Source organism: Arcticibacterium sp. SM2516 (assembly GCF_057914865.1).
Genome location: NZ_CP195290.1, coordinates 1,095,760 through 1,326,445, shown reverse-complemented (window position 1 = coordinate 1,326,445; position 230,686 = coordinate 1,095,760). Strand labels below are relative to the sequence as shown.

At 36.7% G+C, this 230,686-nt stretch carries 168 protein-coding genes and 2 pseudogenes (1 of these 170 cut by a window edge); 116 read left to right on the top strand and 54 right to left on the bottom strand.

What is annotated here, in order from left to right:
* The first annotated feature begins 378 nt into the window (after positions 1 to 378).
* The 28 genes from ACSBFT_RS05505 to ACSBFT_RS05370 all read left to right on the top strand — a co-directional run bounded on the left by ACSBFT_RS05505 (position 379) and on the right by ACSBFT_RS05370 (position 34,462).
* Positions 379 to 1,383: a hypothetical protein gene (locus ACSBFT_RS05505; RefSeq protein ID WP_489603845.1), complete on the top strand. Its 1,005-nt coding sequence runs from the start codon at positions 379 to 381 to the stop codon at positions 1,381 to 1,383.
* Positions 1,384 to 1,436: 53 nt separating this feature from the next.
* Positions 1,437 to 1,982 carry a hypothetical protein gene (locus ACSBFT_RS05500; RefSeq protein ID WP_489603844.1) on the top strand — a complete coding sequence of 182 codons (546 nt, stop codon included), beginning with the start codon at positions 1,437 to 1,439 and terminating at the stop codon, positions 1,980 to 1,982.
* Positions 1,983 to 2,315: 333 nt separating this feature from the next.
* Entirely contained in the window at positions 2,316 to 2,660 is a 345-nt protein-coding gene (locus ACSBFT_RS05495; RefSeq protein ID WP_463048489.1) for a carboxymuconolactone decarboxylase family protein, read from the top strand.
* A gap of 381 nt (positions 2,661 to 3,041) precedes the next feature.
* Entirely contained in the window at positions 3,042 to 3,506 is a 465-nt protein-coding gene (locus ACSBFT_RS05490; RefSeq protein ID WP_489603843.1) for a GyrI-like domain-containing protein, read from the top strand.
* 473 nt (positions 3,507 to 3,979) lie between these two features.
* Positions 3,980 to 8,098, top strand: coding sequence for a RecQ family ATP-dependent DNA helicase (locus ACSBFT_RS05485; RefSeq protein WP_489603842.1), 4,119 nt, complete (start codon positions 3,980 to 3,982; stop codon positions 8,096 to 8,098).
* Positions 8,091 to 8,459, top strand: a complete 369-nt coding sequence (locus ACSBFT_RS05480; protein ID WP_489603841.1) for a hypothetical protein — start codon at positions 8,091 to 8,093, stop codon at positions 8,457 to 8,459. The genes ACSBFT_RS05485 and ACSBFT_RS05480 overlap by 8 nt, the downstream gene beginning before the upstream one ends.
* A 136-nt stretch (positions 8,460 to 8,595) precedes the next feature.
* Complete coding sequence (locus tag ACSBFT_RS05475) at positions 8,596 to 9,429, top strand: carboxylesterase family protein (RefSeq protein ID WP_489603840.1); 834 nt, start codon at positions 8,596 to 8,598, stop codon at positions 9,427 to 9,429.
* 188 nt (positions 9,430 to 9,617) lie between these two features.
* The gene (locus tag ACSBFT_RS05470; RefSeq protein WP_489603839.1) at positions 9,618 to 11,264 is read left to right on the top strand and encodes a hypothetical protein; all 1,647 of its coding nucleotides are present in this window, start codon (positions 9,618 to 9,620) and stop codon (positions 11,262 to 11,264) included.
* A gap of 313 nt (positions 11,265 to 11,577) precedes the next feature.
* On the top strand, positions 11,578 to 12,036 hold the full coding sequence (locus tag ACSBFT_RS05465; RefSeq protein WP_489603838.1) for a glycosyl-4,4'-diaponeurosporenoate acyltransferase CrtO family protein: 459 nt from the start codon (positions 11,578 to 11,580) through the stop codon (positions 12,034 to 12,036).
* Between the two features lie 122 nt (positions 12,037 to 12,158).
* Positions 12,159 to 12,761, top strand: coding sequence for a hypothetical protein (locus ACSBFT_RS05460; protein WP_489603837.1), 603 nt, complete (start codon positions 12,159 to 12,161; stop codon positions 12,759 to 12,761).
* Positions 12,762 to 12,798: 37 nt separating this feature from the next.
* Positions 12,799 to 13,311 (top strand): M23 family metallopeptidase, encoded by a 513-nt coding sequence (locus ACSBFT_RS05455; protein ID WP_489603836.1) that lies wholly within the window; start codon positions 12,799 to 12,801, stop codon positions 13,309 to 13,311.
* Positions 13,312 to 13,474: 163 nt separating this feature from the next.
* Positions 13,475 to 13,732, top strand: a complete 258-nt coding sequence (locus ACSBFT_RS05450) for an FUSC family protein (protein ID WP_463048479.1) — start codon at positions 13,475 to 13,477, stop codon at positions 13,730 to 13,732.
* A gap of 607 nt (positions 13,733 to 14,339) precedes the next feature.
* Positions 14,340 to 15,362 carry a serine hydrolase domain-containing protein gene (locus ACSBFT_RS05445; RefSeq protein WP_489603835.1) on the top strand — a complete coding sequence of 341 codons (1,023 nt, stop codon included), beginning with the start codon at positions 14,340 to 14,342 and terminating at the stop codon, positions 15,360 to 15,362.
* Between the two features lie 314 nt (positions 15,363 to 15,676).
* The gene (locus ACSBFT_RS05440) at positions 15,677 to 16,198 is read left to right on the top strand and encodes a GNAT family N-acetyltransferase (RefSeq protein WP_489603834.1); all 522 of its coding nucleotides are present in this window, start codon (positions 15,677 to 15,679) and stop codon (positions 16,196 to 16,198) included.
* A gap of 323 nt (positions 16,199 to 16,521) precedes the next feature.
* Positions 16,522 to 17,118, top strand: a complete 597-nt coding sequence (locus ACSBFT_RS05435; RefSeq protein WP_489603833.1) for a patatin-like phospholipase family protein — start codon at positions 16,522 to 16,524, stop codon at positions 17,116 to 17,118.
* 102 nt (positions 17,119 to 17,220) lie between these two features.
* Positions 17,221 to 17,430 carry a hypothetical protein gene (locus tag ACSBFT_RS05430; RefSeq protein WP_489603832.1) on the top strand — a complete coding sequence of 70 codons (210 nt, stop codon included), beginning with the start codon at positions 17,221 to 17,223 and terminating at the stop codon, positions 17,428 to 17,430.
* A 420-nt stretch (positions 17,431 to 17,850) separates the two neighbouring features.
* Positions 17,851 to 21,009, top strand: coding sequence for a SusC/RagA family TonB-linked outer membrane protein (locus ACSBFT_RS05425; RefSeq protein WP_489603831.1), 3,159 nt, complete (start codon positions 17,851 to 17,853; stop codon positions 21,007 to 21,009).
* Between the two features lie 27 nt (positions 21,010 to 21,036).
* Positions 21,037 to 22,656: a RagB/SusD family nutrient uptake outer membrane protein gene (locus ACSBFT_RS05420; protein WP_463047028.1), complete on the top strand. Its 1,620-nt coding sequence runs from the start codon at positions 21,037 to 21,039 to the stop codon at positions 22,654 to 22,656.
* A 659-nt stretch (positions 22,657 to 23,315) separates the two neighbouring features.
* Complete coding sequence (locus ACSBFT_RS05415; protein WP_463047029.1) at positions 23,316 to 24,239, top strand: hypothetical protein; 924 nt, start codon at positions 23,316 to 23,318, stop codon at positions 24,237 to 24,239.
* 419 nt (positions 24,240 to 24,658) lie between these two features.
* Positions 24,659 to 26,341 carry a 2-isopropylmalate synthase gene (gene leuA, locus ACSBFT_RS05410; RefSeq protein ID WP_489603830.1) on the top strand — a complete coding sequence of 561 codons (1,683 nt, stop codon included), beginning with the start codon at positions 24,659 to 24,661 and terminating at the stop codon, positions 26,339 to 26,341.
* A 305-nt stretch (positions 26,342 to 26,646) separates the two neighbouring features.
* Positions 26,647 to 27,165, top strand: a complete 519-nt coding sequence (locus ACSBFT_RS05405) for an NUDIX hydrolase (RefSeq protein ID WP_463047031.1) — start codon at positions 26,647 to 26,649, stop codon at positions 27,163 to 27,165.
* A 131-nt stretch (positions 27,166 to 27,296) separates the two neighbouring features.
* Positions 27,297 to 28,787, top strand: coding sequence for a pyridoxal phosphate-dependent decarboxylase family protein (locus ACSBFT_RS05400; RefSeq protein WP_489603829.1), 1,491 nt, complete (start codon positions 27,297 to 27,299; stop codon positions 28,785 to 28,787).
* 360 nt (positions 28,788 to 29,147) lie between these two features.
* Entirely contained in the window at positions 29,148 to 29,537 is a 390-nt protein-coding gene (locus ACSBFT_RS05395; RefSeq protein ID WP_489603828.1) for a hypothetical protein, read from the top strand.
* Between the two features lie 292 nt (positions 29,538 to 29,829).
* Entirely contained in the window at positions 29,830 to 30,567 is a 738-nt protein-coding gene (locus tag ACSBFT_RS05390; protein ID WP_489603827.1) for a YoaK family protein, read from the top strand.
* A 251-nt stretch (positions 30,568 to 30,818) separates the two neighbouring features.
* Entirely contained in the window at positions 30,819 to 31,403 is a 585-nt protein-coding gene (locus ACSBFT_RS05385; RefSeq protein WP_489603826.1) for a DUF6134 family protein, read from the top strand.
* A 263-nt stretch (positions 31,404 to 31,666) separates the two neighbouring features.
* Positions 31,667 to 32,764 carry an AsmA family protein gene (locus ACSBFT_RS05380; protein WP_489603825.1) on the top strand — a complete coding sequence of 366 codons (1,098 nt, stop codon included), beginning with the start codon at positions 31,667 to 31,669 and terminating at the stop codon, positions 32,762 to 32,764.
* Positions 32,765 to 33,098: 334 nt separating this feature from the next.
* A complete protein-coding gene (gene cysC, locus ACSBFT_RS05375) occupies positions 33,099 to 33,644 on the top strand; it encodes an adenylyl-sulfate kinase (protein ID WP_463047037.1) in 546 nt (181 codons plus the stop codon).
* 143 nt (positions 33,645 to 33,787) lie between these two features.
* Complete coding sequence (locus tag ACSBFT_RS05370; RefSeq protein WP_463047038.1) at positions 33,788 to 34,462, top strand: hypothetical protein; 675 nt, start codon at positions 33,788 to 33,790, stop codon at positions 34,460 to 34,462.
* A 134-nt stretch (positions 34,463 to 34,596) separates the two neighbouring features.
* Here ACSBFT_RS05370 and ACSBFT_RS05365 read toward each other — a convergent pair whose 3' ends face one another.
* The 3 genes from ACSBFT_RS05365 to ACSBFT_RS05355 all read right to left on the bottom strand — a co-directional run bounded on the left by ACSBFT_RS05365 (position 34,597) and on the right by ACSBFT_RS05355 (position 37,193).
* The gene (locus ACSBFT_RS05365; protein ID WP_489602210.1) at positions 34,597 to 35,625 is read right to left on the bottom strand and encodes a transposase; all 1,029 of its coding nucleotides are present in this window, start codon (positions 35,623 to 35,625) and stop codon (positions 34,597 to 34,599) included.
* 202 nt (positions 35,626 to 35,827) lie between these two features.
* Positions 35,828 to 35,977, bottom strand: coding sequence for a hypothetical protein (locus ACSBFT_RS05360; RefSeq protein ID WP_489603824.1), 150 nt, complete (start codon positions 35,975 to 35,977; stop codon positions 35,828 to 35,830).
* Positions 35,978 to 36,077: 100 nt separating this feature from the next.
* Positions 36,078 to 37,193, bottom strand: a complete 1,116-nt coding sequence (locus ACSBFT_RS05355) for a glycosyltransferase family 4 protein (protein ID WP_489603823.1) — start codon at positions 37,191 to 37,193, stop codon at positions 36,078 to 36,080.
* Between the two features lie 874 nt (positions 37,194 to 38,067).
* Between ACSBFT_RS05355 and ACSBFT_RS05350 the strand changes: the two genes are divergently transcribed.
* The 4 genes from ACSBFT_RS05350 to ACSBFT_RS05335 all read left to right on the top strand — a co-directional run bounded on the left by ACSBFT_RS05350 (position 38,068) and on the right by ACSBFT_RS05335 (position 42,780).
* The gene (locus tag ACSBFT_RS05350) at positions 38,068 to 38,817 is read left to right on the top strand and encodes a hypothetical protein (protein ID WP_463047042.1); all 750 of its coding nucleotides are present in this window, start codon (positions 38,068 to 38,070) and stop codon (positions 38,815 to 38,817) included.
* 457 nt (positions 38,818 to 39,274) lie between these two features.
* Positions 39,275 to 40,276 (top strand): polysaccharide deacetylase family protein, encoded by a 1,002-nt coding sequence (locus ACSBFT_RS05345; RefSeq protein ID WP_489603822.1) that lies wholly within the window; start codon positions 39,275 to 39,277, stop codon positions 40,274 to 40,276.
* A gap of 184 nt (positions 40,277 to 40,460) precedes the next feature.
* The gene (locus ACSBFT_RS05340; RefSeq protein WP_463047044.1) at positions 40,461 to 41,495 is read left to right on the top strand and encodes a GDSL-type esterase/lipase family protein; all 1,035 of its coding nucleotides are present in this window, start codon (positions 40,461 to 40,463) and stop codon (positions 41,493 to 41,495) included.
* A gap of 163 nt (positions 41,496 to 41,658) precedes the next feature.
* Positions 41,659 to 42,780 (top strand): glycosyltransferase, encoded by a 1,122-nt coding sequence (locus ACSBFT_RS05335; RefSeq protein WP_463047045.1) that lies wholly within the window; start codon positions 41,659 to 41,661, stop codon positions 42,778 to 42,780.
* Here ACSBFT_RS05335 and ACSBFT_RS05330 read toward each other — a convergent pair.
* The 12 genes from ACSBFT_RS05330 to ACSBFT_RS05275 form a co-directional block, all read right to left on the bottom strand.
* The gene (locus tag ACSBFT_RS05330; RefSeq protein WP_463047046.1) at positions 42,777 to 43,706 is read right to left on the bottom strand and encodes a hypothetical protein; all 930 of its coding nucleotides are present in this window, start codon (positions 43,704 to 43,706) and stop codon (positions 42,777 to 42,779) included. The genes ACSBFT_RS05335 and ACSBFT_RS05330 overlap by 4 nt on opposite strands.
* Positions 43,707 to 43,777: 71 nt before the next feature.
* Positions 43,778 to 44,602, bottom strand: coding sequence for a glycosyltransferase (locus tag ACSBFT_RS05325; protein WP_489603821.1), 825 nt, complete (start codon positions 44,600 to 44,602; stop codon positions 43,778 to 43,780).
* Between the two features lie 76 nt (positions 44,603 to 44,678).
* Entirely contained in the window at positions 44,679 to 45,803 is a 1,125-nt protein-coding gene (locus ACSBFT_RS05320) for a glycosyltransferase (protein WP_463047048.1), read from the bottom strand.
* Positions 45,800 to 46,495, bottom strand: coding sequence for a class I SAM-dependent methyltransferase (locus ACSBFT_RS05315; RefSeq protein ID WP_463047049.1), 696 nt, complete (start codon positions 46,493 to 46,495; stop codon positions 45,800 to 45,802). Before ACSBFT_RS05315 ends, ACSBFT_RS05320 begins: the two co-directional genes overlap by 4 nt.
* Positions 46,471 to 47,256: a class I SAM-dependent methyltransferase gene (locus ACSBFT_RS05310; RefSeq protein WP_463047050.1), complete on the bottom strand. Its 786-nt coding sequence runs from the start codon at positions 47,254 to 47,256 to the stop codon at positions 46,471 to 46,473. The genes ACSBFT_RS05315 and ACSBFT_RS05310 overlap by 25 nt, the downstream gene beginning before the upstream one ends.
* Positions 47,253 to 48,764, bottom strand: a complete 1,512-nt coding sequence (locus ACSBFT_RS05305; RefSeq protein WP_463047051.1) for a B12-binding domain-containing radical SAM protein — start codon at positions 48,762 to 48,764, stop codon at positions 47,253 to 47,255. The genes ACSBFT_RS05310 and ACSBFT_RS05305 overlap by 4 nt, the downstream gene beginning before the upstream one ends.
* Positions 48,765 to 48,839: 75 nt before the next feature.
* Positions 48,840 to 49,640, bottom strand: a complete 801-nt coding sequence (locus ACSBFT_RS05300; RefSeq protein ID WP_489603820.1) for a class I SAM-dependent methyltransferase — start codon at positions 49,638 to 49,640, stop codon at positions 48,840 to 48,842.
* Positions 49,641 to 49,643: 3 nt separating this feature from the next.
* The gene (locus ACSBFT_RS05295) at positions 49,644 to 50,312 is read right to left on the bottom strand and encodes a HemK2/MTQ2 family protein methyltransferase (RefSeq protein ID WP_463047053.1); all 669 of its coding nucleotides are present in this window, start codon (positions 50,310 to 50,312) and stop codon (positions 49,644 to 49,646) included.
* 194 nt (positions 50,313 to 50,506) lie between these two features.
* Entirely contained in the window at positions 50,507 to 51,952 is a 1,446-nt protein-coding gene (locus ACSBFT_RS05290; protein ID WP_489603819.1) for a B12-binding domain-containing radical SAM protein, read from the bottom strand.
* A gap of 2 nt (positions 51,953 to 51,954) precedes the next feature.
* Positions 51,955 to 52,758 (bottom strand): SAM-dependent methyltransferase, encoded by an 804-nt coding sequence (locus tag ACSBFT_RS05285; protein ID WP_463047055.1) that lies wholly within the window; start codon positions 52,756 to 52,758, stop codon positions 51,955 to 51,957.
* Complete coding sequence (locus ACSBFT_RS05280; protein ID WP_489603818.1) at positions 52,755 to 54,173, bottom strand: B12-binding domain-containing radical SAM protein; 1,419 nt, start codon at positions 54,171 to 54,173, stop codon at positions 52,755 to 52,757. The genes ACSBFT_RS05285 and ACSBFT_RS05280 overlap by 4 nt, the downstream gene beginning before the upstream one ends.
* Before the next feature lie 28 nt (positions 54,174 to 54,201).
* Positions 54,202 to 55,146, bottom strand: a complete 945-nt coding sequence (locus ACSBFT_RS05275) for a hypothetical protein (RefSeq protein ID WP_463047057.1) — start codon at positions 55,144 to 55,146, stop codon at positions 54,202 to 54,204.
* Between the two features lie 372 nt (positions 55,147 to 55,518).
* Between ACSBFT_RS05275 and ACSBFT_RS05270 the strand changes: the two genes are divergently transcribed.
* The 27 genes from ACSBFT_RS05270 to ACSBFT_RS05140 all read left to right on the top strand — a co-directional run bounded on the left by ACSBFT_RS05270 (position 55,519) and on the right by ACSBFT_RS05140 (position 91,637).
* Positions 55,519 to 57,180, top strand: coding sequence for a calcineurin-like phosphoesterase C-terminal domain-containing protein (locus ACSBFT_RS05270; protein ID WP_489603817.1), 1,662 nt, complete (start codon positions 55,519 to 55,521; stop codon positions 57,178 to 57,180).
* Positions 57,181 to 58,151: 971 nt separating this feature from the next.
* Positions 58,152 to 58,355: a hypothetical protein gene (locus ACSBFT_RS05265; protein WP_489603816.1), complete on the top strand. Its 204-nt coding sequence runs from the start codon at positions 58,152 to 58,154 to the stop codon at positions 58,353 to 58,355.
* On the top strand, positions 58,345 to 58,695 hold the full coding sequence (locus ACSBFT_RS05260; RefSeq protein WP_489603815.1) for a hypothetical protein: 351 nt from the start codon (positions 58,345 to 58,347) through the stop codon (positions 58,693 to 58,695). Before ACSBFT_RS05265 ends, ACSBFT_RS05260 begins: the two co-directional genes overlap by 11 nt.
* A 48-nt stretch (positions 58,696 to 58,743) precedes the next feature.
* Complete coding sequence (locus tag ACSBFT_RS05255) at positions 58,744 to 59,133, top strand: VOC family protein (RefSeq protein ID WP_463047061.1); 390 nt, start codon at positions 58,744 to 58,746, stop codon at positions 59,131 to 59,133.
* Positions 59,134 to 59,718: 585 nt separating this feature from the next.
* Complete coding sequence (locus ACSBFT_RS05250) at positions 59,719 to 60,801, top strand: glycoside hydrolase family protein (protein WP_489603814.1); 1,083 nt, start codon at positions 59,719 to 59,721, stop codon at positions 60,799 to 60,801.
* Between the two features lie 236 nt (positions 60,802 to 61,037).
* Entirely contained in the window at positions 61,038 to 62,138 is a 1,101-nt protein-coding gene (locus ACSBFT_RS05245; protein WP_489603813.1) for a nickel-binding protein, read from the top strand.
* Between the two features lie 128 nt (positions 62,139 to 62,266).
* Positions 62,267 to 62,653 carry a cupin domain-containing protein gene (locus tag ACSBFT_RS05240; protein WP_463047064.1) on the top strand — a complete coding sequence of 129 codons (387 nt, stop codon included), beginning with the start codon at positions 62,267 to 62,269 and terminating at the stop codon, positions 62,651 to 62,653.
* 322 nt (positions 62,654 to 62,975) lie between these two features.
* Positions 62,976 to 63,401 carry a hypothetical protein gene (locus ACSBFT_RS05235; protein ID WP_489603812.1) on the top strand — a complete coding sequence of 142 codons (426 nt, stop codon included), beginning with the start codon at positions 62,976 to 62,978 and terminating at the stop codon, positions 63,399 to 63,401.
* Positions 63,402 to 63,547: 146 nt separating this feature from the next.
* Positions 63,548 to 63,976, top strand: coding sequence for an SRPBCC family protein (locus ACSBFT_RS05230; protein ID WP_489603811.1), 429 nt, complete (start codon positions 63,548 to 63,550; stop codon positions 63,974 to 63,976).
* Between the two features lie 2 nt (positions 63,977 to 63,978).
* On the top strand, positions 63,979 to 64,299 hold the full coding sequence (locus tag ACSBFT_RS05225) for an ArsR/SmtB family transcription factor (protein WP_489603810.1): 321 nt from the start codon (positions 63,979 to 63,981) through the stop codon (positions 64,297 to 64,299).
* Positions 64,300 to 64,451: 152 nt separating this feature from the next.
* Positions 64,452 to 65,810: a DEAD/DEAH box helicase gene (locus ACSBFT_RS05220; RefSeq protein ID WP_463047068.1), complete on the top strand. Its 1,359-nt coding sequence runs from the start codon at positions 64,452 to 64,454 to the stop codon at positions 65,808 to 65,810.
* Positions 65,811 to 65,902: 92 nt separating this feature from the next.
* The gene (locus tag ACSBFT_RS05215; protein WP_489603809.1) at positions 65,903 to 66,508 is read left to right on the top strand and encodes a Crp/Fnr family transcriptional regulator; all 606 of its coding nucleotides are present in this window, start codon (positions 65,903 to 65,905) and stop codon (positions 66,506 to 66,508) included.
* A gap of 196 nt (positions 66,509 to 66,704) precedes the next feature.
* Positions 66,705 to 67,385: a type 1 glutamine amidotransferase domain-containing protein gene (locus ACSBFT_RS05210; protein ID WP_489604867.1), complete on the top strand. Its 681-nt coding sequence runs from the start codon at positions 66,705 to 66,707 to the stop codon at positions 67,383 to 67,385.
* Between the two features lie 255 nt (positions 67,386 to 67,640).
* A complete protein-coding gene (locus ACSBFT_RS05205) occupies positions 67,641 to 68,309 on the top strand; it encodes a response regulator transcription factor (RefSeq protein ID WP_489603808.1) in 669 nt (222 codons plus the stop codon).
* Positions 68,306 to 69,676, top strand: a complete 1,371-nt coding sequence (locus ACSBFT_RS05200) for a sensor histidine kinase (RefSeq protein ID WP_489603807.1) — start codon at positions 68,306 to 68,308, stop codon at positions 69,674 to 69,676. The genes ACSBFT_RS05205 and ACSBFT_RS05200 overlap by 4 nt, the downstream gene beginning before the upstream one ends.
* Before the next feature lie 63 nt (positions 69,677 to 69,739).
* Entirely contained in the window at positions 69,740 to 70,447 is a 708-nt protein-coding gene (locus ACSBFT_RS05195) for a VIT1/CCC1 transporter family protein (protein WP_463047728.1), read from the top strand.
* Positions 70,448 to 70,538: 91 nt separating this feature from the next.
* Positions 70,539 to 74,867 (top strand): CusA/CzcA family heavy metal efflux RND transporter, encoded by a 4,329-nt coding sequence (locus tag ACSBFT_RS05190; RefSeq protein ID WP_489603806.1) that lies wholly within the window; start codon positions 70,539 to 70,541, stop codon positions 74,865 to 74,867.
* A gap of 2 nt (positions 74,868 to 74,869) precedes the next feature.
* Positions 74,870 to 76,036 carry an efflux RND transporter periplasmic adaptor subunit gene (locus ACSBFT_RS05185; RefSeq protein ID WP_489603805.1) on the top strand — a complete coding sequence of 389 codons (1,167 nt, stop codon included), beginning with the start codon at positions 74,870 to 74,872 and terminating at the stop codon, positions 76,034 to 76,036.
* A gap of 798 nt (positions 76,037 to 76,834) precedes the next feature.
* Positions 76,835 to 77,281 (top strand): response regulator, encoded by a 447-nt coding sequence (locus ACSBFT_RS05180; RefSeq protein WP_463047731.1) that lies wholly within the window; start codon positions 76,835 to 76,837, stop codon positions 77,279 to 77,281.
* 8 nt (positions 77,282 to 77,289) lie between these two features.
* A complete protein-coding gene (locus tag ACSBFT_RS05175; RefSeq protein ID WP_489603804.1) occupies positions 77,290 to 82,059 on the top strand; it encodes a PAS domain-containing sensor histidine kinase in 4,770 nt (1,589 codons plus the stop codon).
* A gap of 120 nt (positions 82,060 to 82,179) precedes the next feature.
* Entirely contained in the window at positions 82,180 to 83,457 is a 1,278-nt protein-coding gene (locus tag ACSBFT_RS05170; RefSeq protein ID WP_489603803.1) for an APC family permease, read from the top strand.
* A gap of 34 nt (positions 83,458 to 83,491) precedes the next feature.
* Positions 83,492 to 83,935 (top strand): DMT family transporter, encoded by a 444-nt coding sequence (locus ACSBFT_RS05165; protein WP_489603802.1) that lies wholly within the window; start codon positions 83,492 to 83,494, stop codon positions 83,933 to 83,935.
* A 135-nt stretch (positions 83,936 to 84,070) separates the two neighbouring features.
* On the top strand, positions 84,071 to 84,754 hold the full coding sequence (locus tag ACSBFT_RS05160) for a response regulator transcription factor (RefSeq protein ID WP_489603801.1): 684 nt from the start codon (positions 84,071 to 84,073) through the stop codon (positions 84,752 to 84,754).
* A 4-nt stretch (positions 84,755 to 84,758) separates the two neighbouring features.
* A complete protein-coding gene (locus tag ACSBFT_RS05155) occupies positions 84,759 to 86,117 on the top strand; it encodes a sensor histidine kinase (RefSeq protein WP_489603800.1) in 1,359 nt (452 codons plus the stop codon).
* Positions 86,118 to 86,204: 87 nt separating this feature from the next.
* The gene (locus tag ACSBFT_RS05150) at positions 86,205 to 87,449 is read left to right on the top strand and encodes a TolC family protein (RefSeq protein WP_489603799.1); all 1,245 of its coding nucleotides are present in this window, start codon (positions 86,205 to 86,207) and stop codon (positions 87,447 to 87,449) included.
* A gap of 3 nt (positions 87,450 to 87,452) precedes the next feature.
* The gene (locus ACSBFT_RS05145) at positions 87,453 to 88,532 is read left to right on the top strand and encodes an efflux RND transporter periplasmic adaptor subunit (RefSeq protein ID WP_463047738.1); all 1,080 of its coding nucleotides are present in this window, start codon (positions 87,453 to 87,455) and stop codon (positions 88,530 to 88,532) included.
* A 3-nt stretch (positions 88,533 to 88,535) separates the two neighbouring features.
* On the top strand, positions 88,536 to 91,637 hold the full coding sequence (locus ACSBFT_RS05140) for an efflux RND transporter permease subunit (RefSeq protein WP_489603798.1): 3,102 nt from the start codon (positions 88,536 to 88,538) through the stop codon (positions 91,635 to 91,637).
* 569 nt (positions 91,638 to 92,206) lie between these two features.
* On the opposite strand, the gene ACSBFT_RS05135 is transcribed toward ACSBFT_RS05140, so the two are convergent.
* A complete protein-coding gene (locus ACSBFT_RS05135; protein ID WP_489603797.1) occupies positions 92,207 to 92,812 on the bottom strand; it encodes a GNAT family N-acetyltransferase in 606 nt (201 codons plus the stop codon).
* Entirely contained in the window at positions 92,813 to 93,217 is a 405-nt protein-coding gene (locus ACSBFT_RS05130) for a nuclear transport factor 2 family protein (protein ID WP_463047741.1), read from the bottom strand.
* Between the two features lie 248 nt (positions 93,218 to 93,465).
* Here ACSBFT_RS05130 and ACSBFT_RS05125 point away from each other — a divergent pair, with 248 nt between their 5' ends.
* Positions 93,466 to 94,110, top strand: coding sequence for a YdeI/OmpD-associated family protein (locus ACSBFT_RS05125; RefSeq protein ID WP_489603796.1), 645 nt, complete (start codon positions 93,466 to 93,468; stop codon positions 94,108 to 94,110).
* Positions 94,111 to 94,664: 554 nt separating this feature from the next.
* On the opposite strand, the gene ACSBFT_RS05120 is transcribed toward ACSBFT_RS05125, so the two are convergent.
* Positions 94,665 to 95,279 (bottom strand): YqaA family protein, encoded by a 615-nt coding sequence (locus tag ACSBFT_RS05120; RefSeq protein ID WP_463047743.1) that lies wholly within the window; start codon positions 95,277 to 95,279, stop codon positions 94,665 to 94,667.
* Between the two features lie 487 nt (positions 95,280 to 95,766).
* Between ACSBFT_RS05120 and ACSBFT_RS05115 the strand changes: the two genes are divergently transcribed.
* The 11 genes from ACSBFT_RS05115 to ACSBFT_RS05065 all read left to right on the top strand — a co-directional run bounded on the left by ACSBFT_RS05115 (position 95,767) and on the right by ACSBFT_RS05065 (position 104,877).
* Positions 95,767 to 96,735 carry a YitT family protein gene (locus ACSBFT_RS05115; protein WP_463047744.1) on the top strand — a complete coding sequence of 323 codons (969 nt, stop codon included), beginning with the start codon at positions 95,767 to 95,769 and terminating at the stop codon, positions 96,733 to 96,735.
* 1,009 nt (positions 96,736 to 97,744) lie between these two features.
* The gene (locus ACSBFT_RS05110) at positions 97,745 to 98,251 is read left to right on the top strand and encodes an RNA polymerase sigma factor (RefSeq protein ID WP_489603795.1); all 507 of its coding nucleotides are present in this window, start codon (positions 97,745 to 97,747) and stop codon (positions 98,249 to 98,251) included.
* On the top strand, positions 98,241 to 98,651 hold the full coding sequence (locus ACSBFT_RS05105; protein ID WP_489603794.1) for a hypothetical protein: 411 nt from the start codon (positions 98,241 to 98,243) through the stop codon (positions 98,649 to 98,651). The genes ACSBFT_RS05110 and ACSBFT_RS05105 overlap by 11 nt, the downstream gene beginning before the upstream one ends.
* 44 nt (positions 98,652 to 98,695) lie before the next feature.
* The gene (locus ACSBFT_RS05100) at positions 98,696 to 99,199 is read left to right on the top strand and encodes a TonB-dependent receptor (RefSeq protein WP_489603793.1); all 504 of its coding nucleotides are present in this window, start codon (positions 98,696 to 98,698) and stop codon (positions 99,197 to 99,199) included.
* Between the two features lie 142 nt (positions 99,200 to 99,341).
* A complete protein-coding gene (locus ACSBFT_RS05095; RefSeq protein WP_489603792.1) occupies positions 99,342 to 99,704 on the top strand; it encodes a hypothetical protein in 363 nt (120 codons plus the stop codon).
* Positions 99,705 to 99,804: 100 nt separating this feature from the next.
* On the top strand, positions 99,805 to 100,305 hold the full coding sequence (locus tag ACSBFT_RS05090) for a hypothetical protein (RefSeq protein WP_489603791.1): 501 nt from the start codon (positions 99,805 to 99,807) through the stop codon (positions 100,303 to 100,305).
* Positions 100,306 to 101,206: 901 nt separating this feature from the next.
* Positions 101,207 to 102,952 carry a cbb3-type cytochrome c oxidase subunit I gene (locus tag ACSBFT_RS05085; RefSeq protein WP_489603790.1) on the top strand — a complete coding sequence of 582 codons (1,746 nt, stop codon included), beginning with the start codon at positions 101,207 to 101,209 and terminating at the stop codon, positions 102,950 to 102,952.
* Between the two features lie 5 nt (positions 102,953 to 102,957).
* Positions 102,958 to 103,962 carry a cbb3-type cytochrome c oxidase subunit II gene (locus ACSBFT_RS05080; protein WP_489603789.1) on the top strand — a complete coding sequence of 335 codons (1,005 nt, stop codon included), beginning with the start codon at positions 102,958 to 102,960 and terminating at the stop codon, positions 103,960 to 103,962.
* 4 nt (positions 103,963 to 103,966) lie between these two features.
* Positions 103,967 to 104,209, top strand: a complete 243-nt coding sequence (locus ACSBFT_RS05075; RefSeq protein ID WP_489603788.1) for a hexameric tyrosine-coordinated heme protein — start codon at positions 103,967 to 103,969, stop codon at positions 104,207 to 104,209.
* Complete coding sequence (locus tag ACSBFT_RS05070; RefSeq protein ID WP_463047751.1) at positions 104,199 to 104,471, top strand: hypothetical protein; 273 nt, start codon at positions 104,199 to 104,201, stop codon at positions 104,469 to 104,471. The genes ACSBFT_RS05075 and ACSBFT_RS05070 overlap by 11 nt, the downstream gene beginning before the upstream one ends.
* Before the next feature lies 1 nt (position 104,472).
* Positions 104,473 to 104,877, top strand: coding sequence for a cytochrome C (locus tag ACSBFT_RS05065; RefSeq protein WP_463047752.1), 405 nt, complete (start codon positions 104,473 to 104,475; stop codon positions 104,875 to 104,877).
* A 193-nt stretch (positions 104,878 to 105,070) separates the two neighbouring features.
* On the opposite strand, the gene ACSBFT_RS05060 is transcribed toward ACSBFT_RS05065, so the two are convergent.
* Positions 105,071 to 105,646 carry a DJ-1/PfpI family protein gene (locus tag ACSBFT_RS05060; RefSeq protein ID WP_463047753.1) on the bottom strand — a complete coding sequence of 192 codons (576 nt, stop codon included), beginning with the start codon at positions 105,644 to 105,646 and terminating at the stop codon, positions 105,071 to 105,073.
* A 300-nt stretch (positions 105,647 to 105,946) separates the two neighbouring features.
* On the opposite strand from ACSBFT_RS05060, the gene ACSBFT_RS05055 reads away from it, so the two are divergent.
* From ACSBFT_RS05055 to ACSBFT_RS05020, 8 genes are all read left to right on the top strand, one after another.
* Positions 105,947 to 107,896: a heavy metal translocating P-type ATPase gene (locus tag ACSBFT_RS05055; protein WP_489603787.1), complete on the top strand. Its 1,950-nt coding sequence runs from the start codon at positions 105,947 to 105,949 to the stop codon at positions 107,894 to 107,896.
* Positions 107,897 to 108,358: 462 nt separating this feature from the next.
* On the top strand, positions 108,359 to 108,496 hold the full coding sequence (locus tag ACSBFT_RS05050; protein WP_489603786.1) for a hypothetical protein: 138 nt from the start codon (positions 108,359 to 108,361) through the stop codon (positions 108,494 to 108,496).
* 327 nt (positions 108,497 to 108,823) lie between these two features.
* Positions 108,824 to 109,714, top strand: coding sequence for an alpha/beta fold hydrolase (locus tag ACSBFT_RS05045; RefSeq protein WP_489603785.1), 891 nt, complete (start codon positions 108,824 to 108,826; stop codon positions 109,712 to 109,714).
* 102 nt (positions 109,715 to 109,816) lie between these two features.
* Positions 109,817 to 111,454 (top strand): MGH1-like glycoside hydrolase domain-containing protein, encoded by a 1,638-nt coding sequence (locus ACSBFT_RS05040; RefSeq protein WP_489603784.1) that lies wholly within the window; start codon positions 109,817 to 109,819, stop codon positions 111,452 to 111,454.
* Positions 111,455 to 111,834: 380 nt separating this feature from the next.
* A complete protein-coding gene (locus tag ACSBFT_RS05035) occupies positions 111,835 to 112,704 on the top strand; it encodes an RNA polymerase sigma factor (protein ID WP_489603783.1) in 870 nt (289 codons plus the stop codon).
* 94 nt (positions 112,705 to 112,798) lie between these two features.
* Positions 112,799 to 113,287, top strand: a complete 489-nt coding sequence (locus ACSBFT_RS05030; RefSeq protein ID WP_489603782.1) for an SRPBCC family protein — start codon at positions 112,799 to 112,801, stop codon at positions 113,285 to 113,287.
* Position 113,288: 1 nt separating this feature from the next.
* The gene (locus ACSBFT_RS05025) at positions 113,289 to 113,792 is read left to right on the top strand and encodes an SRPBCC family protein (RefSeq protein ID WP_489603781.1); all 504 of its coding nucleotides are present in this window, start codon (positions 113,289 to 113,291) and stop codon (positions 113,790 to 113,792) included.
* Positions 113,793 to 114,448: 656 nt separating this feature from the next.
* Positions 114,449 to 115,120 (top strand): haloacid dehalogenase type II, encoded by a 672-nt coding sequence (locus tag ACSBFT_RS05020; protein ID WP_463048991.1) that lies wholly within the window; start codon positions 114,449 to 114,451, stop codon positions 115,118 to 115,120.
* Between the two features lie 64 nt (positions 115,121 to 115,184).
* Here the strand turns inward: ACSBFT_RS05020 and ACSBFT_RS05015 are convergent, their stop codons facing one another.
* Positions 115,185 to 115,472 carry a hypothetical protein gene (locus tag ACSBFT_RS05015; RefSeq protein WP_489603780.1) on the bottom strand — a complete coding sequence of 96 codons (288 nt, stop codon included), beginning with the start codon at positions 115,470 to 115,472 and terminating at the stop codon, positions 115,185 to 115,187.
* Positions 115,473 to 116,145: 673 nt separating this feature from the next.
* Here ACSBFT_RS05015 and ACSBFT_RS05010 point away from each other — a divergent pair.
* The 3 genes from ACSBFT_RS05010 to ACSBFT_RS05000 all read left to right on the top strand — a co-directional run bounded on the left by ACSBFT_RS05010 (position 116,146) and on the right by ACSBFT_RS05000 (position 119,966).
* A complete protein-coding gene (locus tag ACSBFT_RS05010) occupies positions 116,146 to 117,600 on the top strand; it encodes an apiosidase-like domain-containing protein (protein WP_489603779.1) in 1,455 nt (484 codons plus the stop codon).
* A 268-nt stretch (positions 117,601 to 117,868) separates the two neighbouring features.
* Positions 117,869 to 119,536, top strand: a complete 1,668-nt coding sequence (locus ACSBFT_RS05005; protein WP_489603778.1) for an exo-alpha-sialidase — start codon at positions 117,869 to 117,871, stop codon at positions 119,534 to 119,536.
* A gap of 238 nt (positions 119,537 to 119,774) precedes the next feature.
* Complete coding sequence (locus ACSBFT_RS05000) at positions 119,775 to 119,966, top strand: hypothetical protein (RefSeq protein WP_489603777.1); 192 nt, start codon at positions 119,775 to 119,777, stop codon at positions 119,964 to 119,966.
* Here ACSBFT_RS05000 and ACSBFT_RS04995 read toward each other — a convergent pair.
* Positions 119,958 to 120,158: a hypothetical protein gene (locus ACSBFT_RS04995; protein ID WP_489603776.1), complete on the bottom strand. Its 201-nt coding sequence runs from the start codon at positions 120,156 to 120,158 to the stop codon at positions 119,958 to 119,960. The two genes, ACSBFT_RS05000 and ACSBFT_RS04995, sit on opposite strands and share 9 nt — an antisense overlap.
* Before the next feature lie 246 nt (positions 120,159 to 120,404).
* Positions 120,405 to 120,758, bottom strand: a complete 354-nt coding sequence (locus ACSBFT_RS04990) for a hypothetical protein (RefSeq protein ID WP_489603775.1) — start codon at positions 120,756 to 120,758, stop codon at positions 120,405 to 120,407.
* A 2-nt stretch (positions 120,759 to 120,760) separates the two neighbouring features.
* Between ACSBFT_RS04990 and ACSBFT_RS04985 the strand changes: the two genes are divergently transcribed.
* The 15 genes and pseudogenes from ACSBFT_RS04985 to ACSBFT_RS04915 all read left to right on the top strand — a co-directional run bounded on the left by ACSBFT_RS04985 (position 120,761) and on the right by ACSBFT_RS04915 (position 135,549).
* A complete protein-coding gene (locus ACSBFT_RS04985; RefSeq protein ID WP_489603774.1) occupies positions 120,761 to 120,919 on the top strand; it encodes a hypothetical protein in 159 nt (52 codons plus the stop codon).
* 436 nt (positions 120,920 to 121,355) lie between these two features.
* A pseudogene (locus ACSBFT_RS04980) lies at positions 121,356 to 121,571 on the top strand (phage integrase N-terminal SAM-like domain-containing protein); the annotation flags it as partial.
* A 60-nt stretch (positions 121,572 to 121,631) separates the two neighbouring features.
* Positions 121,632 to 122,174, top strand: coding sequence for a tyrosine-type recombinase/integrase (locus ACSBFT_RS04975; RefSeq protein WP_489604866.1), 543 nt, complete (start codon positions 121,632 to 121,634; stop codon positions 122,172 to 122,174).
* Complete coding sequence (locus ACSBFT_RS04970; protein WP_489603773.1) at positions 122,171 to 123,343, top strand: IS91 family transposase; 1,173 nt, start codon at positions 122,171 to 122,173, stop codon at positions 123,341 to 123,343. The genes ACSBFT_RS04975 and ACSBFT_RS04970 overlap by 4 nt, the downstream gene beginning before the upstream one ends.
* Before the next feature lie 389 nt (positions 123,344 to 123,732).
* Positions 123,733 to 124,905: a TlpA family protein disulfide reductase gene (locus tag ACSBFT_RS04965; RefSeq protein WP_489603772.1), complete on the top strand. Its 1,173-nt coding sequence runs from the start codon at positions 123,733 to 123,735 to the stop codon at positions 124,903 to 124,905.
* 179 nt (positions 124,906 to 125,084) lie between these two features.
* Positions 125,085 to 126,296 (top strand): hypothetical protein, encoded by a 1,212-nt coding sequence (locus ACSBFT_RS04960; RefSeq protein WP_489603771.1) that lies wholly within the window; start codon positions 125,085 to 125,087, stop codon positions 126,294 to 126,296.
* 165 nt (positions 126,297 to 126,461) lie between these two features.
* Positions 126,462 to 127,139 carry a hypothetical protein gene (locus ACSBFT_RS04955; RefSeq protein WP_489603770.1) on the top strand — a complete coding sequence of 226 codons (678 nt, stop codon included), beginning with the start codon at positions 126,462 to 126,464 and terminating at the stop codon, positions 127,137 to 127,139.
* Between the two features lie 119 nt (positions 127,140 to 127,258).
* Positions 127,259 to 128,434 carry a hypothetical protein gene (locus ACSBFT_RS04950; protein ID WP_489603769.1) on the top strand — a complete coding sequence of 392 codons (1,176 nt, stop codon included), beginning with the start codon at positions 127,259 to 127,261 and terminating at the stop codon, positions 128,432 to 128,434.
* Between the two features lie 243 nt (positions 128,435 to 128,677).
* Entirely contained in the window at positions 128,678 to 129,268 is a 591-nt protein-coding gene (locus ACSBFT_RS04945; protein ID WP_489603768.1) for a hypothetical protein, read from the top strand.
* A 541-nt stretch (positions 129,269 to 129,809) separates the two neighbouring features.
* Positions 129,810 to 131,117 (top strand): polysaccharide deacetylase family protein, encoded by a 1,308-nt coding sequence (locus tag ACSBFT_RS04940; protein WP_489603767.1) that lies wholly within the window; start codon positions 129,810 to 129,812, stop codon positions 131,115 to 131,117.
* A gap of 713 nt (positions 131,118 to 131,830) precedes the next feature.
* Positions 131,831 to 132,268: a VOC family protein gene (locus ACSBFT_RS04935; RefSeq protein WP_489603766.1), complete on the top strand. Its 438-nt coding sequence runs from the start codon at positions 131,831 to 131,833 to the stop codon at positions 132,266 to 132,268.
* Positions 132,269 to 132,588: 320 nt separating this feature from the next.
* Positions 132,589 to 132,744: pseudogene (locus ACSBFT_RS04930) on the top strand (hypothetical protein); the annotation flags it as partial.
* A gap of 311 nt (positions 132,745 to 133,055) precedes the next feature.
* Positions 133,056 to 133,637, top strand: coding sequence for a Crp/Fnr family transcriptional regulator (locus ACSBFT_RS04925; protein WP_489603765.1), 582 nt, complete (start codon positions 133,056 to 133,058; stop codon positions 133,635 to 133,637).
* A 63-nt stretch (positions 133,638 to 133,700) separates the two neighbouring features.
* Entirely contained in the window at positions 133,701 to 134,324 is a 624-nt protein-coding gene (locus tag ACSBFT_RS04920; RefSeq protein WP_489603764.1) for an FMN-dependent NADH-azoreductase, read from the top strand.
* Between the two features lie 256 nt (positions 134,325 to 134,580).
* Positions 134,581 to 135,549, top strand: coding sequence for a TRM11 family SAM-dependent methyltransferase (locus ACSBFT_RS04915; RefSeq protein WP_489603763.1), 969 nt, complete (start codon positions 134,581 to 134,583; stop codon positions 135,547 to 135,549).
* A gap of 141 nt (positions 135,550 to 135,690) precedes the next feature.
* Here ACSBFT_RS04915 and ACSBFT_RS04910 read toward each other — a convergent pair whose 3' ends face one another.
* The 4 genes from ACSBFT_RS04910 to ACSBFT_RS04895 all read right to left on the bottom strand — a co-directional run bounded on the left by ACSBFT_RS04910 (position 135,691) and on the right by ACSBFT_RS04895 (position 144,424).
* A complete protein-coding gene (locus ACSBFT_RS04910; RefSeq protein ID WP_489603762.1) occupies positions 135,691 to 136,716 on the bottom strand; it encodes a metallophosphoesterase family protein in 1,026 nt (341 codons plus the stop codon).
* 453 nt (positions 136,717 to 137,169) lie between these two features.
* Positions 137,170 to 138,444, bottom strand: a complete 1,275-nt coding sequence (locus tag ACSBFT_RS04905; RefSeq protein ID WP_489603761.1) for a sugar isomerase — start codon at positions 138,442 to 138,444, stop codon at positions 137,170 to 137,172.
* A gap of 200 nt (positions 138,445 to 138,644) precedes the next feature.
* On the bottom strand, positions 138,645 to 140,762 hold the full coding sequence (locus ACSBFT_RS04900; RefSeq protein ID WP_489603760.1) for a bifunctional aldolase/short-chain dehydrogenase: 2,118 nt from the start codon (positions 140,760 to 140,762) through the stop codon (positions 138,645 to 138,647).
* 50 nt (positions 140,763 to 140,812) lie between these two features.
* Entirely contained in the window at positions 140,813 to 144,424 is a 3,612-nt protein-coding gene (locus tag ACSBFT_RS04895) for a family 78 glycoside hydrolase catalytic domain (protein ID WP_489603759.1), read from the bottom strand.
* A 216-nt stretch (positions 144,425 to 144,640) separates the two neighbouring features.
* On the opposite strand from ACSBFT_RS04895, the gene ACSBFT_RS04890 reads away from it, so the two are divergent.
* Positions 144,641 to 145,516 (top strand): AraC family transcriptional regulator, encoded by an 876-nt coding sequence (locus tag ACSBFT_RS04890; protein WP_489603758.1) that lies wholly within the window; start codon positions 144,641 to 144,643, stop codon positions 145,514 to 145,516.
* On the opposite strand, the gene ACSBFT_RS04885 is transcribed toward ACSBFT_RS04890, so the two are convergent.
* On the bottom strand, positions 145,513 to 145,719 hold the full coding sequence (locus tag ACSBFT_RS04885; RefSeq protein WP_489603757.1) for a hypothetical protein: 207 nt from the start codon (positions 145,717 to 145,719) through the stop codon (positions 145,513 to 145,515). The genes ACSBFT_RS04890 and ACSBFT_RS04885 overlap by 4 nt on opposite strands.
* Here ACSBFT_RS04885 and ACSBFT_RS04880 point away from each other — a divergent pair.
* Positions 145,700 to 145,783 (top strand): hypothetical protein, encoded by an 84-nt coding sequence (locus ACSBFT_RS04880; RefSeq protein ID WP_489604865.1) that lies wholly within the window; start codon positions 145,700 to 145,702, stop codon positions 145,781 to 145,783. The genes ACSBFT_RS04885 and ACSBFT_RS04880 overlap by 20 nt on opposite strands.
* A gap of 339 nt (positions 145,784 to 146,122) precedes the next feature.
* Here the strand turns inward: ACSBFT_RS04880 and ACSBFT_RS04875 are convergent, their stop codons facing one another.
* The 19 genes from ACSBFT_RS04875 to ACSBFT_RS04785 form a co-directional block, all read right to left on the bottom strand.
* On the bottom strand, positions 146,123 to 148,369 hold the full coding sequence (locus tag ACSBFT_RS04875) for a DUF7133 domain-containing protein (protein WP_489603756.1): 2,247 nt from the start codon (positions 148,367 to 148,369) through the stop codon (positions 146,123 to 146,125).
* Between the two features lie 117 nt (positions 148,370 to 148,486).
* A complete protein-coding gene (locus tag ACSBFT_RS04870; RefSeq protein WP_489603755.1) occupies positions 148,487 to 150,031 on the bottom strand; it encodes a DUF8769 domain-containing protein in 1,545 nt (514 codons plus the stop codon).
* Positions 150,028 to 151,551, bottom strand: a complete 1,524-nt coding sequence (locus tag ACSBFT_RS04865; RefSeq protein ID WP_489603754.1) for a hypothetical protein — start codon at positions 151,549 to 151,551, stop codon at positions 150,028 to 150,030. The genes ACSBFT_RS04870 and ACSBFT_RS04865 overlap by 4 nt, the downstream gene beginning before the upstream one ends.
* Positions 151,552 to 151,682: 131 nt before the next feature.
* Positions 151,683 to 153,188 carry a sulfatase family protein gene (locus ACSBFT_RS04860; RefSeq protein ID WP_489603753.1) on the bottom strand — a complete coding sequence of 502 codons (1,506 nt, stop codon included), beginning with the start codon at positions 153,186 to 153,188 and terminating at the stop codon, positions 151,683 to 151,685.
* A 157-nt stretch (positions 153,189 to 153,345) separates the two neighbouring features.
* A complete protein-coding gene (locus ACSBFT_RS04855) occupies positions 153,346 to 155,052 on the bottom strand; it encodes a hypothetical protein (RefSeq protein WP_489603752.1) in 1,707 nt (568 codons plus the stop codon).
* 41 nt (positions 155,053 to 155,093) lie between these two features.
* Positions 155,094 to 156,464, bottom strand: coding sequence for a 3-keto-disaccharide hydrolase (locus tag ACSBFT_RS04850; RefSeq protein WP_489603751.1), 1,371 nt, complete (start codon positions 156,462 to 156,464; stop codon positions 155,094 to 155,096).
* Between the two features lie 139 nt (positions 156,465 to 156,603).
* Positions 156,604 to 158,472, bottom strand: coding sequence for a RagB/SusD family nutrient uptake outer membrane protein (locus ACSBFT_RS04845; RefSeq protein ID WP_489603750.1), 1,869 nt, complete (start codon positions 158,470 to 158,472; stop codon positions 156,604 to 156,606).
* An 18-nt stretch (positions 158,473 to 158,490) separates the two neighbouring features.
* Positions 158,491 to 161,832, bottom strand: coding sequence for a TonB-dependent receptor (locus ACSBFT_RS04840; protein ID WP_489603749.1), 3,342 nt, complete (start codon positions 161,830 to 161,832; stop codon positions 158,491 to 158,493).
* Between the two features lie 90 nt (positions 161,833 to 161,922).
* The gene (locus ACSBFT_RS04835; protein WP_489603748.1) at positions 161,923 to 163,011 is read right to left on the bottom strand and encodes a FecR family protein; all 1,089 of its coding nucleotides are present in this window, start codon (positions 163,009 to 163,011) and stop codon (positions 161,923 to 161,925) included.
* Between the two features lie 25 nt (positions 163,012 to 163,036).
* Complete coding sequence (locus ACSBFT_RS04830) at positions 163,037 to 163,690, bottom strand: sigma-70 family RNA polymerase sigma factor (protein ID WP_463045376.1); 654 nt, start codon at positions 163,688 to 163,690, stop codon at positions 163,037 to 163,039.
* 1,044 nt (positions 163,691 to 164,734) lie between these two features.
* The gene (locus tag ACSBFT_RS04825; protein ID WP_489603747.1) at positions 164,735 to 166,180 is read right to left on the bottom strand and encodes a sulfatase family protein; all 1,446 of its coding nucleotides are present in this window, start codon (positions 166,178 to 166,180) and stop codon (positions 164,735 to 164,737) included.
* 3 nt (positions 166,181 to 166,183) lie between these two features.
* Positions 166,184 to 167,662, bottom strand: a complete 1,479-nt coding sequence (locus tag ACSBFT_RS04820) for a RagB/SusD family nutrient uptake outer membrane protein (RefSeq protein WP_489603746.1) — start codon at positions 167,660 to 167,662, stop codon at positions 166,184 to 166,186.
* Positions 167,663 to 167,673: 11 nt separating this feature from the next.
* Positions 167,674 to 171,192 carry a SusC/RagA family TonB-linked outer membrane protein gene (locus tag ACSBFT_RS04815; protein ID WP_489603745.1) on the bottom strand — a complete coding sequence of 1,173 codons (3,519 nt, stop codon included), beginning with the start codon at positions 171,190 to 171,192 and terminating at the stop codon, positions 167,674 to 167,676.
* 26 nt (positions 171,193 to 171,218) lie between these two features.
* Positions 171,219 to 172,223 carry a FecR family protein gene (locus ACSBFT_RS04810; protein ID WP_489603744.1) on the bottom strand — a complete coding sequence of 335 codons (1,005 nt, stop codon included), beginning with the start codon at positions 172,221 to 172,223 and terminating at the stop codon, positions 171,219 to 171,221.
* A gap of 16 nt (positions 172,224 to 172,239) precedes the next feature.
* Positions 172,240 to 172,926, bottom strand: coding sequence for an RNA polymerase sigma-70 factor (locus ACSBFT_RS04805; RefSeq protein WP_463045381.1), 687 nt, complete (start codon positions 172,924 to 172,926; stop codon positions 172,240 to 172,242).
* A gap of 464 nt (positions 172,927 to 173,390) precedes the next feature.
* Complete coding sequence (locus ACSBFT_RS04800) at positions 173,391 to 174,962, bottom strand: RagB/SusD family nutrient uptake outer membrane protein (protein WP_489603743.1); 1,572 nt, start codon at positions 174,960 to 174,962, stop codon at positions 173,391 to 173,393.
* Between the two features lie 23 nt (positions 174,963 to 174,985).
* Entirely contained in the window at positions 174,986 to 178,063 is a 3,078-nt protein-coding gene (locus ACSBFT_RS04795) for a SusC/RagA family TonB-linked outer membrane protein (RefSeq protein ID WP_489603742.1), read from the bottom strand.
* Between the two features lie 702 nt (positions 178,064 to 178,765).
* On the bottom strand, positions 178,766 to 179,704 hold the full coding sequence (locus tag ACSBFT_RS04790; protein ID WP_489603741.1) for an aldo/keto reductase: 939 nt from the start codon (positions 179,702 to 179,704) through the stop codon (positions 178,766 to 178,768).
* Between the two features lie 243 nt (positions 179,705 to 179,947).
* On the bottom strand, positions 179,948 to 180,790 hold the full coding sequence (locus ACSBFT_RS04785) for a helix-turn-helix transcriptional regulator (protein ID WP_489603740.1): 843 nt from the start codon (positions 180,788 to 180,790) through the stop codon (positions 179,948 to 179,950).
* Positions 180,791 to 180,958: 168 nt separating this feature from the next.
* Here ACSBFT_RS04785 and ACSBFT_RS04780 point away from each other — a divergent pair, with 168 nt between their 5' ends.
* Genes ACSBFT_RS04780 through ACSBFT_RS04765 form a run of 4 tightly spaced genes read left to right on the top strand, consistent with a single transcriptional unit; the run spans position 180,959 to position 188,214 of the window.
* A complete protein-coding gene (locus ACSBFT_RS04780; RefSeq protein WP_489603739.1) occupies positions 180,959 to 184,204 on the top strand; it encodes a DUF1553 domain-containing protein in 3,246 nt (1,081 codons plus the stop codon).
* Between the two features lies 1 nt (position 184,205).
* Positions 184,206 to 185,723 carry a DUF1501 domain-containing protein gene (locus ACSBFT_RS04775; protein ID WP_489603738.1) on the top strand — a complete coding sequence of 506 codons (1,518 nt, stop codon included), beginning with the start codon at positions 184,206 to 184,208 and terminating at the stop codon, positions 185,721 to 185,723.
* 12 nt (positions 185,724 to 185,735) lie between these two features.
* Positions 185,736 to 186,845, top strand: coding sequence for an NHL repeat-containing protein (locus ACSBFT_RS04770; protein ID WP_463045388.1), 1,110 nt, complete (start codon positions 185,736 to 185,738; stop codon positions 186,843 to 186,845).
* Position 186,846: 1 nt separating this feature from the next.
* Positions 186,847 to 188,214 carry a c-type cytochrome domain-containing protein gene (locus tag ACSBFT_RS04765; RefSeq protein ID WP_489603737.1) on the top strand — a complete coding sequence of 456 codons (1,368 nt, stop codon included), beginning with the start codon at positions 186,847 to 186,849 and terminating at the stop codon, positions 188,212 to 188,214.
* 252 nt (positions 188,215 to 188,466) lie between these two features.
* Here ACSBFT_RS04765 and ACSBFT_RS04760 read toward each other — a convergent pair whose 3' ends face one another.
* Positions 188,467 to 190,077 carry an IS1634 family transposase gene (locus ACSBFT_RS04760; RefSeq protein ID WP_489603736.1) on the bottom strand — a complete coding sequence of 537 codons (1,611 nt, stop codon included), beginning with the start codon at positions 190,075 to 190,077 and terminating at the stop codon, positions 188,467 to 188,469.
* Positions 190,078 to 190,506: 429 nt separating this feature from the next.
* Between ACSBFT_RS04760 and ACSBFT_RS04755 the strand changes: the two genes are divergently transcribed.
* The 3 genes from ACSBFT_RS04755 (at position 190,507) to pbpC (ending at position 199,297) form a co-directional block, all read left to right on the top strand.
* Positions 190,507 to 191,217 carry an SGNH/GDSL hydrolase family protein gene (locus ACSBFT_RS04755; protein ID WP_489603735.1) on the top strand — a complete coding sequence of 237 codons (711 nt, stop codon included), beginning with the start codon at positions 190,507 to 190,509 and terminating at the stop codon, positions 191,215 to 191,217.
* A gap of 281 nt (positions 191,218 to 191,498) precedes the next feature.
* Positions 191,499 to 196,997, top strand: coding sequence for an alpha-2-macroglobulin family protein (locus tag ACSBFT_RS04750; RefSeq protein ID WP_489603734.1), 5,499 nt, complete (start codon positions 191,499 to 191,501; stop codon positions 196,995 to 196,997).
* Positions 196,997 to 199,297 carry a penicillin-binding protein 1C gene (gene pbpC, locus ACSBFT_RS04745; protein WP_489603733.1) on the top strand — a complete coding sequence of 767 codons (2,301 nt, stop codon included), beginning with the start codon at positions 196,997 to 196,999 and terminating at the stop codon, positions 199,295 to 199,297. Before ACSBFT_RS04750 ends, pbpC begins: the two co-directional genes overlap by 1 nt.
* Before the next feature lie 414 nt (positions 199,298 to 199,711).
* Here the strand turns inward: pbpC and ACSBFT_RS04740 are convergent, their stop codons facing one another.
* The 3 genes from ACSBFT_RS04740 to ACSBFT_RS04730 all read right to left on the bottom strand — a co-directional run bounded on the left by ACSBFT_RS04740 (position 199,712) and on the right by ACSBFT_RS04730 (position 205,873).
* Positions 199,712 to 201,208, bottom strand: coding sequence for an alpha-L-fucosidase (locus ACSBFT_RS04740; RefSeq protein WP_489603732.1), 1,497 nt, complete (start codon positions 201,206 to 201,208; stop codon positions 199,712 to 199,714).
* Positions 201,209 to 201,458: 250 nt separating this feature from the next.
* Positions 201,459 to 204,839 carry a VCBS repeat-containing protein gene (locus ACSBFT_RS04735; RefSeq protein ID WP_489603731.1) on the bottom strand — a complete coding sequence of 1,127 codons (3,381 nt, stop codon included), beginning with the start codon at positions 204,837 to 204,839 and terminating at the stop codon, positions 201,459 to 201,461.
* Positions 204,840 to 204,850: 11 nt separating this feature from the next.
* On the bottom strand, positions 204,851 to 205,873 hold the full coding sequence (locus tag ACSBFT_RS04730; RefSeq protein WP_489603730.1) for a zinc-binding alcohol dehydrogenase family protein: 1,023 nt from the start codon (positions 205,871 to 205,873) through the stop codon (positions 204,851 to 204,853).
* A 211-nt stretch (positions 205,874 to 206,084) separates the two neighbouring features.
* Between ACSBFT_RS04730 and ACSBFT_RS04725 the strand changes: the two genes are divergently transcribed.
* Positions 206,085 to 206,936, top strand: a complete 852-nt coding sequence (locus ACSBFT_RS04725) for an AraC family transcriptional regulator (RefSeq protein WP_489603729.1) — start codon at positions 206,085 to 206,087, stop codon at positions 206,934 to 206,936.
* A gap of 14 nt (positions 206,937 to 206,950) precedes the next feature.
* Here ACSBFT_RS04725 and ACSBFT_RS04720 read toward each other — a convergent pair whose 3' ends face one another.
* The 3 genes from ACSBFT_RS04720 to ACSBFT_RS04710 all read right to left on the bottom strand — a co-directional run bounded on the left by ACSBFT_RS04720 (position 206,951) and on the right by ACSBFT_RS04710 (position 211,919).
* Positions 206,951 to 208,750 (bottom strand): arylsulfatase, encoded by a 1,800-nt coding sequence (locus tag ACSBFT_RS04720; RefSeq protein WP_489603728.1) that lies wholly within the window; start codon positions 208,748 to 208,750, stop codon positions 206,951 to 206,953.
* Positions 208,751 to 208,796: 46 nt separating this feature from the next.
* The gene (locus tag ACSBFT_RS04715; RefSeq protein ID WP_489603727.1) at positions 208,797 to 210,233 is read right to left on the bottom strand and encodes a sulfatase family protein; all 1,437 of its coding nucleotides are present in this window, start codon (positions 210,231 to 210,233) and stop codon (positions 208,797 to 208,799) included.
* A gap of 87 nt (positions 210,234 to 210,320) precedes the next feature.
* Entirely contained in the window at positions 210,321 to 211,919 is a 1,599-nt protein-coding gene (locus tag ACSBFT_RS04710) for a sulfatase family protein (RefSeq protein ID WP_489603726.1), read from the bottom strand.
* Positions 211,920 to 212,398: 479 nt separating this feature from the next.
* Here ACSBFT_RS04710 and ACSBFT_RS04705 point away from each other — a divergent pair, with 479 nt between their 5' ends.
* The 3 genes from ACSBFT_RS04705 to ACSBFT_RS04695 are packed head-to-tail and all read left to right on the top strand — an operon-like array spanning position 212,399 to position 218,248.
* On the top strand, positions 212,399 to 215,542 hold the full coding sequence (locus tag ACSBFT_RS04705; protein ID WP_489603725.1) for a PVC-type heme-binding CxxCH protein: 3,144 nt from the start codon (positions 212,399 to 212,401) through the stop codon (positions 215,540 to 215,542).
* A 4-nt stretch (positions 215,543 to 215,546) separates the two neighbouring features.
* Positions 215,547 to 216,512, top strand: coding sequence for a ThuA domain-containing protein (locus tag ACSBFT_RS04700; RefSeq protein ID WP_489603724.1), 966 nt, complete (start codon positions 215,547 to 215,549; stop codon positions 216,510 to 216,512).
* The gene (locus ACSBFT_RS04695; protein WP_489603723.1) at positions 216,509 to 218,248 is read left to right on the top strand and encodes a PQQ-dependent sugar dehydrogenase; all 1,740 of its coding nucleotides are present in this window, start codon (positions 216,509 to 216,511) and stop codon (positions 218,246 to 218,248) included. The genes ACSBFT_RS04700 and ACSBFT_RS04695 overlap by 4 nt, the downstream gene beginning before the upstream one ends.
* A gap of 13 nt (positions 218,249 to 218,261) precedes the next feature.
* Here the strand turns inward: ACSBFT_RS04695 and ACSBFT_RS04690 are convergent, their stop codons facing one another.
* Entirely contained in the window at positions 218,262 to 219,275 is a 1,014-nt protein-coding gene (locus ACSBFT_RS04690; RefSeq protein WP_489603722.1) for a LacI family DNA-binding transcriptional regulator, read from the bottom strand.
* Between the two features lie 346 nt (positions 219,276 to 219,621).
* Here ACSBFT_RS04690 and ACSBFT_RS04685 point away from each other — a divergent pair, with 346 nt between their 5' ends.
* The 6 genes from ACSBFT_RS04685 to ACSBFT_RS04660 all read left to right on the top strand — a co-directional run.
* Positions 219,622 to 222,669: a SusC/RagA family TonB-linked outer membrane protein gene (locus ACSBFT_RS04685; protein WP_489603721.1), complete on the top strand. Its 3,048-nt coding sequence runs from the start codon at positions 219,622 to 219,624 to the stop codon at positions 222,667 to 222,669.
* A 13-nt stretch (positions 222,670 to 222,682) separates the two neighbouring features.
* Positions 222,683 to 224,218, top strand: coding sequence for a RagB/SusD family nutrient uptake outer membrane protein (locus ACSBFT_RS04680; protein ID WP_463045406.1), 1,536 nt, complete (start codon positions 222,683 to 222,685; stop codon positions 224,216 to 224,218).
* A 186-nt stretch (positions 224,219 to 224,404) separates the two neighbouring features.
* Positions 224,405 to 225,235, top strand: a complete 831-nt coding sequence (locus ACSBFT_RS04675; RefSeq protein ID WP_489603720.1) for a cupin domain-containing protein — start codon at positions 224,405 to 224,407, stop codon at positions 225,233 to 225,235.
* A gap of 916 nt (positions 225,236 to 226,151) precedes the next feature.
* Positions 226,152 to 228,398, top strand: a complete 2,247-nt coding sequence (locus tag ACSBFT_RS04670) for a chondroitinase-B domain-containing protein (RefSeq protein ID WP_489603719.1) — start codon at positions 226,152 to 226,154, stop codon at positions 228,396 to 228,398.
* The gene (locus ACSBFT_RS04665; RefSeq protein ID WP_489603718.1) at positions 228,395 to 230,617 is read left to right on the top strand and encodes a heparinase II/III domain-containing protein; all 2,223 of its coding nucleotides are present in this window, start codon (positions 228,395 to 228,397) and stop codon (positions 230,615 to 230,617) included. Before ACSBFT_RS04670 ends, ACSBFT_RS04665 begins: the two co-directional genes overlap by 4 nt.
* Before the next feature lie 2 nt (positions 230,618 to 230,619).
* A protein-coding gene (locus ACSBFT_RS04660) for an SDR family NAD(P)-dependent oxidoreductase (RefSeq protein WP_489603717.1) crosses the window boundary here: on the top strand, positions 230,620 to 230,686 show its beginning. It continues 689 nt past the right edge of the window; only the first 67 of its 756 coding nucleotides appear in the window; the start codon lies at positions 230,620 to 230,622; its stop codon lies beyond the right edge, outside the window.

Sequence of the window (230,686 nt, the reverse complement as noted above, 5' to 3'; positions counted from 1 at the left end):
GAAGATGTTTATTTGTTTACCTCACAAACAATTCAGCCCGCTCAGTGAGGTCTTCTTGTCTGCCGATTTAACTGCCTATAGGAGGACAGGCTGACCTGACCTCTCGAAATTATTTATCCGTCCTCAGACTGTTTCAAGTTTCGCTGATGCTATCTTCCAGAATCTGCACAAGCGTTTATGATACCGGAGCTTAGATTTGATTTAGAATCATGGAAAAAATCTGTCAAAGATTCTAAAACATTGAGGTACTCTCATCATGTTAAGGTTAAGGTCAATCTCATCTATCTATTGATGTAACTCACACCGCTTAATCAGTTTTTTTTGGAATTTATTTAGAAAATAAATAATTTTAAAACTATTAGCACCTTAAAGCTAGCCATGAAAAAAAAATTCGTTTGCATTTATCTTCTTTTCCTATTCGTTCAATTCGAACTTGTTGCTCAAAATACCGGTGTCAAATTTGATTCCACGGGCCAAAAACCGGAAGCTGCTTCAAGTGCCATTTTAGAAATAGCTTCTAAAACGAAAGGCTTACTAATTCCTAGAATGAGTAGCCAAGAGCGTCAAAATATCTTAAATCCCGAAAAGGGTTTAATTATATTTCAAAACGATGAATCTAATTCAGGTATTTGGTATTTCGACGGACAAACATGGAATCAAGGTGTGCAAGGGCCGAAAGGCGATACTGGCGACCAAGGAATTCAAGGTGAAACAGGACCAGCGGGTATACCAGGTCCCAAAGGAGATCAAGGAATTCAAGGTGAGACAGGACCTACAGGTGAGCAAGGGGTGAAAGGAGATCAAGGAATTCAAGGTCCTAAAGGAGATACCGGGCCTGAAGGTCCCCAGGGACCATCGGGAGATGGTGATAATAATTTGCGTAGCTCCGAAAGGGGGAATTGGGATATAATGGGGGATGGAGCTAGAAGGTTTGTAAAATTTAATAATATTAGTGGAAACAGTCCTAATGCCAATTTTCAAGATTACTTGGACGTAATAAGGATGGAGAGTAAAGAATTTCTCAATGTTACTGGATTTAACAACTCAAGTCCTGAAATCCCCAATAATTTTGAAATAACAATTCTCCTGGAAGTTGATGAAAAAACACCGGAGATTTTGGATCAACATCTATCTCCACCAAGAAACAATATTGGGCAGGAAGCAATAATTTACTCTTTTCCAGGTGACATTGGAACACCAAATCCTAACGATGATCATTTGCAATTGACCTTAGGTAAATATTTTATCCAGCAAGTTGAACAATTAGTTATTAGTGGTAATAAACCTTTACTTAGGCTTACGATGGTGTCCGAAACGCTAGAAATGAAGGTTAAGAAAAATGGAAATACAAGCATTGAAACATTTGATTACGCTAGCTATTAAGGTTAGAAAAAAATAAAATACAAGAACTGAAACTTTTGAATATACTGATTAAGATGATTAAATACTTATACACTTTAATTTTCCTTTTAGTTAGCTTTTGTTCACAATCACAGAACGCCTATTTGGTAGCTAATGAACCCATTTTTAGTGAAGAAGATGCTACAACCATTCAGGGCTTAAGTGGTGATTACATTCCTCTTTTGGAAGTTTCTTTGTCTTTGCAAAATGGTGATAATGAAAGAGTACATGGTGCCCCATCAAAAGAATACTTAACCATAAAAATTGATTTTGACGATATTTTGTTTTCTTATCCGAAAATAATTGTTGAAAAACTACAAGGAACTGTTTTTAATGAAGGAGAAATTATCGTCACTCGGAATGAAGGAGATACGGAAATTTATCAAAAGTACAAATTTGACGATTTTGTTATTTCAAATACTGAAATAGTGAATGGAAAAGAAAACATTTTAGTGATTGATATCTTTTTTGATCAGTTCGAGCAGACAAACTATTCTTTTTCCAACTCCGGTGAAGTTACAGGAACAATGCGATATGGTTGGGATTACAAAAGTATGGTGGAGTGGTCAGCCCCATTTTGATTTTCTGTTGCCTTGAATACTTACACTTCAAAGGATCCCTTCGTCAGAACCGCTCTACGGGGGCTTCCAATCTACCGATTTATCTGCCTATAGGAAGACAGGCTGACCTGACCTCTCGAAATTCACTTATCGGTCTTCAAACCGTTTCTAGTTTCATTGATGCTATCTTCCTGAATCTCAACAAAAGTTTATGATACCGGAGCTTAGATTTGAATTTAGGTGCTATTGGGTAGATATTCCGGTTTAAAGTGAGCCACTCATTCCGGCTCAAAGTAAGCCACTTTTTAGTCTAAAATATATTTTCATAAATTAATACTCCTTTTTATAAATCCTATGTCTGAATATCAAACACCCAAAGACCGTGCATTTGTTGAAACGCTTGTTGGTGCAGCTCCTAAAGAAGCCGCGGCTTTCTTTAAACTTAAACATACTGCAGAACGTGAAGATGGTGTAATTCCTATAAAATACCGGGAACTCATTTCTGTGTCTGTGGCTCTTACTACGCAATGTGCCTATTGTATTGAATCACATATCCAAAATGCGGTTCGGGCAGGGGCAACACGTGAAGAGATTGCTGAAACAGTTTTCATTTCGGCTGCAATTCGAGCAGGCGGTGCAGTTGGCAATGGTTTACTCGCTATGCGACTTTACGAAGAGGAAGTTAAGGCAACAACTTGAATGTTTCAGTCTTTAATAGAGTATAATGACTTGATTAAACCCCGTTTAAGTATTAGAAAACCTCCCGATTTTACCGGGACTGTAGCTAAATTGCTTCCCTTCGGTGTTACTCAGGGTATCACAAATCAGTTCACTTGGTCAGGCTCAGTGCAGGCTTACAGCCATTTAAACTCAATCACCATAGCCCTTGGACATTAGCTCAGGGTAAACTGCTATGCTCATCTCGTTTAAATGTCTGATTTATCCCACTTTAAAACTCATAACGATTTCCCAACGCATAATCCAGGTTTAAAACACGTTACTAGCTTTATACAAACACGTTAATGTTCATCTAAAAAATCCTCGACCTTATCAATTACAACGAAATTTAAAAAAGTAAGAATGGAAAAATATCAAAAAACTAACTTCAAATTAGTGGGATTAAAACTTGAAGAAAAAACCATAAATAAAAATAATCAATCAGGTAAAGATTGTGGGGATTTATGGCAGAAATTTGAAAAAGATAAAATTTTCGACTCTATTCCAAATAAATTAAGCCATGAAATCTATGCGGTATATTTTGACTATGAAAAAGACGAAACAAAGCCTTTTTCATATTTCATAGGTTGCATGGTAGATGAAAATGCGGAAACTCCTAAAAATTTAGAATCTTTAAAAATTCCTTCTCAAAAATATGTAAAAATTACAGCTAAAGGCGTAATGACGGGTTGCATAACCGAAGCATGGGAAAAAATTTGGACCTCGGAAATTCAACTAAAATTTGGGTTCGATTTTGAAGTTTATGATGAAAGAAGTCAAGATTGGAATGACGCTGAATTGGATATTTATGTTTCAATAAGTGAGTAAAAATAATAGCGAACCAGCTCTCCTAAATTTGCAGCTTAGGTTTGGCCTTATAAATCGTTTGGCTTGACATCTAATAACTAATTTACGTATAAGAACCACATGATAACTTCCCAAATTAGAAATCGATAAGCTTGAAGCCGTGCTCTTTGGCTTTCTTGTCCCCTTAATTATTCCTATGGTTTGTGGGTTAATTTGGGAAACTTTTTTTCTGGGGGGATAAGACACCTCAATTTCCTGTCCTATTTCAAGTTTAAAGGAATCCTGCTCCTTTTAATGATTAAACGGTTGCATTTTACTTGTTTTTATGGATGAATTCAATAGTTTTGAGAGGAAGTAGATTCACAACAGCTTTTGGTGTTGCACACAATAACATTCCGATAAGATTGGGGGACGCACCTGAAAGTAAAATATTGTACTTCAATAATGTTTACCGACACCCTAGACGCCCTACACAAAACGAAACCACAGAAAAAATGAAAGAATTCTTCGCAGGACATATTTTACAAGGAGTAGCAAAAAGCATAGAAAGCTCTGTTGACAAAAACTATTGGTTAGAAATAGCGACTAACTTATCAAAATTCTATTGTCAAAATCCGACCATAAATAATGCTGACAATGAAACTGAACATCCAATATTTTCAGTTCTTGACAACCAAATTTCAAGAGGACTGCCCACAATTTCAAGCATATTTATTGAAAGAGAATTTGAAAAGATTTTCAATTTAACAACTGAAAAAATAAACGGCATAGGAACTATTTCATTTGACTTTGACAATTCAAATGCTATTAATTTTTTAAAGTGTTTAGTAATTGCTGATAACAGAACACAAGATCTAAATACTGAAAACACTTATAATAATTGGGAAGACCACGGAGGAAGCCCATTTGAGAGAGATTTTTTTATAAATACAATTTCACGATTTGGACAAAATACAAATCAACTTTTGCAACTCCAAAGAACAATGCCGTCAGTTGTAGGAAGACAAACAGAAGATTTGTTTGTTCATCAAAATATTGATTTTCTAATTCAACTGCCAAAAGCAGATGGATTTAAAAACGGAATTGTAATTGAAATAGATGGACAACAACACAGGGAACAAACACAAGCACTAAAAGACCAAAGAAGAGATTTTTTTGCAGACCAAAATAACTTTGACACCGTAAGAATTTGGACAAATGAAGTCAATAATTTAACAGCAATACAAGCTAATAAAATTAGTAGTTATTTACAACATCCTTATTTTCAGACTTTCAAACAAAATATTGAAATACCCCTATTTGCAAATGAATTAGGTTTAGACTATTTACAATTACACCTTTCAACGTTTGGGATTTCAAGAGTTCAAAAGGCGTTTCTAAAGGCTCTAAAAAGTGGCTTAATAAATAGAAATGTAGAAACTCTGAATATTGCAATCATAGAAAGAGACATTCCTTGTGGAAAAATTGCAATTGAAGATTTGCTAATTCAGATAAAGCATTTATCAATATTACAAAATGAAAATGGCGAAGAATTAAAATTGGCCAATATAGAACTTACAATATTTAATACCATTGAGTTTGCTAACGCAAAACTCAATGTTGATAATAATTGTCAAATCTTCAATGCTAATTCAGACTTTCGCAATTACGATTTAGTTATTGATATTTCTGTTCTCAATTACCCAACTTTTCTTAATCGACCTACTCAAAGTTTAGCACAAAATACAATTGTAATTCGTTCTATTCATCATACAGAATATACTCGAACTTTTAACTTTCATAAATTTATTAAGTACGAAAATGTACCTGAAAACAAAGAAGATGATAGAACTGAAAACCTTAATTTTTTCTTACAATCATTTTTCAGAAAAACAAGTTTCAGAGAAGGGCAAATAGAAATATTATCTAAGGCACTACAAAAAAGAAACCCAATTGCACTTTTGCCAACAGGTGCAGGAAAATCATTGACTTATCAAGTTGCATCGCTTTTGCAAGCAGGTTTAATAATTGTTATTGACCCAATTAAGGCATTAATGAAAGACCAAAATGAAAACCTTAAAAATGTTTTCATTGATGCTACAACTTATATAAACTCAACTTTATCGGCCAAAGAAAAAGAAGAAAACACAAATAAATTTGTAAACGGCAATTACTTATTTGCCTTTGTGTCGCCTGAACGATTTGTAATAAATGATTTCAGAAATAAAATAGGAAATGTAAGAGCAAGAAATAAAAATTTTGCATTTTGTGTTATTGACGAAGCTCATTGTGTTTCAGAATGGGGACACGATTTTAGAACAGCATATTTAAAACTTGGAGATAATTCAAGAGCATTTTGTTTTTCAGGGCATAATGGAGAAACAATTCCAACATTAGGACTTACAGGAACAGCATCTTTTGACGTTTTGAGTGATGTTCAAAGAGAAGTAGGATTACAAAACAATAGTGATATTGTAAGACCAGAAAAATTAGAAAGAGAAGAATTAAAGTTTAAAATCAAAAATATTCCTGCAATTAAAATTGGTGCAGGCACAGACTTTTGGACATTACACAATTCTGTCTTTGAAGCGAAGAAACAAGGACTTTTAAATGTTTTACAGAATGATTTAATTTCCGAACCTCATTTGCGAGAATGTAATGCAAACTCATTTTCTGATTTCATTAAATATCAAGGCAATAATTCAAATTGTGGAATTATATTTTGTCCACATTCTACCGACAAAATGCCATCGGGTGTTCAATACATTGCAAATTATTTAAGGCAACAATTTCCAGATGTTGCACATTTAATTGGCGAATATTATGGTAGTGGAGATAGTTCTTCATTAGAACAAGTTCAAGACGATTTCAAAAGCAACAAAATCACACTATTAGTTGCAACCAAAGCGTTTGGAATGGGTATTGATAAACCAAATATTCGTTTCACTTTACATATTACTCACCCAATTTCAATAGAAGGATTTTATCAAGAAGCAGGTCGTGCCGGTCGAGATAGAAAAAATGCAGTTTGCTATGTTTTACATTGCAACAATTTATTAGTACTAAATTCAAAGGGTAAAGACGTTTCTGTTGCCCGAAATATCCAAGATACATTTTTGTTTAATTCATTTAAAGGTAGTGATTATGAAAAAAGTATTACACTTGAATTATTAGACAGAATTACGTTTCCTCACACATCAAATAAAGACCAAACCCAAGATGTTATTTTTTCAGATTTAGGTCGTGAGGTAAGATTTGGAAAACCGTTTCCAAATCCTAATCCAACAATGATTTACATAAATGGTGGCGAATTTGGTCAAACTTATGGCAGAATTAGATTTAATGGTCTTATATCTGAAACCAACGGAAATAATATGTGTTCAGAAGTTGAAGCAACTCAACTATTAAACTCAATGACACAATTTGTCAGAGACAACAAACCAAACAACCTAAATCTTTTAGAATGGTTACAAGTTGTAAATGTTACACCTGAAAAACAAGGTATTGAATTTATTATAAGTCAAATTCCAAACAATCAAACGAGTGTAATAACTATTGGATTAGAGAATAATGGCGTTCAGCAAACATTAGAATATCTTAATCTAAACTTCAATCCTTCTTTTGAATATGCAATGGTCAAAAATTCTACGAACTTTTGCCAAAGCGATAATGATTTTATAAATAATCTCAAAACCAATTATAAAAGAACACACGGAAAAGCAATTAATTTTTCAACACAACAAACAGATGAACTGAAAGAGTTTTTTAAACAAGTGAGACAAGAGCAAGATACTTTCAAAATTATTTATCGTTTATCAATTTTAGGTGTAGTAAAAGACTATACAATTGACTATGGTGCAAAATCAATAAATGCTATTTGTCAAAATCAAACAGCCGAAGAAATATATCAAAATCTATATACTCACTTCAAAAGGTATTACCCAGAAAACTATGTAGCATCTTTAATGCAAAATGCTCGAAATGGCGGTCAAAGAACAGCATTGAGAAATTGCATAAACACATTAATTGATTTTACATACGACAATGTTTTTAGCAAAAGAGAAACTGCATTAAATAATATGGCTGACACAATAGATAAAGCTATTTTCAAAACTTTATCTATGACTAATTTAAGCAGACAAGAAGCTGAAGAATTAGGGAACAAAGAATTTTTACAAATTGTGAATGACTATTTTGATTCGCAATTTGTAGATGAAATTAGAGAAATAACTGAATTTGGAAGTAAATTAGACTTTTCTGTATTTGAGCATTTTGCAAACAAAGCTATTAACAATGACCAATTAAGACAGCTTGAAAATTCGGCAAGAAGGAGTTTAGAATCCTACAACAAGAACCCAGTAATTTCATTAATGCAATATTATTCTGCAACGATGATTAACAATTTTGATAATTCTGAACTTCTGAACCGAACCAAAGATTTATACATTATTGATAACGACTTCACTCTTGAGGAGTTAGATAATATAATCAATAAAGTAACACGTTACATCCAGGACAGAGATTTGAACTGTTTGGACAGCCATATTAAAAATATCCAAAATGTATTGGCAAAACAAACCCTAAATAATTTTAAAAATTATAATAATAAAATCTTAAAAGAATATTATGTTTAAAGAATTGGACGATAATTTGAAGGCAATGGATAAAGAAGTTGCTAAACTTAATAGTGCAGTTGAGCACATTAACCAATCAAAACTTGTTGCAAAAAAAGCAGTTGAAACTTCGGTTCAACTTCAAACTTCTTTTGCAACACACATAGAAAGTGTTACAAACAATGTGGAGAGTATTTTACATCCACATAAAGCTCTAATAAAAGCGTCCGAAAGCTTAACTAAAACCATTTTAAATATTGACTTTCCAAAACGGTTAGACAACCAAGAAAAGGAATTAAAATCGATAAAAACGCTTTTGTTTGTGGTGTGTGGACTTGTATTAATTGCGACTGTTACCATAATATTAATCTTAAAAAAGTAGCTTGACAAGAAAGGGAACGAACCGATAAGATGAGTTTTCATAAAAAGGGTGTTTGTACTTCAAATTCCCGATGTACTTAAAGCGTCAAACCGTTGGCAACAATTTTAAGCCCACCCAAACGGACAGAAACATAATAATGACAAGGATATTTTTAGCTTCAATCATCTTCCTGAATGCTTGTTCTCCTACTAAAAAGCAATTCGGGCAAGTTGTCCTAAAAAATAACGCGGATACCACTTTATCGAAACAAGAGATTTTCAAAATCAGAAGTTTGGATAACGATATTTTTGATACCGCTTCTTTTAGAGGTAAGGAGCAAATTGAAATCAAGTATCGTTTATTTAGGCCCAAACAAAAGACAAATGAAAAATATCCATTAGTGGTAGTTTATCATGGTTCAGGACGACCAGTGGGGACCGACAATACCTCTCATTTAGGGATATTACCAAAGCTGTTTGCCAGTCCTGAAATTCAAAATAAGTATCCGGCTTATGTTTTGGCCCCACAATTCCCAACCCGTTCTTCAGACTATGTCATGGATAGCACAACAAGAAATGTGCTTTATTCGGTACCGAGACCTTGTTTAAATTCCGTATTAGAACTTATTGACTCGCTTAAATCAAATTTGAATATTGACAATAACAGCATTTATGTCGTTGGATTTTCAATGGGAGCTTCAACCGTAATAAATTCCTTGTCGGCAAGACCCGATTTATTTGCGGCAGGCATTAGCATTTCAGGAATTCCACAGTTTGACAATTTGCCAGATTTGACCGAAATACCTATTTGGTTAATTCACGGCATAGACGACACCGAAAATCCAATCGATAGCGATGAACAATTTTATAAGGAATTGAACAAAAATGTTCGCTTTTGGAAACTAAAAGGAACGACACACGGCAATGTTTTTACTACAACGATTTTAGGAGAAACCATGCCAAAATGGCTCTTCCAACAGCGTAAGAAATAAAACTGCTACAGCACCGCTAAACTAAGAGAAAGTGGATTCTGCTATACGATATCTGGAAATCATTAGGCCACCATGGTCGGTTGGCATACACGCTTTGGGATTATTCTCTGAAAGAACTAAATTCACCATTCAAAGCACACTACAAGACTGCCGTCTGGTGGTGTAGAAAAATACCCTAAAACCCAGCCATGAATAAAACTTATTATGCCATTATCAGTTTTAGCTTTTTGCTTATTTTTTCCTGTACGAGCAAAATCACCCTTTCTGACTCCGAGGCATTGGCCTTAAAACAAGCTCAATCAAATGGCATATTGGTCAATGAGGGCTATGAAAGATGTCGGCGTTTTGTGGATGATTGGCTTAAATACGCTGACCCCGAAACGGGACTCATTCCTAAAAACCTAGCAGAAAATACAGACATCTGGAATGCCAAGGATGCCGCTGCCGATAACTACCCATTCATGGTATTGACCGCTGCCTTAACCGACCGAAAACTTTTTGAAGGGAGAATGTTGGATATACTTAAAACGGAAACCCGTTTAACTTCACGCATTGACCGTTTACCAGATACTTATTCCTTCTCCAAAAAGGGTTTTGTTACGACCGAACCCGATTTACATGATATTTTATTTGGCTCATCAGAATATATCAAAGATGGTTTGCTGCCGCTCACAGAATGGCTAGGAAAAAGTCCATGGTCAGAGAGGATGATTGCCATACTGGATGACATATGGAAGCATGCACCCGTGGAGACAAAGTATGGAAATATTGTTTCTACCAACGCGGAACTCAATGGTGAGATGTTACAGGTATTGTCTAGAGTATACTGGATGACCGGGGAACAAAAGTATTTAGACTGGGCAATACGGTTGGGCGACTTCTATTTATTAGGGGATAAGCATCCTACCAGAAACTCTGAGATTCTAAGATTAAGAGACCACGGATGTGAGGTTATTTCAGGGCTTTGTGAATTATATGCTTCTGTAAATTTTGTAGATATTAAAAAGAAAGAAGCATATCAACCCCATATTTATGCGATGCTCGATCGCATATTACAAGTTGGCAGGAATGAAGATGGACTTTTTTATAATGCCATAAACCCAAAGAATGGAGATATAAAATGGGATGGAACTGCAGATACTTTTGGTTATATTTTTGATGCCTTTTACACCGTTTATCAGATTGATTCAGTCGAAAAGTATAGGACGGCTACTTTGAAAGGTTTGAGTGTACTCAATGAAAAGTACAAAAACTTTGATTGGGAAGAGGGTTCGTCAGATGGCTATGCAGATGCCATTGAAGGATCCTTAAATTTATATGCCAGAGAGCGTATACCTTCCACAGCAGAGTGGATTGACAGTGAAATTCAAGTGATGTGGTCTATGCAGGATTCCAACCACAGAGCCAATAGTCTGAAGTGGCAGGGTTCGGGTGTAATTGAAGGCTGGCATGGTGACGGAAACTTTGCCAGAACCACCATCATGTATTGTCTTTGGAAAACCCAAGGCATGACTGTCCAACCATGGCGGTCAGACATGAAAGTAGGAGCCGTAATGAATGGTGATGATTTGATGATCAGTGTTACGGTAGATGAAGATTGGCAAGGAGAATTACAATTTGATTCACCAAGGCATAAAACGTTCATGAATATGCCATTTGACTGGACCAGAATCAATCAGTTTCCAGAATGGTTTACTCCGCTCGAAAACACAAACTATCAACTGATTAGTCTGAATGAGCAGAAAAGTGACCGTTATTCAGGGAAAAAACTATGGGCTGGCGTTCCCGTTTCCCTAAAAAAGGGAGTGAACCAATTCAAGCTCTCCAAATCTTGATGGAAATGAATGATATCAAGGTTTCCATTTGGGCACTTTTCGGTAAACGTAAACAGCTCGCAATGAGATTCGCTCAGGCTATTTAGCTTGGGTCTTATAATGCCTTTGTATCGATACCTTAAGCAGTTAATTTTCATGGCGGTCCCTACTGAATTCCCAAATGAGTAATTGATAAAATTCAGGCACGTTGCTCCGCTTTCACGTCGACACACCATTATTCATTCTGTTTATGAGTTATCTTTGCAGGAGTATAAACGTCGGAAAACTTGACGAAAAGAAACTCGAAGTGTTTTTCAAAGCAACAGGATAAAATATGATTATCAAACATTTAACTTTCGGTATTTCAATTGTATTTATATCTTGGTTAGTCGGGTTGATTTTAAATGCTATTTTGATGAAAACGGCATACTACAAAAGCATCTCAAATCTGAATATCATTCAAAGTAAAACGCTGAATAAAAATATTGGCATTGGTGTTTTTAAATGGATTGTAAAGAATACGCCCTTCCAATTTTTCAATCAAAAGCTTCAAATAAAAACCAAAATTGGACTTGCTGAATTACACGTGCTTAGGAAAGAAATGACAATAGCCGAGATAAGTCATTTTATCGGCTTTGCTTTCATGACCATTTTCGCTTTAGTAAAACTATTTAATTACAATTACCTCTTTGCCCTGATTATGATATTGATGAATTTATATCCCTCCTTATTGCAACAAGAAAACAAAAGACGCATTGATAGATTGATCAAAGTGGCAGGTTTAAAAGCTTAGAACCAGTAAGGTTTTAGACATTACCGTTTAACTTAGTCGCTAGCTCAGAATTATTTCATCAAAGAAAAAAATCCTTTAAATTTGAATGAACAAAAGCTGGAATTCTTACCACACACAATAGAATGATAAGACAGTTAATAGGAATAATCTTAGTTCTCACGGGCTTTGGACTAAAAACCTTTTACGGACATTTAATTCTATATTGGGGCATTATAGAAACGTTTAGCCTTATTTTCTTCGCCCTTGGACTTACCACCCTATTCTTTAAATTCACAAACAAACATGAAAAAAATATAAAAGGAATTTCCTTTAAACAGAGTCCATTATTATGGATTCTCAAAGGTCCTCTTTTTGTCTATTTAGCTATAGTTGTAATCATTATATCTTTGTTTTGGATGAGCAACAATCTAAATACCAAACTAAAGGAATACGCTTTGGAACACAGCCCAGTAAGAACCATAGCGATCTTCCTTGGTTTTGAAAAACAAAATTACCATACTGGTAGGTACAGTAAAAGTTCTAAAGATTTTGCTATTTTTCGATATAAGACAAAAAAAGGGTACATCACTCAAGGAATCTCTGTGGAGGAGTTAAAACAGACTAAAAACTCTTTCCGTTTAAAGAATAGTAAAGAATATCAATTAACATCCACTTCAAACCGGCACAAACAAACATTTAAGATTATCTACTCAGAGAGTCATCCCACTTTCTTTAAAATTTTATAAGTAACTACATTCACCATCACTTGAGACCTTAAGCATATTGAGAAAAATAACAATCCTTTTTATCAGCTCCTTTACCATTCTAATGATTGGTTTTTTAATCCCTCAGGATTTAAAAATGCCTGTTAAAGGAGCTACTAAATCAGACTATAATGTCAATTCATTTTGGGCCTACCCTTGGGGGAAATCTTTAACACATCAGGGTGTGGACATTTTTTCAAAAAAAGGAACTGTGATTAATTCTTCTACTGCCGGACTCGTTTTATTTTCTGCAGAAATGGGTATGGGCGGAAAATTTGTTTTGGTCCTTGGGCCAAAATGGCGACTGCATTACTATGCACATCTAAACGAAATAAAAGCCTCTTCTTTATCTTTTGTAAGTCAGAACTCCGTAATTGGAACAGTAGGAACTAGCGGAAATGCAGCTGGAAAACCACCACACTTACACTATGCTATTGTTACTGCTTTTCCGTACATCTGGAGAATGGATTCGGACATACAAGGTTGGATGAAAATGTTTTATTTAAACCCAATTGAATATTTTAAAAACTAGTCTATAAAAAACAAGCCATTTAACCTAAGCTTATCAAATGTCTGCTAGACATTATTTCTATTTAATTAGACCTAATAGATTAAATACTTTTTCGGTAATTTGAGTTTTAAAATATGAACCCTAACTACATTAAGTTATGGCTTATTAAGATAAACGACTACAAATGACCGAAAAAGAACTATCAGAATTAACAGACGAAGAGCTTTTAGCCAAAGCAAAAAAAATGAAGTCAAACGCCATCATGAACGCAACGCTTATTGGAATAATGATTGGAATCACAATTTACGGCATGGTCAAAAACAATATTGGACTCTTCACCTTAATTCCTTTGTTTTTCTTATTCAGAGCATTTAATAATCCTAAAAATAAAGAAAAGGATAAAGCTCTGAAAAGCCTGTTAAAAGAAAGAAACTTAGCATAAATAAGAGATTTAAATCCTTTAGTTATTTCAAGTATTGAATCAAAAATGCTATTACCACAAGACAGCAAAACCAATATTTACCTTACCCTAATCTTTGCCATAATGATGTAGGTTTATTTGACTAGTTCGGCAGATACGTTATCGCCAACTCCCTACCCGCCAGATTCCCCATAAACACCCACGTAGTGCCCATTGGAAGTGAATTAAGATTGACAAAAACAAACAAAAAGATGCCATAGATTAAACCCGCTTTATGCATTAGAAAATCTTCCAATTTTATCGAGACCGAATCTAAATTGCTTCCATCGGCAAACTCAGGGTAAACTGCTATGCTAATCTCGTTTAAATGTCAGATTTATGCCACTTTAAAACTCATTACCATACTCCAATGCTTGAACCGGCTTAAATAGAGCCTTATGTCGCTATCAATAATCGGTATACCATCGTGACAGAAAGCCATTCGAGCGTCTGCCCTATCGACAGCCTGGTTTTAAACCCGCTTTATGCATTATCGCGAAAATTGAAATCCCTCCGTCTTGATATTTTCTCTAAAAGCAGCTAGCTTGCTAATACTCAAGAGAAACCCACCATTCCCTGAAAGCTAAAAATGAAACGTATACTCCGCATCTTATTTATTCTTGCCAGTATTGGCTCCTTGTATTTTGTACCCTGGATTTTGGTAAAAGCTTGGATAATACCCCTACCCAATACCGTTCAAGAGCAACTTGATGAAGCCATTGGTTACGGATTTGATGGAATGATAGTTTACGTGGACCAGGCCGGCAAACCACCGCAATTTTATGCAGCTGGCTATAAAAACAGAGCAGAAAAGATACCAGCAGACCCAAAATCATTATTCAAGATTGGGAGTATAAACAAACTATATGTTGCTGTGGCTATCACCAAATTAGTCAATGCCAAAAGGCTTTCATTAGATAAAACGCTAGCCGATTACTTTCCAGAACTTGTGGGTAGAATTGAATATGCAGATGAAATCACTTTGAGATTGATGGTGCAGCACAGGAGTGGCATTCCCATTTTTACGGACTACCCTGGCTTTTGGGATCAGCCACAAGACAGCACTAAAGATGTACTGGAATACGCACTTGATTTGCCCGCCAATTTTAAACCGGGTAAAGATTATCAATATTGTAACACCAATTATTTGTTACTTTCCAGGCTCATTGACAAAGTGGTGGGTTATAGCCATCACCAATATATCAAGGAAGAAATTTTGATACCTCTTGGCCTTAAAAATACGTTCAGTTCGCTTAGCGAAATCAATTTAGACGACCTTATGAGTGGCTATTATGTAGGCTATGAAGAAGATATAAAGACCAATGATTATGGTTCCATGATTGCTTCGGCAGAAGATGTAGGCATATTCTTGCGTGCATTAAATGATGGTTCTGTGTTTAAAGAAGGCGGACAGGAAATCTACTCCACCATTTATGAGTATGAACATGGAGGTCTCTTACCTGGTTATCAGAGCCTTTCAGAATACCATAAAGACATGGATACCGTTGTGGTACAGTTTATGAATACCACAGACTTTAATGGATACAACTGGAATTTATCCGAAATATTCATTAACCGCATTGTCAAAATTTTGAAGAAAGAAGGCAAATAAGTTTGCGAATTTCATAAGCTTAAGACCTTCCTGTTTAACACCATTAAATCACGAATGAGCACTTGTATTTGGTCCTTTGAGATTCCACTAACACCTCAATTGAAATACCCTATTAGTTTGCATAACATTCATGCCTAGGTTCTATCCTACCTAAGAATCTTATTTACTACCGGAGTTCGCAGATTTTCTACCTACCTGTCGGTAGGTTCGATTTTTATTTACTAAATTAGTTACTTAAACCCGCAAAAACCATATACTCATAATGTTGGCTTAAAGGCGTGAAAAATACTTCATATTTGAATTAAATTGAAACAATGGATATTCCAACAATACAAGTCAGAGATGTTTTACTTCCTAACGATTTAAAGGATGTAAAAAGACTTTGGCTTGAGTATTTGATTTGGGGGAATGACGAAATGCAATGTTTGTATGGTGTACATCCTCATAATCCCGACGAAGCAGTAGAACAAGACATCAAGATGATAGATAAATTTCTACCACCTCACGGCCGACTTATACTTGCCATTTATGATGGTAGGGTTTGTGGTCTTGGAAGTCTTAAAAGTATCAATGAAGAAATTGGCGAGATAAAAAGAATGTATGTTGACCCCACATACAGAGGTATTGGAGCTGGACGTGACATACTTGAAGCTCTACTTTTAGCATCGAAAGAAGCTGGTTATAAAAAAGTTCGATTAGACAGCCCCAAGTTTATGGAAACCGCTCATTCTCTTTATAGAAGTTTTGGTTTTCGAGAAATTGAAGCGTATCCAGAAATGGAAATTCCTGAGAAGTTTAAGGCCTACTTATTGTTTATGGAATTGGACTTGCCTTAACCGACATCAACCCGCTAAATTAACAATCCGCCTAACAGGCCATTCTGCATCCCAAGTTTGACCTTAGAGCAAACTGCTGCATACCCTATCTATAGCCGTGCATGCTCGACGTAATGTTGCTTAGCAATAGTTTTAAGCCACTTTTAACTACAACTCTACCTTAGAGAATCTCCAGATTGATATTGGGAATCGTTTAAATGGACATTAAGATTTACCAATGCATCAATGCTGGCTTTAACTAAATCCTCGTGAACAAGTTCATCAACCCAATCTCTTCATTAGCATTTATTCGTTTATAGTATATAATTCAAAAAAATCTAATCATGAAAGCATTAATAATTTCTGGTGGCGGCAGTAAAGGAGCATTTGCTGGAGGAGTAGCAGAACACCTCATAAACGACTGCTGTCATGAGTACGACCTTTTTGTGGGGTCATCTGCAGGAAGTTTATTATTAACACATTTGGCTTTAAGAAAGGTGGCCAAAATAAAGGGAATATTTACCTCCGTTTCTCAAGAAGATATTTTCAATATTTCACCCTTTAAAATCAAAAAGTCTAAGTTAAATGGATACGAAACGGGAATAAATCATTTTAATACTTTACGTGCTTTTATAAAAGGTTGCCCAACTTTTGGTGAAAGCGATAACTTATTAAAACTTATAAAAAAAAGCATCACTGAAGAAGAATTTCAAGATTTACGGGTACAAAATAAAAAGGTCATTTTTACGGTTTCTAACCTCACCTTAGATAAGGTAGAATATTTTAATTCTAATGACTGCAGCTATGATGAATTTTGTAATTGGGCTTGGGCTTCAAGTAATTTTACCCCTTTTATGAGCCTTTTTACTAAAAATAATTTTCAATATGCCGATGGTGGTTTTGGAAGTTTTACACCTATTTTATGTGCCATAGAAAATTGAGCTACCGATATTGATGTCATCATTTTAGAAAGTGAAACTGGCTCGTCAAATCATCCTCCTATTAAGAATCCTTTTTCATTACTATTAAGAACATTTAAGTTCATGAATAACCAAAGTAATTCAAAGGATATCATCATTGGAAAGTTAGTAGGGCTAAACCGAAAAGTAAATATCAACCTTTACTATACCCCAAGTCAGTTAACAACCAACCCACTTATTTTCGATCCAGAGCAAATGACGGAGTGGTGGAAAGATGGTTACCAATTTGCTAAAACCATGAACCCAGAAAACTTTTGTCATGTGCCCATTTGAAAATGTTTAAGGCAAATTATAAAAATCACTTCTATATATACGTTTATCAAGATCGCACTGTATTTTTTTTGTATTTATTTTCAAAACGATATTATGCTTTCCCTCCAAATAAAATAAGCGAAAAACAGGAGTAAAAAAACCATTAATTTCTACCTCTATATTCGTCAGATAAGACACTTTTAAACCCATTATCTAGCCAAACAACTTCTTTATCCATATACTTGGCATTCCCTTAATACACAGCTAAATAGACCCTATTACTTAACATCATTCCATGAGAAATCATGGTAAAAAAATATGTCCAGCTTAATCCTATAGTTAACAGCTTAAAATTTAAGTTTTTTTTAAGTCCGAAAATAAAAATAAATGAATCTTTTAACATTCATTTACGGGCTTTTTAATTCAAAATCAAACTAAACTATGCGTAAAAAACTACTATTAAGTTTTGCTCTTTGCTTAGCACTTGTTTATCAAGTGGCTGCTCAGGACAGAACAATCAAAGGGAAGGTGACTTCTTCGGAAGATGGCTCAGGCTTACCTGGAGCAACTGTTACCGTCAAAGGAAAGTCTGGAGGGACTTCTACCGACGCTAATGGAGAATTTTCAATTTTGGCTGCGGGGAACGAAACACTCTCCATCAGTTTTGTGGGTTTTAAGAAAATGGAGGTATCCGTTGGTTCTAAAAGTCAGATTAACGTATCTCTAGAACCGGATGCAAATTTATTGAACGAACTGGTTGTTATCGGTTACGGCGTTCAAAAGAAATCTAAATTAACATCTTCTATAGCAAGTGTTAGCGGAGAGTCTCTATCTAAACTAGTATCGCCAAGTTTTGACCAACAGTTGGCGGGTCGTGCAGCGGGTGTTCAGGTTACCACGGGTAGTGGACTCCTTGGACAGGCTCCACGTATAAGGATTAGAGGTACAAACTCCATTACTTCTGGAGGTTCGCCATTATTTGTGGTGGATGGTGTTCCTGCACTTTCTGGGAACCAAGCAGGAGCAAATGTTCCTTCTAATCCGCTAGGAGATATTAACCCTTCGGATATTGAGTCGATAGAAATCTTAAAAGATGGTGCAGCGACTGCTATTTATGGTTCTAGAGCCACAAATGGTGTCATTTTGATTACCACTAAAAAGGGAGCTAAGAATCAGCCTATGAAGGTTAATTTTGACATGCAATATGGTGTAACGAATCCTGTAAACCGTTTTGATTTATTAAATGCGGAGCAGTTTGTAGAAATTGCCAACGAAAAGGTTAAAAATGCCAATGGCACTACTACTCCAGCTGCTTTGGATGCAAATAACACCAATACCGATTGGCAGGATGTGATTCTGAAACAAGGTACTGCTCAAAACTATAATTTGAGTTTTTCTGGTGGTATGGACAAAACCAATTACTACTTCTCTTTGGGATACAATAAGCAAGAAGGAGCGGTAGTTTCTAACGGTCAGACGAGATACAACTTCACGACAAATTTGGATCACAAATTTAATAAGTACGTGTCTGTAGGAACAAAAATGCAAGCGGCTCGCACAGAAAATATGGGACTGAACTCAGGCTCGAATGCATTATCTGGTAACTTATCGGCAGCAGCTAGGATGTTCCCTAACGTGCCAATCTTTAGCGATACGCATTCTACAGGTTATAATATCTCTCCAGATGGTGCCGTATTAGGACAAGGTGCTAACACCAGAAACATTGATAATAATTACACAAATATTGCCTTTGTACTTGCTAACAATAAATTTAGCAATCAAATCGGCCGTGTACTTTCTACTAATTACCTTCAAATCAATCCATTCGATGGCTTGGTTTTAAAGTCGATGATCGGAGTAGATTACACAGATCTTCGTTCTTTTGCAGCTCAAGACCCGCGTCATGGCGACGGTCGTGGCTCGAAAGGAACGGTGAACCAAACGTCTAGAAACGTTACAAGATGGAACTGGCAAAATACAGCCAACTATATCAAAGATTTCGGATTAAACGCTCTTAGCTTAACTGCCGGTCTGGAATATCAGAAACAACAGGTATCCTCATTTACTTCAAGTGCTGCCAATTTCTCGGATAAATTTTTCCAAGGAGAGAACATCATTTCTGGAAGCTTTTCTGTTCCAGCGGTGTACGGTGGTGGTGTAAACTCAGGATTCGATTCTTATTTTGGACGTATTCAATACGATTACGACAATAAGTATTTCTTTACTTTTTCTGGTCGTAACGATGGATTGTCTGATTTACCAGCGGCAAGTCGTAGAGGTAACTTTTTCGGAGGATCATTGGCATACAAGGTTTCAAACGAGGATTTCTACAGAAAATCTAGTCTAGCAGACGTTGTTAATGACATTAAATTCAGAGCCAGCTACGCCCAAGTAGGAAACGTTTCTATTGGAGACTTTCCTTATTTAGGACTTTTTGGAGCTGCTCAGTATGGTTCACAAAATGGTGTAGGATTTACACAAGCAGGAAATTCTGAACTTAAATGGGAGTCTAGTACTCAAACCAACTTTGGTATAGATTTAGGCATTTTGGATAACAGAATTTTATTCAGTGCAGAATATTATAAAAATGATGTTTCGGATCTTATTCTTGCTGCTCCTACTGCTCCATCACTTGGAATTCCAAATAACTCGATTTCTAAAAACGTTGGTTCTTTGTATAATAAGGGTTACGAATTCAACCTTTCATTTGATGTGTTAAACAAAAAAGATTTCTCTTGGGATATGAACTTAAACTATTCTACTCAAGAGAATAAAGTTACGGGTTTGAACAAAGGTCTAGATGGTAAAGATCAGCCAATTTACCCAAGTGCATATCATATTGTTAGAGTAGGTGATCCAGTCGCTTCTTTGTATGGCTACCAATCTGCAGGTGTGAATCCAGCAAACGGTTTCCCATTATTCTTGAAAGGAGATGGAAGTGTTGTTCAGCGTAATGTAAACAACGGAGCCTATTCGTTCTACGACGCTGCTAACCCAACGGTAACCACAAATACTACTGGTGCTTCTCTAGCTGCGGCAGATATTGCTGATGGTGGAGACAGAACGGTTTTAGGAAATACAAATCCTTTATATTTCGGTGGTTTCACTAACACGTTCAAATACAAAGGTGTTGATTTAGAGATTTTCACTCGTTTCTCTGGTGGAAACAAAATCATGAACGTAACTCGTCAGGAGACACTTTTAAACCAGGACTTCAATAATAACGGTGTAGAAATAATGGATCGTTGGAAGAGCGAAGGTCAGGTAACAGATGTTCCTAAAACGGTTCTTAACAATGGTAACATTATCAACTTGAATGGTAACGCTATCAGTCGTTTTGTTGAAAACGGAAGTTTTGTAAGAATTCAGAATATCGTTTTAGGCTATTCTATCCCTACTTCTATTTTGGATAAAGCTAATATTGGTATTCAGAGTGTACGTGTATATGGTCTTTTACAGAATGCCATCACTTTTACAAAATACTCTGGTCTTGACCCAGAATTGAACGCCAATGGAGATGTAAACCAGTCATTTGGTCTTGATTATAATACCAATCCACAGTTTAGAGCATTCACATTTGGTCTTAACGTGGGACTATAATTCATCAAAAAAATTAAAGAGATAAAAATGAAAATATCAAAATATAGCAAATACTTAGCCTTTGGGCTGCTATTCGCAGGTGCGTCGTGCGACGTGACCGATTTGGCACCGATTGATGCCTTATCTGAATCTACTGCTTTTCAAACTCCAGAGCGTATTGAATTAGTAGTTGCAGGTGTTTACGATGGAGCTCAATCAGGGTATTACACTGGAGGACTTAGTGCAGGTGTAGTAAGAGGGTATCCTTTCGGTGCTGCTCATTTACAGCAGGGCGATTGTCGTGGAGAAGATATGGTAAGCGTTGCCGCTTTCTATGGTGTTACTTACGATGGTACCTATGATGCAAACTCTCCTAATAATGGGTATTTCTGGCAGACCATTTACGCCATGATCAATCGTGCCAATGTGGCTATTGCTGGAGTTCAAGGGGCACCTATCGAGGGTTCTCTTACTCAGGAAGTTAAAAATGGCTATGAAGCGGAGTTAAAACTTCTTAGAGCTATGGGCCACTTTTATTTATTGGTAAACTATGCTCGCCCTTATGGCGATAACCCAACTGCTGCCGCTGGTGGAGTGGTATATCGTACCGAGCCTGTAGGCACTAGTACTGGACTTACTGCTGATGAAGCGGGTAAACTGGGAAGAAATACTGTTGCAGAGTGTTATGAGAAATTATTGGCTGATTTAGATTTTGCGGAAGCAAATCTTGCCGCTACGCATCCTAAGAACAAGATTACTCGTGCTACCAAAGGTGCTGCCATTGCTCTTAAAACAAGGGTAAGACTGCATCAAGGAAACTGGGCACAAGTAATTGCAGAGGCGAACAAGTTGATACCTGCATCTGGTGCCATCACGAGTCCAATTGGTGGATATCAGCTTACAGCTACGCCAATGGGAGCCTTTGGTGCAGCCAATAAAACCAATTTGGAGTCTATCTTATCGATGGAAAACAATGATGTGGACAATGCTGGCGTCAATGGTGCCGCTCCATCTATGTACTCTACTTCTGTTAGTGGTGGACGTGGGATTATAGGCATAAGCCCAGTGATTTGGAATCAATCTTTTTTTGCAGCTGACGACTATAGAAAGTCTAGCAATATGGTGGCTCAAGACGGAGCTACATCTCCCGGTCGTGGAGCTTATTTCACTAAGAAATACGCTGATGCTACTGCCCGTACCGATAATGCACCAATTATTCGTTATGCAGAAGTTATCTTAAATGCGGCTGAGGCTATGGCCCGTGCTTCTTCTGGTGTAGATGCCAGAGCCCTTGAACTATTGAATACGGTAAGAAACAGAGCCTTACCAGAAGGTTCTGCGGCTAGGTATTCTGCTGCAAGTTTTACTTCTAAAAAGGAGTTGATAAAAGCGATTTTGAATGAGCGTAGAATTGAATTTTTGGCGGAAGGTATTCGTTGGATGGATATTCACAGATTGAGCACAGACACTGACTTTACAACCGGAGGAATTCCAGCAAAAGCCAGCCGTACGCTTACTTTTACGAATTTGTATACCAATGATGCGGCAACAACATTTACCATGCAAGCTGCCGTACCTTATTCAAATTTGAAATTCATATGGCCATTGCCAATTGAAGAAATTAATAATAACCCGACTTTGAAAAGCCAGCAAAACCCTGGTTACTAAAAGTTAAGAATTTATTAAATGCCTTTCCATGATATGGAAGGGCATTTTTTTTGTCCGATTGGGAGATGTCTGGTATACCGGAACTGCTTATTATAAACCCGATTTATGCATTAGGCAATCTTCCGATTTTATCGGGACTGTAGTTAAATTGCTTCAAATCAGTACACTTCGTCAAGCTCAGCACAGGCTACAGCCATTTTAACTCAATCACCATAGCCCATCGACATTAGCTCAGGGTAAACGCTATGCCAATTTACTTTAATTGTCTGATTTCTTGCACTTTAAAACTCATAACGATTCTCAAACGTATAATCCGGGATAAAAGTACGTGCGTTAAAAACGCAAGCAAATTATAAATGTCAAAGTTTGCTAAGATAGCCTTTGTTATATTAAAAGCTTACACCATGGATGCCGCTGGAAACAATAATTTCATTAACAATTTTGTGGGTGCAGTTGCCAGATCATGACAAGCTATCTGTTTTCTAAAATATTCTGAATAAAAAATGGTGCCATATTTTTATTCGTCTCAGACTGCCAATAACAAAATAGATATTTCAACGGAAAACTATTTTTTTTACATATCGTATATAAACTGACAGGGATTAAAAAAGAGTGAAGCCAAAATTCAGTATAAACAGTCTAAAACTTTATAACACATTATGATTCAACTATTAAAAGTATTTTGCTTACTCCATATCTGTTTACTTACTTCCTGTGCCTCAGACCAAGATTCCGGAAAAGACCCCATAGATTCTACCGACGGAAAAGTTGAAGTTTTTAACCAAAAACAATTTGATGATTATTGGTATTCCGGCAAAGCTGAACTGAATAGCTATGAGTTGAAACAATCTCGATATGGAGAAATCCGCGAAGGTGAAGTAGTATTGGTATTTGTGACAGAACCATTTTCATTAAGCAAACAAGTCAAACTAGATAATCCGAAAGATGCTGGAAAAGACATGGTCTCCGTGATGAAATTGAACCATGTTAGGAAGTTTACAACTGGTATTTATGATTACGCTATTGTTACCTCTAGTTTCACACCGGTTGATTTCAAAAAGTATCCACACACATTAAAGTTGAATACCAGCATTCAAGAATGGTGTGGACATACTTTCACACAGCTAAATCTCAAAGAAGAAAACTATCAGTTCAAACAGTTTTCTTACTTCGAAACGGATGGAGATACCGAAAAAAGTATACCAGTAGCCCTATTAGAAGAAGAACTAATGACGCGTATTCGTATAAATCAAGGACAACTACCTCTAGGAGAAATGGATTTGATTTTTTCTACTTTATATAGTCGTTTTGCCTACAAAGATCTGCAAGTCACCAAGGCTAAAATCAGTAAAACAGCATCTGACACATCTTCAAAATATAAAATTGAATACTTAGATTATGATAGGACTTTTACTATCGATGTGCAAAAAGAATTCCCATATAAAATATTGGGATGGACGGAAGACAATGGCGATGGATTGATAACGGAAGCTCACTTGAAAAAAAGTATGAAAGAGCCCTATTGGGAGCAAAAAAGTTTAGATGATGAAGCCAAGAGAAAAGAACTCCAATTGCTGAAGTAAAAGATTTAAAATATAGAATGCCTGTGGCGTTAGATATAATAACTGCTCTGCCTTATCACACTATAGATATTAAACCCGCTTTATGCATTAAAAAGTCTCTCGATTTTATCGGGACCGTAGCTAAATTGCTTTAAATCAGTACGTAAACTTAGTTAAGCTCAATCACCATAACCCTTCGACAAAAAGCTCAGGGTAAAATGCTTTGCTTATTTCATTTAAATGTCTGATTTATTCCACTTTAAAACTCATTACGATCCTCCAATGCATAAACCGGGTTAAAAGAATTACACCCTAGTTATCAACGATTCGATTTTGAAGTTTCATTCCTTCAAAAAATGAATGCATATTTACGGCACGGAAGGCGTACCTCATTTTTTCAAGGTACTTTAAGCCTCAAGATTTCAGGATTTAAGATAATTATGAAGGCATCTAACATTAATAAGTATACACCGTTTCAACCTATAGCTTTAAAGGATCGAGAATGGCCAAATCGCACACTAACACAGGCTCCTATATGGTGTAGTGTAGATTTACGAGACGGTAATCAGGCACTTCCAGTGCCGATGAACATTGAACAAAAGGTCACCTTATTTAAGACTTTAGTGGCCATCGGATTTAAGGAGATTGAAGTAGGCTTTCCGTCCGCTTCTGATACGGAATTCAATTTTTTAAGAACGCTTGTAGAAGAAAACCTCATTCCTGACGATGTTCGCATTCAGGTACTGGTTCAGGCCCGTGAACAACTTATTCGCAGGACTTTTGAAGCCTTAGATGGTGTAAAAAATGCCATCGTACATCTGTATAACTCCACTTCTAAACTGCAGCGTAAGGTCACTTTTGGTAACGCCACCAAAGAGGAAATTAAGGCTATTGCTGTGGATGGTACACTTTTGGTAAAATCACTTATCGGAGAATTGCCAAACACCAATATAACACTAGAATATTCGCCAGAAAGTTTCTCTGATACAGAAGAAGATTATGCCATAGAAGTATGCGAAGCCGTGATAGATAGCTGGCAGCCAACCCCTGAGCATAAAATAATACTCAATCTTCCGTCTACCGTAGAATGGAATTTGCCCAATACCTATGCAGACCAAATAGAATACTTCTGCCGAAAAATCAAAAACAGAGACTCCGTAGTTGTCAGTTTACATACCCATAATGACCGAGGTACGGGCATAGCGGCAACAGAGTTAGGTTTATTAGCAGGAGCCGACCGTGTGGAAGGCACCTTGTTTGGGAATGGCGAACGCACGGGCAATTTGGACTTGGTGACATTGGCTCTAAATATGAATAGCCATGGTATTCAAACTGGACTAGACTTCTCCAATATCGATGTCATAAAAAAAGTTTATGAAAAAAACACCGGAATGAACGTTCACAAACGTCATCCCTACGCTGGTGAGTTGGTATTTACAGCCTTTAGCGGAAGCCATCAAGATGCCATAAAGAAAGGAATGGACCTGAGAGGAGAAGATGAAATTAAATGGGAAGTGCCATACCTAACTATTGACCCAATAGACATAGGTCGTAGTTATGAAGCCATTATTAGAATTAATAGTCAAAGTGGCAAAGGTGGCGTGGCGTATATATTAAAGAGAGAATTTGATTACGATGTGCCTAAGAAAATGCATCCTGAAGTGGGCTTGCATATCAATGGCCTGGCAGATCAATATGGCAGGGAGTTGACCTTCCAAGAAATCCAGACAGAGTTTCTAAAAGAATTTGTTAACCGCAAAGATGTTCTTGAATTGAAGAAATATGATATTCAGGAATTGACAGATACCGAAGTTCAATTGTTTATAACACTTACCCATCAGGGAAAAGAAATGACATTGGAAGGGAAAGGAAACGGCCCAATTAATGCGGTGGTTTATGCCATGCAGCAGCAAGGATGGAAGGATTTCCACGTAGATCAATATCGTTCGCATTCCATAGGACATAGCTCTGCTTCTGTTTCGGTTTCTTACGTACAGCTCTCCATGAAGTCTGATCCAACCATAAAGTTTTGGGGTTGCGGTGAGCACACGAGCATTCGTAGATCTGGCGTGTACGCCCTAATATCGGCATATAACAGAGCTCAGATTCTGATGAAGAAATAGAGATTGGTTTTACTGAGTACTACGTTTCTCATGATTTTGGCACGATTTCGACAAGCTCCGTTACCTTGTTAAAAAAATGTCATGTAAATTCTATTTAATGATGAAACTTGTAAAATAAACTTAGGCTTAAACCCAATTTATTCATTAGAAAATCTCCCGATTTTATCGGGACCATAGATAAATTGCTTCAATTCATCAACTTTAAAGGGACAGAATAAAAGCTTAAACAATAATTGTGCTTCATTTCAACGATTCGCTACATACCAAATGGCAGTCCCATTACTAACCCAATTCACTATTTATACGTGCAAAATTTAAAAACCCATTATCACCCTGAGGTAACTACTTTAGAGCATAAATCCGTTTTTACACGCTTAGCAACAAGGAGTATTGCCATTCAAGGGAATTCTATTCTACTACTTTATACCGAAAGATATGAAGACTACAGTCTTCCAGGAGGTGGCTTAGATCTGGGCGAAGATAAAATAGAAGGAATGATGCGTGAACTTAGCGAAGAAACTGGAGCCAAAAACATTAGGAATATTAAGCCCTTTGGTGTTTACGAAGAATATAGGCCTTGGCACAAGCCAGATTTCGATGTTCAGCATATGATTTCTTATTGCTATACCTGCGAAATCAACCCCGAGTTGGGCGAATCAAACTTGGAGCTTTACGAGACAAAAAATGGTATGAAAGCCATCTGGATTAATATTCATGAAGCCATCAATCACAATAAAAAGACCATGGCTACAAGTGCCAAAAAGGGCATGTCTATTGAACGAGAAACCTTTTTGCTCATGCTTATTGCGGAAAGAATTGGCTAGCTAAAACGATTCACGGCAGAGCCAATCATTCACTTCCGTTATATAAAAATCGCTTTAGAATATTTAAAGTAATGGCCGATTTACGGCTAAGCTTCTGTATATTAAACCTTTGCAACAGATGAATGAAAACCATGTCAAAGATTAGAAAATCATCCATTGAGATGGATAAAGAAGCGTTTAGGAAAATCGGGCATCAACTGATAGATGATATTGCCAACTTCCTTTCTTCCATTGATAAAAAACCGGTTACGCCAAACGAAAGTCCTCTTCAGCTCCAAAAACTATTGGGTAATGCCTCCCTACCTGAAAATGGCAGCCCAATAAGTGAGCTTGTTTCAAAAGCGACATCATTGCTGTTTGAGCATTCCCTTTTTAATGGTCATCCTAAATTCCTAGGCTACATCACGTCCTCTCCTGCCCCACTTGGAGCCTTAGCCGATCTATTAGCCGCTGCCGTAAATCCGAATGTCGGAGCTCATATATTAAGCCCAATGGCCACGGAAATAGAGAAACAGACCGTGCAGTGGTTGGCGGAGTTTATTGGTGTTTCTCCTAGCTATGGTGGCATATTGGTCAGTGGTGGAAACATGGCAAATTTCACAGCTTTTTTAGCAGCTAGAACGGCCAAAGCTCCTAAAAGTATCAAAGAGGAAGGATTAAGCGGTTTACCTAAAAAACTAACTGTTTATTGTTCTAAAAGTACGCATACTTGGGTAGAGAAGGCCGCTATATTATTTGGTTTAGGGACTAAATCTATCCGTTGGATACCCACAGATGACTGCAACAAGATGAACAATGCCGTGCTAGAAGAAACCATCAAAAAGGACATAGAAAATGACTTTCAACCCATCATGGTGATTGGAACTGCGGGTGATGTCAGTACGGGCGTGGTAGATGATCTCATGGGCATTTCCACCATTTGTAAAAATTATGATTTATGGTTTCACATTGATGGTGCCTACGGCGTTCCTGCAGCGGTGCTTCCTGCATTTCAAAAGGTTTTTAAAGGCTTGTCTGAAGCCGATTCAATCGCTCTAGACCCACATAAATGGTTATATAGTCCACTGGAAGCTGGATGTACTTTGGTTAAAAATCCACAGCATTTAATAGACACCTACAGTTCACACCCAGCGTATTATAATTTCACAATACATGAAGAAGAAAATGCTCAGAACTTTTACGAATATGGGCTACAAAACTCTCGTGGTTTCAGGGCGTTAAAGGTATGGTTAACCTTACAGCAAATAGGCAGAAAAGGTTACGAAGAATTAATTGGTGAAGATATTGAGCTATCTAAATATTTATTTCAACTTGCCAAAAGTCATCCGTCATTAGAGGCTATGACTCAAAATCTAAGTATCACTACCTTTAGGTACATCCCTGATGGAGATTTGGATTTAGAAAATGACTATTTAAATAAGCTCAATGAAATCCTTTTGAATGTTTTACAAACAGGTGGCGAGGTATTTCTTTCGAATGCCATAGTGAATGAAAAATATTGTTTGAGGGCGTGCATTGTCAATTTCAGAACTTCAGAAGATGATATAAAGGAAATAATAGAAATCGTTGTAAGAGAGGGCCGAAATGCTCATCTGAAAATGAAAAAGGGTTCGAAGGTTTAAACCCGCTTTATTCATTAGAAAGTCTCCCGATTTTATCGGAACCGTAGCTAAATTGCTACAAATCAGTTTACTTCGTCAAGCTCAGCACAGGCTACACCCATTTAAACTCAATCACCAGAACCAAAAGCTCAGGGTAAACCGCTATGTTAATCTCGTTTAAATGTCTGATTTATTACACTTTAGCTACTCATAACAATTCTCCAAGGCATAAACTGGGTTAAACGAGCTATGACCTGAAATCGTTTTGCAACTCACATAAATCACTTAGATTAGCGGAATCGATAAACAGGCTATGCCTATGTTAACCCTATTCAACCTTTGTGCCTAATGAGCAAAAAACGAGCTAAAGCATTGCATAAAATGAGCAAAAAAACAGCTTTGCTGATTATGTTTTTCATCCTTGGAATCGTTTTAATATTTCACATTCTGATCTTTTTTGAGCAAATATCATATGATAAAGTTTGGTCAGGAAAGCTTGATTCCGTAGAGGAAATGAAATCTTTTGAAACATTCTCAATACTCCTGAATATTTTCATGATGACTATTTTTTTCTTAAAGTACAAACTACTTATAAGAGCAACCACCAATCGGGTAATTGATATTCTTATCTGGATTTTTGCGGTGCTTTTTGCTCTCAACACCCTGGGCAATCTGTTTGCACAAAGTATTATAGAATTAATTCTTGGAACCTTTTTGACATTGATTTCATGTATATTATGTATCATCATTGTTAAATCAAAAGCTCCTTAGAGGAGACCTAAAATTTTAAGGAGAAGGCCCGCTTCATGTTCTAAAAGGCCGCATCATTCATGTGTCTTCTTATTGAAGCGAGGAAACAGGTTAGGACTTTTTAATAGGATACCGAGGTTTCAGAAGTATAGGAATCGTAATTATCACCAGAAACTTATACAAACATGTTTGAAATCATTTTTCACCATTAATAAATCACGTAGATTGGCCACGACAATAAGCAGGATATGCTTAACGTCAACGATATCCAATCTTATGTGCCACAAGTTCTCAAGCACAGAATTATTAATAAATGTTCAAACACCAAGGTAAAAGCCGAACTTTTAAGCATAATCTCCAACTGGCCACGGTCTTATCTTTAGTAGCAGGAATAGTCAATATCTGTGGATTCTTGTCTATACAACAACTTACCACCAATGTCACAGGGCATTTTGCCTTATTAATATACGATGTCGCTAATTCCCAATTTTTGAAAGCTGCTACCTATTTTGGATATATTTTTTCATTCTTTATTGGTTCCTTCACTTCCAGTTTTCTAATAGAGAGCTTTCTTGAAAATAAACGACTTAATGTATATGTTATTCCTACCTTCATAGAGTGTATTGTGCTACTGTTGGTGGTGCTGATGGGTTACACCAACAAACTAGAATATCCTAATGTTATCGCCTGTTTACTACTTTTTGCCATGGGGCTTCAGAATTCTTTTGTAACCAAAATATCAAAAGCCGTGGTTCGAACAACGCACCTTACAGGGCTTTTCACTGACCTAGGGATAGAACTCTCGCAGCTTCTTTTCCCAAAACGTTACCCACTGAGAAAAAAAATAAAGACTACTATTAAACTAAGGATTTACATCATCACGTCTTTTTTTATTGGAGGTTTATCTGGTGCTTACTTATTCATTGAATTAGACCTTAAACTAAAGACACTCATCATTGCCATACTTATTTTGTTATTCGGTGTCTTTTATGATGATTTCAAATATAGAATCTTAATAACCAAAAGGAAATTTACCCAAAAGACTAGCTAAGTAATTGTTTATAAATACTGTGCACCACAAATCACTGGCTTAGTCATAGATACTTTTTGATGATCGAAAGGAATACTTTAACCCGCTTTATTAGAAAACCTCCCGATTTTATCGGGACTGTAGCTAAATTGCTTCCCATCGGCAAGCTCAGGGTAAACTGCTATGCTAATCTCGTTGAAATGTCTGATTTATTCCACTTTAAAACTCATTATGATACTCCAATGCATAAACCGGGTTTAATAAAGTTAATTGTGAGAAGTATAATTTTACTTGCCCTAATCTTTTTTGCAAGGGTACCATCAATAAATGCACAGACATTATCGTATAACATCACAGCTAATAATACGCACCTCGGTCAGATTACCGTAAAAAAAAGTCAAGAAAATGATTTGGTTAAAATTGAAGTCCACAGCGAAGTAAATGTTAAAATATTAATCGACATTGATTTGACCTATAAGCTCACTGCTTATTATAACAGCGGTGAATTGGTGTCCAGTTCGGTTTCAACCTTTGTAAACGGAAAATTGCATTCTTCTAGCGTCACTGAAAAAATCAATGGCATTTACTCCGTGACAAAAGATGGCGAACTATCCAAATTCGAGAAAGACATTAACTACTCTGGAGCCATGTTATATTGGGATCAACCTGATAATGTTTCCAAAGTTTATTCTGAAATCGACAACATCGAGAAGCCTATAAAAAAAATAGGAACTGGGCAGTATCAGCTTACGGAGCCGAAAAGTAAACGCACGAGTGATTACTTTTATAGTAAAGGAACCTTGAACAGAGCAGTCATTCAACATAGGTTAATGACTTTTGAGCTGAACAAGAAGTAATGCGTTTTGAAGTATTCTGCTGTTATGGTTTCAAAACATTTCTTTACATAACTCACCTAAATTAACCATTTCCTTCAAGAAAGTAGATTCAATGATTTTTTTGTAATCCGAGATCTATATGATAGCGTATTTTCAAAAAAAACTATTGAAAGTTATACATTCCTTGTAGTACAGTAAACCAGCCAATGGGTAAACTCAAATTATAGTTGTTCTAAAATGTGATAGACATGGAATGTATATATTTTTTAAAATCATTATCACCCATGAAGAAATACAGAAAAAGATCCGCCTTACTCATCATAGTCAGCTTATTGATTGTTTTCCGATTATTCCTTCCATCCATTGTTAAGAACTACTTAAACAATGTATTAACAGAGCTACCGGGCTATACCGGAGCAGTAGAAGACGTAGATATTGCTTTGATAAGAGGAGCCTATATTATTAGAGGCATGCACTTATCTGTGGTGGATGCTGGTACCGAAGTTCCTTTTATCCAACTACCAGAAGCCGATATTTCCATTGAATGGAAATCCTTATTCAAAGGCAGAATTGTCAGTGAAATCATATTGAACACCCCCGAGATTATCTATGTCATGGAAGATCAAGCGGATGCCAAAGGGGCAGATCAAAAGGATTGGACAAAAGCCCTCACGGATATTGTACCGCTTAACATCAATCGTTTTGAGGTCCATGAAGGTAAAATTAGTCTGGTGATGCTGTCAGCAGACCCGGACGTTGACTTAACCATGGAAAAGGTAGAACTTACGGCCAACAACCTGAGTAATGTCATTGCGGCTGAGCAGACACTTCCTAGTGCATTTAATATGAGTGCGAGTACATTTGGTAATGGTACATTGGCTATGGATGGTAACCTTAATCTACTTAAAGAAATTCCTGATATGGATATCACTTTCAAATTAGAGAATTCTGATGTAACAGCACTAAATGATTTGACAAAGCATTACGGAAAAGCTGACTTTGAATCTGGGATTTTCAATCTTTATGGTGAATTGGCCATTGCAAATAGCTACCTGAAAGGTTATGTAAAACCATTCATCAAGAACTCAAAATTAATTGGTCCAGAAGACCATTTTGTGGAGACGGTTTGGGAAGGTTTCATTGGCTTCTTTAAATTTGTTTTCAAAAATCAAAAGACAGATTCTGTAGCGATGAAAGTACCTTTCGAAGGTGATTTAAAAAACGTAGACACGGCTGTCTGGTCGACCGTGGTGAGTATTATAAATAATGCATGGATAGAGGCTTTTGTAGATAATGTCGATAATACCATAGAATTTCAAGATGCATTTCAGGATAGAAAAGACATGACCAAAAAGAAATCTAAAGGCAGAAAAAAAAGCTGATGCCCACATTAAATCCCGTTGGACATGAAAATTTGTTGCTTATGCTCTTTGGCGATGAACGTTAGGAAGTTATTTTTAATGAAGTTTGAATTAGTTGATTATAGTGCTCATAACATGGCTCAATAACCCATTTTAAAAACCTGTTGCCAAACCCAGCACAAAATTCTTTTTAAACGCCTTAAAGATATTGCCCTTTAATTGACATGAAATTCATAATGTAACCCATATTATTATTTATTTAGGACAGCATTGATCTTTAATGAAAAAATGTATTTCAAAGTATAATTATTTAAAATTTGCATAATTTAGTTTTTTTAATAACTACCCTTATTTTATGATAATTATTCAGATGACTGGTTTATCTGGTGCCGGTAAAACAACTATCGCAAACTTTACAAAGGAATATTTGACAAAACATAAAATCAAAACGGAAGTTATTGATGGTGATATTTATAGGGGACTTTTTTTCCCCGATTTAGGTTTTACCAAAGAGGAAAGGGTTCATAATATTAACTGTTTGTTCTATTTAGCTAAAAGATTCGCCGATCAAGGTATTATCGCAATTATTTCGAGTATCAACCCTTATGAAAAAGTCAGGCATGATAATTCTTTGGAGACGAAACACACTGTAAAAACGGTTTATATTGAAGCTGAATTAAACACATTAATCAAACGTGATACAAAAGGCCTATACAAAAGAGCCTTTCTAGAAGACGAGAACCCACAAAAACTTAAAAACTTAACAGGAGTAAGTGATGTTTACGACATTCCTGAAATTCCAGACTTATTAATTAAGACCGATAAGTTGTCAATTGAGGAATCTTCAACAAAGCTAATTGATTTGATTTTAGAAGTTTTGAAAAAGGATAATACCCAATAGTATATTAAGGAGATGAAACATATCGAGTCTACCAATTTAGAAGACAACAATAAAAGGATTGTCTATTATTACAGTTAGGCAAACTTTAAATTAACAGGAACTTTCTTAAAGTTATCAAATATTGTAATAAAAGCAACCTATAAATGTATCCATTCAAAGAAACTTATCAAATATTTATCTTAGGACACATGCGAAGTAGATCATCCTTGTTTGCCCATATACTCATGACAGATAAGAAGATATTTGGAATGGGTGAAAGTAATAAGGTTTATACAACTAAATTGGATATTGTAAAAATGAGAATTAAGACTCAGCAATACTTCGGCAAAATACTTCCATTGAACTTTAAATTTCTTGATCAAATTAATCACAACCAAAAAACACCCAATTTAGATTTAATCAAGTCCTTTTCTCGCATTGTGGTTTTGGTAAGGAAACCAGAAGAGACGTTCGAGAGCATTAGAAAATTGACAAAAGACTTTTATAAAGAATGGGGGCATGAAGAGATTGAGAAGTACTATATTGATAGATTGGAATTCTTGAAAGAGCTCAAAAAGACTAGTTTGAAATCGCAACTCTTAGTTGTTGATTCGGAAGATTTAGTTTCCAATACAGCTAAATGCCTAGAAGAAGTACGTTCTTTTCTGCATTTAGAAAATAAATTATCAACAAACTATGACCTTCATTCATTTACTGGAAAACATGGAGACCCATCAAAAAACATAAGTGTTGGTAGTTTAATTCAACCAGAAAAATCTTTATATCAAAAGGGGATTTCGAAAAAATCCTGGAAACTTTATGAGTCAATTATTAAATGAATAAGGTTTAGAAGTTTTTCATTTAAAATAAACTCAACTTGAGTTAGTTTTAATCCCTGGTTTAGCCCCCTAATAGGCAGACACTTGCCGAAGGTTTATTAAATGTATAAAATTGTTTTTCTTATACTACGATTTTAGCTGTTTAAGGTGCTTGTTCTCTGGTTTCTTTGTGCCAGCAGAGCTTTAGTTTCTTCTGATATAATTCTGAATTCTCCATTTGGTTTGATTTTATAATGAGGTATTCGTAATTGAATATTGTACTTGTGGTTAATCTTTTTATGCGGTTCTACCAATATCATTTCCTGTTCCCAAAGTTTAATAAATGCGTTGGGGTTTAGGTGCTTTAGACTTCCATGTAACCTCACGTTATTATAAGTATAATAGAAGTGTTCTAGCTGTTTCTCTAAGTCAGTTATGGTCTTGTATTCCTGGAGTTCTAGTGAGCGACCAAGTATGGCATGAAAGCTTTCTACATGACCATTTTCTTGGGGCGTATAGGGATGTGTAAATACCTGCTTGATGTGATTTTTAGCAAAGTATTCTTGGACTGTTTTGGCAGCAAATCTTGTGTCATTATCGTTACGAAGCTCTAGGGTTAGTTCTTGCTCCAGCAGACCTGCTGGTTGTAATTCTTGAAGGATAATTTGCTCCCAAGCAGCTTTAATTTGGGCTTGTTTAATGGAGTAAGCCACCGTCCAATAAAGTACCTTTCTTGTAAAACAATCTATTACTGTAAGAATGAATGCATAGCATTGATGTTCTATAACCCACTGGAACTTTCTATCCATCTCTAAGACCTCTAAAGGCCTTTTAAGATTAACCCGCCTATATTTTACATAATTCCTAGCCGCTCTTTTATGTCGGTCACCAAGCAGTTGATATTTATACATTAGGCGATATACCTTTTTGTGATTAATCAAAAAACCTTCGTGCTGTAAGGCCGCGGTCATAACTCTATATCCATAACTGGTCTCTGGCAACAGCAGGGTGTTAATAATTACACCAATGACAAGCTCTTCGGCTACTTCCACCAAGTCGCCATGCCCATTTATTTGATTAGTGATACAAGTAGGTTTCCTACCTGCTTTTTTACGTTTGCCTAACTTCTTGTAGTACTCATATTTAGTGAGTTTACAGAGCTTTAAAGTAAGTTCTAATTTCATCCCCCATCCGACGTACTTTCTGACTAAAGCTTGTTTCTCAGATGGGGGTACTTCTTTTTTAGCAACTCATCTTTTAGCTTACTCTCCAACTCTTTCTCAGCTATGATTTCCTTCAGAGCTTTGTTCTCTTTTTCCAGTTTCTTGATGATAGCAAGGCGTTCCTTAGTAAGGCCATGAGTCAGGCCAACCTCACCCATCTCTTCTACCTTTTTCTTCCAGCCTGCCTGTCGGCAGACAGGTAATAAAAGGTAGCTGGATAAAGTGCATACTTATCCAACGTGATTTTTACGCCTTTCTCTGAGGCTTCTTTTACAATAGCCAGTTTTTCGGCTTTGCTATACTTCTTTCCCATACTCATAATTACAAAAAATATTTCGTAATCACGTTTGATATATTAAGGGGCTGAAACAATCCCTAAAAAGGTAAAACTACACGAACAGTAAATTTATAATTCAAATTTTGACTAAAAGATTATTTGCAACTTCTTCAATTCTCAATCCTATGGCATTGAACGAAAGGTTATTCTGAAATTGAAGTAAAACTTGTTTACGCATATCGTCTATTTTAACTTTTTCACTTTCTCTTAATTTACTAAATAAATCCATTTCATTAGCTACCTCAAACAACATCCCACAATCACCATTATTCGTCATAGTTCTAAATGAAGCAATATTAGTTCCTATCGGAATACAACCACAGCTCATCGCCTCACAAAATGCAATACCACTACCTTCATAATGTGAAGCAGAAATAAAAAAGTCACTGGAATTGTACCAATTTTCTAACTGGTCATGAGAAACTTTCCCTAAAAGAATAACAGATGAAGTCATGTTATTTTTCTGAATGAATGATTTCACCTCACTTTCAATAATGGCACTCGCATAAATCATAGTTAGCTTAGCAATAGGATTATGATTAAGATATAAGTTAAACCCTTTCAGCATGGTTATGGGGTCTTTGTTGGCATCAAGACGGCCAACCCACAAAAAAGAATGAGCAGGACGCTCCATATTTTTATTTACAAAGCAACTGGAGAACTCCATAACCTCATTAATACGACAGGAGTCTTTAATAATATTGTAATCCTCAAACGGACGTGCTAGCTCACTTGACGCAAATAGATATGCATCTGCTCTTGAATAGACTATTTTTTGTAACCATCTTTTAAAAATATTTTTAAATGGCTTTTCAGCATGGTGTTGAACGATAACCTTTGTTGACTTATCTAGGAAAAAAAACAAACTCAACAATTGAATTGGGAAAATGAAGCCGTGTACAAACACAATGGAAGGTTTTTGCTTTTTTATAAACAAAAAGAGTGAAAAAGGGAAGAATCTGAAGAGCCCCCTTTTTACATTAAAATGAATTTCATTTTTAGCATTATTGTCAATGACAATAGGTCGTGTTTTTACTTTCAAATACTTAACACTATATATTTTTTCTAAGGACTCAAAGATTGGGGCAATGAGTGATTGAATCAATCGTAAAAAATCATTTTCACTTTGGAGCATAACTCTGAAAGTAATAATTACAAAAAGAGGTTTACTTTGTGATATTTTTTTTTCCATGTTTCAAAGAATACTTTTCCCAAAATTAGTGCTAAACAATTTCATTATAAATAATATATAAAGCTAAAGTTGAGCTGAGCAACTTGAAAGGATCTAATCGGAGGAACTATTACAAAAATTCCTAAAAAAAGGGTAAAAGCAAAGTGAGTTGGAATATCTTTAATAATAGAGAAGACTGTCTAGTAATATGAAATACAAGCATGGATTAAAAAATCTCATATTTCTAAAGAATAATCATTCTCACCAAAAATGAATAAGCATAGAATATTAAGACTTTTTATTCTAACATCAATAACTCTAACTATTAGTCATGATACAAGAGGTTTTCTTATCCTTTTTTTACGAAAAGAATCTAAGGTATTAAATTAATACCCTAGGCTTAGCGTATCAATATAGTTTTAATTCGAAATATGCTAAAACATGTCGAATTTGATTCATGTTAAGATTAATAGTTTAGGTGCTAAATCAGCTGAAATTACGGAGAATCACCAGAGAAAATTATAGTTGTTGGAAGCTTACACTACAACCTCTAAACGATAGGCCATTTATTAAAATTACCTTTTAAGGACATACTTTAAAGAATATAGAATGAACCGAAAAGCTAGTAGCATATGGGCCTATGTTGAGCTCAAACTTACCAGATATTTGGCATGAGAAAACAATTGAATGTCTTTTTATTTCGTAGTTTAGAACTGTGTTTTGGGTTCCGAAATCTCACATGTTTTTACTTGTACCATAATATTTTGATTAAGAGCATAATTTAAGATGAACAAAGTATATCTCAGCTTAATTTGGGTGCGTTCAACAAAACCTAAACTACATTAAAACCCAGTTTGGCTAAAATATTATTGCACATAAATCATAGTAATCCCAAATGATAAAATACATTTTTTCTATAAATACAGGAAGATCTGGTTCCCACTATCTTTCCAACATACTGAAAGAGTTCGAAAACATTAATGCTTTTCACGAACCAAATCCCTCTATGCTTGGTAAACCAATGGTTGAATTTCTTCGTGGTAGACCGGAAAAGTTAGAGAAGAAAATGAAAGAGAAAATCATTGCGATAAATTCAGCCATTGATGAAAAAAAACATTACATAGAAACTAATCACACTTTCATTAAGGGATTTGGCTGGTTAATACCCTCTTTAATACCACATGAAGAATTGGGTATAATTATACTTAAAAGAGATAAAGATGAAATCATCAAAAGTTTTTATAGAATAAATTGTACTCCTTTAAATTATAACGGATTGGTGACAATCATGAATCCATTAATGAAAAACCCCATTAATCCAGTTTCTAATTTTGATAAAGTTAAATACCGAATTCTACTTTTTATTTCAAGACTGTCAGAAAGCAAAAAAAACCCATTCCCCTTTAACGTAAAAAAACTAAAAGTCATTCGGGAATTCGAATTGAAATATTTAGAATGGTACGTAAAAGAAACACATGCTCAAGGGCTAAAATTCAAGAGTAAATTTACTGATATCAAAATTTATGAAACAACAATTGAAAAATTAAATTACGCCCATGAATTTAAGAAAATGTTTGATTTCTTTGGAATCGACTTTCTACCAAAGGATTCATTCTATCCAAAGTTGAATATTAAAACAAACTAAAACTTGCTACAATCGAGCAGCCTGCCGTAAGCCAAAAACCTTATAGAAGGATCATGCCAAGAAATTACCCGAACAACCTATCACTACATTGCAACTCGATTTGTCTATAAATTGAATTGTTTTTTTAGTATGTTTCAAGATGATTTTGAAAGATAATTCCTTTGGAATTTATTCTTTTTTGAATGGCCAAGTTTCTAATTTTGAAGGGATCGTCTCATTTATTGTAGGCTATCCAGATGGCAGTGTTTCAGAAACAGTCAAATGATAAAAAATTACGAAAACAGAATACAAAGTTTGTCACCTTTATTTCCCTAATGCTATATATAAACTATTGGTAAAGCAAAGTAAACTATCCTGAGAAATTTATAGACACAAGTTCTAATGATTTTGATCCAAGCCTAATAAATGAAGATATTGTACAAACAAGCATATAAGTCTTCTCTGATATATCCTGATTATGATAAATTCATTTTATACATTCCATAAAAAAACTAGTTATCATGTTCGCAGAATTGGTATTGGTATGATATCTCATTTTTGTGGAACCAACTGGTTATTGAGTGATCGACCAGGAAAATGTATTCTACTTTATCATGGTGTTGATTATATAGGGCAAACCTCTATAAATACACGTTTTGTTTCGGAACAGCTCTTTGAACAACAATTAGATTTTTTACAAACCCACTATAATTTAGTTTCGCTGTCTGATTTAGTATCCGATAAAATCGATCCAAATCGCATGAATATTGCCATCGTATTTGACGATGGATATAGAAATAATTTACAAATAGCTTTACCAATTCTTGAAAAAAAACAGATACATGCTACGTTCTTTGTCACAGCCATTAATCACACTAAATATCCGATGCTTTGGACTGACTATTTAGACCTTGCATCTTATTTAAGCAACGCCAACATAACCGTTGGAGGTGATGAGTATTATAAAAAAAAAGGAGTCTATCAAAACATCGATGGTTTAAGCCTAAAAACTAGGTGTAAAGCACAGAATTGGACTTTTAAAAAGCAAGTTTATTCCGCCTTTCCAGAAATTGAAGACATGACAAAATTAGAAGATTGGGAAATTTACTGGAAAACCCTGTCTGACGAAGAAATAATTAAATTAGACAAATCTAAGTATGCTACTGTAGAATTACATGGATACTACCATGAAAACCTCGGGATTTGCGGTCATACTGAAGCAGTTCGATTAATAATTAAGGCGAAGCAATATTTGGAAAACCTATTACAAAGAGAAATTCGGAGTATTGCTTATCCTGATGGGTCTTATACCAGAGATTTAATTATATCTTGTTTCGAAATGGGCTTAAAAAACCAATATGCAGTAGATTATCTATTTCCGGAAGATGTGACCGATTCTAGAGTTCACTCAAGGCTTACAATTAACCCTTTTACCAATTTGTCACATCAAGCTTGGGCTATATTAAATAATAAATATTAGATAAATTGAGTACACAAATAACGGTCAAAATTCGCGAAAGGATGTGAACAGAACTGGCTAACTATTTCGGTCAAAATTAATAATTGAAGATAATATCAAATATTACATAAAATATTATTCAAAAGACTAGTTCTAAGAAAACCTAAACTGATTTAAAAGAAGCTTTAGCAAAGCCCTCAGCTATATGAAAAAAATATTCCCTAATATATTATTGATTCTATTTGGTCTTTTAATTGGCTTGCTGATTGCTGAATTAATATTAAGGATTTATAATCCTCTTCCTACCAGAGTTGTGGGAAATTCTTTACGCTTATTAAAAAACTATGAGAAAACTATAATCATCGATAACCCATCTCAACAAGCAGGACTAGATGATACAATTTATTATAGCACCAATTCCATAGGTTTTAGGGGGATAAACCCGCCGTCTAATTTGGCAGACTACTATTCCATATTTACAGTAGGCGGCAGTACAACTGAATGCTCCCTTCTTGACAATACGAAGACTTGGACACATATATTAAATTCAAAGTTATCTCAGACAAAGGACAGTGTTTGGGTAAACAATGCCGGAATTGATGGGTGTTCCTCTTTTGGTCATTCAGTTCTATTAAAAGAACATATTTTTTACTATAACCCTGATATGGTATTGTTTTTAGTTGGACTCAATGAAATGTATGTAGTAAAAAATAATGAAGATTCATTTTTAGAAGATTCACGTGAGTATCGACTTAGAAAGTTCGCTCAAAAAAGCAAGCTATTTTCTTTCCTATGGAATCTACGCAGGCAATTGCTAGTAAGAACATATGAGATGGGGCATATGTCAAAAAAGTCTCCTGAGAATTTATCAAAAAAAGAATTTAAAGAGAAAAGTAAACTTTATTTAAACAACCAGAAAGAATATAAGCAAAGATTATATAAGCTTATAAATCAATGTATTAATAGGAACATAACACCTGTACTCATTACTCAACCAATATATAATCTTACTGATTTGCATCCACTTTCTTTTGTTAAATATTATAACCAAACAACCATCCAAGTTGGACTGGAAAATGATGTATTAGTGATTGACCTAGCATCTAAATTAGAGGATAATCCTGATTTTTATTATGACTTAGTACATTATACTAACATTGGAGCAGAAAAAGTAGGATACATCATTTATGAAGAGCTAATAAATGAACTCCCATTCTCTAAAAAGAATAAAGTGCATTAAAATGCTCTTTATTTAAACATGATTTGTTTATTAAACTCATTGAATGGCAAAATACATATTTTGGTCAAGGGACTAATGTTTTAAATAATACATTAATAATTCAACGAATATGATAATTCAACGAATATGATAATTCAATTAGCAAAATAAGTCCTCAAACATCATGAATAAAAAAAGAATCGCCATTATTACTTTTGGAAGTGTAGGTACTGGATTTAGATCAGAGGGAATTCCTCACCAAGCGATTCTTATTGAGGAGCTGGCTAATATTTATGACATAACAGTTTATTCTTTTGCCAAGGTTAATGAAAACTTTGTTGCGAAAAACTATAAGTTAATTGACGTATCCTTTTTTAAAAATCAGCGACTTTTCATTCGCTTCTTCTATCTTTTTTCTTCCATACTATCTAATCATTTAAAACGGCCTTATCACCTATTTCTGGGTTATTGGGGCTTCCCTTGCGGTTTTTTATCCGTTTTAGTAGGTAATATTCTAAAAAGGCCAGTGGTAGTAGGCTTTATGGGAGGAGAAGTTGTTCGTTTTCCTGAAATAAACTACGGCGAATTTCATAAAAAATGGTTTAGAAAAATACTGAATTATACAGCTTGGAATGCTGATTGCATACTGGTCTTATCTAAGTATCAAATTATTAAAATCAAAGAAAGTGGTATAACATTTAAGCAAATTCAATTAATCCCTTTTGGGGTGGATAACCATAAATTTAAATTTATAAATAATCCACTAACACTTCCATTACAAATAATCCATGTAGCTAGTATAAATTTGGTAAAAGACCAAGTGACATTGTTAAAAGCATTCAAAAAAGTCAATCAAGAAATAGATGCTCATTTGACAATAATAGGATTAGATACACTTAATGGGAAAATACAACAATTAGCAAAAAACATGGGTCTGACTAATAATATTTCCTTTCTTGGGAGGGTTGCTTATAAAGAGCTACCAGAATACTTTTCTAAATCACATATCTTCCTACTTACTTCATTATATGAGAGTCAAGCTGTTGTAGTTAATGAAGCCATGTCATCAGGCTTGGTTGTGGTTGGAACTCGAGTTGGTTTGATTGCAGATTTGGAAAACTTCTGTACACTTGCCGTCGATATAAAAGATTCAGACACATTGGCACAAAAGGTAATTTCACTTTTAAACAACCATCATCAATATACTGATTATCAAACAAAGGGATTAGCATGGTCTAAGAAACATGATATAGATTGGACTGTGAGTAAGTATCAAGAACTATTTGATAAGCTTATAAAAAACTAAAAAGTGTCAGAATCGGCAAAGGTTAATTTCAATTTTTCCCATGGTATGCCTGAACCTAAATCTTTATAAAAAATGGTAGAAGATACTTTAGCATCATAATTATTATCAAAATACTGTTGAAGATTACTACCAGTCTGGGTTTGAAAAACAATTTTCCTTAGCCCCAATTTCCTACATATTTGACAAATTTTATCCATTGCAGATAATAGCTCTATTTCAGAATCCGTCTTAATATCTCCAATACAGAGTTGACCATAATTTATTTTTACCCAAAAAGTTACTTCTTCTACTTTTAAAAAGATACTACCAAAGTTCAACTTGTACTCCATATGCTCCTTATTTCTATCAACAATTAAATATTCTTCATGGCTAAATGAGTTAAATAAAACGGGCTTAACCAAGTGTTTCTTCAAGAAATACATTGCAGATTTTGTGTAAAATTGACCTAGACCTAATCTGTTGAAAATACTCCAAATTGGCAATGTCTTTATTGATATTTCATACCTTTTAAAGGGCTCTAAAACTGTCCAATTTAATTTTGAGACTACACCACTACTAGACTTATTAGCAATCCCAAAAAAACCTGACATTTTCTCTTTAATTCCTATAGAAGTGCAGTATTCAAATAATTGTGAAGAGAGCCCCTTTCTAAAATACTCCGGATTAGTAACCGTATCACAACTTTGGGCCGCCAAAAACTTTTTTCCTTCGTAACTTAATAGATAAGGTAATTGAGCAATGTATGCTACAGGTGTATTACTATTTTCATAAATAGCCACCCCTAAAACCGTTTTTTTTAAATGTTTACAATCATATTTTTTATAGAAATCTATTTTTTTTTGACCTGATGCTTCAAAAAGCCTTGCCATACCTAGATAGTGTACGGCGGTTATTCTTTCGATTCTATAGTTACTTTTTCTTTCCATTGCTAGATTAATTCAAGAATAAGGTCCTGATAAATTTACTATTACAAACCTTCCCTTCATTTACTATTTTTTCATAAAAAATCAAATTGATTAATAGTCCTTACGTTGATTTCTTTACGCTCTTTATCAAAAAACCAGCCCCATTTATTAAAGTACTTGATGGCAGAATGAACGAAAAGCATAAATAACTTCAGGTCTTTCCCTGCCCCATTCTGGTAGGCATGATATACTGAAACATCTGGATAGTAAATGGTCTTATACTTTTGATAAATTCTACGAGATAAATCTGAATCTTCGAAATACATAAAAAAACGCTTATCATACATTCCTAATTCCCTGATCACTTTCAAATTTAACAAACTAAAACAGCCAGAAACACGTGGTGCAATATACGTTTTGGTTTGAGGTGCATTTCTCAATTCGTATAAATTGATAAACTTATTAAAGGCCTTTCTTGGAATCTTTATTTTTCGCCAAATCATATAAAAAGGAGATGGCGGAAGCTTCGGCAAAAATTGAATACTTCCATCATAATTCAATATTTTAGGCATCATTAGGCCAATTTCCGGGTCATTTACCATAACATTTACCATTGGAAGCAACACCTCTTCCTTAAAATAAATATCGGGATTTACTACAAAATGATAGGCCGATTCACTTTCAATTGCTGCTTTTATCGCAATATTATGTGCCTTTCCAAAACCCAAGTTTTGTTTATTATGTAAATAAACAACTCGCCTATCGTTTGTGATATTTTCAAATTCGTCAGTGTCCGAATTATCAATTAAATAAAGTTTTGTTAACTCTTCTGATCTTAACACACTGGAAATAGCCTTTATCAAGACATTTCTCTCATTGTTATAAATTACGATAGAGGCTGTTATAGTTAGTTTCAAATTATAATTTCCTTAACAGGAATGTCATTTTAAATTAATTCAAAAGAAAACGATTTCATTACGTAGGAAAGTTTTTTTAATTCAAAAGTAATTTGAACAGTTCCTCCCAATTTTCTGCTTTTGGAGCCGGAATCTCAGCAGATCCGTTATTTTCATAATCAATTTTCTCTTTTAAAATCACCTTTTTCATAACCGCAGCCCAGGCTTGCGGGTTATTTGTTTCTAAGAAACGGACTTTTCTATATGCTCCAACTGTTTCTTTGGCATAAGGCAAGTCGGCTACCAACATTGGTTTTTGAAAGTCTTTAAATTCCGAAATAGGTAAACCCCATGTTTCTAATCTTGAAGGGAAAACAAGTGCAGAACAATGACCATAGTGCTTAAAAACCTTTTCCTTGTCCAAAAGTCCAACAAATTCAATTTGAGGAATACCTCCAAATTTCTTAAAAAGACTTCTGCTAAAACTATTGTCGTTCTCATCAATGGTTAAAATAATTTGAAAATCAGTAATTCCTTCTTTCAATAATATTTCAGCAGCTTGGCCTAGAACAGTGAAATTCTTATGTGTCCTTGGTAAGCTTGGATAGAAAAAAGTTGGTGTTTCACTCGCTTTCTGTAAACCAGCTTCTTTTAGAACCTCTTTCCGAATTGGCTGGGCTACAACTATCTTGTTTTTAGGAATATTAAACCAAGAGCTCACCTTCTCTTTTAACCAGTACGCCTGAACTACAATAAAATCGTTTGATTTATGATTAAACTGTAAGACATAGCGATACAAAAAGGAATGAACAAACAGTTTTGTATTCGAAAGTAACTCACCAATATTGGCCTTATAAAATGGACTTGGACTTTGCCAATAAACAGCTTTCTTTTCTGCTTTTAACTTAGGGCTAATGTCATGTAGCGAAAACCATAAATAGACATTTTTAAAGGAACTATCACTTTTAATAAGTCTACTGAAGTAAACAAATTCGTAATAAAGTCTAAACAAATAACTTTTCCTTGATTTAGGAAATTCTCTAAACAGTATATTTCCTGGGTATTTTTTTATCTCAAAAAGTGAAATCTTGTGCACTAAAACAATGATTTTAAAATCTGAATATTTAGCATTTGCCAACTCATTCAAACAATCCATCAAAATTGTTAGTGGACCACCCTCAAAATAATTAATAGCGGAAAGTACAATTATTCTTTTATTCATAACTCTATCAATACCATGTATTTCCCTTCGCTTTTTAAGTCCACTATTTTGTCAATTATGTTTTCTTCAAATGGCGTTTTTGATAGATTTATTTTCCTGAAAAATCCGGTCAAAATATTTTCATTTTTATTTAATTCAGGAAATGAGGTTACTAACAAATACTTACTTTGACTTCTTCTGAAATTTTGTAAAGCTTTCATTACAAGTTCATCAGATAAATGACTCAAGCCATCTCTACATAATATCACATCAACTTTTGGCAATTCATCGCATACCATGTCTAATTTTTGAAATGATATATTTTCTTGGGTAAATTTTTGCTGACATGTAATAACCAAATCCTCCACAATATCGGCTCCCTTGTAATCAATACTTTTTAAGTCAATTGTTTTAAACCAATTAAAATCTCCGCACGGAATATCCAAAATCGATTTTATCAAATATTTTTCAAGTAATTCAGGTAATTCTTCCCTTAATGAATGAGTAGAATTATACTTTGATCCGCTACCTGAAACTGTTTCATGGTCACCCCAGATTTTTCTTCTATATATCAAACTAAAAACCTCTTCTGGCGTGTGAGTTTTGTAATACTCCAAAATTCTATTCTCAATCCATTTTTTTCGAATATTTAAAATAAAATCAGGAATGAGTGTCTTGATAAGTCGTTTTATTTCTTTTGAAAACTCGTCCATACGAAAGGGTTCTGTTTTTTACCGAGTATTTTATTCAAAAAGTAAAACTTAAGACGTTTATAAGTTGGCGAAAATGGTGTAAAATCGTCCAAACTATGATGAAAGTAAAATTCTGCCATCTCGGTACAGCCAATCGACTTATAATACTTCATTGTTCTATTCCTTGCTAATTCTACTTCACCTTTTTTATAAAAAGGGCTATCTAAAATATGAATTTCACCACCTGATTTTAGAATTTCAAATAAGTGCCAAAACAATTCAGGAATAGACGGAAAATATTGTATTGCCGAATTAATTACTACCATATCGAAACAATCTTTACCAAATAAATCTTCAAAAATATCCCCATAGGCAAACTGAAGCCTATCATTACTAAAAAGGCTTTGTGCTTGTTTTAATTCATATAAATTTAAATCTAAACCCAGCACTTCATTCTTCTCTATTTCGGCCATCTTAGAAGAAAACCAACCATTACCACAACCTAAATCTAAAATTTTCAATGGCTCTTTCTTCATCTTTAAAAATTCACAGAAACTATCTACTGTATCTTTTCTTAATTGCCATTCTTCAAAATGCGGATGTTCTAATGGTAAATCAGGCAATTTTTTAACTAAGTCATCACTTAAAACTCTACCTTCTTTACTCCTCAATTTTAAATATAAATCTTCTATCTTGTTTTCACCTTTATACTTTGAGAGCAGCCCCACACCATCTGTGTAATCAATGAGTGGATGATTCAAAATATTATTCCAATATTTCATATCAACTCTGCCCCCTCTATTTCTGGTTGACGGTATTTAAGCCAGAATTTCTGTAATACCTTAAGTTCATATGGAGCTTTATAAAAGTTCGTTTTGTATCTGATATTTGCTATTCCTGAAATGAGTTTTCTTTGGAAACTACTCAATTTTATATCTTGTGTTGTTGGATATCGAGCATTCAAAACTACCTCGAAATTTTGGATTTTATCAATCATGGCTCTCGTTAGCCAAGGGGTAAGCGGATTCTTTCGTAAATCAAAATTTTGCCAACTATCATCTAGCCAATCCTCTAAGGTTTTAGGAAAACGAAAACCTGAATCCTTCACCTTTTCATACATTTCAGAGCCTTCTTGTGGCACTGGACTATAGACATAAATAATAATTTCGGTATCTGGATTTATCTCCTTTATTTTTTTAATATAAAGTATCTCTTTATCTATTTGTTGCATTACCTTTTCTGAGCTTTCAGCCGGAAAACCCAATACGAAAGAATACTCTGGAATGATATCGAAATCTTTCATACGCTTTGCAAATCCTAACATTTGGTCTCCCGATTGCGTGCCACCCTTATCAATTTCGCTCAATAATTCGTCATTGCCGCTTTCTGCTCCCAAAAAGATCATCTTACAACCCGATTCTCTTAGTAGGGCTAATGTCTCATCTGAAAACTTGTCCATTGTGTCAATCCTTGCTTCTCCCCACCAATTTATTCCATGCCCATTTATCAATTTTGAAAACTCAACTACCCTTTTTTCAGAAACAAAAAAATTATTATCAGTGAACTCCACTGAATCAATTTGGTATTTTTCTTTTTGATATATGATATCCGCAAACATCGTTTCGGCAGATTTCCCTTTCCAACGAGCTTTAAAAATAGGAACAATGCCACAAAACGAACAAGTGAATGGGCAACCCAAACTACTATGATACTGGGTGGTTCGCTTACCCAAATGGGTTTTCCCTATATAACCGTCCATCGAATAAAATTTCTCAAGGAAAGTATATGGCAACCTAGGAATGGTATCCATATCAATCATCGTAACCTTTGGCGTTTTTATGATTTCTCCTTTTTCAAGGTAAATCAGGTTCTTGATCGACTTCAAAGACTCTTTTGCTTCCAATGCATCAATCAAAGCCGGAAAAGCAATATCACCAATCCCATTAACAAGATAATCCACAGCATCAGATTCAATACAAACTTGATACTGGTTAGAAGCGAAATAACCACCCCAAATAGTAATAATTTCAGAAAACTTCTCCTTTATTTTTTTTGTAAATCTTATTGCCTGATCTAATTGTGGACCTGGCATTACAGTACAAGCAAAATACTTAAATTCCCCAGAATTTAGATAGTTTTCAATCTTAGAATATGGGTCAGTTTCACGATTTCCATCAACAAAAACGAATTCATACTTCCCCCACAAAGCCGCTCCCAACTGCATGATAGTTATAGGTAGTCGAGGCTTACTTTTTGTTGCCCTTGGATTAAAAATAATTACTTTATTCATAGTTAATAACACGACTTTTTCAAAATATTTTTCGGGTAAAACTTTGCTTTTAGTGCTTGAGAGCTTCTTTCCTTATCATTTTGTTGCACTAATTAATACACCACTCATGTATTTTTTCCCTTTTACAAATGGTGGATTTATAGAGTCTAACTTTATCACATTCCTTCTAATTTCTGGAAATATGATTATTTTCAAACGTCCAATGAAGGAATACAGCTTTGAAAGCCTTTCTGACAAATTTGAAATCTTTTTGGAATAATTATTTTTTTTCATTTCAGTCAATTTAATATTGTCAAAACCGATTTGGTATAGTAGAGCTTGCCAATTTTCAGGATATGCAAATTCTCCACTTGCTTGTATTATGCCATAGTTTTCTAAACAAAAATCATTTACAATCTTAACCTCTTCTCCTGTTGTATCAGTGAGCCATAAAGTTTCGTTCAACACTACTTTTCCTTTTAAAGTCAATACTCTATGAATTTCTTGTAAATAATTCACTAAAACCTCAGCATTTTGTATGGCTAAAACTGATTCTATATAAACAATATCAAAAGAATTATCATCAAAAGGTAGTTTCCCTAAACCCTCAATCAGTTTTAAAGTTATACGATTTTTCAGCCATGAAAACCTTATACGTGACTTTGCCTTTTTTAACATAGATTTTGAGATATCCACTCCAGTTAACTTTATGGATTTGTTTCTGGCTGCTAATTTCACCAAAGTAGCACCAGTACCAATTCCAATTTCTAAAATTTTGTCATATTCCAAATCACCTATTTCTTCTAAAAGTAGTTCCGTTCCATCCTCTGAATATGCATGTAGAAAACATCGATTAAGTGTAGCGTAATGGTTAAATAAATTATCTGAAGATATCATACGCTATAAAAGCTCAAAAATAAAATTCAACTCACTCATAATTCTTTTCCTTTCTACTTCTTTCCACTTAAAGTCCTGATATAAAGCTAATTTCATAATTACATCAATCTGACAATCCTCTGAAAGTACCATGATAACTTTACCATCTTTCTCCAAGAACTCAGGCAACTGTTTGAATAGATTTTTGAAATACTCAAAATCTTCTCCACAAAAAAAGGCTCTTTCCGTATCATCATTTGGGTATTTTGGGTAATAGGGCGGATTAATTACAATTAAGTCAAATAAGCTCAATGGGAAGTTTGTAAATAAATCCGATTGAAGCACTTGGAGCTTTACATCATTTAATAATGCGTTTTTAGATACGGTCTCACAAGCCACTGCATTAATATCAGAAGCAGTCACCTTTGCCCCTTTCTTTGCCATAAATATTGACAAAAGTCCAGAACCTGCACCTAACTCTAATACATTTTTAGGAATAGGCCCCTTTTTAGTTTCTTTATAGAACTCTTCCTTTTCAAGAAACTCCAACAAGAAAAGAGTGCTGAAGTACAGTTTAGGGTGAAATACACTTGGTGGAACAGATATTTTCATACCCTGAACTTCCACTTGTTTCTCTTTCGACAGATAAACTCGCAGCGGAAAAATAACAATTCCATACAAAAGCTTCTTCATTATATTTCTAAGCACTCCTATCATTTCATTTAAACAGTTGCATCTTATTTATTTTTATATTTAGATATGTTCTTAACGTCGTTAAAAACGGATTCTAGAGAATTGAAAACTGGAATCCCAGAAATAAAAACCGTTACTAACACAATGGAAAAAGAAAGAAAGTTAGTTTAATTAAATTGCAGTAGTTGATAAGATTACCTTTTTTCGATCATCATCCCGGCACGAGCCTTCATTGATTTCAATTTTAATTTTAAACTACCTATTGAATTCCCTTTTCGTTGAAAATATGCCATTTCATTTACTACCCAGTGGACGGCATAATTGTAATACTTTTTAGAATAAGTCCTTTTAAAATCAATATCTCTATCCGTCGTTGTAGACCAATCTAAATCATTAATGGTGCTATGAGCTTCTACCTCTTCGTATAATTCAGTCCCTTTAATCGGATAGGTTAAAGTAATGGTAAACTGATCCGGGTTGGCAGTTTTAAGATGATTTAAGGTGTTTTTAATATCTTCTTCGGTTTCATTTGGATAACCCAACATAATAAAAGTACCTGCCTGAATTCCCGCTTTTTGGCTCAATTGAATCATTTCTTGTACCTTTTCAACTTTCACTCGCCTATCCATCAAGTCTATTATCCTCTGAGAGCCACTTTCCGCACCAATCCAAAGCCTAAAACAACCTGATTTTTTAAGTAAATTTATTACCTTTTCATTCATACGGTCAGCACGGCTAATGCATTCGTAACTTATTTTGACTTGCTGTTTATCCAGTTCCTCACAGAATCCTTCAAGCCATCGGTGGCTAATGGTAAACACATCGTCCACAAACCAAAAATTATCAGTTTGGTATAGGCTCTGAATTTCTTTTATCTCCTCCACCACTTTTTCTGGCGACCGTCTCCTATAACTTAAGCCATATACGCCGCGGCTACACCAGTGGCAAGTATAAGGACATCCCCGCATAGTGCTGAGCGTCATAGAACTTTCTCCGTGATGTTTTTTCCAAGCTTTCAAATACAAGTTCAAGTCAATTGCAGCTCGGTTAGGTAATGGCAAATCATCTAAATCTTTACGCAAAGGGCGGTCTGGATTGATAATAATTTCACCTTTTCCATCTTTGTATGCTAATCCCGCAATTTGAGAAAGCTCTTTTTCTGGAAAGCCGTCGCTGCTATTTATAAAAGATTCACATACTTCATAAAATGTTTCTTCTCCTTCCCCTATCACTAAAAAATCAGCTCCGAAATTCAATAAATTTTCAGTATTATATTTTACATCTGGACCTCCTAACACAATTTTCGTATGACTTAATTCTTGATAACTTTTCACAAACTTAATCATTTCCAAAACGTTCAATTTGGTCATCAAATTGATATAAATGGCCAAAACTGCCGGCTTTCGTTCAAGTAAATGTTTATAAAAAATACTTTTCGTTGAGAAGGTAGTATCAAAAACTTCATGCTCCATATCCTTCTCTTTCAGATAACCAGACAAATACAGAATCCCTAATGGTGGATAGGGTTTCATAATTTGCTGCTCTTTAACATCATCAGCAAGGAAGTAAGCGTGCGTTAAAATAAGTCCAGAAGCAACAGGTGTTCTAAATCCAGACGGGGGGGATTGTTCGAGATTCATAGTCATCGCTGTTTTACTTCAATTAAAAAATGGTCCGACATATTGGATAAGAATGGAATTTGGATCGCCCAATTTTCTAATTTCTCTAAAAAACGTAAAACGGGTTTTCTTTTTTCAAAAACTCCGTTTAAATATGATGGAGGTATGAAAAATCCAATCGCTTGTTTATGACTAATTATTAAGTTTTTAGGAAGCATATTTTCTATACTTTTTGGTGAAAAATACCAAGTTTTGATAGTTGATCCATGGCCCAAATTAGCTTCAAGTGCCTTTTTTGATAACCTTCTAAATGCCTTTTTAAACTGCAATTTCATCAGAAAATAAAAGCTTTCCCACACACAAAACTGCGGCATAATTACTCCAATAAACTTACCATTTGGCTTTAATAAACATGACATTTTCTCGTAAAAAAAAACTTTCATTTTTTTAGGGCTCAAACAATTAAATCCACCAAAATTAGACAAAATCAAATCAAACTTCTGCTCATTAAGCACTTCTCCAATTAACTCAATATCCAGCACTTGAAATTTCACCTTTTCACTCAAACCATGTTTCACAGATTTAGCCCCTACTTCTTTGACCATCTCTTCAGAAATATCTGTTGCCAAAACACGGTATCCTTTTTTTGCTAACCAAATGGCATCTTCGCCTGTTCCACAGTTCAACTCCAAGACGGATACTTCTTTTTTCACTTCCAGTATTTTTTCGAGATATTCCCAAACTAGTTTACGCTGAGCCCTTCCTACAGCTGTATACGTAAAGCTTTCGTCATATTCTGTGGCGATATAGTCAAATGCGTTTTTCAAACTTTCGCAAGTTGTTTAAGTTTTTTACCACTCATTTTCTCTTTTGCCCAAACTATCGGAAATTTCAAAGCTCCTTTTACTGTTAAAGTATTTTTTAGTTTCTCTTTTCTATATACGTTATGCGTGTGAGCATGTAATTGCCTATAAAATGAAGACGAATAAGTGGATTCATACATCATGTCTAAATCATTTGAATCTTGCCAATTCTGTTTTGTTATTAATTGATTCTTTACTTTCTTATGAAATAATGTACCCGGCAAAGGATATGAAACCGAAATACCAATATCATCTGGCATTAACTTTTTGACCATCTCTAAGGTTTTTTCAATATCCTCCCAGGTTTCGCCCAAATAGCCGTATTGCAAGAAAAAAGCTACTTTGACGCCTTTTTCTTTCAATAACTGTGTTGATTTTTCAATTTCTTCAATGGTAGTTCCCTTATCCATAGCATCTAAAATGCTTTGTGAACCACTTTCTGCACCAATCCAAACCTCAACCAAGCCTGACGCTACCAAATCATCAATAGTACTTTCTTTTAATAACAAATCGGCCCGAGACTGAATTTTTAAGCAAGGTTTTAAATTTTCCTTTTGCAATAGTTCTTTAAACTCTTTGGGCCAGTCAGGTTTCAAGCCAAAAATGTCATCACAGACCCAAAAATGTTTTACACCCTCATTTTGCATTAAAAACTTTAATTCCTCTACCACCAATTTAGGAGAACGCACATTGTAACGATTACCATAAATAGGTTTGGCACACCAATTACATTTAAAAGGGCAGCCCCTTGTGGTAGCTATATTTAAAGAAAAATAACCATGAGCCTCTTCCCAAACAGCTCGATATTCCGATAAATCTATTAAATCCCAAGCCGGCATGGGTAAGGTATCAAGGTCAATAAACTGACTCCTTGGATTTGTTTTTATTACCTTGTTATCCAGCAAAAAAGTAATACCTTTTATCTCATCAATAGACTGAAAATCATTATTAAACAATTCCATCAAAGCATTTTCTGCTTCACCTAAAAGAACAATACAGGCACCTTCTTCCAAATATTTTTCAGAATGGTCTGTGGCATCCGCAGAATTTACTAACACCTTACAACCCGCCCTTTTACCTAAGTGTATTAACTCAAAACAAGCTTCTCGCATCACATTGAGACACATTTTGCTCAAATAGTTAAAATTATCGTCAAAAATCACCAAGTAATCTGGCTGAAAATCTGTGAGATATGACTGAATTTCACTTGGCGAATACCTCAGGTTGCTATCAAAGAGAACCACTTCATAACCTTTTTGACGAAGTAATGCAGCCGCCAAAATTGTCCCATAGGGCGGATAAGGTTTTTGTGTTTTCCACTGTTTTTCATCAAAACGATAGAAATAAGCATTCGCTAAAAGGATTTTTTGAGGTTTCATGTTTAAATGGAGTGGTAAATCATTTAAATTAATTCCATATCGTCTTTTCTAAGTCTGATATTCTTTGTTGATATTGGTTTAATATTCTTTCGTAATTACCACCAAAATGGGCTTTTGCAATGTGTCTATTTATAAGTAAATTTTCTCCATTTATTCCAAACATTTCCGGTTTGTGATTTTTTCTCCAACGTTTTTCCGTCTTTTTCATTAAAAAAACATCTAACCAATCTCCTAAACGATTATTTAAACACTTTTCTAGTGTTTTTTTAATCCAACTATTAAATGTTTCCAATTTAGAAATATCATGGATAGGATAATTGGGATAATGTTTTCGAATCCATTCGTTTTTTGCCTTAAACTTTAGATAAAACTCTCTTCCATAGGTGGGAATAACCGTAGCAATTTCAGTAGCTGTAAAAATACTTTTGTCTGTCAATTCAAGTGAATCGGCATCAATCATATAATTAAAACATAAGAATTTGGTTCTATTTAAGTAGACTATTTTTTGTGTTAAATAGAAACATAAACGAGCAATCCAAAGCCGATTAGGAGCAGTGATAATAAAATAATCAATATCACTTTTTTCATCCATGTAGTTTTTGGATAAGGAGCCAGAAATCATAACAGAACGCACGTAAGGAAACTGGCATATAAAAGATGTTATCCTTTGAGCCTTTTTCAAGTAAACTTCCGATAATTTATTCCCTTTTAATCTACGCTCCAGTAATGAAATATCTTCATTCAAAGAATAATATTTCATTACTTGATAAAATATTTTATTGTTTTGAACTAAACCATCTAAAATTTCCTCTACCAATTTAATCGAATCAACATCACTTCTTTCATAAACTTCTTTAGCAGTAAGTGGGTAATTAAATAAATCAAAATAACAAAGGGTATGAAGCACATTTTGAATATCCGCTTTACTTGCATTCGAAAATTGTATACGCTCCTTAGTGGCAGAATTAGGCATTATTAGGGCTTTCGCTATAGACAAATATATGACTTGTTTATTTTTAAAAAATGTAAAACATAAATCAGGTTAGAAATAAATATAGCAATCAACTTTAGTTAACTAAATGCTAGCAGTTTATAAAAAAAAAGAATTTGATTAATACTTCTTCGACCAAGCATAAACTGGCACCAGCCTCAATGTTATATTTACACCTTGTATTAAACTAAACCATAACACATCTCGATTACCTTCGTAACCTTCCTTTTTTAAAGGAAGAAATATTTAAACTTTATACTAAGCCCAAATAATTTTATCACAGTCCCAAAGCCTATAGATTCGTTGTAATACATTAGATTTACCAATCTATTAGCCATTAAAATACCAACCCAATTGAAACACCAATTCTTGAATACCAAGGGAAGCCTGACAATACTTTTTTCCCTATACGTTGCCGCTGCCATTATTTCTCCCTTACATGCCCAGGTAAATCTTGCCAAAGGCACAGTTTACCTTGATGCCAATGAAAACAAAATGTTTGACAATGGAGAGAAAGGGATTGAGGGCGTAAAAGTCTCCAATGGTCTGGATGTGGTTATAACCAATGCCTTGGGTCAATATCAAATAGAACTGCAGCCTGAAAGTACACTCTTCATTTCAAAACCTGCCAACTATCGTGTACCACTAAACGAAGTGCAGTTGCCACAGTTTTACTATAGCCATTACCCAAATGGTACTCCCGGAAAGGCAGATTGGAAATGGTCGGTATTTGGCCCTACAGGACCATTGCCTGAGGCCATAAATTTTCCACTTTTAAAGGGAGAAACAGTAGATGAGTTCAAAGCCATGGGCTTTGCCGACCCTCAAACCGCCAATGACGAACATTTAGATATGTTAAGGAAAGACATCATAGATGAGCTTTTTGGTAATCCTTTTGGTGCAGCATTTGGATTGGTAGCTGGCGATGTAGTACACGACAATCTGGGCCTTTATGAACGTCATAACAGGTTGATGTCACAAATTGGCATTCCGATGTGGAATGTCCCAGGTAACCACGATTTAAACCTAGAATCGCCAAACCATAAGTATGCCACACAGACCTTTAAAAGTATATTCGGGCCAGATTACTACTCATTTGACTATGGTCAGGTACATTTTCTTGCTCTTAATAATGTAAGTTATAAAGGGAAAGGAAAAGGGTATAGTGGTCATATAGACGCAGACCAAATGAAGTGGATTGAGAATGACCTCAAAGACGTTTCTCCCGATAAACTCATTATGGTCATATCGCACATTCCCCTACTCACTTATGCCAATAATCGCTCATTCTCTGCAGGCACCAACACGGTAAATTTCAATGAACTGCTCCGTATTTTAGGTCGTTTTAAAAATGTTTACTCCATAGCTGGTCATGATACCAGTAATAGCTGGAAAGTGGAAATTAACCATACACACGGCTGGCATGGCTACCCATTTATTACGCATACCTTGGCCGAAGCTCGAGGAAGCAGTTGGAATTCTGGTCCAAGGGACGAAAGAGGGGTTAGGCCTGCTACAATGGCAGACGGAAACCCAAATGGTTATTATGTATTTTATTTTGAAGGTCATACAGTAAAACCAAGGTTCATCCCTGCCGGAGGAAACTCAGACGACCGTTTAAGGATTTTGCTGGATCCGCAACTAAGCCATCCAAACAGCCCTGTTCAGACGCATCCTCTAGGTCTGGATCGAGGTTTTCAGGTAGACAATATGTTTGTGGTCGTTAATTTCTTTGATGGTGGAGAACGTGACGTTGTCACGATAACACTCGATAAAGCAGCACCAGTGACCATGGAACATATAGAACGTACAGATCCTTTCTACGAAAGGCAATACCAAAAATATAAGGATACGGACGATTCCTTTCCATCACCTGCTGTTTCTTCGCACATCTGGAGTTTTGCCCTTCCCGCTAATTTGAAACCTGGCATCCATGCCGCTCGAATAAAAGCGGTAGATGAATTTGGTTTTGAAGACGAAAAAACTTTCACTTTTGAGATCATGGCAAAGGAATAATTAAGATTAAACTTTATTTCATTGTTGGCTTATTCATTTTGAAAGGTTACCGTTTAGTATTATCAAAAACGGAAGCTATACCATTGACAGAAGTCCAATTCTCCTTCGGGAAAAGTAACGAAGACATAGACCTGGTGACTGAATTATACAGCGAATCTGAGTTAGGAAAAGGAGACAACTTTATAAAAGTTGGTTAATAATGCGACTACTTGAGCTTTATTAAAAGTGATTTTATCAGGATTTACGCCAGTCGTAGGTGTAAAGAGGTTATGCAGTGGATTTCTTCCAAAGGTAATTCATATTCATGCATGTAGAGAAACCCTTTGAGAAATCCTCACTGATTTTAAAAGTACCCTTAATGGAATCTATTTATCAAGTACGTTTAAGGAGAAATGTAGGTTGGGAACCAGATAAAGTTATAAGACATAGTTTTAAACCATATCTTTTGAAATTTAAAGAAAATTTAGAAATTAATTGGCTAGGCCACCTATGGTTCAAAGGCCTGTTTGCATAAGTTGAAAACAAGGACGGTCGAGCAAAGCAAGCTCTTTAGTGGAGTACGGATCGTATTATTCTCGAAAAGCATGGACAAAGACAAAAAAAAGCTTGGAGAAAATCAATCAAAAACTGAAGGAAATAGCGGAAAAGAACTGAGCCCCTTAATTAAGAGCGTGAACTTAAATCCTTCGGGAGCTTAAATAGTTATAGCCCCCCCCCATGTAACGCCGATCTGAGATTTGATTTTTAGGCATTTACGTTTCAATCATTCCAAATTTTAATATATTTAATCTGGTTTCCAAATCATTTATAATTAGTTTGATAGGTTCCGATTTATATGAAAAGCCAATTATTTCTTTCAATAGGCATTCTCTCGATCTTACTCGTTACTGGATGTCGTAATAAATCGCATAGACCTACCCAGAGGGTAAAATTGGATTAATAGGTTTGGCTCACTTACATCCAAAGAAAATGTGAGTGCCAGTCTAAGGCATGCCTACGCGGACTCGGTATATTATATACACTTGGACGGCTTTAAGCGTGAATGGAATTTCGCCGGAGCTAAAAACGACGAGCATCTGTCATCAGAATTATTAAAATACGATTACTTCTACATCAACGGTGGCGATACCATTCCATTTCAAAAAACGAATTTTCTAAACATCCATGCCAGATAGCACCCTAGCTATCAACTGTGTGCTTTATTTTGTTACTAAAGAGGAGCTGGCGAGTATTGATGATATGGAAATAGGATATGAACGAATCGACGTTACCCATCAGATTTTAGGGTGTAGTATAAAAGGAGGAAGAGTCTATGCATATCGTGCTAAACCAGAATATATTTATCGACATGAAACCGACACCTTAACGGCGATTATTGAAAAGGAATATGCTGAGCTGGTATGGGGTGCCTATGATCGTTTAGGTACCATGGCAAGAAAAGAATTCGATGCTTCCACCACACCTATTGATATAGACCTCTTAGCTCCAGTGATTAGAGTTAAAGTTCGAGATTAAGAGAAATATATGTTATTAAAATAAAAATTTACTGATTAATTAAATCATATGACACGAATTGACGCCATCATTGCGGTAAAAGATGTAGAAGCCAGTGCAAAATGGTATCAGCAAGTTTTTGGATTTAAAAATGCCCATGGCGGAAAAGATTTTGCAGTCTTAAAAACCGAAGAGGATGAAATTATGCTTTGTCTTCATAAATGGGGTGAACATGACCATCCATCCTTAACAGACCAAAACAATACAGCGGGTAATGGTCTACTACTTTATTTTAGAACCGACAATTTGGAAATCATTAGAGATAAGATTGACCAAATGGGTGGCAGAATTCAGGAAGACATTCACCAAAACAAAAATTCGTTGAGAAAAGAGTTTTCTTTAAGAGATTTAGACGGCTATTATCTTACCGTAACGGAGTTTCACCAATATGAAGGATAATCCATTTTATCCCGCTTTATTCATTAGAAAATCTCCCGATAGCTATCGGGACCGTAGCTAAATTGCTTCAAATCAGTACGTAAACCCATTTAAACTCAATCACCAGAACCCTTCGACAAAAAGCTCAGGGTAAACGCTATGCTAATCTCGTTTAAATGTCTGATTTATTAACACTTTAGCTACTCATTACAATTCTCCAATGCATAAACCGGATTTAAGCTTTGCAATTTTATATAAAACGGTCGTTGAAAAAATGGAAATAGTTCGGACATTGCCTAAACGGTCATTACCCATAAAGTGTTACGCATTAATAGTACGTTTGAAGTTCGTTGAAAGACCACGGAGATATTAGTAATTAAATAATAGTTTGAATAAAAGATTTCCTTCATTGCTTAAATAAAGGCTCAATAGACCCCAATAAACCGACCCAACTTATAAGCTTAGCATACAGAGTTCCCTTCGTATAGCCTTGTATTCTTATTAACTTGTTGTTTTGTCTCAGTAATGACCTAAATTCGGGATTAAAGAAGCCGAGAACCGAAATTCATTTTATCAAAACCCTATAGCCAATCCGCCCAAAGCGATATGAATAATATAGTTTTATCCGTCATCCTCTTATCGTCTCTATCATTTACCAGTTACGGCCAAATAAACATATCATCAGATCCTACTTTGGAAGAGACCGCCTTAAAGAAGGTGGTACCTCTAGAAGAAATGGAGCGAATTTTCGATGAGATTAAAACGCCTTTTAAATATGGTGTGGTAATGGAACAACCTGAAAGCACAAAAATGGTTGATTCTCCTACCATTTACCGAAAAGGTGGTGTTTGGTATATGACCTACATTGTGTTTGATGGGCAAGGGTATGAAACCTGGTTGTCGGAAAGTGACGACTTGCTGCATTGGAAATCAAAAGGCAAAATATTATCGTTTACCGAAAACACATGGGATGCCAATCAAAAAGCCGGATATGTATCCCTGGTAGATATACATTGGGGTGGAGATTATTCTGTAGAAAAATATCAAGATAAATACTGGATGACCTACTTGGGTGGAAACTCAGCAGGTTACGAAAAAGGTACTTTAAAAATTGGCCTAGCCCAATCCAACACTATAACCCAAGCCCATGAATGGATTAGAAGCAGATCCCCTCTTTTGTCCCCTGAGGACGAAGACGTTCGTTGGTTCGACAACAAAACCATTTATAAAAGTTTAGTCATTCGCGACACCAAACGACACACGGGTTACCCATTCGTAATGTATTATAACGCTAAAGGAGATACAGCCAACTATGAAAGTATTGCGATGGCAGTATCTGATAACATGCTTAACTGGAAACGATATGGAGAAAACCCAGTTATAAGCAAAGGAAAAGGCATTTGTGGTGATGCACAGATTACAAAGATAGGTGATATATATGTGATGTTCTATTTCGGAGCATTCTGGAAACCTGGTGCTTTTGAAAGGTTTGCCTGCTCTTACGATTTAATAAACTGGACAGACTGGGATGGAGAAGACTTATTGGCTCCCTCTGAAGGTTTTGATAAGAAATATGCACACAAGCCATGGGTCATAAAATGGAATGGCGTGGTTTACCATTTTTACAATGCCGTGGGAGATAAAGGTAGGGTGATTGCCTTAGCTACATCCAAAGATTTAAAACAGTAAATACCATCATCGCGTAAAAAGGCTTATGTAGCTTCTTAACTTAACACGCTTAAACAGACTTGCTTTGTTGATTCCAATAGATATCAGGTCATTAGGTCTTTTGGGTGAAACGGCAGATATCCTTATCCGTAATAAACAACTCTTTTAGCACAAAGTGATAAATCAAGTGTTTTTCAGATTAAAATACATTAATATGCAATAGAGCTTAAAATATTATTTTAAAAAAAGAATCTCGTATGCCAATATATATGGATCGCCATGATGTGTCTGAATTAGTTACTGCAGAAATTGTTGCAGAGCTGCATAGAGAAGACCTAAAAATTCAGAAGGATTATAACTGCCGGGGTTTAACGTATTGGTATGATGACATTAAGAAAATAGCATTTTGCTTAGTAGATGCACCCAATATAGAGGCCATAAAGAAAATGCACAGTCATGCCCACGGTGAGGTACCTAATGAAATACTTGAGGTTGATTCAAATCTTGTTGAGGCTTTTCTGGGAAGGATTAAAGATCCAGTGAGCTCAAATCAAAACGAATTGAATATCATAAACGATCCAGCCCAGCGAACATTAATGGTCATGCGATTTATCACACTTTCCTTAGATGGTTTTAGTATTTCACAATCAGCTAATGGTATGCAGAGAGCCATTAAAATAATTGGCGATTTGCTCAAACGTTTCGATGGAAAACTGGTACAACAAAATGATGGTTATTTATTAGTTTCTTTTAAGTCCGTTTGTAAGGCTGTATTCTGTGCTTTTGAAGTACAGAAATTAAATAAAGCATTGAAAGAGGGATTTGGTAATCCCTGTATCGACTTGAAAATAGGATTGGCTACGGGTATGCCCGTTAATCGGGGTAAAAGCTTCTTTGAAGATACCATAAAAATGGCCAATGGTCTTTGTTTAATCAATAAGAAGGACATTATGGTGTCTACTGAAGTTAAAAATGCTTTCATTACAGAAAATACGGATGACACCTTTGAGATAAACAAATTAGATAGTTTAACATTGGCAGATGAAAACTTTCTAAATATATTAATGGGTTTTATCGAAAAACAATGGCAAAATCAGGAGCTAAAAGTACAGGATTTTGGTTTTTCATTGGGAATGAGCAATACATTAATATATAGAAAAATGATGTTGCTCACAGGTAGTTCACCGAGTAACTTTATTAAAATATATCGTTTAAACCGTGCTTTAAAAGAGATGAATTTGAAAACGAAAACAATCTCAGAAATAGCCTTTGAATCAGGTTTTAACAGCACCTCTTATTTTTCGAAATGTTTTCAAAAACGATTTGGACATTTGCCCTCTGTGTATTTAAAGTCCTAAAGTGAAAATAATTCAATATTGACCCAAAAGTTCACTTATTATAACCAAAATTTCTATTCTTCCCCTCTTTATGTATTTATTTTTGTTGACAGTATTGAACTCTTAATCAATAACTTAAATTCAGAAATATGAAAATTTCAAGGGACAAAATCGAAATTAAAATGGAGATTCCTGGAGCTATTATCCGTCAAAAAACTGATTTTGGCGACGCTACTGGTCTAGCTAAGATAAGCGGCGAGTATTTTAGTCTTTCTAAAGGCGTAGATACTACACCCCTATTTATGGGACTTGAAGGGAACATGTGTCAGTGCCCACATTGGGGTTACCTTATAAGCGGTCAAATTACAACAACGGATGCAGAAGGTATGGAAGAAATGGTCAATGGAAAAGATCTTTTTTACTGGCCATCAGGACATAATGTAAAGGTCAATGAAGATGCAGAAATCGTTATGTTCAGTCCACAGAAGGAACATACCCATGTTATCAATCATATGATTGAAATGGTAAAAGAGTAGTAGCTTAACTAAAAAAATGGCAGTTTTACTTAAACAGAAAGTGTTGTGCAAACTTTATTAATTCCATATTTAGGTTAGAAAACATTTAATCCGCCTTTAATTTAGACCGAATAAAGGTGAATTATTAAAGGTTTGGTCATTTAATAAAAAAGTGACCTTCTAAAAAGTTAATAATTTCAAAATCTGGCAAACTCTTGTTGGAGAAAAGTGAGAAGTTTGCAAAAATGTTTTAAAAAATCGGGTTAAAACCTGGTGTTAAATAAGACCTAATTTATCTCTTTCAGAATGGGTAATGGACGGCAGTCGCCAGTTGACTCTGCCCATGGCGAAACTTATGATGTTCAATAAAGTAACTAAAACACTTCATTTAAACTCAAAAAAACTTTTTTTGATAGATGGATTGGGTGCAATTTTATCTACTTTTTTATTGGGGATTGTGTTGGTAAAGCTTGAACACATTTTTGGAATCCCTTCTTCGACATTGTATTTTCTAGCCTTGTTTCCATTCTTATTTACAGGATATGATTTTTATTGCTTTCAGAAAGATGCACCCAATTCCACGGTATTCTTAAGAGGCATTGCCTTTATGAACCTGCTGTATTGTTGTTTAACTATCGGAGTAGCCTTTTATCATTATAAAACTATATCGCATTTCGGATGGATTTATATGACACTTGAAATTATGATTGTAACCACCCTAGCCTATTTTGAAATTAGAATGGCGGCAAGAGAAATTGACAAAGGTTAAATACGGATACTAAATAGAATATCCGAAATTCTGACACAATATAGAACACATGGGCTCGTCAGGGCCTCATCCAATAAAATATGTCTGATCATTTGCGTAACTTCAAAGTTACCCTTAAGTTTACGTAACCTTAAAGTTACATAACAATGAAGACAGAAATTAAACACAAGTGGTTTTTTAAGCAGTCAGCCGAAGAAATTTGGGAATATCTTACAAAAGCCGAGCTACTTGAAAAATGGCTGATGCCTAACGATTTTAAACCCAAAATCGGGCACGAATTTAAGTTTACTACAAATCCGATTCCCAGTTTAGACCTTGATGGAACTTTCTATTGTCAAGTTTTGGAGCTTATCCCACTGAAAAAACTTGTTTATAGTTGGAAAGGTGGCACAAGCCAAAATAATCCAAGCCTTGACACCACCGTGGAGTGGACTTTAGAAACCAAAGAGGACGGCACTGAATTAAGGCTAACACACAGCGGATTCAAAGAAGAGAACGCTTCCATTCTCAATGGCATGTTTGATGGTTGGGAAAAAAACATTCAAAAAATGTTCCATCATTTAAATTCGTTCTAAAAATGGCAACTCCTACCCTCGATGCCTTTCAAGTCATTGCAGACCCAAGCCGAAGGCAAATATTGGGGATGCTTACCCAAAGCACCTATAATATAAATTCGTTGGCAGAAAATTTTGATATGAGTAGGCCTGCCGTTTCAAAACACATTAAGATATTACAAACGGCAGGTTTTATTTCCATTCAAGTAATAGGCAGAGAAAGGCACTGCATTTTAAAACAGGAAGGTTTCAATGAATTAAAAACTTGGATAAAACATTTTGATAGATTTTGGAATGATAAACTTAAAAATTTAGAGACTGTATTAAATCAAAAAAAACAATAATTAGCACATAAATAAGGCCGTTTCTACGTTCGCCCAAAATGTTCTTTTTGCCAATAAACACGGTTATTACATCATGAAGACGAAGTGTTGGCTTTCAAAAATAGTTGGCGAAAAGGCACTCACTAGCAGATTTTTCTCGATTACTTTGCAAAATGAATACCTTCGAAGATTTTAAAATTAAAAAGCAATTAGGTAATGCCGTTGCCGATTTGGGTTTTACAGAGCCAACTCCTATTCAGCAAGCGTCCTTTTCCACCATTTTGGGTGGCTCTGATTTTGTGGGCATTGCACAAACCGGAACAGGAAAAACGATTGCTTACTTGCTGCCTATCTTACAGGATTTAAAGTTTTCCGATCAACCGCACCCTAGGGTCGTAATTTTAGCCCCTACTCGGGAGTTAGTGATTCAGATAGTAGAACAAATAGAAAAGTTAACGGCCTACCTCACTGTAAGAGTATTAGGGGTTTATGGTGGTACCAATAACATAAACGCCCAAAAAGTGGCTGTTATAGAAGGTGTAGATATCATTGTAGGCACGCCAAGAAGGTTATATGACCTCACTATTAGCAATGTATTGCGACTAAAATCAATCAAAAAACTGGTGATTGATGAAGTGGACATAATGCTGGATTTTGGTTATAAAACACAGTTGAAAAACATCTTCGAACATCTACCCACAAAAAGGCAAAACATTCTCTTTTCTGCCACCATGACCGACTATGTCGATGATTTAATTGGTGATTTTCTGGTTAACCCTGTTAAGAAAACCATTTCTCTCAGTGGTACACCTTTGGAGAATATCAGTCAGGTAGCTTATCCTGTTCCTAATTTTTATTCCAAGGCTAACTTACTAAATCATTTATTTGAAGATAAAGAGGAATTTAACAAAGTTTTAATTTTTGTTGCGACCAAAGTCAATGCCGATAGGCTAGCAGAAACATTGGATTTTCAGTCTGAAATTTCTGTCATTCATTCTGGCAAAGAGCAAAATCACCGTTCTACTTCTATAGAAAAATTCGGGAACGGTACAAGTAGAATTCTTATTGCCACCGATGTGATAGCCCGCGGAATAGATATTGAAAAAGTGAGTCATGTCATCAGTTTTGATACACCTTTCTATCCAGAAAACTACATGCATAGAATTGGCCGTACTGGTAGAGCGGAAGAAAAAGGAAAATCCATCCTATTCTATAATGAGAACGAAGTAGCCTTAAAGGAATCCATTGAAAGTTTGATGAGCTATACCATTCCTATAAATGCATGGCCTGAAGAAGTGGATATTTCTTACCACCTCACCCCAGAGGAAAAACCCAAACCTGAAGAACCCGAAGAACTACTGCATAAAAGTTCAAGTAAAGATCTTGGAGCTGCTTTCCATGAGAAATCTGCGAAAAACAGTAAAGAAAATGCGGAAAGAATAAGTTACAGTAAGGCTATAAAAGATAGATATAAAAAGCCGGTTAGGCGTGGAGACAAGATTCAAAACATGAAAAAGAAAAGGAAGAAGTAATCATTAGGCGATCGGTTTAAGATTTTTCTAAAATATTACACCGCTAAGCTCATCGCTTAAAAGCACAACATTTGGGTTAAATTAAAAACCCCATGATCCTTACAAGTATTTTAATGGACAGTGCAAAATCAATCATATCGGAAATTTTTAAGGGCATTTCTTTTTCTCCAGAAGAAACGGACCTGATTGAAAGTAAACTGGAAGTTAGTCGCATAAAAAAGGGCAAAACACTTCTAAGAGCTGAAGAAACTGTACTTAACCAATTCTACGTTTATAATGGCTGCTTAAGAACCTATTTTATTGACCATTCAGGAAAAGAACACACCCTTCAGTTTGCTATTAAAGACTGGTGGATTAGTGATTATACCGCCTTTTTTTCAACATCAAAAGCCATCCTGAATATTGAATGTATTCAGGATGCTATCTTGTATAAACTTTCCAAAAAAAATAGCGATGATTTGTTCACCGAAATTCCACAACTAGAGACTTTTTTCAGGAAGAAAATGGAAAAAGCTTTTGCCAGTTTTCAAAGGAGAATTCTAGCTAGTCTGGCACAATCAGCAAAAGAAAGATACCTGTCTTTCATGAGTACCTACCCCAACATTGAGCAGAGCGTAAAAAACTATCACATCGCTTCATACTTAGGCATAACCACAGAAAGCTTGAGTAGAATTAGAAAAGAAATAGCTCAAAGCTGAGTTTCTTACCATACATCAATTTTTCCCTGATTCTATTGACATACTTTTGTAAAAGCAATTCGAAGGGATTGTAATTAAACAATAAAGTATGAAAAACTTATTCCTATCACTAGCCGTAATTATGGGACTCACATCTTGTAATATTGGTTCTGGAAGGCAACAAACAGAAGAATCATTAACAATAAAAACAGAGAAAATGAAAAAGGTATTATTTGTATTAACCAGTCACGAAGATTTAGGAAACACAGGAGAAAAAACAGGCTTTTGGATTGAAGAGTTTGCTGCTCCTTACTATCTCTTAAAAGATAAAGGCATTGAAATCACCTTGGCATCTCCTAAGGGAGGTCAACCACCAATAGACCCTAAAAGTAATGAGCCAGATTTTCAAACTCCTGCAAATGTAAGATTTAACGGAGACAAGGAAACTCAAGAAACTTTGTCTAAAACAGTAAAACTATCCTCTATAAATCAGACAGATTATGATGCGGTGTTTTACCCAGGCGGTCACGGACCTTTATGGGATTTAGCGGAAGACAAAAGTTCAATAGCCTTGATAGAAAGCTTTTATAACAACAATAAGCCTGTGGCTGCTGTTTGTCATGCTCCTGCTATTTTTAAGCATACGAAAAACATAGATGGCTCACCCTTAGTAAACGGAAAGAAAGTAACAGGTTTTACAAATGGTGAAGAAGAAGCTGTCCAATTGACTTCCATTGTACCATTTTTAGTAGAAGATATGCTAAAAAGTAATGGTGGTATTTACTCTAAAGGAGCAGATTGGGGTCCTTATGCAGTAGAAGACGGTTTATTAATTACGGGTCAAAACCCAGCATCATCTGAATTAGTAGCGGAAATGCTCTTAAAGAGATTGAAGTAAAATCACACCTACTATCTTACTTATAGCGACTTGAATTTTATTCAGGTCGCTATTTTTTTTTGTAGAGCCATCGCAGATCTAAACATGCTTTTATTTAAAGTTTCTATGATATCTTCTTTTCGTTTATCACTAATTTAAACCGTTGATTATTTTATAAGGCCAATACGTATTGGCATCCGTTAGAATGCAATATCTTAAGCGAACCTTAAGAATCTTTTAAAGCTTACTTAATGATTAAATATTGAAATTTGTACCATGAGAATATTGATTGTAGAAGATGAACAAGGTATTTCTGCCTTCCTGAAACAAGGTTTGGAGGAAGAGTCTTTTGCTGTCGATGTTGCAGATGAAGGAAAAAAGGGCCTGCACCTTGCATTATCAGGAGAGTATGATTTACTCCTATTAGATTGGATGCTTCCCGGCTTAAGTGGTATTGAGATTTGCAGACAATTCCGAAAAGAATTTACCGATACGCCCATCATATTCTTAACCGCTAAAGACACGATTGACGAAACCGTTTTCGGCCTACAGGCTGGAGCCAATGATTATATCAAGAAGCCTTTCCATTTTGAAGAACTTTTGGAAAGAATAAAAGTACAGCTAAGACCAAAATCAGGCACTCACTCTATTTTTGTTTTAGGTAGCATTACCCTAAATACCGAAACGCATCAAGTACACAAAGGAAGCCAAGAGGTTAACTTAACACAAAAGGAATTCGCTCTTTTGGAATACCTCTTACGCAACAAAGGAAAAGTTTGCAGAAGAACTCGAATCATAGAGCATGTATGGGATATTCATTTTGATTACAACACTAGTGTTATTGATGTATATATCAACGCATTAAGAAAAAAGTTATCATTATCTGAAAAAGAAAATTATATTCAGACCGTTCGTGGAGTGGGCTATATCGCAAAAGAAATATGAATGTTGGCCTAAAAAATAGAATAGCCTTTCACTATATGATTGCAACCGCAATTATTATGGCTTTGGCCTGTATTACCATCTATTTTGTAGTGCATGAAACGGTTATGAGAAACCTTGATTATGACTTATCCTATGAAGCCGAAAAGCATGTAGGTGAGATCAAAATTGACGGTGACAGCATTTTATTCATTAATAAGGCTGAATGGGAAGAAAAAGAACACCGTGAGATACAGGTTAATCCCGTTTTTATTCAATTGATTGACAAACATGGTCAGTTAATGGATAAATCTCCCAACCTAAAAGATGAATATTTACCGTTCAAAGAGGCAGAATTTGGCGGACATTTTGACACTCAATTAAGCGACAAGGCGATTAGACAAGTGCAGCTGCCGTTAGAACAAAACGGAAAAATAAAAGGATATATTCTAGCTGCCATGTCATCAGAATCAGCACAATCCGTAATTTTAAAATTGAGGAATGTATTATTGGTCTCTTATTTGGTGGTATTGGCTGGTTTATATTTTATTTCCCGCTTTCTAGCAGGAAGGAGTATCCAGCCGATTCAAAATGTAACCAACACGATTACACATATCACAAAACTCAATCTAAATGAACGTGTGGTCTTACCACAACATAGAGATGAAATCTATGGCTTGTCTATAGGTTTCAATGCCCTTCTTGAGCGGATTGAAAATGCTATTAAGCGAGAGCGGCAATTTACTTCTGACGCATCTCACGAACTTAGAACTCCTTTAGCCACACTAAGAGGAACACTGGAAGTCTTGATTAGAAAACCAAGAAACCAGCAAGAATATGAGGAGAAAATAAAATTCAGCCTTACGGAAATTGAAAAGATGGCCACCACCCTTGAGCAATTGCTTTTGCTCGCTCGTCTTGATTCAAATTCCAGTACTTTAGACAACAGCTCTGTTCCCCTACCCACCATTATGGATGAATCGTTGGGTCGTTTGAAAAAACTAATTGTAGAAAAAAATCTTAAAATAGAATTCCTTTTTAATCAAAAGAAAAACCTTTTAGTACCTCAATATTATACAAACCTTATTATAGAAAATGTATTAAGTAATGCCATCAAATATTCTAAGAATAACGGCATGGTGAAAATTACAATTGATGAAGTTGAAGCCCGAGTCGTATGTACCATTCAAGACCAAGGTATTGGTATTGATGAAAAGGATTTAAATAATATTTACGATAGTTTCTTCAGGTCGGAAGCACTCCATCATAAACACATATCGGGCAATGGTTTAGGGCTTTCCATAGCAACAAAGTGTGCTGAGGCTATAAAAGCTAATTTGACCATTGAAAGTGTTTTGGATAAAGGAACAATAGTGACCATAAAGTTCTAAGTTTGTTACCTAGCACGGCATTAAAATGAAACTGTGATGCCCCTCACCATTTAGAAATTAAATATGGAAGCCACTATTGATAATTATTTAGATAATCATTACATACATCGTAGCAACTGGCTAAGAGCAGCCGTTTTAGGTGCCAATGATGGCGTTTTATCAACCACCAGTTTAGCCATAGGTGTAGCGGCAGCAAGTGATTTAAGAGAGCCCATTATATTAGCGACTCTAGCTGGATTGGTGGCTGGAGCCTTATCCATGGCGGCGGGAGAATACGTTTCTGTAAGCTCACAAACGGATGTAGAAAAAGCCGATATTGAAAGAGAAAAGCAAGAGCTTGAAGAAATGCCAGAGCTTGAGTTACAAAGACTTACAGAAATCTATGAACAAAGGGGCTTAACAAAGGAAACCGCTGCTATTGTGGCTAAAGAACTGACCGAATATGATGTATTAGGGGCCCATATCAGAGACGAATTAGGCATTAATGATATCAGTCAGGCCAAACCACTTCAAGCGGCCTGGACCTCTGGTGCAGCCTTTAGCGTTGGCGGGATTCTACCTTTACTCATCGCCCTATTTATGCCGCTCCAACAAATGGAGTACTACCTGTATGGATTTTCAATTTTCTTCTTAATTGTTTTAGGAGCTGTAGCTGCAAAAACAGGTGGTTCAAGTATTTTAAAAGCCATACTGCGTATTACTTTCTGGGGTACTATCGCTATGGGACTAACAGCCCTTGTAGGTCATCTCTTTGGCGTAAACCTAGGCTAAGCTATAAATCTTAAGCAAATCTTAAGAAAAGCTTGAGAAGAACCATAGGAATATCTATCTACTTTTAGTGTAATTAAAATCATGGACACTAATGTTAGAGCGGATTATTCAATATAGCATCAACCACAAACTAATTGTATTATTATTTTCATTAGGCATAATCAGCTTTGGCCTGTTTTCTCTTTCTGAAATTTCGATAGGTGCTGTTCCCGATGTCACCAATAATCAAGTACAAATCATTACCACTTCCAGAAATTTAGCGACAGAAGATGTCGAGAAATTTCTTACATATCCAGTAGAGCTGGAAATGGCTAATCTGCCCGATGTAAAGGAAATTCGATCTGTGTCAAAGTTTGGGCTATCGGTAGTGACTGTTGTATTTGATGACAAAATGGGAACCTATCTTCCTAGGCAGCTTATTGCCGAAAAAATAAAAGCTGCAGAAGAAAAGATTCCTGCTGGGTTTGGTAAACCATTTATGGGACCAATTACTACGGGCTTAGGAGAAATTTATCAGTATGTCATAGAAGTAGACTCCGCACATAGAGATGATTACTCACTTTCTGATGTCAGAACCATACAAGACTGGATAGTAAAACGGCAGCTTTCGGGTATTCCGGGGGTGGTAGAAGTAAACACTTGGGGTGGGCATCTCAAACAATATGAAGTTGCCATAAATCCTGAAAAACTAAAAAGCCTAAACCTATCCCTTTCCCAAACATTCTCTGCCCTCGAAAAAAACAACAGCGTGGCTGGAGGTGGGTACATAGAAAAAACAAATCAAACCTATTTTATTAGAGGTGAAGGGCTCATCAGTTCATTAGAAGATATTGAAAACATTGTCATCGAAAACAGAAATGGAGTCCCAGTTTTCATAAAAGATGTAGCAACAGTTGGATTTGGACATGCAACACGTTTCGGGGCAATTACTGGAAATGGCGAAGGAGAAAAAGTATTGGGACAAGTCATGATGCTAAAAGGAGCAAACTCCAATGCTGTTATAGAAGCCGTAAAAGTACGCGTTGCTGAAATCTCCCCTTCACTTCCTGTTGGTATTAGTATCAATCCCTTTTTAGAAAGAAGTGAATTAATAGCAAAAACCACTTTCACCATAGCTGAAAACTTAATACTAGGTTGCTTAATTGTCATTTTTGTGGTGGTTTTACTCCTCGGAAATATCCGATCAGGGCTGGTTGTTGCCTCCGTAATTCCGATGTCTTTGCTTTTCGCATTGTCGCTCATGTACATATTTGATGTAGATGCTAATTTGATGAGCCTTGGGGCTATAGACTTCGGAATTATCATTGATGGAGCCGTGATTATTGTAGAATTTATTGCTTTCAAAATTACAGCAGAACGCTCTCACTTTTTGGCATTACCAAAAGCCGAAAGACAAAGTTTTATTGACAAAGTCACTCATTTAGGAGCTAGCAAAATGATGCACTCCGCAGTTTTCGGCCAGCTCATTATTATTATTGTTTTTATACCCATACTCTCCTTGGTGGGTATAGAAGGGAAAATGTTCAGACCCATGGCACTGGTTTTTACTTTTGCTCTGGCGGGTACTATGATTCTTGGTTTTACTTATGTGCCGGTAATGGCTTCCTTGTTTATCAGACCTACTGACCCAAACAAGAAAACGATTTCCTCTCGACTCATTACATTTTTGGAAAACAAATACAAGCCTATTATTACTTGGGCACTAGGCAGAAAAAAGATTGTGCTTGCTATGGCATTCACACTTTTTGTGGCCACAATATTTCTTTTCTCTCGTATGGGAGGTGAATTTGTGCCTACTTTAGATGAAGGTGATTTCGTGATACAACCAGTACTGAAAACAGGAACTTCCTTGAGTAATACTGTGATTGCTACCACAAGAATAGAAACCATTCTCAAAAGGTTTCCGGAAGTGCTTCAGGTAGTCAGCAGAATTGGAGCCGCAGAGGTGCCCACCGACCCTATGTCCATGGAAGAAAGTGATGTTATTATCAAACTCAAACCAAAGGGAGATTGGGTAACCACAAAAAGCAAAGATGAGCTGGCCGATAAATTCAAAGCGGCTTTGTCCGAAATTCCTGGAGTAGACTTTGAATTTACTCAACCCATCGAGATGCGTTTTAATGAGCTGATTACAGGTGTTAGAGCTGATTTAGCCATTAAGGTTTTTGGAGAAGATTTAGACATTCTTTATAAGCAAGCTTTGAAAGTTGAAAAAGCCATTCAAGGCGTAGATGGTGCTGCCGATATTATAGTAGAAAAGGTGGTAGGACTTCCTCAGATGTCGGTCAAATATGATAGAAGAAAGATTGCCAAATATGGCTTAAACGTGGAAGATCTTAATAACATTATCACCATGGGTTTTGCAGGTAAATCTGCTGGAACTGTTTTTGAGGGTGAAAAACAATTTGATATCGCTATCAGGTTTGACAAAGCCCACCATCAGGATATTGAGGACATAAAAACCGCCACAATCCAACTTCCTAATGGGAATCAACTACCGTTAAGTGAATTTGCAACCATTTCTTACACAAAAGGACCCGCTAAAATCTCCAGAGATAATACCAAAAGAAGAATAGTTGTTGGCGTAAATGTAAGAAACCGAGATTTGGAATCGGTCGTAAAAGATGTGCAGCAAATCATAAATGAAGAAATCAAACTACCAACGGGTTATACCATAGCCTATGGGGGCCAATTCGAAAACTTGAGAACCGCCAAAGACCGTCTTATGATAGCTGTTCCTATAGCACTCTTATTGATTTTTATATTACTCTATTTCGCTTTCAATTCCATCAAAGAAGCACTAATCATCTATAGTGCCATTCCGATGTCGGCCATAGGAGGCATTGTTCTGCTGTACTTACGAGACCTACCTTTTAGTATTTCGGCCGGCGTTGGATTTATTGCTCTCTTTGGTATAGCCGTATTAAACGGAATAGTACTCATTGAAGAATTTAAGGAGCTAAAAGCAAATGGCATCAATAACATTAACCGTCGCATACTTATGGGTACAAAGAACAGATTACGACCCGTTTTACTTACAGCCTCAGCAGCTGCATTAGGCTTCTTACCTATGGCTATCTCAACCTCGGCTGGTGCTGAAGTTCAGCGACCACTAGCCACGGTTGTGGTGGGTGGACTTATTTCAGCCACGGCACTTACGCTAATTGTATTACCTGTACTTTATGCACTTTTTGATAAAAATAGAAACTTGCCTAAAGTTAAAATTCCAGCGGCCATATTAACCATTGCAGTGCTATTGGCCTTCCCCGTTTTAGGTCAAAACAAGGAGAATAAAATAACCGTGGATCAAGCCGTAGAAATTGCTTTGCAAAACAATCTTGGATTAAAGGCATCGGCCCAAAGAATTGTTCAGAGTGAACAACTTATTGAGAGTGCGATAGACATCAACAAAACAGAGGTTTACTATAATAAAGACCAAAACAATATAGCTCCAAACAATTTTCCACTTAATGTTTGGGGCATTAGTCAAACCTTTCAGTTTCCTACGGTTTATGGTGTTCAGCGAAGGGTAATGGAGCGTAAATCACAATTAACAAAAGACCAATTCAGTATAGATAAACGCATGGTCACCAAAGAGGTACATATGGTTTATTATGAAATAGTCTATTGGCATGAAATGCTTAAAAACTATACCTATCTAGATAGTCTTTACACGGCTTTTGAGCATGCAGCCAACAGAAGATTTGAACAAGGTGAAACTAATTATTTGGAAAAGTTAACCGCTGAAACTAAGAAAAAAGAAATCTCAATACAGCTCCGCCAAATTCGTGAAAGTATTCAAAAAAACTATATTCTTCTCCATCAATGGTTACAATCAGACACTGACTTTACCGTAAGTGAGGAAAATTTTGACAGAATTGCGGTCATGCAATTTGATAGCATTGCCCACCCTACCCTCCGTTACTATAAGAATGCGTTGGAACTTTCAAATGAAACCCTGGCTTTGGAAAAACAAAAATTATTACCTGATATCGTCACTTCTGTATTTCGGGGTTCAAACAATGGTCCAGGTACACAATCGTATGCTGGCTTTCATGTTAGCGTAGCTGTTCCTTTATGGCTGAAAAGTCAAAAATCAAAAATAGCAGCCGCAAAAACTGGAGCAAGTATCCTTGAAACTGAAAGAAATAATTATAAAACACAGTTATCCTCAAGGTATGAGTCACTTCAATCCGATTTAAGGCAATACGAGGAAGGTCTTACTTACTATGAATTAACGGGAAAAAACTTATCAAAAGAGACACTATTTTATGCCAACAAGGCCTATCAGAACGGTGAAATAAACTTTCTTCAATATACTCAACTATTGGAGAATGCAAAAAGCATTGAATCAAACTACCTAAAATCTCTTTTCCAATACAATATGACAGTTTTGGAAGTGAATTATTTAATGAACTGAAAATGAAAAAATATATCAATAGTATAATGAAAAAACATGCTGTAGGCTACTTAATGATGGCTTCACTACTCACTTTCATATCATGCTCTTCTAATACGGATTTACAGGAAACGGTTGGTCAAATTGCTCAAGAGGAAACCTACGAGCTTAGCCAAACCCAATTTGAATCTTCTAATATGAAATTGGGACAATTGGAAACAAAAACCTTTCATGAGGTGGTTAAAGCTACTGGGATGTTTGACGTACCGCCAGAAAACCAAGCCTCTGTTAGTTCATATTATGGTGGAACGGTAAAAAGCTTAAAGTTGCTACCAGGAGAACGCGTAAAAAAAGGGCAAGTCCTTTTTACTTTAGAAAACCCTGATTTTATACAGATGCAACAAGACTTCTTAGAAGCAAAGGGGCAATTGACTTATCTAAAATCAGATTATGAAAGACAAAAGAATTTGGTACAAGACAATGTTACCTCCCAAAAGAATTTTCTTAAAGCGGAATCAGATTACATCGTTACTCGAGTAAAAGTAGAATCATTGGCTAAAAAACTCTCTCTGATGAATATAAATTCAGAGGCACTCACTTTAGACAATATGCGAACTACTTTAAACATATCTTCACCTATCAATGGCTACGTGACGCAAGTAGATATTACTAGAGGCTCATTTTTGAATCCTTCGCAGTCTGCCATTACCATAATAGACACCGATCATCTACATCTTGAATTAAATATCTTCGAAAAGGACTTACCAAAAGTTAGTGTCGGACAGCAGATTGAATTCCGGATACAAGAAGACAAAAGCAAGGCGTATGCAGCAAAGGTTCACCTTGTGAACAGAACCGTTGACCCAAAAAACCGAACCATTGGCATTCATGGTCACCTGTCAGAAGAAAGACTATCATCTAAGTTTAGCCCTGGTATGTATGTAGAAGCAGATATTTATTCAAACTCGGTTTCTAAAACTGCATTATCGGAGAATACGCTGGTAGACATTGATGGTAAATACTATGCCCTCATACTTCAAAACACTTCTAATAATGGGTATTCATTCCTTAAAAAGGAGATTAAAGTAGGTGAAACGAGCAATGGTTTTGTTGAAATTCTAAATCAGAATGACTTTAAAGACAGTACGCAATTTTTAACGGAAGGAGCTTTTAATTTGATAACCGAATAATCTTAAATAAGCCATATTTTCACCTAGCGGTAAGTTATCTCCCCATTGGTTGGTTTATGGCTAGGAGTTCTTGTATTCCTAGCGGGTATCTTGATAATAAAACGGAAATTGTACTATCGCCAATTGCAATATTTGTCTTTAGTGCTATCACTTTTTACACGGTCAAATTGCTGCGGAAATAGCCTTAAATATTTCAGGAATTAGCGAAACTCGTATACATAGACAAGAAGTATTTAAATTACAACTTGTCTTAAGTAGCGTAAGTCTACAGGAGGTTCATCCCATTTGAGTTCGTATACACGCCGGTATATTGAACCCGTATCAATACCTATTTTTAACCATTCAAACCTACAAAATCGCTTGTCTTTATTAAGTATTTCTATATTTTTGGTAACGTGTATATTTTATCAGTGCTTAAAGTATTCCACAAATGCTTAAAAGCAGTAAATGAAATAACTGAAATAATACTCGATTTAGCCATTGGGATCTATCATTTTGAAACACTTCAGAAATGAAAAGCATATTTGATTTCTACAAAATAAAAACATTTCAGACCGAAACAAGCTATCTGTTTGTTGACAATCCACAAGAATTCATTCTCTTAAAAAAATGTACTTTCTTTTCAACTCTCGGAGTCGCACCCCTAGTTGATAGCGTATATTATTCTGGATAAGGAGCGATTGCTCGTTTGAAAGTGACTTATCACTTTTTATTTTTATTTTAAACGTAGGTAGTGATGCCTAATAAAACATTAAGAATTGTTTTTTTGATTCTATGATTTTCTACTAATTTTCAGTAATGGATAATACAAAACTCTCAATTTTACTCGCCGATGACGACCAAGACGATTGCGATTTTTTTAAGGATGCATTGCTCGAAATTTCATCCTATACTACCCTTACCGTGGTGAAAGATGGCGTGAAACTGATGAATTTTTTATTTTCAGATTCAGAAAAATACCCTGACGTTATTTTTCTTGACCTTAATATGCCAAAAAAGTCAGGAATGGAATGTATTGAAGAAATGAAAGTAATAGATAGGCTAAGAGATATACCAGTTATTGTTTCTTCTACTTCTCTTGATATAAAGGTGGTTAACAGGCTTTATGAAATGGGTTCTCATTACTATATTAAAAAACCAGGAGCATTTGAAGTTTTAAAAAAGGTCATTAAAAAAGCTATTACGCTGATCAGCACTAGCAATTTACAGCAACCTACAAGAGATAGATTTATAATACAACCCTAGTAAAATGTATGAACACCGAAAATACCAACTATAATTTTTTACAAGGTGGTGGTGAGATGGGTAAGCTCATCAGGGCTAAAGATTGGCGTAAAACCCCTTTAGGAGATCCCAAGACATGGCCGCAAAGTCTGCGAACCATGGTATCTGTGGTCCTGGATAACCCTTTCGGAATGTATATTGCCTGGGGTAAAGAATATACCCAAATTTATAATGACGGTTATCGCCCAATTTTGGGAGCATCTAAGCATCCTCAAGCTTTGGGAATAAGCTCTAAAGAAACCTTTTCCGAGATTTGGCATATTATTGACACCATGTTCGAAGGCGTAATGAATGGAGAGGCCGTTGGCTTTCCTGACTTTATGCTACCACTCGACAGAAATGGATATGTGGAAACCTGTTATTTTGATTTTGCCTACAGCCCAATAAGGTTAGAGAATGGTGAGGTGGGTGGCGTGTTGGTGACCGTTATAGAAACTACCAATAAGAAGAAAGCAGAAGAAGAGCTGATTGAAAGTAAAAATGAATTGGAATTCGTATTAGAGGCCGCCCAATTGGGCACTTTTGACTATAACCCACATACCAAAAAGTTTTCTGGAAATGCCAGACTGAAAAGTTGGTTTGGCTTGCCTCCCGAAGATCAAATGGAATTATCAGATGCTATAAACGTCATATCAGAAACAGACAGAAAAAAAGTAGCCATCGCCATTCAAACAGCTTTAGATTATTCATCTGGTGGTATTTATGATATTGTGTACAGCATCATTCAACCTATATCAAAAAAAGAAATCATTATTCATGCCAAGGGTAAGGCATGGTTTAATGAAGATAAAATTGCTTATCGGTTAAATGGAACATTAGAGGATATTACAGAACAAGCTCTTGCCAATAGAAAGAGGAAAGAAACGGAACAGCATATCCGCACCATGGTTTTGGAATCGCCGGTGGGTATCTGTGTCATGGATGCCGCAACCCTGATAAGCGAAATAGCAAACGACAGTTTTATTGAAATTGCCGGCAAGCCTCATGATGCCATTGTAGGAAAATTTTACTGGGATACCTTTGCAGAAGCCAGGGCTTATTACGAAGAACCAATGAAAAATGTGGTGGAAACAGGTAAACCATTTTATGCCAATGAAGTGGAGATGATGCTGATTCGCCATGGCAAAGAAGATATAATATATGTAACCTTTGTATATGCTCCATTAAAAGATGAAAACGGTAAAGTAATTAAAATTGCGGTGTGGGTACTCGAAAATACCCCGCAGGTAGAAGCCCGCAAAAAAATAATGATCAGCGAAAACAATTTAAGGCTGATGATTCTGCAGGCTCCGATGGCTATTTCCATTTTGCGGGGAAGTGATTATAAAGTAGAAATTGCTAACAAATATGCGTTGGAACTTTGGGGACGAACGGAGGAAGAGGTGATGAATATTTCCGTTTTTGAATCCATGCCAGAACTTTCAACACAGGGCATTAAAGAATTGCTGGATGATGTAACCAATACTGGTAATCGCTTTGCAACGGCAGAACTACCCGTTCAATTTTTAAAGAATGGAACTTTAGAAACGGTTTATATCAATTTTTCTTACGAGGCACTTTATGATGCGGATGGAAAAATAGACGGCATCATGGCCATTGGCTTTGATGTAACACCCCAGGTAGAAGCCAGGAAAAAGGTAGAAGAAAGTGAACAACGCTTTCGTAATTTGATTGCACAGGCAATTCACCCCATTTTCATTCTTCGGGGTGAAGAATTGACTTTGGAAATAGCCAACGACTCATTATTCAAGTTTTGGAGAGTTGGATCGGAAGCAATTGGAAAACCATTTTTGGACTTATTACCGGAAATGAAAGGCCAGCCCTACTATGATTTGTTAATGGATGTACTGCACAATGGTGTAACACATTACGGCAATGAACAACCGACATTTTTCAGTCGTCCAAATGGGGAAGAATACACCCTTTACTTCAACTTCATCTATCAACCCTTTCGCGAAGCCGATGGAAACATTTCGGGAGTGTTGGTACAGGCCTATGATGTAACAGAACAGGTATTTACAAGAAAAAAAATAGAAGAAAGCGAACAAAGGACCCGTTCACTGGTTGAGAGTGCCCCCTTCCCAATTGCAGTATATGTGGGGAAAGAAATGCGGATCGCACTTGCTAATCAATCTGTCATGGATATCTGGGGCAAAGGAAATGATGTAGTAGGTAAGTTATATACAGATATTCTGCCCGAATTAGTAGGTCAAAAAATATTTGAACAGGTAGCTGCAGTGTTAGAAACAGGTATGCCTTTTCACGCCAAAAATCAAAAGGTTGACCTGATAAAAAACGGTGCATTGGGTTCTTATTACTTTAATTACAGTTTTACTCCCCTCTTTGATGCTTCCGGTATTCCTTATGCGGTAATGAATACGGCGGCAGAAGTTACCGAACTGCATGAAGCCAAACAAAGAGTTGAAGAAAGTGAAAAACGATTCCGGGATTCTGTAGAGCAGGCACCGCTTGGCATTGCCATTTTCAGAGGCCCCGACTTTAAAGTAGAACTGGCCAATGAAAATTATTTATTGCTCGTAGATAAAAAAGAAAGTGAATTTATTGGCAAACCACTATTTGAAGCACTACCTGAGGTAAAAAGCCTGGTAGAGCCTTTGTTCCGTGATGTAATAAGTTCTGGCAATGCATTTTATTCGCCTGAATTACCAGCTACGCTGAACCGTTATGGAAGCATGGAACAAGCATATTTCAATCTGGTATACCATCCATTAAAAGAAGAGAGTGGCGAAATTTCCGGTATCATGGTCGTAGCCACAGAAGTAACTACCACTGCAATTGCAAAGCATTTACTGGAAGAAAGTGAAAAACATTTCCGCCACATGGTGATGCAATCGCCCATACCCATGACGATTTTAAGAGGCAAAGATTATATAATTGAATCTGCAAATAAAGTGATGTTCGAAAACATGTGGCGTAAAAAAGAAGCTGATGTTTTAGGCAAATCAATTTTAGATGTATTTCCTGAGCTGAAAGAGCAGAAATATCCTGAATTACTGAACAAGGTATTTACCACCGGTAAATCTCACACCGAAAAAGAGTCGCTTGCTTATGTGCAGGGAGATGATGGTATGAAAAAGTTTTATCTTGATTTTGAATATGCAGCTTTGTTTGAACCTGATGGAAAGATATCGGGCATTATGATAACGGTAAATGATGTAACAGATAAAGTGGAGGCCCGCCAAAAAGTAGAGGAAGCAGAAGAACGATCTCGTTTGGCAGCTGAAGCCACAGAATTGGCCACCTGGGAGTTGGATCTGCACTCCCGGCATATCATTCATTCACCCCGCCTGGCAGTTATCTTTGGACATGATGAATCTGCAATAATCACTCATCTGCAAATGCGTAGCCAGATACATCCGGAAGATATTCATGATATAGTTGAAAAAGCATTTGATGAAGCCATGATAACGGGTATTTATAGTTACGAAGCCCGTGTTGTAAAACCTGATAACAGCTTCTGCTGGATAAGAACACAAGGAAAAGTTTTTTTTGATGAAAATCGTAAGCCAATAAAAAAACTCGGAACTCTCCGGGATATAACAGAGGAAAAACAATATCAACAGGCATTAGTAGAAAGGGAACAAAAATTCCGTTTGCTGGCAGACTCTATGCCACAGCATATCTGGACTTCCGATAAGCAAGGAAACCTCAATTATTTCAATCAGTCGGTTTTTGATTTCTCTGGCTTAACACTGGACCAAATCAATAAAGATGGCTGGATACAGATTGTACATCCCGAAGACCGTGAAGAAAACATTAGACTTTGGACAGAAGCCATTAGTACGGGAAAAGACTTTATATATGAACATAGGTTTCGAAAACATAATGGGGAATATCGCTGGCAGTTAAGCCGTGCTACACCACAAAAAGACAATGATGGCAACATAAAAATGTGGGTAGGTACCAGTACTGATATTCAAGATCAAAAAATGTTTACCACAGAACTTGAAAGCCAAGTGCAGCAGCGAACCAATGAGTTAAATCAAAAGAATATTGATCTCGAAAGGATTAACAAAGAATTGCAATCCTTTGTCTATATCTCTAGTCATGATTTACAGGAACCATTGCGGAAAATCCAAACATTTTCGTCCCGTATCTTAGAATCGGAATATGCTTCCTTATCATATAATGCTAAGAAATACTTTTCCAGAATGCAGCAATCTGCTAATAGAATGCAAAATTTGATTCAAGATTTATTTGCCTATTCCCGAACCACTTCTCATGAAAGAAAATTTGAAATAGTTAATCTTCTTGAAATTATTGATGACATCAAAGAAACTTTAAAAGAGGAACTGGAACAGAACAATGTAACTTTTGAACTCCATAATATCTGCGATGTAAAAATCATTTCTTTTCAATTCAAGCAACTCATTCTTAATTTAATAAGTAACTCCATTAAGTTTGCTAGAGTTAATCATCCGCTGCATATAAAAATTGAATGTGAAATAGCAGCAGGTGCTAAGTTTGGAATTGACAAACTATCGGATGAAAATCAGTACTGTCATATTAGTATTTCCGATAATGGTATTGGTTTTGAGCAGCAATACAATGAAAGAATATTTGAAGTTTTTCAAAGACTACATGGTAAAGAAGAGTATAACGGAACTGGCATTGGACTAGCAATTGTCAAAAAAATTGTAGAGAATCACGATGGTATTATTACCGCATTTGGCGAAGTAAATAAAGGTGCAACATTCAATATATTCATTCCCGTTTAAAGGTGATTTAAAATAAAATACGTAAAAGCTATTTCCGATTCCATCATTGCATTATGAAATGAAATGGTTTAAACGGCATTGGCACTTTCTGGTAATAAACAGTCAGGAAAAAAAGATAATATGTCCACAAAAGATAAAGTAAGCCTTAAGGATGCCATTTCCATTGGCATTGGGGGGATGGTAGGTGGTGGAATTTTTGCAGTTTTAGGGCTGGCAACAGACCTGGCCAAAGGTGGCACGCCTATTTCTTTTTTGGTGGCTGGAATAATTGCCTTAATCACAGCATATTCGTATTCCAAATTATCCATTTCTTTTCCAGACAAAGGAGGTACCGTAAAATTCATCAATAAAGGTTTTGGTATAAACGTGCTTAGTGGTGGCCTAAACAATTTACTTTGGATAAGTTATATCATCATGCTATCGCTTTATGCTTCAGCTTTTGGTTCTTACGCTCCCAACCTTTATCAAATCACAAGTAGTGTTTCGTTAGACTCACATATTTACGCCAGTGTCATTATCGTCTTTGCCACTTTCATAAATTATTATAGCATTGCTGTAGTGGGTAAAATTGAATCCATAGCTGTAATTATCAAGTTAATAATTCTCTTGTCCTTTGTGGCTATCGGTATTTATGGATTATCCAGCAGCACCCATTTAGAACAATTAGCTGTTTCCAATTGGGAATCGCCCATTAACCTTGTAGCCGCAGGCATGATGATCTTTGTGGCTTACGAAGGATTTGAATTGATTGCCAATGCTGCCCCAGATATTATAAACCCCGAAAAGAACATTCCTAGAGCTTATTTTGGATCGGTCATCTTTGTTATTTTTTTATACATCATTATTGCCATTATTACCGTAGGCACCCTTGATTTCAAGGAAATTGCTACTGCTAAAGATTATGTGCTGGCAGAAGCCGCAAAACCGATGTTAGGTACTATAGGATTTACTGTCATTACCATTGCCGCTTTAATCTCCACTTTTTCAGCCATAAATGCCTCTTTATATGGCGGAAGTAGGGTTAGCTATGAACTGTCTGAAGACGATGAACTTCCACATCAATTAACTTATCAACTTTGGAATCAGCCCATTGGTTTATTGATTACGACCATTGCCACACTTATTTTGGTAAATACCTTAAAATTAGAAAGTATTTCAACCGCTGGGAGTGTCGGTTTTCTGGTCATCTTTGCCAGTGTAAATTATGTTGGATTTAAGCTTTGTAAAGAAATAAAGGGAAGCAAAACTATTTCCTTAATTGGCTTTTTATCCTGCTCTGGAGCATTAATCACTTTAATTTTTAAACAGTTGAGTACCCATAAATCAAACATAATCATTGCTCTTGGTATCATAGTATTCTGTTTTAGCATGGAGTATTTTTATAAGAAACTTAAGTAAAAAAGCCTTGATTACGGCTTACTGATAAAACCATATGGATAAAATAATTTGGATAATTATGGCTTTGCTTGCCGGTGCATTTCTACCTATTCAGGCTGCCATGAACAACAAGCTCTCCAAAACAGGAGGTAGCCCGCTTCACGCTTCCTTGATCTCCTTCTTCGTTGGTATTTTGGCATTGGTTATCTATATCCTTATTACCGCTCAAGAAGTTTCATGGAAGGGTCTAAAAGAGGCTCCATCCTACGCATGGGTAGGAGGAATATTAGGGGCATTTTATGTCACTATTATTGTGTTTGCGTTTCCCAAGATAGGACCAGGCTTGACCTTTGGACTGGTGATTACAGGGCAACTATTAATTTCTATGTTCATGGAGCATTTCCAACTTATGGGAACGCAATTACAACCTATGAGCCTAGGTAGAGTGGCAGGAATGCTGCTGATTGTAGCTGGGGTCGTTATAATGAAGATGTTTTAAGCCAATTGCTAAAATGCTTCAGAAAACCCTTTGAAAATGTAGAATAAATTCGATGTACAAAATCCCTCGTATTACACTTCTCCACGACAAACGTTTTTAAATTTACCCAGAATTATAAATTAATGAAGTGGCACAATGAGCAACATTCTTTTACTTGAAGACGATGCCGTCTTATCCAAAGAAATAATTAAGTATTTAGGGATACTTAATTACCAATGTGACCCTGTTTACAGTGGTAGTTTTGTAAAAAGCCAGTTCAAACTTAAAGCGTATGACTGTGTCATATTGGATATTAACGTGCCTGGGCCAGATGGCATTGAAGTGTGTAAGCAGCTCAGAGAAGAGAACAAACATATTCCTATTTTGATGCTTACAGCTTTTGGAGAAGTGGAAGATAAAGTTTCCGCTTTTGATAACGGTGCCGACGACTACTTGGTAAAACCCTTTCATTTTGATGAATTATTGGCAAGAATCAAATCACTTCTAAGAAGAAAGGGCGTTCCTCAAGAAACTGCAAATGTGCTTACTATTGGCGATTTGGTGATTGATACCGATGAAATGCTTGTCACCAGAGAAACAATTCAAATAAACCTGACCCCAAAGGAATTTAAGCTGCTTTCTATCCTAGCCAAGGCTAACGGAAGAGTACTGTCAAAAAAACAAATTGCGGACGAACTTTGGGATTATCATATTGAAACCAATCAAAATACAATAGAGGTTTATATTAACTTTTTGAGAAAAAAAATTGATAAAGATTTTAACACAAAACTTATACATACCAAAATAGGTTATGGCTATTACTTAAAAGTTGAGGATTAAGATTATGAACTTAAATAGTAAAATATCGTTCATTGTTTCTCTTTCTTTTACCATCATTTTTGCGGTTTCGGCTAGTATCATTTACCTTTTATTTGAAGATTTCAGAAAAGATGAATTTCAAATTCGACTAAATGAAAAGGCCATATCATCCATAAAACTGTTGGTAGAAGTGGAAGAAGTAGACCGGCAACTTCTTAAGATAATTGACCAAAACAGCATTAACAAACTTTATAACGAAAAAACGCTCATTTTTGACGCCGATTATAACCTCATATACAGCAGCCTAGACGACACAAAAATCAATTGGACAGTAGACGACTTAAAATATCTCAAAGCAGAGAAATACTTTTTTAGGAAAGAAAAAGCACATGAAATATATGGCGTTTTTTATGACACCAACGACAAGGATTACTATGCACTAATCTCAGCTCAAGATAATTTTGGGAAGAGAAAATTAGAATACTTACTATACATTTTGATAGCTACCTATCTGGGTTTCACCATTATTACATGGCTTCTTTCTTATGGAATGGTCAAAAAACTTCTCTCACCTATTGATAATTTTCTAAGGAAAATTAAAGGTATCAATGAAAACAACCTGGATACCAGAATACCGGTTAAAGAAAGAAAAGATGAAATAGATTTATTAGCGGAAGAATTTAACCAAATGCTAGAAAGAATAGCTAACTCTTACAAAAAGCAGCAAGAATTCACAGCCAATGCTTCGCATGAATTAAGAACCCCGATAGCCCGAATTACAGCTCAGCTGGAAAACGAAATAATAGCAGAAAATTCGAGCAATGCCTCTAGTGCTTTTAATGTAAACTTACTAAATGATGTCAACCAACTTTCGGAATTAACCAACTCGCTACTTCTACTTTCTAAATTAGATAGCGAAATCAGAAAACAAAATGAAGTTTGTAGAATAGATGAATTGATATTTGAGGCTGCTGAAAAAGTAAATAAAATATTTTTCGAATTCAGAATTGATCTTGAGTTTTTGGAAATAGAATCCTTAGAAATTAAAGGAAACAAACCATTATTAACCATCGCTTTTGTCAATCTCTTTAAGAACGCATACCTATATTCAGACAGTAAACAGGTAAAAATAGAAATTGAAAGTACTTCTGATAAATTAACGGTAACCATTACAAACGACGGAAAAACCATCTCCTCTAACGACCAAAACAAAATTTTTGAGCCTTTTTTAAGAGGACAAAACGCTAAAGATAAATCTGGTTTGGGCTTGGGACTTAGAATAGTCCAAAGAATCTTAAATCAAGAAAAGGCAAAAATTGGCTATTCAATTTCTGCTGATCATCAAAATCAATTTCGGATCCAATTCCCAGCTTATAATTCTTAACCTTTAAGGTCTTTTTAAGCCTATAATTAAGGCGTTTTAAAGTCTGACATTTCAGCTTTGCATTTCTAATTAAAATAAGTGCAATTGATGAAACAAGTTCTTTTCGTTTTAACGCTCTTTCAGTCTTCACTAGGTGTGGCACAAAAAACACTTACTTGGACAGAAGCAGAGCAACAACTTCAGACCAACAACCTTCTATTACTGGCAGAAAAGTACAATATCTCGGCGTCGCAAGCGGCTGTGATTCAGGCCAAAATATGGGAACTACCCTATTTATCTGCAGAGTTCAATGCCATTAATCCACAAGATGGTAAGGTTTTTAGCGTAGGCGGTCAGGGTCAAAAAGGCCTATCCGTGGAACAACTCATTTATTTAGGTGGAAAAAAGAAAAATGAAGTGGAGTTTGCTAAGTCAAATTTATCCATTGCAGAGCTCCAGTTTGAACAGTTGATCCGCAATCTAAAATACGAGCTTCAGCAGAACTTTTACACCCTTTTTTTTGACAATCAAAAGATAGTGACGCTTGAAAATCAAATAGAGATGCTTGATAACCTTTTAAATAACTATACCATACAAGCCCTCAAAGGAAACATACCTCTGAAGGAGGTTGTGAGGTTACAAACATTGGTTTTAGAACTCAAAAGCGACAAAAACGATGTGCTAAAAGGCATTGCGGAAGCTTCTCAAACCTTGGCTTTACTGACTGGTATTTCGGAACCCGTTTCGGTGGTGGCTAATGAAGCAGAACTTATCAATATTTATCAAAACAAACAGATCTTAAAAGAAACTATTCTGTCTTCTGCTTTAGAAAAAAATTTGGATTACTTAACGGCAATAAAAGTATCAGAAAGCCAAGAACTTCAACTAAAATGGCAGAGGTCACTCGCTATAAATGATTTAACAGCCGGAGCTTCTTATGACCAACGTGGCGGTGCTTTTAAAAATCAAATAAACTTTACGGTTGGCATTCCCCTACCCCTTTGGAATAAAAACAAAGGCAATATCAAAATAGCCGAAGCTCAATTAAATCAAACTAACCTAAACGTTGATTACAAAAAATTGGAAGTAGAAACGCATGCCGCTATGATTTGGACACTATGGCAACAGCAGCAAAAACAATTAAACGGAATTGATATGTCTACTATGCAAAATCTAAACGCTGTATACGACGGCATGATAGCCAATTTCCAGAAACGAAACATTAACCTCCTAGAATTCACTGATTTTATGGAAACCTACAACCAAACTACCATTCAAGTGAACGAAATAAAAAAGGCCTTGATACTCTCAGGCATCAGTTTAAACTATATCACCAATACCGAAATTTTCTAAGACATGAAAATATTCCTAATTATCATAAGCTCCCTTTTTCTGCTTTCTTCTTGCCGTAAAGAAAATAAGCAAGAAGAAGTTAAAGAAACTTTTGTTCTGAGCGATAAAATGCTTTCTACCCTAAAGGTGGATACGGCAAATCAAAAACCTCTACAAAAAGAACTCAATTTTTATGGAAAAATAACTACCGACAACAATAAAATGATTGAGATTTTTCCGATTGTTGGAGGTAATGTGACGAAAGTCTATGTTGAACTTGGGGACTACGTAAACAAAGGCCAATTATTAGCGACCATACGCAGTACCGAAGTAGCGGGCTTTGAGAAAGATCTAGACGACGCCAAAGGCGATGTAATAGTAGCCAAAAACAATTTCAAAGTGGCACAAGAGCTTTTTGAAGGAAAATTAACCGCTGAAAGAGACGTAATAGAAGCCAAAAACTTGCTAGACAAAGCCCAATCTCAGCTGCAAAGAGTGCAAGAAACCTACAAGATTTACAACATTAAAGGTGGGGCTACATTTGAGGTGCGTTCCCCTCTGAGTGGCTTTATTATCCAAAAAGACATTAACCAGGATATGCTCTTACGGAGCGATAAATCGGACAATATCTTTGACATAGCAGAAATCGATGATGTTTGGGCTATTGCCAACGTAAACGAAAGCGATATAAATCAAGTAAAACTAGGAATAGATGCTGCAGTGAGCACATTAAGCTATCCAGATCAGAAGTTTTACGGTAAAGTAGATAAGATCTATAACATCATAGATCCGGAAACAAAAGCCATGAAAGTAAGGATAAAATTGTCCAATAAGGATTATTTACTTAAACCAGAAATGAGAGCCACCATAAAGCTTTCTTACCAAGAAGACATTTCTATGGTATCCATTCCTTCTCAAGCGGTGGTTTTTGACAAAAGTAAAAGTTTTGTCATGATTTTTAAGGACAGAAATAACATAGAAACCCGCCAAGTAGAAGTATTCCGACAGGTGGGTGACACCTCTTATATCAGTTCTGGTTTGCAAGAAGGCGAAAGGGTTATCACCCAAAATCAGCTTTTAATTTATGATGCCTTAAACGACTAAAAAATGAACAAATTCATAAAAAACATCATTGCTTTTTCTTTAAAGAATAAGCCGTTTACTTTCTTTTGGGTAGGCGTACTCATAATTTCTGGTATTGTAGCATTCAGAAATATGCCAATTGAGGCGTTTCCTGATGTTACTAACACCCAGATTATTATTGTAACAGAATGGAATGGTAGAAGTGCCGAGGAAATAGAACGCTTTGTCACCACACCGGTGGAAATAGCGATGAACTCGGTTCAGAAAAAAACAAGCGTTCGAAGCATTACTATGTTTGGACTTTCGGTTATCAAAATCATCTTTGAAGATGGTGTAGATGATTTTTTCGCAAGACAGCAGGTCAATAACTTATTGCGAAACGTATCTCTCCCAGACGAGGTGATTCCAGATGTTCAGCCGCCTTACGGCCCCACTGGAGAAGTATTCAGGTATACCTTAAAAAGTGATACTAGAGATTCCCGAGAACTCCTTACCATTCAAAATTGGGTAATAGATAGACAGCTGCGTTCCGTATCCGGAGTAGCAGATTTGGTAGCATTTGGTGGCCAAGAAAAGACCTATGATGTAAGTGTGGATCCTAACAGGTTGGCAAAATATAATATTACGCCTTTACAAATTTATGAGGCTGTAAACCAAAGTAATATTAATGTTGGTGGCGATGTCATTGAAAAAAATGGACAAGCCTATGTGGTAAGAGGTGTGGGTTTATTAAGTAGTATCCCAGATATTGAAAACATTATAGTGGATGTAGCAGGCGGTAATCCCATATTGGTAAAAAACCTAGCCACCGTTATTGAAAGCTCCATGCCACGAGTTGGGCAGGTCGGTCTGAATGATAACGACGATGTAGTGGAAGGGATTGTGGTCATGCGTAAAGGAGAGAACCCTAAAGAGGTGCTTGCCAGAGTGAAAGAAAAAATAACGGAACTCAACGAGCACATTTTGCCTAAGGACGTAAAAATGGAAACCTTTTACGACCGCGACAACCTCATGAATTATACTACCACTACCGTCATGCATAATATGTTAGAAGGTATTGTGTTCGTGACTTTAATTGTATTTCTGTTTATGGCAGACTGGCGAACCACCGTTACTGTATCCATCATTATTCCATTGTCGCTTTTGTTTGCTTTTTTATGTCTAAAGCTGAAAGGAATGAGTGCTAATCTCCTCTCTCTAGGTGCGGTAGATTTTGGTATTATCATTGACGGAGCAGTTGTGATGGTGGAAGGTATATTTGTTACTCTAGACCATATTGCCCTCAAAAAAGGGATGGCGGCATATAATAAATTGGCCATTGGGAGTGTCATAAAAAAGACTGGAACAGAACTAGGGAAGGCCATTTTCTTTTCAAAACTCATTATTATTACCGCTCTCCTACCCATTTTTGCCTTTCAGAAAGTAGAAGGTAAAATGTTTTCGCCCTTAGCATACACTTTGGGCTTTGCTTTATTAGGTGCCTTAATTTTAACATTAACACTGGTACCCGTTCTTTGCCATATTTTCCTTAATAAAAATGTGGTCGAAAAAAATAACCCTTTCGTAAACTTCTGGAATAATCTCGTAGAAAAAGGGTTCTCGTGGACGTTTAAACATAAGCGTAAGACTTTAGGAATATCATTTGCTTTTATAGCAGTAGTCTTATTTTCCGCTAAGTTTTTAGGAACTGAATTTTTACCCCAGCTCAATGAAGGAGCATTATGGGTAGAAGCCAAATTTCCTATGAGCCAAAGCCTTACAGAAACGGTACAAAAAACAGCCTCTTTAAGACAGGAACTACAAAAATTCCCAGAAGTAAATGGTGTGCTGAGTCAGGTTGGCAGAAGTAATGACGGCACAGACCCTAGTGGATTTTATTATGTGCAGATGCAGGTGAACCTGAAACATAAAGACGAATGGGAAAGAAAAATCACTATGGATGATTTGGTACGAGAAATGGACGACTCCCTTTCTATTTATCAGGGTATTGGTTATAATTATTCTCAACCTATCATAGACAATGTAGCTGAAAGTGTAGCTGGCATAAACGCTTCTAATGCCGTTAAAATTTATGGCGATGACCTGGAAAAGCTTGATGAAATAGCCAATAAAGTTATTAAACAGATAGAAAATGTGGATGGAATAAAGGACGTAGGGATTTTAAGAAATTTAGGACAGCCAGAAGTAAGTGTAATTCTAGATAGAGAAAAAATGGCGGCCTATGGCGTTAAAGTGTCTGAGGCTCAGGCTGTTTTAGAAATGGCATTTGGAGGAAAAACTGCTACCCAAAAATATGAAGGCGAGAAAAAGTTTGACATTCGGGTTCGTTATCTGAAAGAGTATAGAAAAAATGAGGATGATATCAGTAACCTCAAAGTCTCTACCATTCAAGGGAATAAAATTCCTTTAAAAGAGATTGCATCTATTCAGAAAATAACAGGCCCTGCGTTTATTTATAGAGATAATACCAAGCGTTTTATTGGTGTCAAATTTTCTGTTAGAGATAGAGATTTAGGCAGTACCATTAAAGAAGCACAAAAGAGTGTGGAAAGTAAAATTGATTTACCACAAGGCTATAGCATTGGCTGGACAGGAGAATTTGAAAATCAGGTTCGTGCCACTGGCACATTGGGACAGATGGTGCCCATTAGTTTGGTGGGAATATTCGTTTTGCTCTTTATTATGTTTGGGAATGTCAAAGATTCTCTTCTAGTGCTTACTAACGTGCCTTTTGCCATTATTGGTGGTATTATAGCTCTGCATGTCACCAGAACCAACTTTGGCATTTCTGGTGGTGTTGGCTTTATAGCTCTTTTTGGAATTTGTATACAAAATGGCGTTATCCTTATTTCAGAGTTTCATAATAATGTTAGGCTCAATTTGAGTTTAGAAAGTGCCATTAAAGAAGCCGTAAAAGTAAGAACCAGACCAGTAGTGATGACCGCCCTCATGGCATCCATTGGCCTTTTACCTGCCGCCATAAGCACAGGAATAGGCTCAGAATCTCAGAAGCCGCTAGCCATTGTTATTATAGGCGGGCTAATTACCGCCACCGTTTTAACGCTCATGGTTTTCCCCATTATCTTCTGGTTATTTAATAGAAACAAACACAAGGCCTTTGTTTAACCCGATTTAAACCTTAGAAAACTGGGTTTGTTCATATTAATGGTCAAATCCAGTTTTTTAATATTTCACAAGGTCAATTAAAACCCGATTTATGCATTGGAGAATCGTAATGAGTTTTTAATTGGAATAAATCAGGCATTTAAACGAGATTAGCATAGCAGTTTACCCTGAGCTTCCCGATGGAAAGCAATTTAGCTACGGTCCCGATAAAATCGGGAGATTTTTTACGGCATAAAGCGGGTTAAATCAAAGGAACTTAATAAGTATATTATGTTTTTTCATGGTTCTGGTCCTAAAACGTAAATTGAAGATGATCTTGATAAAAATGCATCTAATAGAATCGCTTGGAGCACTGACTTGATAAATTGGGACTGGCCTGATAAAACGAAATAAGTGGAGTAGTCAAGCTACCTTACTTGCAAAAAAATCTTAAAAACGATGCACTGGCCTACAAGGGTTTCTTATGGAAATTCTTTCAGTAAAGATTCACAAATAAAACATCATCAAACGGGGATAATTTGATGCTAACTGATGTTATTCACTGGGCGGATAAGAGATATGTTTGCTCTTTAGAGACTAATTTTTAATTCTTTAGACCAATATATCATAGTCTTTGCACTGACACAGTCTTCACCGATATCCATCCATTCGAAATTACTTTTTAAATGGGCCTGTTTTTCATAACCGCGTTTTTTCCAAAATTCATCTAGAGGCTTATAATCTTTGGGTCTGAGGTGATGATTTTTTTCTCTAAGCACCGCACAGAAACAGGTCTTTTTAAATTGAGAAAAACTTCGGGCATGTGCCTCTCGCTCTTCAAAAAAACGATTCCCCAAACCAAAACCCCTATATTCTGAGAGCAAAATACTTTCGCCAAAATACAAAACTTCTGAAAGGTTTATTCCTGCTTTAATAAATGGTTCTTGAACTTCTGCAGTTTCGTCTTCCAGTGGAATGCAAGTGGTAGCTCCAACCATTTTTTCGCCATCATAAACGGCAAATAAGAACGAGTTAGGGGCATTATTATAAATCTGGAGATAGGACTCCTCGTACGCCAATGAACCCGCATATAAATAAGGAAAATCCTTAAAAACCGCAATTCTTAAAGCTGCCAAATCGTGAAGAACAGTAGCTATTTCTGCTCCTATTTTTGTTTCAAAACGAAGTTCTGCCATTTATTTAGAAACTAAAGATATCCAAAGTGGAAGGTTATAATATGTGGTTACACGTGATATTTTACCATCGGTCAATTCTAAAAAAGCCGCAGCTGGTAAAACATATTCCTGATTATTTGCTTCTGGCAGACCCTCTGCATCCGTTTTTTTATAGGTGCCGTTCACAACAAATTCCACAGCCACTCGCTTGTTATTGGGTTCTGAAAAAAACACCATATCACTTAAGGTTTCTTCATAGCAGTCGTCCATATGCTGAAGAAATTCTGTGAAGTTTTCTACACCAATTCGTACACCTCCTTGGTTGGCTTCATGTCTTACTTCTGGATGTAAAAGTGAAAGCATTCCTTTCCAATTTTTATTATTGAAATGCTCGTAATATGCTTTTGTTACCTCTAATGACGTCATTTTAAATATAGGATATTTAAGTTTTGAAGTGCCAAAGATAGATACATGCTTTTTTATAAAAATGGTCTTCCCTTAATTTTAAATTCCGCTATAGCTTAAGTGTAATGTGACCATTAAAAATCCAGTTTTACTTTTTGATTGAATTTAAAAAGTGGTTTTGTATCTTTAATTCACAAATAGGAAAGCCTGTGCGATACATTATCAAAATTCAAGACAGGTATATGTTCCACTAATTACAGGTAAGGTAAATGAGCAACAAGCATCCAGAGGTTGACGGTTATTTTGGGAGAATTATAAAATGGCAGAAGGAATTACAGCAACTAAGAGTGATAGTACTCGAGTGCGGCCTTACCGAAGAATATAAATGGAAACAGCCATGTTACACCTTCCAAAACACCAATGTTATTATCTTGGGAGGTTTTAAAGAACATTGTGTCATTAGCTTTTTAAAAGGTATCTTATTAAATGATGCAGCAGGCATTCTTGTTAAACCTGGCGAAAACTCCCAATCTGTTAGAATGGCTAAGTTTACCAGCGTGCAGGAAATAACTGAACTAGAAAGTACCTTAAAAGCCTATATCTATGAGACCATCGAAGTAGAAAAAGCAGGTTTAAAAATAGATTTAAAAGAAAGTAAAGACCTTACTTTCCCAGATGAACTCATCAAAATATTGGACCAAAATTCGGCCTTAAAAACGGCATTTAATGCCTTAACACCTGGAAGACAAAGAGCCTATAACATGCATTTTTCTTCTCCCAAACAGTCTGCCACCCGAGTATCTAGAATTGAAAAAGTTATAGACAGAATCTTAATCGGAAAAGGATTAAATGACTGTGTCTGCGGGTTTTCTAAAAGAATGCCTTCCTGCGATGGCTCTCATAAGTACCTCTAAAAACCAGACTCTTGTATAAAGAAATTTGAAGAACACGCCTAGAAGAACACGCCTAGAAGAACACAATGTCTGGCTAAATGTTTACCACCAGCCCTGTTAAGCTATTAGATTGCTTTACCGCATTCAAGGACTGGATGGACTTGCACCAAATTATATAGACCAGTTCATTAATTGAAGTTAAACCCGGAATATGCGTTGGGGAATCGTTTGAGTTTTAAAGTACAATAAATCAGACAATTAAAGGAAATTAGCATAGCGATTTAAGTGGTTAATTTTAAATGGGTTAACGCCTGTACTGAGCTTGTCGAAGTGTACTGATTTGTGTTACCCTGAGCTTGCCGATGGGAAGTAATTTAGCTATGGTCCCGATAAAATCGGGAGATTGCCTAATGCATAAAGAGGGTTAAAGGCCTAGCTTTTGATTGGCTAAAAATTGGGCTAGAAGCTACTTTGGTAAAATGACATCTCACCTACTTTTGAAGCACCAAAAAAACAGTGCTTCGCCATTGGATAATTCATGATAAACGCGGCCAAATCTTATGGATTTGTGGCGTTTAATCCAAAACTTGGAAAATAATCAAAGCGTATATAGCAAAACGTGTATACCTAAAAAGTGACCACAACAAATACTGTTTAAAATCATATCTGATAAGACCTGAAGCTAAACTCACCAAAGAATGTGGAATGGGTGATATAGCACCTAGCAAAACAAAGAGACCGCCCCACTTACGTAAATTCACGATATGCTTGGCAATCTTGTTTTCAATATGGTTTTTAACTGCCGGAATTAGGAAAAGACGGTTACCAATAAAATATGAGATGACACCTCCCAAATATGACATTGTGGCCAATACAAATAAGAACAACCACGGTTGAGAAGATTTAGAAGCCCAAGCAATGAAAATTTCTGGTGGAATAATCCCTAAAATAGTTTCTGACGCTAAGAAGAAAAGAAAAATGGCTTGTGAAGAATAAGTCTCCACCATATTATTCAAAAGAGCATTAATATCAAGCACAAAGAGTTCAAGACCTATCAAAAGCAACACAAAAATAGCTATAGCAATACCTCCTTTTACAGCGGTATCTTTTAAAAAGGAATAGAACTTGGTTATTTTATAATAACGATTTAAAAGCGATAATCGCTTATTAAAATTATTCTTAGTTGTCATATTTTCTACTTTCAATAGTTCCGTGAATCACTCCAAAATCCATAAATCTTATACAAAAAGGGTGCTAATAATTCTTGATCAATACAATAATATCATTTCTAAAAAAATATTGTATTGGTTCATAAGATTTTCAGATTTCATCCTTCACAGACTGCTCTGCTTTTCATTTTTTGAGAGCCAGTAGAACAGAAACGCATATAAGCTAAGTTAAATTCATTGGCTCCCACTTTATTCGTACACATTCATTATTACGCTAAAATAAACTAGCGTATTAGCTTATGATTTTGACAAATGAAACAACCAAATAATGATAACTCATCTTTGAAAAAGATAATACGCTTTTTTTTCAAAAAAAATGTTTCTAAATGAACCTACGCTCACCGCAACTTTTCGACTAAATTCACGGTTTAACTTATGAAAATGGTGTGTATTCAACATTATTTAAAAAAATCTTTGGTTCAAAAGAACCTTAAAAGCCCGCTAAACCATGATACCGTTTTTTAAACGAATTATTAACAGAACTATACTAAGAAGTTGGAATCCTGGAGGAACTAGAACCTATGCCCATTATAACCCAGCAAGAGCTTACCGAAATTTCTTAATCACCACCAAACGTTACACAAAAGACTTTATCCTTATTACTATTGGTATATTTTTAGCCGCTTTTGGATTTAAAGGATTTCTTTTAACCAACCACTTCATTGATGGTGGAGCCACGGGTATTTCTTTATTGATTTCCGCTCTTACAGACATTCCTTTACACTATTTGATTATTGGTGTAAACGTTCCCTTTATTATTCTAGGGTACATCATCATGGGACAGCAGTTTGCTATTAAAACAATACTCGCTATTACCGGACTATCCATTTGTTTAGTTACAGTTACCTTTCCAAACGTAACGAATGATAACCTGCTGGTAGCGGTTTTTGGTGGTTTTTTCCTAGGAGCGGGTATCGGCTTTGCGGTGAGAGGTGGAGCTGTGATAGATGGTACAGAAGTTCTCGCCATATTTTTAAGCAAGAAAATAGGAGCTACCATAGGAGACATTATTTTGATGATAAATGTCATGATATTTGCTGCCGCGGCCTATTTTTTAGGTGTAGAAGTGGCCCTTTATTCTATGATTACCTATATGGTAGCTTCCAAAACTTTGGATTTTGTGGTGGAAGGTATTGAAGAATACATTGGCGTAACTATTATTTGTACCAACAGTGAGGAAATGCGTCAAATGATCATAAACACCATGGGACGCGGCGTCACAGTCTATAATGGCAAGCGGGGTTTTGGTAAACGAGGCGAAAGCGAGGCGGTAGATATTATTTATAGCGTGGTCACGAGATTGGAAATAGGCAAACTAAACGCCGAAATAGAAAAAATAGAGCCCGATGCTTTTGTGGTGATGAACAGCGTAAAAGACACCAGAGGTGGCATTGTAAAAAAACGACCTTTACATTAATTCTGCAGTTTTAAAGAGTACTTTATCTTTTTAAGAAGCATAGGCACTTAACATGTTATAGCATGAGTCATTATTGAAGACATAGGTCAGAAACTTTCATGAAACATCTAAACAAATTCATTGAAATAAGAGGAGTCCGCTTTTCCTAAAATCTACAGTTTCTTTAAAACAATTGATGTTAGTTAGAAAGGAAACCTTCTTATTGAAGGTCACACAATTTTGTTCGCAGAAGTTGCCATAGAAAAATCTTTGTTCATGAAAAAGACTCCGAAGAAACCACGGAATTTGCCATAGAAAATTGGTAAATACATCTCCTTTGAACACGGAACGTCTTAGGAGTTTTACATTCAAGCTGTAGAAAACTCAACCATCCCTAGACCGCGATTCACGGAAGAAGTCTCTTTAACCCGAATTATGCATTGGGGAATTGTTATGAGTTTTAAAGTACATTAAATCAGACAATTAAAGGAAATTAGCAAAGCGTTTACCCTGAGCTAATGTCGATGGGCAATGGTGTTTGAGTTTAAATGGGTGTAGCCTGTATTGAGCTTGGCGAAGTATACTGATTTGAAGCAATTTAGCTACGGTCCCGATAAAATCGGGAGATTGCTTAATCCATAAAGCGGGTTTAATTCACAAACCAGGTTTATCAATCGAAACCTTGTAAAAGAGCTGCGTTGATTTTCAGTGAAAACTATATTACTCAATGAATCAGTGCAATGGTAACCATGAATACTTGGAATAGAATTGCTAAAAGTATCAATATGGAAATCGAGTCAAACTTCATATCGTGCGAGAGCTTAATGTTTGCGGTCTGAATTACATTCTTCCATGCATCCGACATAGTATGGTAGCTTATAAAAAAATCATTTAAAAATTCACACGCAATAAGCTAAACGCTAATATCTAACCAGAATTAAATTTATTCTTGGAGCATTTAAGAAGATTATTAAAAAAACTATAGATAATCTGTTATGCCTAAATCGCAATGTCGTTATCTAAGTATAAGATGAAAACAAAAGATTTTAAAGATAGGGTACTTTCATTATCAGAGCGAATATTTCCGATGGTAAGTCGTCTGCTAGGAAACAGCACCAAAGCACAAGACGCCACTCAGGAAATTATGATAAAGCTATGGGGCAAGCGTAGGCATTTAGAAAACCACCCTAATCTTTCCGGTTTTGTATTCTTAACGGCTCGGAATTACTGTCTGGATATTTTAAAGAAAAAAGGTCCAGAGTTGCTTTCAACGGATTTTCAGCTGAACCATTTAGTTGCATCCAGTGGTCAAGAGGAGTTTGAATGGAATGAATTAAAAACTGTGATTGAAAAGATAATGGAACAGCTTCCAGAACAGCAAAGAGAAATTATGATGATGAGAGACATAGACGGTATGGCGTTCACTGAGATTGCGGAAGCTACACATCTTAAAGTAGAACACATTAGGGTTTTACTTTCTCGTGCAAGAAAACAAGTGGCGGCATCTTTAAAAAAAATGGAAGATTATGGACATTAACAAGTTAATAGAAAAATATAAAGCGGGAAAAACGACTTTAGAGGAAGAGCAATTCCTTTTGGAGACTACCAATGATTTTGACACAGATTTATCTCCTTGGTTCGAATATGCCAAGCTTCAGAGAAAACAACCCACCCCTATTTTAGAAAAGAATATATGGGCAGGTATAGAAAAGAAAAGCGTACGATTTAGGCTGGGGGTTTTCTCAGCTGCAGCCTCTTTTCTCCTTATTGCATTTATTTCCTTCAGAAATGTAAAACAAGAGAAAATAGCCTATAAAGAGAAAGAAGCAACCCTAAAAGCGGCATTGGCTATGCTTTCCGACTCTGAAATATACCCACCGAAGGAGCGTATTTTATACGAAGACGAACTCGTGGTCATTTATACATCAGCAGAATAAACTTAAACCAAACAAGATTTAATAAACACTTTAATATGATAAAAATGAAGAAATTACTTTTAGCAGCTTGCCTTTTTTGTATCACCTTATCTGGTGCTCTAGCACAAGATTCCAACATAAAAGTGAAGGTAAAAGATGGCAGCAACCCTGATATTTATATCGATGGCAAAAAATACGACTATGCCATAATGGAATTGCTAGACCAGAATAAGATAGCTTCGGTGAATGTCATAAAAGGTCAAAAGGCCCTAGAAGCCTATAACGCCCCAAATGGGGTAATAATGATAGTTACTAAAAGTGTAGATATCAGTCCTAAAGCCAAGAATAGAAGCACAAATGACGTAAAGGTCACAGGTTATGCAGATGCCGACCCCAAAGTGATGATAGACGGAAGGGAGTCTAATAAAGAGATACTTTCAAAAATATCGCCCGACGATATCTCCAGTATTAATGTTATAAAAGGTGAACAGGCCATTAGTCAATATAACGCACCAAATGGTGTGATAATGGTGATAACCAAATCTGCCAGTAAAAAGAAAAGTAATTAAAACCTAATTAATAAAGTACAACGAATTAATAAAAGTCAATTCTTTGTACTTTATGTACAAAAAATACTAAGAAACACATCGTAATTCGAAAGATTATGCTTTACGAATATGAGAATAGTTTCTGAAGCATTAAATTTGCAAAGTGAAAAGGATAGGGAAGTATTTAAGCGTTTTACTCTTCGTATCGGTTTATTGTTTTGCAGTAGGCCGTGTTAGTACATCGAACGTTTCCTACCTTTCTAAAAACACCGAAAAAGCAAAACATATCACTTCGGTTTCTACAGACCTTTTCTCTGGTTTTGTATCTTCACAAAGAAACCTATCTTCTTCTCAGAATTTTCCAAACCCTAATTTAAAAGACTCTTTTAGCGGACCTTGGATATTAGGAAAGATCCATAAGGCGGTTTTTATAAGCAAATACACACAATACGTGTCATCTGCAAAAAATCTGCTGATACGGCATAGAAAAACAGACATCATTTTCCCCTTTCATTATTTCTGGTAATTCATTTTTTAAGTCATCGGCTGCCGTAAGGCAATTTGAAAATTTATTTCTGGGTTTTGCATACCGCAATACCCTAAAAACTATATAAATAACTTAAGAAATGGACTTAGATTTAGGAACTATCACAGTCGGTATTATCTGTACCGCCATCTGCGTTATACCATTTATGTTAATGGGCAGAAGCAAAAAGAAAAAAGAGCAGCAGAAGCTGTTATCGCTAAGAAACATAGCCAGTCAATACGAAGGACGTATTACTCATCATGAATTCTGTGGCAATTTTGGAATAGCCATAGACGATAAAAAAGGTTTTGTATTCTTTAACAAAGTGGTCAATGGTGAAGTAACAGAGGGTTTTGTAGATTTAAATCTAATAGACCAATGCTGCATAGCTAATACGAGTATTACTGTCACAAAAAATAAAGAAACTTATCCGATGATTGACAGATTAGAGCTTTGTTTTAAACCTGAAAATCAAAACAGTAAAGAGATAAAGTGGGAGTTTTTTAGCAGAGAAAACAATCTCCAACTTTATGGAGAATTTCAAGCCGCAGAAAGATGGAGTAAACGCATTAATGATCAAATCCAAATCAAGGTTTGGTAAGCATCTAGAAACCTAGTTTACAAGTACAAACAAAAGCGGCTTTATGGGTCGCTTTTGTTCGTATTTGTATGAAAATTTGACCCGGTTTATGCATTGGAGAATTGTGATGAGTGGTTAAAGTGGCATAAATCAGGCTTTAAACGAGATTAGCATAGCGGTTTACCTTAAGCTTTTTGTCAATGGGTTCTGGTGATTGAGTTTAAATGGGTGTAGCCTGTGCTGAGCTTGACGAAGTAAACTGATTTGAAGCAATTTAGCCACGGTCCCGATAGTAATCGGGAGATTTTCTAATGCATAAAGCGGGTTTAAATAGTAACCGTAAATTCCCTATTTTAAAAAAGGTAGAATAAAACTTGGGTGTGCCCAACAATATATCCGCAAAGGATTTTCACGACTTCATATATCTCCGCAAATTTCTAAGCTACTTCTTAGCAGCCCTTTAATACCATTAATTATCCTTGGATAATTACGACAAAATAAATGCACGCTCCCCTAGTGCCCCGATGGGTACTTTCTTTCAAATTTATATCAAAACATTAATGGATAAACTTATCCACTATTGAAATTCAACACTTATATTTGTGCTATCAAACGAAGAAAACGTTTTTGAAGGCAACTAAATACCCCAATAGAATAGCTATTTACATGGCCTTTCAATCTTTTTTGCACAGTAAAAGGGAGTATATAAAAATGGCAGTGGCTATGGAATTTTCAAGAGTCAATGCTTCAGAAATTCTGCAGCGGCTTTTACGAAAAAACATACTGAACTCCGCCAAAGTTTCTTGCTGATTTAACTGACTACAGTAGCTCATAAACAAAAGAACTTGATGAGAGATTAACCTACTTAGAACCACAAAAAATCAAACAAATAGTGGACAAACTCATCCAATATAAATAAGAGATGGAAACAAAAAACATACTTAGCGAATCTGGAATTATTATTACGCTAATACTCATTTCAATTCCCGTAATAGCTGCTTCAATTATAGTTATTATAAAAGCTTTTTCCTTCGTTACCTCTTACCTTAAGGAAAAGGAACTAAAGAAATTCAATGATTACTTGGTAGGATTAAGTCCGGAAGAAGTAGAAAAACTGGAACAACGTAAAAAGGAACTTGAATTTGCTCTTTCAAATAATGAATTGGCAGGAGATAATACACCAATTGATAGCAAAGGATTAATTATCAATATAAGCGAAGCTGAATCGCTCAGTTTTATTGAACAAAAGAAAAAAAGTCAACCTCGCCCTAACATTGAACCCGATTTAACCAAACTCATTTTGTGGTACTTAGGCTGTGCTACATTTTGGTTATTATTTGGAACAACAGTAGGAGAATATCTTGGCATAAAATTCGTAGCTCCGGATGTTGATCATTTTAGTTGGCTAAGTTTTGGCCGACTTAGACCTGTTCATACCAACGCTGTTTTTTGGGGTTGGGCTTCTTTGGCAATGATGGGCTTGGCATATTATGTTATTCCAAGAGTTAGTAACGTTCCTATTTCAAGCATAAAAACAGGCTATCGTTCTCTTATTCTTATTAATGCTTCGGTTATCATAGGGAGTATTTTCCTCATGGCGGGTATTAACAATGCGGGCGGCGAATACCGGGAATACATATGGCCTGTGATGGCATTATTTGGGATTGGCGTATTCATTTCTTTAATAAACTTCTTCAAGACAATTGCCCATAGAACCACCAAAGAAATTTATGTATCCAACTGGTACATTATTTCCGCCATGATGTTCTTATTGGTTATTGCCATTGTAGCCTATTGGCCAAGTTGGCAGTCAGGTTTAGGTGAAACCATTGTACAAGGCTACTACATGCATCAAGGCGTAGGCATGTGGTTTATGCTTTTTACCCTCGGTTTGATGTATTATTTTTTACCACAACAATTAAACAAACCTATCTATTCCTACAGTTTAGGTATTTTGGCCTTTTGGGCACAAATCCTCTTTTATACCCTCATTGGAACTCATCACTTTATCTTTAGTGCCATCCCTTGGTGGTTGCAAACCATTGCTATTGTAGCCAGTGTGGGAATGGTGATACCAGTGGTGGCTGGTACTACCAACTTCCTGATGACATTTAAAGGGTCTTGGAATAAACTATCTGGTAGTTATACGCTTCCATTCTATTTGATTGGGATTATATTTTACTTCACTGGTTCCTTACAAGGCACCGCAGAAGCCTTTCGATTTACAAATTTGGTCTGGCACTTCACAGACTTTACCGTTGCTCACTCGCATTTAACCATGTATGGTATCATCTGCTTTATGCTCTGGGGTTTTATATATACTATAGTCCCACGACTAACCGGTAAAGAACCACCACAAATAACCGTTGGAGCTCATTTTTGGCTTGCATTAATAGGTTTATTATTCTACACCATACCATTAATGTATGGCTCCACACTAAGGGGCTTAATGTGGATAGAAGGAAAACCATTTATTGATAGTGTAGCATTGATGGCTCCTTACTGGCTCTGGCGAGCTATTGGAGGTTCATTGATGTGGCTTTCGCATATTTTATTTGCCTATAATTTTTACGTGATGGTAAAACCAAAAGTACAAATGGTGATACCAAAATCACCTTCTGAGATTTTGAAAGCGAAAAAAGAATTTGACAATCAAAGCAATAAATAAGTAAAATGGAATTTTTCGATAATCATAAAAAACTGTTTGGAACAGCACTGGGCTTATTTATAGGCTTGACTATTATGGTTGCTATACTGCCAGCTTATCATAATCAGAACAATAATGCTCCACTGCCCAATGATGAACCTTTAAGCGAAGATGCTAGATTAGGAAAGCAAAGTTTCATTGCCAATGGCTGCGTGGCATGTCATACGCAACAAGTACGAAATGTAGACATGGATAAGGTTTGGGGCAAGAGACCTGGGATTGCTGCGGATTATGCCGGAATTACCCGAACTGATTTTTGGAGAAACACAGCCACCTTAATGGGTACAGAAAGAACAGGTCCTGACTTAACCAATATAGGCACAAGGCAACCAAGTTTAGCTTGGAATCTATTGCATTTATACCAACCCAGAGCCGTGATTGAAAAATCTATTATGCCAGCTTATCCTTGGCTTTTTGAAACTAAAGAGAACCTTGAAAAAGATGACATTGAAGTGACTGTTCCAGATAAATTCAGAAAGGGCTTAACGGGAAAAATTGTAGCGACTAAAGAAGCGATACACTTAGTCACGTATTTGCAAAGCTTAAAACAAACACCATTACCTGACGGAAAAGTACCTATGGATTTTCTTTACAAAAAAGAGGAGAAACCAACTTCAAACGGCGACAATACGGTCAATTTACCCGACGGTGAAATGCTATACACTCAGAACTGTTCCAGTTGTCACCAAGCAAACGGTGAAGGATTAAAAGGTGCTTTTCCTCCGCTGAAAGGCAGCCCAATAGTATTGGGTGACGACCTAGAATTGTTTATAGATATTATTATGCGTGGTTATGATGCCAGAACAGAGTATGCCGTGATGAATGCTGTAGGAACAGACAATGGTTTAACGCCTGAAGAAGTAACAACTATCATCAATCACGAAAAAACAAGCTGGGGTAATGACGCTAAAACCGTAAGTCCTGAGGAAGTTAAAAAAATAATGGATTTCATTAAAATAACAGTTCAATAATATTATGGCAAACACAGAAATATGGTTAGAAAGTCTGATAACCAAAACACCGCAAGAAGGAAGAGATTTGGCAATGAAAATGGCTCGAAAATCAATCGCTGCTATTCAGACTGACCCTGAAAAACGCAAGCAAATGCGATCAAACTATGCAGAAGACACTGCTCAGCTTATTGGTTCTGCCCAAGTGGTTGCGGTAGAATTTCAAACAATCGCACAAGCAAATAATTTTTGGAAACATGAAAAGTAAATTCAGAATTATACTTTTATCAAGCCTATTATTATTTAACAGTATGATAACTTTTGCTTGTCCGGTTTGTGAAAAACAGCAGCCCAAAATAACACAAGGATTCACACATGGAGCGGGCCCACAGAGTAATTGGGATTGGCTTATTATTGGTTCTATTGCGGCCATCACTTTATTGACGTTTGCTTTTTCCTTGAAATATCTCATCAAACCAGGCGAAAAGAACTTCGATCATATCAAACAATCAATCTTAAGCAACTCATAAGATGAAAGAAGATAAAAGTAGAATAACGCTGTTTGTTGACGATGACCGGCAGCCCATTGCCGAACTATTCGCTCCGGTGAAATTTGAATTGGATACAAAAAAGTTAACCGACGGTGAGCATGTACTAAAGGTAATTAGCAAATCGCCAGCGGGCAGAGAAGGCATACGTGAAATAAAGTTTATTGTTCGGAATGGACCTGCTATTTCGGTAGAAGGCATTTCAGAAAACGCCGTAGTGGATGGCACCGTACCCTTAATGATTAATGCTTACGATAAGGGAAATCAAAAGAAGTTTATCATAGAAGGAAGCGAAACACCACAAAGTATACCCAGTTGGTTGTGGATTTTATTAATAGCTTTTTTCGGTTGGGCAACTTTTTACCTTATTACCAACTTTAGTCTTTAGCCGCTATTAAATCGCCATAATTTGCCTTGTGGAATCTACAGTGTTGAGCTCACTGTTTCACGAATTTCGAGCTGCAGTAAACTCATTAATGATCAAATCCAAATCAAAGTTTGGTAAGCATCTAGAAACCTAGCTTATAAGTACGAACAAAATCGGCCCCTAAAGCCGCTTTTGTTCGTATTTGTATGAAGATTTAAATAGTAACCGTAGCTCCCATTATTTTCAAAAACGCTCTAATGAAGCTTGGGTGTGCCGGCCAAGCTGGAGAAGTTACCAAATTTCCGTCTACATAAACCCCATCTACAGCTATCGACTGAAACTCGCCACCAGCCATAGTTACCTCTGGTCCTACCGCCGGATACGCCGTTAGTTTTCTTCCTCTTACCACATCTGCGGCCGTCAAAATCTGTATACCATGGCATATAGCTGCCACTGGTTTGTTCTCATTAAAAAAATATTTAACCATATCTATGACCTTGGCGTTTAACCTCAAATATTCTGGTGCTCTACCCCCGGCTATCACAAAACCATCATACTGCGTAAGGTCAACATCGTCAAAACTGTAGTTCAAAACAAAGTTATGACCGGGCTTTTCTGAGTATGTTTGGTCTCCTTCAAAATCATGGATAGCGGTTTTAACTATATCACCTTTTTTCTTATCTGGGCAAACCGTATGCACCTCATAGCCGACCATTTCTAGCATCTGAAATGGAACCATAGTTTCGTAATCTTCGGTGTAATCGCCCGTTAAAAAAAGTACTTTTTTCATGCTTTTATATTTATTTATAAATGATTTATGATTCTTCTTTTCAAACGAAATAATTGTGCTCTCATTTCATTAAAGAGACAAAAACACGCGTTTTTTCAAAGAAAAACACCTTTTGGATAGAATTTAAATGTAGTCAAGAATTTAGATTTAACACAGTTTGAAATATTAAGAAAAAGTAAAATTTACCGTGACATAAATTTATTTTTTGCCCTTTCATGCTTAAACCCTAATTTTCAAGGACTACCGTCCCATTCTCATTTAGTTTATACTTATCTTAAAGCCAACAAAAGAAAGAATATATTGAAAGAAGAATATAAACATGCCAGCTGCTGTACGACAGATGAACCCGTTTTCCATGCTGAACATGAGCATGCTCCCGACTCAGAAAGTAAGCTTAAGTTATTTCTGCCGGCCATTATATCGTTGGTGCTCCTTGTTGCCGCCATTGCCTTAGATAATTACTTTCCGCAGGAATGGTTTACAGGTTGGCTAAGAATAGCTTGGTACATGCTGGCCTATCTTCCTGTTGGTTTTCCAGTTTTTAAAGACGCTTTAAACAGTATCATAAAAGGAGATGTATTCTCTGAATTTCTGCTCATGACCATTGCAACCGTCGGAGCTTTTGCCATTGGCGAATACCCAGAAGCGGTGGCGGTGATGTTGTTTTATACCATAGGCGAAATCTTCCAGTCTATGGCGGTACAAAAAGCCAAATTGAATATCAAAACGCTTTTAGACCAGCGACCAGACCAAGTCACCGTTATAAAGGATGGTGTACCCAAAGAAATTAAAGCAGAAAACGCCACTATAGGAGATATCATTCAGCTAAAACCAGGTGAAAAACTAGGATTAGACGGTGAATTAATTTCAGCCACTGCGGCTTTCAATACTGCGGCACTAACGGGAGAAAGCAAGCCAGATACCAAAAGAAAAGGAGAAACAGTTTTGGCAGGCATGATAAACCTAAATGCCGTAGCTCAAGTTCATGTGATGGCTGCTTATAGCGATAGTAAACTGAGCAAAATTTTGGAAATGGTCCAAAACGCTACTGCTCAAAAAGCTCCCACAGAATTATTTATTCGAAAGTTCGCTAAAATATATACACCCATAGTGGTGCTGCTCGCTACACTGATTTGCCTTATACCCTATTTCTTTGTAGCAGATTATGTCTTTGAAGACTGGCTTTACAGGGCCTTGGTGTTTTTGGTTATCTCCTGCCCCTGTGCCTTAGTCATCAGTATTCCTTTAGGGTATTTTGGAGGAATAGGTGCTGCTAGCAAAAACGGTATCCTCTTTAAAGGAAGTAATTTTCTAGACCTCATGGCCAATATCCAAAATGTGGTCATGGACAAAACGGGTACCATGACGGAAGGCGTTTTCAAAGTAGAGGATGTTCAAATACAATCTGCATACGAAACGAACGAAATACTACAAATGGTGAATGCTTTGGAAAGCCAAAGTTCGCATCCTGTAGCTACCGCCATTCAAGAATATGTAGGGTCTGTAGACCATGCCATTATACTGAAAAACGTAGAAGAAATTCCGGGTTATGGACTAAAGGCCATCGTGGAAGAGAAAGAACTGCTGGTAGGAAACTTCAAACTTTTAGACAAGTTTGATGTCCAATATGATATAGACGTGAGTACCATCGTTTATACCGTGATAGCGATAGCTTATAACAAGCAATTTGTTGGGTATATCACCATTGCCGACCAAATAAAGGAAGATGCACAATACGCTATAAACCAACTCAATAAACATGGCATAAAAACAACAATGCTAAGTGGAGATAAAGCGACTGTGGTGAAATTTGTGGCAGACAAGTTAGGGATATCTCATTACTTTGGAGATTTACTCCCTGAACATAAAGTGGCTAAAATTAAAGAGATTATAGCCCAAAATGAAACAGTGGCATTTGTGGGAGACGGCCTAAACGACGCTCCAGTGGTGGCTTTAAGTCATGTGGGCATAGCCATGGGTGGCCTCGGCAGCCAAGCCACCATAGAAACCGCCGATGTAGTTATCCAAGACGATAAACCATCCAAAATACCAATGGCAATAAATATTGGTAAAAAGACCAAGAAAATAATTTGGCAGAATATCACTCTTGCGTTTACGGTGAAGCTTATTGTATTAATACTGGGTGCGGGCGGATTAGCCACCATGTGGGAGGCCGTTTTTGCCGATGTAGGGGTAGCTCTACTCGCCATTCTAAATGCCGTAAGGATTCAGAACATGAAATTTGATTAAGCATTTTTCGATCGATAATGAAGCTTATTGTATTCGTTTCAGTGTAGTCTCAATTTATATCTAGGTTCGAGCATTCATAGAAAATAGTAACACGGATTTTTTAATTCAGATGAACCATAGCAATTTCAAAAAAGTAACATAAATCCATTAGATTAGTTGTGTATGTTTAGCCACAATTTTTAACCAAAAAATGTAAAAATATGCGTAGAACTTTAACCTTTCTGACATTTATGTTCGTGCTTGGATGTGCCGAGTAACAAGAATCATTGAATACTAATTTTAAGTCTTTTTGGATTCGGTGAAATTCCTGATTCCAACATTTTCAATCAGCCTAAAGTATAATTTGACACATTCGATTATATTATTCAGCCTAAACATTTACAAAAATATTACGGTCACCCTGGTGAATTAGGTTACATAGCTGAAGGCAAAGATTATGGTTTTGAATCGCTTTCAATATTCATGGCGATGATATTGCCAAATGGCTGTCCACCATTGCATACTCATGACATTGATGAACTGCATGTGGTTTATAATGGGACTGTTGAGTATATTAATAATAAAAAACAATTTACGGCAGTGGGGCCATACATTGTATAAATTCCGGCAGGTGCTCCTCAAGCATTCGTAAATCGCGGGGGGACTCCGATAAATGTATTGGGTATATTGCCCAAAAATATTGCGACCTATCAAGAGTTTGGACCAAATCCATTGCTGGAAAATAAGGTAATAAATTAAATGAAACTCGGGCTAACAGCAGTTATAAATGAATGGTGTTTTAATGGTCAGGAAACTTTGTTGGTACTTGGAATGTCCATCACAATTAATGAATTTAAAATAAGGCGAGGCTATGAGCGACTGGAAAGGTGAGTACTTTCTAACCCCACTCATCATATCGCAGTCATTAGACAGAATTAAATGAAAACTATGAAAAACATTTTTCTACTTCTTTCAATTTTATTGTCAATCAATACTTATAGTCAATCTGAGTATTTTATAACAGGTGCCGACCAAACTAAACTACGTGTTAGGGAATTTGGGCGTGGCGAACCTTTATTTTTTCTTGCGGGAGGCCCAGGATTGAATGCCGACTATTTAGAAGCGATTTGGGGAAATTTATCAACCGATTACCGATGTATTGTTTTAGATCAGCGTGGGACAGGAAAATCCATTCTACCGAAAGTGGATGCCGTTTCATTGACTATGGAAAATTATGTTGGCGATTTAGAAGCATTGCGTAAGCACTTAAAACTGGAACATATCACCATACTTGGCCATTCATGGGGTGGAATGCTCGCAATGGAGTATGTAGTTAGAAATCCTAAACGTGTAGAAAAACTAATTCTACTAAATCCTGGAGGACCAACAAACAGTTTCTTTTCTTATTTTTCAGACAATATTAACATGAGACTTCACGAAGAAGATACCAGGGAAGCAATGGTATTAGATAGTTTAGGAAAATCAGATCTCAGAGCTATTTTTCCAGGATATTTTTTTGATAGAGATAGAGCCTTGGCATTAAAGGAGGCTTGGGATTTTGATGCTATATTAGGTCAACCAGGAGTAATGGGTTTTACTTTTTCTAACTTTGTTGCAACTCAAAAAGACAGGGTTAGTCATTTGAAAAAATACACTGGAATAGTTCATATAATTCAGGGCAGACAAGATCCAATCGGGGAATCTACTGTTTATGAAATAAAAGAATTGATACCCCAATCTCAAGTTACTTTTATTGAAAAATGTGGCCATTTCCCATGGTTAGAAAATGAAGATCAAGTTTCAGAATTCTATACGGTGGTTCGTAACGCGTTGAAATAATATTTTTTTTAAAAAGATTATAAAATTTTATCTAGCAAAAATGTACACCATTAAAACGGACGTGTATTCAAGACGCCAAGCTTTATGCCATAAATAAGAGATATGAAAATTAAAAAAATAATCATTGCTTGTATAATCCTTCTATTTGCATTTGGATGTAAAAACAGTAAAAAGGCTGCTTTCAGATTGGATAGTAGCAGTTTTCATTCTTACATAGAAAGCTTTAATCAGAATGATAATGAACTTTATATTCAGCATATTTCTAATGATTCGGCCTTTAGATTTCTATCTGAAAATATCCCTATAATTGAAGTTCCTGATAAAGACATTGAAGAGACGTATTACTTCCGCTGGTGGACTTTTAGGAAACATATAAAAAGTACTACAGATGGTTTTGTGATAACAGAATTTTTGCCAGACGTCACTTGGGCAGGAAAGCACAACACTGTAAGCTGTCCTGCTGGCCATCAGATATATGAAGGCAGGTGGCTTAGAAATTCAACATATACCAGTGACTATATAAACTTCTGGTTAAACAAGTCAGGAGATGGAATACGTAGTTATAGTTTTTGGGCTGCTGATGCGGTTCTTGCATTTCATAAAGTACATCAAGATGAATCGAAGCGACTTGATCAATTAGAATTATTGATAGCGAACTATGAGCAGTGGGAGCAAATAAGACGAGATTCAACGAATATCCTGTTTTGGCAAATTGATGATAGGGATGGCATGGAGGTAACCGCAAGCGGACGTATTTTGAATGATGGCGTTCCTGCTCAAAAGATGGCGGCTATACGCCCGAGTATTAATAGTTATATGTATGGTGATGCCAAGGCCATAGCGACTATTGCAGAACTAGCAGATAAAGCTTTGATTAGTGCAAAGTTTGAAGAAAAGGCCCAATCCATAAAACAAGAAGTACAGCTCCGTTTATGGAATGAAGAACTCGGATTCTTTACGGTGCTTCCTAGGAATTATTCAGAAGTGACCAAACCTATAAATGTAAGAGAAGCCATTGGATATATACCTTGGTATTTTAATCTACCAGACGACAATGCTACTTATTCAAATGCCTGGAACAAACTAATGGATACAACAGGATTTTATGCCCCATTTGGATTGACGGTTTGCGAACGTTCACATCCTTACTTTTCAATAAACTATACTGGGCATCAATGTCAATGGAATGGTCCATCATGGCCTTTTTCTACCACACAAACGCTTAAAGGCTTGTCGAACCTCTTAAATAATTACTCGATTAAAGGGAGTCTCTCAAAAGATAATTATTTTGAACTCTTGCTTCAATATGCGAAAAGCCATTCCATCATAAACGAACAGGGTGAAAAACAAAAATGGATAGATGAAAACATCAATCCATTTACAGGAGATTGGATTTCAAGAACCAGACTTAAGACATGGGAAAATGGGACCTGGTCAGAAAAGAAAGGAGGAGAAGAAAGGGGTAAAGATTATAATCATTCTGGATTTTGCGATTTGGTAATCTCAGATTTACTTGGGCTAAAACCAAGAATTGATAATGTTATAGAGGTAAATCCTCTAATTCCTGACCATTGGGATTGGTTTTGCTTAGATCGTGTTTTATATCATGGGAAAGAAATAACTATTATTTGGGATAAAACAGGCGAAAAATACAAAAAGGGAAAAGGCTTAATGGTTTTTATTGATGGAGAATTAAAAACAAAAACTGATGGTATAGAAAAGATTATATGTGAATTATAAATAGGTACGAAAGCATAGTCGAGTAGCCCTACCTCGGTTTTTTTCCAGACTTGGCATATGCTAAGACCTGAATATCCTTCGTCAGTAGTTGCTCACAGCAATGGAATTGTTGTCCGTACCGACGACGACTTGGCCGGTAGGCGTCCCGATTACTTCATATTGATTAGTCAGTTGCTTAAGATAACGACTCCTTGCTTTTGGGGACGGAGACCTACTCTTTCACCGTTTGGATTGTTCCGCTAAAGAATTAAATTCGACATTCAAGGCACACACAAAACCTAAACTGCCTTAAAACGTCGCTTTGCTGTAACGTTAATTCGTTCTAAAATTGTTTTTGTAACATATTAACCAATTGTGTATCTCATATGTAAACCAGTTAAATGAAAAACCCATTATCAGATAATAATAAAGTAAATCTTGAAATTACATGGATAGAGAAATCTTTGTTAGGAGATAAAAATGCTCTAAATAAACTCATACAAAAACACCAGCCATTTATTTATAACGTGGCTTGGAAATATACCAACGACCCTGAAGAAGCGAAAGACCTAACACAGGAAGTGCTGATAAAAGTGATTACAAAACTATCTACTTTCGAAGGTAATAGTTCCTTTAAAACGTGGTTGTATAGAATCGTTGTCAATCAATTCTTACTGACCAAGAGAAGGCCAATGGAAGATAGATGGGAAAGTTTTGATGCATTTTCTGATGAATTAAACTCGATTCCTAGTCCTGATTTATTGCCAGAAGAGGAAATCGAACAGGAATTACGTACCAGAACGGCTCGTACACGATGTATGTCTGGAATGTTGATGTGTCTTACGCGTGAACAACGATTAATTTATCTATTGGGCGATGTATTTAACATAGACCACAATATAGGTGCTGAAATTTTCGAAATAAGTAAAGAAAACTACAGGGCTAAACTCTCTCGAACTCGTAAAGAGTTCCATGCTTTTATGAATCAACAATGTGGTTTGGTTAATCAAGACAACCCCTGCCGTTGTTCAAAAAAAGCTAAAGCCATGGAAGCCGCTGGGAAAATGAAAACAGATGAAAAATTATTTGACCCAAAATATACTGCTACAATCGGCACTTATGCAGAAAAAGTTGCAGACGAAGTTGCTGATATCGTTGATAGAAAATACATTGATTTTTTTCAAAAACATCCTACCAAAGAAAATTTCAATTCCGAAACCGTGATTAATGAAATTGTCAATGATAGAGACTTACATAAGTTTTTCAACTAAAAATTTCTAAGGTTTTGTAACACATTGATTCACTTTGTATCTAAGTATTGAAATGGCGTTCGAACTCTAAATTTTTATGTAAAACTTTAAGACAATGAAAGAAATAAGCGTACAAAAGGAACTAGAAATTAATAAAAATATAGGTGAAGTTTGGGAGATTATGGGAAACCAATTTGCCCAAGTGGATTTATGGTCAACTAATTTTAAAAAATCAAAACCAGGCGGAAATTCAAAATTCTCAGGATTAGATTATTCGGCAAGAATTACGGTAACAGACCGTGGAGAAACCATACAAGAATTAGATTCTTTTGATGCAGCCACCCACACTTTGGCTTATCATATTACCAAAGGTGCACCCAGTATTGCAAAACGAGCAAGTGCTATATGGTCTTTAAGAAGAGAAGATGCCAACAAAACGACTGCAGTAATAGCATTTAAGATGGAGCCGAAAGGGCTTTTAGGATTTCTGATGACACCTCTGATAAAGAAAGGTTTAGGGAAGTCTGCTTTAGAAATAGCGGAAGATTTGAAGCATTATGTAGAAAATGGAATTCCACATCCGCGTAAAATCAAAATACAGTAGGATGAAAATAGATATAAAAGAATCAATAGAAATTAATACCTCAGCAGATAAAGCATGGGAAATTATCGGTCCGAATTTTTTATACATTGGGGATTGGGGACGAGGCATTAAAAGGTCATGGAATAATGAGTACGAAAAAGCCACTTTCGAAGGAGCACCTGCTGGCGGACGGTTTTGCGACTTAGGTAAAATGGGCATTGCCGAAGAAAGCATTTTAAATTACGATCATGCAAAGAGAGAAATTACATGGTCAGCTAAAAGTGACAAAATTCCAGGTTTCATTAAGAATCTACAAAATGCTCTTTACGTTGAAGTTGTGAATAATAACACCTCCAAAGTGCATACAAATATTACGGCAGATGCAATTGGAATTGGCGGTTTGTTAATGGGAGGAATGATAAAGAAAAACTTCGATAAACTTCTGAAAGGATTTGTCAAAGATTGGAAATGCTATGCAGAATCTGGTGAAGTATCTGAGACAAAAAAAAAGGAATTGAACAAATAGAAAACACAAAAATTAGACTCGAATGCAATGGAATAAGGCTTCGATAAGCTCAGCAACCCTTCATTTGAGTCCCGATAGCCATTGAGATTGAGCTCTAGCCCCCGCTTTTGGCCATCAAGGTGCTATGTGGATATCTTGTTTGGAATTTTAATTATAGGTCTTTTGAGAGGGTAATTTGCTTATTTCAGTTTCTAGTAAGTTGGTTTTCAAGTATTATTTAACCTGATTTCTAAATAAAATTTAAGCCATAGGCATACCTCGCTCAGCCCATTTTTAGTGTATTTTTTGAGCCATAATTCTTATTATTTACCATTTTGTTAAGTCGGACTTTATATGCGTGGGCGGTCTTATTATTTCAGATGGTCACCCTACCCCACCCTTGCGGTTTACTTTGCTTAGGGTAATGACTCACCCGCTTAAGGATGGCGAAGTCTAGTCTTTCACCCTTGGGATTGTTTCGTTAAAGAACTAAATTAGCCATTCAAGGCACACTTAAGTTGTAAACGTAATTCAGGCATAGTGATAAATAAGAACGAAATATTATTTTAACCGTTTGTGTACTTTGAATCCCACACCAAGCTTACAAGTGCCATTAGTATCAAGCTTGAAGAGTCGCAGAGCTCAATAAAACAGATTGCAAAATTGAAAAGAATGATATGATAAAAGCAGTTTTCTTCGATATGAACGAAACCTTATTGAACCTTAGCTTGCTTAAGAAGCAGTTTGATAAGCACTTTGAAGACAAGTATGTATTGAAATATTGGTTCACAAAATTATTATACAGTTCCAGTATAATGGGGATTATGGGCGAATACAGAAATTTCGGAGAATTAGCAGAAGTTGCTTTAGAAAATCTGTTTTTTGAGAATAATAAACCTTTATCTGAGAAAGTAAAAACTGAGATACTTGGTGAATTTAGAAAGTTGCCTGCATATGACGATGTACGTCCTGCTCTAAAACTATTGAGAGAAAAAGATATTCGTGTAATTGCTGTTTCTAATTCGTCTTTATCAATGATAAAAGAACAACTTACTAACGCAGGGATAATTGACCTTTTTGATTCCTATTACTCTGTCGACGATGTGAAAAAGTACAAACCCTTTAAGGATGTTTACCAGTCAGCGGCTAAACAAGAAGGATTAAGAACTGAAGATATTATAATGGTTGCAACCCATGATTGGGATTTATTTGGAGCAAAGAAAGCTGGACTGACCACCGCTTATGTAAAACGAAATGAAGTAATCTACCATCCTTTTTATTTACAAGCAGATTTTATGGATTCAAATCTATCCGATTTAATTATGCAATTGATTGATGCAAGAAATTAATGGACACTGTTAGATAAAGAAGAAAGCCAACTTACAGACGAGCACGGATCCACCAGTTGTAAAACTAATGGAGTATGCCTCTGATACGCCAGCCCGGACACACCACAATTCCATTGTGGCAATTCCATTGTGGCAATTCCATTGTGGCAATTCCATTGTGGCAATTCCATTGTGGCAATTCCATTGTGGCAATTCCATTGTGGCAATTCCATTGTGGCAATTCCATTGTGGCAATTCCATTGTGGCAATTCCATTGTGGCAATTCCATTGTGGCAATTCCATTGTGGCAATTCCATTGTGGCAATTCCATTGTGGCAATTCCATTGTGGCAATTCCATTGTGGCAATTCCATTGTGGCAATTCCATTGTGGCCTAAATACGGGACTAGGCGTGCCTGGTTTTATTGGATCCATTGAATCTCTGGTTACATGCGTTGATAAGAATCTAACATTCTTTCATACCCTTTTTCGTAAACTTTCAAGTGTGATGGTAGTCTTTAATTCCGATAGCTATTAGAAGGACTTTATTTGCCGGGCAAGGTTTGTACAGCCTTCCATATCTTGGATTAAAAAGTGGCAAACCGCTCTATCGATATACTTGAATTTGAATTATCTCAAGCCCAATCAACTTTGCAGCTTACCGTCGGGCTTTTATCTAGTCCTGGCCTCCTATACATCCAAATACAGTATCTCAAGCTGTTTCTTATGCATTTGTGTTACAGAACTTTCATCTGCTGGATAATTATTTGTTTATATTTGATAAACGAGCCATGTCAGGCACACACACACTGTAGCAATGCCTCCTAATGTCGGCAGGCTAGATATAGTGGAAGCGTTTGCAGCAAACTAAAGATACACCTGTACACAAATTGAACAACATCGAAACTACAGAAAACATATTCGACCATTTTGAATCGATTATTAGGCATTCGGAAAATTTGAATTCTTAACATTCTAAGTCGATAAAATTTAACAAAGGGAAACACGTGTTAGATGCAAAACACTAATAAAACAAGTCGCTCATACATGAAAAGAATTATTCCAGCAGTACTCCTATTTTTTGCAATATTTCATCTATCCGCACAGGGTCCATTACGGGTACACCCAGAAAATGGCCGCTACTTTACCAATAATACAGGCAAAGCAATATTATTAACCGGATCGCATACTTGGGCAAATTTCCAGGAAAGCAGAACACCCGATGAAGCACTTTTCGATTATGAGGCCTACCTAAAAATGCTTAAAGAGCACAATCATAATTTCATAAGACAATGGACCTGGGAACATGCTAAAAATGCTTCTTGGACTAACGATGAAGTTGTCTTCTCGCCCCTGCCCTACAAAACAGTAATTAAAAATGGCAAAGAATTTTATGATGTTTCACAATGGAATGAAGCCTATTTCTCACGTCTTCGTAAGCGAATAAAAGAAGCTGGAGATATGGGAATTTATGTTTCCGTTATGCTTTTTCAAGGTTGGAGCCAAAACCGCTTAGAAACACCCGGGAGTGATCCTTGGGAATATCATCCGCTCAATCCTCTCAACAACATAAATGGGCTGGGAAAATCAGTAAAAAACAATGGCTTTGATGATGAAAAAATGGGCACTTTACATTCGATGAATAATGGGGATGTGCTTAGACATCAGGAAGCATACGTAAAAAAAGTGATTGAAACAGTAAACGATCTTGATAATGTACTTTACGAAATCATAAACGAGGGCGGTACTAAAAAGTGGCAATACCACATGATAAACTTGGTGAAGGAAATTGAAAAAACCATGCCCAAACAGCACCCTGTAGGCATGACACCTTCTGTGGTGGTGAGCCCGCCAATGTTTAACGATGATCTATGGGAAAGTCCAGCAGATTGGATATCACCCACTCCTGAGCCCATTTCTTGGATGTACAAGGGTACCAATTTCATTCAAGATTATAAAAATGATCCCCCAGCCAATACCGGTGAAAAAGTAATTATTCTCGATACAGATCATTTGGGAGGCCACTGGGGTACATATATGTGGGCATGGAAAGCCTTTGTTCGTGGTCATAATCCAATTTTTATGGATTCATGGGTGCCCTTGGCAGGAAACTACGATAGACAAAAAAGTGCTGATATCTATTACATCGGTGGTGTAACAAAAAACGACGCCGACCATCCTGATTATGAACCTTTGCGTAAAAACATGGGACACATTCTGGCATTGGCAAACCGTATAGATTTAGCCAATATGACACCACAAGACCAACTCATTTCCACACGATTTTGTCTTGCCAATCCAGGTGAAGAGTATGTCGTTTATTTGCCCGAAGGCACCGGAACGCTAGATTTGAGAAATGCCAATGTAGCATTTGATGTTGAATGGTTTTTTCCGGTACTCCATAGAACCATTAAAGGAACAGAAACACTTCAAGGTGGTAGTTATAAAGCAATAGTCGCTCCGTTTACAGGTGCTTCTGTTTTGTATTTGAAGAAAAAGTAGCGTATCAATCGGCCATAGAGACAAGTAGTAAACAATCGATCTGGAAGTAGTTCGCTCATCATGCTTGTCATGTTGCAGTCTTAGCTTTTTGCAGACACCATTCAACGATTAGTTCTTCAAAACCAACGACACTCCACTTACGGTAAGGAACGCCTAGTTTTTCATACTTTGGATTGTTCCGCTAAAGAACTAAATTCGTCATTCAAGGCATACTGAAAAACTTTCAAGGAAAAGCTCATAAAATTTAAACCCTATAAAAGACACATACATGACTCCAATAAAGTTATTACTAACATTTGTAATACTTTCAACGCAGAACCTCCTCACATGGGGTCAGGAAATTTCAATAAACCAAAATAGGGTACAGATACCGGTATTGAAGTTCAACTCATTTACACCAGTTTTGCAGTTTAAAATAAATGCTACAAAAGAACTTAAGGCAAAAAAGTTAGTGGTAGAATTTGAAGGAACTACGAACATTAAAAATATAGCCGCTGTCTTTCTCTTTGATATGGGTCAAGATAGCACTTGGCAGGCTGACAAAGGAAATTTACTTGCACAGAAAGTTTTGACCAAGGAACAGGCCATATTTGCTTTTTCAATCCCACAGCAAGTTAAAAGCCACTATTTTATTGTCGCTGTAAAAGTATTGAATAATAGCCCGCTCGACCATTTCGTATCTGCAGGAATAAAAAAGGTTGAATTTTTAGAATCAAAAGTATTAAGCCCTTCCATTGATTCGAAACGCCTAAAGCAGCGAATAGGTGTAGCCTTAAGAAAAGGTGGAGATGATAATGTTGTTAGATATCGCATTCCCGGTTTAGCTAGCACTAATGAAAACTCGCTACTTGCCTTATATGATGTTAGGAGAGACAGCGGTCGTGATTTGCAGGGAAATATTGACATCGGCCTTAGTCGAAGTAGAGATGGTGGAAATACTTGGGAGCCTATGCGTATAGCCTTAGATATGGGAGAATATGGTAAGCTTCCACAAAGATTCAATGGTGTTAGTGATGCTTCTATATTGGTAGATAAAAACAGCAAGACCATTTACATTTCAGGATGTTGGATGCATGGTGTCATTGATAGTAAAACAGGCCAACCAGTGACAGGCCTTACAGCAGACGCCACTGACTGGAATCATCAATGGAGAAACTATGGTTCTCTTCCTGGATTTGATATTGATAAAACTTCACAATTCTTGATCACTAAATCTATTGATGACGGAAAAACATGGGGAGCCCCAATAAATATCACGAAACAGGTAAAAAGCGATGACTGGCACTTAGCAGCTCCTGCCCCAGGTAACGGAATCACACTGGATGATGGCACCTTAGTATTCCCAACACAAGGAAAAGACAAAAATCAGCAACCTTTCTCAAACATTATTTATAGCAAAGACGGTGGAGAAACATGGCACTCAGGCAAGCCATCATACAGCAATACGACCGAAAATGCGGTGGTACAGTTAAGCGATGGAAGTATTATGCAAAACATGCGTGATAATCGTAATGGACAGGATAAATCAGATAGCAACGGGCGTGCTATTTTTACCACAAAGGATTTAGGCGAGCATTGGGAACAGCATGAAACACATCATGATGCTTTAATCGAACCCGTTTGTATGGCTTCTATCTACAAACATACCTACACCAGCATAAGTGGCGATAAAAACAGCATCTTACTGTTTTCTAACCCAAATTCTAAATATAAACGTGAACGCATGACCGTTAAGGTAAGTTTTGACGACGGTAAAACATGGCCTGAAAAGCATTGGTTGCTTTTGGATGAACTGGGGCTTAGTGGAGGGTATTCTAGCTTAACATCGATTAATAATGCTACCATTGGTATTTTGTATGAAGGCAGTCAAGCACAAATGACTTTTGAAAGTATTGGATTAGAAGAGTTGGGTATCCATGATGCTCAATTACCTTAATTGATATTGACCAAAACGGATATTAAGATACATACTGAAGACCCACTTTACCGAAAAATAAATGCTTTTGGCAGTACCAATTAATTTCTCCAATTTCACTTATTGAACGGTTATATTTATCCGACAACAAGCATTTACAAGTGAATACATAAGCGATATAGACGCACCTCAAGCCAAAAAGTAGATCTACGCTAATGTTATCAAAAATTAAATACTAGCTGCAATGCTAATTAATACTATGAAAAAAATTAAAGTCGCCAAAGAAACAACAACTGGCAGAAATACCCACTTCGAAATATCCCTGACTAGGGCAGAATTTGTTAAAGAAATAAGAGAAGGTAAACACGAAAATTACTACGTTAGAAAAATACACGGTGTTGATACACCAGTATCAAAGCCTAATTCATCTAAAAAAGATAATTTAGGCTAAACTAATATCCGTAGCTAAGAAAACATCTTCTATCTCTTTAATACTTCCATCGGAGGACTCGTAAAAGTACTCGTAAGATTCAAGCCCGTCGATGTCGCCTAACTTGTTTTCATGTATAGCTACACAATCTAGTAACCCAACAGACTTTATTAGTAAGTCCTCTCCTCTTTTAAAAACAACTGTATTAATCACACTTTTAAAAATTAATAGAAATGAACATTGTTAACAAAATCCAAACTGTTTTAGATAATGTAGGTGATATAAAATATAATACTCCGCACGAATCAGTAAAAGACAACTTTTTCGATGCTCTTAACATATTAACTACTTACATTGAAACTGAAAATGATACTACTATTCATGATGAATGTTCTAAAAGTATCTCAGGAATAATACAAGCGTGTGTGGAGTTAGACCGTTCGAAAGGAAAAGACATATCTAAAGCTCTGGGTCTTTTAATTTCAAATCTAGCGGGCTTCCACCATCTAGAGCTTGAACATGTAGAGATAACTTACCCAACAATGTATTCAGTGAAGCTAGGTCAGTGACAACTACTGGCTCATCGCTTATAGCCCTCACATAATGCTTCCCTGACGGGTATCGTCCTTGTGTATCTCGTAAATATGGTACGACACTATCATCTTTAGAATAATACGTTATCCAATAGTTATATTTCCTATCGTCGCCAATACATTTACATATTAGATAATTATGCTCATCATCGTCACGAGAACCGCTAAATTCATACTCGAAAGAATTATTTATTAGGATATCTTTTATTTTACTTGACATATATGAAAAAAATAATTGAATACATTTATAATGATAGCCACCCTGATACGGTTAAAATTAAGTACGACCAGCAGTTTGGTGACGAAGACACTGTTTTAAAAAAACTTGTTGCTACACTCGTACAACACAACTTGGTCAAGATTCATCATTTGGTGACTTAAAGTTCCACCATAAACAAAAGAAATACCCAAACGCTATACATAATGCACCTAAAATGGAAATAGAATCAGAATCTCCAGCTCGTAAATTTTGCAGAAAATTAGGTATAAGAGAAATAATTATAGGCATAGTAGTAACCGTAATTGGCGGAATTGTACTGAATTATCTGTTTGAATAAGACAAACTCTTGATAACATTATGTATATGTAATAAAGCCCGATTTTAGTTAAATAGCTACTTGTATGTGGGGCTTTAATACACATACATTTAGCGTTGAACAAAACCCCTCTGATGCTCATCGGGGTAGCTTTTTGATATGGAATAATTATTGTACTTGATTGATTTCTAAACAAATACAATAATGTTAAAAAAAATAATTTTCATCATCGAGCAGTAGATTTAGTTCCGGGGTTTGCCGAATTAGAAAAACGCTTTCAGTTAGCCATCCAGGTTAATCAACTTTCAGCCAAAACATTTCAAAACTATATAACGGCTCTAGGTCGAATCTCGCTCCGCTATGGTAAAACACCGGAAAAACTGAGCCAATATGAGTTGGATATTTATCTAGCAGACATAAACAAATGCTCTCCTGGGCCTTCCAAAACACTTCTTAAACTCTGTGTTTTCGGAATTCGCTTTTACTTTAAAAATATACTTCGCCAACAAAGCCATTTAGTTTTACCATCTGTTGTCCAGAAGAGTTCTTTACCACAGGTGTTTTCCCGTGAAGATTGTAAGAAGATTTTCTTTGTCACCAAAAACCTGAAGCATCGGGCAGTTCTAACGTTAACTTATTCGGCAGGCTTAAGAGTCAGTGAAGTCTGCAAGTTACGAGTATGTGACATTGATTTTGACCGCATGACCATTACTGTCAGGCAAGGAAAGGGGAACAAAGACCGCTGTTTACCTTTAGCCGAGCTTATGAAAAAGGGTCTTTTAAAATACTTGGCAGTATATAAACCTACCGGCTTTTTATTTTATGGAATGGCAGGTAAACAGAACCCTTACTCTGTAAAAAGTGTGCAAAAAATCCTGAGTAATGCACTAAAAACTGCAGACATTCAAAAGCCTGGTGCCTGTCTTCACACCTTACGCCACAGTTTTGCTACCCACTTGCTGGAGAACGGCACTAACATTGTCAAGATTCAGCAACTCATGGGTCACAGCAGTATACAGACAACCATGATATATACACGGCTGGTGAATGCATACTACGGAAAAGTGGAGTCGCCACTCGATTCGCTTTACCGAGCATGAAGGAAGTTTTTGAGCTAGCCGATGTAATCCAGCATACAAAAGAATACATCAGGGGGCATCTTGGAAACTCGGCACGAACCCTCTTTGCTTTGTCACGCTGCCGTACTGCCGAATTGGGCGGCCATATCGATAAATGCAGCGATGCTGCCTGTTCACATGTAAGGGTATCCTATAACAGCTGTCGAAATAGACATTGTACTAAGTGCCAACAGATACAAAAAGAAGCATGGCTCTTGGCCATGCAGCATCGCACGCTACCGGTAAGTTATTTTCATGTGGTTTTTACTATTCCACATGAGCTAAACAGTCTCTGTTTGAACTACCCAAAACTCATGTATGACACACTCTTTAAAGTAGCTTGGGCTACACTCAAAGGTTTTGCAAAAAATGATCAATATGCCATCAAGATGGGCATGACCGCAGTACTTCATACATGGGGTCAAAATCTGAGTGTTCATCCACATATTCACTGCATAGTGCCTGCTGGAGGAATGAATACTAATGGCAATTGGAAAACGCTGAAAGGCAACAAAGCCAATGGCAGAAAGGGCTTCCTATTCCCCATGGAGTCCCTCAAAAAAGTATACAAGGCCAAGTTTATGGCTGCCATAAGAAAGATTATTAAAAGAGGTCTAATACCAAAACAAGAGCCTCGATTTTTAGATGAAGTTTATAAAAAGGAATGGGTAATATATGCCAAAAGGCCCTTTGCCGGAGCTAAGCAAGTGATAGAATACCTAGGAAGATATACGCATAAAGTAGCCATAAGTAATCACCGATTAATACAAGTAACTCAAAGTCAAACCACATTTACTTATAAAGACTATAAGGATGGTGCTCAACAGAAACTGTTGACACTTACAAACGAGGAGTTTATCCGTAGGTTTAGTCAACATATTTTGCCTGATGGCTTTACAAAGATACGGCACTTCGGGCTGCATTCAGGAGCCTGTAGTTTTTTTATGGATAACCTCAGCCTGCAACTTACGGGCAATATACGCCCGATATATAATCGAACCGTAGCTTTAAAAAAGGCGAAAGAAAAAAGTAATTACCAGCCTGACATATGTCCTTGCTGTGGTAAAAATACAATGATAACCATACTAAACTGGCAAACTGGGATTCCACCACCCAAGGAAATATCAAACGCCATCAGCTATCAAAAATAAGACCTCCCGAAAATAGGGCGGCAGCTATTCTATTGTCCACAGATTATCCAAAAAGCATAACCTAAATAAAAGCTGTGAAATTTATACCAAAAAATAAGCATTGAGCTGAATACTCCGTCAAAAGTCCACCAAAAACTAGAAATCCAAACGACAAAAGAAGCCACAAAACAAGGAGAATTCCCCATAAGAAAAAACAAGCCAAGCCACCCCAATAAGCATCAAAGCAGCTTCGTACAACGGATTTATTCCCAACTCATTGCGGGTCAAAAATCTTTTCCTAAATTGATGCAAAAACGCATACCCGCAATAACTCGGGAATACTTTAATGTTGGCGGTCATGTTATTCGGACACAACTATATTTTATTCACAATAAAAATTCATAAAAATCATGAAATATTTAGCTCTGGCATTTTTCATCAACTTAGCAGTACCTGGTTATTCTCAAAAAACTGAACCAAACCAACAGAAAGCAACTGCTGTTTTGCATAAAATTTCAGAAAAATTAAATAGTTTAACTTCTCTCAAATATGACTTAAAAAGAGAATCAAATTACGCTTCAGAAAACTATCTCAATATTACCGAATGGTCATGTTATATTAATTTTGACCAACCCAATTCAACAGTTGGTTTTATATATCAAATTGATAACCCTAAATCAAATGATATTTTCAACGGAACTGAAATGTTTGCTTTAAATAAGACCGATAAGACAATCAAAATAGTTCAGATTCCAAAAAAAAGTGAATTCGAAAGTCTTTCTTACTTGTATAATTCAATAGTGACATTAAGAAATATTTTGCCACTAATAATTAGAGACAAGAATTCAACTATGATTGTTGCGGACACTATTATAAACAATCATACTTATGAAGTAGTAACTATCAACATAGGGAAAAGACGAATCCAAAACCTTGGTGAAGGATTTGATGAAATGCAGACTAAATCTAATTTTATTTATAAAATAACAATTGACAAAATAGGCTATATGCCAGTAGAAGTGTTTCAGAAGAATGACTTGAATGATGATTTTATAAAGACAAACTTCTCCAACATTAATATACAACCAAACTTACCAGCAGAAAACTCTTGGTATTATTCAACTTATTTGGATGAATATAAACGTGCCAAACAAAAAGAAACTCCACAAATAATCCCAGTGGGTTCAATTGCTCTAGATTGGACACTTCCTCTTTACAATAATAATGAAAATGTTTCGCTGGTTCAATTTAAGGGAAAGGTGGTTTTACTTGACTTTTGGTTTAAAAATTGTGGTCCTTGTATTGCGAGCGTCCCACATTTAAACGCCATGGACAAAAAGTTTAAGGATAAGAAATTTGAAATTTTGGGTATAAACACATGGGATTCGAAAAAGGATATTGAATGGTTTTACAACAAACATCACTTTGCTTATAAGGTGGCGATGAATGGCAAAGACCTTGCAGAAAAATATGGGATAAATGCTTTCCCCACAGTTATTCTCTTAAACAAAGAAGGTAAAGTATTGTACGTTGGTGGTTTTGACCAATCTGAAATTGAAAGATTAATTGAAAAAGCTTTATAAGTTTTGCATAATTCAATTATAGAACGAAGAAACACGAACCGCCAACATCGGTTTGGAAATATGGCTGCTGAAGTGCTTCTATGAAACATTTGTGCAAGGTTCAACGACAGTAATTCTATTGAACTTTTGTGCTAAAAATCCGCCACATCGCCAAGCCGTAAAACGTTACCTGCAAGCAAATGAACAAACTGCAAATCATCATCATCCCGCTTTTATTGTTGGTTCAGACTCTATTTTCTCAAACCAAAGAAATAAAAGGAGATACTGCTTATTGGTACAAACGAAATGTTGAATTTCGAAAGACATTGGACTTAAAAGATTTTGAAAAATCAGAAGATGACTTCAATTTTAGATTTTGGAATCACGGACAGGTAATTGAAATATCAAAAGATAGTTCTGTTATAAATGGAGTAATTGTAAATTATATTTATCATACCAAAAAAGCTAACAGAAGTCAAACCGAAACATTTACAAATAAAATTCTACTGACAACAAAACAATCACAAAACGTCTATAATATTGTACAAAATTCCAAAATCTTAGAACTTCCGTCAGATAAGAATATAGAAAAATGGAGTCAAGGAATGGACGGAATAACATACATAGTAGAACATTCAAATAAAGAAAGTTACTGGCAAAAAAACTACTGGACACCATCTTCGCAAGATTCAATTCCAGAAGCAATTATAGTTATGGACTTAGTAAAAGAAATATCCGATACTTTAAAGCTTAAAGAGGTGTACACAAAATTTAAAGAAACACTACCAAAGAAAGGCTGTTACAATTCTGGAGGAATGGTAAATATGTGTTATGTATCAAATTCTTTAGAATTGGGCTATAGTGGAGCTACAAAATTACCTTTAGGTTTTTTCACTTCCTATTCTGCGACATATATCGGTAAAACAAAAATAAACGGAAGTAGCTCGTTACAGTACAACTTTGACAACAACGGATTTCATCATCTGAATTTACAAATAGCCAAATGGAATATATTTCATAAAAATTCTAATCTTTCAGATTATATAGCATATAATTATCAGAATAGAAATGTCAATATAAATTACAGACGAAATAAATTTGAAAATCATCAAATTAAATATGGATTAAATCTTAAAAAGAACTTAGGCGTAGGAGTTGGATTTGATTATTTGAGCAGGAATTATAATAAAATCGGAGGTCATTTTTATGCTTCTAAATGGTTTTCAAAACTCAATGTAAGCACGACACTTTCTACATCAGTATTTGAAAATCAAATTAATTACAAAGCTGAAATTTTTAAGGATATTAATTTTAATAATGGATTTCTGATAAAAAGATTTTCCTTTGGAATGGGTTACGAGGATTTTATGGAATATAAAGATTTGTATTTTAATTTTAGAATAATGATTTGAGAAATGCCAGCAGGTAACACCGTATAAAATTAATTGCTAGTGCAAGCCTATTTACGAAAGTCCTTGCGGACTTTCCATCTGTGTTTTATTTGCTAACTTTAGTGCTTAAAACACGCAACTAATCTTATACAAACACGTTATGCCCAATTTTAGGAGGACAGAAATATGAACGAAAAAACACTTTATACATCTGATGAACTTCTTGAAATTTTTAAGGAGCAACATCGACTATTTAGTCCATTAGACCCAATGGCTGACGAGACCTTTGTTTTAACTCGTGAGACAAAAATATGGGAATTACAAGACGCTCAGGATTTGTTGCCTTGGGACGAGTATGCGGAATTTTTAAATCAAGAATTTAGAATTGAAGTTTCAAGAAAGATATGGAAGACAATTTTAAATCCGGACGATAAACAAACACTTGGCGATTTATGTGACTTTTTATCAACTGTTGCGGAAAAGGAAATTATAAAACCTGTTAAAAGACTGGGGGGAGAATGTTTATCAGCTGCAATATTTTTGACTTTAAAGAGAAATCTTAAAAACAAAGGAGTAAATGTTGCTGACCTGAGACCGTCAACCAAAATCGAAGAATTTCTCAGCATTAATGAAAACTTCTCTCCGCTAATGGAAGAAGTAACGTTGACAGGTGTTAAGACTTTCGACAAACTTGAATACGGAAAATTACAAACAGAGAGAAGGTTTAAATATTGGATCGACAAAATATTTCCTAACTGGGTTTACAGACGACCTATTCACACTGGCGACATCCTGACGTTTCGTGATCTTGTTGATAAAATAATGGACAATGAAAAACTGGGCATAACACGGGTTTTGCGTTAGTGGGCGACAGTGCGAATAGAAAAAATTGAGCAATTAATAAACGTTGGTGCTGGCAGACAGTTTTCGGTTTCAAAAGCCCACCAACGCAAAGCCCGAAACCGTTAGGCTTCATTAAAAAAATGACATTGAAAGAATATAAAATAGGAAAAGGTTGGGCAATTTTTATTTACGTTTTCGCTCCATTACTAATTGCTCTTTTCGTCTGGTTATTGATAGTGCCATTCGTATTGGATGATACTTCTATCGAGATGTTATATTTTTTCGCTCCTTTATCATTAGGAATGATTGGACTAATGGTTGTTGGAATATTAGATACAATTAAGGGAAAGGTGATAATCTCATCTGACACATTAGGTATAAGAAGTACTTTTATCAATCGCGATTTGAAATTTCAAGAAATCAAGGGCTTTCAAGTAGAGCAGAACTACATTTTTGTACTTCCAAATACAGAAAGAAAGAAAAGAATTAAGATAAGCACATATATTGGTAATTCTAATGAATTGATAATGTGGCTGTATTCAAAATTTCCTGATTTACACCAAGTAAATGAAGAAAAAGAAGAAGCTGAAATTTTAGACAATTTTGAATATGGGATAAATACAGAAGAAAGGTCTTCTCTACTTAATCAAGCAAAAAAGGTTGCTAAAGTTTTAAATTGGACTGGCGGACTAATTCTTATTTGGACATTATTCAAACCTGAACCATATGAATATGCAATTTTAGCATCTATATCATTACCAATCATTGCAACATTAGTAGTTATCTACTACAAAGGTCTCATTAGAATTGATGAAAAGAAAGGAAGTGCATACCCGACAGTATTCTTTGCTATTTTAATGACTTCTTGCGGATTGTTTTTAAGAGCTCTACTTGATTATAACATTTTTGATTATTCTAACATTTGGACTCCTTCAATTACAATTGGAATTGCTATGATATCCTTGGTAGTATTTGGAACAAAGGAATTTAAGTTTAAGAAAGCAAAAGATTATTTTTCAGTTCTATCTCTAACCATTTTCTTTTTTGGATTTGGTTACGGTTCTATGGTAACTTTGAACTGTATGTATGACGAAAGCGTTCCGGAAACATTCCAATCGAAAGTATTAGACAAACGAATTAGTTCTGGTAAAACAACAACATATTATTTAGAATTAGCAATTTGGGGTACACAAACTGAAAGTGATGATGTTTCGGTATCTAAAGAGCTTTATGACAGAATTGAAATAGATGATAATGTAAATATTTATCTAAAACAGGGGTTGATTGAAATCCCTTGGTTCATTGTAACTGAATAGGATAACGAAAGCCTAACAATGGCTATAATTAATACGGGTTTTGGTGCTTAATCCAAAGTTTTGAGCTTTTAACCAAGTCCGCCAAATCTTTTTGATTTGGCTTTACAAAGAAAAAGATAAAACAAAATAAAAAGTTTTGGCTAAGTGCTAAATCGGAAATTCAGTAATTTTAATTCCCGTACTAACCATAGCCTGAACGTTGGGCAACATGTTGAAAAAACCGCACACGTATTCCGATTTGATATGATAAGAAAGATAACTATAACGATTTTGATACTTATGGGATTATTTAATTTTCTATATGGACAAAGCAATTTAAAACAAATTGATATTAGCGATGAGCCTGATTTTGTTGATTTACAATTGACAATTACTAAGTATTGGCAAGATGAATTTAAAAATCATATTTGCAAAGTTGAAGGATTGTGGGGTAAAGATACTGTTGGATTTGAGATTGCATTTAGACCAGATATGAAATCAGGAATGATTGATGGCGAGGTTGATAAAACCCGATTTTATAAAGAGGGGATTAATTTCTATTCGATTGGTAAATTAAGCGACAACTTTATTAAAGCGTTGATTGGATTATATAAAACTGATAACCCAATTCTAAAAATGAAAAATAGGATTTCATCAACTACTTTTCTACTCGGTGGCGAAATAGAAAATATAAACCAAGATTATATCAAGACTAAGATATTTTTTGATGATATCGAAGAAAAAGGATTCTATTCAGAGTGGTATGTAAACATAGATTTAAAAGATAAAATTCTGGAACTTCGGGAAAAGGATTCAGAATATAGGAGAAATATAATTAACATTTTGACTAAATAAATAAAACACGTTGCCCAACAATTAGGCTCGAATGCAGCGATTAAGGCTTCGGTTCATTTGAGCCCCGATAGCTATCGGGATTGAGCTAAAGCACCCAGATATTTGCTCCCGATAGCTATCGGGAGGGATTCAATGGAACTCGTTTGTTATTTGTGTTTTAAGAAGGGGTTTCTGTAACTATAATTTCAATTTTGCCCCCTTGATTTCGCCTAAGCTTCCGACTACTCCAGCCTTTTAAATACCCATCTTTAGTAAAAATGTAAGCCAAAGACATAGCTCTCCCAGCTGAGTACTTTTTTTGAGCCATCATTTTTACCTTCTACCATTTTGTTCAGTTTGGTTTTATACTTCTTGGTGGCCCTCTTTCGGGTTCTAAGCTTCTAATCATTTTTAGGGTATTCCTTTTACCATTGATTTAGCTTAAAATCTAACTTTTCTCCTGCTATTTTTGGAGAAGCTTATAACAACACATTGGCCAGTAGATAAGCCCAAATACAGGAAAGATCATTAAATTGAAAATCATTAAGAAAGTCGAAAAATTATGTCAAAAAATATAATACTACTTCTAGGAATTGGATTGTTTTTTTCTTGCAAAGAAGAAAATGTAGGACTTACCACGATCACAAAGTGGCAAGATGACAAAAGGTCGGCAATTTCAATTACTTATGATGACGGAATAATCAATCAATTTATGGTGGCAAAACCGATTATGGATAAGTTTCAAATGCCCGGGACTTTTTATATCATCACGGGAAAAATAGATGGTTCAAAAGAAGGTAAGTTCATAGGGCGACCAAAAGAAGAAATTATCGAAGAGACAATTTCCATAAAAACGGATAAAGAGAACTTTTTTGAAAGGGCTTCACTCATGGCTTATACGGGAACTACAGAAGCCGTAGAGTATCATTCTAGGGCAGGTTCGCTTTATGAAGCTGGCAAAATATTGGAAGCTTATCAGCTTTTAGACGAAGGATATCAAAAAATCAGAAATGGAGAGATAAGAAATTTAGACCAAGTGATACATCATGATAATTTGGTGGATACCACCACTTGGGAAGATTTAAAAATTTATGCCAAACAGGGTCATGAAATAGCTAGTCACACGGTTACGCATGCTAGATTGGCGGTTTTGGATGAAGTAAATTTAATGTATGAACTGGAACAAAGTAAAAAGGATATTGAGAACTTTTTAGGAAAGAAGCATACATTTTCTGCCGAATGCCCCTATGGAACAGAAAATGAAAGAGTGATGGAATATGCTCATAAACTATACCCTTCACTTAGAAACAGAATGCCGGAACCTTATCTAGAAGAACTAAATAGATCGAGTAATAAAAGCCCAGAGGAATCGGAAAAAGAGTATGTACAATGGCAAAGAGGTCCACTTTCGGATATAGGATTAGGGAAAATGAAAGAATGGATAGATAGATGTTTGGTTCGGGATAATGTATGGCTGGTATTGGTATTTCATGGCATAAATGGCATCGGTTGGGAGCCAAAAACAGGAAAAGAATTAGAAGAATATTTTCAATATATAAATGAAAAAAAAGAGCAAATGTGGGTCGCCACTTTTGCAGACGTTACCAAGTATATGAAAGAACGGAAAAACACAGAAATTAAAAGTGAAATGAGTGGTAACAGTATAAAGGTCAGTCTCTCCTCTTCCCTTGATCCAATAGTATACGATGTACCCATTACCTTAAAAACTTACGTGCCTAAAAATTGGGAGAATGTTTCCGTCAATAAAGATCTAATTCATTTAAAAGCAAAAACCGATACGAAAGGTAATTATGTAATATATACCGTCTCACCAAAAGATAAAGAAATAATACTGCAAGAGCGTTTATAGAAGAAATCGTATATCGGGGTTTATCTCATAAAAAACGTGGTTAAAAACAATAAGATTATAGTCCAAAACGAAAAAGAGCAATTCGTGGGAGATGGTCTAAACACCGCACCTCTTGCAACTTTAACATATGCGTTTAGCCATACTTAACGCTGTCCGTATTTCAAACATGAAATTTTATGGAGAGCTTATCGATAGCTCATTTAGCTTAAGGCATTCGCTTCTGGTTAGTATCTTTTCAACCCGGATTATTCTTTGGGGAAGTGTTATGAGAAGCTAAAGTGTAATAAATCAGATATTTAAAAAGAGATTAGCATAGTGGTTTACCCTGAGCTAATGTTGAAGGGCTCTGTTGATTGAGTTTAAATGGGTGTAGCCTGTGCTGAGCTTGAGAAGTATACTGATTTTAAGCAATTTAGCTACAGTCCCGATAAAATTGGGAGATTTTCTAATGCATAAAGCGGGTTTAAACTCCAATAGCTATTTGTTTAAGATCAAGACCGTGCTAGAATCATAAATGCAAGCATATATCGTAATTTTTGGTCTTATTATTTCAGCTTGATGACTCACCAGTACTCATATTTAAGACCATAGGCAACAAGCCCAAAAAAACGGAAGTTCTTGCCATAAGAAAATTTCCAAATACATCTTTTTTGACAAAATTGAGAAAGGGCAACATATTGATAACCCAAACATTAATCTAAAAAATAAAAATTATGGCACTTATCAATCCTTACATTAACTTCAATGGAAATGCAGAAGAAGCATTCAAATTTTACAAATTAGTATTTGGCGGAGAGTTTGCTACTTTAATGCGTTTCAAAGATATGTCATTTCCTGAAAATCAAGTAACAGAAAATGAAGCAAATAAAATAATGCACTTTGCTTTGACTATTGGCAAAAATATTTTGATGGCCAATGACGTACCCGAAAGAATGGGACGAGTAAATGAGAATGAAAACAGGTCTAAAATATCTATTAGTGCAGAAAGCCGTGAAGAGGCCGACAGGTTATTTAACGGACTTTCAGAAGGAGGTAATGTTGAAATGCCCATAGGCGACAGTCCTTGGGGTTCCTATTTTGGAATGTTTAGAGACAAATACGGAATTGAATGGATGGTGGACTTTGACCCAAAGCATAAAGGTCAAAAGTAAGGGAACAAAAAAACAAGACCTATTTAAAGTTAAAAAACAAGCTTAAAAAATCCTGACAATGAACAAAATATTTGACACCTATCGACCAGTAGGGTTTTGGAACTGTAAACGCATATTTATTCACGGAAAACCCAAATGAACTAATTGACTTTCTTAAAAAAGCATTTTTTGCGGAAGAAATCAACCGTTCAACTCATCCAAAGAATGGTGAAATTGCAAACTTAATTTTAAAAATCGGTACTTCCTGCTTTATGATAAGCCAAGCGAAAGGTCAATTTTTAAATATGCGAACGTCATTTTATTTATAAGTCGACGATGTTGATGAGATGCATAAAAGAGCAGTTAAAAACGGGGCCAAAGTTGAGTTTAAACCTGCAGATAAGGATTACAAGGATAGGCAATCTGGCATAATAGACCCAAGCGGAAACTATTGGTGGATTTCAAAACGACTTGTAAAAGAAGAGTATCGCGAATAAGTAAAATTATGACAAATAATGACCAAATAATCGCTTTGAATATCAGTGTAAAATGGAATGAAAAAAATATTTAGATTCAAAAAATCATCTCGAAAATGACATGGTTTCACTGTCAAAAAATCCAAAGGAACTGAAATCGTTTTTGTCTTTACCTTGCTACCTTGGGTTGAGTTCTGCCCTGTGTTTCAACCACTCCATGGTCAAAACTACTTTGGAAAACCCTAGCGAATTTACCAGCTGGGTTTTGTAATTTTAATAATTCAAGCCTGAACACGCAAGGGCTCATTCACTAAACCTTAGCAAGCATTGGAATGATGAAACCGCTAATCGAATCAATTTCAAAATATTTTCCTTTAAATGCGGAAGAAGAAGCTTTAATTGAAACATTTTGGATTGAAAAAACATTAAAAAAAGGAAATTATCTGTTAAGAAACGGCGAAACTTGCAAAACTGACAATTTCGTAGTTAGCGGAACACTAAAGGCTTTTTACATAAATTCCGAAACGGGAAAAGAGGAAATCCTATATTTTGCTATTGAAAATTGGTGGGCCACAGATATTGAGAGCTTTCAAAAACAAGTACCTTCCATATATAATATCCAAGCCATTGACAAAACCCAATTACTACAAATCCACTATGATTCTTTTCAAGAAATGCTAAGGCAAATCCCCAAACTTGAACGTTTTTTTAGAATAATTCTTGAAAATTATCTCGGCAGTTTGCAAAGGAGAATCATATTTAATAATGTTCTTGACGCAGAACAACGTTATTCCGATTTTATTGAAAGTTATCCGAAAATTACAGAGAAAGTACCCAACTATCTTATCGCATCCTATTTGGGAATTACTGCCGAATTTTTGAGCAGAATTCGGAAAAAAAATAGAGCATCTTAAACTAGGTCAATATTTTTTACTTTTCCAAAAACGAATTTTGCTTCTCAATTAAAATTAAAGCAGATGAACAAAGTTCTAATCATTAATTCAAGTATAAGAAACAAAAAATCATACAGTAGAAAACTAACATCACTTTTTGTAGAAAATTGGCAAAGAAAAAATCCAACCGACCTTTTTTCTTACCGAGAAGTCGGACTGGAAGAAATTCCATCAATAAATGAAAAATGGATTGCAAGTGCTTTTGTCAAGCCAAAGGACAGAACAGAAGAGAATCAAAAAGGGGTTCTATTTAGCGATAAGTTGGTCAAAGAATTTAAGGAACATCATATCTATGTTATAGGTACACCAATGTACAACTGGTCAATCTCGAGTGGTTTAAAATCATACATTGACCAGCTCATGAGAATTAACGAAACGTGGAAATTTCGTTCTGGTGAACCAGACGGAAATTATGTAGGACTTCTCAAAGACAAGAAAATGTTCATTTTATCAAGTCGAGGCGATACTGGTTATGGAGAAAATGAAAAAAATGAACACATGAATTTTCAAACAACGTACTTGAAATTTGTATTCGGAATAATGGGGATAAAAGACATTACAACAATTTCACTTGACAATGAGGAATTTGGAGGAGAAATATTTCAAAACTCGCAAAGAAAAATCTATCAAGAAATGGAACAAATTTAGAAGGTAGTTGCTAAGAATAAGGCTTTCATTCAAATAAGAACATTCGTTAAAGCTCCAGACAAGCTTAAAAGTTCCGCATTAATTCATTTGAGTCCCTGTGGCCATAGGCAATAAGATACATTAACTTAAATATCAGGCCTTTGACCCAGGGTTTTCAATCAGAAACTGCGAAGTCAACCAAAAAGTAGTCGACTTTTTAAGTCATATACAAACCAATTACTTTAATTTCGCAGCTTTGGAGCAATTACGACAAAACTTGGCAATAACAACACCTCATCTTTCCTACTTATATTCGTTCAAATACGACTACCATCATACGGAGCTATGTAAGCTAGAATCAAGGCAGATTTTTGATAAAGAAGAAACGGATAAAGTGTTATTTTCTGATATCAGAATAGACCCTACTGTCAGTCCGTTTATTAAAAACAGATTTGAGATAATTTCATCTTCAGAAAGTTATTCCGAGCTATTAAAAAACATCGAAGAAGAAAATATTCATGTTGAAGGCTTTAAAGCCGAATACCTGATTTTGGACGGTGATACGGCAGACTATGCAGAAAGACGTAAAAAATTAAAAGATGTAGGACATTGCATAGAAGGTGAACCCGATTTTGATAATCCAACCGTCACTTACGCAATTTGCCATTATAAAAACCTGTGGTATTTCGGGATTTTGATAAAACATGATCCTGACTGGCATAAGCACAAGAAAAAGCCGTGTTCTTTTAGCAATTCCATTAGCATGACTATTGCTAAAACCCTGGTGAGTCTGGCGTCGAAAGGTGATGAAAAGCGTCAGCTGTTAGATGGTTGCTGTGGTGTGGGTACCATCATGTTAGAAGCATGTTTTTCTGGGTTCAACATAGACGGGTGCGACATCAATTGGAAAGCGTGTAGCCATACCAGAGAAAACTTGTTATACTATAACTATCCATCACAGGTATACTGTTCAGATATTAAAGACTTAGACACACGGTACGATGCCGCTATAATAGACCTTCCATACAATTTATACTCCTATTCAAACGACGATATAGCTTTAAACATCATAGCATCAGCAGCAAAATTAAGCGACCGCATAGTGATAGTATCTATCTCAGACATAGAAACCATCATCAAAAATTCAGGATTGAAGGTTACTGATTTCTGCACTGTGGCTAAGAAAGGGAAATCAAAATTCGTACGAAACATCTGGATTTGTGAAAAGGAAATAAGCTCCAACTGAAGAAAAGTTCACAACCAAAACTAACACCTATGTAGCACCCAACTAAGTGGGCTCTACTCCTTTGTGTTTTCTTCTCGAATTAATAAAAATGAATGCATTTAACAGTAAGACATAAATGACCATTCCTTTACAGAAGTCTTCTTAATAAAGCAAATCCTTATCCTGGGCATTCATCGGTAAAAAGTCTATGTCCAAATAAGCTCCGCTGGCGTTGTCATCGGAAACGATTTGTGGTTTTCCTTTAATAATTTCCATAGAATTCCGATGAATGTGTCCAGCAAAAATGCCTAATAGATTGGGTGCATCAAAGACTTCCTTATGAAAATTAAATGTGGTTTGCGTATGCCCACTTTCTGGCCACATTGGCCGCCTTTCTACTTTAAAACCTGGGTCTGTGGCTGCTCCCCAGTTCGGGTTTCCACAACCAAACGACACACCCTTACCTGGGGCATACATGGGAATATGCACCAATAAAACCAATGGTATTCCAGTAGCTACCTGTGCTTTAAAAAATGCCAATTGCTCCTCGTTAATTTGGTAGGTAGAATTATCTATGGCTAAGAACCGAAGGCCTTTAACATCGTAAGCTGCCATCAAAGGATGATTCCCTTGATATAATGGCAATAATCGTTTTTCTATCCAAGTATCACGTAAAGTCTCCATTGTACCTTCCATGCCTTCATAATGCCAATCATGGTTACCGGCCGTATAGATGTAAGGAATGCCTGTTTCTTTTAGCTTTGACTGTACCCACGCTATAGCTGCCTCTGACGGAAAACTAAAAATATCACCAATCAACGTGATCACATCTGCTTTTACTGCTTTTGCATAGGCCAAGGCTTGTTCAAAAGCCTCTTCTGGATTCGTCTCTTCTCTTGACTGAAAATGTGTGGTTTGGTTATAGGCCTTCGCCATTCTCTGACTAAACTCTTGATAAGGAACTCCATTTTCATCATCTTTAAACAAATGCGTATCAGTGATATGAACTACTTTGATGGCTTCATGGATAACCTCTGCATAAAAGAACACTTTGTTTTGGTCTAAGGTAGCACAAACATTGAAAGGTTTTTCGTCCCCTTTATTGCGTGTATTTGCGTAAGAACTGGTGCTAAGCCCAAGTCCCATTAAGGCTGCAGAAGTTTTTCCAAAAAATGACCGACGTTTCATAAAAAAGAGCTGTTAATTTCTTAAATATATTAAAATTTCAATGAAATATATGCTTGAAACATTTGGAACGCTAGACACTTCAACGAAAATAGAAACACACAAAAATGACAAATAAATTCAAACTAGAAAGATTTACACAAGTGCAATCTAACCCTTATAATACCGTTACAAGCTTATAAACCAACCAGCAGCATATTCACAGCAAATTGATTGATATAACCAAAGAAAACGCTCAACCACGGCACTCCTTGAGAGTGAAATTACTTACGAACTGAGTTTTGAACAATCCTTTCTTTCTGTAAGTTTTTTAAGCTAAATACAAACCGTTCCCCTATTGAATTTCGACAAAACTTTGATGGAAACATAAGCCTTAAGATAGACCAACACTCCTAAGCAAACACAAAAAAACGGTCACCAAAAAATACATCAGTGACCGCTTTAACTAAATAATTGCTAAAGACCTGTGGCTACTGTTACCGCACCCCGCTCTTTTATCAATTCATTTCTTACACCGGTTTTTCTGTATAATTCTACAGGGTTAAGGGCACCGTTTGTTCTTAGTCTGGCTTCTGCCACCAGAGCTCTTAAATCTGTCCTGTAAGCGTTTTGCAGTATCTCTTGGGCTTTAGTCACATCGTTTTCTTCTTGTGCTATTTCTAATGCTTTTCTATCTACAGAAAGTGCTTGGGCGTAAGCCAACATAATGGCTTCCACAGATTGTAATAAGTCCTCTAATGGGTCTTTTACATTATGCGAAGCATCTATCATCCAACCTAAATCTTTGGCGTGGCTCATGCCTCTGGCATCCATTCCTTCTACCAATTCATTGAAAATCAAAAATAGCTGATAAGGCTTAACGCAGCCCGCAGTTAAGTCATCGTCACCATATTTCGAGTCGTTAAAATGGAAACCTCCAAGCTTTTCTTCCATAAGCAAAAGGGCCACTATCTGCTCTATATTGGCATTGGGCAAATGATGACCTAAGTCTACCAAGGTAGAAGCTTTGTTTCCTAGTTTCTGTACATAAGACAGCGACTGTCCCCAATCTGCCACCGTGGTAGAATAGAAGTTTGGCTCATAAGATTTGTACTCCAAAAACAATTTCCAGTCTGACGGAAGTGCTGCATATATTTCTTGTAAACTCTCCAAAGTATTTTCATAAGCTTTTCTAAAATTAAGTTGGCCAGGGAAACAAGAACCGTCTGAAAGCCAGACTGTCAATGATTTAGAACCTAGCCCTACTCCATGTTTTATGACTTCAATATTATGGTCTACCGCTTGCTTTCTGATAGCCTTATTAACATTCTGAAGTGAGCCAAATTTATAGCTATGCTTTTGGTCCGTTTGGTCTTGAAAGGTGTTTGAATTAACCGCATCAAATGCTAAACCATGTTCTCCTGCGAGTGTTTTGATAGACTGATAGTCTTCTGGGATATCCCATGGAATGTGTAATGAAATGGCTCCTGAAGACTGGTTTAACTTATGCAATAATCCTACATCTTCTATTTTCTCTTCCAAAGAGCGAGGCTCCCCTCCTCCTGGGAAACGACCAAATCTTGTTCCACCAGTGCCTAGTGCCCAAGAAGGAATAGCGATCTGAAACGCCATGAGTTTTTCTATAATTGCTTCCGTATTTGCTACCTCAGAGGTCGTAAACCGAAGTTTTGTGTCATGCTTACTGCTTAAATCGGCATTATGATTGCCTATTAGTTCTTTGCTAATTTTCATTTCTTAAAATATTATTTCTCTAAGCTTTCTTCTATATCTAATTCTACGTTGCCTTTGCCTGGCGGGCGATACTTTTTTACTGAAAAAAGTAACCAAAAAGCAAGCACCCTTCTTAACTCCCAAATCAATAAATTAAGAAGTCTAAAATGTATGAACTCTAATTTTTGCTTTGCTAAAACAGCGAATGCTGATATAAGGACTTACCTATAAAAACCCATCGCTACGCCACCGTCAACATTGATGGAGTTTCCTGTGCTTTTGTTTAGCATCCCTCCTACCACTATAAAACATGCGTTTGCGATATCTTCCGGTAAGATAATCTCGTTAAGTAACGTTCTTTTGGCATAAAATGCAGGAAGCTCGTCGACCGTGATTCCGTAGGCTTTGGCTCTGCCTTCTCCCCAGCCCCCTTTCCAGATGTTTGAGTCAGAAATTACCGCGTCAGGATTAATGGTATTTACTCTAATTTTATCTGGTCCAAGTTCCGCTGCTAATAAACGGGTCAAATGAGCTTGAGCCGCTTTTGCAGAACCGTATCCTGCATTATTTGGCCCAGCCACTACCGCATTTTTAGAAACAATATTGACGATATCTCCACCGATATCTTGCTTTCTTAAGATTTCCACAGCCGCTTTAGAAACAATAAATTGTCCTTTTACTAAAATGTCATACAATCTATCCCATTCTGCCAAGGTATGTTCTGCTATCGGTTTTGAAATGCTAATTCCGGCATTGTTAACGATGATATCCACGCCACCAAATGCCAAAACAGCAGCATCCAGAGCAAGTTCGCTACTGGCTTCGCTGGTGACATCTAAGAGGGTATTTGATACGGAATCTTGACCAAATTCTTTAATAAACGCTTCGGTCGTTTCTTTGATTCTGTCTTCATCAATATCAGAAATAACCACACAAGCTCCCTCCTCTGCAAATTTTCTAGCGATAGCCTTCCCTATTCCACCACCAGAACCAGTGATTAAAGCCACTTTTCCTGTCAATGCTTTTGGTTTCGGTCTTCTTTGAAGTTTTGCTTCTTCTAAAAGCCAATATTCAATATTGAAAGCTTCCTGACGTGGTAAGGAGGTATACTCCGAAACGGCCTCCGCCCCTTTCATAACGTTGACAGCATTGATGTAATACTCCGATGCCAATCTGGCTGTGTTCTTATCTTTTGAGAAAGTAAACATGCCTACTCCAGGGTATAAAATCACCACAGGGTTGGCATCTCTCATGGCTGGAGAATTGTCATGTTTGCAGGTATCATAATAGTCGGCATACATTTTTCTATAGGCCTCAAAAGCAGGTAATAATTTAGCTTTAAGAGCCGCCAAATCTGTCAAATCTTCGTCTGGAGCTAATTCAAGTACCAAGGGAGAGATTTTTGTTCTCAGGAAATGGTCTGGGCAAGAAGTCCCCATTGGAGCCAACCTCTCTAAATCCTGCGAATTGATAAACTCTAAAACGTTTGGCACATCTGTAAAGTGACCTAGCATTCTATTTTTCTCAGAGCAAAAACCACGTAAAACTGGAGCAATTTTAGCCGCCTGATTTTTACGGGCATAAGCATTCAGACTTTCCACTTTTTGTCCTCCAAACACGGGGCCTTTTTTTCCAGAACTAAATGCCAAGTATTCCGCACATCTTTCTACCACCTCTAAGGTGTTTACGTAACTTTCGTAAGATGTATCTCCCCAAGTAAATAAGCCATGTGAGGCGAGCATAATCCCTTTCAGAGTAATGCCTCTTGAAAGTGCTTCTTCAAAACATTCTCTTAACTGTAAACCCAAATCAAAACCTGGTCTTTGCCAGCCTACCCATCCTACTTCGCCATCAAAAAGCTTTTCCGTAATCTCTTTACCGTCTTTAGCTGCCGCAATAGCTATGGCCGCATCTGGATGTAAATGGTCAATGTGTTTGAAAGGCAAAAAGCCATGTAATGGCGTATCAATAGACGGTGCTTTTGAGTCTAAATCGAAGATGCAATGATTAAACAATGCCACCATTTCATCTTCATGCTCAATACCCCTATAAACATGCTCTAGGTTCATTAAACGCTCCATATATAATGCGGCACAGCCAGATTTTTTAAGCGTTCCGATATCTCCACCAGAGCCCTTTATCCACATCACTTCCACATCTTGACCTGTCAAGGGGTCTTTATCAATAACCTTCACAGAGGTGTTTCCACCACCATAATTGGTCAATCTTAAGTCTGCACCCAGCAGATTAGAACGATAAATGAACAAATCGACTTCGTTATCAATTTTTGCGGCTTCAGCCTCATCCCATAAATAAGACACGTGTTTGAATTTCGACATAAAATTTAGAGTAGTTTGATTAAATTAGGTTTTAAGACTATTAATATTTTTTATAAAGGATCGTTTATTTCAAAAAAGTATTGACCAGATGCTAAGGGTATTTTTATTAAGCCTTGCTCAATAATTATCCCTTCCCAATCCATAACAGACTTACCTCCTTCTGTTACTTTATCTACATCATGAACTGGTAAGTAAAGCATTGCAGAAGAGTTAGCAGGAATGGTGGCTTCATATATCCATTTGTTTTCAAGAACTTCCCATCCACTTCGAATTCTTCCATAATTGGAGTCGTAATGACCTTTGGCATAGGTCATTTTTTTAGTTGGGTCTGGCGTAGGTTTTAAAATAAAACGCTTAAAACCAGCCACCTTCGGGTCACGTTGGATGCCCAATGAATGGTTATACATCCAAGCCGCCACCGAGCCAAAGGAATAGTGATTAAAGGAATTCATGCTGTTATTACCTCCAAAACCTTTTTCTACCGTATAAGAGTTTAACCTCTCCCAAATAGATGTGGCTCCGTTTACCACCGAATAAAGCCAGGAAGGATAAGACTCTTGCTGAAGCAATGTATAGGCTTCTTTCTCTTTGCCATTTTCCGCTAAGGCTTCCATAATGGATGCGGTGCCTATAAAACCCGTCATTAAGGAATATTCAGGGAGTTCTTGGCCTTGATCGTCGATATTTTTTCTTTGGATGGTCTCCGTAAAATGCTTTACGGCATATGGTTTATTGGCTTTATTAAAAGTACCTAAAGCCAAAGGAATGGCATAGGAAGCCTGCGTATCAATCAAATCTCCTTTGGCTAATTTACCCATTTTCTCAGCCTCGTTTGGAGGACCAATAAACATGGTCTTCACGCCAGACCTAACGGTCTTATGGGTTTCAGCATCTACATAAACTTCATTGAACTTGGCTTTGATGTCGGCACTTCGACGGAGGTATATCTCGGCTTCTTTGTTTTGACCTAAGACTTTGGCCATTTTAGAAACTATCTCTAAGTCATAAGCAAAATAGGACATCCAAAACAGTGTATTATCGTTTCGGTTTCCTTCTGGACTTAGCCAGTCGCCTAGTGGACCTTCATTTAGAATTCCTTCACTGTTAATTTTGGTTTCTAAGAAAGTCAAATACTTTTTCATGGCCGGGTAATGCTCTCTTAAAACTGCTAAATCTCCATATTGACGGTAGGTTTCCCAGGCCACCACTATTCCAGCACTTCCCCAGAGTGTTCCACCAAAACCACCACCAATTGGGGCTACATCTGTAAAACGACCGGAGTCGAACTGCACATCACGCATGTTTAACAAGTGCCTTCTTAAAAACAAATTGGCATCTGTAAGATAAGTCGCTGATTTAGCAAAAACAGAAATATCGCCACTCCAACCCATTCTTTCGTTTCTAGCCGGTGTGTCTGTTGGAATAGACAAAAAGTTACTTCTTAAAGACCACGTGATGTTTTCCCAGAGTTTATTGACTTTTTCGTTTGAAGTGGTGTAAGAAGAAGCCAATTCATCTACGGAACTAATGACCATGCCTTTTACATCCGCCACAGGAATGGCAGACTTAATTCCCGTAATTTCTAGATAGCGATAACCATGAAAAGTAAAGCGAGGTTCTATGGTTTCGTTGCCACCTCTTAGAATGTATTTATCTTGAGTAAGGGCAGCCCGAATATTTTCCATCATCACCATACCTTCGTTGCCTTCATAATCTTTTAAATTAGGATATTTCACCTCAGAATAACGTAAAGTCACAACATTTCCTATGGTACCACCTTTCATGTTTATCTGAGGAAATCCCACCATGTTTTGGCCCATGTCGTACACATAAACATTTGGTCTAACTTCTTCCACACCTATACATGGTATTAATTTCACTACACTGGCATTTCTACCCAGCTGACCAACCAGTTCCTGTTTGTCATAATTAAGGCTGTGTTTATTACCCATGAAATCTGTAAATTCTTCTTGGTTTGTTGTACCATAAAGAGGCACTTCTACCGCCGCTTTCCATTTAGAACTGTTGTATTCCGGTGTAGACCAACCCAGTACCGCAACTTCTTTGGTGGCATCGTAAACTTCGCCTTGGAAAAACGAACCGTAAATCACTGGACCTTCATTAAAAAACTGCCAAGACGCTGGATTAGAAACTATCTTTTGCTCTGTGCCATCTTTATAGCTCACCACGAGTTTTGACAATAAAGATTGGCGATCGCCAAAGTAATTCCAGTTTTCACCAGAATACGTAATATTTCCTGACCACCAGCCTTCACTTAGCCATGCACCCAAGACATTGATCTGCCCAGCATTTAAAGCCTCTGTCAAATCATAGGTTTGGTACATTTGAGTTTTGTTGTACTGTGTAAGTCCTGGGTTAAAATAGTCTTGACTGACTTTTTGACCATTTATATACATTTCATAAATACCCCTAGCGGTTACATATAGTCGGGCTTTAGCTATCTCCTTACTTTCTAAATCAAAACCGGTTCTCAGCATTGGAGCTCCATTTTGACTTGGATCTACCAGTAACACTTCACCGCCATTTATCACATAACTTTCGTTTTCTATTGCCACATTTTCGCCTTTAAAAATGCTCTCTTGTGTTGAAAGGTCTTCCTTAAAAAGTGTATTGGACGGCAGTCTGAAATTCATAATTTCTACTTCTGAAAAAATGGCTTTTTGACCCTCGGAAACCTTAAAGCCTATATCTGCCAACATGGGGAAACTGATGAAATTGTTTCCACTACCTATAGGGTTAAGATTTATACCCGGTGAGCTAAATCTAGTAACTGGTGCTGCCCCCTTTTCTTTTAACAGGTTACCACTATTTTTGCCGTCCACATAAATACGGAATAATCCAAAGTTACACTCAGCATAAAAGGTATGTTTAGCATACTTATTCTTTTGATTGACAAGGCTCCTAGGAATCTCAAAAGTCTTAAAAGGTGCATTAGTAGAATCTTCTTTACTATACCCTACTCTGTATACGTTCAACTTAGCACTTCCTTTGGAAGATGCTTCTAAAGCTGAAATGTCAATTTCAAAAGCCACATAAGATTCATTTTTGGCATTTTCCATGCCCATTAAGTTCAAATTGGCATTGGCTAATCTGCTGTCGTTGCCTCCAAAAAGAAAGGCGGCTTTGGTAGTCTTACTTTCAGCATCAAGCTGAATACCATACTGAAATTTAAAAACCGATAAATAGTGTGAATAAAACACCAAATCTTCATCTCCACCACCTATCCATTTGGCACCATCCCATGCGGAAATATCAGGATTTAACAATCCTGTTTCGAACCAAGAGGCATTGGTCATTAAAGTCCCATCTTTATCCCAAACCTTAACCGTCCAATCGTATTTTGTGGTCGGTATTAATTCTTCTCCTGCGTATTCAATATCATTAGCAATATCGGACGTCACTTTTTCTGAATCCCAAACCAATTTTCCAGACGCATCTTTAACTATAATTTGATAAGCCGACTGATATTGGTTTCTTTCATTATTGATGACCTCCATTTGCCAGCTAAAGTGAGGATTCCGGATATCTATACCTAAAGGGGTTTCTAGATTTTCTGTTTTCAAAAGAATGATAGAAACGCCTTTTTGACAGCCCTGCAGCAAGAGACAAGAAAGAAACAAGGAGAAAATGTTTTTTATCATATCGTTTTTTATTCAATAGGTCTCAATATATCTAATAGAACAAGTCATGCAAACATTACACACATTAAATAATCATTCCGAAAACATATAATAGTTTTATCAAAAAGATAAACTTAAGACGGATATTTCTATCAGATATATCATCATATTACAAAGTAATGGTACTTTTAAGACATAATCCTTGCATGTTTTGATAATAGTCTTGCACAAAATGATATGAAGACATTTAGAAAGTATTTTGATTTAGTAGATAAAGAAGCAGATACTGACCTGGGAATAAGTATTTTAAACCTTGGACATCATATCCATCCCAAAAACCTAAACTACCCAGATTTAAGTCACCCAGACCATTATTATTTCGAATGGGAGAAAGGAAGAAGCCTCCAAGAGTATCAGATTCTTTACATCCCGACGGGTAGCGGCTATTTCGAAGCTAACGGAATGAAGCCGCAAGAAATAGATGCAGGCACGGTCATATTACTTTATCCAGGGGTTTGGCATAGATATAAACCTAAAGAAGATACTGGATGGGAAGAATATTGGATTGGTTTTTCGGGAAACTATGCTCATTATTTGTTAGAACAAGAGTGTTTTAGCCCGCAGCATCCCATCATTAAAGTTGGGTTTAACTCTGAGTTTACCGATACTTTCTCCAAGTTGCTAAAAACCGTAGAAAACAAAGACGACTCCTTCAGAAAATTCTCTTCCTTTCTTATTATTCAGCTTTTAGGGATAGTTTACGCCTCAGCACTGATAACAAAAAAGAAGCGTACCAAAAAAGAGAGCTTAATAGAAGCCGCAATAGCAGAAATTCACGAAAAATGGAATCAAATTTTGGACTTCAAGGCCATTTCAGCTCAGCAAAATGTGAGCTACGTTTGGTTTAGAAAGACTTTCAAGGAAGTTACAGGCACATCTCCAAATCAATATCAACTGGTGCTGAAACTCAGAAAAGCAGAGCAACAAATACAAAACAGTAGCCTTACGCTTTCTGAAATCGCTTTTCAGTCGGGGTTTGAATCAGAGTCCTATTTCTCCAGAATTTTTAAACAAAAAATGGGGTATAATCCTTCTGAATTAAGAAAGAACTAACCCATATGTGCAATTAAGCTTTGCCAACCCTCATATGCCTTTACCGCAGAAAGATTTTCTAAATCAGGCTCCACCCTATTCTTACTCTTTTGACAGAAATCCTTCAATTGCTCCATATCCTTATAAACGCCACTTTTCAATCCTGAAAGTAGGCCTGCTCCAAACAATGCCAGATTAGGCACTATCCATATTATTCTAGCCATAGCAAACCATGCAACCCCTTCCCTAACTCGCTACCAAAGGGTAATAGTCACCGTAGAGCCTTAAAGTATAAACGCATACTATCTAAATCAAACACTAAAAGTGAAAGATCAAGGTTTATAGCAAGAGTAACTGAATTCTTCGTGGCCAGACTATCAAAACTATTTTATAGGTTTATTATATTCAATAGACAGCATCCTTTCCTATCATAAAACCCAAAGCTCTTATAAAACAAAAGGCCGCCTCAAATAAATGAGACGGCTTTGCTTAAATAATAGAAACAATATTAGTATGGTGTTTAAAATTAGTAATGCAACAAATTAGTTTTGACGAATGTCAATGAATTCCATTACCCGCTGGTAAGCTCCAAAAGGTAAAATCGCTAACAAAAACTAAGCTACTTTCTTATTTTTCAAAATCAGTTTCGAGAAGCTGTTTCTCATTAAAAACATCGCTACCTATAGGCTTTTTATCTCTCATTTTTTTTACGTCCTCTGCTTTAATACCTTTTCCTGCTTTAGCAAATGCATTTTGCGTAAATCTGATAATATCTGCAATATCCTGATCGGAAATTTCATTGTTATTTATCAGGCCAGGCATATCGTTGTTTAATTCATACAACTTTCCATCTACATGAATAGGCCCGCTAATTCCATGTAAAATAATGGCGGCTAGGCGTTTCATAGAGCCATCGATATATTCCGATCCTTTAAGCGGTGGTGCCAAGTCTTGAGTTCCTTTTCCGTCTACCGCGTGACATGTGGCACAGATACCTCGGTAAAGTTGCAGGCCTTTCGTACGTGGATCCAAAACATTTTTTTCCTTCACAAAAATTGAATTTAATTCCTCGTTCTTGTGATTATCGATTGCAATTGATAAACTGCTTTTTAGCCCCGCAGTAGGATTCATTGTATTCGTATACTTCTCTTCTATACCTTCTAAGCTACTTACGATAGCCTCTTGAAAGATTTTTTGAGTCTCGTACTTTTTGTCAATTTGTGCTAGCATCGGTAAAAACGTAGCTTCTGAGTATTTGAGCCAGCTACTCAGCGACATGGACAAGTAAAGGTCAATAACTTCATTATTACGAGCCATTAGCTTTGAAGAAACATCCTTCATTTTTGACACATTTTGCGACGAAGCAAATCGCTCTAAAAGCCCTAAAGCATGAGCCACGGTTTCAGGCTGCGTGGATTGGTTTATAATGTTGCTTAAAGTACTAAAAGTTAGCGAATTTAAGCCTTCAAGCACATAAAGAGCATGAATGGCTGTTGAAAACTCATTATCAGTCTGAGCCAAATTAATCAAATCTTTAAGCACCGAACGATCTTTCTTTTGAATCAATAATTGTTGAGAACGATCTCTAATCCAGCCATTAGAATGGCTTAGAAAGGCCACTAATTCTTGGCTTGAAGCCTTAGACAAATCTGGTACTGCGTTAAGCTTACCCGCTTTGTTTGTGATTTTCAAAATTCGTCCAGCATTCTGTAATGTATCCAATCTTTTAAGACCGAGCTGCTCTGTCAAGTACTGAGAAATATATGCTTTGTGCTGAATAATACCTCTGTGCATATCTACCACATAAATAGCTCCATCTGGTCCATTAAACAAGTTTACGGGGCGGAAGCCTTCGTCTGTAGAGGCAATAAACTCTTTATCTTCCGTAGCTTGTTCTCCTGAGGTTTGCGTATTTTCAAAAGTCAGAACATTGCGTTTAATAAGGTTAGCTTCTGGTACACAGGCAAACGCATTTTGATTGTGTATTTCTTGAAAAGCTCCACCACGATAAATCAATGGACCACAAGCAGCGGTAACATTTATCAAATAACCCCTTTCATCTAAAATACCTTTTTGATACCCTCGATTTACCGATGTTTGATGAATTGGGAAAACGCGATCGCTGGCTAACTTTTGATTTTCGGCTATTTCTGGTTTAAAATACTTGTTCTGAATTGCTTTGTTTGGTAGAACAAAATCACCCTTAAATTGAGTGGAGTTGCTATTGAAGTAAAGTCGCCCAAAATTATCTTTAGTAATGCCCCATTGGCCACGATAGGAAGTCGGTTCCTTTACCCATTTACCATTTTTAAGTTGATACCTAAAATTATACTTGGCGTTGTATATCCAGTTGTCAATATTCATCATTAAGCCGTTCGACGAATGTTCCACATTGCCTCCTTCTGCATAAATAGGATCCACTAAGGTTTTCTTACCGGGTTTATCCTTCTTTATCTCAACGAACCAAAGCTTGGGACCATCCACATATAAAAGGCCGCCATAAACATGAGCCAGTCCACGTGGCAAGACAAGTTGATCCAAAAACACCTTGGAATGGTCAATGACACCATCATTATCTAAATCTTCCAAAATGCTAATTCTGCCGCTTGGCAAATCCTCTCCAATACCTTCGAGGTTTGGCATATAGCCAATCATTTCTACCACCCAAATTCTCCCTTTATCATCAAAGTCTATACTCACGGGTGCTTTCAAAAATGGTTCGGAAGCGGTTAAACTTAGTTCAAAACCTTCTTCTATTTGATAGTCCTTTAGGGAAAAGGTAGGTTCATTATATGAAATTACCTGAAATCCCATAATGCAAATAGAAAATAGTATAAATGAGTAGAATGCAGGTTTTATTAATCTTTTGTTCATTTTTTATGAATGATTTTATTATAATATATAGGAATTCACACTTGAGTACAAATCATGGCTCCATGATGCGGAATGCTTGGGAAAAAAACAACTACAGCTCTGTCTCGAAGTCAGTTTCTATTGTTTCTTAGGTACAATTTCCAATAAAGGTTTATCTAGATCCCAATCACTTGGCACTTCATAAACCACACGCATAATAAATGGATATTCCTTTGAATTCTCTACGGATAATTTCAGGAGCTCCGATTTGGTGGCTTCGGCAAAAGTACTCTTTAGACTCGTATTAATGCCTAAACTGATGCCTGAAGGTTTCCAAGATTTATCTGAAAAATCGCTCATCGAAATTTTATTAGCATAGACAAACAGTTCTATTTCTGTGGTGTTTTTGTCTGCCAAATAAACACCCATTTGTTTCTCATTTACCTGGACATTAGTTTGACCATTGCCCGGAATCAATAACCAGCCAATGCTTCCATCTTCAGCTTTCCAATGCATGGTACCTGTTTTTATTTGAGCCCACTTTCTTCTGTTGCCCCATAATCCACCCATCATCCAGTCTTTTTCTATAAAATGCGTCGCCTTTTTGAGTGAATCACCTATATAGTTACTAGGAACAATTTTTGAAACATATCGCGGTTTTGAAAAGGACTTAAATTCTGCTAAATCGGATTTGGACACCGAAAGCCCAAGATGGAAAATGGTAGCTAGATTACTCATTTCTCCATTCTTTTCTCCATTTTTCCCTGGAATGGGTGAGCGTTTTTTATCATCCAAAGCAATCGCAATCCACAGTCCGATGATGGCATTGTGTTTCTGCATATCCATTCCATAAGCCCTGAAATACGGACCGACAATATTTTGTAAATTGGCATTGTAAAGCGTAGCTGTTTCATGCCAAAGTGCCTTTTCAAGGGTTTTTCCCATCGTTTTCATTTCATCAGAAAAAGCCAACTCTCGCCACATCGCAATTCCGATGAGCGTCACACCATAGTAAGTCGGAGAATTGTACTCACTAAAAGAGTTATGAGATTGATGCAAAGCAAAAATATCTTTCGCTTTTTTAAGTCCTGCAACTCTTAATGCTTCATTTTCAAAAGCATTACCCACATATTCCATTAAAAAAGCACTCATAATGGAAATGTTACTATAAAACGGTGTAACATCCCTTTTCATTGCTCCTTTGGCCGCGTGAACCAAGCCAACTTCGATGTCCTTTACTACTTCTGAAGGCAAAATATTTTTGTAATGATGGTAGATGACTATCAAATCGCAACCGATAAATTCCCTCCAATTTTGGTCTAATCGATCATTGATGGCGTTTGTTTGCCACATGCCATAATAGGGACTTTTTTCATCCTGATACTGATATTTCAGAATCCATTTGATAATCGTTATCGCATTTTCAGTGTCATCATTTTGATTTCTAAAAAGAAGTGCTTCTGCCAAACGGGTAATACTTCTCAAGCTTGCACCATCCGACAATGATGTTGTAATTTCAGCACCTTTGGAATAATCTAAGGCTATCATATCTTCCAGCAAAGATTTTTGATAGGACGAAAGCGTTTTGTAGCTATATTGCTTTGAAATCAGTTCTTGTTTTTGGGCCAGAACGGGTTGTAAGAAAGTGAAAACTAAGAGCGTAATAATTAGTAATTTATTCATAATGTTTTATTTTTTAATGCTCCATCGATTAATGCCCATCTCCCAAAATTCCTGTTTACAGCATTTCCGTCAACTGATTTAATAACCCACATATCCTTGGGAGCAAGTACGTCATAATCTATTTGCGAGCCGTTTGGTAAATGAATTTTTGTTTTCAGATTTTCAGCATTGGGGTTTAAGTCTAATAGTTTTTGAGCAAGTTCTTTCGAATTTTCATTTTCAAAAACTAGCACAATTCCTAGATTTAGAGAAGAATGAACGGCTATTTGTACTTGATTTTTAGTATCATAAATTGACCAAATGGCATTTTGTACAATAGGTTGAAAACCTTCTGGAACAAAAACTTTCCCTGCCGCACAAGCAAAGTTTTCGTAAACTCCCGTATTATTCCATTTGTAGAAATCGTTTGTTGGACCAAAAAGATGAAAGGCATCATTGACCATTTTTGCATTGTCGTCTAAAAAAAGCATGGTAGGCCGAGGCAGAATCTGTGAATATTTCCCTTGATTGCCCCCTCCTGCTGAAAGTAAAAAGTGCTTGCCAGCGGTGTAAATTTCGGGACAAGATTTTTTTCCATGTCCTAGTTTTACGAAATAACCATTTTCCTTTTCAAGCAGCATTTTGGCAACCTTGTCCGTAGGACGATATGGCATAGTTGAAGCCATTAGAGCATGAACGCTCTTGATTTTTTGGTTATAATCAACTTTTGCGTTTGGACCAAAGCTCATCCAAGTTTGCATAAAGATTGAATGATAATCCGTAGTCAATTCTTTAAATTTAGCCTTATCAATTCTACGTCGCATAGGTGGAAAATACTTGTATTGGTAGCTTCCAAGAGCAAAACACCAGCCCATATAGTCAAGCGTATTGCGAGCTTCTGTTCTAACTTTTTCTGACCCAAAGGCTTCCAAATTGAGCAATGCTGTAATTGTATAACCACTATAGGGCAAAGAATTAAATTCATAAAGACCAGCCATTTGCATTTCAACCAAGAATTTCAAAATTCTGCTTTCCATGCCATTTTTAGTGTTGTCATAGATCGGGTCATGGCTGCCATGGCTCATTAACCATTTGTTTTTCAAATATCTGGAACCCTCTGTCATTAAAATGTGATTTTCCGTTTCACGTATAAGTTTGAGCGTACCAAGCGTATAATATCTGAATTTATGGCCTTCATCAATGAGCAAGGTATTCACCAAATATTCCGTTGTCTCAGGAAAAAGAATATCTGGCTTGTCACCAAAAAGATATAAAATAGTAATCAAAACGGTTTCCGTAAAATCATAGTCTCCCTTTGGATTCAATTTCCATTTGCTTCCTGAGACGCCCCTTACTGTTGTATTTAGGATGGTATTATTGACTTCTTCAAGGTCTTTTTTCATCCATAGTTTAGCCATCAAAACTCGCGGATTTTTTACTTTTTCATCGCCTTGATTAAGGTTTAAGTTTGCCCAAGTTGATATAATGGAATCCGACAGAGCCGATTTTTCAGACCATTGAATTGTTCTTGTATGTGGCACTTCAATATTGCTTTTTTTTAAGGCAGGCCTTTCAAATCGCCTTTGAGCTAAGAGAGACGTTGAGATACCGAATATGATTAAAAGAAGTGTTAGTATCTTTTGATATTTTTTACAATTTAATTCATTCATTGCTACAGCCAAGTTAATTGACTCCAATGACTAGGCCCATCATTCATTTGATTTTTGCCCACTGTACTGCGTCCATTTTTGAGGTATTTTGTCAGCAAATCTGTCAATTCCTTTACGACTGCAGGATTTTTATCATATACATTTTGAGTTTCGGCTATGTCTTTTGATAAATCATACAACTGAATGGGAGGCATCGCTTTTGCCTCTTCGCTTATTTCTTTGGGAAACCCATTTCCACCCGAATGTGAACACATAATTAATTTCCAATTATCTTTACGTATGGCAAAAAAGCCGTTTGACGAATGATGAATAATGGCCTCACGTTTTGGATACTTTGTTTTTTTGCCTGTAATTTCAGACAAAAAGCTATAACTATCTTCTGCAGTATAGTCGTTCAGTGGTGTTTTAGTGAGTTCTGAAAGCGTTCTAAATAAATCTGTTGTGCATACAAATTGATTGCTGACTTTTTGCTTTTGAGTACTATAGCCCCCAGAAACAATAAATGGTACATGATGCCCCCCTTCATAGATATCTGTTTTATAGCCGCGGAAATCAATAGATGGGAAATGTCCTTTTTCAAGTTGAGCCTGAGTATTTGCAGCCGGGGCAAAACCATTATCAGAAGCAAAAACAATTAGGGTATTTTCGTATATCCCTTTAGCTTTCAAGATTTCTACTACTTGTCTTACCACATCATCTACCATTAACACAAAGTCTCCGTAGGGTGAAACACCGCTTTTTCCTACAAACTCACCAAGAGGCAAAATAGGCGTATGAGGTGCCGCCAAAGGAAAATACAAGAAAAATGGTTGCTCCTTGTTCGCATTTTGATTGATAAAACTGAGGGCTTTTTCCGTAAATTTCCCTAGAACTTCTTCGGGCTTAAAATCAGGTGCTTCTATACCGGCACGATACAGAGCTATCCCATTTCTTGCCAAACAAGTGTCTTTTGGAACAGTGGTGCAGCTTCCGTTTTCAACATAAGCGTAAGGAGGCATATCCAAGGAAGCCGGTATGCAAAAGGAGTAATTAAAGCCAAGACTATTGGGGCCTTTTTCCACCGGTTTTGAGAAATCAACATTTTTTTCACCACCTTCGACGCCCGACCAATTCCAGCCTAAATGCCATTTACCTACAATACCCGTTTCGTAGCCCTGTTTCTTCATAAATGAGGCCACGGTTTCTCTTTTGGGATCAATCAAAGGTGTATCATAACCATGTAAAACGCCCCTTTTCATGGTAGTTCGCCAATTGTATCGGCCAGTCATAATGCCATATCGGGTGGGTGTACAAACCGATGACGTAGTGTGAGCATCTGTAAACCGAACACCCTCATGAGCCAATTTATCTATATTGGGTGTCATGATTTTACCTTTAGGATTATAGCATGACACATCGCCGATACCTAAATCATCGGCAAGGATATAAATAACATTTGGGCGTTTTTGGCCGATGGCATTTGACACCATTAGCATAAAATAGAGCACTATAAAATTGGCTTTTTTCATACGATTTTCGCATTTAAGAAATGTAACTGTGTCAAAGTAAATGGTTCTGATACAAACTGAAACTTCCTTTATGACGAGGGCTTACTGTCATTGTAAAATCAAAAAAAAACCCTCTTCATTTAAGTCTGTTCAATAAATATCAAAATTTAAGCTTCGCTTATTTCAAAGTGATTACGTGCTTAAATGGTGTAAAACCAGTCAAATAAACCGAAGGAGAACTAGGATCTCCTGGCAAGCCCCCTCTTAAATGCAAGCCTTTATGCTCTATTTTACCCGGCCCAAATTTTATACTATCATTTCCAACCGTATATGTTGCTTCTTTTTCACTGAGCAAGTAGGCATTTGGCTCTTTTGCAGATTGCTGAACGCCTGTTAATTCACCGCCAGCTCTGAATATCAATTCCAAGGAAACAGGTACCCCATCTGTCCCGTGTAGATCAAATTCAACTTCTAAGCCGCCTGATATTTCTTTGATGCTAATGGTAGATTCTAAATATTGTACCTCACTTTGGCGGCGAATACTTTTTGGCATATTTCCCCAATCTCCTTTAGGGTCAATTTTATCTTTACTTACCGGTTGAAAATATGGCCCTTCCAACTTATTAGTCATTACCCATATATCACCTTCTTGAGAAATAGTTGGGGATTGAAATTGACCTTTGCCAAAGAAGGAAGCATTGATACGCATTCCTTGTAAAATAGCATTGTTTTTATGAAAAGTCAGAAAGTTCGGATTATTGATAAGCAATGTTGCATCCCAAGAATCACGTCGAATGCGAGCTAATTTGGAATAAGGGAACAACTTGGCATAACTTGTTTCAAACGGCCTTGCCTCAGGCAGGTTTTTCCAAAGAAATTTCTCCTCTAAAAAATGATCTAAATCTCCGATAGTTTTTTTAAAATAATTTTTCTCTATCATTTGACACATGGCTGCAAATTCAGGATTTTGATCCAAAATGGCCATGAATCGATATGCATAATAGTAGTTCTCAAATATACTTACCCCCCCCTTGTCTTGTCTGTTTGATGCGTCGGTAACGACTTCGCCATTTGGATGAACAAAATACATGGTCATTTTCAGATTTTTCCGCACAAAATCTAACAATTCAGGCTTATTAAGACCGTTGGCAACGGCTATCAGTGCTTTGTTGACAACCGATGAATAAACACCTGTACTTTTTTCGGTGTACTGACCATCAGAATCTAAATCAATATTTTCGGCCAGCCATTGTTCAGCACGATTAATATATTTTGGATTTGGCCAAAGGTTATTGATTTTCGTTAAAGCGGCTGCGACTACCCATCGATGATTTGGCGTGTGAATACCACCGATACTTAGGGCTTCACCTGCAGCTAATAAAAAGGCTTTTAACGCTGCAAATAGCTCGTCCGATTCTTTAATGTTGGCTTGTTTTAATAATTCACAACTTGTGGTAACCCTTTCTACGATAAATCCTGTATCAGGCGTAGAATGAAAGTTAGTACTTAAAAGGTCGATGGTTCCATCGGCATGTTGAATTTGTCGCAAATATTTTGCTGCCAAAATCATTTTAGTCTTTAAATCTGCTGACTTATAAAAGGATGATTCTAAATTAGTAAAACCAATTATCCCACGAGAAATGAGTGCATTTGTAGAATGAGGATTTGGAATATCCTCGCCATCTTTTAGCCCGCCATGGTGTTTTGATTTTTTATCTAGAATTTGATATTTCAATAAATCGGTAATGGTTGTATCATTGAGTTTTATCAAATCAACTATCCATTTTGGTTTTTTTTCTGCTCTGTCGCTACTGTTCGCAAAACCTAAAATTGGTAACATACCCAATGATAATGTGCTTATCGATACAAATTCTCTTCTTTTCATTTTAAGGTTGATAAGTTTTTTTATTTCAATTTAAGAAATAATTATAAGGCTCTAATTTTGATACTTCTAAAGTGTACTTCATCGCCGTGGTCTTGCAGCAATAAATGACCCGATGGTGCTTGAGCAAAATCGGGATATTTACTGTACTTACTCTTTAGTATCAGGTTTCTGAAAATCTGTGAATGACGGTCGTACTCCACCATCTTAAGGTTATTGACCCAATGTTCCACATGACCATCTTTTACAACCAAGCGTAATCTGTTCCATTTATCTGGCCCGTGAATCCGCTTATTGCTATCATTTTCTGATAGATTTTCTGCTGTAATAAGGTCGTAAAGAGAGCCTGTGGTGCGGTTGCCATTTACACCTTCTTTGGCATCAGGATGCACTTTATCATCTAAGATTTGAAATTCAGGGCCTAAACCCGTTCCTGGTTTTTTATTTGGGTCATCTACCACAAAGTATTTTAAGCCGCTATTTCCACCTGTGGACACTTTGAAATCCATTTCGAGCTCAAAATTTGAAAATTCCTCGACCGTTTCTATATCACCACCCTTACGAACAGCGTCTTTTTTTGAACCTAAAACGGTCAAAACGCCATCTTCCATGCTCCAACCATCCTTCGGAAAAGCATTGCCATTGGCTATTTTCCAACCGGCAGAAGTTTTGCCATCCCAGAGTAATTTCCAGCCATTTTTTATCTCATTTTCAGAAAGTTGATTATGCAAATAACTTACTTCCTGAGCTTGCTCACCGTCTTTTATCCTAACCTTATCAAGATTTTCGGTAGCAATTCTGATGTTTTTCCATTGTACAGTTAAGCCAACTTGTTCGGGTTTCTTAATGGCGTGCACTTGAAATGCAATAAAACCTCTAGCCGTTTGCGGATCTATAAGATTAGCACAAGGAACGCCATTTACCCAAGTTTTAATACTTTGACCTGTGGCTTCTATATGGTATTTATTCCATTCTCCTTTCTTGAATGCTTGTCGTCCTTTTTGATTAATGGATAATGGGTATAGCCATCCCGTACGCCCTTCGTCAAAGATACCACCACTCCACGCTCTATCGCCAGATTCAATCTCAACCTGATAGCCATGTACTTTTCCAGCCATCACATTTGGGTCGCTTATGCTTCTAATTTGAATACCAGAATTGAGACCCCTTTCTATTTTGACCTCTAGTTCTAATACAAAATCACCGTATTCTGCTTCGGTACATAAAAATGAATTCGGGGTATTCAATTGGGAAATTCCAACTATTGTGTGGTCTATTACTTTATAATCGGCAGTGCCATTTCGCTTTACAAAACCTTTTAAATCTGTACCATTGAACAGGTTTTTCCATTGAGCATGCGTGGTGATATTGCTACAAAGCATAGCCAGTATCACTATAATAGGATATTTTTTCACGTTATATTTTCAGCTAGGGTACCTAAATTTTTAATTGATCAGGAGCACTTCCTGATTAATTAAACAAGGTTAGTTTATAGATTTAAAGAAGAATTAAAAAAAGAGAGGAAGAATCTTCTTCCTCTCTTTTAGTCTTGACTTAATAACCTGAATTTTGCGTCATTTTAGGAAATGACAAATCTATCTCTCCCTGGGGAATAGGTTTTAAGTTATGAACATCAGAAATGGACTGTCCTTTTGTCCAAGGATTATACTTTTTCACACGCTCAACCAATTTACCAGTACGTTTTAAATCAAACCATCTGTTAAATTCACCAAATAGTTCTCTGGCTCTTTCATCTAAAATTAAATCCACAGAAATATTAGACAATGTTGCTCTATAAGAAGCAGTACTTAAAGATTTTTGATCCCCAGGAGCTGCTGCTGCCAAAGGCTCTGTTCCTTTTTTAGCACCCAAAGCACGATCAAGCACTTTATTATAATAAACATCAGCGGTACCTAGTTTACCACCTTTTGCACCTTTTACGATTGCTTCAGCAGCAATCAAATAAGCCTCTGCCGAACGGAAAATTGCTTCATTGAAGGTACCATAGCCATCACCGTAAGGAATTCCAGGTTGCCAGAACTTCCACATTAATGCTGGAGCAATTGGTAATCCAGAGTTATCAATAGGATAGCCTCCTCCAAACTCATCCGTATTGATTACAGAATAATTTTTCTTACCTCCTAAATCTACGCCTCTCTCTTCTAATTTAAGAGCCGGTCTATTCCATGGTCTTGAAGCTATCACAGTATCACCCACATTATAACTAACTCTCAAATCTGGTTTAGAAATAGGTAGTGGTTTGTAATCTTTAACAGCCAGAAGTGCATAGCCAACATGTACAAAATTATGGGCATATCTTGTATCATTTTCTGGGTCAAAAAAGCGATAGCCTGCTGGAGTTACATGAAATATACCTAAACTACGATTGTAATCAGGTGTTCTTCCTTTAGTGCCAGGATACCCTTCTCCACTTGGTCCAAATCTCGAGTGCAAATCATTACCACCCTCAATAGTTTGAACAAATGCAGCATCTGTTTTATTGGTTAATACGTCAGCGTTATATTGAACGGCAAAAATGATTTCAGCATTTTTATCATTTTGTGCACCGGTGTATTGCGTTAAAGGATTATTTGACCTTTTAGGAAATAAATCACTGTAATTGGCCGCCAATGGATAGCTCTCAATCACCTTATCGGCATATTGTAAAGCCAGGTCAAAGTCCGCACTTGTACCTCCCAAGGAATTGTTAAAGTTCCAGCCCCTGGTTAAATAGACTCTTGCTAATAAAAACTGAGCCGCACCTTTAGTTACTCTACCATAATTGGTTGCTGTAACAGGCAATTTGGCTTCACATTCTAACAAATCGCTAATTATTTGCTTATACACGTTTGCTGCAGGTACTCTTGGGAAATCTTTGCTTGGAGATGTAACTTCTGCAAGTGGCATAGGAATATCGCCCCATTGCTGAACGGCATAAAACAAACATAAAGCTCTCAAAAATTTAGCCTCCGAAACCCTAGCATCCTTCAATCCTGCTGCCATGGTGGTGACATTACTAGCACGGCTAATAGCAGTATTTGTTCTTGCGATTTCTGCATAAATCATCGTCCAAAATCCCTGAATATCTCCATTATTAGCATTATAACGGCTATCATACACATCCCAAGAGCTCGGAGTGTTCTCTTTTCCCGTCACTGCCGATGGATTCCAACCAAGTGCAGACGTGAAAATATCTGTTCCTTGTAACGCTAATAATCTACCACTGCCTTGATGCAAGTTTCTTAAGATCGGATAACACGACTTTATCAAATCTTCAAAACCAGCCTCTGTGTTGTAATAAATATCGGTGGTTAAAGTTGACTTAGGAATTTCATCTAAGAATTCTTCCTTACAGCTTGATAATGTAACAAATAAAATTGTTACAAGCCAAAGACTATATCGTTTGAATATTATTGATTTCATTTTATTAAATTTTAAAAATTAAAAACTTACGTTTACGCCAATACTCATTGTCATAGATGGAACATCATCCTGATAAATTGCTGAGTTAAACTCCGGATCAAATCCAGTGAATTTCGACATGATTATCGGATTGATAGCTTGTGCATAAATGCGACCATTAGAAAGTTTCATTTTTTCCATAAATCCTATTGGCAGGGTATAACCTAAGGTAATGTCTGAAATTCTAAGAAAACTAGCATCTTCGTATTGAATCGCCGCACGATATGGATTTGCTACTGTTGCACCATAATAGGTATTCGAAGGGTTATCGCTCCTCCAATAATCTAATGAAGCAAGACTGTTATATCGTGTCCCTAATTCTCCAAAAGTTCCTGCGAGCGTATTGTTCTTATACTGAGTGCCATTTCTGTAATAGGCAAAAAACGAAAAATCAAAGTTTTTATATTTGAATCTATTGGTCATACCCATTAGGTAATTAGGGAGTTGTGTGCCCAGATATACTCTATCGTCAATACCCTCAGTAGTTGAAATCAGACCATCGTTGTTTTGATCTACCACCTTTACTGAACCCGGCACTTGTTTGTATACAAGGGCTGCCTCTTTTTCTGAAGTTTGCCAGATTCCGTCAAACTCGTAATCAAAATTTGCTCTAATTGGATATCCAACAAATAGTTTATTTCCTTTATCAACCAACTGGCCATCGCCATATAATTCGAGTAACTTATTATTGTTTTTAGTGAAAGTTAAAGTAGTGTTCCAAGTAAAATTACTTTTGGCCACATTCACTGTGTTTAATAAAATTTCTACCCCTTTGTTTTGAATTTTACCAACATTTGAAGTCACTTGAGAAAAACCTGATGCTGTTGGAATCTTCTGATTTAAGATCAAGTCAACTGTTTTTCTGTCATACACTTCTATAGATCCTGAAATTCTGTTTCTGTAAACACCGAAATCCAAACCAAAATTTAATTCTTTACTTCTTTCCCAACGCAGATCCTTATTCGCCAAATTAGATGGAGCAAAACCATAAGCTGCAGAACCGTCAAAATCATAAGCCGTATTCAAAAGACCCGCCTGAGTGCTATAAGGTGCTACACCTGAGTTACCCACTTGACCGTAGCTAACTCTTAACTTTAAGTTAGAGAGCATGTTAACACTTTCAAAGAATGATTCATCAATCAATCGCCATGCCAATGCCACGGATGGGAAGAATGCCCATTTGTTTCCAGCAGCTAATTGAGAAGCCCCATCGGAACGTCCAGTCACAGTTAATAAATATTTATCTGCATAAGAGTAATTCAATCTACCCATATAAGAGGAAATTGAACGCTCTACAAGGCTACTTCCGAAATTTGTGATTGTTCCAGTATTCAAAGCATACCAATCTGAGCTATATGGGAGGTCTTTGGCAGAAATAGTATAAGTTTCATTTCTTTGATAAAAAGCACTTTGTAATCCTGTTATACCAATTTTATGCTTACCCAAATCCTTATTATAGTTTACAATATTATCAAGGGTATAGCTTCCAATAGTACGGTTATCAAATTGAACTCTTGGGAGTTTTCCAATTTGAGATTTTGACCATTGCCCTCTAAGGTCACCTGCTCTTGTAGTACCATACGTAGCCGATAAAGATGATCTAAAACTTAATCCTTTAATCGGCGAATATTCTACATATGCGTTGCTCATTATATTTGCAGTAGTCGACTGCAATTTTGAATGCTCTGGGTCAGTATCTAATAATGGGTTGGGCACTTGTTTATCATTTATACCCATCCAAACGGCTACACCATTGACATTCAAATCAGCATTTTCTGATGGATTTGCGATATCAGCATAATACGGAACACCCGTTGGTCGGGCTCTATAAGCACCTCTTAGCGATTCCTGAGAACCTAAATTTTGGTCTGAATAAGTTACATATGAGGTAAATCCTACTTTAAAATGTTCTCCCAATTTACTGTCAAGGCCAGCATTTAAATTATACCGCTTATAATCTGTACTTAATACATTACCATCTTCTCGTAGGAAACCACCAGAAAATCGATAGGTAGTTTTTTCAGTTCCGCCAGAAACACTTATATTTTGGCTTGTTTGCGTAGCTGGATTTGTCACTAAATCTACCCAGTCAGTAGATTTATTGTTGTTTATAATATCCAATTCGGAAGCCGTAAAAGTTGCCCCAACAACACCCTCTAAAACTCTATCGGTATATGCCAATTTATAAAATTGCTGTGCATCCATCAATTCTGGTAAGTGAGCAGGAGATTTAACGCCAACATAAGAGTCATAACTTACTCGTGGCTTACCAGAAATACCTTTTTTTGTGGTGATAATAATGACACCATTTGCTCCTCTTGCACCATAAATAGCTGTAGATGAAGCATCTTTTAATACATCCATTGATTGAATGTCGTTAGGATTAAGATTATTCATATCTCCACCCATCAGTCCGTCAATTACGACTAAGGGAGCTGTAGAATTATTAATGGTATTCTCTCCTCTAATCGTGATATTATAACCACTACCAGGGCGGTTGTCAGACTTGGTAACAGTAACACCCGCAATTTGACCTTGAATGGCTTTAGCTGCAAGGGTTGGATTGGCTCTAATGATATCTTTTGTTTGAATAGAGGCAACCGCTCCAGTTAAGTCGCTCTTTCTTTGTTCGCCATAGCCAACCACCACGACTTCTTCCAACAGGCTCATATCAGACTTTAGGATGATGTTGAAGTTAGTTTGATTCCCAATAGAAACATCTTGAGATTCATAGCCTACAAAGCTAAAAACTATAACATTTTTATCATTTGGAACATTTAAAGAAAAATTACCATTTACGTCAGTAGTAGTACCTAAATAAGTACCTTTTATGGTTACACTGGCTCCTACAATAGTCTCTCCTTGATCATCCTTTACGTTCCCTCCTATCCGTTTTTCCAATATAATTGGAGTTGTAATTTGAGTGTTTTCATGATCGATAGAGCCAATTTTGTTTTCAACTCTTTTTAATACTATTTGATTCCCTAAAACCTTATACTCCAATTGAAGTGGGTTTAGTAAGTTTTTTAAAACATCACTCAATTTTGAGTTTGCTACCTTTAAACTTACTCTACGATCTGCCTTAATTAAACTGGAACTATAAATGAACTTTATGCCTGCAGATTTTTCAATCTCGTTCAAAACTTTCTTAAAAGGTTGCTCAGCGACATTTAGGCTAATTTGTTTGTCGAGAATTTCTTGAGCATTGCCATCTTTTGCAAATGTGACCCCTGCAAAAGTTATTGAAATAAATAAAAAGGATAAAAAAAACTGCAAGAGGTTAGACCTATCCTTCTGATAATGTAGTCGTTTTATTTTCATAATGGTAAGAGATTAATTCGTTTAGGTATTAAGAGTTACAAAAAATTGAGTATTATATATAAATTTCATTTGAGCTGCTTGCTCTTTGGTTTATTTACATCCGTTTGAGTTTATGATAATTTGATTGTCCACTTTTTCATAAGTGGCTTCTAGTGCTAGGCAAATCAACTTTATTTTTTCAAGCAATGGCTCGTCCGATAAATAGGCAGTGAGCTTGCAGTGTGAAAGCTTTTCTTTATCGTAGATGATCTGCACATTATATGCGTTTTCTAAAATATTGAAAATCTCGGGTGCTGGTTTGTCATCAAAATCAAAACCGAGCTTTTGAATTGGCATTAAAAGTTCTGAAGGCTCAACTTTTAATGGTTGTCCAATTTTATAGTCATTTCGATTTATGGAAACCTTTTCATTGGCACTTAAAACCATACCTGTCAAATTATTTCCATTTAACTTTTCTTCTTTATCAACATCATTTTGCATAAAAACAGCCACTTTTCCCGTTTTTACAATCACCTGTGTCTCTTCTGATTTTGGCTGTGCTATTATGGTAAAACTTGTACCTAATACTTTTGTAATCATTTCATTAGAATAGACAACGAAAGGTACATTTGCATTTTTCTGAACTTCAAAAAAGGCTTCTCCCGAAAGAATCACTTCTCTTTTAATCAAATTATATTCTTTTGGCGAATAGCTAATTTTACCATTGGGTTGGAGCAAAACAGTACTATTATCTGGTAAGCTCACCAGTAAAGGCTCTTGGGATAAATTAATTTTTTCATAAGTTTCCCCTGCCACCATTTTAGTCTGCTTCACCAGTTTATCGTACGAATTATTATTGTTTTTTGGTAAATAGTTAAAACCTATCAGGCTTAAAATAAACACAACAGAAGCCGCGGAAAACCAGTAATAATTAACACTAATTCTCCACTTTTTTTGCTTGACAACTACACTTCCCTTCGTAACATTTGAAGATGCTATTTTTTCCTTTATTCTAACTCTACCATTTTCTGGATTGAATGTATATTGAGGATGTTCAGATTCCCATTGATTTAGAAACTGATAGTATAGTTCCTTGTTTCCGTTATCCTTTAGCCATTCTTCTATCATTTTATATTGAATAGTAGAATGCTTCCCATCAAAGTAGTCGAATAGTATTTTTTTTGCTTGAGATGAGTTCATCTTTTTTTGAAGTTATGTATAGTTTTTAGCTTAAAATGAAAAACAAAGTAGCACTGAGAAGCCATTCGGATCTGAGCTCTTTTCGAATTGTTGATAATGCTCGGCTTATCAACTTCTCCACGGCACTTAAAGTAATCTGCAACTCCGCCGCTACCTCGGCATACTTTTTCCCTTCAAGTCTGTTTAATTGAAATGCTTTTCTCGCTTGTTGAGGAAGATTTTGAATTGCGAAATCTAATTTCTTTGTTAACTCATCAAAATGAAGAATTTCGTCCGGTTGAAGAACCAATGAGTCCTCGGAGTGTAAGTTGTCTTTAAAATTTGATTTACGATTAATTTCGAATTTTATAGTGTTATATGCACGAAATCTAATCGATGAATACAAATAGGAACGGTAAGATGTCGAGATGTTTTTATAGACACTATTTTGCCAAAAATTTGCAAAAACTTCTGCAACTATATCTTCAGCAGCCTCTTTGGAATACACAAACCTTACGGTGTGGTTGCATAAATTGGTATAATACTTCTTAAAAAGTAAGTCAAACCCCTTTTGAGGCGATTCCAAAAAACTTCGTTCTATAAAATATTCGTCTGAAATAACCTTGGTTTCCTCTACATTTTCAGAGAGATCCAATATTTCATGATTGAAGCTTATTTTATCTCGCTTTTTTGATAGCATTATTCCTAATTATTTTTGACTAATTCTAAGACAAACTTTTCCTGTTTTACCTCACATACAATTCAATATATTTTCAAAATAGATTTAGAGCTTAATCCAATTAGAAGACTTTTAGTGATTCAAACCAATATGATATTCATACTATCTAGAACCGTGAACACAGAACAGAAAACTTAACTAAGAAGTTGATTTTATGGATTTTACATCAATATTAGACTAAATATTTTTGAATCCATATCAGTGGTTCAAAACTTTATTTCTCATCAAAAACAATTTTCGAATTAAATAAATAAATATTTGAGTCTAGACGGAAAGTCCGTCGGTTCGGCGATAAAATTAGTGTTATTATCGTTTGGATTTCTGTAATGTTCCAAACATTAGTAAGTCATGACATCGGTAATACTCCCAGTACTCCTAAACTAAAGTCGATTGCAAGAAATGTCTACACCAATAATGTTTATGGAATCCGAGGAATTCCCTTTGTAAATCCCCTAATACTGCCGGCTGAATAGTTTAATCCACTTAAAAGGGCGGTCTTAAACCTGCTTTATGCATTAGAAAATCTCCCGATTTTATCGGGACTGTAGTTAAATTGCTTCGAATCAGTTTGTAAACTCAATCACCAGAACCCTTCGACAAAAAGCTCAGGGTAAACTGCTACGCTAATCTCGATTAAATGTCTGATTTATTCCACTTTAAAACTCATTACGCGTCTCCAATGCATAAACCGGGTTAAATATATATGTTCTTTCGACACTATTCACCCCAAGATTTGAACAATTTAAGCCTCACAAATCTGTGTCAACAAAGTACGGCAACCTTACTTGAGATCATGTTCTTATACGGCGGGACGACATTTCCTAGACTACAGAAATGGGAATTTGAAAACAACAAAAATAAATAACCTGTGCTTCACTATCCGATTACTACTCCAGTGATAGTCACTGTGCTTCTACAAAAAAAGCATCTAGAAAAAAAGATATGGTTTTGTTTACCTTTTTCTCTAAAGACCTTTATTATTAAAAAATTAATTGAGGAATGTTTTTACTCAACTATGGGTTTACCTTCATAATTGACATTTCTGTAAGGCACCGTTTCTGTTTCATCTACCAAATAATTCCACTTTTTAACATACTCCATACCTGGCAGAAACGCATCTTTTCTCTTGACCAATTCTTTGTTCAAATCACCATTAAGCGTTTTTTGTAGTTTTGCATAATTGGGGTTATCAATCAAATTATTGAGTTGTAAAGGATCCTTTTCGTTATCAAAGAGTAACCAAGGGCCATCTAAATCTCTGGTATATGTGTACTGCTGCGTTACGATTCCGCGAAACTCCTTTCCTCCAATTTTCCTGTGCCATTGCCCAAAAGGTTGAGCACATGAAATTAGGGTTTGTTTTACTTTATCTTTTTTCTCACCCGTCAAAACTTTCGAAAAATCAATGCCTTCCACGGTATTTGGAATTGGTATTCCACTCAAACCTAGAAGCGTAGGCATAATATCAGGCGAATTGATCAATGCAGGTGACGTTTTGCCTGATTTGCCAAATAATTTTGGATAATGAATCAAGAATGGCACACGAATACTTTCCTCATAAGGTTGCTGTTTATTCCACGAACCATGAGCCCCAAGCAAGTCACCATGATCTGCCGAAAAAACGATAATCGTATTGTCATCGATACCTAAGTCTTTAATGGTTTGCCACATTTTACCAATACAATCGTCAATAGCAGCTATGTGAGCATAATACCCACGTAGGTCATTTTTAACTTTTTCTCGCTTTTCTAGCGGTACATTTTCATTAATAACGATGTCTTTGTCCGCAAACATTTGTCGATATTTTTCTGGGGCAGTCTGATAAGGATCATGCGGACTACCGATAGAAATAAACATTAAAAACGGCTCTTCTTCCCTGGCCTGTTCTGTGAGATAGTTACAGGCATCTTCTGTTTGAGCTATGACATCATAACCTTTCCAAAACAGTTTTTTGTTTGAATCTCCCGCATAATAAGCCGAATTGTTATAATCGTGCGTACATTCTAGGGTTTTCCAATAGGCAAACCCCTGCTGACGAGTAGGCGGAATATAGGTGTTTCTACCGTGGCCATCTAAGTGCCATTTTCCCACAAAACCCGTGTTATACCCTTGATTTTTATACACTTTGGCTATCGTGGTGGCATTGGTATCCAGCAGTACATCATTCATAAATACACCATTAGTTAGCGGGTATTGTCCCGTCATTAAAGATGCTCGATGCGGCGTACAAACAGGTGTTCCAGAAACGGCATTTTTCAGATTTAGACTTTCAGAAGCTAATCGGTCTAGATTAGGGCTATAAACATTTTTATCCCCGGCATAGCCCGTCGCTTGAGCCCGCCATTGGTCCACAAGAATGTATAACACATTGGGTTTCGTGTCCTTTTGAGCAAGTAGTTCTTGACCACTAATGTACATTAGTATCAAAAACAATATTCTTATTATTCTCATGTATTAATAACCAGGGTTTTGCTGTAACTTATTAATAGAAACCTCATTTACAGGAATTGGAGCTAATAATTTGTTTGAGCTCAAAGCGTAAGATTCTGGATAGAGAAATGTCTTTTTAGCTTTTTCACGAATACCGTGTGCCGTCATAACTTCTACCGCTTTTCCAGTTCTTTTGAGATCATACCATCTCTGGTTTTCAAAGCAAAACTCTACTTGACGCTCTTTTGCAATCACACTTTTAATAGCCTCTTTAGACAATCCTCCTAAAGAATTAGTCAAACCGGCCCTGTTTCTAACTTGCTCTATATAAGAAATAGCTTCGCTAGATTTACCGATTTCATTCAAAGCTTCGGCATACATCAACAAGACATCAGAATAACGTAGTATTGGAAGATTATCTCCACTGCGGTCGTCTGGTGCAGAAATAGGTGCTTTGTATTTTGCACAGTAAGGAATTTGACGCACTTGGTTATCCCAATCTAAGCCATTCCAATAACCTATGGAAACACCTTTACGTTTATCGCCAGGCTCAAAGGCATCTATGAGGTCTTGAGTGGGTTGGTTCCAGCCTGCACCTACAATATTTATATTAGGACGCCCAGTAACCGCACCGCCTGATGTATGAGGAGCAAACCAAAAAATAAATCTGTTGGATAACTCCACACTGTTTTCAGAATACTGAATAGAAAAAATAGTTTCTTGAAAATCCTTTTTAGAAGGATTAAAAACATCGGCATAGTTGGCCAAAAGTGTATACTTACCAGAAGAAATCACAGATTTTAAAGTCTGTTCCGCTTCGGTGTATTTACCTGTTGTTAAATATACTTTGCCTAACAAAGCCAATGCACTCATTTCGTTGGCACGACCAACTTCTTCAACGTCTTTGGCATTAGAAAACAGTATGGCGGCTTCTTTCAAGTCATTAATAATGCTTTCATAAACTTGAGCCTCAGTAGAGCGTTTTACGGCAACTGCATCTTGCGAAGAAATAGGTTCTAACACTAAAGGAACACCACCAAACTGGCGTACAAGGTTGAAATAATAAAGCGACCTTAAGAATAAGGCTTCAGCCTTGCAACGGTCTTTTATAGACAATTTAGACCAATTCACTCCTTCCCTATCTAATTCGCTCAACAGCTTATTAGATCTTGTAATACCGTTATACGAAAAATTCCAAAATGTAGAATAAGCAATATTATCCCCCACTAAAATAAACTGGTCTATCACCCCTCTGGTGGCTTCACCCGTTCTCACATTATTCTGAAAGCTGGCATTATCGGAAATTAATTCAGCCAAAACCCAGTGGTTCGTCTTTTCATAATCACGCATGGGCACATAGCAGCCATTCGCCAACAGCACATATTCCACCTCAGATTGATAGAAGTTCCCCTCATTCAGCGTAGCTTTTGGATAAATCTCTAAAAAACTACTTGAACAACCCGATAACAATAAAACAACAAAAGCATATACGATATTTTTCATAATAGTAGAGTTTAAAAAGTTAGATTAACACCAATTGAGGAAGTTCTAGAAAGTGGATAAGACGACATGTCAAATCCTGGTGAAAGCGTATTGTCAATATTTCTTGACTGTGCTTCTGGATTGGCTCCTTGGTATTTTGTAAACATCGCCGCATTTCTAACGGTTAAGTAAAAACGACAATTATTAACGATGTTGGTCTTTTTAACAAACTTGTCTGGAAGTGTATAGCCCAAAGAAATATTAGAAATTCTTAAGAAAGACGCATCTTCCACCCATCTGCTGTTTACACGGTGACCCCAGCTCGGTGTTAACTTAGGTACACCATATAATGTTCCATCACCTGGCTCTTCTGTGCTTTTCCATCTGTTTGCAAACTCTTTGTTTACATTAAAAAAACCTTGTAGGTTGTCTGTTGTCTGACGTAAACCATTCATTACTTGACCACCATACATACCGTTCATGATTATTCCTAGACTAAGTTTTTTGTAGGAGAAGTTGTTTGAAAAGCCAAAAATAAACTTAGGATGAGGGTTACCGATTAGGGTATAATCCAAAAAGTCATTGATAGTTCCGTCACCGTTTACATCCTTGTATTTGGAGTTTCCTTCATACACTTGGGTGGTTTTTATGAGTTCTGGATTGGCCATATCTTCTGCGGTATATACACCTTCAGAAATAAATCCAAAAAATTGCCCGATGGGCTTTCCTACCACCGTTACGTGCGTTGGATTGTTGTCATTATTTCCAGATAAAACCCTATCTCCATTTTCATTTAAGGAAAGTACCATGTTACGGTTAAATGCAAAGTTCAGGTTGGTATCCCAGTTCAACGCCCCTGAAACAGGCGTGCCTCCAAGCGATATTTCGATACCTCTATTTCTAACATTTCCCTTGTTGACAACTTGTGAGTTGAAACCTGTAATACCAGGGATAATATCATTAAGTAGCATATTTTTACTCACGCGGTTATAGAAATCTAAAACCACTGATAACCTATTATTGAAAAGTTCAACATCTAAACCGGCGTCAAATTGATTGGACTCTTCCCAAGTAAGATATGGATTTGACAAACCCACAAAAGATGCAGAAACTTGATTGGTTCCAAAAACATAAGTGCCCGGACTAATAGAAGCTAAATGAGAATAATTTCCAATGTTATTATTTCCACTGATACCATAACTCGCTCTTAGTTTTAAGTCACTGATAACCTTACTGTTTTTCATAAAATCCTCTTCCGACACTCTCCAAGCTCCAGCCACAGATGGGAAATTGGCATATCTGTTTTTAATTCCAAATCGAGAAGAGCCATCAGTACGGAAAGTTCCGGTTAAAAGATACTTTTCGTTAAACGCATAATTTATTCTTCCTAAATAGGAAATAATACTCCATGCTTCTACATTTTGGTTCCAACTGGTAATGGCTTGAGCTGCATTTATAGTTTCTATCAAGTCATTTGAAAAAGGACTCGCTACTAAGCTGGTGGAATTCGAAACACTCTTTTGGGTTGAATATCCGCCTAATACATTGATTCTATGTTTTCCAAATGTTTTATCATAAGTAAGCGTATTCTCGATCAACCAATTAAAATTATTCGAATTGACCTCAGAAGCTCTACCTGTGCCTGGCAAAGGCTTAACATTAGATCGCCCTACGGTACTCGGCACGTATTGATCAAACTTGGAGGTACTCCAGATGGTATTAAGAGCAGTTTTTGCTTTTAAATTTGGTAAAACAGTCCATTCCATAAATGCAGAACCTAGATTTTGAAATTGGTTTTGGTTTTGAGAAGTTTCTCGTAATACAAAAAGCGGATTGGCGAAACTCCAGGCAGAGTGGTATTTGCTTTGCGGAGAAACCAAATAAGGAACCAGGTTGCCATCACTGTCGTAAGGAGAAACAACTGGATTGGCCCAGTTGGCCACTCCAATCACATCTTCACGGTTTGAATTTGTGCTGGTACGTGTTTGATTGATAAAAGTGGGTTGCAAAGAAACACCTATGGTAAGGTTGTTGCTGATGTTTGACTCCATACCTAGTTTTGCATTGTATCTCTCCACTCCCGTGTATTTCAATACACCCTCTTGGTTAAAATAACCGAAGCTAAAGTTTAAACGAGAATCTTCATTCCCTTTTTGCATATTTACGGTATGCTCTTGTATAGCTGCCGATTGCAGCAATAAATCGTACCAGTCTGTACCATCTCCAACCAAATTTTCAGGATTTCGGTATTCCACAGGATAGTCGTTGAGTGTAGTGGCTCTGTTTTCTGCTCTAAGAACTGCTATATCAATTTTATTTCGTTGCAAATCAACAAACTCCTGCTGGTTCATCAGATTAGGTCTCCCTTTCTGCGGAACTTGCTGTACACCTACCATAGACGATACCGTTACTTTCAACTGATTGAATTGTCCTTTTTTGGTTGTAATCATAATGACACCATTTGCACCACGCGAGCCATAAATGGCAGTAGAAGAGGCGTCTTTTAAGATCGATATAGATTCAATATCATTAGGATCTATTAATAAAAGTGGGTTAAAGTCTTGATTTAAACCTGCCGAATAAGGCATTCCATCTACAACATATAAAGGCTCATTACCTGCACCCAATGACCCACTTCCACGAATACGAATAGAGGTACCTGCTCCAGGAGCTCCAGACAATTGCTGAATTTGCACCCCAGCAACTTGTCCAATCATTTTTTGATCAACCGAAGACACTGGCAAATCCTTAATGGTACTTTGGTTTATTGTTGCCACCGAACCCGTTACATCTTTTAGGCGTTGCGTGCCATAACCTACCACCACAATTTCGTTTAGCGTCTTTGTATCTGTCGAAAGAATAATATCTATTCGAGTACGATTACCCACTTCCACTTCTTGGGGCTCATAACCCACAAAACTAAAAACCAGTTTAGATTTTTCATTTTGCACCGAAATTTTGAATTCTCCATTCTCATCGGTTATGGTACCGTTAGTAGTCCCTTTCACGACCACACTAACTCCAGGTATTCCTTCTTTGCTTCCCGTTTCAGTTACTTTTCCTTTAACACTAATCTCAGCGTTAATATGGTCAATTCTATCCATCTCTCTAACCCTACTCATTTTGTCAAAAGACACCAATGAAGCGTTAAGGAAGCCTAGCTCCTTAAGTTTTTCTATAGAATTTAGTCCAACTTTATTATCCTTACTTACAAATATGGTGTACGACGTTCGATTGATTTTTTTGTATTTTAATCCAAAAGGAATTAATAAAATGTCCAAGTTTTGTTCTAGACTTAAGCCTTTATTAATCGATTTATTAGTAATTGATATTCCTTCTACCGTTTTGGCTTCAAACAAAATATCAGCGTTGTAATGAGACTTAAGCTCATTAAGAACTTCGCCCAGATTACGCTTGGTGGATTGATTCGGCACTTCCGTGTTTAAGATTTGGCTCGTCATAGCAATCATTTGCGAGCGACCCGGGAATCCTGCAAATAGCAGGAGTACTAAAAACCCCAAACTAGAGGCATTTTTTAGATTTTTTGTCATTGTTTATAGGTTTATTAAGTTGAATATTATTTTTCTGAAAGGTGTACTTTATCTTCTTGTCGCACCACATTTAAATCTAGGAGTTCCGAAATTGTCACTAAAAGCTCGTCTACGTTTTCCGCTCTAAATGAGCCCATTAACTTTCTATGGGCAAGCTCAGGACTTTCAATCGTCACTTTCAATCCGTAAGTTTCTTCCAACATTTGAGCTACATCCGAAAGCATTGTTTCTTCAAAAACAAATCGCTTTTCTTTCCATAAAGACAAATGATTTGTTTGCGTTACTTTTTTAACCAAAGCCTGATTTTGTTTATTAAAAGAAACCAGCTCCCCTGGCTTCATGACGATCTGTTTGTGGGTTTTGCCTTCGTTATAGTTGACCAAAACTTTACCTTTTTTCAACACCACATTAGCTCCTCTAGAACGAGAAAAAACCGAAAACTCTGTTCCCAAAACCACGACTTCAAAGCCCTTATTGGTTTTTACAATAAACTTCTGATTACTTGGCGTATGTGTGACAGAAAAAGCAGCCTCACCATTTAAAGATACCCTACGGGTTGACTCCCCAAATCCAAACCGAGGCACGCTCAATTGAGAATTTGCATTGAGCGTAATCTGTGTGCCGTCCCTAAGAATAAATGACTTTACTTCCCCAAATGTGGTTTGGTAAGATTTGTAGTAGATATTGTCTTGATATTGCCAAAAAGCAATTCCCAAAAGAAAAAAGATGGAAGCAGCAGCTGACCAACGAACTACATGTTTAGTTTGCAGTTTAAATCGCCATTTATGTTTGGGTTGTTCCACCTCAAGTGGACCAGCATTATTACTAAAAAAATCTGTGTAACGCTTAATTAAAGCTTCGCTGTCAGGAGAATATTCCAGATTCTGGTTTTCCCATTCCTCTAGCCATTTATAATATTGTTCCTCATTTGATATCGATTGTAACCAGGTATCAATCTGTTTTCGCTGCAAAGGGGTCGTCTTATTGGCAAAATTATCAAATATTAATTCTTTTGATATTTCTATATTCATGTTCTAAGTGGATGTTTTACTTTAATAATATTAAAAGCAAACTCAATGAAAAACTCAGGTAATCCTTCAATCCCTTTTTTATGGTACTTAAACCCTTAGTTAAATGCGTTTCGATGGTTTTAATAGAAAGCCCCATTTCTTGAGCAATTTCTGGAGCTTTTTTCCCTTCGAATCTGCTCATTAAAAACACCTTTTTACACTGCGGTGGCAAAGCGTCTACCAGTTCTTTTACTCGGTTAAATGATTCATCATATTGCGTGATATTATCTGGACGGAGACTGTCAGAACCTTTGGTGTATATAGAATCATCTAAGCTGGTAAAATCTTTAAATTCAGACTTTAAATAAGAAAAGGCCTCATTTCTTACAGATCGAAAAATATAAAACCGGTAAGAAGAGCTAATGGTTAGGTAAGATTGATTTTTCCAGAATTTACAGAACACATTGCTGACAATATCCTCGGCTATTTCTTTAGAATAAACATACCGCACGGCATGACTGCATAGTGCGATGTGGTATCGACGAAATAGCAACTCACAACCTTTTTCAGGGCTAATCTTGAAGGCCTCTTTAATAAACAATTCATCATCTAAAGAAGTCGCATTTTGGTTTTCAGAATCAGACAAAACCTTACAATCCTTGTTAACATAAAGCTTCGATTTTGGCTCACGCTCTGAAAACCTATTATTTTGTGCTTGTTCCATTAAATAAACCTTAAAATTATAATCATAAAATAAATTCGAATAATCATAAAATCTAACCCTATAACTACCAAGACTAAATTCTTCTAAAAAACCCTTAGTCTAAAATATCTTTTTTTTCAAAACGCCTTATATCTACTTGATTTTCAGAAATATAAAACCCGAATATTCTTTATCGGAATATCCATCATAAGGTCTTTTAAAGTTGTATGAGGTAAGATTCTACCTGCTTTTGGCGTAAAACTGGCTTTAGATTTCAAACCATAACGCTATCTACCAAAGAATTAGAAAAACACAGTCCTGCACTTACCCGCTCTAAACCTGTTAGCGTGATATAAGCACCTTTGAATTTTATCCTATCCCATATTGTAATTGGAAATCAGACCTAAATTGGGGGAGCGATGTATCGCAAAAAAAAAGCCGTCTCAAATAAATGAGACGGCTTTGCTTAGATTATATGTACAGATTTAGTTGTATCCAGGATTATGTTTAAAATTAGGATTGGCATCAATTTCGTTTTGAGGAATGTCAATATATTCCCTTCCCGGCTGATAAGCCCCAGTACCACTGCTAGATGATTTAAGTTCTGGATGCTTCACCAGTCTTTCTTGTATTAAACCCCATCTTAGTAAATCGTGATATCTTGTTCTTTCTAACGAAAGCTCTTTTACACGCTCATCTTCTATATCCTTCATCGTCATTGACAATCCCAATGGTGGCATATTAACACGAGCTCTGACTTGATTCACGGCACCTACAGCTGCCTGAGTAGCTGCTCCGCCTTTCCAGCCTCCTATTTCTGCCTCGGCGTACATTAATAGTACATCGGCATATCGCATTAATCGTAAATTATTTCCCGACTGGTGCCAGCCTTCCGATTGAGAACCTGTAAAACCTTGTTTCACGTCCAGATGCTTGCTAGCGTAAATGGTTTTTCTACCATCGCTATAAACATCTTTGTAAGATTTTCCTAAATAGGTGCTAGATTTCAAGGTCCTACCTTTATAAGTCGTTGTTTCATTGGTATCCCAAAATAAAGTTTCAAATGCACGTGGGTCAATTTGACCATCTACCGTTTTCTCATCTAAGAAAAGGTCTAAAGTCCATTTGTTTATCTGCATGCCATCTTGACCTGTGAAACCGGCTGGCGATAAGTCTGGATGAAAAGCCGCCCCTTTACCTGTTCCAGCAGCATCTCCACCCCAGCCCTGATTTCCATCAGCAATAAACTGAATCTCGAAAATGGACTCCGCGTTATTCTCGGTATCTTCTGAAAAGTTATCGCCATAATCTGCTGTCAACTTATATTTACCACTATCAATTACTTTTTTCAGTTCCGTTTTTGCATTGGCATAATCTGATTGGTAAAGATATGCCTTACCCAAGAAAGAAGTGGCTGCACCCCAAGTGGCTCTTCCCAAATTGGCAGAATCCCAATCTTTCGGCAACAAGCCTTGAGCAGCTTTAAAATCAGCTATAACCTGTTTCCAAGTTTCTTCTGGTGCCGCCTGAGCAATAGCTTCTGGGTCTGCTATTTCAGAAAAAGGCTTCAAAATCAAAGGAACATTTCTCCAGTTATTCACCAACTGAAAATAATGATATCCTCTTAAGAAATGGGCTTCGCCAATTATGGCGTCCTTCATAGCCTGATCCATTTCAATATTTGGCACATTAAAAATGACCTCATTAGCTCGTGTGATAGCCTGATAATGCGTACTCCAAACCCAAAATGTACCATTACTGGTAGAAATACCATTAAATGCTCCTACTGCCGTTCTTTCTGAAGTACCGTAAGCATTCACCACATCATCGCGATAATCCGACACAAAAATCTCAAACCTTGAATAATTCCAGATGTGTGTAAAAGGGCTGTAAGCTCCTAATATACCCTTTGTGGCATCATCCGCGGTCTTCCAAAAAGACTTGGGAGTGATGGCATTCGGATTATTCTGTTCTAATATATCTTCATTACAAGAATAGAAAACTCCCGTGCTGAGCAGCATAAATAATGCTGATGTTATTTTCCAATTTATTTTCATAATCTTATTTCTTTAAGTCTCTTTTAAAAATTCACTTGTAATCCTATTTGATAATTCTTTGGCATAGGATATGCTCCTTCATCCACACCCTCATTAAATAATCTTGGATTACTTCTCGTATTACTTCCTACCTCAGGATAATATCCCGTATACTTTGAAAGCGTTAATAGGTTTTGGCTACTGACATAAATCCTGGCACTAGTCATTCCTATTTTGGTTAACATATCGTTAGAAATACTATAACCTACCTGCACGTTTTTAAGTCTAAAGAAAGAACCATCTTCTAAGTAAAAATCAGAGAATCTTCTATTATAACCCGGGTCTGTTTGCGTATTTCTTGGCACATCCGTGTTGGTATTTGAAGGCGTCCATCCGTTCAAGGCATCGGCCAAATAATTACCTTCTGTATCAAAATACCCTCTATATCTTGTTCCGTTCAATATTTCGTTACCAGCAACACCATCAAACAAGAATGTCATATCGAAACTCTTGTATTCTCCACTGAAATTCAAACCATAGATGATTCCAGGTGCAGGATTACCAATGTATGTTTGGTCACTGTTGTCTATTTTACCATCGCCGTTGAGATCTTTAAACTTTAAATCTCCAGCCTGTGGTTTGTTAAAATCCTTAGCCGCTAAGGCTTCCTCATCTGACTGATAAATACCGTCTGTTACGAAACCATAAAACGCTCCGATTGGATGACCTACGTCTGTTTTAGTAGACTTAAGCCCGTTTGAAGTAAACTGACCTTGAATAATTGGCGTAGCTCTACCTAAAGCAGTCACTTCGTTTTGAAGGGTTGTAAAATTGGCACTTACAGAGTATTTGAAGCTTTTACCAAAGTTGTCGTAATAGTTGGCTTGAAATTCAAAACCGTTATTTTTTATACTCGCGGTATTGAAAGGTACCGCATTTCCAAAACCAGTATAAAGAGGTAAAGAAAGAGCGACTAAAACATCTTCAGAGTTTTTATTGAAATAATCCATCGTAAACTGAAGCTTATTTTGAAGCATATTAAATTCTACTCCAATATCAGTGGTTTTCGTTGTCTCCCAAGTAATATTAGGATTCACTCCTTTAGTAATAGAATACCCTTGGTATCTTGTCTGTCCCGCTCCAATGATATAGTCGGAGTTCAGATTCAATTCAGGGTCGATAGCGTAAGCATTGACGTTATTAGAACCAATCTCACCATAACTTGCTCTCAATTTAAGATTCGTTATAGCGGTTACGTTTTGCATAAAAGACTCATTACTAATATTCCAACCTATAGCTGCTGATGGGAAGGTACCCCATCTTAAATCTTCTCTAAACAAGGAAGAACCATCTCTTCTTAAAGTAGCAGTAAGAAGGTATTTACCATCAATAGTTACATTGGCACGTCCAAAATAAGACAACAAACCAGTTTCATAAGCATTTGAAGGAGCTTGAGCTCTATCAGAAGCAGCAGAAGCCACTCTTATGTCGTTACTAGGGAAGTTTCTTGCAACTATACCTAATGAGCGACCTTTTCCTACTTGGGAAGAATACCCCCCTAAAACATCTACTTGTGTCTTGCCTAATGTTTTAAAGTAGTTCAAAGTATGCTCGGTTAGATAGGACAAAAAGTTAGAATTACTTTCATTTAATTCTGCAAAAGGCTTATTACCCATTGGGGTATCATTATGCTTGTATTTCGGCGTAAAAGTGTAATTATTTGAGTTAGACATATCCACACCCACATTAAACCTATACTTAAGACCTTTCAGTATTTCCAAAGTAGCATCTACGTTTCCAAGTAAGCCATTGCTGGTTACTGTTCTATCTTCAATAGTGGCTAAACCTAAAGAGTTAATCAAATTACCCACTCCTGAATAATTACCTAAACTTATAGTTTGTCCTGCTGGTACGTTTGTTCCAGTAAACGCTCCGTTCTCATCATAAATAGGCACGGTAGGAATTTGGTCTCTTTCGCGGCTAAAATAATTATTAGGATTATTCACCGAACGGTTTACGCCTAAGGTCTGCTGTAATTTGAATCTACCTTTTGTATAACTTGAATTAACCCTGATGTTTGTACGTGAGAAATCAGACTCTTTCACAATACCTACTTGTTCCATGTGATTCATAGAGAAATTCATAGTTGTATTTTTAGAACCACCACCCATACTTAATCCAATATTGGAAATTGGTGCATTTCTCAAACTTTCACGTTGAATATCTGAATCTACATTTGGATTAAACTGAGCATCGTTTGAAGGGAATCTTGGATTGCCGTCATTATCTCTCGCTCTGTTCACTATATCTGCATATTGACGTGCATTTGCCCAATCTATCAAATTAGCTGCTTTTTGAATTCCTGTACTTGCATTAAAATTAACAGTCATATCGCCACTTCTTCCTTTTTTAGTGGTTACAATGATAACGCCATTAGCCGCTCTAGAACCATAAATGGCTGTGGCAGAAGCATCTTTAAGTACTGAAACACTTTCTATGTCTTGTGGATTTAAAGAACCCATTCCACCAGTAAGCATACCATCTATAACATATAAAGGACCAGCATCCGATAGTGTACCTGAACCTCTAATTGTGATTTTCATAGGTGAATCTGGTGAACCACCCTGTGGAGATACTCTCACGCCCGCCATTCTACCTTGAAGCGTTCCTGCCGCATTTGAAGTCGCAAACTTGCCCAGTTCTTCGGCGTTTACTGAGCTCACAGAACCAGTCATGTCGCTTTTCTTCTGGCTTCCGTATCCTATAACCACTACTTCACTAAGTGCATTGGCATCCTCTGCCAATGTTATATTAATGATAGACTGGTTACCCACCACCACCTCTTGGTCTATAAAGCCGATATAACTGAATATTAATTTAGAATCCGCTCCACTAACGTTAATCTTAAAATTCCCATCGAGGTCTGTCATAACCCCATTACTAGTGCCGCTTTGTAGCACACTTGCACTTGGCAAACCAGACTTATCGGCTCCTGAAACAACTTTTCCGGTAACTTGTCTAGACTGTCCAAAAGATTGCCCAATAAATAAACTCAGAACAAAAGCAGTCATTGGAACAGCCTTCATCCAGAGCTTTCGAAATTCATGTAATTTTCTTCTCATAATTAAGAATAGTTTGGTTGTTTTTTAATTCTATTTATCTTCTACCTACGGTTCATCCATTTTAAAACAATGAAACCTCCGATGAAACTGAAAGACTTTGGCCTAGCCCAGAATCAACTTTACAAAATTCTATTATTTATCAGAATTAGTCTATTAATGAAAAAGCATAAGACAATACTATATTACCATTAGACCAAACGGAGTACAATTGAACTTAAACTAGAAATTAATGTAAATTAGAAGTGTAAATGCCCTTTAAAGAGATATAAATGAGAAAACATGGACTTATTAAGCATAAGTACCGAAAGTAAAATAAATGTTCGATAAGTATTATATCGGGTATATAAAAAACCAAAATCATAGGAATATGCCTCTTTCACTAGAGACATATTCTTTAACTTCACATAATATTATACGTTGTGAAAGATAAAATCGCTTGATTCTCAGGTGCTCGCTAAACCTATGTTTTATCTAATAAAACAGTACTAGTCATTAAGACTCCATATTCACCAAAGCCAATATAGTACTACATTTTACTCATTTAGTTCAACAAAGTGCGAGATCTTATCCCTTCAAAGATCAGAGGGAAAGGCGAGTATACCATAAGATATAGGAGACCCAATCAGGCAGTATAACAAACCTTAGTCATAAAAAAAAGGGTGAATCCCTTTTGGAAATTCACCCGATTTACGACTTAAATTTTTAACTATTCGTTATGGCATCTACAATTTCGTCAAAAAGAGATTCTGTCAAAACGCCCGCCTGCCAATCTGAAATAGTGGATGTAATCTGCTCTATTTTTCTAGCACCCATAACCACCCTATTGGCCTCTGTCATAGAAAACAAAAAACGCTGAGCCAGGGTGGAGATCTTCATGCCTTCTCTATCTGCGATGGCTTTAATTATTTCTGCGTTCCGGACATCCTGTTCTGATATCCACTCGTCGTTTGGTGGATTTGTAACATACTGATCGTATCTATTTCCTAAAAGAGAAAAATGAAGTGCAGAAGCCGCATAATAAGCAACCCCTTCTTTATGATTATGTGGTAAATCCTTCTTAAAACCATCTAGATTACATGCATCCACTTTTAAAAAGCCAGAGACGGCTTGGAAATTATCGCTGGTAATATAAGGTCTGAAACCATCTGTCGGGTTTCCACCTACGCCTAGTGAACGAACATAGCCGTCGGCCACAAAGCCCTTCAATGTATCCAGAATTTCCTCTATCTTATTTAAAGGCACTAAATAGGGCTCATGTAGAAACAATAGATCCACGTAGTCTACACCAAGTGTATCTAAGCTCTCTTCCACACTTTGTCTCATTCTAGCGGCACTATAATCTACAACAGTGTCATGAGCGTTTTCACTTTTTAATCTACCCACTTTGGTAGAAATAAATGGTCTTTCCCCCTTCCATTGCTTAAGAGCTTTTCCCACAACCGTCTCAGATTGATTATAAGACGGCGAAGTATCCAGCGATTTTATACCGTTTTCAAAAGCATATAATAAGCAATCCACAGACTCCTCATAGTTGGTTTCTCCCCACACTCCCCCAAGACCAGAGCAGCCGTACACCAATCTAGAACCATGGGTGAAATCAAAATTCTCTTCGTTAATATCTTTTAAATAAGTAGGTTTCATTATTCAATAGTATTCAATTCGTTGCTCGTCAAAATAGCATCTCTTGCACAAACAACATTATTATAAAACTATCCTCAGATAGACAATGCAAAATTATATGACCCTTCCTAGGTGGCTTGCAGCCCATTTGGCATTTGCAGATATTATTTTGGGAAATACCTATTCTAAGATGAAAATCACCCATACACAGGGATCCCAATAAATCACAAAATCTTGATTTCAACCCACTTACGAACATTTAACCTACACCTGATTGGCCTCTAATCTATAGGTAGTGGCAGATTTACCAGAAAGTTTTTTGAAAACTTTAGAGAAATAGGTTCTATTCTCAAAACCTACTTTGTACCCAATTTCATTGATGCTGAGATCTGAAAATAATAGCAAATGCTGAGCCCTTTCTATACGGACTCTATTGATATAAACAAGAGGCCTAACGCCTATGAACTTCAAGAAAAGTCGACTAAAATAGTCTTCATTATGATGCACAATGCCCGCTATTTTTTTAACAGTTAAATCCTTATCATAATTCTCGTGTATATAAAGGAGTACTTCCGACATCTTATTTAATCCGGCCAGCTCCTTTCTTTCAGAGCCGATCTCAATATGTACAAACCTTGACATCAACTGAAGCACAATACCATTGGTCTCCATAATCCCCGACTCCAAAGACGCTGCCTGAATACTACTCTGTGTCAAATCTACACCCACCTTAGGATTCCAATTCATCAAGGCTTTTTTTGAATTAATTGACAATAACCTTTCAAGTAATGCCTTATCCAGCTCCGTTACTTTGACTTCGAAAAGCAGTGTATTTCTTTGCTTTAAGGAGGCTTGCGACTTTAGGACCTCTTCTATATGGACATAATGTTGTGTAAAATGAGAAAAGCAATTATAATTGGAAAGTGTAAAGCTGGGAATGAGGTACATATAGCCCTTCTTTATTGTCCTTACCTTATTATCAAAAGTCACTTCCGCTGCTCCATCACTTATATAATAAAGTCGGTAAAATGGACTTATTACATTTTTGTAATTCCAGTTTTCATCTAATTCTAGCTTGCCCGTATTTAGCAATTTAAAGTCGTTCATTGTCCTATATCCTCTTAAATACTAAAAATACATTACCCTATCCGAAGATAAAAATAACACAAAAGTCGGATTTGTTAACTACAAAGTCTTTTTTGATAAATTGCTTTCTTTTAAAGTAAGCTACCTTTATTATCCAATTCAAAACACCTATTTAAATACTTCTAATTAATGACTGGAAGATTCATTCAGCATATAAAGCACACAGGCAAAGCACTGGCATTACTTACATTAATAGCCTGTGGACCAGAGTTGCCACCAGAGTTAGAGCAAGCCCTAGATGAGCTACCGAAAGAATTAGACTATAATATTCATGTTAAGCCTATTTTGTCTGACAAGTGTTTTGCCTGCCACGGACCTGATAAGGCTAAACAAAAAGCAGGACTGAGGCTCGATTTGGCTGTAGGAGCTTATGGCGAATTGCCCGAGAATCCTGGCAAGGTGGCTATAGACCCAGGAAGCTTAAATGGCAGTGAAGTTTTTCATAGAATTACGTCTACAGACCCTGACTTGGTTATGCCCTCACCAGAATCTCATCTCTCACTTTCTGATTATGAAAAAGCCGTACTCATTAGGTGGATAGATGAAGGAGCAGAATACAAAGAACATTGGGCATTTGTAAAACCAGAAATGCCGAAGATACCTTCAGTCAAAAACGAAGAATGGATTAAATCTCCGATTGACAATTTTATTCTAAGCAAAATTGAAGAAAAGAAGCTGACCCCATCTGCTCCGGCAGACAAAGAAACCTTAATCCGGAGAGTCACTTTTGACTTGATAGGTCTTCCTCCTACCTTGAAAGAAATAGAAAACTTTAAAAACGATAAAAGCCCAGAAGCCTTTGAAAAAATAGTAGACAGGCTCCTTAATTCGCCTCATTATGGAGAAAGAATGGCCACAGACTGGCTAGACCTAGCCCGTTTTGCAGACACCCACGGGTATACTGTAGACAGGCTTAGAGATATGTCGCCGTATAGAGACTGGGTCATAAAAGCATTTAACGAAAATCAGCCTTACGATAAATTCATTCATTGGCAATTGGCAGGAGACCTCATGCCCAACCCAAGCAAAGAAATGCTAATAGCCACGGCCTTTAACCGTAATCATCAGCAAAACATGGAAGGAGGTATTATAGAGGAAGAGTTTAAAGCCGAGTATGTTATGGACAGGACAAACACGCTGGGAGATGCCTTCTTAGGGCTCTCCGTAGGCTGTGCCAAATGTCACGATCACAAGTATGACCCTTTTTCTCAAAAAAATTACTTTGAGCTTTTTAGCTTTTTCAATAATGTAAAAGAAGCCGGTCAAATATCATGGGACGACGCACTTCCCACTCCCACGTTATTGCTTCCTACCCAAAAGCAGGAAGAAATTATAAGCTTTATCAATGGGGAGTTGACTTCTGAAGAAGCGAAGCTTGAAAAAATCATTAATAGCGGACAAAAAAACTTCCAAAACTGGATAGAGAAAGAAGGCTATAAGCATCTTAAAAATCAAAGCATTCCGGAAAGTGGGCTAACCGCCAAATACACCTTTGACCAGAAAAACATTAACAATGCTTTAAATGCGAATCAAAAGGGATTCATGAGCATAGAATCTGGGGCTAAAGAGCAGCCCACTTTTATACCTAGCCTTAACGGAAATGGTTTGAAATTAAATGGAGATGCCTGGCTAAATACCGGAGGTGCAGGAATATTTGGTAAATCAGACGCTTTCACCATCTCTTTAAATACATTTATTCCTACAGAATTTACCGAAGGTGTCATTTTCCATAAAGGAATTTCAGAACGCCTTTACAACTTTAGAGGATACCATGTTTACATCCGGAAGGATGGTATTTTGGAAGCCAACATCGCTCACACTGCTCCCTCCAATGCTATTCTAAAGTCTAGCAAAATAACTATACCAAAGAATAAATGGATCAACTTATCCATGACCTACGACGGCTCCTCAAAGGCCAAGGGACTCCGTATATTTCTGGATGGCAAGGAATTGGAAATGAAAACGGAAACAGATGAATTAACAAAAGACATACTGTTTGACCCTCAAAACTTTAAAAACCAACCACCGCTTCAAATTGGAGCTTGGAGCCGAGGGTATGGTCTTAAAAATGGTCTAGTAGATGACATTTTGATCTATAAAAGAGCATTGATCCCCTTCGAAATCAAAGTGATTGCTAAAACGAATAAATGGGCAGTAATCGCCAATAAAGCTCCTACAGCACTCTCAAAGGAAGAAAAGGATATACTTAGACAATATTATTTCGGGGTCGTTTTTGAACCTGCCACCCTACAATTGGCCAAAATCCAAGTTAAACGAAAAACCTTGGCCGACTCCACCGAAAATATCGAGGAAATCATGGTCATGAAAGAAATGGCAGAACCACGTCAAAGCTTTATTATGGAACGCGGAAGCTATGATGCCAGAGGTGAAGACGTTTTCCCAAACACTCCTGAAAGCATTTTACCGATGCCAAAAGACCTTCCTAAAAACAGATATGGGCTGGCACAATGGCTTACAAATCCAGAACACCCGCTAACGGCCAGAGTGGCGGTGAATAGAATATGGCAGAATATTTACGGTAGCGGTTTAGTGAAAACATCGGAGGACTTTGGAAATCAAGGAGAGATGCCCTCCCATCCTAAATTACTGGATTATTTGGCGATTGGCTTCATGGAATCTGGCTGGGATGTAAAGAAACTGGTGAAAGACATGGTAATGACGGCCACCTATCAGCAAAGCTCTACAGCTACAGAACAGCACAGAGAAAAAGATTTAGAAAATCGTTTTTTAGCCAGAGGACCAGCCAATAGACTCACGGCAGAAATGATGAGAGATAACGCATTGGCGGCCTCCGGATTGCTGGTAAAAGACATTGGTGGTAAAAGCGTAAAACCCTACCAGCCTAAGGGACTCTGGGAAATTAACAATACTACTTATACGCCAGACAGTACTGATGCCGTTTATCGCAGAAGCTTATATGTACTCATAAAACGCTCAGTACCAAATCCGACATTGGCTACTTTTGATGGAAACTCTAGGAGTTATTGTGTCATAAGACGTCAAAAAACCAATACGCCTTTACAAGCTCTGGTTACCCTAAACGACCCCACCTATGTGGAAGCATCTAAGGTGATGGGAGAAGAAATGTCAAAAATAAGTGACCCTAAAAAGGCCATCAGCTCTGCTTACATGAAATTAACAGGCAAAACACCAGACAAGAGAGAACTTGTTTTGCTTTTAAGTGTACAAGCTAAAGAGTTGGAGAACTTCAAAAAACATCCCGAAAAAACGAAAGGCTGGCTAGAAGCCGGTTATTATAAAGTAGATCAGAAAACGGAGCCTTCTCTTATAGCATCTAATGCTGTAGTAGCGAATCTCATCATGAATTCTGACGCCACCTTAATGAAAAGATAAAATGAGCCATCATCATCACAAAGATTTCAGAATAGATTCGCCAGAGTTTGGCGAAATAAATAAAAAAATTGACCGGAGAAATTTCCTAAACAAGACCTCTCTAGGTTTAGGCACCTTAGCATTAGGCTCCCTGTTTGGTTTTGATAAAATAAATTCAAAATCTCAATCAAGCACAGGAGTCATTTCTGACGAAGAAATGCAGCAGCAAATCTTGGCTAGCCTACCCCATTTTGCACCCAAAGCAAAAAGAGTCGTTTATATGTTTATGAGTGGAGGGCCTTCCCAGTTTGAGACCTTTGATTATAAACCAAAGCTGGTGGATATGATGGGACAAGACCTGCCTGAATCTGTCAGAGGTGGACAAAGACTCACTGGAATGAGTGCCTCTCAAAGTTCCTTACCCATCGCACCTTCTTTTACGGGATTTAAAAAATATGGTGAATCTCAAACCTGGGTGAGTGATTTGCTTCCACATACCGCACAGGTAGTAGACGACCTCTGTATTGTAAAGTCCGTTTATACAGAACATATTAACCACGACCCAGCCATTACTTTTTTTCAAACAGGTCATCAGCTACCCGGGAGGCCTTCCATGGGTTCTTGGATGAGTTATGGCCTAGGTTCTGATAACGAAAATCTGCCCTCTTTTATAGTCCTTGTTTCAAAGAACGGCGGAAAAGACCAGCCACTTTATTCTCGACTATGGGGAAACGGTTTTTTACCAACTGAGCATCAAGGCGTACAGTTTAGAGCAGGGAATGACCCTGTACTCTTCTTAAACAACCCGGAAGGTTATGACGGAAAAGACCGGGAAGAGATGCTAGGCTATTTGAAAAAACTCAATCAGTTTCAAAATGAAGATATCAACGACCCTGAAATTGATGCCAGAATAGCACAGTACGAAATGGCTTTCAGGATGCAAACCTCTGTACCGGAAGTCATGGATACGGCTGGGGAAAGTGAGGCTACTTTTGAAATGTATGGCCCAGATAGTAGAGACTCTGGCACCTATGCTGCCAATTGCCTTTTAGCCAGAAAACTGCTAGAAAAAGACGTGAAATTTGTTCAATTATACCACCAAGGATGGGACCATCACGGAGGTCTACCAGGCGGGATAACCAAACAATGTCAAAACACTGACCAAGCCACTGCAGCATTTATCAAAGACTTGAAACAGCGAGGTTTATTAGAAGATACCTTGGTGGTTTGGGGAGGCGAATTTGGTAGAACTGTTTACTCTCAAGGTAAACTTACTAAAGATAATTATGGCAGAGATCACCATCCAAGATGCTTCACCATGTGGATGGCAGGAGCAGGTGTAAAAAGTGGTTTTAGCTACGGCGAAACGGATGATTTTTCTTACAACATCACCAAAGACCCTGTACATGTTCACGACTTCCATGCCACTTTAATGAAACTCATGGGTGTAGACCATGAAAGACTCACTTTTAAATCTCAAGGAAGACGTTTTAGACTGACCGACGTACACGGAAAAATAGTAAACGACATTCTAAGTTAAATTTCAAACCCTATGCAAAAAAGAAGAAATTTCATAAAAAACACCACGCTTCTAGGTGCAATTGCCGCCATAGGCTCACCCATAAAAAGCTTCGGCATCTTACATCAAAACTTAGCAGAAGAAACCGTGATTGGGCATGGAGGTTTTAAATACAAAGTGGATAAAGCTTGGGCAAAATTGAGCGTAAGCTACAACCCACTTTTAAACTGCCACGAAATGGTGCAAGACAGCCAAGGCCGTCTTATCATGATAGGTGACCATACCAATAACAACATCCTGATTTTTGATAAATCTGGAAAACTCCTAGACACTTGGGGACACGCCTTTCCTGGTGGCCACGGACTTTCCATTGGTAAAGACCAAGGAGAAGATTTTTTACTTATTACCGACTGCGGATGGTTTCAAAACAAAACGGGAAAGTATGAAAAGCAAGCTGGTCAAGTGGTTAAAACGGATTTAGATGGCAGGTTGCAATTTGCCCTAGGACATCCTAAAACCATTGGTATTTACCGAGAAGACGAACCTTTCATGCCTACAGAAACTGCCGTAGCACCAAATGGAGACATCTATGTAGCAGACGGTTACGGCAGCGATTATATCATTCAGTATGATAGTAAAGGCCAATACATCAGGCATTTTGGTGGTCATCATAATGAGAACAAAGAGCACAACCTATCTAATGCACATGGGGTGGCCATAGACTTAAGAAACCCTGCAAAGCCAACTTTGATTTGCACCTCAAGAAATGAAAACTGCTTTAAGGTTTTCACCCTAGACGGTCAATTTATTGAGAGAATTGACTTACCGGGTATGCACGTATGCAGACCTGTATTGCATCATCAAAACATTTATGCAGGCGTATGTTGGAGCAAAGACGAGGAAGGCAAAACAAATTGGGGCGACTCTGGATTTGTGACCATACTAGACCAAAACAATAAGGTAATTAGTAACCCTGGCGGACAAGCACCTAAATATACAGCAGGTAAACTGCAGGCTACCACCAACCTAAAGAATCCAATTTTTGCTCACGGTCATGATGTCTGTATAGATGAGGACGACAGCATTTATGTATGCCAATGGAACGCCAACCATACCGCACCCATTAAACTAACTCGCGTCTAAAATGATATTACTGGATATAAGTACTTTTCTTGGGAGAATGCACCCATTGGTGGTGCATTTGCCTATTGGCTTCTTATTAATAGCAGGCATTTTTCATTTGGCTTCTTATTTTCCAAAATATAATAACTTTGGGAAAGCAACAGAACTGGCCCTTCTTTTAGGTTCACTCTCGGGGATTGCGGCCTGTTTTTTGGGTTGGCTTTTATCAAAATCAGGGGATTACTCCTATCAATTATTAGAGAACCATAAATGGAGTGGCATAGGCTTAACGGCTATTAGTTTAATCCTGCTTTTCTTATTAAGCGAAAAGGGAAAATCTATGGTTAAGGTGCCTAAACAAGCCACTTCCGTCTTGTTTCTAAGCATAGTGGCACTGATGAGCTATGTGGGTCACCAGGGTGGAAACCTGACCCACGGTACAGAATATTTAACCTTGGCTACTTTAACAGAAACCAAAAGAGAAATACCGGAAAAAATAGAAGATGTATTGGTCTTTGAGGATTTGGTTCAACCCATTTTGGACAAAAAATGCACACAGTGCCATCAATCGGGTAAAAAGAAGGGTGAACTGGTACTTAGCTCTTATGAAACCATCATAAAAGGCGGTAAAAATGGGCCCATATTGGTGTCAGGAAAAATAGAAGAAAGTGAAATAATCCGAAGAGTCACATTAGAAAAAGAGCATGAGGAATTTATGCCAACGGATGGCAAAACGCCACTGACCAAAGAAGAACTAGCCATTTTGAAATGGTGGATTACAAATGATGCGGTGAACAAAGAGGTGGCCTTTTTAGGCTTGGAAAACCATAAAGAAGTTCTAGACAATGTAGAAGTATACCTGGGCTATAAAAAAGCTACACCTGGCGGTGAAAATAATTTGGCAAGCTATAATCCTAATATTCCTGCAAAGGCAGACCTGAGTTTGTTACCCGAAATTGAAAAAGGAGGCTTTACTTTTAGAGTGATGAATCATGAGCCTTTAATGCTTGATATTGCGATTGACAGAAATAGGCTGAGGGATAAAATAGATGTAAAAGGACTTTTACCTTTGGCCAAAAACATCGTTTGGCTTAACCTAGCGGATGCAGCCCTTTCAAGTTCAGAGATTCAAGACATTAGCCAACTAGAGAACCTAGAAAAGGTCAAACTGAATGGAAATAAAATTGAAGACTCTTTTCTTCCAAAACTAGCCTCACTCAAATATTTGAATGCCGTTAATTTGAATGACAACCCTGTTTCAAATAAAGGTTTAAACTCTTTTAAAGGCCATGAAAACCTAAAACATATTTATGTTTGGCATAGTCAAGTAAATAAGGCAGAAGCCGCTAAATTTACAGAAGAGAACCCGCAGATTGAGGTAGTTTTGTAACTATTATATTTCTAGGGAAAAGATAAAATAAATATTCCCAATATCGCCCTGTACTGTTTGAGCACTAACAAATTTTCAATTTAGATGTAACCAAACAATTCCTTGGTTTAAAATTTGTTGGTGTGAGTTTACAGGGTGCTGTTTTTTTTGATTCGTTTTTTCCTGAGTTTGACAGCTAAATGAGTTAAATATCTGATATACAGGTATATGCAAAAATGGCTTCGCACCACACTTTTCTTTTAATATGCTCTACTATAGATAGTTATGAATTTCCGATTTTGGTAGCATGTTGGGGAGCTTTTTAAGGCCCAATAGGTTGGAGAGTTGGTCGACATGGGGTTTGCTTGCAGACCTTAGGTAAAACTGAGTGTCGTGGGCTTTTATCAAACTTATCTGCATTTGACTTATAGCTTCTCTTATTTGATTTTCACTTAGTTTTTGATTTACTTTTTTGAGTTTATTTTGGATGTAGGTCAATAAAGTGTAGGTGAGGTAACAGAGGCCGATATGCCCTTCTATTCTTTTGTCTGTCCAGTGAAACATCGGTCTGGTTTCCAGATAACTCTTGTAGGTTCTAAAGCTATGCTCGATTTGAAAAAGGTGTCGATAATGATCTAAGGCGGCTTCAATATTTAGCTCTTTTGCACTGGTGGCAATGGCCAGAAAGCCATCGAATCGTTTACTTTCAAGTATCTTTTGTTGGTTTAATTCAAACTTGCTTGCCTCGGTTTCTTTCAGGTAATAATGCTGTGCTTTCTTTTTGAGTAAACTTGGGTTTTTAAGCAATTGTTCGGCCGTTTGAAGTTTTTCTTCTCTGTCTTTTGCGTCTTTTTGAGCACGTTTTTCGCTGTAAGTACAGATTATCTTTCGGTCTTGATACTCCATACTCGTGTACCTGATTTGTACCTCTTGCCCATCTTGGGTATAAACCCAGAGCTTTTCGTAATTCTCAAGGTTAGTCAAAAAAGTCTTTATCTTTTCTGGCAAAACTTTCAATCGCTCACCGATGATAAAATCATAGCCATGTCCAGTTGTCAGCTCTAGATTTGCCTTGCTAAGCATGCCTCTGTCAGCTACCACAATAATATCCTTTATTAAATATTCCTCCTTTAATTGAAGTAATGCTTCTTTAAAAGTATGCCCCTCGAAGGTGTCGCCTTTGTAAACTCGATAAGCAATGGGTTGTTTGTCTTTGTCTATTAACATCCCGAATAGCACCTGAGTATTTCCTATTTTACCATCTTTTGAGAAGCCTTTTTGACGTAACTCACCTTCCTTTTCTACCTCACTGTCAAAGTAAAAAGTGGTCACATCATAGAAAACGACATCGAGCGATTGATTAAATAGATCACGCCCTTTTTGGTAAATCACTTTTTGAATATGTGATTGATTGTCTGCCAGGTAGTCCAATGAACGATATAGATGATGAAGTTCAACAGGCTGCAAGCCCAAATAGTCCTCTTGATGATAATAATTACTGCGTTTACTGGAAGGTTCATGAAGACGCTCCAAAGTCATTAACATCACAGCGTTATATAAATCATATTGAAGTTTATGCTTACGCCCAATAGATTGAAATACCCTCTCAAGACCATAATGGCCAATGACTTTCCTGAATACTTGATAAAAACCGTAGTTAAAACGACCTAACTCTTCAACATTAGAATTAAACAATTCACGAGGGTCGCCACCACCTAGTTCAAAAAACCTTGAACCTATTCGCTTTAGCTGCTCAGCACTATAATCGCTCACCTTACCAAGGCTATAAAGTGTTTCCTTGACAACCTTGCCATCTTTACGAACAGACCTCACGATCCGTAAGTATTTTTCGCCGCCTTTATTGTCAAGTCTTAAATGTGCCATAATGTAAAATTATAGCACATAATCATCATAAAACAAGTAAGTTAACCTAAAGTTTTCGCACCACACTTTTGGCTTGAGGAACAAAAAAACCTCCCAGATTTAATTAGAAAGCCGATTTGCATGTGATTTTTACTTTTTGCTGTCAAACTTGGGAGATAAAATAAATATTCCCAATATCGCCCTGTACTGTTTGAGCACTAACAAATTTTCAATTTAGATGTAACCAAACAATTCCTTGGTTTAAAATTTGTTGGTGTGAGTTTACAGGGTGCTGTTTTTTTTGATTCGTTTTTTTTCGAAAAAAAATGAAGTTCCCGCTGAAAAGCGAGCGTTGAAAAGGTTATTGCCGTTATGAGATTATGGAAAAAGTTGCCACTTTAGTTATTCAGGCATATTCTCTAAAATTCCCCAAAGTACATAAACAACACTATGAAAAGAAGAGACTTTCTTATAGCCAGCTTGGCAGTTCTTAGCATTCCTGCTTACGCGAATACGAAGAAAAAGAAAATTGCCTTTATAGGCGATAGCATAACTGCTAATGGTGGTTATATAGATTTCCTGAGGGAAAATACTCCAATATCGACTAAGTTTGATTTAGTGAACTTTGGGAAAAGTAGTGAAACTGTTTCCGGGCTTTCAGAAGCATTTCATGATCCTAAACGACCTTATCTTTTTGACAGATTAGACAGTATTTTAGCAGAAGACCATTTTGATGTTTGCTTTCTTTATTATGGTATAAATGATGCTATTTATAGCCCATTTGACCAGAAACGCTTTAAAGCGTATAAAAAAGGAATTGCAAAGGCTGTTAAAACCATCGCCAAAACGGGAGCCAAAGTAATTCTGCTCACTCCTACGCCTTTTATGGAAACGGGCATGAAGCCTAATGGCGATTTGCCATTGGATAGCTACAGCTATAAAGAGCCTTATTATAAATACAATTCTGAGGTTATTAGTCGCTATGCATCGTTTATTTCTACCTATACCCACAAGAATGTACTCAAAACAATAGACACTTACCATCCCGTTTTAGAAAACGCCACCATTTCTTTTGGCCAAGACCGCATTCATCCATTGACGGCTGGGCATAGGGTTATTGCGGAAACTATATTCGAGGCCATTGATTGGTTAAAGCTTTAAACTAAAAAAAGAACTTTTTGGGGAATTAAAGGGCTTGCAAAAGCAGTATGGAGATGAGTTGGTTTTAGCTTATATGAATCTGTAAATCGGAAGCATAAAAGTGAAAATCCAAGCAAAAATATCCATTGCTACAATTTGTTTATCAACTATTTAAAAATCTTATTTTAACTATTAAGTTTTCTCAAAAAAAAGTATGCATAATTATAAATGGCTGATAACAATGAGTGATTAGAAATCTCTATATTAACGCAATTAACGCGAAATCTAAACCTATGAATTTAATGAAAAAAGCTCTGATACTTTTAGGTTTATTTTTGGCTGGTTGCAGCGGCTCAAATGAACTCAAAAAAGAATTGATGACTCTTGATAGTTCATTTGCTCCCTATGTGGCAGCTTATACCTCTGGAGAAATCAGAAAGAATGAGGAAATTAGAATAAAACTCCAACAAAGCCCAGGAGAATTTGAACAAAACATATTCCATATTTCACCCAAAGTTGAAGGAAATTTAAGCCTGGCAGAAGATGCCAGAACCTTGATATTTAAACCAAACGAAAATCTAAAAAATGGGCAAGTCTATGAAATAGGATTGGAACTTGATGAAATTGTTCCAAATATTGACAACAAATTTTCTTCCTTTTCTTACCAACTAAAAGTAATAGAACAAGACTTTTCATTGGAAATTGATGGGATGGAACCTTATAATTCGACGGATAAGATTATAAATAAATTCTCAGGTACGCTTTTCACAGCAGACCAGTTAAATACCGAAGAATTAGACCAAATCCTAAAGATAAAATTAAAAAAAGGATCCTTAAAGATTCAATGGGAATCAAATAGCGAAGGCACTAAACATCAGTTTGTTGTAGATAGCATTAGAAGAGAAACGGACGACATGAAATTAGAAGTTCTAGTTGACGGGGAGCCAATTGACATCGATAGAAACTTCGAAAAATCATTTCTCATTCCAGCATTAGATAGTTATCAAATACTGTCGGTTGAAAACTCATCGAAAATAGAAAATTTCACAAGCATTCGCTTTTCTGATGCCCTTATGAATCAGGATTTAAATGGCCTGATTAGATTTAAAGATGATTTGCCAGCAATACGCCAAATGGAAGTTTATCTTAATGAGATTAGGATTTATACAGATGAAGGAATTGCCGGTACGTTTGAACTTATTATAGACCGAGGAGTAAAAAATTTCGAGGACAAAGAATTAGCAGGAGAGTTTAGAAAAGAATTGACCTTTGATAGCAGTTTGCCTCAAATTATCTTGCTGGGTAACGGAAATATAATCCCTAAATCGAATCAATTGTTATTTCCATTTGAAACCATTGGTCTTAAAGGAGTTAATGTTCAGATTTATAAAATTTATGAAGATAATATTTTACAGTTTTTTCAACAGAATGATATCAACGGCAGTTACAATTTAAGAGAAGTAGCTTCCCCTGTTTTTGATAAAGATATTATTTTCAAAGAAACGGGAAATGTAAACCTGAATCATAAAAACAAATTTAGTCTTGATTTAGCTGCATTTATTGAACCAGAACCAGGAGCCATTTATAAGGTTCAGCTGAACATGGCACCTCATCTATCTAATATGGCTTGTTTTGAAAAAACGACAAAACAAACCCAGGTGGTCATGTCTAAACCAAATGAGGATTGGTCTGTATTTGAAAGTGAGGAATATTACGACGATTATTTCTATCCTGAGGGATACGAATGGAGCAAAAGAGATGACCCTTTCGATGTCTCTTATTATACTTCTGAGAAGTCTCAATCCAGAAATATTTTGGCATCTAATTTCGGTATAATAGCAAAGATATCTGGTGAAAAAGAGCTGGATGTAAGTGTTTCAAATCTTCTTGACACCAAGCCAATGGATGGGGTAAACATTAAGGTATATAACTACCAAAGAAGGCTTATTGGCGATGGAAAAACAGACAGTGATGGATTTTATAAACTTAAATTAAAAGAGAAACCTTTTATTTTGGTTGCTACCAAAAACAATGAAAAAGGCTACTTAAAATTAGGTGAGGGTAATTCCATAAACATGAGTCGTTTTCCTATCGACGGTACTATCCCCGAAGATGGCCTAAAAGGATTTATCTATGGAGAAAGAGGGGTTTGGAGGCCTGGCGACAGTATTTATGTCACTTGTATACTTCAAAACAACTTAAAAGAAATTCCTAATAATTATCCTTTAAGGATTGAGTTTTACTCTCCAGATAATCAACTATATGAACAAACTGTTCGTACCAATGGCCAAAATGGTTTCTATGTCTTTAAACTAAAAACGCCTGAAAATGCTAAAACCGGCAGGTGGTACGTAAAGGCTGTAGCAGGAAATTTTGAGTTCTATAAAAACATTAACATTGAAACAATTAAGCCCAATAAGTTAAAAATAAATCTTGATTTTGAGAATAAAGAACTTAGCAATAAAACCAATACTACCAATCTAAAAGTGGCTTGGTTAAATGGCTCAAAAGCATCCGATCTTAGAACGAATGTGACGGCTTCTTTCTTTCCACAAGAAACGAGTTTTTCAAAATATCCAAATTTCATTTTTGATGACCCCACCAAAGATTTCAAACAGGAAGAACTTGTAGTTTTCGACGGCAAAATCAATTCTAATGGAACCGCGAGTTTTCCTTTAAACATGAAGCTTTCTCAATTGCCATCTGGGAAGCTCAAAGTAGGTCTTTTCACTAAGGTATTTGAAAAAGGCGGAGATTTCAGTACCAACTATTCCAGCATAGAATATTCTCCATATACTTCATATGTAGGTTTTCACATTGATTATAGTAGTAAGGATTGGGAAATGTTAGAGACAGGCAAAAATCATAAAATCACGGTGCTAAATATCAATTCCAGTGGGCAAGCCTTAAATAATAAAGAAATCAAGGTATCCCTTTATAGATTAAAAAGCAGGTGGTGGTATTCTCAAGAAGACGAGCAGGTGGAGTTTATGTCTAGTGAATATAGCACGCTTATTTCCACCGAAACCTTAACAACCGTTAATGGCAAAGCAACCTATGCTATCAAAGTAGAAAATGATGATTGGGGTAAATATTTTTTAAGAATTGAAGATTCCGAAAGTGGGCACAGTGCAGCACAATTACTATCCATCGATTGGCCTAATTGGCGATCTCGTGGAAATATAGGGGAAGACGCCTCAATATTGGCTTTTAAAACCGACAAGGAAATCTATCAAGTAGGAGAAACTGCTGAAATCGTTATACCGACTCATGAAGAAGGTAGAATTCTTTTAAGTATAGAGAACGGTACTGCTATTTTGGAAAAGCGATGGATTAAAACCGAAGCCGGACAAACGAAGATTAAGATAGCGATAAAACCAGAGATGCGGCCGAATGTGTATGCTTCAATTTCACTCATTCAGCCACATTATCAAACCGCTAATGACTTGCCTATTAGAATGTTTGGTGTAACGCCGATAATGGTAAATGACCAAAACTCACATTTGGAACCCATCATAAGTGCACCTAAGAGTGTGGAACCACAAAAAAACTTTACGATAGCCGTGAAGGAAAAAATGGGGAAAGAAATGACCTATACACTGGCAATTGTGGATGAAGGTTTATTGGATATTACAAGTTTCAAAACACCAAACATTTGGAGCCATTTCAATCAAAAAGAGGCCTTAGGAGTAAAAACTTGGGATTTATATCAATCTGTTTTAGGTGCCTTTAATGGTAAATTTGCCAATATTTATGCTATTGGAGGTGGTGACGAAGCCGTGCAAGCTCTGGACAAAGGAAAAGTAAATAGGTTCAAACCTGTTGTTATATATTTGGGACCTTTCACCTTAGGCAAAAACGGCAGTAGAAATCATAAAATTAACCTACCAAATTATTTAGGAAGTGTGAAGATTATGGTGGTTGCTGGGAATCAAAAGAATCAGTTCGGTCAAGCCGAGCAAAACTTGTTGGTTCGCAAACCTCTAATGTTAACGGCCACTTTACCACGGGTTCTGAGCCCTGGCGAAAACATAAATGTACCAATCACAATTTTTGCAGAGCCAAATATCACGCGAGCCACTGTAACGTTTAGCACCAATAAATTGCTTCAGTCGGATAATAAATCTTATGACGTTAATTTGAATAAAAATGCGGAAACCATTCTAAATATCCCGCTTAGGGTCAATGAAGAATTAGGTACTGGACAGGTTAAAGTAACCGTGAAGTCGGGCTCCTTTAGTTCCTATGAGGAAATTGAAATACCTATACGATTGCCAAATCCTCTTATTACTAAAAAGGCGGATAAGATATTGGAAAGTGGAAAATCGGAGTCTTTTCAATTTGAGCCATTTGGAATCTTAGGGGCTTCCAAAATTGAACTGCAAGTATCAACAGCCCCTCCAATTAATCTATCTAAACGAATTAATTATCTAATTTCTTACCCACATGGCTGTGTGGAACAGATAAGTTCTACAGGATTGGGACAATTGTTTTTAGGAAACCTCATTGAACTTTCGCCGAAAGAACAAAAGGAGATTGAACAAAACATCAAAGCTGCTATAGCTCGCTTGAAGTCATTTCAAATGAGTAATGGAGGGCTTGGTTATTGGCCAAATGCACAAATTGCTGATGATTGGGGAAGTTCCTATGCAGGGCATTTTTTAATTGAAGCTGAGAAAAAAGGGTATGCCTTACCTACTGGTTTAAAAACGAATTGGATTAAATATCAATCTTTGAGAGCTGACCAATGGAATGCTACGGCATCTGAGCGATGGGTCAGTTTAGAACAACACCAATTGGCTCAAGCTTACAGATTATTTACATTGGCTTTGGCCAATAAAGCAAACCTAGGTTCTATGAACCGACTAAGAAATACGGAGAATCTAGGGGCTTTGGCAGCAAACAGACTTGCAGCTACCTACGCATTGCTCGGAAAAAGGGATATTGCTCGGGAGTTATTGAAGATAAAGGAAAGTACAAAGTCCAGTTATTATGCCTCTTTCACTTATGGGTCAGAAGAAAGAGATTTGGCAATGAAATTGGAAACGTATACGCTCCTCAAAGATAATGCATTAGCTAGCGTTGTGCTAAAATCCTTATCTGCTAGACTTAATACTGACAAATGGTTAAGTACTCATTCAACAGCATTCTCGCTCATGGCCATTGCCAAATTCTTAGGAGATAAGCCTAGCAAAAATCTGAATTTCGAGTATACGCTGAATGGAAAAAAACAGGTGTATAATTCTTCCAAAGTATCTTCAACCGGGCTAGAACTACCTCTCAAAAAAGGAACAGTTTCCATAACCAATACCACAGGAGCTAAGTTATTTGTCAGTTTAGTGAATTCGGGAATTCCTGTAAGAGAAAATGTAGAGCCGCAGCAAAAAAATCTTACCATGCAGATTTTATATAAGGATATGGATAATAAGGTGCTAAATATTTCAAAACTAAGGCAAGGGACAGATTTCAAAGCAGTGGTTACCATTAGTAATCCCAATACCATTGGCGATTATAGCAACCTTGCTCTAAGTCAATTATTTCCATCAGGTTGGGAAATCATCAATCAAAGAATGAATGAGGGGACTACATTTACTCAAAGTGACGCTGCTACCTATCAAGACATACGAGATGACAGGATTTATACTTATTTTGACCTGAAAAAGAGCCAATCTAAAACCTTTGTAGTTTTATTAAATGCAGCATATAAAGGCTCTTATATTTTGCCGGCGGTTCAGTGCCAAGCCATGTACAATGATGACGTGAAGGCCATTGTGGTTGGTGGAAGAGCATCGGTTGATTAATGATAAAAAAGGTCAAATATTGGAGCATTGTCAGCCTATTGATGGTAAGTTCAGTCTGGTATCTGGGTTTTGCATTGCCAAGACCTTTATTCGACAAACCTACTTCTACCATCATAGAAAGCTCCGAAGGCATCCTTCTAGGTGGTTCAATTGCCGCTGATGGGCAGTGGCGATTTCCAGAGATTGAAATCGTTCCTGATAAAATTGCTTTGGCTGTTACACACTTTGAAGACGAATATTTTTATTGGCATCCAGGTTTCAATCCTTTTTCACTTTTGCGGGCAGCTAGACAAAATTTAAAAAAAGGAGGCATACACAGTGGCGGCTCCACTATAAGCATGCAGACCATTCGACTGGCAAGTGGAAACCCCGCACGCTCCTATTTTCAGAAACTGAAAGAACTTATTCTTGCTACCAGATTAGAATTAGGCTATTCAAAAGAAGAAATATTAGCCATGTATGTTTCCAACGCACCTTTCGGTGGAAATGTAGTTGGTATTGAGGCCGCCGCTTGGCGATATTACAAAAGAAAACCGTCTGAACTCTCTTGGTCAGAGGCGGCAACTCTGGCCGTTTTACCCAACGCTCCGTCGCTCATTTATCCAGGTAAAAACCAATCAATTCTTCTTAAAAAAAGGAATCGTTTATTGTATAAATTATGGCAAAACAATGTAATTGACGAAAGCAGCTATATGTTGGCCTTGGAAGAACTTCTTCCCCAAAAACCAAATGCTTTGCCTCAGTTTGCACCCCATCTTTTAGATTTGGCAGATAAAAAATCAAAAGGCAAAAAGGTAATAACTACAGTGAAGAATGAGCTCCAAGAACATGTTAATAATGTAGTTTCCAAGCATCATAATCAGCTAAGACTTCAAGAAATACATAACCTTGCCTGTATCGTGGTTTCTATCGAAAATGCTGAAATTTTGGCTTATGTTGGTAATGCCAATGACCCCAAAAACGAACACGCTAACATGGTGGATATCATCCAATCTCCACGAAGTAGCGGAAGTATTTTAAAGCCATTTCTGTATCAAAAAATGTTAGATGAAGGCTACATTTTGCCCAAAACTTTACTTCCCGATGTTCCTTTAAAAGCCTTTGAAAATTATAGTAGAGACTATGAAGGAGCAGTTCCTGCAGATGAGGCACTTGCTCGCTCGCTCAATCTCCCTGCTGTTCATATGCTGAGAACATTTGGTGTTCAAAAGTTTAAAAATGTACTAGAAAATTATGGTTTTCAGCATTTTACACAATCCAGCAGTCATTATGGTCTTTCATTGATCATTGGTGGCGGTGAAATTACTTTGATGGAACTTGCTCAAGCTTACGCCAATATGGCGAGGCAATTAAATTATCCTAAAAAGAATCAAAACGATTTTCTTGAAAGCACATTTATCAAAAATGTTCAAAATGTAAAACATGAGGTCAAGTATGCAAACACTTGGGCCACGTATCAAACATTAAATGCTCTTAAAGAAGTAGTAAGACCAGAATCAGAAGCGGGTTGGCAAAATTTCAAGTCAAACAGTATTTCATGGAAAACGGGAACCAGTCATGGTTTCAGAGATGCGTGGGCCGTTGGCATTAATTCGAAATATGTGGTGGCTGTTTGGGTAGGAAATGCAGATGGCGAAGGCCGACCAAATATGACCGGAACTACCGTAGCAGCACCCGTTTTATTTGATGTTTTTGAACAGTTGGTTTCTGAAACGGGTCATAAACCTTCCAAGGAACCAACCTTTCCTTTAAAAATATGCAAACAAAGCTCCTATATCTGGTCAGATGCTTGCCCAGAATTTGATGTAATATATGTGCCTGCATCAAATCTTAAAATCACCTCTTGCCCCTATCACAAAGAAATATTTCTAGATAAAACCGACCAATACCAAGTGAATAGTTCGTGCTATGCAATAAATGAAATGCATAAAAAAAAGTGGTTTGTATTACCGCCTCAAATGGCCTGGTATTATCAGAAAAAGCACCCTACTTACCTCTCTCCCCCTCCCTATTTATCTGAATGCAATAATTTTAGTACTGGATTTGCATTGATTTACCCTAAAGACCTTTCGAAAATATATGTTCCAATCAACCTCGGAAACGAAAGAGAAAAAGTGATTTTTGAAGCTGTACATGCCCAAAAAGAAGCTGTACTATATTGGCAAATGGATAATGAATACCTAACCGAAACGCATGGCATTCATAAAATTGAGATAGCCCCTACAAGAGGCACTCATTTACTCAGCATTACCGACCAAAACGGAACAAGTATCCTTAATCAATTTATGGTGTTGAATTGATGGATACAAACTCATAGTCTATCCAAGAGCAAATACCATCAAGCCTTTTCACCTAAAAAACGACCCCAACCAAATGCATGACATTTCAAAGCTCCAGAAAACGCAGGTAAAATATAAAAAGCTGTTTGGGGAATTAAAGGGCTTGCAGAAGCAGTTTGGAGATGTTTGGTTTTGGCGGGGGTTTTAGATTTTTAATCATTAAGGAGTTAAGGTTCATTAAGCTCATAACAAGGCTGTTTGATTATTCTTAAATCACCTCAAAAAGGCCAGCCGGCATAAGGTTATTGCGGAAACAATACTACAAAACGGGAACAGCCTTTAAAAATAAAGAGGCTGTTTCACTATCGTGAAACAACCTCTTACCTTACCAGGAGAAGGGTCTTATTCAATCAATCCTTTTACTCCTTAGTTTCTTTAATTTATCTTAAGACCATAAGCAAAATCGCATGGTCTGTAAGAAGGTAAAATCACTTTTAATCCTTCCTTAGTTTGTTTAAACTTGATAGTTTCGTCAGAACCCATCATGGTGATAGCGTTAATTTTCGCCGTATAATTAGGGTTCCCTTTTGCTAAGGTCTTGATTAATATTTCGTTGCTTTTTGGCCACTCCATAAAGAAAGCATAAAGCTGCTCCCCTTGCATGGTGTATCTGATATCTTCAGCACCTAAGTCTTTGTTGTTTCCTTCAGAAAGGTGTCCTTCTACTATTTTTGTAGGGCCTTCGCCGTAAATACTGAATGGTCGGCTACCGTAAATAGCTTCTCCGTTTACTTTCAACCAATCGCCCATTTCTAGTAAAACCTTCTGTTGGTCGTAAGGAATAGTTCCGTCAGCTTTCGGGCCAACATTTAATAGCATACTTCCGTTTTTACTTACAATATCCACTAAATCATCTATCAGCGTATTAGTTTCTTTAGACTCCCAGTTGCTCACATAACCCCATGAATTTTTACCAACTGAAGTGTCTGTTTGCCAGAAAAAGTCTCTAATCACAGCAGATTTACTTCTTTCCATGTCATGCACATAGGCTCCTTCTGCCAGTGACTCATACTTATGATTTTTGCCCTGCAATACTACTTCTTTGTTCCAGTCAAGAGCTTTATTATAATAGTAAGAGGTCAATTTCAAGTGCTCATCGGCGTACTCGGGTCTGTCCCAGCCAAAGTCAAACCACAAAATATCTGGCTGATAGTTATCAATTAACTCGGTAGTTCTTTTCATCCACATATCTTTAAACTCGGCAGTGGGAGCTTCATTACTACTTTTCATTATTGGACCGTACAATTGCTCATACTTAGGAGCGGTATTTCCCAACTCTGGCTTCTTATTAAAAAAGTCTTGATTAAAGGCCAAGTGTGAAGATACCCCGAACTTCATTCCCCTCTTTGCTGTCTCTTTTTTAAGCTCGCCTATGATATCTCTTTTAGGCCCCATATCCACCGAATTCCAAATCGTATAAGAGGAGTTATACATAGCAAAAGCATCATGATGCTCCGCCACAGGCACAATGTATTTTGCACCAGACTTCTCAAAGATATCTAGCCACTCAGCGGCATCAAATTGCTCCGCCTTAAACATGGGTATAAAATCTTTGTAGCCAAATTTACTAGGATGCCCAAAAGTCTTTACATGATATAAATAATCATCTGATGGCCCTTGCTTGCCCTTATTGCCATGATAAGAAGTATTAGAATTTTCATCTATATACATATTACGAGCATACCACTCTGAGCCATAAGCTGGAACAGAATACACACCCCAGTGAATGAAAATACCAAATTTGGCATCTTTAAACCACTCAGGAATCTCATATTTCTGAGCGATAAGGTCCCAGTCTTCTCGGTATCTTTCCTGAGAAAATGCGGATACAAAACCCACCAATAATAAAAGCGTCAATGCTATTTTTTTCATACTTTTTTTGAATGCTTAAGACACACAAAAAGAGAGAAAATCTCTCTTTTTGTAATCTTTAACTCTATTAACTAAACATTATATGTAACCTATTACATCAAAACAATATAGTATTAACAAAAAATATACTCCATCATATTTTCTTTGTCTAATATTAATCTATAACAAAATTATACCATTTAGAAGTGGATATTTACCATAATTCGAGCATAACATAATACCATTTTAGCATTTATGCTTTTACTTGAACTTATCTGATATCAGAATTACGTAAACTGTAGTATTTAATGGGGCTGTCATTGGCACCTACTATCAGGTTTTGCCCCTCATTTATGAGTTTCATAGACCTCACATCACCTTTTAGAAATAATCCTGAAGAATAAGAAGGCATAGAAAGCCATCCTTTCCCTTTTTGATTTATTAAAACTGTTCCATAGGAAGCATCCGATCTGCCAGTACTCACCTCTGTATGATATTCATTCCCTGCCAAAATGATATCAACAAAACCATCCGCGTTTACATCCGTTATTTCTATGGCGTTTACAGGGGCAAACTGTGCTTCTTTGGGCAATGCATGCCTCATGAACTTCCCCCCTCCCAAGTTTTCAAACCATGCCGTACTTAAGTATTCACACTTTAATTCCGTTAGATCTTCCCTACCAAAGTAATCTAGAATTTCGTTCAAGTTTGCTTTAGAATAAGCTTCATATTTGGCATAACCCTGTCTTATTTTAGGCGTTTGCTCCGCGAACTGATCTCTACTTAAATCCGGGTAAAGTTCATATTGACCCTTAATACCCTTGATGAAATAAGCAGGAATAAGCTCCTTAATGCCATTATTATCCAAATCTTTTGCGAACAAGTAAGCCGAACGAGATGCTGAAACATGATATTTATTATTGTCTCCAAAATTACCAGCCACAATATCTAAATCACCGTCATTATCCAAATCAGCCAGTTTCAAACTTCTCCACCAACCATGATTCCCTTTTAATCCTGTTTCTTGCGTTAAACGCTTAAAACCTTTTCTTGTATTTTTAAAAAACTCCAGCTCCATATAGTCTCCACAGAGCACAAGGTCTTGCAAGCCATCTTGATCAAAATCCAAACTAACGGCATCTGTAACCATTCCTACATGTTTCAAATCTAGAGAAGTAATATCTTTAAATTTTCCGTTTACATTTTCAAACAAATAGCTCTCTGGACTGCTTGGAAAAATAGCGTTATCTATACGCCCACCAATAAAGAGATCGTCATCGCCATCGTTATCATAATCCATGGCGTCTATCGTGGACGAAAACACTTTAAAGTTCTCTGGGAAAATATTTTCTGTAAGCTTAAAACCACCCCTAGCATCGTTCAAATAAACGGATACTTTCTGCTGTCCAGAACCCGACAACTCTGTACTTCCGCCTACAGTTACTAAATCCAAGTCGCCATCTTTGTCTAAATCTAAAAAGGCGGCATCCAAATCTTCCATTTCAAGACTTCCAGCCAAACTGTTTTTCGCAAAAAAGCCTTGCTTATTTTGGATATAAATTATAGATTCTTGGCCCTTTGCTCCGCCAATAAAAATATCCTCTAATCCATCACCGTTTACATCTGCTTTTGCCATGGCAGGTCCAAGTTGAGAATATTTCTGTGGCTGCATTCTTCTTAAAGAATAATCAGAAAAAATATTTTCTTTATGTGGCTCAAAGCTTCCAGAAGAAAGTTCTTTAAAAAGTGGCGTAGCTCCCTTTAAAAAACGCCAAAATGAAGCGTCTTTAGCCTCTTTTTCCGTTATGACAATTTCCTGATTTGCCTTTATGTTTACCAAAAAACTAAGCTTCCCCGAACTCCAAAGCACCTTTACTGAGTCTGCATTTTGTAGTTCTCCTAAGCCTACATGAATCCTTTTATCTACACTCGAAGCATAACCTCTGGTAGATGTTTCCTCAAAAATCTGGCTATCTTCTCCAGAATACACCAATATTTTGGCACCTATTCCATTTACGTTACCTGCAAGCCCTTCCAGTCTAATTCTTAAGAAATTATTCGTAGAATCTTTCTCTGTTCCTCTTAGTTCGTTTCTATAAATGAAGGCCTCTTGATTCATGTTATTGACCACCAAATCCAAGTCTCCGTCATTATCAAAATCGGCGTAAGCAGCCCCCTGAGAAACAGACTTTTCTCCTTTTCCTAAAAGCTCTGATTTATTTGTAAAATTTAAATCCTTTTCATTGACAAAGAGGAAATTCTGCTCGCTTACCGAGCCAAATTTATCCAGCTGTTTTGTCCATTTTATTACCTCTTCTTGTGAAACACCACGTTCGGAGGAACCACCAAAAAATGACTGCTTCGACAGCTCTTCACTGGTAAAAGAAATGAAATCATTATTCGTTAAATCTTTCCCTAGGCCATTTGAAATGTGAATATCTTTCCAGCGATCATTGTTAAAATCGGCAAAAAGAATACTCCAACTCCAATCTGTTTCAGATATTTCAGCGAGCTGACCTACCTCCGAAAAAACAGGAACATTCCCTGAAGGAATTCCCTGATTCACTTGAAGCATATTTCTACTGTACTGGTGATGATAGCCTGCTCTTCTTTGCATATCATACTTATCTGGACTGAAGCCCAAAGACATCATCTTTTTCCTTTCGTTGGTATTTGGCATCATATCCAGTACGCCAATGTCGGGCAGCAAATCGTTGTTAATATCAGCAATGTCCACCCCCATACTGCTAAAGCTTTGATGCCTGGTAGCCGTATTTATATGATTTTCAAATCCACCTTTGCCATTATTAATCCAGAGGTAATCATTGCTTAAGTAATCATTTGCGACATAAATGTCTGGAAGGTTATCTTGATTAACATCCGAGATAACGACACCTAGCCCATAACCATCTTCCTTTATTCCGGCAACATGAGACACATCCACAAAAAATGGATGCTCTAAACCACCCTCATTTCTAAAAAGCTTATCTGCAGAAGCAGATAGCCCAGAAGTATCTATCCTTACTATCCTATTAGGCTGTGATTCAAAAAGCTTATGATTAAGCAAATACATATCCAAATCGCCATCTTTGTCGTAATCAAAAAAGGCAGCATTGCTCGAAAAACCGGTATCTGCCAAACCGTAAGCTTCAGCAGATTCTATAAATTTGAGTTCTGCGGTGCCTTGATTTATAAATAGGAGATTTCTTCTCTCGAGCGGATTTCTAAAATGTGAAACACAAAGATATATGTCGTCCCAGCCGTCTTGATTGACGTCCTCTACGGTCACCCCGGTAATCCATTCGGTATGGGTAATACCAGCCGCAAGGGTCACATCTTCAAATTCAAAATTACCTTTGTTTAAATAAAGCTTACTCTCCACTTGACTACCTCCAAAGAAAATATCCTGAAGACCGTCTTTATTAAAATCACCCACCCCTACACCTGAACCGATATAGATATACTCATTATGGTAAAAGTTGAGGGAGTCGTCTTCTATAATTTCATTATTAAAAGTGATACCAGAATGACTGGAAGATATTTGTGTAAACTTCAGTTCACCCGTCTTCACCTCATTAGTGCAGCTTAAAGCAGCAATCAAACCGCTTATTGCCACCAGAAAAACCCAATACGGATGAAGACGACTAGTCATAAAACCATACACTAAAGTTCAATAATAGCCTTTATCACCTCTTGACTTGGTTCTAAAAAACTCTCAAATTTATCCGGCATATCCTCGAAACTAGTGCGATGCGATAGCCACGGATTTGTATCAATAACCTTTCGTTCTATCAGAGAAATAATCTCTTTAAAGTCTTTTGGTAGACAATTTCTACTGGACATCAGCGTCAATTCTCTTTTATGAAAATTAGGGTCAAAAAACGTGACGTCACCTTGGAATAAACCCACAAAAACCACTCGGCCACCATGAGCCACAATATTAAATGTGTTTAACATAGAGTTTTTATTTCCAGTAGCATCAATCACCACAGATGGCAATTCTCCTCCCAATGCAGCCCTTAAATCTTCCTCTTCTAACTTACCAGAAACCTCAATGCTACTTTCTGAAAGGCCTAATTTTTCAATAAAACGTAAGCGACTCGTAGAAATATCGGCCATGCACACCTGTGCCCCCTTCAATTTACTAAACTGTGCGACTCCCAAACCTATAGGACCAGCCCCAATAATCAGAACCTTTTCTCCTTGGCTTAAATTAGCCCTATTAACCGCATGTAAACCAATACCCAAGGTCTCCACCAATGCCAACTGGTCAAAACTCATAGTATCTGACTTATGAATTTTATTTAATGGAATAGAGATATATTCTGCCATACCACCGTCTGAATGAACACCAATAACTTGGATTTTCTCACAGCAATTAATATGTCCAGAATTACATGCCTGACATGCTCCACAATTCAAATAAGGTTCTATAGCGACCTTATCCCCTACCTTTAAATTGTGCTTAGCAGAACCTTCAGAAATGGAAACTATTTCGCCCCCTAACTCATGCCCTAAAATTCTCGGATAAGTAAAAAATGGCTGGTCTCCCTTAAACGCGTGATAGTCTGTGCCACAGATACCTATTCGTTTAATTTTAACAATTGCTTTGTTTTCTTCAGCTTTAACTTCGTCTTGCTCTATAAAACTAAACTGTCCTGGTTCTTTAAGAATAATTGCTCTCAATGTCCTATTTTTTATTTCTATGACTTATTCAAATGTAGGTAAAACTTCCTTTTGCTAAGAAAATTTTTCACTTCTCTCAGATTTACAATTAAATATTACTTTATTTGTCCCTCTATTAGATTTAAACAAAATAACCACAGAAAAAGACAACAATTCGTAAAAATATTAGCAATACGTAATACTATATAAGCAAGTCATAAATAGTTTAAAAATGAAAGCTCAATTACTCAAAATTTCGAATAAAATAGAGCAGTCCTTTAGCATAAGGCATGATGAAGTACCGGTCTATCATAACAGGTGGCATTACCATCCGGAAATAGAAATTATCCTTATAAGAAAGGGTAAGGGCACTTTTATTATAGGAGATGCTGTATCTCCATTTGAGGAAAATGACATTTTTATGCTCGGCTCTAATTTGCCCCACTTATTCCGATATGACACTACGGAAGACCAGAACTATTCCGATGCTTTTGTGATTCACTTTTTGCCCTCATTTTTCAATAACGACTTTCTTTCATTTCCTGAAATGAAGGCTGTTAGAGAAATCATCTCAAAAGCAACCAGAGGTATTCAAATAAAAAACAACGACCCCATCCAGAACAATTTTATATTTGAATCTCTGCACGACTCGCAAGGGCTTCAGAGAATAATAAAATTATTCAATGTAATGGCTCATATTACGGAGAACTCAAACAATACATTGTTGAGCTCTTTGGGCTTCTCTCAAACCTACGACTCCATTGACAGTGAGCGACTTGACAACATTTACCAGTATGTTTTAAGTAACTTTGATAGAGAAATTAGCTTGGAAGAAATATCCAACGTGGCGAACTTAAGCGTCAACTCTTTTTGTAGATATTTCAAAACCAAAACCAATAAAACTTTCACCAATTTCTTACTTGAAATCAGGATTGGTCATGCCTGTAAATTGCTGCTAGAAACAGACTTGAACATTTCACAAATATGTTTCGAATGTGGCTTTAATAACCTATCCAATTTCAATAGATATTTTAAGAAATTTGTAAAGAAAACGCCAACCGAATATCTAAAAAAAGTTAAGTAGATCTCTTCGAGATCCTATTCATTAACTGGTTTTATATAAGCATAATACACTTGTTTTTTCTCGCCAGAATCTAAACGAAAAGAAGCCTCCATAATTTGCTTTCCTTTTTTTAGTTCAAGATTAAAAACAGCTTTGTCGCCTATGTTCTTTGGCGAAATAAAATGGGTTTCCTTGTCCACGATAAGTTCCGCTCCATTAATTAACCACTTCTCTCCTTCTAAGTATTGATTTTTCCCAGGGATATCATCTCCCTTCGGTGCAGCATCTCTTAAACCTAAAGCAGACTCCTTTGGCCATCGGCATAGTTCCACTTCGTAGAATCCATCATTTTTAACCTCTATTGGCCAGTAACCCCTAGCTCCCGAACCACTTCTTACTTGAGATTGTGACCAGGTAGGGTGCCCCACCGGGGTATGTAAATCATGGCTATTTAACTGAACCAACTCCGGAATATCCTTTCCAACAGGAATAAAGCTCATATGTGCAGCTGCCTTTTCACTTCCTTTCCACCACGTTTCATAAGCCGTTTTTAGGCTATCCATTAAAGCTGGATGCAGCTGAGCAAGATTATTTTTTTGTCCTGGATCGTTTTTAATATTATAGAGTTCGTTTTCACCTATCATCCTCCATTTATCTTTCATAATAGAAGGCTGTTTCCACTTTATTAAATCATCCTCTCGCTGCGTATCTACCACTAAAACCCTGTCTGGATTTTCATTCTTATAAATTACATTTTTAAGCGAAATGCCATCCAGCTTAGCAGAAGGACTTGAAATCCCACATAAATCTGCTAAGGTTGGGAAAAAGTCTACATAAGATGTCAGCGTATTGATCTCTTTTCTTTGGGCAAGATGACCATTAGGCCAATGCATAATAAACGGCACGCGATGCCCTCCTTCATATTCTGAGCCTTTGGTTCCTCTCATTCCTGCATTAAATCCCTTTTTCACTTCGCCATTTTTATCAAAAGAAACACCCGCTGCCGTACCATTGTCCGACATATAAATAAAAATGGTATTCTCTGCCAATCCTTTCTCAGCTAAAAAAGCTCTGAGTTGACCAACGTTTTCATCAATATTGGTTATCATCCCGTAAAACTCTGGATTAGGAACTTCTTCCTGTCCTGCATATAAAGCACTGTATTTTTCAGGAACATTATACGGGCTGTGAGGAGCGTTAAGTGCGATATAGCAGAAAAAAGGTTCATCCTTACGCTGCTCTATAAACTTTTTAGCCTCTGAAAACCAAACATCGGTGCAATAACCATCAAATTGCTCTGCCACACCATTTCTAAAATAAGTATCGGAGAAATAATCGTTATTCCAGTAGTCTGGCTGTTGTCCTACACCACCGCCTTTATGAATTACAGATTCGTCAAAACCTCTATCTTGAGGTCTGAAAGGATAGTTATCTCCCAAATGCCATTTACCAAACATGGAGGTTTTATAGCCATTTTTTTGAAAATATTCTGCCATAGTAGCTTCATTCTCATTCAAAATCTCTCTACCCATAATGGTATGCCATACCCCCACATTATTGCTGAATTTACCCGTCATTAAACCGCCACGGCTAGGAGCACAAGTGGTTCCTACATGATAATCTGAAAACGATACACTTTCGTTTTGAAGAGCATCAATATTTGGCGTTTGAATCCATGGATTGCCATTGCAGCCTAAATCACCATAGCCTTGGTCGTCTGTTAGAATAAAAACCACATTAGGCTTAGCACTAATCTTGGCCTTTTTCTCTACACAACTTAACAAAATAAAACCTAAACACAGTAGGGCAAAAAGTGGATTTTTAATAATTTTCATGTTTACTTTTTTACAAATCAGGGTTCTTGATAGCATGCTGTTGCCATTACTTCTTCCAACTTTTACTTTGGGCTGTAATTTCTACATCCCAAATCTGAGCTGGATTGCTAGTATAAATAGGCTCAGCATCTTCAGCTGGAAAGTTAATAATTTCTCCCACCAATTTCTTATAACTCCTTTTACTTTCTGTTGTGTTCAAATTATCCTTTATATCCACTATTTCTTCTGGGTCAATCTTTAAGTCTACAAACTTTACCACTTCCCTTTTTGAATCTACAAATAGCTTAAAGCGTTCGTCACGAAGTACCCTATCCCGAAAAACATATTGGTTTTCTATGCCCTTATCGGTCAGCTTCGCATTATTCCCTCCCCCCATTCCTAGAATATATGCTTTATCAGATTTGTCAGACTCTCCCAAAAGCACTTTTTTAAAAGACTTACCATCTAGGGTATACGAAGAGCTATTTTTACCATTTATCAAATCAAGCGTAGTAGGTAATATATCTGTAATATCAATGAGTGCCTCCGAAACCTGCCCTTTTTTAATCTTTGAAGGCCAGCTCACAATAAATGGCTCATTTATACCTGACTCATTCGTGGATCCTTTGCCCCCATTTACCGTTCTCCCATCCAAAGTTCCAGTGATACTTCCAGACGTACCGTTATCTGTTGTCCATATAATGACGGTATTATCTAAAATTCCAGCTTCCTTTAAAGTCGCCACTATCTGACCAGTAAGTTTATCTGCATATCTCACCATGGCCTTATGTTTTCCTAAAACCGTGTCTGCCTCTTCGTCTGGTGTATTTACAAAAGGCGAATAGGTAAGCACCATTGGATAATAAATAAACATTGGCTTCTCTTTGTTCTCATTTATGAAAGTTTTCACAAAACCAGAGAAAACATCAGGTCCAAATTTGTCTCTATACGTTCTAGAACTCTCCTTATCTGAAAAGATGTAAGGGTCTTGGTATCTATTTGCACTGGCTTCAATACCGCCCTCATAACCAGTCCACATACAAAAATTATCAAATCCACTTTTAATTAAGGCATCTGGCTCCACTCTAAAATCGTCTATTTGCCATTTTCCGGCTATACACGTTTTATAACCTGCGTCTCTAATATTTCGTACCAATGACGGATTCAAAGTTTCGTCAAAATGAGCTCCTCCACCCCATCTAGGTACGTCCCAATGGTTTACCCAACCATGTCTAAAGGGATATTGAGCTGTTAAAAGACTAACCCTGGTAGGTGTGCATTGCGGCATGGAATAAAAATTATTGAAAACCATGCCGCTTGCTGCCAGCTCATCAATATTTGGTGTTTCTATATCATCGGCTCCAAAAGAACTCACCCACTCTTTCCCCAAATCATCCACCAGAATAAAAACCACATTGGGCTTTTGATAGGCTACGGAATCATTTGCTTTTTGATGACAAGACATCAGCAGCAGAGCACTGACAAAAACAAATATTTTTTTCATGGCTATAACCTCCTTAATGGCTATTTACTAAACCCTTATTATTTCAATTGGCTTGGATATAAAATCCGATACTAAATCTATTTTACCTCAGTCATTCCAGTGTGCTTTTATAACACTTTCAATATTGGGGTAGGCTTTATCCTCTTCATTATATTTTGTTCTTTGAGATAATATCTCCAGCTTTAATTTCTCTATTTCAGCTTTATACTTTGGGTCTTTATATCTGTTCACCACCTCTTTCGGATCCAAACTTAGATCATAAAATTCCCATGCCGCTGGTGTAGGCTCAAAGTGATACGACTCATTTGGATCACTCACCCAAGTAAAACTATTTTGACCATAAAGATCCGTATTATAATGCTGACCATAATAGAAGATGAGCTTTGACTTATCTGTTCTCACACCAAAATGAGCAGGCACATCATGATGTGTTAAATGCATCCAATATCTGTAATAAGTTGCAGCTCTAAAGTCCTGAGTAGGATTTGATAATACATTCTTAAAACTTTCTCCTTGCATATAAGAAGGTACTTTTCCCCCTGCTAGCTCTAATAAAGTTGGGGCATAATCTGTATTGTTTATAATCGCTTTGGTTCTACTATTAGCCTTAATCAATTTCGGATATTTAATGATAAAAGGCATTCTCATAGACTCCTCGTACATCCATCTTTTATCCATATAATCGTGCTCTCCAAGCATCATCCCTTGGTCACTGGTATACACGATAATGGTGTTATCCCACAGATCATTTTCTTTCAAATATTTGAACAGTCTACCCAAATTATCATCCACGCCTTTTACGCATCTTAAATAACGTTTTGTGTATTCCTGATAAGCTTGATGTGTACGTTCATCTTGATTTGCAATGCTATCTAAACCATACTGATGAGAATAATTACGATATGGGTGCCTAGATGAAACAGAAGTTCCTATCCTATCTCTCAGGGTATTATTTCTCCCTAAAGTAGCTTCCGACCCAAAAAATGGTTGAGCATACATACTGGCAGGTTCTGGAATTTCCACATCTGCCAAGTAAGGCTGATATCTTTCTGGATACTCAAAATCGTCGTGCGGTGCTTTATGATGATGCATTAAGAAGAAAGGCTTTGTTTTATCCCTCTTCTTTAGATATTCTAAGGTGATATCCGTGATAATATCGGATACATAACCCTTATGAGATTGCATATTGTCTGGCCAATTCCCTTCTGTACTCACCCTAAAACTTGGGTCAAAGTAATTTCCTTGACCGGGCAACACATTATAATAATCGAAAGCCGCAGGCTCGTCTTTTAAATGCCATTTACCAATCATAGCTGTTTGATAACCCAGCTTTTTCATTTCAATAGGTAAAAACTGCTTTTCTGGCGGCAAATTTCCATCTAAATCAAGTACTCCGTTGGTTTGGCTGTATTGGCCCGTCATGACGTTGGCTCTACTGGGAGTACAAATAGAATTGGTACAGAAAGCATTTTCAAAGACCATACCCTCTCTGGCAAACGCATCAATTACGGGAGTTGGATTAAGGGAAGATAAAGCTCCACCATAAATCCCAATCGCCTGACTGGTATGGTCGTCGCTCATGATATAAATGATATTAGGTTTCTTTTGAGCTAATCCACTTACAGTATAGCAGCAGAATGCCAACACTAAACTTAAACCTCGAAAAACTGATTTGAATTTACGCATACTTTTATTTCAATAGAATTTATAAATCATGATTTGAATCAAACATCCAGCACTTTAAAGCAAAAGCCCTGAACATAATAATATTATACCACCGTTTTCTAGCATATTCCTTTACAATGAAACTATATTACTGAGAAGTATAATTTTTCCGCAAATTATGGACATTTTTAGACTGGAATCCTCTATTTATTGGCAATAGCTAATATTAAATTAACTAAGGAGTGGCTAATTACGCATTTTGAAGAGTTTGGAATAAAAATCAAGAAATTCTTAGCCGTATATATCCAAAACAAATCATTCTGTAAAATCAACCAAATACAAATCAAGCTCAAAAGAAGAGCAGTTTTCGGTAAGAAAACTCTAAATCCCCCAATTACGTCGTTTTAAAGCGAATTGACGCATTCAAGAATCTGTATTTGTAAAAAAAAATTATAAATTGATTCGAAATTTCAACCATCATAATAAATACTTAGATCTGAATGTTAAATTCTTTCATTCGAAACCTTAGCCTTTGCCTTTTGGTAGCTATCGTTTTTATTGGCTGCAAGCCAGAGAAAAACTATCTTGAACTCACCCAAAACGCTCACATCACACTTATTGGAAATAACCTATGCTCCAGTATGTTGAACTATGGGTATTTTGAGACAGAAATGCACCTTAGGAATCCTGAGAAAAACCTATACATAAGAAATATGTGCGATGGCGGAGATACACCAGGCTTCCGTCCTCATTCTGGAAGAGTTTCTCCTTGGGCATTTCCTGGTGCTGAAAAATTTCAAACAGATTTAGCTCAGAAATCTGACAGCCGAGGTCATTTTGAAACACCAGATGAGTGGATAGGCAAGCATAAAACGGATATTATCATTGCATGCTTTGGTTTTTCTGAATCTTATGCTGGTGCAGCTGGATTAGATAATTTCAAGGCAGAACTTTCTGCTTTTATTGAGCATACTTTGGCTCAAAAATATAATGATACACTGGCTCCTCAGCTAGCTTTAGTGTCTCCTATAGCATTTCAAGACCTTTCGGATAAATATGATTTACCAAATGGCAAAGCCGAAAACGAAAATTTAGCCATGTACGCAAAGGCTATTGAAGAAGTAGCTGGTAAATATGAGGTGCTTTTCTTGGATGCCTTCACTCCTTCACAAGACTGGTTCGTTTCAGGGGAGCAATTAACCAGTAACGGTCAACAATTAAATGACGACGGATATAAAAGATTCTCTGAATTACTAGTAGATGGTGTTTTTGGAAAAGCTTCTGTTAAAAATGAGGACTTAAGAGAAGTCGTTAAAGAGTCGGTTTTGGAGAAAAACTGGTTCTGGCATAATGACTATAAAATCCCTAATGGCGTTCACGTTTATGGAAGGAGGTATGATCCTTTTGGAAGCGATAATTATCCAGAGGAATTGATTAAGGTAAGACAAATGACCGCCATAAGAGATACCTTAATATGGCAGACGGTGAATGGAAAACCTTTCGATTTAGCGGCGGCAGATGCCCAAACGCAAGACCTACATACCATAGAAACGAACTTCAAGCTTAAAGATAAGACGAGGTATTTAGATAAAGATGAAATCATGGACGCCTTTACCATGGCTCCGGGTTACAAGATTGACCTTTTCGCTTCTGAAGCAGAATTTCCGGAGTTGGCCAATCCTTCACAAATATCTTTCGATAATAAAGGCAGACTTTGGGTGGCTGTAATGCCTACCTACCCTCATTATAAACCGGGTGATGCTAGACCAAACGACAAATTAATAATCTTAGAAGATACTGACGGCGACTTCAAAGCGGATAAGTTGACCGTTTTTGCGGATAAGCTTCACATTCCTGCTGGTTTTGAGTTTGCACCAGAAGGTGTCTATATCTCTCAAGGAACCAACCTAAAATTATATACCGATACCGACGGTGACGATGTAGCTGATAAGTCTGAGATAGTATTAAGCGGTTTTGACGACCACGACACCCACCACGTCATAAGTGCATTTTGTGCAGACCCTTCTGGAGCTCTTTATATGGGAGAAGGTGTCTTTTTACATACCAATGTAGAAACGCCTTATGGTACCGTTAGAGCTACCAATGGTGGTTTTTATAGATATTCTCCACAAAAACATAAACTAGAAAGAACCGCTCAGCTGTCTATACCTAATCCATGGGGAATAGCTTTTGACCAGTGGGGACAGAACTTTTTTGCACATACTTCTGGTCCAGACATGAACTGGATGATGCCTGGAACCATTAAATCTAAATACGGATTGTCAAATCCAGGTTCTAGAAACTTGATTGAAGATGCACATCGTGTAAGACCTACTTCTGGCTTGGAATTTATTCATAGCAGACATTTCCCAGATGAAGTGCAAGGTGATTTCCTGATTAATAACACCATTGGTTTTTTAGGAACCAAAATGCACACTATGGTGGATGATGGCACGGGTTATAAATCTAAACACAGAATGGATTTAGTTAAAAGCTCTGATACCAATTTTAGACCTGTGGATATGGAGTTTGCTCCAGATGGCTCTTTATATCTAGCAGACTGGCATAACGTATTAGTAGGACACATGCAGCATAATGCAAGAGACCCACTGCGTGACCACGTTCATGGCAAAATATATAGAATTACGTATCCTTCAAGACCGCTGGTGACTCCTGCTAAAGTTTATGGTGCCAATATCACGGAGTTATTGGACAATCTCAAACTTCCAGAATACAGAACGAGATATAGAAGCAGAAGAGTATTAAGAGAGAAGAACCAAGATGAAGTGCTTTCAGCCTTGAAAACATGGTTAGCTAACTTAGACAAGTCTGATAAGAATTATGAGCATAACCTATTAGAAGGACTTTGGGTAAGCTGGGGTTTGAATAAGATTGATGAAGATGTACTAAAACAAGCACTGGCTGCTAAAGATCATAAAGTAAGAGCTGCGGCAGTAAAAGTCCTAAGATATTCAGGAAATGAAATACCAGACCAGCTAGACTTATTGAAAATAGCGGCTGCCGACCCACATGGCAGAGTAAGACTGGAAGCTTTTGTAGCAGGTTCATGGTTGGATGATACCTCTTCAAAAGAAATACTCAAAATAGCTGGAGAACAGCCTCTAGACGACTGGATGGACAAAACCTATCAGGCCGTAATAGATCATATGGTTCCTTTTAATCCGACAGAAAACCCAGATAAAGTGGCTCCTCTGGTTGAAAGTGTGGCCAAAAGAGACGTTGTTTTAAACGGAAAAGAAATTTTTGAGAGAGATGGATTCTGTGCCACCTGTCATCAGCCAAATGGTAAAGGTTTAGAGTCTTCTGGATTCCCTCCATTGACTAAAAACGAGTGGGTATCTGGTAGTGAAGATCGCCTTATAAAATTGGTTATGAAAGGCATTTATGGTCCCATCACCGTTAGTGGTAAACAATATCCTGGTCAGGTTCCGATGACACCTTTTGGAGCCATGCTAACCGACGATGAATTGGCATCCGTTTTAACCTATGTAAGAGGCTCTTTTGGAAATAATGCAAGTGCTATTACGAGCAAGAAAGTGGCGGATATTAGAGCACAGATAGCATCGAAAGATGGTTTTTACACACCTGAAGAATTACTAAAAGAACACCCTATAACCGAATAATTTTATGTTTTCAAGAGTATTAAGTATTGCTGCGGCTGTATTCATAGGCTTTAGCTCATGTACCAGTTCAAAAGCTAAAACTGAGAAACCACCCCATATTGTTTTTGTAATAGGTGATGAAGAATACCGCTCAGAAGAATCTATGCCTATGTTGGCCAAAATCCTAAAAAGAGATCTAAACGCCAAAATAACGCTGTGTTACTCCGTAGACAGTGCAGGCTATGCTGACCCTAATCGCTTAGATCATATTCAGGGATTGGAAGCTTTAGAAACTGCAGATTTGATGGTGATGTTTACCAGGTTCAGAGCTTTGCCGAAAGATGAAGCCAAATACATTACAGATTATGCCGAATCTGGAAAACCAATGGTAGGTTTTAGAACAACCACTCATACTTTTATGTACAAAAATGATTCTACCATGATGCACCTCAACAACGAATGGCCAACCAAAGTTTTTGGTCAGCAATGGATAACCCATCACGGACATTTTGCCGATGGTCATGGAGAATTAACTTCTGTGAGTTTATTACCAAATGTTAAATCACCAATCTTAAATGGTGTAGAACCTTTTGACGCCTTTTCATGGCTTTACCATGTGGATGGCGGGGATTGGAAATTATCTGGCGACAGCAAACCGCTATTAGAAGGTCTTTCTTTAAAGTCAAATCATGAAGCCAAAGGAGTGCTAGACAAATTTCCATTAACTAATCCAGTGGCATGGACCAAAACATACACAGGACAGAGTGGTACGCCTGCTAGAGTGTTTTTCACCACCTTAGGGCATCCTTATGATTTCAAAAAGGAGTCTATGAGAAAACTAGCTTTAAATGGTATCTACTGGGCTTTAGGAAAAGAAGCTGATATTCCAGAGAATGGAGCCAATGCTGAATTTGTAGATGCTTATGAGCCTAATAATTCTGGTATGGGAAATAAATTTAAGAAAGAATTAAAACCATTAGTAGTTGAATGATCAATCTTAAAGGCACGAAAACCCTGAAAAAGGTGTGGTTTGTTGGTTTATTTCTATGCTTAGCCAGTTTTCAAAGTTGTAAGAATGCTACAAAGCAAATAAAAGGTGGCAGCAATACAGCCTCAGAAGCCTCTATAAATTTAGGTAGAAACGTTTTTGAAAGTAACTGTGCGGCATGTCATAATTTTGAAAGAGATGGTATTGGACCTAATTTGGCTGGCTTGACAAAGCAACTAAGCTCCGAAGAGATTATGGATTTCATTTCTAATCCAAAGAAAGTTATTGACACTGGAAATGCCAGAGCTATTGATCTTCAGAAAAAATACAAAACCGTAATGCCTTCCTACGCTATGCTAGGAAAGGATAAATTATCAAGTCTAGTATCCTTTATACATACTTATAAAGATGTACCAAAACCTGTTGATATTAACGAAGAGGGTATTTTGGAAGACCCCATTCCTCAGCAGATTGAAAAGGCGGATTTTGTAGTTAATCTTAATTTCGCATTTCAGATACCGGCCTCTAACGATGAGATACCCAATACAAGAATAACTAAGCTGGAATCTCAACCAAATACGCATGATATTTTTGTTTTGGATATTAACGGTAAACTCTATCGTGTAAAAAACAATAAGCCAGAAGTGTACATGGACATGCAGGCATTAATGCCAAACTTTAAGCAAAAGTCGGGTTGGGCTACTGGTTTTGGAAGCTTTGCTTTTCATCCTGATTTCGAAAATAATGGTTTGCTTTATACTACGCATACAGAGCCAAAATATACGGAAAAGGCAGACTACGCTTTACCAGAAGAATTATCGAGCCAACTGCAATGGATCATTCAAGAATGGAAAACAGATGCTCCAGGAAATGTTCCTTTTAAAGGTACGAATAGAGAATTGTTTAGAATAGACATGGCCACACAAGCTCATGGTATGCAAAACATTGACTTTAACCCTACGGCTAAAAAAGGTGACAAAGACTATGGAAACCTATACATAGGTATAGGCGATGGTGGTGCTGTAGAAAGGAAATCCCCTGAGGTAACCTCCGGAAAACATTCTCCTTGGGGAAGTATTTTAAGGATAAACCCAATGGGAAATAATAGCGATAATGGATTGTATGGCATTCCATCTGACAATCCCTTTGTGAATATCATAGGAGAAAAGATAGCTAAAGAAGTTTACGCCAATGGTTTTAGAAACCCGCATCGTTTTACATGGACTAAATCGGGTAAAATGATTTCGGCCAATATAGGTCAACATAACATTGAATCGGTATATGTTGTTGAGCCCGGTGCTAACCATGGCTGGCCTAAGAGAGAAGGGTCTTTTGGTTTAAACCCGAAAGAGAGTGTTAGGAAAATATATAAACTCACCGAAGACGAAATGAAGGATGGTATCACCTACCCTACATTAGAATATGACCATGATGAAGGAAATGCCGTTTGTGGTGGTTTTGTCTATACCGGCACAAACATTCCTTCTTTAACTGGAAAGTACATTTTTGGCGATATTTTAAAGGGCAGACTATTCTTTGCTGAAGAAAGTGAAATGAAGGCTGGAAAAGCCATTGATTTTAAAGAAATGAGAATTGCCCTGAAAGGAAAAGAGACTACGCTTTTAAAAATGACTAACTCCGGTCATGCCAAATTGAGATTGGGTCAAGATTATAATGGAGACATTTATTTGTTTTCCATGAATGATGGTAAAGTATACAAAATGATAGGAGAGAAATAATTCGATCTGAACATTAAAAAGTAGATGAGTCACGAATCTTCAATTCGGGTTGAAAAACCTCGGTTCGTGGCTCAAATTCTTCTTCAGAATTTAGTTGCTCTATAAAAAGTCGAGCTGCCATTTTACCCATTTCAAAAGCAGGCTGAGAAACACTTGAAATAGAAGGTGACAATAAACTCATGATAGGTTCATCATTAAAGCCTACCAAAGCAATATCTTCGGGCATTTTCAATCCTTTATCTTTTATGGCCATATATGCACCAAGTGCTAATCTATCACTAATGGCAAAAATGGCATCCGGAATTATTTTCGAACGCAATAGCTCCATAGTCTTAAGATAGGCATTGTCTTTCTCAAACTTCCCATGCACTATTAAGGACTCATCAACGCTCATGTTGGCCTCCTTTAATGCTTTTAAATAACCTTGCTCTCTAGAGTTACTTATTTGTAGGTTTTTCTCAGCACCTAAATATGCTATCCTTTTACAGCCTTGATTGATCAAATGCTTCACAGCTTTGTAAGCACCCAGTTCATTATCTAGCACCACTTTTGATGCTCTAATATCCGGTGTATCTCTATCAAAAAACACCACTGGTTTATTCCTTTTAAGAATCTTCTTTATATGATCTGTATTTTGAGTTTCGCTACTTAAAGAAACTATAAGCCCTTCTACCTGACTACTCATAATTCTTTGTGTATTGGCTAGTTCCCTTCCATAAGATTCATTGGATTGACTAATTACTACGGTGTATCCAGCCTCCATGGCCGCTTCATCAATCCCTTTAACCGCAGAAGCAAAGAAGTAATCCATGTTTGGAACGATAACCCCTATTAAACGTGAATTCTGATTCACGAGGCTAGTAGCGACCATATTGGGTTGATAATCTACCTCCTCTGCAAACTTCAAAATACGCTCTTTCGTTTCAGGGTTTACTTCAGGCATATCTCTTAATGCTCTAGAAACGGTGGATATAGAAACGCCAAGTTCCTTGGCTATTAGTTTTATGGTTGGTGCCTTTCCTTTCATTTATGAATTCGTTTTAAACACATGTGAAATTGTATTTTTATCAGAAACCCATAAGGTTCCCATAATTTTTCAAAAACGCTCTAAATCACTCTTAACATTTTCAAAAACTAAATTAAGTTATAAAATTGTAGTTTACCAATAATTAAGTGTTAAATAAGAATAAAAATGCAAACGTTGCCGGAAACGTTTGCAGTCTATTTTTGTACTTTTATGTGTTTTTATTTCAGTATTCTCCTTGAAAACGTGCTTCAGGCTAGTAACTTTATATAAGAAACAGCATTAAATATTACTATTGAAACAATCTTAATATTGCATTATTCTTATATTCAAAACCTTAATTAACATTATGAATTCAAAACATGTACTTAACATGAGATGGCTCACAAAATCAATTTTAACCATAGGATTGGTTACAGCTTTGGCGTCATTTTCTTTTGCAGCAGACCGACAGGTGTCGGGTAAAGTAACTTCGGGTGAAGATAACATGGCACTTCCAGGTGTTAGCGTAACCGTAAAAGGAACAACAACGGGTACCATTACGGATATTGACGGAAACTACTCCTTAAATACGCCAGATAACGGAACCTTAGTGTTTAGCTTCATTGGCTATAAAAAAATGGAAGTAACCTTAGGAAGTCAAAGCAAAATTGACATCGTACTTATGGAAGACACTGGACTGTTAGAAGAAGTGGTGGTTGTTGGTTATGGCTCACAAAAAAAGAGCGACATCACGGGTTCCGTATCGTCCATTAAAGCAGAAGAAATAGACGCATTTCCATTGGCAAATGCAGAACAAGCCCTTCAAGGACGTGCAGCAGGTGTAGTGGTTCAGTCCAATAATGGTGGAGAGCCAGGTGCTCCTATTAGCATAAAAATTAGAGGTAACACTTCTATTAGTGCAAGCAGTACGCCGCTGATTGTTGTGGATGGTTTTGTGGGTGCCACAATGCCTCAACCTAACGATATAGCCTCTATAGAGGTTTTAAAAGATGCCTCTGCCACAGCAATATATGGGTCTAGAGGATCCAATGGTGTCGTTATGGTTACGACTAAAAAAGGTAAAAATGGTAAATTGTCTGTTGAATTAAATTCAAACTATTCAGTTCAAAATACCGCAAATAGACTAGATCTACTAAATGCAGATGAATTTGCAGCTTATCAGCAATCCATTAATCCTAATTATGTTCAAGGTCCTGCAAATACAGATTGGCAAGATTTATTGTACAGAACTGGTAATACTCAAAACCATCAGTTTTCTTTCTCTGGCGGAAAAGATAATGTCAATTTTTATGCTTCAGCCAATTACTTTAAGCAGAATGGAGTAATTACGAATTCTGATTTTGAAAAAATAACTTTCTTGTCAAATATTGATTCACAAGTTACTGATAAACTGAAACTTGGATTTAATCTTTTTGGCAATAGGTCTGAAAAAGATGGTGTTCCTACACAATCAACCGGTGAAACTGCCAATGGTGGTGGTGACGATGTAATTTCCTTGATGTTTAGATTTATGCCTGATTTAGGTGTTAAAAATGCTAACGGTTTAAACTCAACTAACTCTATTGGTGATAACATTGATAATCCATATGCTGTTGCCACGGAAAGTGTAAACAATACTAAAAATGATCAGTATAGAGCCAACCTTTATGCCAATTATGATATTATTAAAAACCTTACTTTCAAGACTACCTTAGGCTTTAGTGCCTCAAACGAGACTTTTGGCCTTTTTAGACCATCTACATTAATTATTACTGCTGGTGGTGGTACCGGAGGAAAAGCAAGTATATCAAACTTTAGAAAAACCAACATACTGAATGAGAATTACTTAACTTATACTAGAGGTATAGGAAAAGGTAATTTAGCTCTTTTGGCCGGTTATTCTTATCAAAAAACGGCTACAGAAAGATTTGCCGCAGGTGCTTCCGGTTTTACTTCAGATAGCTTTTCTTTCTATAATTTGGCCGGAAGTTCAGTGACTACTGTACCTACTTCTTCTTTTACGGAACAAGAAATTCAATCTCAATTTGGAAGATTAAATTTTGATTATGATGATAAATATTTAGTTACTGCTACGGTAAGAAGAGATGGTGCATCCAACTTTGCTGCCAATAACAAATATGCCATCTTCCCTTCTGGTGCCTTAGGATGGAGAATATCCAATGAAGAGTTCTTGAAAAACAGTACTAGCATTTCTAACTTAAAACTTAGAGCTAGTTATGGTGTAACGGGTAACCAGGCCATTGATGCCTACCAATCTTTAGCAAAATTTGCGACTATTTTTACTGGAATTAATGGACAATCAGTGAATGCGGTTGTGCCAGATCAATCGGCCAACCTTAATCTAAAATGGGAAACTTCTTACCAAACAAATATTGGTGTGGATTTAGGTCTTTTCAATAATAAAGTAGCACTAGCCTTAGATTATTATAACATTGATACCAAAGATCTTCTTTTAGCAGACCAAAGTCAGCCAGAATATCTTGGATTTCAGACATTGGCTAGTATCAGAAACGTGGGAGAGATTAATAACAAAGGATTTGAAGTTACTTTAAATACCAGAAACATTAATAAAGATGATTTCAGCTGGTCTACAGATTTAAACTGGTCAACCAACAAGAATAAGGTGGTATCCTTGATTAATGGCATAGATGTATTCTTAGATGCTTCTCCAGGATATTTTAGTGTTGCTCGTACTCACGTTTTAAGAGAAGGTGAAGCTGCAGGTGTTTTTTGGGGCTATGAATATCAAGGTGTTTATCAAGGAGATAACTTACCAGCAGGTACAGCTACTTTTCAAGGTGCAAAAGCAGGAGATCCATTATTTACCGATGTGGATGGTAGCGGCGTAATCAATACGAATGATCAAAAAATAATTGGAAACCCGAACCCAAATTTCACAATGGGTCTTACAAACAATTTCTCTTATAAGAACTTTGACTTGAACATCTTTTTTCAAGGTGCTTACGGTGGAGATGTTTTTAACCTAACTAAAGTTCAGCTGTTAAATGGTGACTCTAACGCTCTTAGAGATGTCTTAGATTCTTGGACGCCAACAAATACAGACACCAATATACCTCGTGCAGTAGGAAATAGAGGAAGAGAAATTTCTTCACGTTTTGTAGAAAACGGTAGCTACACAAGATTGAAGAACGTTGCTTTGAGCTATAATTTTCCTTCCGCTTTTGCTCAAAAAATGCGTATGGAGAATATTAGGTTTTCTGTTAGTGCACAGAATTTGTTAACATTTACGAAATACTCAGGCCTTGATCCTGAAGTGAGTTATTTCGGTGCTGGCGGAGGAAATTCTTCTTCAGGCAATACAACTCAAGGGTTTGATTTCGGAAACTTCCCGACCGTTAAATCTGTGAATTTCAGCCTTAATTTAAAATTTTAAAATTATTACGAATATGAAAAATATTAAAATCTTATTCTTGTTGTTAGGGATAACCACAATGGGATGTTCGAAATTAGGAGAGGAGCCTGTTGGTTTACTAGCTCCAGAAAGCTTTTTTACATCTTTAGGTGATATACAGACTGCCGTAAATGGTGCTTATGGCCACATGGAACATCGTTTTTTTATGTCTCGAGAGATGTCTATGTCTCTTATGTTGCGAAGTGATATGGTAGATCTTAACAAGAATGTTACCAATGCTGAAAGAGTCCAGTTTAATGATGTATCTCTTCTAGCTGATAATGCAAACATTTCAAGTTATTGGCCAAAGGCTTATCAAATTATTGGTGCCGCGAATCAGGCTATTGCCGGAGCAGAATTAGTAAAAGCAGATGAAAGTGCAAAAAACAAAATTGTAGCCCAAGCTTATTTCGCGAGAGCATTTGTGTACTTCCATTTAGTAAGACAATTTGGAGCCATCCCTTACTTATCTAAGCCCGTAACAGATATACAAGCCGCCTCAACCATTAGCAAAACTTCAGCTGATGAAGTATATGCAAACATCATCGCAGATCTAATGTTTGCCAAACAATGGTTGCCAAATACGCAAGTTTCAAGAGCTATACCAGCTAAATCTGCCGCTAGTGCATTTTTGGCAGATGTGTATTTAACAATGGGAAATTATCAAATGGCCTATTCAGAAGCTAAAGAAGTTATCGCTAATGAAGCTACCTATAACTTAGGTTTAGAATCAGATTTCCAGAATTTGTTTGATGTGACAAAGATAGATGCTTCTAAAGAGCCATTATTTGTAATAGATTTTATTGGATTGTCAAATGGTGACCAAGGTAGAGATTATCAAGCAGCGTTTACAGGTATTAGAGCGGATGACCAATACGGTTATGGTGGCGGATGGTCTGTCTCTGTTCCTTCTTTAGGTGTGTATAAAGCTTGGAATGGTCAAGACTACAGAAAATCAGTTAGTTTAGATACTACAGGCGTTTTTAAAGGCAAGGTAGAACCATATACCAAATTCACAACCTTCTTCTCTGCCGGTGATAACCGCCCTCATATCGCAAAATTCACCCGCAAAGCAGGACCAGCAGCAGAAGGAAATGGTAGAACTACAAAAAGTAACTACATCATGATGCGTTATGCCGAAGTCTTGTTAATTGCTGCTGAAGCCTTAAATGAAATTACTCCAGGCTCTGCGGAGGCTGCAGCTTATGTAAACAGAGTTCGAGCCAGAGCCAGAGCTGGAGCAGCGGGAAGTACGCCTAGAAGTTTCCCTGCAGATGTTTCTGGTTTAGGCCAAGATGCTTTTAGAACTATGGTCTTAGAAGAACGTAAATGGGAACTGGCATTTGAGTTTAAAAGATGGTACGATATAGCTAGAAGAAAATTAGGTGACGGTCCAAATGGTGTTTTTAGTGCTTCTGGATTAGAAGGAGCTAAACCAAATTTTCAATCAAATAGAGATTACCTATTTCCATTACCTGCTAATGAATTAGTAAGAAATTCTAACCTGTTACCTCAAAACCCAGGTTACTAAATTTATTCATGGGTTGAATAATCAGTAATTCATTTTACTGAGATCTTTACTTCGAGTTGGGGTTTCAAATTACCATCAAAGGTAGTCTGAAGCCCCACTTGGAGATGGATCAAAATCACCTGATTAAAATTGACTTATAATGACATAATTTTCACTATGAGCAATAATACCAAGCAATTGAAATTAATGAAAATAAAAATCACTTTTATAGCTTTAACAGTTCTATTAACATCTTCTGTTCTGTGTAAGGCTCAAGAAATTCCAATAGAGCATTTATACACTAAATTATCGTCAGGGACAAAAGAGTATAGCAAAACAATACTAGAGAATGAAATTGGAGGAATCAAAGTCACACAAGTTTCTTTAACGGGAGATATCGTTAAAAAAGAGTTTCAAGATGATAATTACAGAGACATTTATATTTTCATAAAAGGATCAGGAAAAATCACAGCCAATAAGGAAAAATATGACATTGAACCAGAAACCATTCTAGTTCAAAACGCAATAAAACACATTACCATACATCCAGAAAAAAATGATACGCTTCTTTTTTTAAAGATATCAAGCTTACTAACTCTACAAGATAAGCTGGACTTGAAGGAGTTTCCGAAGAGAAATACACAAGAAGTATATTTCAGGAAATTCACCGATTGCGAAGCCTATACGGAACCTATCAAAAGTCCTAATACGATAAGTAGGACTATTTTTCCAAATAAATATATACCAAGAATAGCTATGGGGACAGTTCAAACTTCGGGTCCCGACAAGGTTGACCCACACGAACACGCCATGTTAGAGCAATTGTTTCTTGGCCTTACCGATAATGATGTGGTGGTTTTTGCAGATGATGCCAAAGTAAACCTCCCAGCTTACTCTTTGCTTCATATTCCATTAGGTTCTAGCCATTCTGTAAAGGTGGATGAAGGGAAAAAAATGTATTATGTCTGGATGGATTTCTTTTTAGATAAAAAAGGAGAAGAATGGCTAAAAACGCATAACACCATTAAGAATCCTTAAACAAAAGGTATTTAATATTTGCTCGTATTTAAAATATCAGGTCAGTATTGATATTTTAAACTACCCCAATCCGATAAGGAATATTCATTTCTTTATCGGATTGCTTTTTTTATAGGGTTATAAAAAAATCCCCTCCCCTAAATCCGAAGGATGTATTAGAGCACCGGAAAAGAGGGTTTATATAAGGGCAAGAACTATTGTTAAAATCTAACAACATGACTTGACCGAGAGCAATGTAAATGGCGACTTTTTCCTCATTTATTAGTGCTTGGGTGAATTTAAAAAAGCACTTAAAGTTGTAGGTAGCATTTTTCAAAACAAATGAGCTATCTCAAGAATTATTCTTTAAGCTTTCACAAACCGTAGCCCTAAAATCACCTAATTATATCTCTTTTTAGTTTTATGATTGGCTCTTTCCCTTTCATTTAAAAAATTACAAAATTGTATTTTTATGAGAAATGCTTTGAAGTTATCAAATGTTAAATAAAAGCTCAAAATCTCACATCTATCTTGTGAAAATAAAATATACCTTAAAATTGGAGTTTACCAATAATTAACTAGTAAATAAATTCTAACAATACAAACGTTACCGGAAACGTTTTCATAAATATATTGTACTTTTACATGTTTTTATTTGAGTATTCTGGTTGATTTTCTCATTTCTATCCCTAATTTTATAATGTATTCAAGGGACAGCATAACTATATCCCTCTCTATTAAATAGTAATATTCTAATATTTAAACTTAACTATCGACGCTATGAAATTAAACTTTTTACAAAAAAATGGACGTTTAGTTAAGACATGCTATTATGGTAAAGTGGTTTATACTAAAGCTTGTTAACTCAAACCCTAGAATATTCATTAAATCGAAAGGAGCCAGATTCGTTTCACTCCATTTATCTAATCAACCCGCTATGAAAAAATTAATCATATTTCTCCTCTTCTTATCCTTAAAGTCATTCGGAGGAGAGAAACTTGTTTCTTCAAATGATGAGCTTAATAAAGCCATAAAAACGGCAAAGCCTGGAGACGTAATCATCATGACCAATGGAATATGGAACAATACTGAAATCCTTTTTGAAGCTACAGGTACTAAAGCAAGTCCTATAACGCTGAAGGCTCAAGAAAAAGGAAAAGTCACCATAGAGCAGTCTTCTAATCTGAGAATTTCTGGGGAATACCTGATTGTGGAAGGATTGGTATTCAAAAATGGCTTCTCTCCTACTTCGGAAGTTATTTCTTTCAAAAAGGATTCTAAAACGCTAGCCAATAACTGTAGACTTACAGAAGTAGTCATTGATAACTTTAACGGACCAGAAAGATATGATGGACAAGCTTGGGCAGTGCTTTACGGCAAAAACAACAGAATAGACCACTGCAGTTTTTTAAATAAAAGGTCACAAGGTGTAACCTTAACCGTAAGGTTAAACAGTCCTGAAAGCGTTGAAAACAACCATTTAATTGACCACAACTATTTTGGGCCACGTCAAAACCTGGGCTCAAATGGTGGTGAAACAATGAGAATTGGCACCAGTCACTTTTCTATGATGAATTCAAAATCTGTGGTAGCGTATAATTACTTCGACAGGTGTGATGGAGAGCAAGAAATCATCTCTAATAAATCAGGACAAAATACCTATAGATTTAACACCTTCTTTGAGTGTAAAGGCACTTTAACCATGCGTCACGGAAACGAAACACACGTTGAAGGAAACGTTTTAATTGGTAATGGTGTAACCAACACTGGCGGAATTCGAGTTATCAATGAAAAACAAACCGTTATTAACAATTACCTAGAAGGTATTACAGGAAATAGATTTAAAGGAGCCATCACCGTCATGAATGGTGTTCCTAACTCTCCATTAAATAGATATGTTTCTGTAAAAGACTCTAAAATAATAAATAACACGCTCATAGACTGTGCACATATAGAACTCTGTGCGGGCAGCGATTCTGAAAGAAGTGAAACGCCTACTTCCACCACTATAGCCAACAACATTTTCTCTTCAAAATCTTCTGATATATTCGGCATTTTTGACGATATCTCTGGATTGAATTTTAGTAATAATGTGGTATCTCCTGAGGTTAAAAAGCCTACAGAGGTAGGGTTTCTATCTAAAAAAATGACCTTTGAAAGAGCCGCTAATGGTCTCTTAGTTCCTAAAAACCTTCCTTCAAATTTGGGAGCAAATATTACTGAAGATTTTGCAAGTAGAGGCAACACAGGTGCTAAATGGTATAAGTCTGAAACGATAGACGTTCCCTTTAACTCTGGAAAATTGATAAAGGTAGCCGCTGGGCTTAACACGCTTCAAGAGGCCGTTGAAAAATCAAGTCCTGGCGATATTTTATTGCTAGATGCTTCTGCTCTGTACAACACTTCAAAAAGCATCTTCATACACCACCCATTAACCATAAAAAGCAATGGGAAGGAAAAAGCTAATCTGTTATTTGAGACTAAATACTTATTTAAAATAGAAAACGGTGGTAGCTTAAAATTAGAAGGTCTTTCTATAGATGGAGAAGAAGCTCCTGATGCCTCATTGAATGCTGTTATTGCTACCAGCAAGTATTCTATGAACAAAAACTACAAGCTTTTAGTAGACCACTGCGACTTCCGAAATCTGGATATCAATAATTATTTCAACGTGCTTTATGTAGCACCATCCACTTTTGCAGACAGTATTTCATTTAAGAATTCTACGTTTAGCAGTATCTCTGGAGACGTATTAGCCCTAAATAAAGAAACCGACGATATCGGTATTTACAATGCGGAGTCTGTAACTATAGAAAACTGCACATTCAAAGACATTAAAGGTTCTGCCATTAACATGTACCGCGGAGGCAGAGATGAAAGCACCACCGCAGGTATACTTGAGGTGAGCAATTCCATGTTTGAAAATGTGGGTAACACTAACTCGGAAGGAGCTTTAAACCTATATGGCGTTCAGGAGGTGGACATTAAAAACAGTGTCTTTAAAAATACGGGGGAATTTAACATCACACTTACCGTAGGAGAACCCAGCAATGTAATTCATGACTGCGTGATAGACAGAACTCAAAAGATAAATGTCATTGGAGAAGGATACTCAAGTTCCAATATATGGAATGACCAAAAAAATAAAATAGGTGATAACGGCAAAAAAATAGGTTTAAGATGATTAAAAATATCGTATACAGCATTTCGCTTGTCTTATTTCTAGGCAGTTGCACAGTACTTGGGCAAAATCATAAGCATATTATTATTAATAATGAGCAGCTCATTTATATAAAAAAGAATTTAGGTAAGGCTCCCTTGTTTGACCAAACACTAGCTGAAACCAAGGCTAATCTTGATGCAGAAATCGCTGCAGGATTTGATGTGCCAGTACCTAAAGATTTAGCCGGCGGATATACCCACGAAACCCACCGAAAAAACTACCTCCTTATGGAGCAGGCAGGTTCCTTATATAGAATTACGGGAGACGAGAAATACGCCATGTTTATAAAACAGATGCTTTTTAAATATGCCGAACTTTTCCCCACCTTAGGCCTACACCCTTCTAAAAAGTCATATTCTAGAGGGAAACTTTTCTGGCAATGTCTTAATGACGCCAACTGGCTGGTAAGTGTAAGCCAAGCCTATGACAGTATATATGAATGGTTGAATAATGGAGATAGAAAACTAATTGAAGCACAACTTTTAAGACCTTATGCGGAGTTCCTTTCCACTGGAAACCCGCAGTTTTTTAACAGGATTCATAACCACAGCACTTGGGCTTGTGCCGCCGTTGGGCTTACTGGGCTTGCTATTGGTGATGAAAAACTTGTCCAAAACGCTCTATATGGTTTAGATGAAGACGGCTTAAGTGCTACCGCCCACGATAACGATGGAGCACTTATTAAATCTGACACACAAGGATTTTTGGCACAAATAGATGGTTTATTCTCTCCTGACGGCTTATATTCTGAAGGTCCTTATTATCACCGCTACGCCATATATCCATTTTTAGTTTTTGCAGTAGGTTTAGAAAACGTAAAACCAGAATTAGGGATTTTTAAATATCGTGATGGTTCCCTATTAAAATCTGTCAATACCTTATTGGGCGAGAGTAACCAAAAAGGAGACTTCTTCCCTCTAAATGATGCTCAAAAAGGCATGTCCATTTATAATTCTTCCTTAATTTCAGCTGTTGACATCGCTTATTATTATGGAGGAAAAGATCCTAGCTTACTTTCTATTGCGAAAACTCAAAATGCCGTTAATTTGGATGCCACGGGAATGGCGGTAGGTTTAGACCTACCGAAAGCTAAACCAATGGTGAGAAAATCGATGGTTATAAAAGATGGTAAAGACGGAGATATGGGTGCTCTAGGCATTTTGAGATCCACCAAAGGAGAAGAACTCGTTTTCAAATTCGGTTCACAAGGAATGGGACACGGTCATTTTGACAAACTCTCCTACTCCTTTTATAATGATGGCTTTGAAGTTGTTCAAGATTACGGGATGGCACGATTTGTTAATATCGAACAAAAAGGTGGTGGTGGATACCTCAAAGAAAACAACACTTTTGCTAAACAAAGTATTGCTCATAATACATTGGTAATAAACGAAACATCACATTTTGGTGGCAATACAGACGTGGCCGAATTATATGCCCCATATCTAAATTTCAAAGATATTTCGAGTCCTAAGATTCAGGTTATTTCCGCTTCAGACACCAATGCTTATAAGGGCATAAAGATGACTAGAACACTGTTTATGATGGACGAATCGTTTTTTGGTAATGCGTTAACTATTGACTTATTCAAAGTCAATAGTGACAAGCCAAATCAATATGACCTACCTCTTTATTACCAAGGTCAATGGCTTTCTACCAACTTCGAATATCAAATTCCTACTGCTTTAGAAAAGTTAGGTTCGGCAAATGGCTATCAGCATATCTGGAAAGAAGCAGAAGCTATTTTAGATGGATCCAACATGCAATTTAGCTGGCTAAATCAAGGTCAATTTTATACTTACACGGCGGCAACACATAAAAATGATGAGTTTATAGCTGGGAGAGTGGGTGCCACAGATCCTAGTTTCAATTTAAGGAGAGACCCTCTTTTAATTCTAAGAAGAAAGAATGCGACCACTACTTCTTTTGCTAGTGTTACCGAAACGCACGGAGCTTATTCTCCAATAGATGAAAGAGCCATCGATCCTTATGGAAAGATAAGGTCTATTAGTGTAGAAATTGACAACGAAAAATATACCGTCTTAAAAATAAAGACGGACGACAATGAAGGCATTCTGGCAATTGCCAATAAAGATTATAGTAGCAATCATGTAATCAACTATAATGGGTCCAATCTTCATTGGGAAGGGCCATTTTATTTCAATTTAACCGCAAAATAAGAATGACAAAATTAAAAAATAAGGTAGCTATTGTAACCGGAGGGGGAAGAGATATCGGAAAGATGACTT

What these genes read in the sequence shown, in the direction of transcription:
- ACSBFT_RS05505 (WP_489603845.1), top strand. Translation starts at nt 379, where the DNA reads ATGAAAAAAAAATTCGTTTGCATTTATCTTCTTTTCCTATTCGTTCAA.
- ACSBFT_RS05500 (WP_489603844.1), top strand. Translation starts at nt 1,437, where the DNA reads ATGATTAAATACTTATACACTTTAATTTTCCTTTTAGTTAGCTTTTGT.
- ACSBFT_RS05495 (WP_463048489.1), top strand. Translation starts at nt 2,316, where the DNA reads ATGTCTGAATATCAAACACCCAAAGACCGTGCATTTGTTGAAACGCTT.
- ACSBFT_RS05490 (WP_489603843.1), top strand. Translation starts at nt 3,042, where the DNA reads ATGGAAAAATATCAAAAAACTAACTTCAAATTAGTGGGATTAAAACTT.
- ACSBFT_RS05485 (WP_489603842.1), top strand. Translation starts at nt 3,980, where the DNA reads ATGAAAGAATTCTTCGCAGGACATATTTTACAAGGAGTAGCAAAAAGC.
- ACSBFT_RS05480 (WP_489603841.1), top strand. Translation starts at nt 8,091, where the DNA reads ATGTTTAAAGAATTGGACGATAATTTGAAGGCAATGGATAAAGAAGTT.
- ACSBFT_RS05475 (WP_489603840.1), top strand. Translation starts at nt 8,596, where the DNA reads ATGACAAGGATATTTTTAGCTTCAATCATCTTCCTGAATGCTTGTTCT.
- ACSBFT_RS05470 (WP_489603839.1), top strand. Translation starts at nt 9,618, where the DNA reads ATGAATAAAACTTATTATGCCATTATCAGTTTTAGCTTTTTGCTTATT.
- ACSBFT_RS05465 (WP_489603838.1), top strand. Translation starts at nt 11,578, where the DNA reads ATGATTATCAAACATTTAACTTTCGGTATTTCAATTGTATTTATATCT.
- ACSBFT_RS05460 (WP_489603837.1), top strand. Translation starts at nt 12,159, where the DNA reads ATGATAAGACAGTTAATAGGAATAATCTTAGTTCTCACGGGCTTTGGA.
- ACSBFT_RS05450 (WP_463048479.1), top strand. Translation starts at nt 13,475, where the DNA reads ATGACCGAAAAAGAACTATCAGAATTAACAGACGAAGAGCTTTTAGCC.
- ACSBFT_RS05445 (WP_489603835.1), top strand. Translation starts at nt 14,340, where the DNA reads ATGAAACGTATACTCCGCATCTTATTTATTCTTGCCAGTATTGGCTCC.
- ACSBFT_RS05440 (WP_489603834.1), top strand. Translation starts at nt 15,677, where the DNA reads ATGGATATTCCAACAATACAAGTCAGAGATGTTTTACTTCCTAACGAT.
- ACSBFT_RS05435 (WP_489603833.1), top strand. Translation starts at nt 16,522, where the DNA reads ATGAAAGCATTAATAATTTCTGGTGGCGGCAGTAAAGGAGCATTTGCT.
- ACSBFT_RS05430 (WP_489603832.1), top strand. Translation starts at nt 17,221, where the DNA reads ATGAATAACCAAAGTAATTCAAAGGATATCATCATTGGAAAGTTAGTA.
- ACSBFT_RS05425 (WP_489603831.1), top strand. Translation starts at nt 17,851, where the DNA reads ATGCGTAAAAAACTACTATTAAGTTTTGCTCTTTGCTTAGCACTTGTT.
- ACSBFT_RS05420 (WP_463047028.1), top strand. Translation starts at nt 21,037, where the DNA reads ATGAAAATATCAAAATATAGCAAATACTTAGCCTTTGGGCTGCTATTC.
- ACSBFT_RS05415 (WP_463047029.1), top strand. Translation starts at nt 23,316, where the DNA reads ATGATTCAACTATTAAAAGTATTTTGCTTACTCCATATCTGTTTACTT.
- leuA (WP_489603830.1), top strand. Translation starts at nt 24,659, where the DNA reads ATGAAGGCATCTAACATTAATAAGTATACACCGTTTCAACCTATAGCT.
- ACSBFT_RS05400 (WP_489603829.1), top strand. Translation starts at nt 27,297, where the DNA reads ATGTCAAAGATTAGAAAATCATCCATTGAGATGGATAAAGAAGCGTTT.
- ACSBFT_RS05395 (WP_489603828.1), top strand. Translation starts at nt 29,148, where the DNA reads ATGAGCAAAAAAACAGCTTTGCTGATTATGTTTTTCATCCTTGGAATC.
- ACSBFT_RS05390 (WP_489603827.1), top strand. Translation starts at nt 29,830, where the DNA reads ATGTTCAAACACCAAGGTAAAAGCCGAACTTTTAAGCATAATCTCCAA.
- ACSBFT_RS05380 (WP_489603825.1), top strand. Translation starts at nt 31,667, where the DNA reads ATGAAGAAATACAGAAAAAGATCCGCCTTACTCATCATAGTCAGCTTA.
- cysC (WP_463047037.1), top strand. Translation starts at nt 33,099, where the DNA reads ATGATAATTATTCAGATGACTGGTTTATCTGGTGCCGGTAAAACAACT.
- ACSBFT_RS05370 (WP_463047038.1), top strand. Translation starts at nt 33,788, where the DNA reads ATGTATCCATTCAAAGAAACTTATCAAATATTTATCTTAGGACACATG.
- ACSBFT_RS05365 (WP_489602210.1), bottom strand. Translation starts at nt 35,625, where the DNA reads ATGAAATTAGAACTTACTTTAAAGCTCTGTAAACTCACTAAATATGAG.
- ACSBFT_RS05360 (WP_489603824.1), bottom strand. Translation starts at nt 35,977, where the DNA reads ATGGGAAAGAAGTATAGCAAAGCCGAAAAACTGGCTATTGTAAAAGAA.
- ACSBFT_RS05355 (WP_489603823.1), bottom strand. Translation starts at nt 37,193, where the DNA reads ATGGAAAAAAAAATATCACAAAGTAAACCTCTTTTTGTAATTATTACT.
- ACSBFT_RS05350 (WP_463047042.1), top strand. Translation starts at nt 38,068, where the DNA reads ATGATAAAATACATTTTTTCTATAAATACAGGAAGATCTGGTTCCCAC.
- ACSBFT_RS05345 (WP_489603822.1), top strand. Translation starts at nt 39,275, where the DNA reads ATGATAAATTCATTTTATACATTCCATAAAAAAACTAGTTATCATGTT.
- ACSBFT_RS05340 (WP_463047044.1), top strand. Translation starts at nt 40,461, where the DNA reads ATGAAAAAAATATTCCCTAATATATTATTGATTCTATTTGGTCTTTTA.
- ACSBFT_RS05335 (WP_463047045.1), top strand. Translation starts at nt 41,659, where the DNA reads ATGAATAAAAAAAGAATCGCCATTATTACTTTTGGAAGTGTAGGTACT.
- ACSBFT_RS05330 (WP_463047046.1), bottom strand. Translation starts at nt 43,706, where the DNA reads ATGGAAAGAAAAAGTAACTATAGAATCGAAAGAATAACCGCCGTACAC.
- ACSBFT_RS05320 (WP_463047048.1), bottom strand. Translation starts at nt 45,803, where the DNA reads ATGAATAAAAGAATAATTGTACTTTCCGCTATTAATTATTTTGAGGGT.
- ACSBFT_RS05315 (WP_463047049.1), bottom strand. Translation starts at nt 46,495, where the DNA reads ATGGACGAGTTTTCAAAAGAAATAAAACGACTTATCAAGACACTCATT.
- ACSBFT_RS05310 (WP_463047050.1), bottom strand. Translation starts at nt 47,256, where the DNA reads ATGAAATATTGGAATAATATTTTGAATCATCCACTCATTGATTACACA.
- ACSBFT_RS05305 (WP_463047051.1), bottom strand. Translation starts at nt 48,764, where the DNA reads ATGAATAAAGTAATTATTTTTAATCCAAGGGCAACAAAAAGTAAGCCT.
- ACSBFT_RS05300 (WP_489603820.1), bottom strand. Translation starts at nt 49,640, where the DNA reads ATGATATCTTCAGATAATTTATTTAACCATTACGCTACACTTAATCGA.
- ACSBFT_RS05295 (WP_463047053.1), bottom strand. Translation starts at nt 50,312, where the DNA reads ATGAAGAAGCTTTTGTATGGAATTGTTATTTTTCCGCTGCGAGTTTAT.
- ACSBFT_RS05290 (WP_489603819.1), bottom strand. Translation starts at nt 51,952, where the DNA reads ATGAATCTCGAACAATCCCCCCCGTCTGGATTTAGAACACCTGTTGCT.
- ACSBFT_RS05280 (WP_489603818.1), bottom strand. Translation starts at nt 54,173, where the DNA reads ATGAAACCTCAAAAAATCCTTTTAGCGAATGCTTATTTCTATCGTTTT.
- ACSBFT_RS05275 (WP_463047057.1), bottom strand. Translation starts at nt 55,146, where the DNA reads ATGCCTAATTCTGCCACTAAGGAGCGTATACAATTTTCGAATGCAAGT.
- ACSBFT_RS05260 (WP_489603815.1), top strand. Translation starts at nt 58,345, where the DNA reads ATGCCAGATAGCACCCTAGCTATCAACTGTGTGCTTTATTTTGTTACT.
- ACSBFT_RS05255 (WP_463047061.1), top strand. Translation starts at nt 58,744, where the DNA reads ATGACACGAATTGACGCCATCATTGCGGTAAAAGATGTAGAAGCCAGT.
- ACSBFT_RS05250 (WP_489603814.1), top strand. Translation starts at nt 59,719, where the DNA reads ATGAATAATATAGTTTTATCCGTCATCCTCTTATCGTCTCTATCATTT.
- ACSBFT_RS05245 (WP_489603813.1), top strand. Translation starts at nt 61,038, where the DNA reads ATGCCAATATATATGGATCGCCATGATGTGTCTGAATTAGTTACTGCA.
- ACSBFT_RS05240 (WP_463047064.1), top strand. Translation starts at nt 62,267, where the DNA reads ATGAAAATTTCAAGGGACAAAATCGAAATTAAAATGGAGATTCCTGGA.
- ACSBFT_RS05235 (WP_489603812.1), top strand. Translation starts at nt 62,976, where the DNA reads ATGGCGAAACTTATGATGTTCAATAAAGTAACTAAAACACTTCATTTA.
- ACSBFT_RS05230 (WP_489603811.1), top strand. Translation starts at nt 63,548, where the DNA reads ATGAAGACAGAAATTAAACACAAGTGGTTTTTTAAGCAGTCAGCCGAA.
- ACSBFT_RS05225 (WP_489603810.1), top strand. Translation starts at nt 63,979, where the DNA reads ATGGCAACTCCTACCCTCGATGCCTTTCAAGTCATTGCAGACCCAAGC.
- ACSBFT_RS05220 (WP_463047068.1), top strand. Translation starts at nt 64,452, where the DNA reads ATGAATACCTTCGAAGATTTTAAAATTAAAAAGCAATTAGGTAATGCC.
- ACSBFT_RS05215 (WP_489603809.1), top strand. Translation starts at nt 65,903, where the DNA reads ATGATCCTTACAAGTATTTTAATGGACAGTGCAAAATCAATCATATCG.
- ACSBFT_RS05210 (WP_489604867.1), top strand. Translation starts at nt 66,705, where the DNA reads ATGAAAAAGGTATTATTTGTATTAACCAGTCACGAAGATTTAGGAAAC.
- ACSBFT_RS05205 (WP_489603808.1), top strand. Translation starts at nt 67,641, where the DNA reads ATGAGAATATTGATTGTAGAAGATGAACAAGGTATTTCTGCCTTCCTG.
- ACSBFT_RS05200 (WP_489603807.1), top strand. Translation starts at nt 68,306, where the DNA reads ATGAATGTTGGCCTAAAAAATAGAATAGCCTTTCACTATATGATTGCA.
- ACSBFT_RS05195 (WP_463047728.1), top strand. Translation starts at nt 69,740, where the DNA reads ATGGAAGCCACTATTGATAATTATTTAGATAATCATTACATACATCGT.
- ACSBFT_RS05190 (WP_489603806.1), top strand. Translation starts at nt 70,539, where the DNA reads ATGTTAGAGCGGATTATTCAATATAGCATCAACCACAAACTAATTGTA.
- ACSBFT_RS05185 (WP_489603805.1), top strand. Translation starts at nt 74,870, where the DNA reads ATGAAAAAATATATCAATAGTATAATGAAAAAACATGCTGTAGGCTAC.
- ACSBFT_RS05180 (WP_463047731.1), top strand. Translation starts at nt 76,835, where the DNA reads ATGGATAATACAAAACTCTCAATTTTACTCGCCGATGACGACCAAGAC.
- ACSBFT_RS05175 (WP_489603804.1), top strand. Translation starts at nt 77,290, where the DNA reads ATGAACACCGAAAATACCAACTATAATTTTTTACAAGGTGGTGGTGAG.
- ACSBFT_RS05170 (WP_489603803.1), top strand. Translation starts at nt 82,180, where the DNA reads ATGTCCACAAAAGATAAAGTAAGCCTTAAGGATGCCATTTCCATTGGC.
- ACSBFT_RS05165 (WP_489603802.1), top strand. Translation starts at nt 83,492, where the DNA reads ATGGATAAAATAATTTGGATAATTATGGCTTTGCTTGCCGGTGCATTT.
- ACSBFT_RS05160 (WP_489603801.1), top strand. Translation starts at nt 84,071, where the DNA reads ATGAGCAACATTCTTTTACTTGAAGACGATGCCGTCTTATCCAAAGAA.
- ACSBFT_RS05155 (WP_489603800.1), top strand. Translation starts at nt 84,759, where the DNA reads ATGAACTTAAATAGTAAAATATCGTTCATTGTTTCTCTTTCTTTTACC.
- ACSBFT_RS05150 (WP_489603799.1), top strand. Translation starts at nt 86,205, where the DNA reads ATGAAACAAGTTCTTTTCGTTTTAACGCTCTTTCAGTCTTCACTAGGT.
- ACSBFT_RS05145 (WP_463047738.1), top strand. Translation starts at nt 87,453, where the DNA reads ATGAAAATATTCCTAATTATCATAAGCTCCCTTTTTCTGCTTTCTTCT.
- ACSBFT_RS05140 (WP_489603798.1), top strand. Translation starts at nt 88,536, where the DNA reads ATGAACAAATTCATAAAAAACATCATTGCTTTTTCTTTAAAGAATAAG.
- ACSBFT_RS05135 (WP_489603797.1), bottom strand. Translation starts at nt 92,812, where the DNA reads ATGGCAGAACTTCGTTTTGAAACAAAAATAGGAGCAGAAATAGCTACT.
- ACSBFT_RS05130 (WP_463047741.1), bottom strand. Translation starts at nt 93,217, where the DNA reads ATGACGTCATTAGAGGTAACAAAAGCATATTACGAGCATTTCAATAAT.
- ACSBFT_RS05125 (WP_489603796.1), top strand. Translation starts at nt 93,466, where the DNA reads ATGAGCAACAAGCATCCAGAGGTTGACGGTTATTTTGGGAGAATTATA.
- ACSBFT_RS05120 (WP_463047743.1), bottom strand. Translation starts at nt 95,279, where the DNA reads ATGACAACTAAGAATAATTTTAATAAGCGATTATCGCTTTTAAATCGT.
- ACSBFT_RS05115 (WP_463047744.1), top strand. Translation starts at nt 95,767, where the DNA reads ATGATACCGTTTTTTAAACGAATTATTAACAGAACTATACTAAGAAGT.
- ACSBFT_RS05110 (WP_489603795.1), top strand. Translation starts at nt 97,745, where the DNA reads ATGAAAACAAAAGATTTTAAAGATAGGGTACTTTCATTATCAGAGCGA.
- ACSBFT_RS05105 (WP_489603794.1), top strand. Translation starts at nt 98,241, where the DNA reads ATGGACATTAACAAGTTAATAGAAAAATATAAAGCGGGAAAAACGACT.
- ACSBFT_RS05100 (WP_489603793.1), top strand. Translation starts at nt 98,696, where the DNA reads ATGAAGAAATTACTTTTAGCAGCTTGCCTTTTTTGTATCACCTTATCT.
- ACSBFT_RS05090 (WP_489603791.1), top strand. Translation starts at nt 99,805, where the DNA reads ATGGACTTAGATTTAGGAACTATCACAGTCGGTATTATCTGTACCGCC.
- ACSBFT_RS05085 (WP_489603790.1), top strand. Translation starts at nt 101,207, where the DNA reads ATGGAAACAAAAAACATACTTAGCGAATCTGGAATTATTATTACGCTA.
- ACSBFT_RS05080 (WP_489603789.1), top strand. Translation starts at nt 102,958, where the DNA reads ATGGAATTTTTCGATAATCATAAAAAACTGTTTGGAACAGCACTGGGC.
- ACSBFT_RS05075 (WP_489603788.1), top strand. Translation starts at nt 103,967, where the DNA reads ATGGCAAACACAGAAATATGGTTAGAAAGTCTGATAACCAAAACACCG.
- ACSBFT_RS05070 (WP_463047751.1), top strand. Translation starts at nt 104,199, where the DNA reads ATGAAAAGTAAATTCAGAATTATACTTTTATCAAGCCTATTATTATTT.
- ACSBFT_RS05065 (WP_463047752.1), top strand. Translation starts at nt 104,473, where the DNA reads ATGAAAGAAGATAAAAGTAGAATAACGCTGTTTGTTGACGATGACCGG.
- ACSBFT_RS05060 (WP_463047753.1), bottom strand. Translation starts at nt 105,646, where the DNA reads ATGAAAAAAGTACTTTTTTTAACGGGCGATTACACCGAAGATTACGAA.
- ACSBFT_RS05050 (WP_489603786.1), top strand. Translation starts at nt 108,359, where the DNA reads ATGGCGATGATATTGCCAAATGGCTGTCCACCATTGCATACTCATGAC.
- ACSBFT_RS05045 (WP_489603785.1), top strand. Translation starts at nt 108,824, where the DNA reads ATGAAAAACATTTTTCTACTTCTTTCAATTTTATTGTCAATCAATACT.
- ACSBFT_RS05040 (WP_489603784.1), top strand. Translation starts at nt 109,817, where the DNA reads ATGAAAATTAAAAAAATAATCATTGCTTGTATAATCCTTCTATTTGCA.
- ACSBFT_RS05035 (WP_489603783.1), top strand. Translation starts at nt 111,835, where the DNA reads ATGAAAAACCCATTATCAGATAATAATAAAGTAAATCTTGAAATTACA.
- ACSBFT_RS05030 (WP_489603782.1), top strand. Translation starts at nt 112,799, where the DNA reads ATGAAAGAAATAAGCGTACAAAAGGAACTAGAAATTAATAAAAATATA.
- ACSBFT_RS05025 (WP_489603781.1), top strand. Translation starts at nt 113,289, where the DNA reads ATGAAAATAGATATAAAAGAATCAATAGAAATTAATACCTCAGCAGAT.
- ACSBFT_RS05020 (WP_463048991.1), top strand. Translation starts at nt 114,449, where the DNA reads ATGATAAAAGCAGTTTTCTTCGATATGAACGAAACCTTATTGAACCTT.
- ACSBFT_RS05015 (WP_489603780.1), bottom strand. Translation starts at nt 115,472, where the DNA reads ATGGAATTGCCACAATGGAATTGCCACAATGGAATTGCCACAATGGAA.
- ACSBFT_RS05010 (WP_489603779.1), top strand. Translation starts at nt 116,146, where the DNA reads ATGAAAAGAATTATTCCAGCAGTACTCCTATTTTTTGCAATATTTCAT.
- ACSBFT_RS05005 (WP_489603778.1), top strand. Translation starts at nt 117,869, where the DNA reads ATGACTCCAATAAAGTTATTACTAACATTTGTAATACTTTCAACGCAG.
- ACSBFT_RS05000 (WP_489603777.1), top strand. Translation starts at nt 119,775, where the DNA reads ATGAAAAAAATTAAAGTCGCCAAAGAAACAACAACTGGCAGAAATACC.
- ACSBFT_RS04990 (WP_489603775.1), bottom strand. Translation starts at nt 120,758, where the DNA reads ATGTCAAGTAAAATAAAAGATATCCTAATAAATAATTCTTTCGAGTAT.
- ACSBFT_RS04985 (WP_489603774.1), top strand. Translation starts at nt 120,761, where the DNA reads ATGAAAAAAATAATTGAATACATTTATAATGATAGCCACCCTGATACG.
- ACSBFT_RS04970 (WP_489603773.1), top strand. Translation starts at nt 122,171, where the DNA reads ATGAAGGAAGTTTTTGAGCTAGCCGATGTAATCCAGCATACAAAAGAA.
- ACSBFT_RS04965 (WP_489603772.1), top strand. Translation starts at nt 123,733, where the DNA reads ATGAAATATTTAGCTCTGGCATTTTTCATCAACTTAGCAGTACCTGGT.
- ACSBFT_RS04960 (WP_489603771.1), top strand. Translation starts at nt 125,085, where the DNA reads ATGAACAAACTGCAAATCATCATCATCCCGCTTTTATTGTTGGTTCAG.
- ACSBFT_RS04955 (WP_489603770.1), top strand. Translation starts at nt 126,462, where the DNA reads ATGAACGAAAAAACACTTTATACATCTGATGAACTTCTTGAAATTTTT.
- ACSBFT_RS04950 (WP_489603769.1), top strand. Translation starts at nt 127,259, where the DNA reads ATGACATTGAAAGAATATAAAATAGGAAAAGGTTGGGCAATTTTTATT.
- ACSBFT_RS04945 (WP_489603768.1), top strand. Translation starts at nt 128,678, where the DNA reads ATGATAAGAAAGATAACTATAACGATTTTGATACTTATGGGATTATTT.
- ACSBFT_RS04940 (WP_489603767.1), top strand. Translation starts at nt 129,810, where the DNA reads ATGTCAAAAAATATAATACTACTTCTAGGAATTGGATTGTTTTTTTCT.
- ACSBFT_RS04935 (WP_489603766.1), top strand. Translation starts at nt 131,831, where the DNA reads ATGGCACTTATCAATCCTTACATTAACTTCAATGGAAATGCAGAAGAA.
- ACSBFT_RS04925 (WP_489603765.1), top strand. Translation starts at nt 133,056, where the DNA reads ATGATGAAACCGCTAATCGAATCAATTTCAAAATATTTTCCTTTAAAT.
- ACSBFT_RS04920 (WP_489603764.1), top strand. Translation starts at nt 133,701, where the DNA reads ATGAACAAAGTTCTAATCATTAATTCAAGTATAAGAAACAAAAAATCA.
- ACSBFT_RS04910 (WP_489603762.1), bottom strand. Translation starts at nt 136,716, where the DNA reads ATGAAACGTCGGTCATTTTTTGGAAAAACTTCTGCAGCCTTAATGGGA.
- ACSBFT_RS04905 (WP_489603761.1), bottom strand. Translation starts at nt 138,444, where the DNA reads ATGAAAATTAGCAAAGAACTAATAGGCAATCATAATGCCGATTTAAGC.
- ACSBFT_RS04900 (WP_489603760.1), bottom strand. Translation starts at nt 140,762, where the DNA reads ATGTCGAAATTCAAACACGTGTCTTATTTATGGGATGAGGCTGAAGCC.
- ACSBFT_RS04895 (WP_489603759.1), bottom strand. Translation starts at nt 144,424, where the DNA reads ATGATAAAAAACATTTTCTCCTTGTTTCTTTCTTGTCTCTTGCTGCAG.
- ACSBFT_RS04890 (WP_489603758.1), top strand. Translation starts at nt 144,641, where the DNA reads ATGAAGACATTTAGAAAGTATTTTGATTTAGTAGATAAAGAAGCAGAT.
- ACSBFT_RS04885 (WP_489603757.1), bottom strand. Translation starts at nt 145,719, where the DNA reads ATGGCTAGAATAATATGGATAGTGCCTAATCTGGCATTGTTTGGAGCA.
- ACSBFT_RS04875 (WP_489603756.1), bottom strand. Translation starts at nt 148,369, where the DNA reads ATGAACAAAAGATTAATAAAACCTGCATTCTACTCATTTATACTATTT.
- ACSBFT_RS04870 (WP_489603755.1), bottom strand. Translation starts at nt 150,031, where the DNA reads ATGAATAAATTACTAATTATTACGCTCTTAGTTTTCACTTTCTTACAA.
- ACSBFT_RS04860 (WP_489603753.1), bottom strand. Translation starts at nt 153,188, where the DNA reads ATGAAAAAAGCCAATTTTATAGTGCTCTATTTTATGCTAATGGTGTCA.
- ACSBFT_RS04855 (WP_489603752.1), bottom strand. Translation starts at nt 155,052, where the DNA reads ATGAAAAGAAGAGAATTTGTATCGATAAGCACATTATCATTGGGTATG.
- ACSBFT_RS04845 (WP_489603750.1), bottom strand. Translation starts at nt 158,472, where the DNA reads ATGAAATCAATAATATTCAAACGATATAGTCTTTGGCTTGTAACAATT.
- ACSBFT_RS04840 (WP_489603749.1), bottom strand. Translation starts at nt 161,832, where the DNA reads ATGAAAATAAAACGACTACATTATCAGAAGGATAGGTCTAACCTCTTG.
- ACSBFT_RS04835 (WP_489603748.1), bottom strand. Translation starts at nt 163,011, where the DNA reads ATGAACTCATCTCAAGCAAAAAAAATACTATTCGACTACTTTGATGGG.
- ACSBFT_RS04830 (WP_463045376.1), bottom strand. Translation starts at nt 163,690, where the DNA reads ATGCTATCAAAAAAGCGAGATAAAATAAGCTTCAATCATGAAATATTG.
- ACSBFT_RS04825 (WP_489603747.1), bottom strand. Translation starts at nt 166,180, where the DNA reads ATGAGAATAATAAGAATATTGTTTTTGATACTAATGTACATTAGTGGT.
- ACSBFT_RS04820 (WP_489603746.1), bottom strand. Translation starts at nt 167,662, where the DNA reads ATGAAAAATATCGTATATGCTTTTGTTGTTTTATTGTTATCGGGTTGT.
- ACSBFT_RS04815 (WP_489603745.1), bottom strand. Translation starts at nt 171,192, where the DNA reads ATGACAAAAAATCTAAAAAATGCCTCTAGTTTGGGGTTTTTAGTACTC.
- ACSBFT_RS04810 (WP_489603744.1), bottom strand. Translation starts at nt 172,223, where the DNA reads ATGAATATAGAAATATCAAAAGAATTAATATTTGATAATTTTGCCAAT.
- ACSBFT_RS04805 (WP_463045381.1), bottom strand. Translation starts at nt 172,926, where the DNA reads ATGGAACAAGCACAAAATAATAGGTTTTCAGAGCGTGAGCCAAAATCG.
- ACSBFT_RS04800 (WP_489603743.1), bottom strand. Translation starts at nt 174,962, where the DNA reads ATGAAAATAAATTGGAAAATAACATCAGCATTATTTATGCTGCTCAGC.
- ACSBFT_RS04795 (WP_489603742.1), bottom strand. Translation starts at nt 178,063, where the DNA reads ATGAGAAGAAAATTACATGAATTTCGAAAGCTCTGGATGAAGGCTGTT.
- ACSBFT_RS04790 (WP_489603741.1), bottom strand. Translation starts at nt 179,704, where the DNA reads ATGAAACCTACTTATTTAAAAGATATTAACGAAGAGAATTTTGATTTC.
- ACSBFT_RS04785 (WP_489603740.1), bottom strand. Translation starts at nt 180,790, where the DNA reads ATGAACGACTTTAAATTGCTAAATACGGGCAAGCTAGAATTAGATGAA.
- ACSBFT_RS04780 (WP_489603739.1), top strand. Translation starts at nt 180,959, where the DNA reads ATGACTGGAAGATTCATTCAGCATATAAAGCACACAGGCAAAGCACTG.
- ACSBFT_RS04775 (WP_489603738.1), top strand. Translation starts at nt 184,206, where the DNA reads ATGAGCCATCATCATCACAAAGATTTCAGAATAGATTCGCCAGAGTTT.
- ACSBFT_RS04770 (WP_463045388.1), top strand. Translation starts at nt 185,736, where the DNA reads ATGCAAAAAAGAAGAAATTTCATAAAAAACACCACGCTTCTAGGTGCA.
- ACSBFT_RS04765 (WP_489603737.1), top strand. Translation starts at nt 186,847, where the DNA reads ATGATATTACTGGATATAAGTACTTTTCTTGGGAGAATGCACCCATTG.
- ACSBFT_RS04760 (WP_489603736.1), bottom strand. Translation starts at nt 190,077, where the DNA reads ATGGCACATTTAAGACTTGACAATAAAGGCGGCGAAAAATACTTACGG.
- ACSBFT_RS04755 (WP_489603735.1), top strand. Translation starts at nt 190,507, where the DNA reads ATGAAAAGAAGAGACTTTCTTATAGCCAGCTTGGCAGTTCTTAGCATT.
- ACSBFT_RS04750 (WP_489603734.1), top strand. Translation starts at nt 191,499, where the DNA reads ATGAAAAAAGCTCTGATACTTTTAGGTTTATTTTTGGCTGGTTGCAGC.
- pbpC (WP_489603733.1), top strand. Translation starts at nt 196,997, where the DNA reads ATGATAAAAAAGGTCAAATATTGGAGCATTGTCAGCCTATTGATGGTA.
- ACSBFT_RS04740 (WP_489603732.1), bottom strand. Translation starts at nt 201,208, where the DNA reads ATGAAAAAAATAGCATTGACGCTTTTATTATTGGTGGGTTTTGTATCC.
- ACSBFT_RS04735 (WP_489603731.1), bottom strand. Translation starts at nt 204,839, where the DNA reads ATGACTAGTCGTCTTCATCCGTATTGGGTTTTTCTGGTGGCAATAAGC.
- ACSBFT_RS04725 (WP_489603729.1), top strand. Translation starts at nt 206,085, where the DNA reads ATGAAAGCTCAATTACTCAAAATTTCGAATAAAATAGAGCAGTCCTTT.
- ACSBFT_RS04720 (WP_489603728.1), bottom strand. Translation starts at nt 208,750, where the DNA reads ATGAAAATTATTAAAAATCCACTTTTTGCCCTACTGTGTTTAGGTTTT.
- ACSBFT_RS04715 (WP_489603727.1), bottom strand. Translation starts at nt 210,233, where the DNA reads ATGAAAAAAATATTTGTTTTTGTCAGTGCTCTGCTGCTGATGTCTTGT.
- ACSBFT_RS04710 (WP_489603726.1), bottom strand. Translation starts at nt 211,919, where the DNA reads ATGCGTAAATTCAAATCAGTTTTTCGAGGTTTAAGTTTAGTGTTGGCA.
- ACSBFT_RS04705 (WP_489603725.1), top strand. Translation starts at nt 212,399, where the DNA reads ATGTTAAATTCTTTCATTCGAAACCTTAGCCTTTGCCTTTTGGTAGCT.
- ACSBFT_RS04700 (WP_489603724.1), top strand. Translation starts at nt 215,547, where the DNA reads ATGTTTTCAAGAGTATTAAGTATTGCTGCGGCTGTATTCATAGGCTTT.
- ACSBFT_RS04695 (WP_489603723.1), top strand. Translation starts at nt 216,509, where the DNA reads ATGATCAATCTTAAAGGCACGAAAACCCTGAAAAAGGTGTGGTTTGTT.
- ACSBFT_RS04690 (WP_489603722.1), bottom strand. Translation starts at nt 219,275, where the DNA reads ATGAAAGGAAAGGCACCAACCATAAAACTAATAGCCAAGGAACTTGGC.
- ACSBFT_RS04685 (WP_489603721.1), top strand. Translation starts at nt 219,622, where the DNA reads ATGAATTCAAAACATGTACTTAACATGAGATGGCTCACAAAATCAATT.
- ACSBFT_RS04680 (WP_463045406.1), top strand. Translation starts at nt 222,683, where the DNA reads ATGAAAAATATTAAAATCTTATTCTTGTTGTTAGGGATAACCACAATG.
- ACSBFT_RS04675 (WP_489603720.1), top strand. Translation starts at nt 224,405, where the DNA reads ATGAAAATAAAAATCACTTTTATAGCTTTAACAGTTCTATTAACATCT.
- ACSBFT_RS04670 (WP_489603719.1), top strand. Translation starts at nt 226,152, where the DNA reads ATGAAAAAATTAATCATATTTCTCCTCTTCTTATCCTTAAAGTCATTC.
- ACSBFT_RS04665 (WP_489603718.1), top strand. Translation starts at nt 228,395, where the DNA reads ATGATTAAAAATATCGTATACAGCATTTCGCTTGTCTTATTTCTAGGC.